Genomic DNA, 230,686 nt, shown 5'->3' on the forward strand with positions numbered 1-230,686 from the left:
TTCGATTACCAGGAAGTCCGCGTCTCCCAGGCGATCATCGCCAATGCCCGGCAAGTGCTGCTGGCGGCGGACTCCAGCAAGTTCGGGCGCAACGCCATGGTCCGTCTCGGGCCCATCAGCCTGATTGACTGCCTGGTGACCGACCAGCAACCAGTACCGGCCTTGGTGCAGTTGCTGAACCAGCACAAGATTCGGTTGGAAGTGGTTTAAGGCAGCTTCAGCTGCTGTTTCCAGCTTCGAGAGATCGCAGGCTTCGCCAGCTCCTACAGCATATCGGTAGGAGCTGGCGAAGCCTGCGATCTTTTTTATGTTCGAAAATTTTCCTTTTGACGCCTTTCGATGAGTTTTTTCAATCGGGATCGACTAGCCGTTGCTGTATTAATGGACTAGTATTTTCGCAAATGAACATTTATGTTCGAATTCAAATGTTACGAACAGAGCCCGAGGCCAGCCGATGTCCACCTCCACGTTGCCTACGCCCCCTATCGCCGAAATCTACGACATCGCCGTCATTGGCGGTGGTATCAATGGCGTGGGGATTGCCGCGGACGCTGCCGGTCGCGGTCTTGCGGTGTTCCTTTGCGAAAAGGACGACTTGGCCAGCCACACGTCATCGGCCAGCAGCAAGCTGATCCACGGCGGGCTGCGCTACCTTGAACATTACGAATTCCGCCTGGTGCGTGAAGCGTTGGCCGAGCGCGAGGTGCTGCTAGCCAAGGCCCCGCACATCGTCAAGCAGATGCGTTTCGTCCTGCCCCACCGTCCGCACCTGCGTCCGGCCTGGATGATCCGTGCCGGCCTGTTCCTCTACGATCACCTGGGCAAGCGCGAACAACTCGCCGGCTCCAGGAGTTTGAAATTCGGTGCCGATAGCGCATTGAAAAGCGAGATCAGCAAGGGTTTCGAATACTCCGACTGCTGGGTCGACGACGCTCGGCTGGTGGTGCTCAACGCCATGGCGGCGCGGGAAAAAGGCGCGCACATCCACACCCGGACCCGTTGCGTGAATGCCCGCCGCAGCAATGGGCTATGGCATTTGCACCTGGAACGCGCCGACGGCAGCCTGTTTTCCATCCGCGCCAAGGCCCTGGTGAATGCGGCCGGCCCGTGGGTCGCCAAGTTCATTCGCGATGACCTGAAGATGGAATCGCCCTATGGCATTCGCCTGATCCAGGGCAGCCATGTGATTGTGCCGAAACTCTACGAAGGCGAACACGCGCATATCCTGCAGAACGAAGACCAGCGCATCGTGTTCACCATCCCTTACCTGAACCAGTTCACCCTGATCGGCACGACCGACCGCGAATACACCGGCGATCCGGCCAAAGTGGCGATTACCGACGGCGAAACCGACTACCTGTTGAATGTGGTCAATGCCCACTTCAAGAAGCAGATCAGCCGTGACGACATCCTGCACAGCTACTCCGGCGTGCGACCGCTGTGCAATGACGAGTCCGACAACCCGTCGGCCGTGACCCGGGACTACACCCTGGCACTCTCCGGCGGCGGCGCAGAGGCGCCCTTGCTGTCGGTATTCGGCGGCAAACTGACCACCTATCGCAAACTGGCCGAATCGGCCATGGCGCAACTGGCCCCCTACTTCACCCAGATGCGGCCGAGCTGGACCGCCGATGCCCCGTTGCCCGGCGGCGAAAACATGACCACCCCGCAGGCACTCTGCTCGGCGATCCGCGACAAGTTCGACTGGGTACCCACCGACCTCGCGCGCCGCTGGGCCACGACCTACGGCAGCCGTACCTGGCGCATGCTCGAAGGCGTGCACAACCAGAGCGACCTGGGAGAGTTGATTGGGGCCGGCCTGTACACCCGGGAAGTCGATTATCTGTGCAGCGACGAATGGGCCGTCGATGCCCGGGACATCCTGTGGCGTCGTAGCAAGCTGGGCTTGTTCACCAGCCCTGCCGAACAGGAAAAGCTGCAGCAATACCTGGACAAGGTCGCCCATAACCGCCGCAAGATCGAAGCGGCCTGACCGCCAGCCTGTTCGACCGAAGCCCCTGAATCCTGTGATTCAGGGGCTTTTTGCTGTCTGAAGTCCGCCACCGTCCCTGTGGGAGCGAGCCTGCTCGCGATAGCGGTGTGTCTGAATCAACAGATGCTGGATGTGCCATCGCTATCGCGAGCAGGCTCGCTCCCACAGGGGTTGATGCGGAATCAGACATTCGGTTTTCCGAACACGACCCGACAGTCGGTTCGGCTAACCGGATAATTTGCCCACGAAAAACCTGAAACAAAACATTAATACCCATATAAAACAATAGGTTAGTACGAACGTCCTGGCCTGGCACGGGTCATGCTCTACACTCGTGGAGACGAATGCCTGGGCGCCAACACAACAGGAGCAACCGGACATTCGAAGTACTCAGGGCCGAACCGGCTGAAATAAAAAAAACAATGTCGAGGAAACATCGATGCGTATCGTTCCCCATCTCCTGGGCGCAGCCGTTGCTGTCGCTCTGATCAGCACCCCAGCTTTCGCCGCCGAACTGACCGGCACGCTGAAAAAGATCAAAGAGTCCGGCGTCGTCACGCTCGGCCATCGCGACGCTTCCATTCCGTTCTCCTACATCGCGGACGCTTCCGGCAAACCGGTCGGCTACTCCCACGACATTCAACTGAAAGTCGTCGAAGCCCTGAAAAAAGACCTGGACATGCCCAACCTGCAGGTCAAGTACAACCTGGTCACCTCGCAAACCCGTATCCCGCTGGTACAGAACGGCACCGTGGACCTGGAATGCGGTTCGACCACCAACAACGTCGAGCGCCAGCAACAGGTTGACTTCTCCGTCGGCATCTTCGAGATCGGCACCCGCCTGCTCTCCAAGAAAGATTCCAAGTACAAGGATTTCGACGACCTGAAAGGCAAGAACGTCGTGACCACCGCCGGCACCACTTCCGAGCGCCTGCTCAAGGCCATGAACGCTGACAAGCAGATGGGCATGAACGTCATCTCCGCCAAGGACCACGGCGAATCCTTCCAGATGCTGGAATCGGGTCGTGCCGTCGCGTTCATGATGGATGACGCCCTGCTGGCCGGCGAAGCGGCCAAGGCCAAGAAAGCCGATGACTGGGCCGTTACCGGTACGCCACAGTCCTATGAAATCTACGGCTGCATGATGCGCAAAGGCGACGAGCCGTTCAAAAAGGCGGTGGACGACGCCATCAAGGCCACCTACGCGTCGGGCGAGATCAACAAGATCTACGACAAGTGGTTCACCCAGCCGATCCCACCGAAAAACCTGAACCTGAACTTCCCGATGAGCGACGAGCTCAAGGCACTGATCGCCAATCCGACCGACAAAGCGGCTGACGACAAGAAGTCCTGATTTTTCTGACTAACCTTATCTCCTGAAGGGGCCCGGCCCTTTCAGGGGATGGTCACTCCCAGCTGACAATAAGGAAACACTCGAACCGGTGGCTGTCGAGCCGGACGCGTGTGCCTGGCCTTCAAGGCCGGGCGGGAACGGAGCTTCCCCAGACGGGCATCTGTACATCGAACGATCTGAGGGGAGACCCTAATGAATTACAACTGGGACTGGGGCGTGTTCTTCAAGTCCACCGGCGTGGGCAGCGAGACTTATCTCGACTGGTACATCGCCGGCCTGGGCTGGACCATCGCCATCGCCGTCGTGGCCTGGATCATCGCCCTGCTGCTGGGCTCGATCCTGGGCGTGATGCGCACCGTGCCGAACCGGCTGGTGTCGGGTATCGCCACCTGCTACGTGGAGCTTTTCCGTAACGTGCCGTTGCTGGTGCAGCTGTTCATCTGGTACTTCCTGGTGCCCGACCTGCTGCCGGAAAACCTGCAGGAGTGGTACAAGCAGGACCTGAACCCGACGACTTCGGCCTACCTGAGCGTCGTCGTGTGCCTGGGCCTGTTCACCGCCGCCCGGGTCTGCGAGCAAGTGCGCACCGGTATCCAGGCGCTGCCACGCGGCCAGGAATCCGCGGCCCGGGCCATGGGCTTCAAGCTGCCGCAGATCTACTGGAACGTGCTGCTGCCACAGGCCTACCGGATCATCATTCCGCCGCTCACCTCGGAATTCCTCAACGTCTTCAAGAACTCCTCCGTGGCCTCGCTGATCGGCCTGATGGAACTGCTCGCGCAGACCAAGCAGACCGCCGAGTTCTCCGCCAACCTGTTCGAAGCCTTCACCCTGGCGACGCTGATCTACTTCACCCTGAACATGAGCCTGATGTTGCTCATGCGCATGGTCGAGAAGAAAGTCGCAGTGCCCGGCCTCATCTCCGTGGGGGGTAAATAATGGAATTCGATTTCAGTGGTGTCGTCCCGGCCATTCCCGGCCTGTGGAACGGCATGGTAATGACCCTCAAGCTGATGGTCCTCGGCGTGATCGGCGGCATCGTCCTGGGCACGATCCTGGCGTTGATGCGCTTGTCCCACAACAAGTTGCTGTCCAACATCGCTGGCGCCTACGTCAACTACTTCCGCTCGATCCCGCTGCTGTTGGTGATCACCTGGTTCTACCTGGCGGTGCCGTTCGTGCTGCGCTGGATCACCGGCGAAGACACGCCAATCGGGGCGTTTGGCTCTTGCGTCGTGGCGTTCATGATGTTCGAAGCCGCGTACTTCTGCGAAATCGTGCGGGCCGGCGTGCAGTCAATCCCCAAGGGCCAGATGGGCGCCGCCCAGGCGCTGGGGATGAATTATGGCCAGACCATGCGCCTGATCATCCTGCCCCAGGCGTTTCGCAAGATGACCCCGCTGCTGCTGCAACAGAGCATCATCCTGTTTCAGGACACCTCGCTGGTCTACACCGTCGGCCTGGTGGACTTCCTCAATGCTTCGCGGGCCAATGGCGACATCATCGGCCGCTCCAATGAGTTCCTGATCGTCGCAGGTCTCGTGTACTTCACAATCAGCTTTGCCGCCTCGCTGCTGGTCAAGCGTCTGCAAAAAAGGTTCGCCGTATGATCTCTATCAAGAACATCAACAAGTGGTATGGGGACTTCCAGGTACTGACCAATTGCAGCACCGAGGTCAGCAAGGGTGAGGTGGTGGTGGTATGCGGGCCGTCGGGGTCGGGCAAGTCCACCCTGATCAAGTGCGTGAACGCCCTGGAGCCGTTCCAGAAAGGCGACATCGTCGTCGACGGCACGTCCATCGCCGACCCGAAGACCAACCTGCCGAAACTGCGTTCGCGGGTGGGCATGGTGTTTCAGCACTTCGAACTGTTCCCGCACCTGACCATCACCGAAAACCTGACCATCGCGCAGATCAAGGTGCTGGGCCGCAGCAAGGAAGAAGCCACCAAGAAAGGCTTGCAGTTGCTCGATCGGGTCGGCCTCTCCGCCCACGCCCACAAGCATCCGGGCCAGCTCTCCGGCGGCCAGCAACAGCGCGTGGCGATTGCTCGTGCGCTGGCGATGGACCCGGTGGTGATGCTGTTCGACGAACCGACTTCGGCCCTTGACCCGGAAATGGTCAACGAAGTGCTCGACGTGATGGTGCAACTGGCCCACGAAGGCATGACCATGATGTGCGTGACCCACGAAATGGGCTTCGCCCGTAAAGTGGCGAACCGGGTGATTTTCATGGACCAGGGCCAGATCATCGAAGACTGCCCGAAGGAGGAGTTCTTCGGCGACATCAGCGCCCGCTCCGAACGTGCGCAGCACTTCCTTGAGAAGATCCTGCAGCACTGACAGCTCAACCCATTCCCCTGTGGGAGCGAGCCTGCTCGCGAAAACGGACTGACATTCAACATCGACGTTGATTGTACCGGCCTCATCGCGAGCAGGCTCGCTCCCACAAGGGGCCGGGTGTTGGTTTGTAGATTTGTGTTGTGGTTGACCCAAGGCTTCTGTGATGAAATGCGACCCCACCCTCTATCGCGCGACGCCGCCATCACTTGCCGTGAAACCTCGCCTGATCCGCCATCTGTTCCTGCCGCCGTTGATCATCGCGCTGACGATCGGCCTGGGTTACCTCGGTTTCTGGATCAGCGAGCACTATGGCATCCGCGGTCTCGCCGAAAATGGCGAGCGCCAGTTGGAGTTGCATGCCCGCGCCGTCGAGAGCGAGATCAGCAAGTACACCTACCTGCCCAGCCTGCTGGAGCTTGAATCCAGCGTCTCGCAACTGCTCGACGACCCGACACCGGAACATCGCAAGACCGTCAACGAATACCTCGAAGGCCTGAACCGCCGCAGCCTCAGCCGGGCCATCTACGTGATGGACACCACCGGGCGGGTCATGGCCACCAGCAACTGGCGCGACGTCGACAGTTACCTGGGCGAAGACCTGTCCTTCCGCGCCTACTTCCAGAACGCCGTACGCGGCCAGCCGGGACGCTTCTACGGCATCGGCAGCACCAATGGCGAGCCGGGCTATTACCTGGCTCATGGTCTCGAACAACAGGGCAAGATCATCGGCGTGGCCGTGGTCAAGGTACGGCTCGAAGCCATGGAGGAGCGCTGGCAACGGGCGCGCCTGGAGGCTTTCGTCAGCGACGAGAACGGCATCATCATTCTCTCCAGCGATCCGGCACGACGGCTCAAGTCCGTGCGTCCGCTGAGTGACGACACCAAGGAACGCCTGGCCCGCAGCCTGCAGTATTACTGGTTCCCGCTGAACGAACTGATCCCCCTGGCCCGGGAGCGGCTGACCGAAGGCATGGAGAAACTGACCTTCCCGGCCAACACCGAAGTGGCCGCCGAGAAGCAGGCCATCAGTTACCTTTCGCAGACCCGGCCCTTGAACGACACCCCGTGGAATTTCACCCTGCTGACCCCCCTCGAAGACTTGCGACGCCAGTCGATCAACCAAGGCATCCTGGTGGCCGTGGCCTTCGCCCTGGTGGCATTCCTGTTGATCGCCTGGAACGAACGGCGCAAGGTCATCGCCACCCGCCTCGCCGCTCGTGAAGCCTTGCAGGAAGCCAACAGCCAGCTCGAGCGTCGGATTACCGAACGCACCACCGACCTGCGGGCCAGCAACGATCGGCTCAAGAGCCAGATCCGTGAACGCAGGCAGGCTGAAGAAACGTTGCGCCGGGCCCAGGACGAACTGGTGCAGGCCGGCAAACTGGCGGCCATCGGGCAAATGTCCACCAGCATCGCCCACGAACTCAACCAGCCGCTGGCTGCGCTGCGCACCTTATCCGGCAACACCGTACGCTTCCTGGAGCGCGGCCAGCTGGATACCGCCAGCGCCAACCTGAAGACCATCAACGAACTGATCGACCGCATGGGCCGGATCACCGCCAGCCTGCGCTCCTTCGCCCGGCGCGGGGATGACAAGGGCCGGGCCAGCCTCGGCAAGGCCGTCGAGGCCGCCCTGCAACTACTGGCCGGTCGCCTTGAAAGCCAGGGTGTTCAAGTGCATGCCGGCTTCGATGACATCCAGGTGCAGATCGACCAGACGCGCCTGGAGCAGATCCTGGTGAACCTGATCGGCAACGCCCTGGACGCCATGCAGGAACGACCCGAGCCACGGCTGTGGCTCGAAGGCCAGGCCCAGGATGGGAAATATCGCCTGCGGGTACGGGACAATGGCCACGGCATCGACCCGGAAACGCGCAAGCATCTGTTCGAACCCTTCTTCACCACCAAACCCGGCGAACAAGGCCTGGGGCTGGGGTTGACGCTCTCGGCGAGCCTGGCCGCCGCCGCTGGCGGGCACCTGGATGTCGAGCACCCGGATGGCGGTGGCAGCACCTTTGTCCTCGGTTTACCGTTGGTAAGCCCTTTATCTGCCGAGCCGCTATGAACAACGACCTGAGCGTACTGATCGTCGAAGACGATCCCCATGTCCTGCTGGGCTGCCAGCAGGCCCTGGCCCTGGAAGACATTCCCTGCGACGGCGTGGGCAGCGCTGAAGAAGCCCTGGCGCGAGTCGGCGAGGACTTTGCCGGCATCGTCATCAGTGACATCCGCCTGCCGGGCATCGACGGCCTGGAACTGCTGACCCGCCTCAAGGACCGGGACCGCAACCTGCCGGTGGTGCTGATCACCGGTCACGGCGACATCTCCATGGCGGTGGACGCCATGCAGAAAGGCGCCTACGACTTCATGGAGAAACCCTTCTCCCCCGAACGCCTGGTGGACGTCGCCCGCCGCGCCCTGGAAAAGCGCAGCCTGGCCCGAGAAGTGACTTCGTTGCGCCGGCAACTGGCCGAACGCGACTCCCTGGAAGGGCGGATCATCGGTCGCTCGCCGGCCATGCAGCACTTGCGGGAATTGATCGCCAATGTCGCCGATACCTCGGCCAACGTGCTGATCGAAGGCGAAACCGGCACCGGCAAGGAACTGGTCGCCCGCTGCCTGCATGATTTCAGCCGACGCAATGGCAAACAATTCGTCGCGCTGAACTGCGGCGGCTTGCCGGAGAACCTGTTCGAAAGCGAGATCTTCGGCCATGAAGCCAATGCCTTCACCGGTGCTGGCAAGCGTCGGATCGGCAAGATCGAGCACGCCGACGGCGGCACGCTGTTTCTCGATGAAGTGGAAAGCATGCCCCTGCCCTTACAGATCAAGCTGTTGCGCGTCCTACAGGAGCGCACCCTCGAACGGCTGGGCTCGAACCAGAGTGTGGCCGTGGATTGCCGGGTGATCGCCGCGACCAAGTCCGACCTGGATGAACTGGGTCGGGCCGGACAGTTTCGCAGCGACCTGTATTACCGCCTCAACGTGGTGACCCTGGAACTGCCGCCACTGCGCGAACGGCGGGAAGACATCCTGCAACTGTTCGAACATTTTCTTCAGCAATCGTCCCTGCGCTTCGACCGTACGGCACCGGAGCTGGACAACCAGACCTTGTCCAATTTGATGAGCCACGACTGGCCGGGCAACGTGCGGGAGCTGCGCAACGTCGCCGAACGCTTCGCCCTCGGCCTGCCGGCCTTCAAGAAATCCGGGAACAGCGGCGCCAGCCAAGGCCTGGCCTTCGCCGAAGCGGTAGAAGCCTTCGAACGCAACCTGCTGGTCGACGCCCTGCAACGCAGCGGCGGCAACCTGACCCAGGCCAGTCAGGAACTGGGGATGGCCAAGACCACGCTGTTCGACAAAGTCAAAAAATATGGCCTGAGCCACTGACCGGGGACGATGAAACTGTGGACCTGATCTTCAAGGCAGCGCTCGGCGCGGCGGTGGTGGTGATCCTGGCGATGCTGGCCAAGACCCGCAACTATTACATCGCCGGGCTGGTGCCGTTGTTCCCCACCTTTGCCCTGATTGCCCATTACATCGTCGGCAAGGGCCGCTCGGTAGAGGACCTGAAGACCACCATCGTGTTTGGCATATGGTCGATTATTCCCTACTTCGTCTATCTGGCGACGCTGTACATCATGGTCGACCGCATGCGCCTCGAGGCTTCACTGGCCGTGGCGGCGGTGGCGTGGCTGATGGCCGCGACGGTGCTGGTCAGTGTCTGGGTAAGGGTGCACGGCTGAATGTTGGCCGCTCCCACAGGGGCCTGTGTGGCCGCAATCTCTGCGATCACCCATAACAGGGTGGGAGCGAGCCTGCTCGCGATGGCGTCGGATCAGTAGCCGACAGTGAACCGAGTACGCGAGAACTGCGGCGCTTCCACCTCATCGATCATCGCAATGGCGTAGTCGGCAAAGCTGATCCAGCTGCGCCCGGTGGCATCGAACAACAGGTGGTCCTTGCCCACCCGGAATTGCCCGGTGCGCCCGGTTTCGACGAACTCCGCCGAGGGCGAGAGGAAGGTCCAGTCCAGGTCCTGCTCCTTGCGCAGCACGTCGAGGAACAGCGCACCGGCGGTGGCTTCGGCGAGGTATTCCTCAGGAAAACCCTCGCTGTCGATCACCCGGCTGTTGTCCGGCAGCAGCAACGAGCCGGCGCCGCCCACCACGAGCAAGCGCTTGACCCCGGCAGCCTTGAGCGGAGCGACGATCTTGTCGGCCGGCACAGTGGCAAAGTGGGCGGCGCTGATCACCACGTCGTGACCGTCGACCGCAGCGATCAACGCCTCGCTGTCCAGCACGTCCAATTGCTTGCAGGTCACCCCAGCCCTTTCGCCGATTTTCGCGGTGTTACGGGCGATGGCCGTCACGCTGTGACCGCGACGCAGGGCCTCTTCCAACAGTTGGCTGCCAGCACGACCGGTAGCGCCGATGATTGCGATTTTGCTCATGGTGTTCTCCTGTGATTAACGATGTTTGACAGAATACTGTTGTGAATACCAAGCCCGTGGGAGCAAAGCTTGCTCGCGATACAGACGCCGCGATTTCAGAAAAACCGCATCAAATTCATCGCGGGCAAGCCTTGCTCCCACAGGCCTTGCTCCTGCATGACAAGAACAAGACCCTCACCACTTCATCTCCCCCTTCGCCACCTTGGCACTGAGCGCCAGGGAGCTGTCATCGCCCAGGTTCGGATAACGTTGTTTCATGGCGGCGATCAGCGCAGCGGAATCCTTGGCCCGGGCGGTCTCTTCGTCGAACGCCTTGATGTAGCCGGCAGTGAAGGTGACCGCGGCCAGGGAGCGACTGCTCTCGCCCAGGTAATGGCCTGGAATCACGGTGCGCGGTTGCAGCTTCTCAATGCCGGCCAGCGTCGCCAGCCAGTCCTTATGGGACTGTGGCGCCTGGGTATCGGCCATCCAGACATGAATGTTCTCGGCCACCACCACCCCGCCGACTACGGCCTTGATCGATGGAATCCACAGGAAACTGCGATCCGGTTGTGGACCGTCGAGTCCGACGACCTGCAAGCGCTGGCCTTCCAGCATCAGGCTGTCGCCCTTGAGTACCTGGGGCACGACCGCCTTGGCCGGTGCGTCGGCCTTGAGGATCGGTCCCCAGTATTGAAGCTTGCCGTCGACGGTCTGCTTGATGTGCTCGACGGTCGGCGCAGACGCCAGCACCTTGGCTTCCGGGAACGCGGCGGTCAGGGTTTCCAGGCCGAAATAATAGTCCGGGTCGCCATGGCTGATATAAATCGCGGTCAGTTGCTTGCCGCTGGCGCGGATTTTCTGCACCACCTGTTCAGCCTGGGATTTGCCGAATTGGGCATCCACCAGAATCGCCTCCTTTGCGCCGCTGACCAGTACCGAGGTCACCGGGAACACCGCTGCCTCGCCAGGATTGTAGACGTCGAGGGTAAGGTCGGCGGCCCAGGCGTGGGCAGCGAAGACCAGGCCGGCAGTCGCCAGCAACAGGCGCTTGAGTGAGGTGCTTGCGGTCATGCTGTGCTCCGTTGTCGATTGGCCCGAAGGCAATGAAACGGAGCTTAGTCATCTGGTTCGTTCCAAAAAATGCGATGCTACGACATAGTTTGTTTCTGAAAACGGGCAAATCATGGATCGTCTACAAGCAATGCGGGTGTTTGTCACCGTGGTGGACCTGGGCAGCCAGTCGGCGGCGGCCGATTATCTGGAGCTGTCGCGGCCGGTAGTGTCGCGGTATCTGGCGGAACTGGAGGACTGGGTCGGTGCCCGGCTGATGCACCGCACCACCCGCAAGCTGAGCCTGACGGCCGCCGGCATCGAAACACTGCCACGCTGCCGGCAGATGCTGGAGCTGTCCAGCGACATGCAGGCAGCCGTCAGTGCACCGGACGACGCCCCACGGGGCATGTTGCGCATCAGTTCCAGCACCTCGTTCGGCCAGGCCCAGTTGGCAACGGCCATCACCGAGTATGTCACCCGCTATCCAGGGGTGAGCGTCGACCTGCAAATGCTCGATCGCATCGTGAACCTGGTGGATGAGCGTATCGACCTGGCGATCCGCATGAGCTACGACCTGGACCCCAGCCTGATCGCCCGACGCCTCACCGTCTGCCGCTCGGTGATCTGTGCCTCGCCTGGCTATCTGCGTGAACACCCGGCGCCGCAACGGGTCGAGGACCTGAGCCGGCACAATTGCCTGACCCATTCCTACGTGGGCAAGAGCCTCTGGCATTTCGAGCAGGACGGCGAGCAGGTTTCGGTGCCGGTGCAGGGCAATATCAGCGGCAACGACGCCAGCACCTTGCTACGGGCGACCATGGCCGGTGCCGGCGTGGCGATGCTGCCCAGCTACCAGGCCGGCGCCCATATCAAGAGCGGCGAACTGACCCGCCTGCTGGCCCACGCCGAACCCCGGCAGATGAACATGTACGCGGTGTATGCATCTCGCCGGCACATGCCGTCGGCACTGCGCAGCCTGGTGGATTTCCTGGTGGTGAGGTTTCCCGAGACGCCGGAGTGGGATGTGGGGCTGTAGAAGTACTTCTTCACCCCTGCCCCCCTGTGGGAGCGAGCCTGCTCGCGATGGCGGAGTATCAGTCAACATTTGCGCAACTGACACATCGCCATCGCGAGCAGGCTCGCTCCCACAAGGGGGCAATACAACTCTCAAGTCGTGCACCTGGATTCCACCAACAGCCCGCCCCAAGGCATACTTGCCACCCTCCGCATTCCAGAATCCGAAACCGCCCCATGCGTATCCACGTCAGTTTCATCGACCGCGTCGGCATCACCCAGGAAGTCCTGGCGCTGCTGGGTGGGCGCAATCTCAATCTGGATGCGGTGGAGATGGTGCCGCCCAACGTCTACATCGACGCCCCGACCCTCAGCCCACAGGTGCTGGACGAGCTGCGTGAGGCGCTGTTCAGCGTGCGCGGGGTGCAGGCGGTCACCGTGGTGGACATCCTGCCGGGCCAGCGTCGGCACCTGCAGCTCGATGCCCTGCTGGCGGCCATGACCGACCCGGTTCTCGCCCTCGACAGCGCCGGCAACGTGTTGCTGGCCAACCCTGCGCTGATCGCCCTGTACGGCCGCGAACCGGCCGGCGAAAGCGTGGCCGGGCTATTCGGGGACGAGGCACTGTTGGGTACCTTGCTGGAGAACGGCTTTCGCTTGCCGCTGCGGGAAATCACCCTCAATGGCCAGACCTGGCTGCTGGACGCCACGCCTATCACCGATGCCGGAGCGTTGCTCACGCTGTATCAACCGAACCGCATCGGCGAACGTCTGTCGGCGCTGCACCATGACCATGCCGAAGGTTTTGATGCACTGCTTGGCGACTCACCGGCGATCCGTACCCTCAAGGCCCGGGCGCAACGAGTTGCGGCGCTGGATGCACCGCTGTTGATCCAGGGCGAAACCGGCACCGGCAAGGAATTAGTGGCCCGGGCCTGTCATGCCATCAGCGCGCGGCATGGCGCACCGTTCCTGGCCTTGAACTGCGCCGCGCTGCCGGAGAACCTGGCCGAAAGCGAACTGTTCGGCTATGCCCCCGGCGCCTTTACCGGTGCACAACGGGGCGGTAAGCCGGGGCTGATGGAACTGGCGAACCAGGGCACGGTGTTCCTGGATGAAATCGGCGAAATGTCGCCGTACCTGCAAGCCAAGCTGCTGCGCTTCCTCAACGACGGCAGCTTCCGCCGGGTCGGCGGCGACCGGGAAATCAAGGTCAACGTGCGGATCCTCAGCGCGACCCATCGCAACCTGGAGAAAATGGTCAACGAAGGTTCGTTCCGCGAAGACCTGTTCTATCGCCTGAACGTGCTCAACGTCGAGGTTCCGCCGCTGCGTGAACGCGGCCAGGACATCCTCCTGCTGGCCCGGCATTTCATGCAGCAGGCCTGCGCCCAGATCCAGCGCCCGGTCTGTCGCCTGGCTCCCGGCACCTATCCGGCGCTGCTGGGCAACCGCTGGCCCGGCAACGTGCGCCAACTGCAAAACGTGATCTTCCGCGCCGCGGCCATCTGCGAGAGCAGCCTGGTGGACATCGGGGACCTGGACATCGCCGGTACCTCCGTCGCGCGACAAGGCGATGTGGACGTCGAAAGCCTGGAACAGGCCGTGGAAACCTTCGAGAAACACCTGCTCGAAAGTCTCTACGTCAACTACCCGTCTACTCGTCAACTCGCCAGCCGCCTGCAAACCTCCCACACAGCGATTGCCCATCGGCTGCGCAAGTATGGGATCCCCAATAAATAAGACCCTGTGGGAGCGAGCCTGCTCGCGATGACGGCGTGTCAGGTACAGAAATATTGGCTGATACTCCGCCATCGCGAGCAGGCTCGCTCCCACAAAGGCCTGCCTCGACCAACAATCGGCTCAAAAGCGACCTCTATCTGTACTGAAAGCGCTACAGTGGAACGATATCGCTACAGTCGGCGGTAAACTGCGCCGGATAAGGCTTTGATCCCGCAATCATTTTTTCCGAGCGCGCAGCTGTAGCGATTTCGCTACAGGCGCGGTTGACAGAGTCGTGTCGAATCCCCTCAAACCATTGATCCGTAAGCACTTATCGACATTGGCCGCATTCTTGCTATGGGTATTACATATGGCCGGGCCATGCCCCGCGCCTTTTTCCGCGTCCACCAGACGATCTGGCCCCAGGAGTTCCCATGAGCGAGTTGCGTTTCACTGAAGATCACGAATGGCTGCGCGCCGAAGCCGATGGCAGCGTCACAGTCGGCATCACCGCCTTTGCGCAGAACGCTTTGGGCGATGTGGTCTATGTTCAGTTACCGGAACTGCAAACCTACGCCAAGGGTGACGAAGCCTCTACCGTGGAATCGGTGAAGGCCGCCAGCGGTGTCTACATGCCACTGGACGGTGAAGTGCTGGAAGTCAACCCGGCCCTGGAAAGCAATCCTGAACTGGTCAACGAAGATCCGCTGGGCGAAGGCTGGTTTTTCCGCTTCAAGCCAGCCAATGCCGCTGAAGTTGGCCAACTGCTGGATCAGGACGCCTATGACCGTCTGATCAAAGCCAACGCCGAAGCCTGAGGAGCGCCACATGACCGTTAATCTGGGCACCGCCAACGAATTCATCGCCCGTCATATCGGCCCACGGGCCAGCGACGAGCAAGCCATGCTCGAACGCCTGGGCTACGACTCCCTGGAAGCCCTGAGCGCCAGCGTCATCCCGGAAAGCATCAAGGGGACCAGCGTGCTGGACATGGGCGACGGCCAGAGCGAAGCCGATGCCCTGGCCTCGATCAAGGCCATCGCCACCAAGAACCAGCTGTTCAAGACCTACATCGGCCAGGGCTACTACAACTGCCACACGCCGGCACCGATCCTGCGCAACCTGCTGGAAAACCCGGCCTGGTACACCGCCTACACCCCCTACCAGCCGGAAATCTCCCAGGGCCGTCTCGAAGCGCTGCTGAACTTCCAGACCCTGATCAGCGACCTTACCGGCCTGCCGATTGCCAACGCTTCCCTGCTGGACGAAGCGACCGCCGCCGCCGAAGCCATGACCTTCTGCAAGCGCCTGAGCAAGAACAAGGGCAGCAATGCCTTTTTCGCATCCGTCCATTGCCACCCACAGACCCTCGACGTGCTGCGCACCCGTGCCGAACCCCTGGGCATCGACGTGGTGGTCGGCGACGAACGCGAGCTGACCGATGCCAGCCCGTTCTTCGGCGCGCTGCTGCAATACCCGGCCAGCAATGGCGACCTGTTCGACTACCGCGAACTGACCGAACGCTTCCACGGGGCCAACGCCCTGGTGGCGGTCGCGGCTGATCTGCTGGCGCTGACCTTGCTGACTCCGCCAGGTGAGTTCGGTGCCGATGTCGCCATCGGCAGTGCCCAACGCTTCGGCGTTCCGCTGGGTTTCGGCGGCCCCCACGCCGCCTATTTCTCCACTAAGGATGCCTTCAAGCGCGACATGCCAGGTCGTCTGGTCGGGGTGTCGGTGGACCGTTTCGGCAAGCCGGCCCTGCGCCTGGCGATGCAGACCCGCGAGCAACACATCCGCCGCGAGAAAGCCACGAGCAACATCTGCACCGCCCAGGTGCTGCTGGCGAACATCGCCAGCATGTACGCGGTGTACCACGGTCCCAAGGGCCTGGTGCAGATCGCCAACCGCATCCATCACCTGACCGCGATCCTCGCCAAGGGCTTGGGCGCGCTGGGCATGAGCGTCGAGCAGGACAGCTTCTTCGACACCCTGACCCTGCACACCGGCGCGCAAACCGCCGCGCTGCACGACCAGGCCCGCGCCCAACGCATCAACCTGCGCGTCGTAGACGCTGAACGCCTGGGCCTGTCCCTGGACGAAACCACCTGCCAGGCCGACATCGAAACCCTGTGGGTGCTGCTGGCCAACGGCAAGGCCCTGCCGGACTTCGCCGCCCTGGCCGCCAGCGTGCAAAGCCGTATCCCTGCCGCACTGGTGCGCCAGTCGCCGGTGCTCAGCCACCCGGTATTCAACCGCTACCATTCCGAAACCGAGCTGATGCGCTACCTGCGCAAGCTCGCCGACAAGGACCTGGCCCTGGATCGCACCATGATCCCACTGGGTTCCTGCACCATGAAACTCAACGCCGCCAGCGAAATGATCCCGGTGACCTGGGCCGAATTCGGTGCCCTGCACCCATTCGCCCCAGCCGAGCAGAGCGCCGGTTATCAGCAGTTGACCGATGAACTGGAAGCCATGCTGTGCGCCGCCACCGGTTATGACGCGGTGTCGCTGCAACCCAACGCCGGTTCCCAGGGTGAGTACGCCGGCCTGCTGGCGATCCGGGCGTATCACCAGAGCCGTGGCGAAGAGCGTCGCGACATCTGCCTGATCCCTTCGTCGGCCCACGGCACCAACCCGGCCACCGCCAACATGGCCGGTATGCGCGTGGTGGTCACCGCCTGTGATGCCCGTGGCAACGTCGACATCGAAGACCTTCGGGCCAAGGCCATCGAGCACCGCGAACACCTCGCTGCGCTGATGATCACCTACCCGTCCACCCACGGTGTGTTCGAGGAAGGCATCCGCGAAATCTGCGGCATCATCCATGACAACGGTGGCCAGGTGTACATCGACGGCGCCAACATGAACGCCATGGTCGGCCTCTGTGCGCCGGGCAAATTCGGCGGCGACGTGTCGCACCTGAACCTGCACAAGACGTTCTGCATCCCCCACGGCGGTGGCGGCCCGGGCGTCGGCCCGATTGGCGTCAAGTCGCACCTGGCGCCTTTCCTGCCGGGCCACGCCAACATGGAACGCAAGGAAGGCGCGGTGTGTGCGGCGCCGTTCGGCAGCGCGAGCATCCTGCCGATCACCTGGATGTACATCCGCATGATGGGTGGCGCGGGCCTCAAGCGTGCCTCGCAACTGGCGATCCTCAATGCCAACTACATCGCCCGGCGCCTGGAAGAGCATTACCCGGTGCTCTACACCGGCAGCAACGGCCTGGTGGCCCATGAGTGCATCCTCGACCTGCGCCCGCTCAAGGACAGCAGCGGCATCAGCGTCGATGACGTGGCCAAGCGCCTGATCGACTTCGGCTTCCACGCCCCGACCATGTCGTTCCCGGTGGCCGGCACGCTGATGATCGAGCCGACCGAAAGCGAATCCAGAGAAGAACTGGACCGCTTCTGCGACGCCATGATCTGCATCCGCGAAGAAATCCGCGCAGTGGAAAACGGCAGCCTGGACAAGGACGACAACCCGCTGAAAAACGCCCCGCACACCGCGGCGGAAATCGTCGGCGAGTGGACCCACCCCTACAGCCGCGAACAGGCGGTGTACCCGGTCGCGTCGTTGATCGAAGGCAAGTACTGGCCGCCGGTAGGCCGGGTCGACAACGTGTTCGGCGACCGCAACCTGGTCTGCGCCTGCCCGTCGATCGAAAGCTACGCTTAAAGAAGCAGCGGCAAGTGACGAGCCGCAAGCTGCAAGTTAGACCCACTTTGCTTTTAACTTGCAGCTTGTAGCTTGAAGCTCCTAGCTGCTCCCCAAGGAGCCTCCTATGTCGTTAAGCGTGTTCGACCTGTTCAAGATCGGTATCGGCCCTTCCAGCTCCCATACCGTCGGCCCGATGCGTGCCGCTGCCCGTTTCGTCGAAGGGCTGCGTCGTGATGACCTGCTCGAGAGCATTACCAGCGTCAAGGTCGAGCTGTACGGCTCCCTCGGTGCCACCGGCAAGGGCCATGGCAGCGACAAGGCTGTGTTGCTGGGCCTGGAAGGCGAGCACCCGGATACCGTGGACACCGAAACGGTGACTGCCCGCCTGCAGGAGATCCGCAGCAGCGGTCGCTTGAACCTGCTGGGCCAGCACCCCATCGAATTCAACGAAAAACTGCATTTGGCGATGATTCGCAAGCCGCTGCCATTCCACCCCAATGGCATGATCTTCCGCGCTTTCGACGGCGCGGGCCTGCAAGTGCGCAGCCGCGAGTACTACTCGGTGGGGGGCGGTTTCGTCGTCGATGAAGACGCCGCCGGCGCCGACCGTATCGTCGAAGACGCCACGCCCCTGACCTTCCCGTTCAAAAGCGCCAAGGACCTGCTGGGCCATTGCAGCACCTATGGCCTGTCCATCAGCCAGGTGATGCTGACCAACGAAAGCGCCTGGCGCCCCGAAGCCGAAACCCGCGCCGGCCTGCTGAAGATCTGGCAGGTGATGCAGGATTGCGTGGCGGCCGGGTGCCGCAACGAAGGCATCCTGCCGGGCGGGCTGAAGGTCAAGCGACGGGCTGCGGCGCTGCACCGCCAGCTGTGCAAGAACCCCGAAGCGTCGCTGCGCGACCCGTTGTCGGTGCTGGACTGGGTCAACCTGTATGCCCTGGCCGTCAACGAGGAAAACGCCTTTGGCGGGCGCGTCGTCACCGCCCCTACCAACGGCGCGGCGGGGATCATCCCGGCCGTGCTGCATTACTACATGCGCTTCATCCCCGGGGCCAACGAGGACGGTGTGGTGCGGTTTCTGCTGACCGCCGCCGCCATTGGCATCCTGTACAAGGAAAATGCCTCCATTTCCGGTGCCGAGGTCGGTTGCCAGGGTGAAGTCGGCGTCGCCTGCTCCATGGCCGCCGGTGCCTTGTGCGAAGTCCTGGGCGGCACGGTGCAGCAAGTGGAAAACGCCGCCGAAATCGGCATGGAACACAACCTTGGCCTGACCTGCGACCCGATCGGCGGCCTGGTGCAGGTGCCCTGCATCGAACGCAACGCCATGGGCTCGGTGAAAGCCATCAACGCGGTGCGCATGGCCATGCGCGGCGACGGGCATCACTTCGTATCCCTCGACAAAGTCATCCGCACCATGCGCCAGACCGGCGCCGACATGAAAAGCAAATACAAGGAGACCGCCCGCGGCGGTCTGGCGGTCAACATCATCGAATGCTGATGCGCGCCTCTCTTCATTTTTCCAGGAGCTGATATGTCCACCGAACAACTGCTGAAGACCCCGCTGCATGCCTTGCATCTAGAACTCGGCGCCCGCATGGTGCCGTTCGCCGGCTACGACATGCCGGTGCAGTACCCATTGGGGGTCATGAAAGAACATCAGCACAGCCGCGACCAGGCCGGGCTGTTCGACGTGTCTCACATGGGCCAGATCCGCCTGACCGGCCCGGGCGCCGCCCAAGCCCTGGAAACCCTGGTGCCGGTGGATATCATCGACCTGCCGGTGGGCATGCAGCGCTACGCCATGTTCACCAACGCCAATGGCGGCATTCTCGACGACCTGATGGTCGCCAACCTGGGCAACGACGAGCTGTTCCTGGTGGTCAACGCGGCGTGCAAGGACCAGGACCTGGCCCATCTGCGCACTCACATCGGCAGCCAGTGCGACATCGAGCCGCTGTTCGAGGCCCGCGCCCTGCTTGCCTTGCAAGGCCCGGCTGCCGTCACCGTGCTGGCTCGCCTGGCACCGGACGTGGCGAAAATGACCTTCATGCAATTCCAGCGCGTCACGCTGCTGGGCGTGGACTGCTTTGTCAGCCGTTCGGGCTACACCGGTGAAGACGGTTTCGAAATCTCCGTGCCCGCTGCCGATGCGGAAAAACTCGCCCGCGCCCTGCTGGCGGAACCGGAAGTCGCCGCCATCGGCCTCGGTGCCCGTGACTCCCTGCGCCTGGAAGCCGGCCTGTGCCTCTACGGCCACGACATGAATACCGAGACGACGCCGGTCGAAGCCAGCCTGCTGTGGGCCATCTCCAAGGTCCGTCGTGCCGACGGTGCCCGCGCAGGTGGCTTTCCCGGCGCTGAAACCGTGTTCGCCCAGCAACAGAACGGCGTGAACCGTAAACGTGTCGGCTTGCTGCCCCAGGAACGCACCCCGGTGCGCGAAGGCGCGGAAATCGTCAACGAGGCCGGCGAGATCATCGGTACGGTGTGCAGCGGCGGCTTCGGTCCGACCCTGGGCGGTCCTTTGGCGATGGGTTATCTGGACGCTGCCTATACCGCCCTGGAAACGCCAGTCTGGGCCATCGTTCGTGGGAAAAAGGTACCTCTGCTAGTAAGCAAAATGCCATTCGTTGCACAACGCTACTATCGCGGCTGATTGACTGTTTCTATAAGTAACGCGTTTGCGTTATACGTGCACTAATGTGTAACGCAACCGCCATAAAAAGGTGCATTTATTTCCTATTCAACGGTGTTTATATCGCTGGCAAACAATTGAACTCGCCTATCGATTAAGCCCAGGCCAGCGAAGCGTATAAATGGCGGCAAGCTGAGGAAAACCGGGCCCTTCAGAGGGGGTTGTTTTTTCATTCGTAGTTGGCGTAGAGTTTGGTCACTGTGTTTGCATGGGTCGCTTGGAATCGTGACCTGGGCAGTAGCCTATGAAGTTCGCTACATCCCGTTCGACGTCTCTTACTTTCCTGCAACCCAGCCCCAGTACTCTTTCCAGTGAAAGAGGCTGTCATCAATTTAAGCGTCAAAGGAAATAAGAAAATGGCTGAGCGTCAGAGCGGTACCGTCAAGTGGTTCAACGACGAAAAGGGTTTTGGTTTTATCACTCCTGAAAGCGGTCCGGATCTGTTCGTACATTTCCGTGCCATCCAGGGCAGCGGCTTCAAGAGCCTGAAGGAAGGCCAGAAGGTCACCTTCGTTGCCGTGCAAGGCCAGAAAGGCATGCAGGCTGACGAGGTTGTCGCCGAAGCCTAAGCTTTCGCGACCCCAGAAGCCCCTGATTGATATCAGGGGCTTTTTTATGGGCGTAAGTCCGTAGAATGGGCTTCTTTTTGGTCCGAGGCCGTCATGCCGAAACACCTGCTCAACCCCCAGGGCGACTTTCCCCCCGTCGGCCTGGGTCGTCGCCTGGCGGCGATGTTCTATGACTTCCTGCTGTGCACGGCGTTGCTGATCGTCACCAGCGGCGTCTACAAGATGATCCAGATGGGGATCATCGGCGAAGAGAAAATGCGCGCCCTCACCGAAGCCGGCGCGCTGGATGGCGACCCGCTGCTGTCCACCGTGCTGCTGTTCGTACTGTTCGGTTTCTTCGCCAAGTTCTGGACCCACAACGGCCAGACCCTGGGCATGCAGGTATGGGGCATCCGCGTACAGAACGCCGATGGCACGGCCATCAGCCTGTGGCAGGCGCTGTTGCGGTTCGTGGTGTCGATTGCCTCATGGCTGCCGGTGGGGCTGGGCTTTCTCTGGTCGTTGTTCGACAAGCGCAAGCGCAGCTGGCATGACATCTACTCGGACACGCAACTGGTGCGGATTCCCAAGAAGACTCGATGACAAGCACTGCTTCGGCAAGTGGAATTCATTGTGGCGAGGGGATTTATCCCCGCTGGGCTGCAAAGCAGCCCCAAAATCAGGCAACTCGGCGAGTCAGGCAAATTGAGGCGGCTGTGATGGGGGCCGCTTCGCAGCCCAGCGGGGATAAATCCCCTCGCCACAGCAAAAGCCTCAAGCCATCGATGGTCAGGCATTACCCGCCAGCTTCATCCGCGCCGCCTGGGTGAAGTCCAGCATGCGCTTGAGCGGGCGAATGGCCTGGGGGATCAGCGCCGGGTCGACGAAGATCTCATTGGTGCCTTCCTGCAAGCTCTTGAGGGTACGCTCCAAGGTATTCATCGCCATCCACGGGCAGTGGGCGCAACTGCGGCAGGCCGCGCCGTTGCCGGCGGTCGGGGCTTCGATGAAGACCTTGTCCGGGCACAGCTGCTGCATCTTGTAGAAGATGCCGCGGTCAGTGGCAACGATCAGCGTCTTGTTCGGCAGGCTCTGGGCCGCGGCGATCAGTTGGCTGGTGGAGCCCACGGCGTCCGCCAGTTCGATCACCGAGGTCGGCGACTCCGGGTGCACCAGGATCGCGGCGTCCGGGTACAGGGCCTTCATGTCCTCCAATTGCTTGGACTTGAATTCCTCGTGGACGATGCAGGCGCCGTCCCAGAGCAGCATGTCGGCACCGGTCTTGCGCTGGATATACGTGCCCAGGTGCTTGTCCGGGCCCCAGATGATCGTCTCGCCGTTGTCCATCAGGCTCTCGACGATTTCCAGCGCACAGCTGGACGTCACCACCCAGTCGGCCCGGGCCTTGACCGCCGCCGATGTGTTGGCATACACCACCACGGTACGCTCCGGATGCTGATCGCAGAACGCCGAGAACTCGTCCACCGGGCAACCGAGGTCCAGGGAGCAGGTGGCTTCCAGGGTCGGCATCAGTACGCGTTTTTCAGGATTGAGAATCTTGGCGGTCTCGCCCATGAACCGGACCCCGGCCACCACCACGGTCTTGGCCGGATGGGCGTTGCCGAAGCGGGCCATTTCCAGGGAGTCGGACACGCAGCCGCCGGTTTCCTCGGCCAGGGCCTGGATGATCGGGTCGCAGTAGAAGTGCGCGACCAGCACCGCGTCCTGAGCCTTGAGCTCGGCGGCGATGGCGGCGCGGTACCAGGCCTCTTGCTCGGCACTCAGCGGCTTGGGCTGCTTGGCGTCGAGGTGAGCCTGGACCAGAAGGCGTTCGGAAATTTGCGTCATGTTCGCAAGACCTGCAGGCGCATTTGCGCGAAAGTCGAGTATACACCCGGCTCCGGACCACTCGGGTACCGCCGGGAAAGTGAGTGTCAATCAGGCACGGGACAACGTGAAGCCGGCAAGGCTACAGAATATCCCGTCGATGCAAAAGATCATTCTGATCGGTGCCTGGCCCCACGTTCCAGCGCCATTCAAACACCGCGTAGCCGGGAGTGGATACCCAGACCAACCTGACTGAAATGTAATCACCCGCCCCGCTCGCCTGTGTCATCTTTTGCTTCACACCTGTACGGGCTGCCCCGTGCACGTCGCGAATCGACGGACGGACTTTTATCGATGCAAACAAAAACTTCCCGGCGCACCTTCGTAAAAGGCCTGACCGCTGGCGGCATCCTGGGTGGCCTGGGCCTGTGGCGCGCCCCCGCCTGGGCGGTGAGCGGCCCAGGCCAGCCGACTGTATTGAGCGGCACCGATTTCGACCTGTTCATTGGCGAAAGCCCGGTCAATTTCACCGGCCACCCCCGTATCGCCCAGACCATCAACGGCGGCATTCCCGGCCCGCTGCTGCGCTGGCGCGAAGGCGACACCGTGACCCTGCGGGTACGCAATCGCTTGAAGGACACCACATCCATCCACTGGCATGGCATCCTCCTGCCGGCCAACATGGACGGCGTGCCAGGGTTGAGCTTCAAGGGCATCGAACCCGACGGCCAGTACGTCTACCAATTCAAGGTCCGCCAGAACGGCACCTACTGGTACCACAGCCATTCCGGGTTCCAGGAGCAATCCGGGGTGTATGGCCCGCTGGTCATCGATGCCCGGGAACCCGAGCCCTTCCAGTACGAACGGGACTACGTGGTGATGCTCACCGACTGGACCGACGAAGACCCCGCCGACGTCATCGGCAAGCTCAAGAAGCAGTCGGACTACTACAACTACAACAAACGCACCGTCGGCGACTTCATCGACGATGTCGCCAGCAAGGGCTGGGGCGCCGCCGTGGCCGATCGCAAGATGTGGGCCGAGATGAAAATGAATCCCACCGACCTGGCGGACGTCAGCGGTGCGACCTACACCTACCTGATGAACGGCCAGGCGCCGGACATGAACTGGACCGGGCTGTTCAAGCCCGGCGAGCGGATTCGCCTGCGCTTCATCAACGGTTCGTCCATGACCTACTTCGACGTGCGCATCCCCGGCCTGAAAATGACGGTGGTCGCCTCCGACGGCCAGTACGTCAATCCGGTGTCCGTCGACGAGTTCCGGATCGCCGTGGCCGAGACCTACGACGTCATCATCGAGCCGACCGAGCAGGCCTACACCCTGTTTGCCCAGTCGATGGACCGCACCGGGTATGCCCGCGGCACCCTGGCGACCCGGGCCGGACTCTCGGCCCCGGTTCCAGCGCTGGATCCGCGACCGCTGGTGACCATGGACGACATGGGCATGAGCGGCATGGATCACGGTGGCATGGGGGATATGGGTGGCATGGATCATGGATCGATGCAGGGCATGGATCACGGTGCCATGCAGGGCACGGACGGCATGCAAGGCATGGATCAAGGCGAGATGTCGACCATGGATCAAGGTGACATGCCGACGATGGACCACGGCGCCATGCCAGGCATGGGCAACATGCCGTCCCATCCGGCATCGGAGCAAGGCAACCCACTGGTGGACATGCAAGCCATGAGCGTCAAGCCCAAGCTCGACGACCCGGGCATGGGCCTGCGCAACAACGGTCGCAAGGTGCTGACCTATGCGGACCTGCGCAGTACTTTCCCTGACCCGGACGGCCGCGAACCGGGTCGCACCATCGAATTGCACCTGACCGGGCACATGGAAAAATTCGTCTGGTCATTCAACGGCGTGAAGTTCTCCGACGCCGAGCCGTTGCTGTTCAAGTACGGCGAACGGCTGCGCATCGTGCTGATCAACGACACCATGATGACTCACCCCATCCATCTGCACGGCATGTGGAGCGACCTGGAGGACGAAAACGGTCAGTTCATGGTGCGCAAGCACACCCTCGACGTGCCGCCCGGTTCCAGGCGCAGCTACCGGGTCACCGCCGATGCCCTGGGCCGCTGGGCGTATCACTGTCACCTGCTCTTCCACATGGAAATGGGCATGTTCCGTGAAGTCCGGGTACAGGAATGAGGAGCCGAACCATGACCCGCCACATTCAATCTCCTTTCCTGTCGATGATGATCATGGCCGGCCTGGCACAAGGCATCGCCGCACCCGCCTGGGCCGCCGGCAACGCTATGCCAGGCATGGATCACAGCCAGATGCAGGGCATGGACCATGGCCAGATGCAAGGCATGGATTCGATGCAGGGCATGCAGTCGATGGAGCCGCCCAGGAGCACCAGCCGCACGCCGATCCCCGAGCTGACCGCCGCCGATCGCGCAGCGGTCTATGAGGACCACGGCGGCCATCTGATGAATGACAGCGCGCTCAACTCACTCTTTCTGGTCAATCAGTTGGAATGGCAAGACGCCGACGAAGGCAGCGCACTGAGTTGGGACGCCTCCGGCTGGATCGGCGGCGACATCGACCGGTTGTGGTTGCGCACCGAAGGCGAGCGCACCAACGGCAAGACCGAAGAAGCCGAACTCCAGGCCCTCTGGGGCCACGCCATCAGCCCCTGGTGGGACGTGGTGGCCGGCGTGCGCCAGGACTTCAAGCCGGACGAGCCGCAAACCTGGGCTGCCCTGGGCATCCAGGGCATGGCGCTGTACAACTTCGAAACCCAGGCCACGGCCTACCTCGGTGAGAACGGCCAGAGCGCCATGCGCCTGGAGGGCGACTACGACATCCTGTTGACCAACCGCCTGATCCTGCAACCCACCGCCGAAGCCAACTTCCATGGCAAGAACGATCCGGCACGCGCGGAGGGTTCAGGGTTATCGAACACCGAGCTGGGCCTGCGGCTGCGTTATGAAATCCGTCGCGAATTCGCCCCTTACATCGGCGTCACCTGGAACCGCGTCTATGGCAACACCGCCGACTACGCCCGCGAAGAGGGCGATGACCGTAGCGAGGCGCGCCTGGTCCTGGGCGTGCGCATGTGGTTCTAACGGACTGCGCCCCCTCCCATTTCCCAAAAACTAGAAAATCGTTGTAGGAGTCCTTGCATGTCATTCATCAAAAACGCTGCGATCACCGTCGCGTTATCCACTGCGCTACTGAGCAGCGGCCTGGCCCAGGCACACCCCAAGCTACTGTCCTCTACCCCTGCCGAGGGTACGCAGGGACCGGCTCCGGCGAAGATCGAGCTGCATTTCTCCGAGAACCTGATGACCAAGTTCTCCGGCGCCAAGCTGCTGATGACCGAGATGCCCGGCATGTCGGCCCATTCGCCCATGGCCATGCCGGCCAAGGTGTCGGGCAGCGAAGATCCCAAGACCATGCTCATCATCCCGAACACCCCGCTCACGCCGGGTACCTATCAGGTTCAATGGCGCGCGGTATCGTCCGACACTCACCCGATCACCGGCAACGTCACGTTCAAGGTGAAGTGAGTTGAGCGAGTCGATCGATATAGATCTGATCAACATTGTTCTACGCCTGGCCCTGTATCTGGACCTGATGCTGTCGTTCGGCCTGGCGGCTTTCGGTCTCTATGGTCTTCGAGGTCGGGAACGGGAGTCGGGTGAGGTACTGCCTTTCGCACGGCTCCTGGCGAGCACGGCCATCGTCGGCGTGCTGCTGTCCATCGCCGGCATGCTGTGCATGGCCTGGGCCATGAGCGGCGTGACGGACTGGGCCGATCTGCAGCCGCACGTTGAGATGATGGTGTTGGAGACTGACGTGGGTTCGAGCTGGAGTCTGCGGATCCTGGCACTGATGCTGACCGTTGTCGCCGCGACGCAAAGCAGAAGCAGACCGACCGCCAGCCTGTGGCTGGGCACGCTGGCCGCAGGCGTGGCCCTTGCGACACTGGCGTGGGCCGGCCATGGCGCCATGGACGAAGGCGAACGACGGAGCTGGCACTTCATCACTGACTTTCTGCACCTGTGGGCGGCGGGTGCCTGGGTCGGGGCCTTGGCGGCGTTTGTACTGCTGCTTCGCCAGGCCGAACAGCGCTTGTCAGTACTGTCTCGAACCCTGACCGGTTTCGAAAGAGTCGGGGCGGTGATCGTGCTGATCATCAGCGTGACCGGCGTGATGAATTACCTGTTCATCGTCGGCCCGAGCATCGACGGACTGTTCGACAGCAGCTACGGTCAGCTGCTGACACTTAAACTCGTCCTGTTCGGGGCCATGCTGGTGTTCGCCGCACTGAACCGTTTTCATCTGAGCCCGCAGCTGGAACGGGCCAGGCAAACCGGTGAACACAATATCGCCGTGGGTGCCTTGCGGCGCAGCATGCTGCTCGAGTTTTCAGTGGCAGCGGTCATCCTGGCACTGGTGGCCTGGTTGGGTACATTGAGCCCGGCCATGGAATAGCCTCTGTGGGAGCGAGCCTGCTGGCGATGGCGGTGGGTCAGCTTGCGGCGATGTCGGCTTTGCCGCCGTCATCGCGAGCAGGCTCGCTCCCACAGGGTGTCGCGGTGTCTGCCAATGCTGCTTACAGCCGACTCCAATGTGGGAGCGAGCCTGCTCGCGATGGCTTTGGGTCAGCTTGCGGCGATGTTGACCTTACCGCCGTCATCGCGAGCAGGCTCGCTCCCACAGGGTGTGGCGGTGTCTGCCAATGCTGCTTACAGCCGAATCCAATGTGGGAGCGAGCGTGCTCGCGATGGCTTTGGGTCAACTTGCGGCGATGTTGGCTTTGTCGCCGTCATTACAGGGTTGATGAGCATTTAATCTTTCAATATGCCTGCCCAGTTTTCAGTTTGCCCCTGCCCTCGCTTCCCGGCCTAAATGGCATTTTTATCAGCCAAGGCTTCGTTATGGAAAATGTTCGAACTTCAAGCACCCACGCCGTCTGGCTGATGGTCAGTGTGGTGTTGGTGGCGTTGAACCTGCGACCTTCGATGGCAGCGGTCGGGCCCTTGTTGTCAGCCATTCGCGGCGACGTGCCGTTGAGTTTCAGCACCGCTTCACTGCTCACCATGCTGCCGGTCATGGCGATGGGCCTGGCGATGTTCCTGGGCATGCGCATTGCCCTGCGCATCGGTGAACACCGCACCATCGTGTTGTCGCTGTTGATCATCGGCATCGCCACGGCGTCGCGCCTGTACCTGGACAGCGCCGCCGAGCTGATTGTCAGCGCCGTGGTGGCCGGGGTCGGGATCGCGCTGATTCAGGCGGTAATGCCGGCCCTGATCAAATCGCGATTCAGCGACAACGTCTCGCTGTTCATGGGCCTGTACGTCACTTCGATCATGGGCGGCGCGGCATTGGCGGCATCGTTTTCACCCTTCGTCCTGACCCAGACCGGCAGCTGGCGTATTGGCCTGGCGATCTGGGCGGTATTGGCATTGGTTGCCTTGGGTTGCTGGTACGCCCAACGCTCGGCCGTCACGCCGCTGCCCGACGCTCCGAGCCGGAACAAGGAGTCGTTCTTCGCCAATGGCCGGGCTTGGCTGCTGGCGATTTTCTTTGGCCTGGGCACTGCGTCCTATACCTGCGTGCTGGCCTGGCTGGCGCCGTACTACGTGGAAAAAGGCTGGAGCGAGCAGCACGCGGGCCTGTTGCTGGGGTTCCTGACGGCGATGGAAGTGTTGTCCGGCCTGGTCACTCCGGCCATTGCCAACCGCAGCCAGGATAAGCGCCTGGTGCTGGCTGTCCTGCTGGCCCTGATCATGGCGGGCTTCTGCGGCCTGATCCTCAGCCCGGACCGCTTCAGCCTGCTGTGGCCTTGCCTGCTGGGGCTGGGCATCGGTGGCCTGTTCCCGATGAGCCTGATCGTGTCCCTCGACCACTTGGACAATCCACGCCGGGCCGGTGGCCTGACGGCATTCGTGCAAGGCATCGGCTATCTGATCGCCGGGCTTTCGCCGTTGATTGCCGGAATGATCCGCGATCAGCTGGGCAGCTTCGAATGGGCCTGGTGGTCGCTCACTGCGGTCATGGCGCTGATGATCCTCATGGTCTTGCGCTTCAATCCCAAGCACTACGCGCGGCACATCAGCTAGAGCATTCGTTTGCGTCGTTGAACAAAGGGCCGCAATGAATGCGGCCCTGTCTTTATCCACCCCTAACCATGACGGCCGACGGACTTGCCCATCATGACGTTCCAGTTCTCGAACACAGGAATCAGACCTTGATGAAACACGTCGGTTTTGCAGCCGCTCACTGGGGCATGCTGATCTGGGCGATGCTGATCGCCTCGTCGTTCTTCGCGGCGGCCCAGGTCAGCCACTCGATCGATCCGATTCTGCTCACGGGCTTGCGGCTGCTGTTTTCGGCCTTGCTGTTCCTGCCGCTGTTGCTGCTGAAAAACACCTCGCCGATCACCGCCAGAGGATTGCTGGCCCACGCAGTGCTTGGCCTGTTGCTGGCGACCTATTTTGGTTCGTTGTTCGAGGCGTTGCGTTATACCTCGGCGGTCAATACCGCGACGTTGTACACACTGGTGCCATTGATCACCTTGTTCTTCGAGGTGTTCCTGCTGCCCAGTCCAAACCTCAAGACCCGCTTGCTGCCCATGCTGATCGCGGCGGCCGGTGCGGTGTTGCTGACGCTCAAGGGTGCGGCACCGGGGCAAATGCCCGCGCTTTATCCGGTACTGGTCTTCGGTGTCGGTTGCGTGGCAATGGCGTTGTACTCGCCTCTTAGCCAACGATTCAAGGCCAAGGCGCTCGAGGGTCGGGATCCGGTGGCGATGACCTTCTGGAACATGCTGTTCGGTTCGCTGTTCCTGCTGGTGTTCTGCCTGTTCAGTGGCGGCTGGCGCAGCGGCCAACAGTTGTCGCTGCCGGATATCGGCTGGCTGGTGTACCTGGCCCTGTTCGGTACCCTCGCCACGTTCTGGCTGTTGCACCGGGCCATCGGCGTGATCGCACCGTCCACGGTCATTTCCTATGTGTATCTCAACACCCTGTTCGTGACGCTGCTCAACTGGTTCTGGCTCAGGCAACAACCGATGGCGCTCGAGATCATCGGTGCCGGATTGGTAGGCGTGGGGATGCTGGCGCTGGTAATTTCAAGCCGTAACGCCAGAACCGCTACGGCTTGAAATCACCCCAGGCTTTGTACGTTGGCGCGACCCACTAGTAGGCCGACGCCGAACGAGGTGCAACCGGGCTCCAGCGTTCCAGCTCCCGTTCCAGGAAAGCCGCTACCGCCAGCAACCGCTCTTCCTGCCAGTGGGGCCCGACAATCTGAATGCCGATGGGCATCCCGGTGGCCGCGTCGGTGCCGGCGCGGATCACCACCGCCGGCGAACCGCTGAGACTGAACGGGAATACGAAGGCATAGCGGTTGCGATCCTCCAGGGACTCGCCATGACGGAACGCAACGTCAGGAAACACCGGGCAGATGAACAGATCGTGTTGCTTGAAGAACTTCGCCAGCTGATAGCGGAATGTGTCGATCGCGATCCAGTCACGCTTGACCTCATCCACGGTCAACTCAGTCGCTTCACTCATGTCCAGCAACCGCGCGATGGCCGGGGTGAACCGACGCTTGTTCATCGACTCGAACAACTGTCGCCAGCCTCTCCCTCCGTCGGCGCCGGTGATGAACACCCGCCACAGCACATCACAGGCCTCCTCGAGCATCGGCGGCACCACCGGACTCACCTGCGCCACCACCTGGCCCAGGCACCGTTCGACCTGTTGCAACACCTCGCTCACCGCCGTGCTGACGGGCGTGCGGTCCGACTCCGAAAACAGTGCGACCCGCAGGCTGGCCAGCGGCTCACTGGCGACAAACGGCACGTCGACGGTATCCGGATCCTGCCCGTCGGCACCGCTGATCAGCGGCCCGAGCAGCGCCAGGTCATCGACATAGCGTCCCATCACGCCGAAAGCCGAAGTCATGTGGAACAACCCGGACCGGTCGTTGGGAAACTGACCGGTCAACGGCACCCGGCCCTGGGTCAGTTTCAAGCCGCAAATGCCGTTGAAGTGCGCGGGTATCCGCACGCTGCCGCAGGCATCGGAGGCCAGCCCGGCGGGCGAGCATCCGGCGGCGATTGCGGCCGCTTCACCGCCACTGCTGCCACCGGCGGAGCGTTGCAAGTCATGGGGGTTGAGCGTGCGGCCATAGATCAGGTTTTCGGTCTCGAAGGCCATGCACAGTTCAGGCACATTGCTGATGCCCAGGATGATCGCCCCGGCCTGCCGAAGCCGGGCGACGGCCGTCGCGTCCTGCTGGCTGACGTCGCCCAGCATCTCCTCCAACCCCCGGGACATCCGGAATCCCTGGACGTGGAGGACATCCTTGATGGTGATGGGAATACCGTGCAGCGGACCACTGATCTGGCCGATGCGCGCCATCTCGTCCGCTTCGCGGGCCTGGCGCCGCAGTTCCTCCACCGGCGCCAGTTGGATCAATGCGTTGATCTGCCGGTTACGCTCGGCGATCCGCTGCAGGTAGAACTCCAGCAACGTGACGCTGGTCAGCACGCCACGTCGCAACAGACCGGCCATTTCCCGCAGGGTCAGCGAGTCGGGATTGAACATGCTCACGATGCCTCCTTGCTGCGCAACCATTTATTGGGCAACTGGTACATGTTGCGCACCACCAGGGAGAACGCCTTGACCGCCAACTTCGGGCGCCGGTTGATGGCTTCGAGGGCCTCTTCGATCATCGTCAGGATATGGCGCAACGCATCGGGCGAGATGTTCAGCGGCGGATAGAAGCGCAGCACAGGGCGCTCGGCCTTTTCATTCATCGAATGACCAGCATGAATGCCGCGTTTGCTCAGCTCCATGCTCATCAGGGCCTCATAGACCGACCCGCGCAAACGCAACCCCGTCATCAGGCCCACGCCCGGTACGTCCTCGATGATCTGCGGATAACGCAGCGCCAGGCGTTGTAGACCATGGCGCAGCAGACCGCCGTTGACCCGCGACTGCTCCACCAGGTTGTTCTGCTCGATGTAATCGATGGCCGCCAGCGCCGAGGCGCACGCCACCGGGTGCCCGCCATTGGTGCGGGTATCGGGCTCGATTTCACTGAGTGGGTATTGGGTCGCCAGACGCTGGCTGTACATGGCGCAGGCGAACGAGGTGTAGCCGCCGGTCAGGCCCTTGGAGAGGATCATGATGTCGGGCACCACGTCGTCATATTGCACGGCGAACCATTTGCCGCAGCGACCGAACCCGGTCTGGATCTCATCCGCCACCAACAGGGTGCCGGTGGCATCGCACAAGGCCCGCAGATTGGCCATGTAACCCACCGGCGGCACCTGCAGGTGCGCGCCGCCCAGGATCGGTTCGACATACACCGCACATACGCCCTCGCCGACGGCCTTTTGCAGGGCCGCAAAATCACCGTAGGGCACATGGGTCACGTCGGGCGCTGCGATGCCATAGCTGCTGTGATTCTGGCGTTGCCCCAGGATGCTCATCGCCGCCAGGGTCTTGCCATGGTAGGAACCGCTCATCACCACGATCCCACGCCGGTGCGGCTGGATGCGCAACGCATAGCGCAGGCTCTGCTCGATGGCCTCGGCCCCCGAGACCATGTATTGCACGTCCCCCCACTCCCCCGGTACCAACTGGCACAGACGCTCGGTCAATTTGTCCTGGAGCGGATGGCGCCGGCCTTCCGGTACCCAGGCCATCTGGTTCAGTTGTGCCTGCACCTGCTCGCGGACCATCGGGTTGCGGTGGCCGACGATAAACACGCCGTAGCTGCACGCGCAGTCGATGAAGCGTTTGCCGGTGTGGTCGGTGACGTGAATGCCATCGGCCTGTTGCTCGACGCTGGTCTTGCCCAGGCGATAGAGCTTGGCCGCCGAGGCGCTCCAGTACCGCTGGCAATCATCCAGCAGTTGTTCATGCGGCCTGAGTAAGGACATGGCTTAAAGTCTCCTTGATGATGTTGGCGGCACGTTGGATATGTTCGGGGCGCGCGGTGATCGGGCAGCGCAAGATCAATTCGCGGCCACGGGGCGCACTGACGTAGATGCCTTGCAGGTAAAGCGCCTCGCACAGCACGCTCGGCTGCAGGTCGTCGGCCAGTGGCAGGCTGACCCAGCCGCCCTCGGCCACGGCACCGAACGACGCCAGGGTCTGCGCCAATCGCTGGCCGTTTTCCAGGCATTGCCGGGGCGAGTCGTGGGCCTGCACGTAATCCAGCGCGGCCAGCGCGGCCACGCAAGCCATCGGATTGCCGGCGGTGGTGCTGCCATGCTTGGCCGGGCTGCTGCGTCCATAGACCTGCCAGGCCATGCGCTCGCTGCAGGTATAGGTGCCGATGGGAATCGCACTGCCCCCCAACGCGCCACCGAGCACGACAATGTCCGGGACACAGCGATAACGCTGGAAGCCGAACAGCGAACCCAGGCTGCCGAGGCAGGTCTGGGTGTCGACCGCGATCACCGGCACCGAAGCTTGCGCCGCACGGGCATGCAAGCGCTCGACCAGGGCCGGCTCGAGCAATTGCAATCGACCGCTCGCATCGAGGCGGGTACTGCTATGGCAGACCGCGAAGCAATCATTCCAGTCCACCGAATCCAGGTCCGCGAGATGACGAATCGCCACGCGCTTGAAGCCCAGGAAACCTTGCACGTCGAGGTCGCCCTGCGCGGCGTTGAGGCAACGCCCGTAGGACAGCGAGCCGTAATCACCACCCTGGATATACACGATGGTGTTGCCCTTCGGCTTGAGCCCCTTGCATAACTTCAAGGCGCCCTCGAACGCTTCGTCGCCGGAACTGCACACATAGGAACTGACCAGCGGCTCAGGCAGCAGCTCGGCCAGGCGGCGGCACAAGGCAATCAGCGGTTCAGACATCAGTACCCGGTTGGACAGGCCCATGATCTGCGCCTGGCGAGTGACCGCCTCGATCACCGCTGGCACCTGGAAGCCAAACCCGCCGGTCAGGTCGATGATCTGCCGACCATCGCCGTCGAGGTACGTCTCGTACTGCCCGCCAATAATGTATTTATCGTTGTTCATGGATCCCTCTCAGCGATAGCTCAGGGCGTTGAAAATGCGTCGACGCTCATCGACGATGGTTTCACGACCGTGCATGACCCGACGGTTATCGATCATCACCACGTCGTGGTCACGCCAACCCACCGGAACGGTGTACTGGGCGGAGACTTCGGCGATTTCGGCGAGGAACTCGGCGGGAATCACCTGGCCGCCCACCGTATCGATCACCGGCGCCTCGTAGTTGAACGAAGGTCCCAGGATGCTGTTGGCAAACGCCGGGCGCTGGCTGAAGGCCGAAGTGAGGATCGCCGACGTGTTGAAGGCGTAGTGCATCGAATCATCGGCCGGGTTGAAGGAAATCTGCGTCTGCGGGTCATCGCCAATGATCTGCAACAGATCTTCGATGACCACGTCTGCCGGGTTCGACAGGGTCGGCGAATAATGGCAAACCAGCCGACGCCACTTTTCCCCCGCCACGGTGCGGCTGTAGCGAATAGGGTTGTTTTCGAAGAAACTGCGGCAACCCGGAGACAGCCGCGCCAGCACTTTCTCACCGTCGCAGATCGTGGTTTGCGAACCCTTGCGCGGCGCTTCCTGGCAATAGAACCAGGTCATGTCCGGCCAGAACGGCGAATTGCCGTTTTCGCAATGCAGGCCGACCGCCTGATGCCCGGCATCCACCAACTGCGCCGCACCACCGACCATGACCCGCGCCGGATCCAGGCTCAGCCGGGAACTGTTTTGCTTGACGTAGGCGCTGAACGCCTCGGCGCTGTGGATGCAGTTGCGGAACAGCACGACACCGTAGTGTCCCAGCAGCTCGTACAACTCGGCCTTGCCCAGGCTGGCGAAGTGGTGCGACTCGACGATGGAGACGTCGGGGTTTTCAAAGTGAAAGGCAGGTGTGCTCATTGAATGCGTTCCCTTGCAGAGTGGAAAAAACAGTGGCGATGTCGGCACGTTTCGGTCGGCCGGTGACGGTGTAGAGCTGCTCGATCAACGGATCGTCCTTGTTCAACAACCAGAGCCGGTTCGGTCGTTCGATGTCGGAGAAACGGCCGGTCGACCAGGTCACCAGTTCATCGCTGGCCGGCGTCGACTCGACACACAGCAACGCCACGAGGCCGTGTTGCTCGTCGAAGAACACCGCGGCGTCGTTCACGCCCGGGTACTTGCGGTACTCCAGCTCGACCTGCTCGGGGCTGACATTGCGGCCGTTGGGCAGGCAGATCACGTTCTTCTTGCGGCCGTGCACATAGAGGTAGCCGTCTTCGTCGAGCATCCCCAGGTCGCCGGTGTCCATCCAGCCATCGCCAGACATGGAGCACGCGCTGGGGTCGGTCCCGGAGTAACCGCTGAACAGCGAGCTGCTCTTGACCTCGATGGTCTGGTCGGCGCCGATCCGCACCTGGACATGGGGCAGCGGTTTGCCGACACTGCCCAGGCGCTGCTCTTCGAAGGTGTTCATGCTGACCACCGAGGCGTTCTCCGACAGTCCGTAGCCCTGGTACACCTCGATGCCTTGCTCGGCCAGAGCGTGCAGGGCATCGATACTCACCGCTGCGCCGCCGCAGGTGATATGAGCCCCGGACTTCAGGTAACTCGCCAGCCGATCTCCCGCCTCGCCGCCATCGTTCAATTGTTCGAGGAAGCGATTGATCATGACCGGCGGTACCGTCAGCGCCGTCGGCTGGACCTGCAGGATCCAGTCGACCAGACGCTGCGGCGACGCCCCGGGCTCGCCGAGCAATGCTTCGCTCGGCGGCAGGAAATGCACGGTCCCACCGGCCAGGAGCGGCAGGTACGCGGCGGTCACCTGTTCGAGCAGCAGGCTCAACGGCACCAGCGACAGATATCGACGATGGGCATTGACCGGCATGCGTTCGCGCAGCGACGCCAGTACCGCGCCAACCGCCTGATTGCTCAGACGCACGCCTTTCGGCCGGCTGGTGGTACCCGAGGTGTGAATGATCTTGCAGATCCAGTCGCCCTCGCCGTCCGGAGTGTGCAACAGGGGCTGTTCGATCACCGGTTCGCCGAGACGGCGCAGACGGCTGTCGGGGAAATTCAGCTTCCAGCGCTGTGCCAGTGTCCGTTGCCCTGCGGCATCCACCAGGAATCCGTCGCAACGCTCGGCCAGGTGCTCGGCCTGGGATTGACTGAACGCCAGTGGCAACGGCAGCGCGGTAATCCCGGCAAACAGACAGGCCAGGTCGGCTACCAGCCAGTCACTGCTATTGCGCGTCGCAATCCCCAGCACCACTTGATCGCCATGGGCCGGCGTTGCGAAACGCCGTTGCAGCTCCGCAGCCAGATTAAGCGCCCGGTGCTCCAATTCGCCGTAGGTCAGCACCACGGACTCGGTGCCCGACGTCCAGTCAACCGCGCAAACCGCCTGGCGATTGCCCTGCAGCGCCTGTTTCAACTGATTGATGAAACCACCGCTCATGGTTGTGCCCTCGCCAAGAATTCACCGGGCAACTGGGTGAACGAGGTATTCAGCGTCGTGGCGGCGAACCGTGAACGCTTCGGATCGACCCGGATGAAACCGGTCACCGGTTTCTTGGCGTAATAGGTTCCCCAATTCTTGCCGCCATCATCGGCCAGACGAGTGGGGTCAGCGGTCAACAGCGGTTCGAAATCGATCTGGCAACTTTCCATCATTTGCCGGACCCGAGGTGTAACGGTGCACAACAGGTAATGCCCGCCCATGCACCAGGACAACAACGGAATCATATTAACGAGAATCATTCCCGCTGTTAGGTGATGGGAGATCAGATTGCCGATCTCGACAATGTTCGAACGCTCGATGGTCTTCTCGAAACGTTGAGACAGGATCTCCTCAATCGGTTGTGTCAGGTATTGTTCGGAAAAGAGAATGCGGTGGTCCGCAAAAGTAATACCGGCACACGCAAGTATGCGATCTTCCTGATCCTGAGTAACTGCAAAGTATTGCGGATTCGGTTCTACCGAGGCCGCATAAGAACTTCGAAACTTGTCTTTTACTACTTCAGTGGCCTGTACCCATAATGGCGTTTTAGTTTCCGCGACTCGTATTTGCATTTCGTCCTCCTCCGTCCCTGTGCAGGATGTCTTAAAAGCGAGGCGAGCATATTTAAGAAAATTCCTACAAGCCATTTAAAAAATAAATTGCTTCCGCTAATATATAAATAAACGTCTTTGTCATAAAAATCAGAGACGCTAGCCCATGGATTGCGCCAAGAAGGATCTTATGCTCAATAGTAATTTGCTTAGAAAGCTGGACATGCAGGACTTGATGGTGTTCGTCGCGGTGTACGAGCAGAGCAGCGTCACCGAGGTCTCCGAGGCCCTCTGCGTCAGCCAGTCAACCGTGAGCTACTGCTTGAAGAAGCTGCGCACCAGCTTCGAAGATGAATTATTCATTAATACCCGCAGTGGCATGCGCCCGACCAATAAAGCCACTGCGATGTACAGTCATATCGTCAAGATTCTTCAAGCCATTAATATTTGCCATTCAGGTATCCAGAGCTTCGACCCCACGCAAAAAGAAATAACATTCAATATCTGCGCGCCGGAATACTTTGAATTATTGATCCTGCCCAAGTTGGTCAAGCGTTTTATTGGCAGTCAATTCCCGGTGATCATCAATATAACTAAATTTCACAAGGATATTCCCGTCGAGGAGCTGACGGACGGCCGTTTTGATCTAGTGGTTTGTTTCGGCCCGAACTTTCATCGCAGTGCCAAAGGCTTGCGCTCGCAAGTATTACTGGAAGATGAATTGGTCTGCGTAGTCGATAGGAACGTCGACTTGCCGGACGAGGCCCTCAGCCTGGACACATTCGTGGCGTGCCAGCATGTGTTCCCGACCCCATGGACATCCGACACCAACATGATCGACGGTTGGCTGGCCCGACAGGGCTATAGCCGGCAGATCGTCGCCCGGGCCAACAGCTATGTGGCCGCCCTCAATATGGTCACCGGGACCGACTTCGTGCTGACCCTGCCCCGACGCATTCAGGCACTGACCTGTGATGAGGCCAAATTCAGCCATCGCAAGCCACCGACCGGGTTACCGAACTTTACGCTGGATATGATGTGGAGTGAGAAAACGGGCCAGGACAACGCCAACGTCTGGTTTCGCGAACAGATCGTGAAGGTCTGCGCCGAAGACGGCTTGCTCTGAGCCGCCCGGGAACCACGCGCATCTTCGCGTGGTTCCCGGCCAGGGAGTTCCTACGGACAAAAAAAAATCTGGAAATCCTCACTTTCGTGGGCCTTCCAGACTTTTAAAACAGCAAAAATGGTGGGTCGTGTGGGATTCGAACCTACGACCAATTGGTTAAAAGCCAACTGCTCTACCAACTGAGCTAACGACCCGCTGTGTGGTGGCGCGTATAATACTGATTTCTAAGGACTATTCAACACCTAATTTGAAATAAATCAAAAATAAGGGGTTGGATCGCTCACGCCCGCCGCAGCGAAGCCTTCGGCACGCAGGCGGCAGCTATCGCATTTGCCACAGGCGCGGCCCTGATCGTCGGCCTGGTAACAGGAAACGGTCAGTCCATAATTCACGCCAAGCTTCACACCGGCCCTGACGATATCGGCCTTGCTGAGATTCTGCAGCGGCGCCTGGATGCGGAAGCCTTGCCCTTCCACACCGGCCTTGGTCGCCAGATTGGCCATGCGCTCGAAAGCTTCGACGAACTCGGGACGGCAGTCCGGGTAGCCGGAATAATCCACTGCGTTGACGCCGATGAAAATGTCACGGGCTTCCAGCACCTCGGCCCACCCCAGGGCCAGGGACAGGAATACCGTGTTACGCGCCGGCACGTAGGTTACCGGTATGCCTTCACTCGGAGCTTCGGGTACGTCGATGGTGCTGTCGGTCAAGGCCGAACCACCGATGCCGTTGAGGTTCAGGCCGATCACCTTGTGCTCCACCACACCAAGGTCCCGCGCCACTCGCTCGGCAGCGTGCAGTTCAGCGCGGTGACGCTGCCCGTAATCGAAACTCATGGTGTAGCAGCGGTAACCTTCGGCACGGGCCATGGCTACGACCGTGGCCGAATCCAGGCCGCCGGACAACAGGATGACCGCTCGTTTTTCTGCAATGTTCGTCTGCTCAGTCATATCAGCGCCCCGGCTCGTCGTTCCAAAGATATTTGTGCAGCTGCAATTGCAGGCGCACCGGCAGGTTATCCGCCACCACCCAGTCCGCCAGATCCCGCGCGTTCAAATCGTGATGACTTGGCGACACCAGAACCTCACCGGCTCGCTTGTCCAGACCGTACTGGATCAGCTTGGAAACGGCCCAGTCGTAATCCTCCCGGGAACAGATAACGAACTTGACCTGATCGTTGGGCGTCAGCAGTTCGATGTTCTCGTAACGGTTACGATGCGCTTCCTTGGAGCCTGGGGTTTTCAGGTCCACGACGCGACTGACGCGTGGGTCGACGGCCGAGATATCCAGGGCGCCGCTGGTTTCCAGCGAAACTTCATAGCCGGCATCACACAACTGCTTAAGCAAGGGAATGGCATTGGGTTGAGCCAGTGGCTCGCCACCAGTGACACAAACGTAGCGCGGGCGATAGCCGGCCACTTGCTCAAGGATGTCGTCGAGGGTTCGCAAGGTGCCGCCGCTGAAAGCGTAGGCACTGTCGCAGTATTGGCAACGCAACGGGCAACCGGTGAGGCGCACAAATACCGTAGGCAGCCCGGCCGTTCGCGTTTCACCCTGCAACGAGTAAAAAACTTCGGTGATTCTCAATGTGTCTTGCATAGTCGCCACGGGCGTAACAGCTAAACAGGCCGTCCGCCTCCGTCAGGCACTTCAAGGAACCCCGCCATCGCGCAGGCTCCAAAAAGCGTGTTTCAGAAAAAGGGCGTGAATTCTAACGAAAAAACCCGCGACAAGCGCGGGTTTCTTCATTTACAGGCGCAAACCAGCTTACATGCGTTGCAGATCGCGCTGGGCCAACTGGGCGGCAGAGGTACCCGGATACTGGGAGACCACCTGCTGCAGGATGCCCTTGACCTTGTCGGCATGACCAAGGCGGCGCTCTACGTCAGCCAGCTTGTACAGCGAATCAGGCACCTTGGCATGCTTGGGATACAGCTGGGAAACCTTGGCGAATGCCTGGCCGGCACCCTGCAGGTCACCCTTGGCCAGGTTCACTTCACCCAACCAGTATTGCGCATTGCCCGCATACTGGCTGTTTGGGTATTTGCGCAGGAAAGCGGCAAAGGCCTGGCTGGCCTTGTCGAAATCCTTGGCTTTGATCAAGTCGAAGGCAGCGTCGTAATAGAGCTTTTCCTTCGCCGGATCAGCCGGTTCGCCACTGGCGGCAGGAGCTGGAGCGCTTGCTCCGGCAGCCGCGCCTGCGGCAGCGCCAGGGGCGTTCAAGTCGCCACCGGCAGGAGAATTCTCAGGAGTCGCGGCAGGTGCAACACCGCTTCCTATGCGCCGATCAAGATCCTGGTAACGCTCCAGGTTTTCCTGCTTCATGCGCGATACTTCGTTTTGCAGAACTTCAATCGCGCCTTGTTGGCGTGAAAGCTGATCCTGCATTTGCTGCAGTTGGTTGAACAGCTCGCCCTGTGCCGAGACAGGGGCCGAAACCCCTCCCCCGGCATAGGCGCCGTTCGTACCGTAACCTGCAGGCGGATAACTGCTCCCGCTATTGTTATAGCCGGCATCGTTATCGACCACAGGAACCGCAGCCCACACCGCAAGCGGTGCGAGACTGAGAGCCAGAACAGTTACAGCACGACGGCACGTTCGCATGACGAATCAGTTCTTACGCAGTTCGACGCGACGGTTTTGAGCCCAGGACTGCTCGTCGTTGCCGGTAGCAACTGGACGCTCTTCGCCGTAGGAAACCAGTTCCAGCTGAGCTGGGGAAACACCTTGCAGTACCAGGTAGCGTTGAACGGCTTTCGCACGACGCTCGCCCAGTGCCATGTTGTACTCACGAGTACCACGTTCGTCGGTGTTGCCTTCCAGAACAACGCGAGCGCCGTTTGCTTTCAGGTCTTTGGCGTGAACGTCCAGAGCGCGCATGGCTTCTGGCTTCAGGTCCGAGCTGTCGTATTCGAAGTAGAAGGTGGTGATTGCGCGCAGAGCAGCTTCTTCGCTCATGGAGCCGTCAACTGCACCAGTGTTGGCGCCGTAACCAGCGTTCGGATCAACAGCGCCTTCACCGGCGTTGTCGCCGCCTTTGGACGAGCAACCTACAGCTACGGCCATGGCCAGAGCCAGCGCAGCAAATTTACCAAACTTCAGCATTTCCATCGTGAAACTCCTAATGAACCCCAGTGTGTTAAGTAAAACGTATTGCGCCGCGTCAGTTCAGGTAAGGGGACCAGGACGGTTCTCTGACTTCGCCTTGAGCGGTAGGAAGCGGGAGCCTCACGCGTCCATTAATGGACACGAGCATCAAGACTCCCCGGCCCTGCTGGCGGGTGGCGTAGATTACCATGGTGCCGTTGGGCGCAACAGTAGGTGACTCGTCCAGAGTGCTATCAGTGAGGATTTTTACGCTGCCGCGTTGCATATCCTGGGCCGCCACCTTGAAATTGGTGAAACCGTCCTGGCGATGGATCATCACCAGGGTCTTCTCGTCCGCCGACAGTTTAGGGTTGGCGTTGTAGTTACCGACGAAGGTCACGCGCTCGGCACCGCCGCCACCGGCACTGGTCTTGTAGATCTGCGGCTTGCCACCACGGTCGGAGGTGAAGTAGATGGTCGAGCCATCCTTGCCCCAGAACGGTTCGGTGTTGATGCCCGGGCCGTTGGTGACACGGGAGATCGAACGCGAGGCCAGGTTCATCACATAGACGTCCGGGTTACCGTCCTTGGACAGTACGAACGCCAGGCGGTTACCGTCCGGCGACCAGGCTGGCGCGCCGTTCAGGCCTTCGAAGTTGGTGATCTGCTCGCGGCGACCGGTGTCGATGTGCTGCACGAAAATGCGCGGACGCTTCTGCTCGAACGACACATAGGCGATGCGCTTGCCATCGGGGGCGAATCGCGGCGACAGGATCGGCTCGCGCGATTGCAACAGGGTGACCGCACGGGCGCCGTCGTAGTCGGAGCGCTGCAGGGTGTAGCGGGTGTTTTTCTCGGAAAAACGTTCGGCTGTCACGTAGAGCATGCGGGTAGAGAACGCACCCTTGATGCCGGTAAGTTTCTCGAACGACTGGTCGGAGATGTAGTGCGCCATGTCACGCAGCTGGTCAGTGCTGCCCGACACGCTGCCGGTCAACACCTGCTGTTCGGTGGCGACGTTGAACAGGGCATATTGCACCTGCAGGCGGCCGCCGGCCGGAACGATGCTGCCGACCATGATGTACTGGGCGCCCAGGGCCTTCCAGTCACGGTAGATGACTTCGCTGGCCTGGGTGGGCAGGCTGATCATGTTCTGCTTCGGAATCGGCGCGTAATAACCCGAGTTGCGCAGGTCGTTGCCGATGATTTCCGCCATGTCGTCCGGCAGCACGCTTCCGCCCTGCCAGCCGAACGGTACGACGGCGATCGGGGTCGCCCGATCGCTGCCGCTGGTGACCAGAATGTTCTTTTCCTCTGCCACCGCTATCCCTGCCAGGCAGCAGATAACGACAAGCATTCCTCGAAGAAGGTTTCTCACAAGGCTAGATCCTCAGGTGTGAATGTCATCTTGAATGAACGATAGGGAGCGAAATCGCTCGACTTCATTCCTTGCATTTCCGTCAATCGTCCAATGTTCTTGACCGCTGCAACCGCCGAAGCATCGAAAGGTCCGTCGCCGCTGGACTTGGCCACGCTGACCGAAGCCACCGTACCGTCCGGCAACATGCCGATCTGCAATACCACCGTCATGCCTTGGCGCGCCGAAGGCGGACGAGCCCAGCCCTCTGCCGCCCGGGCACGAATCAGATCATCGAAGCTACCGGCGACTTCATCGCCCTGCTCATCGGCCAAGGCCTGCTGGCGCTGCGGCGTGTCGGAAAGCAGATCCGCCAAGGCCTGGGCCTTCTTCTCTTCGGCAGATTTGCGCGCTGCGTCCTGGGCCTTTTTCTTGGCGGCGTCGGCGGCGGCTTTCTTCTTCGCCTCTTCGGCGACTTTCTTTTTCGCCTCGTCAGCTTCAGCTTTCTTCTTGGCGTCTTCGGCCGCTTTTTTCTTCGCGTCCTCGACAATCTTCTTCTTGGCCTCTTCGGCGGCCGCTTTCTTGGCCTCTTCCTCAGCGGCTTTCTTGGCTTCCTCTTCGGCTTTCTTCTTGGCTATATCAGCCAATTGTTTCTCTTCTGCCTTCTTGGCCTCGGCTTTTTTCGCTTCATCGGCTTTCTTGGCCTCGTCAGCTTTTTTCGCCTCGTCGGCCTTCTTCGCTTCTTCGGCCTTTTGAGCGGCTTCCTCTTTCTTTTGTTCCGCTGCCTTTATCGCTTCCTGCTCGACCTTCTTCTGCTCCATCTGCTCGACTTCAGTCTGTCGCGCAGCGGATTTCTTCGCTTCACCGGCCAGCTTCTGGTTGGTCTGCGTGGTGGCCTGGCTCTTGGACTTGAGCTGGTAAAGGGTCGCCTGCACGATCGGCTTGGCCGGCGGCAGTTCCGGTGTCATGGCAAAACTGACGAACAACATGCCGAACACCAGCACGTGCAGGCCGATTGCCAGGACGCTGGGCCAGAAGTAGCTTTCCGAGGCGGACGGCTCTCGCTGTTGCTGCATCAGGGGGCCTCGGTGATCAAGCCAACATTACCGACCCCGGCTTTCTGCAGACCGCCCATCGCGCCCATCACGGCACCGTAGTCGACGGTCTTGTCACCGCGAATGAAGACCTGGGTGCGTTTGCCGGCATCGTTGCCGACACGAATGATCTTGGTCACCGCATCGGTCATCTGGGGCAGGGTCATGGCCCGGTCCTGTTGCTTCTCGGTATCGACTTCGCTGCCAAGGTTCCAGTAGTAGGTCTTGTCAGCCTTGATCGAAATGGTCAGGACCTGGGTGTTGTTGTCCTGCGGCAAGGCTTCGCTGGAAACCTTGGGCAGATCGACCTTCACGCCCTGATTGAGCATCGGCGCGGTCACCATGAAGATGACCAGCAGCACCAGCATCACGTCGATGTAGGGCACCACGTTCATCTCGGCAACCGGCTTGCGCTTGTTTCGGGCTCGAGCGATTAAAGCCATCGGGAAATACCTGCTTATTCTTCGCTGGTGTGCACTTTGCGGTGCAGGATCGCCTGGAATTCATCGGCGAAGGTGTAGTAACGGCCGATCAGCGTCTCGCTGCGGGCAGCGAAGCGGTTGTAGGCGATAACGGCCGGGATCGCCGCGAACAGGCCAATGGCGGTGGCGACCAGCGCCTCGGCGATACCCGGGGCCACGGTGGCCAGGGTTGCCTGCTGGGCGGAGGCCAGGCCACGGAAGGAGTTCATGATCCCCCACACGGTACCGAACAGGCCGATGTACGGGCTGACCGAACCGACGGTGGCCAGGAACGGCAGGCTCTGCTCGAGCTTTTCTTCTTCCCGGGAAATGGCGACGCGCATGGCACGGGCCACACCTTCCATTACCGCTTCAGGGTCGACGCCCGGCTGCTGGCGCAAACGGGAGAACTCCTTGAAACCAGCACGGAAGATCTGCTCCACGCCCGAATCCGGATCCGGGTTGCTGCCCGCCTGGCGGTACAGCTTGGACAGGTCGATACCCGACCAGAAGCGCTCTTCAAAGCTCTCCAGGGCACGGCGACCGGCGCGCAGCAGGTTGCTGCGCTGAAAAATCATGATCCATGAGGTCACCGATGCGGCTACCAGGGTCAGCATTACCAGTTGCACCACGACGCTGGCATTGCTGACCAGGCTCCACATGGAGGTATGGTCGACGACGTTAGCTTCCACGCTTTATCTCCTGCTCTGAGTGTGTACCCGCGCCGCTCACGCCGGCAAAGGCCGCACGTAGAGCTTCGGGAATGGCCCGGGGTTTCAAACTATGGGTGCGCACACAGGCCACCAAAAACTGCCCTTCACAGAGCAGCGTATTATCCGTAGCCCGCCTGACCTGCTGCTTGAAGCGCAGGCTGACACGGTTCAATTCGATGACATCGGCACTTACCAGAAGCTCGTCGTCCAGTCGCGCCGGCGCGTGGTAACGCGCTTCGCTGGAATGCACGACGAATAACAGGTCCTCTCCTGCCAGCGCGGATTGGGCGAAACCCAGTTCCCGCAGCCGTTCGGTTCGAGCCCGTTCCATAAACTTGAGGTAATTGACGTAGTAAACGATGCCGCCGGCATCGGTGTCCTCGTAATAAACGCGACAGCGATGTGCGAACGACTCCAGCCCGTTTTGCGCGCGCATACTCTAGTGCTTACTCCTCGGGTTGCCAATCGGCGGCAACTGTTTTTTCATTCTCGAGTGCATAGACGCTCCGGACGTCGTCTGGGACAGCACAATCCGGAAAAAAGTCGCTGCATGAAAAGTCGTTCAATCGTCCACGGCATCGAGGAATTCGTCTACCACCGGCATCTCGCCCATTCGTGTCGGGATGTTTAAGCCGAAATGCAGGTAAGCATGGCGCGTCACCACTCGCCCGCGGGGGGTGCGCATGATGTAGCCCTGTTGGATCAGGTACGGCTCCAGTACATCCTCGATGGTATGGCGCTCCTCGCTGATGGCCGCGGCCAGGCTGTCCACGCCCACCGGACCGCCGTCGAACTTCTCGATCATGGTCAGCAGCAGGCGCCGGTCCTGATAGTCGAAGCCACGCTCGTCGATGTCCAGCAGGTTCAACGCCAGGTCGGCAATCGACTTGGTGATGTGACCCTTGGCCCGGACCTCGGCGAAATCCCGGACCCGGCGCAGCAGCCGGTTGGCGATCCGCGGCGTACCCCGGGCCCGACGCGCCACTTCATAGGCACCCTCCGGGTCCAGCGGCAATCCGAGGATGCCCGCGGAGCGGCTGACGATCGTGGCCAGGTCCGCATTGCTGTAGAACTCCAGGCGCTGGACGATGCCGAAACGGTCGCGCAACGGGTTGGTGAGCATGCCGGCACGGGTGGTGGCACCCACCAGGGTGAAGGGTGGCAGGTCCAGCTTGATGGAACGCGCGGCCGGGCCCTCGCCGATCATGATGTCGAGCTGGAAATCTTCCATGGCCGGGTACAGCACTTCCTCGACGATCGGCGACAGCCGATGGATTTCGTCGATGAACAACACGTCGTGGGGCTCGAGATTGGTCAACAACGCCGCCAGGTCGCCCGGACGCTCAAGAACCGGACCGGATGTGCTCTTGATCGACACGCCCATTTCCTGGGCAATGATATTGGCCAGGGTGGTCTTGCCCAGGCCCGGCGGGCCGAAGATCAAGGTGTGGTCCAGCGACTCGCTACGTCCCCGGGCCGCCTGGATGAACAACTCCATCTGCTCGCGCACGGTCGGTTGGCCGATGTAGTCGGCCAGGCTGACAGGGCGAATCGCACGGTCCTGGACTTCCTCGCGGTCACGGGGCGCACCCGTGGCAGCGATCAGACGGTCAGCTTCAATCACTTAGATCATTCCCTTCAGGGCACGACGAATCATGTCTTCAGTACTCAAGCCTTTTTCCTTGATGGCGGAAATCGCCTTGCTGGCTTCCTGCGGCTTATAGCCCAGGGAGATCAGCGCAGTGACCGCGTCGTTCTCGGCACTGGCCGCTGGCACCGGTGCATCAGGCTGGTTCGGCACCAGCGCGAACATGGCCGGCACCGCTTCCCAGGCCTTGAAGCGATCCTTGAGCTCCACCAGCAGGCGTTCGGCGGTTTTCTTGCCGACACCTGGCACTTTGGTCAGGGCCGACGTGTCCTGGGATTGCACGCAACGCACCAGCTCGTCGACTTCCAGACTGGACATCAAGGCCAGGGCCAGTTTCGGCCCCACACCATTGAGACGGATCAACTCACGGAAAAAGTCTCGCTCGCGCTTGCCGACGAAACCATAGAGTAACTGCGCATCCTCGCGCACGACCAAATGGGTGTGCAACGTCAGCGGTTCACCGACCGACGGCAAGCGATACAGCGTGGTCATGGGCACTTCCAGCTCATAGCCCAGGCCATTTACATCCAGAATCAGGTGCGGCGGCTGTTTTTCAGCCAGGGTACCGCGCAAGCGTCCAATCACGTTTCAGATCCTTGGGCGTTGACCAGCCGCTGGCTGGCGAATAACGGCCCGGGCATGAAGGCCGACGACACAGGCGCAACAGGCTCGGGCTCATGAATAAGAGCGCTGATGCTATCAGAGACGCAGGCGCCCGCCACGACTGCGTGCGGTTCCCAGACCATGAGGCAACAGGCTGGAGCGGGTATGGGCATGGCAAATGGCGATGGCCAAGGCGTCGGAGGCGTCAATCTGCGGCTTGCTGACCAGCTTCAACAGGTGCATCACCATCATTTGCACCTGCTCCTTGTTTGCCGCGCCCGTTCCGACGACCGCCTGCTTGACCTGGGTCGCGGTGTACTCGGCGATCTCCAGGCTTTCCTCGGCGCCGGCAACAATCGCCGCTCCCCGGGCCTGCCCCAGTTTCAAGGCGGAATCGGCGTTGCGCGCCATGAAGACCTTTTCGATACCCATGGTGACCGGGCCGTAGGTCTGGATGACTTCGCGCACGCCGCGATAAACGATCTGCAGGCGCTCATGCAACTCACCTGCCCCGGTGCGGATGCAGCCGGACGCGACGTAAACACAGCCGCGCCCGGTGTCGCGAACCACGCCGTAGCCGGTAATGCGCGAGCCGGGGTCGATGCCAAGGATTAAAGTCATAACGCCTGCGAAGAGTAATGCGGTTGCAAGAGGATACAGCAAGGGCTTGACCCGGTGCTGGTCACGCACGGTAGGTAAAGTCGAACAATATCCTGTGGCGAGGGGATTTATCCCCGCTGGGCTGCGTAGCAGTCCCCAATAGTCAACTCAATTTGTCTGATGCACCGAGCTGCCGGATTTGGGGTCGCTTTGCGACCCAGCGGGGATAAATCCCCTCGCCACAGGGCTCCGCTTAACTGATCACACTGAGCGTCAGCCCAGCTGTTCAGCCACCGACTCCGGGATATCGGCATTGGAATAAACGTTTTGCACGTCATCCAGGTCTTCGAGCATGTCGATCAGCTTGAGCACCTTCTCGGCACCCTCGAGGTCCAGTTCGGCGCTGGTGGTCGGCTGCATGACGATTTCCGCGTCTGCCGGCTTGAACCCGGCCGCTTCCAGGGCGTTGCGTACGGCATAAAAGGTGGCGAACGACGTGAAGACGTCGAACGAGCCGTCTTCATGGCTGACCACGTCATCGGCATCGGCCTCCAGGGCCGCTTCCGTCAGGGCATCTTCATCGAGGCCCGGCGCGAAGCTGATCTGTCCCTTGCGCTCGAACAGATAAGCCACCGAACCGTCGGTACCAAGGTTGCCACCGCACTTGCTGAAGGCATGACGCACGGCCGCCGCGGTACGGTTGCGATTGTCGGTCATGCATTCGACCATCACCGCCACGCCGCCCGGACCATAACCTTCGTAGGTCAGCTCCTCAACGTTGTCGGCCTCGGTCGCACCAGCGCCACGGGCAATCGCCCGGTCGATGATGTCGCGGCTCATGTTGGCACCGAGTGCCTTGTCCAAGGCGAGGCGCAGACGCGGATTGGACCCCGGATCGCCGCCACCCTGGCGGGCCGCGACCGTCAGCTCACGGATCCACTTGGTAAAGATCTTGCCCCTCTTGGCATCCTGACGTTCTTTGCGGTGCTTGATGTTCGCCCACTTGGAATGACCTGCCATAACTCGCTCCGGTTCTTCTTGAAACGTTGCCCGCCCCGCGCTCGCGCGGTGGCAGGCAAGCAGAAATATCGACACCAACGAAAAGGCGCATCCGAAGATGCGCCTTCAGGTGTCAGCCTTACTCAGCCTTTGGCTGTTCACGCAGGCGGATGTGCAGTTCGCGCAGCGCCTTGGCATCCACCGCACCCGGGGCCTGGGTCATGACATCGGCCGCGCTCTGGGTTTTCGGGAATGCGATCACTTCACGGATCGACTGGGCGCCGGTCATCAGCATCACCAGGCGATCCAGGCCGAAGGCCAGGCCACCGTGGGGTGGTGCGCCGAACTTCAGGGCGTCGAGCAGGAAGCCGAATTTCTCTTCCTGTTCCGCTTCGTCGATGCCCAGCAGACGGAACACCGCCTGTTGCATCTCCTTGCGGTGGATACGGATCGAACCGCCACCCAGCTCGGTGCCGTTCAGGACCATGTCGTAGGCGCGGGACAGAGCGGTAGCCGGGTTGGCCTCCAGCTCTTGCGGCGTGCATTTCGGCGCGGTGAACGGGTGATGCAGGGCGGTGAAGCTGCCATCGTCGTTCTCTTCGAACATCGGGAAGTCAACGACCCACAACGGCGCCCATTCGCAAGTCAGCAGCTCCAGGTCGTGGCCAACCTTGATCCGCAACGCACCCAGGGCTTCGCTGACGATCTTGGCCTTGTCGGCGCCGAAGAACACGATGTCGCCGTCGACCGCGCCGACGCGATCGAGGATCACGTTGAGGTTGGCTTCAGGGATGTTCTTGACGATCGGCGATTGCAGGCCTTCGACGCCTTTGGCGCGCTCGTTGACCTTGATGTACGCCAGGCCCTTGGCACCGTAGATGCCGACGAACTTGGTGTAGTCGTCGATCTTGCTGCGCGGCATGCTCGCCGCACCCGGTACACGCAAGGCGGCTACGCGGCATTTCGGATCGTTGGCCGGACCGCTGAAAACCTTGAACTCGACGTCCTTGAGCTGGTCGGCCACGTCCACCAGTTCCAGCGGGATACGCAGGTCCGGCTTGTCGGAACCGTAGCGGCGCATGGCCTCGTCCCAGGTCATGTGCGGGAAATCACCGAATTCCAAGCCCAGCACTTCCTTGAACAGGTTGCGGATCATGCCTTCGGTCAGGCCCATGATGTCTTTTTCGTCGAGGAAGCTGGTCTCGATGTCGATCTGAGTGAACTCAGGCTGACGGTCGGCACGCAGGTCTTCGTCGCGGAAGCACTTGGCGATCTGGTAGTAACGGTCGAAGCCGGCCACCATCAGCAGTTGCTTGAACAGCTGCGGCGATTGCGGCAGGGCGAAGAAGCTGCCGGGGTGGGTACGGCTCGGCACCAGGTAGTCGCGGGCGCCTTCCGGCGTGGCACGGGTCAGGATCGGCGTCTCGACGTCGAGGAAGCCGTTCTCGTCCAGGTAGCGACGGATGCTGGTGGTCATGCGCGAACGCAGGCGCAGCTTCTCGGCCATTTCCGGACGACGCAGGTCGATGAAGCGATAGCGCAGGCGGGTTTCTTCGCCCACGTCGGAAAATTCGTTGAGCGGGAACGGCGGGGTTTCCGCTTCGTTGAGCACTTCCAGCTCATGACCCAGCACTTCGATCATGCCGGACGCCATGTTGGCATTGCCGGCACCGGCCGGACGCAAGCGCACCTTGCCGGTGATCTTGACCACGTATTCGCTGCGCACGCGGTCGGCGGTGGCGAAGGTTTCAGCACGGTCCGGATCGAACACTACCTGGGCCAGGCCTTCACGATCACGGATATCGAGGAAAATCACCCCGCCATGGTCACGGCGACGATGGACCCATCCGCAAAGAGTAACTTCCTGACCTTCCAGGCTTTCGTTCAGTTGGCCGCAATAATGGCTGCGCATCATGGTAGTGGTTTCACTTCTCGTAATTCGACATTCGGTTGGAGGCCCTGCCCATGCAAGAACCCGCGCGTATTCATCTCAGTCAGCTTTGTCGCCACCGGCGAGGTTCTTCTTCGCACCGGTCTTGAAGTCGGTTTCATACCAGCCTGTACCGCCGAGGCGGAACCCCGGCATGGACAGCATTTTTTTCAGTTCCGGCGCCTGGCAGGCAGGGCAGTCGACCAGCGGTGCTTCGCTGATCTTTTGGATGGCTTCCATCTGATGACCACAGGAAGCACATTGATAGTCGTACATCGGCATGGGTTGTCTCGGCGATCAGGTTAATCGCGCAAAAGCTGGGCTTTGCGGCAAAGAGCGGGATTATATCCATTAAATGCAGCCTGTGCAGCCGTAGGGGCGTTCTCCATTCGTTTCCATGGGAAGGGAAAATGAATCTCGAAGCCCCCCAGGGCTGCCCAGGGCACCTACCGGTCCGGTCGAGTCACTGCGGGGCCCCACGCCAGTGATGCGCCACGACGTCCAAGCCGGCCTCCTTCAAACTGTGCACCACGCAGACAACCCGCACCAGGCCGCTGAAATTGCGGACCCCGCCATGGCGCAGGTGCACCTCCCTGTCGACATGGGACAACAGGGCATTGATGGAACAGTTGTTGAGCTGGGCCATGTCGCCGAGAATCTCCCAATAGACCCGCTCCAGCCGAAGACAGGTGGCGAACCCATTCAAACGGATGGATCGGGACAAGGGTCGGGCCAGCTGCATATCGAACCCACTGACAAACGGGTCGATCTCGATGGACTGCGCACCCTCCCTTGGCTCTTTTCCTTGAATCATACCGTCGACACTCCTTTGCCATACGAACCTCTCAGTCAGGACAACCAATCTGGTGCCCTATGGAAGCTCAACGGCGTCGCCAGATCCAGATGACTTTTTGACCGGCAACGTAGGACAAGCCAACAGCAGATAGACGATGAATTACATCGTCCTACACACGATGGGTGATCCAACAGCAGGCACACGACTGATCGTAAAGCCCGAAACAAGCAAACCAACGGCTGCATATGCGGGCGATGATGCCATGCCACTCACCATCGCCCGCCAGGGACTTACCGTTCGTCCAGCAGAGAGCGCAACATCCACGCAGTCTTTTCATGCACCTGCATGCGCTGGGTCAGCAGATCGGCGGTCGGCTCGTCGCTGACCTTGTCCAGCAAGGGGAAGATACCGCGGGCCGTGCGCGTCACCGCCTCCTGGCCATCGACCAGTTGCCGGATCATGTCTTCGGCACCGGGCACACCCTCCTCTTCCTTGATGGAAGACAAGCGCGCATACACCGAATAAGCCCCCGGCGCGGGAAAGCCGAGCGCACGAATGCGTTCGGCGATCAGATCCACCGCCAACGCCAGCTCGTTGTATTGCTCCTCGAACATCAGATGCAGGGTCCGAAACATCGGCCCCGTGACGTTCCAGTGAAAATTGTGGGTCTTGAGATACAACACGTAGGTGTCCGACAACAAGCGTGAAAGCCCGTCGACGATGGACTTGCGATCTTCTTCACTGATACCGATATCAATTGCCATGTTGGTTGATCTCCTGACGGTGATGAATTCCACAGCGTAGCGGGTGTTTTCGCCAGTGGCCTGCGACAAATCGCCAGCCCTCCTGAACCGACACGCCAAGACGCCGGACGGTTCCAGGCTATCGCTATCAGCAGGATAAACACCCCTCCCTGTGGGAGCGAGCCTGCTCGCGATGGCGGTCTGTCGGCTGATGAAGGTATTACTGAACCGCCGCCATCGCGAGCAGGCTCGCTCCCACGGGCTTTCCGGCCGACGAACAGCGCGGTACGCACCTGTTACGAGTTTGAGAAGGCCAAGGCTTTGCTGTTAAATAGGCAGTGTGTCGCTACGTCTATTTTCCTGGGTGTGGCGCATAGGCTGATTCGGGTACGTGTCCAGCGCCTCTCATTGTTCCGAAGCGAACCGCACCCGACCAGCTCTTCCTTGTGATCCGTCTTAACCGTGAGCCAATCAAAATGTTGAAAATCGTCCACTTGCTAATGGGCGCAGCTGCCCTGCTGCTGTCCTTCATCCCTAGCCTGGGTTCCGAAGCCACACCTTACCTGCAACATCCCGATGCGCTTTACCTGGCCTTCTTCGGCCTGCTCAACCTGATCCTCGCACCTGTCATTCCTTACTGGCACAAAGGTCCTCGTCATCAATTGCAAAACCTGGTCAGCGTACTGCTGGTGCTGGCCGTTGCCTTGCAAACCCTGAGCCTGCTGGCTCCGATGCAGGAAATCAGCGGTCAACCGGCCGTCCTGTTCAGCCTCGCTGCCGCATTGCTTGCCGTGGCACTGCACCTGGCCGTCAGCTTCTACAAGAAGTCGTCACCAGCTGCCGCGCCGCAGAACTACGACATGTCCAACCGCGATACCGGCACCGTGAAGTGGTTCAACACCTCCAAGGGTTTCGGTTTCATCTCCCGCGACTCCGGCGATGATATTTTCGTGCATTTCCGGGCCATCCGCGGCGAAGGCCATCGCGTCCTGGTCGAAGGCCAGCGCGTGGAGTTCTCCGTGATGCACCGCGACAAAGGCCTGCAAGCCGAAGACGTCATCGCCGCACTGCCGCGCCGCTGACCCAGGCATGAAAAAAACCGCGAGCAGCCAGGCTGCATCGCGGTTTTTTTATGGCCTGTCGCTCGGGCGATCAGTAATGCGGGGGCGGCGCCTCTTCCTCGACGGATTCGAACTGCCCAGCCATTTCCTCCTGCCGCTTGAGCAACGCCGCCATCTGCAATTGCAAACGCTCGACGACCCGCTGCTGCTCCACCAACACATCATTCAACGCCTGGATGGTGTCATCCTGAAATGCCAGGCGAGTTTCCAGATCGGTAACACGCGCCTCAAGATCCACGGTTCAACCCTCCACAAACTTGAAATCATCGGTCAGGGCCATCCGCAACCGCTCGCGGATGGCCGTCACCTGCTCCGCATTATAGGGCCGGGCCGGATGCTTGCCCCAGACCGGCGACGGCCAGGCCACATCCTCATGCCTGCGCACGATGACGTGCATGTGCAATTGGCTGACGACGTTACCCAACGCCGCAACGTTCAACTTGTCGGCGTCGAAGGAGTCCTTGAGGATCTCCGCCAGCGCGGTGGTCTCTTTCCACAGCTGGCGTTGATCGACGTCATCGAGCTGAAACAACTCACTGATATCTTCCCGCCTTGGCACCAGAATGAACCACGGGTAATTCGAATCATTGGACAACAGCAACCGGCACAGTGGGAAATCGCCAATGGGCAATGTGTCCTGCTGCAGTCGTGGATCTAAAACAAACACCGCGCGTACTCCTTGCTCGTTATCGGGGCTGCCCGGTTTGGGCCTGTATCGGATATTCGCAGCATACCCGCGAATGACAGAACGTTCACCGCATCCCCTACCGGGCATGACTGAAATGCCTGTTTTCGGGGCCGACCCTCTTGACGCAGTAACAGAGCGCACCATTTCAGCGCAGCCAATCTCCCAAGAGTACGAAAACGGCAGCATCCGGATGGGGCGAAACGCAGAGCCTTGCGCGATTCATGAAGTTTTTTTGCACCAAAACTGCACAAAGCGTCTACGCTCAGTGCACGAAGCATCCGGGATTTACTCACTGGCAGGGTGAACCGGTAACGTTTTTGGTTGTCGAGCGCCATTTTTCGGTTTCAAACACGATAGCGGCGCAGCAGTCAACCCTATTTAAAACAAGGCCTTTGGCCCCCGGTTTCATGAGGTTTCACCGCGTCAAATGGAAGAGTGTGAAAAAAATGTGAACAAATTTCGGGTTTGTGCATACTTGTTGCATTCATCCCGGACATCGCCCTCAGGGAATCGTAGGAACGAAAACCTGTTGGCCTATAAATAAAGTGGCAAGGTTGCCCTCAGGAGCTTCAAGTGCAGTAACAAAGGACTCTTTACACCGACGCCGAAGAAAGAAAAGCAATATTCAAGTTGCGAAACCCGATTGCGTCGGAACAGCCCCATTACGACATGGATCGAGCCATTGGCGACATGGTCGTAAAGAAGCTGGAAGGTTGGATGGGCAAGTATCGCCAATGATGTCGTCGTGATATAAATTCGCGCCGACACAAAAAGAAAGAGCCGCCCAGATAAAAAAACAGGTGGGACGGCAGTACTCTTCTAAAAACCAAAGGAGCAAATCACGATGCGCGTGATGAAGTGGAGCATGATCGCACTGGCTGTTTCGGCCGGTGTTTCGCAGTTCGCAGTGGCGTCTTCCCAGGACGAGTCCAAGGGCTTTTTTGAAGATCAGAGCCTGAAAGTTCTGACCCGCGCCCTGTACATGAACCGTGATTTCAAGAACAACCCCAGTACCGCCCAAAGCTATCGTGAAGAGACTGGTCTCGCCGCTCGCGCGACGTATGAGTCCGGCTTCACCCAGGGTACCGTTGGTTTCGGTTTAGACGCTCTGGCCAATGGCATGGTCAAACTGGACAGCGGCCGTGGCCGCACCGGCAATGGCATGTTCGGTTCCGATAGCGAAGGCCGTCCAGAAGACACCCAATCCATCGCTGGCGGTGCGGTCAAGTTCCGTCTGTCCGACACGGTCCTGAAATACGGTAGCCAATACGTTGCCAGCCCTGTCCTCTCCACCGACGACAGCCGTTTGCTGCCAGAAGTTGCTACCGGCACTTTGATCACCAGTAAGGAAATCAAAGGTCTGGAACTGAGTGCTGGTCACTTCACCGCGATCAGCGGACAGAACCACATGGGTCACGACAGCATCAATGGCACCGGCCTGAAGTCCGCTGACATTGCTGGTGCAACCTACCAGTTCACTGACAATTTTGTAGCGGGTGTAGCGGCTTCCGACGTTGAAGACCACTACAAGAAGAAATACCTCAACCTGAATTACACCTTGCCGATTAATGAAGATCAGTCTCTGAACTTCGACTTCAACGGCTACGACAGTAAAGATCAAGGCCAGAAGCTCAGCGGAGACGTTGACAACCGTATCTGGTCTCTCGCGGCAGCCTATAGCATCGGTGCCCATAAATTTACCCTGGCTCACCAACGCTCCACCGGTTCCAGCGGTTATGTTTATGGTGCTGACGGTAACGGCACTATTTTCCTCGCCAACTCCATCCAGTACTCCGACTTCAACGGCGAAGACGAGCGTTCCTGGCAGGCTCGCTACGACCTGAACATGAAAACCTACGGCGTTCCTGGCCTGAGCTTCATGACCCGTTACGTCAAGGGTGACAACATTTCCACTGGTGCCGATGAAGGTAAAGAGCACGAACTGGATTTCGAAACCAAGTACGTCATGCAGAGCGGTCCAGCCAAAGACCTGTCTTTCCGTCTGCGTAGTGCGTTTTATCGTGCCAACACTTCTTACAACGGTATCAATGGTAACGACAACAACGATTTCCGCGTAATTGTCGAATATCCACTGAGCATTTTGTAATTCAGTGCTGAGTAGATAGCTACACCGCAGTAAACAAAAACCGCTCACCTGATCCAGGTGAGCGGTTTTTTTGCACCTAATGAAACAACCTGGCGCAATCATCATAAATAGCAAGCTAACTAAATATAACCTGATCCAATCGACAGGTTACATCTGTGTTTGTTATCTCGCCGTCTCTTCCTGAACAACCCGAATCACCCGCTGCGGAAACGGGATATCAATTCCGGCATCTTTCAAGCGATCCCGCGCCTGTTCATTGAACATGAACATGACACTCCAGTAATCCGCGGTCTTGACCCACACCCGCAACGACACGGTGATCGAACTGTCGCCCAGGGTGGAAATCACCGCTTCAGGCGCCGGATCGGCCAATACGCGCTCATCCTTGGCCAGATTCAACAAGACTTCGCGTGCCTTTTGCAGATCCGCCTGGTAGTCCACCCCCACATCGAATACGACCTTGCGGGTCGGCTGACGATTGGTGTTGGTGATAATGCCGTTCGACAGGTTGCCGTTGGGCACGATCACCGTCTTGTTGTCACCGGTGCGCAGCACGGTATGGAAGATCTGGATGCTGTCGACCGTGCCGGCGATACCTTGGGCTTCGATCCAGTCGCCAATACGAAACGGGCGAAACAGCAGAATCAGTACGCCGCCAGCGAAGTTTGCCAGGCTGCCCTGCAACGCCAGGCCGATTGCCAGGCCTGCCGCACCGATGGCGGCGACGAACGAGGTGGTTTCCACGCCGATCATCGACGCGACGCTGACCACCAGCAGTATCTTCAAAATGATATTGGCGAGGGTACTGATAAACCCTTGCAGTGCCAGGTCAGCGTTACGCAGGGCCAGCAGCGCACCCAGTTTTTGCGTGACCTTGTTGATCAACCACCAGCCGATGGCCAGGGTGATGACCGCCAGCAACACACGGCTGCCGTACTCCATGACCATTGGTATCGCGGCCTGGGAGGTTTCGATCAGGTGATCCACTTCTGCATTCAAGTCCATTCGACTCTCCTTTATTACCGTAAGCACGAATGTGGCGGGGAAGACTGCTCCCCCACCACCCTATTCCTGAACAGCCTGGCGTCCTGTCAGTCGCGGAAGTTATTGAACTGTAGCGGCATACCGAATTCTTTGGCGCGCAGTGCCGCGATGGCTTCCTGCAAGTCGTCGCGCTTCTTGCCGGTAACCCGCACCTGCTCGCCCTGAATGGCGGCCTGGACCTTGAGCTTGGCCTCCTTGATGTGAGCGACAATCTTCTTTGCCAGCTCCTTGTCGATGCCTTCCTTGAGCACGGCTTCCTGTTTCATTACCTTGCCCGAGGCATAGGCATCCTTGATCTCGAGGCATTGCACGTCGATCTTGCGCTTGACCAGCGCCATCTTGAGGATCTCGATCATCGCTTCGAGCTGGAACTCGGCTTCGGCGGTCAGGTTGACGGTCAGGTCCTTTTCCTTGAACTCGAAGCTGCCCTTGCCCTTGAGGTCATAACGACGGTCGAGTTCCTTGATGGCGTTTTCAACCGCGTTGGTGGCTTCGTGCTTGTCCAGTTCGGATACCACGTCGAATGACGGCATGTAGAGTTCTCCAATAAAAAAGGCGCCCGGTAATAAAGGCGCGCGCTTGGCTTGTGGTTAAAATCGCGCTCATTATAACGAGTCTTTCCCAGCCCATACTGTGAGCACCCAAGATGCCCGCACCAAACCGAGTAAAAAGCTGATGTCCACCACCTGGCACGTCCTGGGGGCCGGCAGTCTCGGCACATTATGGGCCACACGCCTGGCCCGGGCCGGTCTGCCGGTACGACTGGTGCTGCGCGACGAGGACCGGTTGCAAGCCTATCGGAGCGCCGGTGGCCTGACATTGGTGGAACAGGGCCAGCCACAGTGCTACCCGGTGCCGGGCGAAACAGCGGACGCTCCCGAGCCGATCAGGCGCCTGCTGCTGGCCTGCAAGGCCTATGACGCGGAAGCGGCGGTGGCCTCGGTGGCCCACCGTCTGAACGCCGAGTCGGAACTCATCCTGCTGCAGAATGGCCTCGGCAGCCAGGACGCGGTGGCGAACCGCGTCCCCCAGGCCCGTTGCATCAGCGCCTCCAGCACCGAAGGCGCGTTCCGCGACGGTGACTGGCGCGTGGTGTTCGCCGGTCACGGCTACACCTGGCTCGGTGACCCCGCCCACCCCGTGGCGCCGTTCTGGCTGGACGACCTGAGCGCCGCCGGTATCCCCCACGAATGGAGCGCGGACATTCTCACCCGGCTCTGGCGAAAGCTGGCGCTCAACTGTGCGATCAACCCGCTGACCGTGCTGTATCACTGCAAGAATGGTGGTTTGCAGGAGCATCGTTGCGAAGTGGCAACCCTGTGCGCGGAACTCACCGACCTCCTCGAACGCTGCGGCCAGCCCGCGGCGGCTGAAGACTTGCAACCGGAAGTCGAACGGGTGATCCAGGCCACGGCGGCCAACTATTCCTCGATGCACCAGGATGTCGCCAACCGGCGCCGCACTGAAATCAGCTATCTGCTCGGCCACGCCTGCAAGGTCGCCCGGCGGCACGAGCTGGCGGTACCGCATCTGGAACAGCTGCGCCAGCGGCTGATCGCTCACTTGAACAACCTCGGATTGCCCAGCGACTGAGCAGCGGCTACGCTGGCCTCGTGTTCCTTTTCAGCGACGAATCTGATGCCATTGCGCCAGCGCCTTGAAAACCTGCCGGTCGGCCAGAAACTGTTGGCTGCCCTGCTGGTGTTGTTGACCACTGTCCTGCTGGTCGCCAACCTGACCTTTATCAGCGCCGCCTATTACATTTCCCAGGAAAGCATGGCTCCCCAGGCCCTGCAGACCATCGGCCGGCTGATCGCCAACCCGAGCCTGATCTCCGATGCCCTGCAATCGCCACAAGGCGCCAAGCGCCTGCTCGACGAACTCAACAGCTACGCCCCACTGCGGGCGGCGGCGCTGTATGACGGCGAGGGCGAACGCTTGGCGCAATTGCAGCAGGGTGAGAAGCTCAGGCTGCCGGATCATTTCCGCAATGTGCAGGCCTGGCAGGCCGGTGAATTCCGCAGCAACCAGGTCATCACCCTGCCCCGCCCCGGCACCGCGCCGGGCCACCTGCTGCTGGTCGCCAGCAGTGAACTGCCCACGGCGTTCTACACTGGCACCCTGACCGCCAGCCTCGGCATCCTGATTTTCAGCGTGCTGCTGTGGCTGGTCATCGCCCAACAGATCAAACGCCTGATCACCCAGCCGATTCATCAGTTGGAAGAGCTGTCGCGCCAGGTCACCCGGGAAGAAAACTATTCCCTGCGCGCCGCCCGTGGCAACCACGACGAAATCGGCAGCCTGGCCGAAGCCTTCAATACCATGCTGTCGCGGATCGAGGCCCGGGAGCAACAGCTCAAGCGCGCCCGGGACGACTCCCAGGCAGCCTACGACCAGGCCCAGGGCCTGGCGGAAGAAACCCGGCACACCAACCGCAAGCTGGAACTCGAAGTCCAGGTGCGCAGCAAGATCGAGAAAAAGCTCACCGGCTTCCAGAACTACCTCAACAGCATCATCGACTCCATGCCGTCGGCCCTGATCGCCCTCGACGAGCAGCTTTATGTCACCCAATGGAACCAGGAGGCCAGCGCCCTTTCCGGCACCCGGCTGGACGAAGCACTGAACCAGCCGATCTTCCTCGCGTTCGAACCCCTCAAGCCGTACCTGCCGCAGCTCAAGCAAACGGTCGAGCAGCACACGGTGGCGAAGATCGAACGCGTCACCTGGACCAAGGACGACGAAGCACGGCACTACGCCTTGACCTTCTACCCGCTGATGGGTGGCGCCGGACGCGGGGTGGTGATCCGCATCGACGACATCACCCAGCGCCTGTCGCTGGAAGAAATGATGGTGCAATCGGAAAAAATGCTCTCGGTCGGCGGCCTCGCGGCGGGCATGGCCCATGAAATCAACAACCCGCTGGGGGCCATCCTGCACAACGTGCAGAACATCCGCCGACGTCTGTCGCCGGAACTGCCCAAGAACCTCGAACAGGCCGAGCAACTGGGCATCGAATTGCAGGTGGTCAATCAATACCTCCAGGGCCGGGACATCCCGCAACTGCTCGATGGCATTCAGCAGGCCGGCGCCCGGGCGGCGAAAATCGTCACCCACATGCTCAGTTTCAGCCGTCGCAGCACACGACAGATGGCCCCCTGCGACCTGCCGGCCCTGATCGACCAAGCGGTGGAAATCGCCGGCAACGACTTCGACCTGGCGATCGGCTTCGACTTCAAGGGCCAGGCGATCATCCGTCAGTTCGACCCGAACCTGGGCCCGGTACCCGGCACCGCCAACGAACTGGAGCAGGTGCTGCTCAACCTGTTGAAGAACGCCGCCCAAGCCATCCACCAGCGCCAGGACGATAGCGAACCCGGGCGCATTATCCTGCGCACGCGGCTGAATCCGCCCTGGGCGGAAATCCAGGTCGAGGACAACGGCATCGGCATGAGCGAGAACGTGCGCAAACGCACCTTCGAGCCCTTCTTCACCACCAAGGAAATCGGCCAGGGCACGGGCCTGGGGCTGTCGGTGTCGTATTTCATCATCACCAATAACCACAAGGGCCAGATGGAAGTGCAGTCGGCGCCGGGCCAAGGCACCTGCTTCACTTTGCGCCTGCCCCTGGCGGGCCTTTCGATGATGCCCCAAGAACAAAAGCAACTGGAGCGCTGAGCATGGGCTTTCGCCTGTCGAAGATTTACACCCGCACCGGCGACAAGGGTGAAACCGGGTTGGGCGATGGTCGTCGCGTGGCGAAGGACCACCCACGGGTCGAGGCCATCGGCGAAGTGGATAGTTTGAATAGCCAACTGGGGTTGCTGCTGGCCGGGCTTATCGATGAGGCGAACCGATACCCGGCGCTAAAGGAGGTCGTCGAAGTATTGGCCCCCTGCCAGCATCGGTTGTTCGACCTCGGTGGCGAACTGGCGATGCCCGCCTATCAGGCACTGACCACGGCGGAAGTCGAGCGACTGGAAGCGGCCATCGACCTGTGGAACGAAGAGCTGGGGCCGCTGGAAAACTTCATCCTGCCCGGCGGCTCGACCCTGGTGGCCCAGGCCCACGTCTGCCGCAGCCTGGCCCGCGGCGCCGAACGCCGTTGCCAGCAGCTGAACGCCGTCGAGCCGCTGGCCGGGCCGGGGCTGGCCTATATCAATCGAATGTCGGATCTGTTGTTCGTGGCGGCACGGGTGATTGCCCGGCGCCAGGGCGTGGCGGAGGTGCTTTGGGTGGCGGCGGCCAGGCCTGGGGAGTGATTCGTCGTCTGTGAGGACGCCATCGCGAGCAGGCTCGCTCCCACAAGGGCACCGCGATCAACTGTGGGAGCAGCCTGCTCGCGAAGAGGCCCGCAGCCCTCCTGAAAAATCAGGCTTCCGGCCAGAACGCCCGAATCCCCGCCACACCCTGCGCGCCGGCCTCCCAGGCCTTCTGCCGTTCGGCAGATCCTACCCCACCCAACAGATACACCGGACGATTGAAGCCCTCGATCAGCCGCGCCGCCTCGGCCCAACCCAATGGCTGGGCCTCGGGATGGGTCTGGGTCGGTTGCACGGGCGAGAGTGTCACGAAGTCCACGTCCATCTGCTGCGCCAGGGACAGTTCCTCGGCGTTATGACAGGAAGCGGCCAGCCAACGGTCCTTGCCGAAGGGGCGACCGGCCGCCGCATGCTTGCGCAGTTGCGCGGCGGTGACGTGCCAGCCGGCGGAAGGAAAGTCCCCCAGCCATTCGAAAGGCCCCTTGAGCATCAACTGGGCCTTGCCGGCGCACAATCCCACCGCATCCACCGCCAGATCACGGTATTGCGGATCGTAGCCATTGGGCGCCCGCAGCTGGACCAGCTTGATCCCACCGGCGATGGCCTTTTGCATTCCCCGCAACAGGGCCGGTGTTTCAAGGCCTTCCGGGGTGATCAGGTATTCGCCGGGCAAGCGAGCCGCCGCCACGATCGGCTGGTTGGCTGCCGGGAACTCATGGTTGGTCAGATCGCGAGCCGTGACCCAGGCCAGCGGCTGCCCTTCGGCGCCATGGGGTTCGCCGGAAAATGCCGAGACTTCCCAGACATCCAGCAAGACCTGTTTGTCCGGGTAATCGTGACGCACCTTGATCAATGGCCGGGCAGCCTCGACCACAATCCCCAGCTCCTCATGAAGCTCCCGGGCCAAGGCCGTCTCGACGGACTCGTCCGCTTCAACCTTGCCGCCGGGAAACTCCCAAAGACCGCCCTGGTGCTGGGTGTCGGCACGCCGGGCGATCAGGATCTTGCCGGCGGCGTCGCGAATGACCGCCGCCGCTACGTGTACTCGTTTCACCGCGCTGTTTCCTCCAGGCCGGCTTGTTGCCACGCCTTGAACGCCGGCCATTGGTAAAGGGTTTCAACATAGGCCGCATCCACTTCCGGCAGTTCCACCCGATAAGTACGCAGGCGCACGGCGACCGGCGCAAAATACGCGTCGGCCAGGCTCAAGGTACCAAACAGGTAAGGGCCGGCTTCGGTCGCCACGGCACGGCACTCGGCCCACAGTGCCAACATCCGCTCGATTTCCGCCTGGACATCGGCCGGCACGGGCGACAACGGCGCGTCGTGGGCCAGGTCAAATGGCATGTTGCTACGGAGCGCGAAGAAACCACTGTGCATTTGCGCACAAGCCGAACGCGCCTGGGCCCGGGCGGCCACAGCCTTGGGCCATAGGCCGGCGTCGGGAAACCGTTCGGCCAGGTATTCGGCAATCGCCAGGGAGTCGGCAACGACACCCGTTTCGGTCTGGAGCAGCGGAACCTTGGCAGTGGCTGAATACTTGAGCAGCTTCTCCCGGGTGTCGGGTTGAAAGAGCCTGACCAGCTCTTCGGTGTACTTCGCGCCGGTCAAGTCCAGGGCCAGCGCGGCGCGCAGGGACCAGGAAGATATTCTCTTGTCGCCGATGATCAGGTGCAGGCTCATGTCTGGGTCCTTTCTTATGGCTATTCAGAAATATTGCAGTCTGTTCCGACGCCATCGCGAGCAGGCTCGCTCCCACAAGGAGATCTGCAGGCTGGCATAAGCCTGTTTCCAGCACAAATCCCCTGTGGGAGCGAGCCTGCTCGCGATAGGCACAACTCGATCCCGAGCCTTGTTAAGTCCGGTACTCGGCGTTGATCTTCACATACTCATGGGACAGATCGGTGGTCCAGATCGTCTCGCTGCAATCACCGCGCCCCAGTTCGATGCGGATGGTGATTTCTTCCTGTTGCATCACCGCCGCCCCCTGGGCCTCGGTGTAGGTCGCGGCGCGGGCGCCTTGGCTGGCGATGCAGACTTCGCCGAGGAACACGTCGATCTTGCTCACGTCCAGGTCCGGTACGCCGGCACGGCCGACAGCCGCAAGGATCCGCCCCCAGTTCGGGTCCGAGGCGAACAGCGCGGTCTTGATCAGGGGCGAATGCGCCACGGTGTAACCGACATCCAGGCATTCCTGATGATTGCCACCACCGTTGACCTGCACGGTCACGAACTTGGTTGCACCCTCGCCGTCACGGACGATGGCCTGGGCCACTTCCATGCACACCTCGAACACCGCCTGCTTCAGGGCCGCGAACAGCGGGCCCCTGGCTTCGGTGATTTCCGGCAGGTTGGCCTTGCCGGTGGCGATCAGCATGCAGCAGTCGTTGGTCGACGTATCGCCGTCGATGGTGATGCGGTTGAACGACTTGTTGGCGCCGTCGAGCATCAGGTCCTGCAGCACCTGGCGGGAAACTTTGGCGTCGGTCGCGATGTAGCCGAGCATGGTCGCCATGTTCGGGCGGATCATGCCCGCGCCCTTGCTGATGCCGGTGACGGTGACGGTCACGCCGTCGTGCTGGAACTGACGGCTCGCGCCCTTGGGCAAGGTGTCGGTGGTCATGATGCCGGTGGCGGCGGCGGCCCAATTGTTTTCCGACAGGTCATCGAGAGCGGCCTGCAGCGCGCCTTCGATCTTCTCCACCGGCAGCGGCTCACCGATCACACCCGTGGAATACGGCAGCACCTGGGCGGCATCGACGCCGGTCAGCTCGGCCAGCTTGGCGCAGGTGCGCTCGGCGGCGGCCAGCCCCGGCGCACCAGTACCGGCGTTGGCATTGCCGGTGTTGGTCAGCAGGTAGCGCACCGGCCCCTGGACACGTTGCTTGGCCAGGATGACCGGGGCGGCACAAAAGGCGTTGAGGGTGAACACGCCGGCAACCGTCGAGCCTTCGGCGCAACGCATGACCACCACATCCTTGCGCCCGGGGCGCTTGATGCCCGCCGAGGCGATACCGAGTTCAAAACCGGCAACCGGGTGCAACGTTGGCAACGGACCAAGACCAACAGCCATGAATGCGCTCCTCAATAAATGTATGTCTGAATCAAATGGCAAAACGCCGCGACAGAGGTTGCCTGTCGCGGCGCGGGTCGTTCAGCGTTTGAGACGGGCGTTACTGGATCTGCCCGTGGCAATGCTTGTATTTTTTGCCCGAACCGCAGTAGCACAGCTCGTTACGGCCCAGCTTCTGTTCGTTGCGCACCGGCGCGGTCGCCAGGGCGACATCCACATCGACCCCTTCTTCCTGGGCCTGGGTCACTTCCAGGCCTGGGGCTTCGGCGTGCTCGAACTGCATACGCGCGGCCAGGGCCTCGGCTTCCTGACGCAGTCGGGCTTCCTCTTCGGCGGGGTCTTCGCGACGGACCTGAACGTGGGACAGCACACGGATCGAATCGCGCTTGATCGAATCCAGCAGCTCGGAGAACAAGGTGAAGGATTCACGCTTGTACTCCTGTTTCGGGTTCTTCTGGGCGTAACCGCGCAAATGGATACCGTGGCGCAGGTGATCCATGGTCGACAGGTGGTCTTTCCACAGGTCGTCCAGTACCCGCAGCACGATCTGCTTCTCGAAGGAGCGCAGCGCTTCGGCACCGGCCTGGTCTTCCTTCTCGTTGTACGCGGCAATCAGTTCGGCCAGCAGCTTCTCGCGCAGGGTTTCTTCGTACAGGTGGTCGTCTTCGTCGAGCCACTGCTGGATCGGCAACGACACGCCGAAGTCGCTGCGCAAGGCAGCTTCCAGGCCGGCGATGTCCCACTGCTCCGGCAGCGACTGCGGTGGAATGTGGGCGCTGACGGTCGCGTCGAGCACTTCCTGGCGGAAGTCGGCGATGGTGTCGCCGATGTTGTCGGCGGCCAACAGACTGTTGCGCATGTGATAGATCACTTTACGCTGTTCGTTGTTGACGTCGTCGAACTCGAGCAGTTGCTTGCGGATGTCGAAGTTGCGCCCTTCGACCTTGCGCTGGGCCTTTTCGATAGCGTTCGTCACCATGCGGTGTTCGATCGCTTCGCCAGGTTGCATGCCCAGGGCCTTCATGAAGTTCTTCACCCGGTCAGAGGCGAAGATACGCATCAGGCTGTCTTCCAGGGACAGGTAGAAGCGGCTGGAACCGGCGTCACCCTGGCGACCGGCACGGCCACGCAACTGGTTGTCGATACGGCGCGATTCATGGCGCTCGGAAGCGATCACCTGCAAGCCACCGGACTCGAGCACCTGCTGGTGACGCTTCTGCCAGTCGGCCTTGATCTGCGCAATCTGCTCGGGCGTCGGGTTTTCCAGGGAGGCGACTTCCACTTCCCAGTTGCCGCCCAGCAGGATGTCGGTACCACGACCGGCCATGTTGGTGGCGATGGTCAGCGCACCCGGGCGACCGGCCTGGGCGATGATCTCGGCTTCCTTCTCGTGGAACTTGGCGTTGAGGACCTTGTGCTCGATGCCTTCCTTGTTGAGCAATGCGGACATGTGCTCGGAGGTTTCGATGGTGGCGGTACCCACCAGGATCGGACGACCCTGGGCCATGCCGTCCTTGATGTCGTTGATGATCGCCGCGTACTTCTCTTCGGCGGTCAGGAACACCAGGTCGTTGTAGTCTTTACGCGCCAGCGGCTTGTTCGTCGGGATCACCACCACTTGCAGGCCGTAGATCTGGTGGAACTCGAACGCTTCAGTGTCGGCGGTACCGGTCATGCCGGACAGCTTGTTGTACAGGCGGAAGTAGTTCTGGAAGGTGGTCGAGGCCAGTGTCTGGCTCTCGGCCTGGATGTTCAGGCCTTCCTTGGCTTCGATGGCCTGGTGCAGGCCCTCGGACAGGCGACGGCCCGGCATGGTACGACCGGTGTGCTCGTCGACCAGCACGACCTGGCCGTCCTGCACGATGTATTCGACGTTGCGATGGAACAGCTTGTGGGCGCGCAGGCCGGCATAGACGTGGGTCAGCAGGCCCAGGTTATGGGCCGAATACAGGCTTTCGCCTTCGGCCAGCAGGCCGACACGGGTCAGCATTTCCTCGATGTACTGGTGGCCGGCTTCGTTGAGTTCGACCTGACGGGTCTTCTCGTCAACCGTGAAGTGCCCCGCCTGGGTCACTTGGCCTTCGACTTCCTCGACGTGCAGCTTGAGCTGCGGGATCAGTTTGTTGATCTCCATGTACAGCTTGGAGCTGTCCTCGGCCTGACCGGAAATGATCAGCGGGGTACGGGCTTCGTCGATGAGGATGGAGTCGACTTCGTCGATGACCGCGAAATTGAGTTCACGCTGGAATTTTTCTTCCAGGCTGAACGCCATGTTGTCGCGCAGGTAATCGAAACCGAATTCGTTGTTGGTGCCGTAGGTGATGTCGGCAGCGTAGGCGGCACGCTTCTCTTCCGGCGGCTGGAACGGCGTGACCACGCCGACGGTCAGCCCGAGAAATTCGTAGAGCGGGCGCATCCAGTTGGCGTCGCGGCGGGCCAGGTAGTCGTTGACCGTCACCACGTGCACGCCCTTGCCGGACAGTGCGTTGAGGTAGACGCCCAGGGTCGCCACGAGGGTTTTACCCTCACCGGTGCGCATTTCGGCGATCTTGCCTTCGTGCAAGGTCATGCCGCCGATCAACTGGACGTCGAAGTGGCGCATGCCCATGACCCGCTTGCCGGCTTCGCGGGCAACTGCAAAGGCTTCGGGCAGGAGCTGGTCGAGGGTTTCCCCCTTGGCGATGCGGTCCTTGAATTCGGCAGTCTTGGCGCGTAACTGATCGTCCGAAAGGGCCACCATTTGCTCTTCGAAGGCATTGACGATCTGTACCGTCTTGAGCATGCGCTTGACTTCACGCTCGTTCTTGCTTCCAAAGAGTTTCTTTAACAAAGGCGCAAACATATCGGCAGGATCTTCCACACTAAAGGGATGGAGGGCGGCCCCGTGAGTCGCCCGTGCAGCCCTCATGGCCGCATGCGAACGAGCATTCTACCCGGAAACGATGGTGAGGAAAGTGGCGTTATCCACGATGCTGGCACAGCGCTGTGACGGGGCCCTCCTAAAATAAGGGCTTTTATGCGAAGTTCAACCCACAAAAAAGCATAAGTTCCTACTGTTTGTGTGAGTAAACAGCCATCGGCCGAGGCGTACCTGGCGCTTTCTGCTACCATGGCGCCTCTGTCACTCGCGGTATTCGTTCATGGCCTTCCGCCCCCTCCCAGCCAAGGCTCCCGCCGTTCTGTTGCGTGAAGCCAAACCGCTGAAAGCCATCTTCGGCCACGCCAAGCGCCTGGGCCACCTGCAACGCCTGCTGGACAGCCAGTTGCAGCCCGCCGCCCGCGAACACTGCCACGTGGCGTCCTGGCGCGAAGGCAGTCTGCTATTGATCGTCACGGACGGCCACTGGGCCACGCGCCTGCGCTACCAGCAGAAACGCCTGCTGCGTCAGCTCCAGGCATTCGAGGAGTTTGCCAGCCTCACGCGGATTCTCTTCAAGGTGCAACCACCCACCGTCCAGGTCGGCGCCAAGGGGCATACCCTGGACCTGTCCACCGACGCTGCAGAAACCATCCAGGCCACCGCGGACGGCATCAGCGACCCGAGCCTGCGGGCAGCGCTGGAGCGGTTGGCGGCCCATGCCAGGGCCAAGCCCTGAGCCCCCCATTGCCTGGCAGGCAGCCATCGCGAGCAGGCTCGCTCCCACATTGAACCGCCTGCGACCCCCTGTGGGAGCGAGCCTGCTCGCGATGAGCGCGACTCGCTTCTTGAGCTACCGCCGCTTGCTGCCTCCCAGCAACGACCCCATCAACCCCCGCACCAACTGCCGGCCCAATTGATTGGCCGCCTGGCGCATCGCCGATTTCAATGCCTGGCCTGCCGCCGTGCCAAGAAATTCTCCAGCCTTTTCGGTAAAGCTCGGCTCCTCGGCCGCCGGTTTGCCTGGTGCCACCTCGGGCTCCAGGCCCTTGCGGCCCATCAGCACCTCATAGGCCGATTCACGATCGATGGGTTTATCGTAGCGGCCCTGCAACGGCGAACGGGCGATCAAGCTGGCGCGCTCGGCCTCGGTCAACGGCCCGATACGCGATTGCGGTGGCGCCACCAACACCCGCCGGACCATCTCCGGCGTACCTTTTTCCTGCAAGGTGCCCACCAGGGCCTCGCCGATGCCCAATTCGGTAAGCACCGCCAGGGCGTCAAACTGCGGATTCGGCCGGAAGCCGTCCGCCACCGCCCGCAGGGACTTCTGCTCCTTGGCGGTAAAGGCCCGCAGGCCATGCTGGATGCGCAATCCCAACTGCGCCAGGACATCGTCCGGCAAGTCGCCCGGGGATTGCGTGACGAAGTACACCCCGACGCCTTTGGAGCGAATCAGGCGCACCACTTGCTCCAAGCGCTCCTGCAACGCCTTCGGCGTACCGGCGAACAGCAGATGTGCCTCGTCGAAAAACAGCGCCAGCAGCGGTTTATCCGCATCGCCGCGCTCGGGCAATTGCTCGAACAGCTCGGCCAGCAGCCACAACAGGAACGTCGCGTAGACCTTGGGCGCCTCGTGGACCAGGCGACTGGCGTCCAGCAAATGAATGCGGCCGCGGCCGTCGCCGTCCGGTTGCAGGATGTCTTCGAGCTGCAAGGCCGGTTCGCCGAACAACGCGTCGGCGCCCTGTTGTTCCAGGGTGGACAAGCGCCGCAACAACGCCTGGCTGGAACCGGTGGTCATCAGCGCCGCGTCGTCCCCCAACAATGCCGGGTTGTCCTTGAGGTGGTTGAGCAGGGCCTTCAGGTCCTTGAGGTCCAGCAATAACAGGCCTTCGCGATCGGCCACCTTGAACGCGGCGTACAACGCCGCCTGCTGGCTGTCGGTCAGCTCCAGCAGGCTGCCGAGCAGCAGCGGCCCCATCTCGCTGAGGGTGGTGCGCAGCGGGTGGCCGGACTGGCCGTGAACGTCCCACAGGGTCACCGGATAGGCCCGGGGCTTGTGCTCGAGCCAGGGCATGCCGGCAATGCGCTCGGCGACTTTGCCTTGGGGATTGCCGGCGGCGCCGAGTCCGCACAGGTCGCCCTTGATGTCTGCCGCGAACACCGCCACGCCGGCATCGCTGAAGGCTTCGGCCAGGCGTTGCAGGGTGACGGTTTTGCCGGTGCCGGTGGCGCCTGCCACCAGGCCATGACGGTTCGCCAGGCGCATGGCTTGGCCAATGGGCTGGCCAGCGAGGTCGGCCCCGATAACGAGTTGCAGTGAGTCAGGCATGTGGTCACCTGTGATTAATTTCCGGCCAAGTATGGCCGATATAAGAAGCGACAGACCTCAGTGAAAACACGGTCGGATAATTCCCCAGGGAGAGAAGGAAATATCAGAACTTTCAACACGGCGCCTTTTTTCGAACTTTTCATATAAAAGCACGCCCAGAGCTATAAGACTCCGCGGAACCCCGAGCCATGAACAAAAACCTGCGTTTCAGCCACAAAATCCTGATTGCCGCCGCATTGATCGTCATCGCGGCCTTCGCTTCATTCACCGCCTACAACGATTACCTGCAACGCAACGCCATCCGTGACGACCTCGACAGCTACCTGCATGAAATGAGCGACGTCACGGCGAGCAACATCCAGACCTGGCTGAGCGGCCGTATCCTGCTGATCGAAAACCTGGCCCAGAACATCGCCGTCACGCCCGACCAGGCCGGCGTCACCCGCCTGCTGGAGCAGAAAGCGCTGACGTCCACCTTCATGGCGTCCTACCTGGGCGATGCCAAGGGCAGCTTCATCATACGCCCCGACGCGAAGATGCCAGACGGTTTCGATCCGCGGGTACGCCCCTGGTACAAAGGCGCCGAAAGCAGCGCCACCGCCACCCTGACCGAACCCTACATCGATGCCGCCAGCGGCGGACTGATCATTTCCATCGCCAGCGCCTCCAGGAACAACGGGCAAAGTGTCGGCGTGGTGGGTGGCGACCTGAGCCTGCAAACCATCATCGACAACCTCAAGACCGTGGATTTCGATGGCATGGGCTACGCCTACCTGGTCAGCGCCGACGGCAAGATCCTGGTACATCCCGATAAAGCCCTGGTCATGAAGACCTTGAATGACGCCTATCCGCAGAACACACCGAAAATCAGCGACCAGATCAACGAAGTCGAGGTCGACGGTCATACGCGCATCGTCACCTTCACGCCGATCAAAGGCCTGCCCTCGGTGAACTGGTACGTCGGTGTGTCGGTCGACAAGGACCAGGCCTACTCGATGCTTAGCAACTTCCGAACCTCGGCGGTGATTGCCACCGTCATTGCCGTGGTTTTCATCATCGCGCTGCTGAGCATGCTGATCCGTCTGCTGATCCAGCCCTTGCATGTCATGACCCGGGCCATGGAGGACATCGCCGACGGCGAGGGCGACCTGACCAAACGCCTGACGATCCAGAACCAGGACGAATTCGGCATCCTGGGCACCGCGTTCAACCGCTTCGTGGAGCGTATCCACGGGTCGATCCGCGAAGTGTCTTCCGCCACCGAACACGTCAACGAAGTCGCCTTGCGCGTGGTGAGCGCCTCGAATTCGTCGATGGTCAACTCCGACGAACAGTCCAGCCGGACCAACAGCGTCGCCGCGGCCATCAACCAATTGGGCGCCGCCGCCCAGGAAATCGCCCGCAACGCCGCCCAGGCCTCCCATCAGGCCAGCGATGCCCGTGGCCTGGCGGAGGACGGCCAGCAGGTGGTAGACCGCAGCATTGCCGCGATGAACCGACTGTCCGACCTGCTGAGCACCTCAAGCAGCAACATCGAATCGCTCAATAGCAAGACCGTGAACATCGGTCAGATCCTGGAAGTGATCACCAGCATTTCCCAACAGACCAACCTGCTGGCCCTCAACGCGGCGATCGAAGCCGCCCGGGCCGGTGAGGCCGGACGCGGTTTTGCCGTGGTGGCCGATGAGGTGCGCAACCTGGCCCATCGCACCCAGGAGTCGGCGCAACAGGTGCAGACCATGATCGAGGAGTTGCAGGTCGGCGCGCGGGCGTCGGTCACGACCATGAATGACAGCCAGCGCCACAGCCAGGAAAGCGTGGAGATCGCCAACCAGGCCGGCGAACGCCTGAACAGCGTGACCCAGCGCATCGGCGAAATCGACGGCATGAACCAGTCGGTGGCCACGGCCACCGAGGAACAGACGGCGGTGGTGGAATCGATCAACGTGGACATCACCGAGATCAACACCCTGAATCAGGAAGGTGTGGAAAACCTGCAATCCACCCTGCGCGCGTGCTCCGATCTTGAACGGCAGGCGGCGCGGCTCAAGCAGTTGGTGGGCAGTTTCCGTATCTGACAACGCTTGGACTGGCCCCATCGCGAGCAGGCTCGCTCCCACAGAGGATTGCATTTCAAATGTGGGAGCGAGCCTGCTCGCGATGAGGGCCTATCAAACAAAGTAATACTCCACTGACACCTCGCCCCCACCACAACCCAACCGAACATCTATTCTTCATAAAGGTCAACACAGGAGAACACAGACCGGAGGGATGTTCATCGTGCATATAGCGGACATAACCATGTTCTACGCCCCCGCCAGCGGAGGCGTGCGCACTTATCTGGATGCCAAGCACCGTCGCCTGGGGGATCGGCCCGGCATCCGCCACAGTCTGCTGATTCCCGGCGCGCATTTGAGCGAGCAGGATGGGATCTACAAGGTGCCCGCCCCTGCGCTGCCCTTCGGCAAGGGCTACCGCTTCCCGCTGCGCCTGGCGCCCTGGCGCAATGCCCTGCGCGATCTGCAACCAGACCTGATCGAAGTCGGCGACCCCTACCTCACCGCCTGGGCCGCGCTGGACGCCCGACGCCAGCTGGACGTGCCGGTCATCGGGTTCTATCACTCCGATCTGCCCCTGCTGGTGAGCAATCGCATGGGCAATTGGTTCACCCCCAACATCGAAGCCTATGTCAGCAAGTTGTACGGCAACTTCGACCGGGTCCTGGCACCGAGTCAGGTCATGGCCGACAAGCTGGCGGGGTTGGGCGTGCGTAATGTCCATGTGCAGCCATTGGGCGTGGATCTGCAGACCTTCAACCCCGGCGCCCGCGACCCGGAACTGCGGGCCGAGCTGGGCATTGCCGAAGACACACGTCTGTTGATCTTCGCCGGACGCGGTTCCAAGGAAAAGAACCTGCCGGTGCTGCTCAAATGCATGAAGCGCCTGGGCGAGCGCTACCACCTGCTGCTGGTGGGCTCGTCAATGCCTGCCATCGTCCCGGACAACGTCACCGTGATCGATGCGTTCCGTCCGGCGCCGCAAGTTGCCCGGCTGATGGCCAGCGCCGACGCCCTGCTGCATGCCGGCGATCAGGAAACCTTCGGCCTGGTGATCCTCGAAGCCATGGCCAGCGGCATTCCGGTGGTGGCGGTCGCGGCAGGGGCATTTACCGAAATCGTCCACGAAGACTGCGGCCTGTTGTGCGCGCCAAATAACCCACAGGCCATGGCCAATGCCGTGCGGCAGCTTTTCTCCGAGGGTTGCCAGCGCCGCGGCTTGTTGGCGCGTCGTCATGTCGAGCGTCATTACGCCTGGGATTCGGTGGTCAACAGCCTGCTCGGGCATTATTACGCGGTGCTCGGCGAACAGCTGCCGCTACAGGCCAATGGTTGAGATGAGGTCCGTGCCGATGAATCACCCACCCAGTGTATTACTGGTCCTGCATGACGTGGCACCGCAAACCTGGCCCGACTACCAGCCTTTCGTCGAAGCCGTCGACGCCCTCGGTCATGTACCGATGACCTGGCTGGTGGTTCCGGATTTCCATCACACCAATGCGCTGGACGATCATCCGGGCTTCCGGCGCCTGCTCGACAGCCGGGTCGAGCGCGGCGACGAATTGGTGCTGCACGGCTACTACCATTGCGACGACGGCCCACCGGCCCGCCACCCCAAGGACTGGTTCATGCGCCGGGTCTACACCCATGAGGGCGAGTTCTACAGCCTGCCCGAGGAAGCCGCCCTCGCCCGCCTGCGCGCCGGGATCGAAACCTTTGAGCGTTATCAGTGGCCACTGGAAGGCTTCGTTGCCCCGGCCTGGCTGATGAGCGAAGGCACGCGCCAGGCCTTGCGCCAATTACCGTTGAGCTACACCAGCGATACCCAGCACTTGTACCGCTTGCCTGACTTCATCCCCATCGACGCCCCGGGGCTGGTCTGGAGCGCCCGCAGTGCCTGGCGCCGTGGTTTGTCGAAAGTGCTCAGCGACCAACGCGAACAGCGTTGGCGCCAGGCGCCGGTGATTCGCCTGGGCCTGCACCCGGTCGACATGCGCCACCGGTTTTCCCGGGACTATTGGTTGCGAACACTTGAGCGCCTGCTCGACGACGGACGCGTACCGATGACCAAGGCCGGGTGGTTGGCCACCCAAGGCCTGCGACTCGACCGCGTCGCATGAAACGGCTGATCTGGCTGGCTGCGGCGCTGCTCACGGCGTTGTTGGTGCCACTGCTGGTGGGTGGCGGGGAAATGTGGTCACGAGTGCAGCGCTTTCCCTTGTCGTTGCTGTTGAGCATGCTGGGCATGATCGGGCTGTGCTGGGCGCTGAACGCCGTGCGCCTGCGCCTGCTGCTGGGTGAACAACGTGGGTGCATCGGCGGGCTGAAAAGCATTGGCGTGGTGATGTCCACCGAATTCGCCATGTGCGCAACACCCGGCGGCAGCGGCGGACCGTTGACGCTGATGGCCCTGCTGGGGCGCAACGGCGTGCGTCCGGCCCACGCCAGCGCGGTGTTCGCCATGGACCAGTTGAGCGACCTGCTGTTCTTCCTCTGCGCGCTGGTGGGCATCTTGCTGTATGCGCTGTTCCAGAATCTCAGCCAGCGCATGGAATGGATGCTGGCGCTGAGCGCGTTTTCGCTCTTCGGTGGGCTGATCGGCTGTGCGTTGGTGGCTCGCTACCATCGCTGGCTGATCCTGCTGGGCGCCAGGCTGCTGCGACATTTGCGCGTGAAAGCCACCACCCGCCGCCGCTGGGGACGCAAGATCCTGAATTTCCTGGCGGCGTTCACCACGACGCTGAAACTGCCCAGGCAGACGCTCTTCCAGGTATTCGGCCTGACCTGCCTGCATTGGGCCCTGCGTTATAGCGTGCTCTACCTGGCGCTGAAAGGGTTGGGGGCGGATCTGCAATGGGCCTGGAGTTTCCTGGTCCAGATGCTGTCCCTCAGCGCGGGACAATTCAGCCTGCTGCCCGGCGGTGCCGGGGCCGCGGAAGTGACATCCGCTGCACTGCTGGCGCCGATGGTGGGCAAGTCCACCGCGGCGGCGGCGATCCTGATCTGGCGGGCGGTGACCTACTACTTTTACCTGGTGGCTGGCGGGCCGGTGTTCTTCCTGATGGTGGGGCGTCCGTTGATCAAGAAGCTGATGAAGCTCAGAGAGGCCTGAAGTCGGTCGATGCCTACTCGGCATCGTCCTGGGGATGGGTCTGTTGCCACAGTTCGGCGGCGTCGGGAAACTCCGTGCCGTCATCCGGGCCCAGTTCCTCGGGATCGTAGCGGCTCAGGCAGCCCTCACCGAGGGTGGCCGGGGCCTTGGAGGTGGCTTTGTCCAGTGGATCGGTCATGGTGTGCCTCATCATGAAAAGAGCCGTGTCCTTTAAATAACAGACAACACAGAACTTTGTGGCGAGGGGATTTATCCCCGCTGGGCTGCGAAGCAGCCCCAAGATAATCAATCGGCCCGCCTGACACACCGAGGTGTCGATTTTAGGGCCGCTTCGCGCCCCAGCGGGGCGGTGCGACGTTTCGCTAAATCCCCTCGCCACAGGTGCGCGGGTTTATCCCCATTGTTGATCGCCAGCCGTTCGGTCAGAACACCACAGTCTTGTTGCCGTGCACCAGCACCCGGTCTTCCAGGTGATAACGCAAGCCCCGAGCCAGCACCATCTTCTCCACGTCGCGACCGAAACGCACCATGTCCTCGATGCTGTCGCTATGGCTGACACGTACCACGTCCTGCTCGATGATCGGGCCGGCGTCCAGCTCTTCGGTCACGTAGTGGCAAGTAGCGCCAATCAGCTTCACGCCGCGCATCGAGGCCTGGTGGTAGGGCTTGGCGCCGACGAACGACGGCAGGAAGCTGTGATGGATGTTGATGACCTTATGGGCGTATTCGCTGCACAACGCCGGCGGCAGGATCTGCATGTAGCGGGCGAGCACCACCACCTCGGCATCGTGGTGCTTGACCAGTCGCGAGACTTCAGCGAACGCCGGCTGCTTGTCCTGCGGGTTGACCGGTACGTGGTAGTACGGGATGCCGTGCCACTCCACCATGCTACGCAGGTCGTCATGGTTGGAAATCACGCAGGCAATGTCGCAGTCGAGCTCGTCGCTGTGCCAGCGGTGCAACAGGTCTGCCAGACAGTGGGACTCACGGCTGGCCATCAACACCACGCGTTTTTTCTGCGCGGTGTCGGTGATGCGCCAGTCCATCGAGAACTCTTCGGCGATCGGCGCGAACGCCTCGCGGAAAGCTTCGATGCCAAAGGGCAGCGAGTCGGCACGAATCTCATGACGCATGAAAAACCAGCCGCTCTGATTGTCCGAGTGATGGCTTGCCTCAGTGATCCAGCCGTTATGGGACGCCAGAAAGTTACTGACTTTAGCAACGATACCGACGCGGTCCGGGCAAGCAATCACCAGCCGAAAAGTGCGCATTAGAGAACTCCAGAACTTCGCAAAGGCGGCCATTCTAGCCATTGCGCAGCAAAACTGCAGTATTGAGTGACAGACCGGGCCCTTCGGCCAGCGAGCGGGTCGGGTCCGGGCAAGCGCTTATATTGTGAATGGATGTGAAAATCGCCGAGGATATTTAACTGCGAGGTCCTTTTCTGTGGCTTGGCACTAAGTAATTAAATAAAAGCCTGCTTAAATGTTTACTTGATGAAACTGTCTGATTACTATTGCCACACTGTCTCCTTGTCCGCAGCGTCCTACATAAGGTAGTCCCCATGTCCTTGATCACTGAATACAACGCTACAAAACAAGCCATTGAAGAACTGCAACAGCGTCTGGCCGACCTGTCCAAAGACGACAAACTGCAAAAAGAATTGGAATTCGAAGGCAAACTGCGCACTCTGATGGGCGAATACTCCAAGTCCCTGCGCGACATCATCGGCCTGCTGGATCCAGAAGCCAAGTCGGGTAAAGCCCCTCGTGGCGGCGCCGTGAAAACTACCGGCACCAAACGCGCTCGCAAAGTTAAGCAATACAAAAACCCGCACAACGGCGAAGTCATCGAAACCAAAGGTGGCAACCACAAGACTCTGAAAGAGTGGAAAGCCAAGTGGGGCGGTGACGTGGTTGAAGGCTGGGCAACCTTGCTGGGCTAAGCCTCGCCGGGTTTCAGCGTTCGCTACACACACAAAAACGCCAGCCATTGCTGGCGTTTTTCATGCCTGTGATTTTTTCACTTCTTCGCTGTTCAGAGACTTAAACGTTTGCGCAGTTGCTGGCTGTAACCTTGCCACTCAATGAGCACCTCTCGCTGCAATGGCGTGGAAAGCGCCAGCCACTCTCCCATCGCCTCATCAAAACTTTCCAGGGTATTGGGCGCGCCCCACTGTGGCGATGACAGGCGTTGCTGACAGAACAGCCGCCAGCGCCCCTGCTCTTCCGGATTCAAGGTATCTGGAAAGTTACGCGCGCGATATCGAAACAATAATTCCGGCAAACGTTCATCATCGAAAGGCCAGCTTTCTTGTGCCAAATGCGCCGGATCCGCCATGCGGACTTGTTCACATAAACGGCGATCGCGATCACCGAGGAAGCCTGTGTATAACTGTTGCTCCGGGTCCTCGTTGGCCGTGAAATCCTCGCGGCCATAAATAGCCTGAAGTTTATCCTGCCAAACTTGCTGGGCATCACTTAGCTGCAATGCCCGTTGCTGCAGCCCGTCCATGTCCAGTTGCAAACGTTGCCGGTCCTCGGCCCGCAGCACCGACAGCGGCGCGACCACCGGACATTTGTTGATATGAATGAGTTTGAGAGGCACTGGCAACTCTCCCTCGAGCAGTTCGTCCCGACGGGTATATAAACGTTGCCGCAAGATGTCCGCATCGTGGTCCAACAACCCCTGGGGATCCAGGTGCAGGTCGCAAACAATCAAGGCATTGCGGTTCTTCGGATGCCAGGCCAGCGGCAGAACCACGCCGATGTAGTTTCGAGCGGCCGAGAAGCGCCCGGAAATGTGCACCATCGGCTGCAACAGGCGGATCTGGTCCATCACTTTCTGCTTGCTGCGCAACTGGAACAGCCAGTCGTAGAGCCGTGGTTGCTTCTGGCGGATCAGGCGAGCCAGGGCAATCGTTGCGCGCACATCCGACAACGCGTCGTGAGCCTGGCCATGGTCGATGCCATTGGCGGCAGTCAGGCGCTCCAGCTTGAGGCTGACCCGACCGTCCTCTTGCGGCCAGGCAATGCCATCGGGGCGCAGTGCGTAGGCCGTGCGCACCAGATCGATCAAGTCCCAACGGCTGTTGCCACCCTGCCACTCCCGCGCATACGGGTCGAAGAAATTCCGGTAGAGGCTGTAGCGGGTCATTTCATCGTCGAAACGCAAGGTGTTGTAGCCGGCGCCGCAGGTACCGGGCGCGGCCAGCTGCTGGTGCACACGGGTCATGAAATCGGCTTCGCTCAAGCCTTTTTCAGCCAGGCACGTCGGGGTGATACCGGTAATCGCACAAGCCGCCGGATGGGGCAGGATGTCATCGCTCGGCCGGCAATACAGGTTCACCGGTGCGTCGATTTCATTGAGTTCGAAATCGGTACGGATGCCCGCCACCTGCAAGGGTCGGTCGCAACGCGGATCGATGCCGGTGGTTTCGTAGTCGTACCAGAAGATGGAGGTCACGGGCTGTTCCTGGGCAAAAGACTGGCGAAGTCTAGGGGGTCCCACCCGGCTTCGGCCAGTGGTCCGGGAATTGAATCACGTCACGATCCATAAAATGACATACACAGTTGTATCGTTTGCCCGCACGAAGGCTGCTAGCATCTGCCGGGATCAACGTTCGAACCGGCCCATCACTCAGGTTGCCCATGCTCGAGACACCAGCACTGCAAAGGACCGCTACGCTGCCCCCGCCACTGGACACGCGGTATCAGGTCGAGACACCCGAAGGCATCGACCTGCCACTGCGCCCAGCCGGGTTGATGCCCCGCGCACTGGCGTTTGCCATCGACCTGGGGATACGGGGGCTGATCCTGGGTTTTCTGTTCGGCATCCTCGCTTTTTTCGGTGACCTGGGTATCGGCCTGGGCTCCATCCTGCTGTTCATCGTCAGCTGGTGGTACATGGTGCTGTTCGAGGTACTGCGCCAGGGCTGCTCTCCCGGCAAGCAGATGATGGGGTTGCGGGTGGTCCAGGACGACGGCCGTCCCATCGGCTGGTCCGCCTCGCTGATCCGCAACCTGCTGCGTTTCGTCGATATGCTGCCCTTCGGCTACACCTTCGGGGCGATCAGTTGCCTGCAGCACCCGGCGTTCAAGCGCCTGGGCGACCTGGCGGCCGGCACGCTGGTGGTGTATCGCGAGCAACCGGTCAAGCGCCCCGCCCTGCCATCGGTACTGCCGGTACGCCCGCCCTTTGCCCTGAGCCTGAACGAGCAACGCGCGGTGCTCGGTTTCGCCGAGCGCCAGGCCGAACTTTCCCAAGCCAGGGTCAACGAACTGGCGACCATCCTGGCTGCCCCCCTGAACGTCCAGCCACCGCGAGCCGTGGCCGAACTCAATGGCATCGCCCGCGGCCTGCTGGGGCCGACATGAAGCAAAGCCTGTTCGAAAGCCGTCATCAAGGGGAATGGGATCAGTTGTCCCGGCAGCTCGATCAACTGGAGCGCAGCCGCAACGTGCCCCAGAGCAGCGACTTTCCCCAGGCCTACCGCCGGCTCTGCCAGCATCTGGCATTGGCCCAGGCGCGGGGCTACAGCAGCCTGCTGGTGGATGCCCTGCAACAACTTGCGTTGCGCGGACACCAGCAGCTCTACCGTGACCGCAGCCGGCCGTCGGCCAGCCTCTCGACGTTCATCCTGTTCGGTTTTCCCCGCCTGGTCCGCGAACAATGGCGCTTCGTGCTGGCGGCCAGCCTGATGTTCCTCGGCAGCCTGGCCGGCATCGGGCTGCTGGTCTATCTGTTTCCGGATCTGGTCTACAGCGTGATGGATGCCGAAGAGATCAGCCAGATCCGCAGCATGTACGACCCGGCTGCCGGCCACCTGGGGCGCTCGATCGAACGGGCGGCCAGCGAAGACTGGGCCATGTTCGGCTACTACATCATGCATAACATCGGCATCGCTTTTCAGACGTTTGCCAGCGGCATGATGTTTGGCCTGGGCAGTGCCTTCTTCCTTTTCTTCAATGGCCTGACCATTGGCGCGATCGCAGGGCACCTGACCCAGATCGGTTCCGGAGGCACCTTCTGGTCGTTCGTGATCGGGCATGGCGCCTTCGAACTCACCGCCATCACCCTGGCCGGCGCCGCAGGCCTGCAACTGGGCTGGGCACTGATCGCGCCAGGGCGCCTCACCCGGGGCGAAGCCCTGCGGCTCGCCGCGGGCAAAAGCGTGTCGATGATCGGCGGGGTCATGCTGTTCCTGCTCCTCGCCGCGTTGATCGAAGCGTATTGGTCCTCCAGCACCGTGACACCCACCGTCAAATACACCGTCGGCGCCTTGCTCTGGCTGCTGGTGATCAGTTACCTGCTGTTTGCCGGACGGATACGCCATGCGGCTGAGTGATGCCACCGTTGCCATCCGTCCCCGTACCCCCTGGGAAGCCATGGACCTGGGCGTGCTGATGAGCCAGCAGCACCGACGGCTGCTGATGACCAGTTGGGCCATTGTCACGCTGCCGATCTATGCGCTGCTGTGCCTGTTGCTGTGGGACTCGCCGTCCCTGGTCGTATTGGTGTTCTGGTGGTTGAAGCCGGCCTTCGACCGCTTGCCGTTGTACATCCTGTCCAAGGCGCTGTTTGGCGACACACCGACCCTGAAGCAGGCCTTGCGCCAGTGGCCGGCAGTGCTCAAGCCGCAATTGTTCGCCAGCCTGACCTGGCGGCGACTGAGCCTGAGCCGCAGTTTCCTGATGCCGGTGGTGCAACTCGAAGGGCTCGCCGGGAACGCGCGAGCGCTGCGCCTGCAAGTGTTGCTGCAACGCAACGGCCGCGCGGCGCGATGGCTGACCGTAATCGGCGTGCACCTGGAAACCGTCTTGTGGTTCGGCCTGATGGCCCTGTTCTATATGTTCATACCGCAACAGGTCGAACTGGAATGGGATTGGCAGAAGCTGGTCGCAGCGACCGAGCACGACTGGTTGTGGTTCGAGCACCTGGTCAACGTCCTGTACCCCCTGCTCTTGATCATCTGGGAGCCAATATACGTCGCCTGCGGTTTCAGCCTCTACCTGAACCGGCGCACGATCCTCGAAGCCTGGGACATCGAGCTGGTGTTCCGGCGACTGCGCCAGCGCCTGAGCAGCGCAGCTCCTGTACTGATGCTGCTGGCGCTGCTCCTGCTGCCGCCGGCGCCCCCGGCCTGGGCCGACGAAGACAGCAGCGCCCCCGACAGCCCGCGCCTGCTCAACCAGCCCCTGACCAGCGAAGCTTCCAAGGACAGCATCAAGGCGATCCTCGAAGCCCCTCCGTTCAAGAACCCGGAAACGGTCACCCGTTATCGTTTCGGCGAAGACACCACCGAACCCACCGAAGCCAAGGAAACGCCGGGCTGGTTCAAGGCCCTGCTCCAATGGTTGGGCCGTCAGCACTACGAAGCTGCCGCCGCGCTGATCCAGATCTTGCTTTGGGCCACACTGGCGGGGGCGATTGCCTGGCTGGTCTGGCGCTATCGTGAAAGCTTCCAGGCCCTGGGGCAGCGCCAACCGATCAAACGGCCTACGGTGGAACGACCGGCACCGCCGCGGATGTTCGGCCTGGATCTACGCGAAGAGAGCCTGCCCGACGACGTGGCGACCCGCGTCGAGCAGTTATGGAGCACCGACCCTCGTGATGCCCTGGGCCTGCTGTATCGGGCCTTGCTCAGCCGGTTGCACCATCAGTTCGGCGTTGCCTTGAAACCGGCCGATACCGAAGGCCAGGTGCTGCTGCGCGTCGAACAGCTCCAGCACGAAAACCTGCTGGCATTCAGCAAGAACCTGACCTTGCACTGGCAGAACATTGCCTACGGGCATCGCACACCGCCCCCGGATCTGCAGCAGGAATTGTGCGATGGCTGGCGCGGCTTGTTCGATACGGGAGCCTCCCGATGAACCGCCGCGCAGGATGGCTGGCCGCGATACTGATTGTCGTCGCGTTGGTGGGGGCGCTGGCCATGTACCTCTACCGGAACGCGGTGCCCTATCAGGAAACCGTCGATTACGGCCCGTCCCCCGAGGCCCAGGCCAATCCCTACCTGGCCGCCGAGCATTTCCTGCGCCAGCAGGGCGTGGAGGTCGAACATGCCAACAACCTGGACGTCCTGCCGACCCTGGAACCCCGTCAGCGCACCCTGTTGCTGCTGGGCGAGCGGACGAACATGACGCCACGGCAGGTCGACCAGTTGATGAACTGGACCCGCGCCGGTGGCCGCCTGCTGTTCGTGGCCGAAGCCTTGTGGGATGACAGCACCGGCAGCAGCGGCGACCTGCTGCTCGACCGCGTGCAACTGCACCAGATCCTGAGCAAGGACCTAAAGGAGCCGCCCCCGGAGCTGATCAAGGATCCCTACCCCGAGCTGACCAAGTTGTACCTCGAAGACGAAGAGGCTCCCGCCTATGTCAGCTTCGACACCGACTTTCACCTCGAAGACCCGAAGAACCTCGCCCAGGCCTGGGCCAACAGTGCGCTGTCGACCCACATGATGCAGTTGAACCACGGCCAGGGCTCGATCACCGTGATCACCGACGCCGAGCTGTGGAAGAACGACCAGATCGAACAGTACGACAACGCCTGGCTGCTCTGGTACCTGAGCGCCGATAGCACCGTCACGTTGCTGTTCAATATCGACCACGATAGCCTGCTGACCCTGCTGCTGCGTTACTTTCCCCAGGCACTGGTGGCGCTGGCGGCCCTGGTCGCCCTTTGGCTCTGGCGCTCGGCGGTACGCCACGGCCCGCTGCAGCAACCGGCTTCCAAGGCCCGGCGCCAGTTGGAAGAACACGTGCAAGCCAGCGCCGGATTCCACCTGCGACACAACGGCCGGCAGCATCTGCTGCAGACCTTGCAACAGGACGTGCTGCGCCGGGCGCGGCATCGTCATCCCGGCTTCGAACAACTGGCCGTCGCCGAACAGTGGCAAGTGCTCGCACGGCTCAGCCGCCAATCCACCCGGGCCATCAGCCAGGCCTTGAGCCCCCGGCCGAAACAGCGCATGTCCAGCGCCGAGTTCTGCCGGCAGGTCGCCCATCTGCAAACCCTCAGGAATGCCTTATGACTGAACAGAACGAACCTGCCGGCAGCCAGGCCCACGCCGCCCAACAGCGCCAGCGCGCCAGCCAGTTGGCCCAGGCCATCCGCACCGAGCTGCACAAGGCGGTGGTCGGCCAGGCTGCGGTGATCGACGATGTGCTCACGGCTTTGATCGCCGGTGGCCACGTGCTGCTCGAAGGGGTTCCCGGGTTGGGCAAGACGTTGCTGGTGCGTGCCCTGGCCCGCTGCTTCAGCGGTGAATTCGCGCGCATCCAGTTCACCCCCGATCTGATGCCCAGCGATGTCACCGGGCATGCGGTGTACGACTTGCAGACCGAGCAGTTCAACCTGCGCAAGGGGCCGGTGTTTACCAACCTGCTGTTGGCGGACGAGATCAACCGCGCGCCGGCCAAGACCCAGGCCGCGTTGCTCGAGGCCATGCAGGAGCGCCAGGTGACCCTCGAAGGCCGTGCCTTGCCCATCGCCCAACCTTTCATGGTGCTGGCCACCCAGAACCCCATCGAACAGGAAGGCACCTACCCGCTGCCGGAAGCCGAGCTCGACCGGTTCATGCTCAAGGTGCGCATGGACTACCCCGATGCCGAACAGGAGATGAACATGGTGCGCCAGGTCAGTCGCTCGACCCGCGCCGACATGCTCGATGTCCAACCCTTGCGCGCGGTGTTGCAGGCCAAGGACGTGCAAGCGCTGCAACGCATCGCCAGCGACCTGCCGATGGACGACCAGGTGCTCGACTACGCCGTGCGACTGGCTCGCACCACCCGCAGTTGGCCGGGGCTGAACCTGGGGGCCGGGCCGCGGGCCTCGATCGCACTGGTGCGTTGCGCCCGGGCCCGGGCGTTGCTGCGCGGCGGGGAATTCGTGGTGCCGGATGACATCAAGGGCTGCGCCCTGGCCGTGTTGCGCCACCGGGTGCGCTTGGCGCCCGAGCTGGACATCGAGGGGCTCTCCGTGGACCAGGTGTTGGGGCAACTGCTGGACCAAGTACCGGCGCCGCGTTTGTGATGATGGAACTCGAGATGAAGGTGCTTTTTGTGGCGAGGGGATTTATCCCCGCTGGGGCGCGCAGCGGCCCTATTTTTTTGGGGCTGCTGCGCAGCCCAGCGGGGACAAATCCCCTCGCCACAAAAAGCATCCTCGTCTCAATGGACTTCCTGGACAAAGGAATGCACCCATGAAGCCCTCCCGCCTGCTGCTGATCTGGCTGGCAATCCTGCTGGCCCTGGGCATGGTGCTGGGCACGTTGCAAGCACTGGATGTCGCGGTGCCGTCGTCGCTCGTGTCGATCAACTGGGGTTTGCAACTGGCCCTGCTGGTCCTGGCGATCCTCGATGCCGTGCGCCTCAAGCGCTTGCCGTCGCCGCGCGTGCAACGGCAAATGCCCGGGAGCCTGGCACTGGGTCGCTGGAGCGACGTTCACCTGGTGATCACTCACGACGTTCAGCAGCCGCTGAATGTCCAGGTCTTCGATCATGTACCCAACGGCCTGGATTTCGAATACCTGCCGCTGTCGGTCGAGCTGCAGCCCGGCCAGCACAGCCAGGTCGGCTATCGCCTGCGTCCCCTCAAGCGTGGACATTTCAGCTTCGAACACTGCGAAATCAATCTGCCCAGCCCATTCGGCCTATGGACCGATAAGCGCCTGCTGGATGCGGTCGATGAAGTTCGCGTATATCCCGATTTCGCCAGGCTCTACGACGGTCAACTCCTGGTGGTGGACAACTGGCTCAACCAGCTTGGGGTACGCCAGCGCCAACGGCGGGGCCAGGGGATGGAGTTCCATCAACTGCGCGAATTCCGCGAGGGCGACAGCCTGCGCCAGATCGACTGGAAGGCCACCGCCCGGCATCGCACGCCCATCGCTCGGGAGTACGAGGACGAGCGCGACCAGCAGATCATCTTCATGCTCGATTGCGGCCGGCGCATGCGCAGCCAGGACGACGAGCTGTCGCATTTCGACCATGCCCTCAACGCCTGCCTGCTGCTCAGCTACACCGCGTTGCGCCAGGGTGACGCCGTGGGCCTGAGCACCTTCGCCAGCGATCCGCCCCGCTACCTCGCTCCGGCCAAGGGCCAGGGCCAACTCAACGTGTTGCTCAACACCGTCTACGACCTCGACAGCAGCCAACGTCCCGCCGATTACCAGGCCGCCGTCAACGAGCTGCTGACCCGCCAGAAACGCCGGGCCTTGGTGGTGCTGGTGACCAATCTGCGGGATGAAGACGATGAAGACCTGCTGACGGCGGTCAAACGGCTGGGTCAGCAACACCGGGTACTGGTGGCGAGCCTGCGCGAAGAAGCCCTCGACCGGCTGCGCCAGGCACCGGTGCAGACCTTGCCGGAGGCGTTGGCCTATTGCGGGACGGTGGAGTATTTGAATGCGCGGGCCGAGGTGCATGAACGGATGAGCGCCCATGGTATTTCGGTACTGCAAGCCCGGCCCGGGGAGCTGGGGGCCGAGCTGGTGACGCTGTACCTGGGGTGGAAAAAGGCTGGCAATCTATAACAAATTTCCGTGTACATTGACCTCTGCCGGTAACGCCCGTTCCGGCAGAATCGGGCTATGCAATTGCAGCTCAAAAGGACCCCAACGTGACGCCTTGGTCAAAATGGACCAGCTCAAGGGCGCCACCGTCACCTGCCTGGCTTCATACAATGCAGGATCAAATTCCAATTCCAGAGCTGCTCCCTCCCGCATTCCGATAGAAACAGTAGTCGTGTTAATCAAACTGCTGTCTTTCTTGACCGTCAACACCAAGGTGTGACTTTCACCATCCTTCAGACTCATCCTCCTATTGACCAGATCGTCCATATCGATCGGGCGTTCGTTTAGATGGAGCGTGAACTCCTGCACCCAACTGTCTACCGTACCCTTCACCTCAGACTCCAACCACTCCGCCTCCCACCCCAGCGCCCCCCTCACGGACGCACTCAATGAATAACGCCCTATCCTCGACGGCAACTCGAAGGTAATCCGCGCCTTGCCATTCGCGTCGGTAACGACCGGCTCCAGCACAACCCCCTGGTAAAACCAGTGCACCCGCACGCCTTGAACCGGCTCACCGCTGGCTGCACTGACCACCGTAGCCTCGGCGCTGACTTCTTCTCCCGGGAGCCCCTCGAGGTCAGTGCTGGTCAGGCTTTGAATCACGCAAGCTTCATGGACGAGATAATCAAACGATACAACCTCGGTCCCACCAACTGCCCTGGCCGTCACGGTACCCGGCCCGTCGACCGTCGCCACGAAACCGAAGCGTGCGACGCCATAGAAATTGGTGAACGTGATCGTGTCCTCCATGGCCACGTCCGTGCCGCGCCAGGACACCTCTACCTGTCGGGCCGGTTGACCGGTCAGTGCGTTGGTCAGGGTGACTTCGAAGGACAGGGTTTCGCCCCAGTCGACCACCGTCGGGTCCTGATGCGTGACCGCCAGGACATCCACCGGAATATGACTGCCGAGGGAAAAGGCATTCAGCGGCGAGCGCGCCAGCAGCCGCGACGCCGACAGTTGCAAATAGAACGCCGCATCGGTCCGATCACCGGCCGCAAGACTCACCGGCAGGCCATCGACGGTCAATGGCCGGGGAAACCCCAGCCCTACCGGTCCGAAATTCATGGCCGTATCCAGTTCATCGGCACCCTGGATCCCCAATGTCAGCATCTGATCGAGCAACGGGCTGCCCTCTGCGACCGACAGCCTCAAATCGAGCTTCTCCGCCCGTCGAGGGAAGAAAGTCTGTTCGCCCCACCGCTGCGTGGCTCCCGTACCGCTATGTACGTTCAGGTCAAGCCAGGGATCTTCTGCATACGCATGCACGGTGAACGTGTGTTCGACTTCGCTCCCGTCATAGGGATTGCTGACCAATACCGGGACTTCACTGCCGCCTGCCGCCGTCGGCCGGTAATCGCGCTGGGCGATACCGTCCACGCCACTCAAGGAGGTTTCCCCATCGTGCCACTCCACCGACACATCGTTGGCCGGCCCGCCCGTGAAAGCCGAGACATACCGCAGGGCCAGTCGTGCGCTTTCGTGCTTGCTCAGGACCGGGTCCGTCGCGACCTCGTAAGGCGTGCCGATCACCACTTTGTTGTGGGCCAGGTTCAGTCCGAAGGGTGGCGGCTGCGTAAAGGCACCCACACCCAGGACTTCAGCGGCCCAGCTACGGGTGGCGCCTTCGGTGGTAGCGGTGAAATCACACCGGTAGCGAATACCTCCCGCCGTCATCGGCGCCGACCCGGTCAAAGGCGGGGTGATGTTCCAGCCTGATGGCAGGCCTGGCGACACAGTGGTTTCAAACAACAGCCCATGCAACCCGCTCAAGTCATCCACGGGTTGGAGGGTCAGGTCATGGGTGGCACCGATGCAGGGGTACAGATCGATGGCGGCGGCCCAGGTTCTTGGAGCCTGGTCGAACACCAGCGTCATCGTCGGCGCCAGGTCCTGGGGCAGCAACCGGAATGCCAGGTCAAGCGGTTCCAGGTCAGCCGATATCACCTGCAAGTCAAACACACCACTGGAGTCGGCTTGCTGCGCTTGCACGGCCCAGGTCACCCCGGCGGCAGTCACCGGGGTCGGTGTTTCCATGCCGGTGATGACAATGGCACGGGCGCTCGCCGGATCGCGCCACCTCAGGGAAACCTCCTTGCCGAGCAACGGGCTGCCGGTCGTCACCGTGAGATGGAATTGATCGTTCTGCCCCATGCGACACACCACACCCGCCCCCACCCGATCGACCGCGACGTCCCCCAGTTTGAAACCCGCCGTTTTCCATGCGCTGGTCGCCAGTGTCTGGATGATGAAGTCATGCTCCGGCACCTGCCCGGTTTCACGGGGGTTGACCCGTGCCTTGAGGGTGTATTGCCCGTGCACCGAAGGTCGGTCAATCACGCTGGCCCAGCCGTCCACACCGGACCAGGTCCGCTGGAGCCCCTGGGCGCTGTCCCACTCCACGGGCACGCCGGTCACAGGCTGGTCCCCCTGGCTCAGCACCTGCACCATGCACCAGACATAATCGTTCTCATCGACCACCGGGACCCGGTTGGCTTCACGCACCAGGCCAATCTTGAGAGTGTGGCGCGCCAGGGACATGGCGTTGTTGACGGTAGGTTTCAGCAAACCGGCGGCGCCCAATCGCAAGCCGAAATCGCCGTCGATGCGGTCATCGCAGTCCAGCCTCCATCTCAGCGGGTTACTGTTGCCCGAGACCGGCTGCAATAGCGCCGGAGAAACCGTCACCCCCAACTCTTCAGGGGCTTTCCCATCCCATTCCAACCATACAGACCGGTCGCGCAGCGGGCTGTCGGCGTCAAGCAACACTTCCAACTGATACGACGCACCGCGATCGGGATAGCCGGTTTTTTCACCCCAAGGCGCAGCCTCCATGTTCGGAAACGCCACTCGCACATCCTTCATCGGATCCGTGGCATGGGCCGTCACACTGAAGGTGTGCAGCGCGTTGCCTTCGGCATGGAAAGGGCTCTCGACGCTGGCCTTGACTGAAAGCGTGCCGGCGGTCTCGGGGGCAAAGTCGAACCAGGCATAGCCGCCGTTGTCGGTTTCACCGCGAAACAGCACGGTATCCCCCAGCACCCAGGACACTTCCCGTTGAGGCATGGGCAGGTCGAGGTAATACGACTTCACCTGAACGCCCAGTTTGACCGATTGTTGATGCTCAATCACCGGTTGATGAGCCGGGTTCAGATGGCTCTCGACGACCAACCGATGGTGCCCCAGGGACACTGCAATCGGATACGTCTCGGCGTGGTATTTGCTGTAGATGGACAGGTTGAACAGCTGCGTTTCATCGCTGACCGGCACCGGACAGTCCACTTGCCAAGTGTCTTCAAGCAATTGGTTTTCGCCCCATCCGGGGGTAATCACCACCGCGTCCAGTGGATTGTCCTGGCTCCACAGCAGCGCCTCGGTTCCCGTCCAGGGGCTGTCCGGCGCGGGCCGGAAGGACAGCTGGTGACTCTTCGCGCCGGTTGCCCCATGGCACAGGTAAAGCAGGGGCTCCCCGGTCGGGGTAAACACCTGGCCGTCATTGACAATCTGGGCCAGGACCAGTGGAGCCAGTTCGAGGTGAAAATCGATCCGGGCGACAATCACGTCCAGGCGCGTGGTGGCTTCAGACGGGCTGAGGATGACGAACTCGAACAGATCATCGCTCTCGATATCAAACTCGATCGGCGCCGTCACCGGCGTCAGGCTCAGTGCCTGGGTTTCAGGATCGGCCCCCCGGTTGTCCGAGGGTGGCAGCACGATTTCCAGGCTGTCCTCAGTGCCGCGCCGACGCAGGCTGAAAACCCCGGCCTCCGCGGAACGGTTGTCGTACAGGAAGCTCAAACGGTAGCGCGCCCCTGCCGATTGCGGCACCGGCGCAGGCACGATCTGGGCGATCCCTCCTCCGCCGTAAAGGGACATGTAGTAGATGGATTGCCCCTCCCATTCGCCTGATTTCCTATCGTGCCTCTCGGGCACGCCGGCATTGTTCCAGTGGTTATAGCCCAGATCGAAATGTCCGTTGGGGAGCACATTGGTCTTGGTGTTGACCGGTTCTCTGTTCATCTTTGCCCCCCCTTGAGCGTTGCGCTTTCGGCGGCTCTGACTTTGCCCTGGACGTACCGGGAAAACGCCGGGCCGCCCACCTTGGCGGTGTAGCGAACCTTCACGATGATGTCGTTCAAGGCCGCCAGTTGGTTCTTCTGGCGCTCCCACTCCTGGAACCAGGGGAAGGACAGTGTCCAGCGAGACACGGCGCCGGTGTTCTCGAAGATATTGCGCAGGCCCTCTTCGGGTCTCAACGCCGCCACGCCGAAATCATCCAGGCCGATGGAAATGGCCATCTGTTCACCGCTGCTGATATTGAGCAGCACATCGGCCGGCGCCAGACTGCTGTCGCCATACAGATAATCCAGCGACTCAAGGGACGCCTTGATGGCTGTTTCACTGCCAATCTGCGTCAGCGTCGCACAGACGTTTTCAAAGGGGCCGAGCAACGTCGGCAGGGTCACGTCCACGGCGTTGATCTGGCGGCAGTAGTGGTCGTGGTAATCCCGGTCGAACAGCAGTTGCGACAGTTTGAAGTTCAACGTGCCGTTGGTGATCAACCCTTCCCGCGCCTCGTCCCAGCTGGAGTAATCCGCCTGCCGGTCGCTGTTGTCATCGAACAATTGACGCAGGGATACGGTCTTGACGATTTCCAGGCGCCGTTCGTACCGCAGCAAATGATCGGCCTCCATGCGTAGCAGATCGAGGCGCAACGAGTCGCCGGCAGTCAGGCCGTAATAGTTATCCAGCCACGCATCGGTGCGGATGTGGCTGAGGCCGAATTCGGCGGTTTCCAGTTGCAGCGCGCTCTGGGCACTCAGGCAAAGGCTGACGACCTGGTCGTAGGCCTGGTAGTGCAAGGTCTTGCATTGCCCCAGGTGCCAGCGATATAGCTCGACGCGGGTGGCTCGGGTGAGCAGGAAGTCATAGAGTGCCTGGGCCTGGGCATTCATCTTGACGATTTGATCCAGATTGGCCTCGGCGGCCAACACCGCGTGTTTCTGCGCGTTGATCTGTTCGTCGATCATCGCCAGCTCCGCTGTGGCCTGGTCCCGCGCCAACCCCCAGTCTTCGCGTCGCCGCCGATAGCTTTCGGAGGTCGCGTCCTTCTCGGCATCGCTGCGCACGACCTCTGCCCCGACCTGGAACCCGTAAGCCAGGGCTCTTGGAGCACTGCCGAACTGATGGCCGCCGTTGGCCAGGCCGAACACATTGGGAAAGGCATCGATGACAGCGCCCGCCACTTGCATCGAGGTGCTCAGCGCCGTCAACAATTTAACGCTGTCGAGGGCCTCCATAACCTTGTATTCACTGCTGGAAATATTCTCGCTGTACAGCTTCGTGTAGTGGGCTTGCCGCTCCGCGGTCAAGGTGCGACTGCTGTTCAACGCAGCCAGCGTGTCCCGTAGTTGTTCAAGATTTTCTTCCTGCACGGTCCGGACGAAGGTACTCAACTCGGTCAGGTGGCGCTGTTGCAACAACTCTTGCTCGCCCCGGTCCTGTTGTTCCAGCAAGCGCATCACCTGGTTGCCGCACTCCTGCAGATATTGGGTCGCCCGCAGGGCCGTATCGAACAGCGTGCGCCAGCGAAACGCCGCAACCCGCAAAGGCCCGCCCATGGGGCGCACGGGGCCGGCACCGCCGGCAGCCAGGTTGTTGAGCAGATCCGAAGGGTTGATGGTGCTGAACAACTCGATGGACAGCGGTTTGCCGTCGATGGTCAGGTTATGGCGCAGGTTGTACATGCGCTGGGCCGGTAACTCATAGAGCTGCAACACGCGCTGGCTCACCGGCAAGCGGAAACGCTCCACGCCGACAACGCCGGGATCTTCAAAAAAATGGCTCCTGACCGGCAGCGATCCCGGATCCAGCAGCAGATCCTGCTCGAACGCCCTGAGCGCGGCACTGTCTTCGAGTTCCTCGACCAGTTCCGTCAACGTGGCAGGCGTCCATTGACTGAGGGTGTGCATGTCCGGCGTGGCGCCCATCAGGTTCTTGGCGCGCAGGTATTGCAGCTTGGCGGCGGCCAGACTGTCCCGTGTCAGTTGCCGGTACAACCAGTCGCCCCAGGCCACGAGGTTGGCGACATAGTCCAGAAAAATCAGCATCTGGTAGTGCCGGGGGGTGGAATAGGCAATCGCGTCAGGGTCGGTCGGGTTGTCGGCTTCGCAGCCCACGTCCCCCTCGCTACCAGACACATTCAACGGCCGGCAACGCCAATAGCGTGGCTTCGGATCCGCCCGCTCGGCCTGTGTGTCAGCGATCGCCTGGGGATCGAAGATGAAGTGCAGCCATTGTTGGGCTTCGACGAAGCGCTCCTCGTCCTTGAGCCGGGTCGCCACCAGGTGAGGCAGGTGAAAAAACAGTTCCCAGAAGAACAGCCCGTTGGCACCGTCGAACGGGCCGTTGGGTTCGTTCGAATCGTCGGGCAGCGGCGGCTCGTCGGGAAATTGGGTGTCCCAATCGAGCACGGCATCGATCGACACATTGGCGCGTGTCACCAGCTCAGCGCCGATCAGGGTGTTCAGGCGCGCGTACTTGAGCGCCAGCCCCGAGTCATTGAGGTGCAGGAATTGCCCCCCCCGCGAATCGGTCTTGTGCACGGCGGGCAGGCTGGGGTCGGTGGGAACGCCCTTCAGGTCCAAGGTGAAGGTCTTCTGGCCAAAGTCGCGAGGAGGCTCGCCAATGTTCTCCGGACCTTTGAGGATGAACGTTGCCGTCAAGTTGGCGAAGTTTTCCCGTTCGATCCCATGCCACGCAAAGGACCAGCCGCCGTTGTCCGAGTGGGTCTCGACAACGTCGGGCTCGTCATCTCCCGAGGGGTATAGCAGCGACAGGGTGAATGCCATTGGCTCGCCTGTCTTGCCGGGCGTCAACAGGGCGCAGTGCGCCTGGTAATACAAGTGCTGCTTACCCCCTACCGTTCTCACAACCACTTTGAGGGTGAAGTTTTCCACCAGGGGATCGGCGCCACTCGACACCGTTTCCGTCATTTTGGAAAAGCCTTCGGGGGCCACTCGCTGTTGAAGGGTCGTGGGCTTGGAGAAGCGGACCATGGCCAGGTGGTCCATGAGCGGCTTTTCGTCGGCCACCTTGCGAAACAGCGCGTCGCGTGTTTCGTATATCTCCACCGGCCGGGGTCGTGTCCCTATAAAGGCCGGCGGTGTGCGCGCATTGGTCAAATGCACCGCCAACCGTCCCTTGGGGTACAACGGGTCCACATCGTCGCGCAGCATCACTGCCACCAGCCGGCATCCCGGGCTGACGTCCTCGTCGAACGCCGACAAATTCAGCCGTATCGGCGGCGACCACTTTCCGTCCAGCGTGATGAAGGCCACCTTCAGCTCAAGCTCGTAGGGCTTCTGCAGGCCGCCGTCGCCATCGAACAAGGCCGGGCGCCATTCGGCCCAGACCAGGCACAAGCGTCCCCCCCAAAAGACCAGGCGGCTGTCGAGCACCTGCGCATCGGCGGGGATATCGACCGGTTGCCACTCGCTCCATGCCGCCGGATTGATCGTCTGGGTGTCGGCGTCCAGCTGCACATCGGCCTTGCGCCAGAAGTAACGGTAGGGGGCGATCCGTTCCCGGCCCACCAGGTAATAGTCGGCACGGCGGGCATCGGCCCCATCGACATAGCCGTTGAGCACATCCAGGTTGCACACTTCTTCAAAGGCGCGCAGGTATTGCTGCACGCCCGACTGCACCGAGTCGGTGGTCAGCCGGGTCTGGTTGAGGTTGTTCTCCAGCGTCCTGAACAGGCTGGTCTTGCGGATGCGCGCATAGGGGGTGATGTAGTCTTCGGGCATGCACTTGAGCAACTGGCTGGCGGCCCACAGCGGATACTGGCTGGCGATGTCCCAGTCTTTCAGGTCCTTGCGGTCGAACTCCCGCTGGGTGTAGCCGGGCTCCAGCTTCTGGTAGACGGCGTGGATGTACTGCTGGAAACAACTGACCGCCTCGGCGACCCAGGTCGTCTTGACCTGATGGTTGTCCAGGGGGTCGGTGCGCAGCCACTCCAGCAGATCGTCGGCGGTCTTGATCGGTGGGTACCCCTTGCCGGCGTCATGGTCTTCGATTTCCTTGATACCCAAGGCACATTCGATCAACGCGTCGCGGCGCAGGGCGGTTGCCCGGGTGATGTCTTGCGTAGCCATTGCCCTCTCCTGTGAGTTGGGTATCGTCGCCATCCGGACAAGCTCCGTGGCGCTGGGTGGAGCGTTGTTTCAGGGGACGAATTTGATGGGGCGGAAGCCCAAATCGATGCTGCCCCTCCTGACTATCGGCTCTTCAATCTCCAGCGGTGTCGCGCTGGTGAACGTCACCTCGGTTATCCCCTCGGCATTGGTCTTGCCTGCAACGGGGAGAAGCGGATCGAGATTCCAGGTCACCGCCTCATGGGCAGCCGGGTTGCCATGTTTGTCGTACATGAGCGCCCGCAGCGTGACGTCAACGCCGACTTTTTCCTCCCGGATGACGAAATCGCCCTGCGGACGCGCCAGTTCGAAACTGGACGGATCATTGCCCAGGGTGATCGTCGCCGCTGGCTGCGGCTCGCGGGCGTCGAGCCGGTAACTGATCACGTCGCGCCCCATAGCATGACCGGCATGCACCGTGACGGTGGCCTGCCCCTGCTCATTGGTGGTGGACTTCTGTGGTTCGACACGGCACAGCGTCGCCCCCCAATACACATTGACGTGCATCTGGGGCTCCTGCCCAAGGGTCACCGTGACGGTCAGTTGCGTGGTTTCATTGCTGTTGGCAACCAGTTCGGTAGTACCCACCGTGCTTTGGACCTCGACCCGATCACCGGCGGCGTGGAGGCCGTACAAGGGTGACGTCCGATTCGGGTCCGCCAACCGGGCCGTGACCTGATCGGCCAGATCCCGGTAAGCACTGAAGGATGCGTCGGGCAGCAACGTGCCCATTTTCAATATGGTCGGCGCATCGAGGGTGCTCTGGAGCGAGAACTCCCGCAGGCGCGTGAACAGATCCAGGTGTTGCAGGCTGCGGATGTAACCCTGCCCGCCGTTGACACGCTTGGCGCAGGCGAGCACTTCCTCGGCACTCCAGCCGAAGAGTTCGGCCAGCAGCTCGGCGGCATGGGCTTGTACCAGCCGGAGGCCGTCGCTGGACAGGTCACCGGGCAGTTCATTGACCCGCTGCAGGTAATCGAGCAGCTGTGATTCGGGCTCCTCGCTGAGCGCGACGGCGCGGTTGTAGATTGTCAGGTAGTACAAAGCGCTGGGCGTTAAGGGAGCGCTGGCGGGTGCGTTTTCGACGCCATCGCCGATGACGAGGTAAAGCGTCAGGAAGTCCGCGCTCAGCTTCAGCGCCTTCGCGACCTCGCTGCGGCCGATAAAGCTGTTGAGCATGCCCAGGAACGGGTCGCCGGGCTCATCCTCCTCACCGGCGCTTGACGGAGCGTCCGCCGTTGAACGTCCCGACACATAGGCCAGCACCTCTTGCACCGTACTGCCCGCCCAGGTCAGCACCGGCAACGCCATGGGCGGGGCCAGTTCGCCAAACACCGCCAGGCTCTCCTGAACCACACCACGCTGGCCGGCACGGCTGCTCAGCAACACTGCGACGATCTGTTCGACGGTCTGTGGATCGTCTTTACCGAGCACTCGCCGCACCACGCGCGCGACCACTTCCCGAGCATAATTCTCATAAGCCGGGTCGGTGGATTCGTCGCGATGAATGACCACCCCCTGCTCATCGACCAACTCCAGCAACTGTTGGGTCCATTGCCGGTCGTTGGACAACGGCGAGACACCGCCCATGCGCAACGCGGTCTCGGTAAACAGCGCGGGCGCGAGCTGCGAACGGATCTGATCGAACAGCCGGGCCTGTGCCTCCAAGGGTTCGGTGGGCGCCAGCACGGGCTTGACGCGCGCCAGGGTCCAGGCCACGTCCAGGTTACTATTGGCGCACCAGCGCACCCATCCCTCCAGGCTCTGGATCTGGGTCAAGGCGTCCGGTGACTCCGAATCAGCGCGGGCGTTGATCGCCGGCGAGCCCAGCAGCGCAGCGAGCCCGGCTTCGCCGCTCAACCGGTTGAGGATCTCCACTGCCACATTCGGCGCGATCCCCAACAACTGCGGCAGCCTGGCCATGCGGTAGAACGCGGACAGTACCGGCCGGCTCCGTTTGAGCGCCGTCAGCCCCTGGGCGCTGGCAATCAACGGGGCCAGGTTGAAATAGGTCGCCAGGTCGATGTTCAGGCCACCGCATATCTGCGCGACGGTCAACGCGTCGGCCTCGGTCTGCGGTATCAGCGCGAACGCACCGTCGTCCATCCGCAATGGCGGTGTGGACAGCACGTCGCGGTTGAACACTCGATCAAATTGCGACAGCTCGGTGCCCCGTCCGAAAATCGAAATGTCGCCAACGAACGCTGCGAATTCTTCCGCCGAGCAGCGGTAGTCTTCCCGCAACATCTGAAACAGTCCCAGAGCCCGAACTGTGCTGCTGGTCATCCAGTAATCGGGCGGCTCCGTGGCTGACGTGCCACCCACCCGTGCCTCGGGATTCAGCTCGGCACCGATGATCGCTGTCAGCAGTGCATCGGTTTCATGGCTGGGCAATTGCAACGCGTTATCCAGTCGGATCTTGCGGTTGAGCCGATCGATTCTGTCATTGAAGGTCACGTCTTCAATGAGCCCGATGATTCTATTGGTGCTGGCATCGCCGCCATAGGTGATGCTCATCGAGTCATCCGCCAACCCATTGTTGACGAACACCGACCCCGCATGCCCGGGGGTAATCACTGTATCGAGTATCAGCACATGGTCGGACAGCGAAGGGACAAACGACTCGACCGAGAGCAAGGCCTCCAGTCCACGCTGAGTCAGTTTGGTCCGCTGGTTGAAGAACGCCGTCTGGTTCAGGTTCTGCGCTTCAATGCCTCGCGCCCCGAAGTTCTCCTTGAACCAGTCATCGGTATCCCCCTCGGGGAAAAGCGACTCTTCCACCATGAGCTGCCGCAACACCGGGCTGAGCCGGGCCGCCTGGGTCAGAGCAGCGTCGCTGTTGCCCCCCCAGGGCAGCGCCCGCAGGAAATAGGGAAACGCTGGATCACACAGCTGCACGACACGGCCAATGGAGAGTTTCAGGCCCCGGGTCCACTCATCCAGCGTGACCCACGGGTGGTGATAAGGCAGCCCGTTGGGGTAGCGTCGGCGACTCAGCATCTCATCCAGATCGACGCCCTCACTCAGGGAGTCTTCGATGGACTTTTCCAGCACGGCGCTGACCACCTCTACCGATGACACCACCCGATATGTCGTCACCGGGTCGACGCGCAGCAGTCCCAGGTCCTTGCGGCGCAGGGCGAGCGCGTAAGCATTCTCGTTTTCGGAAGGGATGAGGCGGCGCTCGGACCAGTGCTTGAGCCACACCGCATAGGCCACGGGCGAATGGATGGCTTCGATCGCGTCCGCCGGGCATTTATTACTGAAGTTGGGCTTGAACAGCTCTTCATAGGTGGGCCCCGGGACCAACGCCAGCAGGCCTTGGCGCAGGTGAGAAGGAAGCGGCTCCTGACGGGTCAGTTGATCTTCGATGAAGCTGCGCAGCACCCACGTTGCCAAGCCGTTGAGGCGTAAGGTGAGCGCCTGGGCATCTTCGGGGTCCAGCCCGTACTCGTTTACCAGCCCGGATGCCCCTTTGCGTGCCAGGGCACACACCGAGCCGCCCGCCGCGAAATACTGCCCAAGGTCGGACAGAGGCTCGGACCGTCGCCCCGCCAGGAGCTGTTCGCAAAAACGACTGGCGATTTGCGCCGGAGAATCTTTCATCGCAGTGCTCCGTTTCAAGTATTGAAGACGAAGTGGCTACAGCTCCTGGGCCACGTCAAAACGCGGGCTTTCTCCCCAGTCCGACCCGGCTTGCCGCGCCTTCACCCAGTGCGGGCCAGGCGTCAATGGCTCCCGGGGCGAGCCCGCCCAAGTGCCGTCGGCCACCGCAAGGTCCGGGGCGATCACCTGCCGGGCATCGAACCAGTGCGACACCTCAACGTGCTTGCCGCTCTCACCGGTGCCTTCGAAGAACGCCGTACCCGCGAACCAGTGCCCCGCCTCCGGCGTCGTGAAGGTTGGAGCCGCGGACAACAACAGCACCTCATGGGTCGCGCTCCACCCGGAGCTGTACCCGTCGCATTCCTGCTGCACGATCAATGAATGAGGACCAGCCGGGCGCTCGATAGCCAGGGGCATCGACCAGGTCCGGTTCGCCTGCACCTGCACCCTGCCCAACACCGTGTCAGGTGCATCGCTCCAGGCCACTTCGACCCAGTCGCCGGTGTAGCCATGCCCGGAAATCGTCACCGTTGCGCCGAGGTGCTGCTGCAGTGCCGGCGACTCGATCACCGGGATGGCCGGCACGGCGGTGAAGGCATGGTCGGGGCTGAAATCGGAGTCCTTGTCCTTGAAGAACTGCTTGGCACGCAGCGTATAGGTGCCCACCGGCAAGTGCGCGTCATAGAACCAGTAGCCATCGTTGCCTCTGGCCGGCACCCTTGCCAAAGGCTCGTCCGCCCCGTCGAGCCACAACTCGACGGTCGCGGTGTCCAACCCCGACACTTTGCGGGCATAGCCGTCAATGACCGAAACCCGGGCAATGGCATCGCCCGGCTGCGGATGGTCGATGGTGGGCGGAAACAAGATCACCTTGAAGCTGACGGGCTCGCTGTCCTCGGAGGGAAAGTCGCCGTATTGCTGGACCGCGTAAACCTTTTGGTCGCCAAACGCGAGATCCTCGGTAAGGGGCACCGACCATTCGTTGTCGGTGACCTCGGCTTCGCCGAGAAGGGTTTCTGATACAAAATCAAACACGCGCATCAAAGCCCCAGGGATACCACCCGTGCCCTGGATGATCGGATTGTGGTCCACCTCTTCATCATTCACCGGTGAGGTGATGACCGGCCGTAACACGACGACCTCGAACGGTTGGGACACCTCATCCGAGGTCTGGCCGCCGAAGGATTGCGTGACCCTGGCGGTATAAGTGCCGGGCATGAAGGGCTCCTGCCGGGTGAAGCTCCAAGTGGCACCGTTCACTTGCGCGGCATAGGGGGAGTTCGAGTCCCCATCGAACTGAAGCTGCACCTGCGCACCATTCAGGCAGGTGCCGGAGAAGCGTGGGGTCAGGCCGTCCTGGCGAACCTCCACGGTGGGGACCGGGGCCCGGATGACGAATTGCTTTGAAGTGGGCTCGGAAGAGAGGTTATTGAACAACTGCCGGGCTTCGACGGAGTAAGTCCCCGGATTCCAGGCTTCGGTCGCAGCGCTTGACCACCTGTTGTTGGCAACCTCGACAGTCGGCACGGCAGGCGTCGATTCGCCCACCCGCAGCACCTCGATCTGCGCCGCAGGTTGTCCCGTCCAACTGTGACCGATACCGGAAAACACAGGTTTGCGGTCCCCGCCAACCTGAACCTCCAAGGTCGGCGTCGGCACAGGTATCGTGACCGTGAGCCTGTCGCTCCAATCCGAATGAATCCAGGCGGAACCATCGGGGAGTTTTTGCCGGATATCCACCGAGTAGCTTCCCGGCGGCTGATCGGACCATTCCACCGCCCACTGGCCGCCACTGACGCCCGTGCTGACCTGCGGGTCGTTAACGCCGGTTTTATGGACATCCACCGTGGCGCCGGCGTGGCCGGCGCCGGAAAATTTCGCCGTGCCGGGCCTGGGGTAGGTGACTTGGATATCAAACAATTTCGGCGGTTTTATCTTGAACGCTCTAGGCGAACTACGACCCGAGTCCTTCCCGTTCAATGTTTGCAAGGCAGCCAGCGAGGTAGGCCCCGCCGCCACGGTCACGTCTGCACTCCAACTACCATTGTCCTGCGTGACCAGCGTGTGACCCACACTGGTTTCCGACGGATCGCGATAGACTGTCACCGTTGCACCTTTGAGTGCGTTGTTACCGCTGAGGTTAAAGGTTTGTGCCTGAATGCTATTGGCGGCGGGACCTGTGATCGCCGGGGCACCTAATACGTTATAGGTAACGGGTGCTGAAACGACTCGGGGGAAACCTGTTAACTCGAATATCGCCACCACTGCGACAGGTCCACTGGGTAGTGCAACATTTAAAGGCGACGCCCAACTATCGTTTGCCCCTATAGTCGTTTCTGCTGCCAGTTGAAAACTTTGATTGTCTCTCTTGACCACTTTTACTTTGCTACCGGGGGCACCGAATCCACGGAAGCTATCACCGGTGACCATAACGGTATTGGCGTCGGGTGCAGAGATATAGGCGAGAAAGATATGCTGACCAAGTGAATTTTCGGACGGTTTGCCGCTTACCACCTGATAAGCGTCAATCGTCATGTGTCGTCCATCGGGCGTGAGATTGACAGTCGCATTCCATATTCCGCCAAACGTCACTCTTGCCTCGGACGGGTCAGCGCTGACACTGGTGCGGACAAACACCGCCGCACCATGGGCGTATAAAGCGCCCCCCCCGGTAACGACTACGCTACGGGCGCTAACATTTCTGATTGGATCGATAAATGGCGCAGGGACAATGTGCTCCACCCTTACTTGCCCCGTCATACTGACGTCGCCCACATTTTTTCTGTCGTATATGAAGTTGAAGTGTATAACCGCATCCTTAGCATTACCCGCTACAGAACGCGAATGGACAAACGAATGCCACTCGTCATCTTGGGTCGCATTTTTCGTTAGTTCATCCCAACCCGTATCGCCCGCACCGTCCGAAACAAGCTTGAGTTTGATATTCCCCTCGTTTCGGCCGTTGCCGCTTGCCCGAAATCGCTGTGTCTCTACAGTGAATAACCTACCGGTAGGAAACCATGTGTACTCCACTTCGAGGTCTGCCCAATAACCATCCTTTGCAGCCCTTATGGTCTTTGTCCCATGAGACTCACCCGTTTCAATGACGCCCTCCTTCTGTACCGCAGGTTCGAGGCCGTTCTGTTCGGAATCGTCGTCAGTGGTCATGTCTCACTCCCAAGAAAAATGGCGATGGATAGCAATCGCAGAACGGGCTCTGGGGAAGTAGTGAATGACAAACCCGTCGTGGCTGGCACCTGTCAGGTTCGACAGTGACGACGAGTGGTGGGACGTGGTGTCAGACATGGATCGGGATGACTACAGCGCCTTGCGCAACGGACTACAGATCCGCGAGAATCCGCCGGCTTGTGTGCTTTGGCCTTGCCCCGTAACTTGATTCGCGTCGCTGATATCCAGCGGTCGGGTTTAGTCGCCCAGTGGTAAAAGTGGTGTGCACAAGCGTCATCCAGTCGGGTTCCCCTATCCCCGCACTTGATGGTGGCTGTTCGCAGGGCGCCCTCGGGCGCGCCGGGCTTCGCTTTTCCACCGGTCGACTAACCTGCGTCCAGCCGCCACCCCTCGTTTAGTCGCGAATGGGTGGCAGCCCCATCATGGAAAAGTGAATATGATCAAACCAACACCCAATCCCCCGCACACCGACCCACTGTCTCCCCACGAAACCCTCGACCCCGCCAGGCTCGACCAGGCCGCTCAAAGAGCCCTGGACTACTACCTCAAGCCCGACAACGGCCAACCCGACCCGAAAACCGCCAAACACCTGGACTACTTCATCGTCGCCCCCGACGCTGACCCCGAAGGCATGCTCGCGCACACCTACGAAACCTTCTGCTCGGTGAGCACGCTGATTCTGGATTTATCGGAAGACCTGGAAGGCGCCCCGCGCAACCTGGCCTTGGCGATTCACCAGATGGGCGAGATGGGGGTGTTGTTGCTGGAGAGGCTGCTGGACGGCGAAGAGAAGATCCAGCGCTGAAGAGACCGTGAGGTCGCGACGCTCGAATGCCCTGTGAAGCACAGGGTTGATGCAGAACCTGTGGGAGCGAGCCTGCTCGCGAAGACGACGGCATATTCAATATTAATGTGACTGGCCGACCGCTATCGCGAGCAGGCTCGCTCCCACAGCGGATCGGGCTCAGCCTGATCTTGTCCCTCTCCCGTCACTGGCTTGAAGTAAACCTGCAAAAAAAGTCAGGCATCCTCAAGCCGAAGCCGGCAGTGAGTGGAAACTGAAATATTGCTGCAGCGCGCTGACCAGTTGTCCGTATTCCGGCGGCGCCCCATGGAGGCTGAAGCCAGCGTCGAAATGCTGTGGCGTCACGTCTTCATGACACCACAGGCAGGTAGCCTTCAACTTGATATCCCTCTGCGGCCCTTCATCGGCGGGAATTTTCAGGTGCAGCTCAAAGTCTGCGCCGACCATCAACGGCAACGTGCTGATCAGCATCAGGCCATGTTCAGAAACGTTTCCCAGATAACCAATAAGCCTGTCGTTGACGCCGTTGAACACTTTCAAGAAGCACGGCAGATCCTGCCGATCGATTCGACGCTTTTTGTACATGTCTTGTATCGCTTTTTCCCAGCCCCAAACAGGGGCCTACCCAATGCTTCGGAACGAGCCCAAGCGAGCCCGCTCTCCCCGATCCCGGTGCCAGACGCTTGCAAGCGTCTTGAGCCTGTTCCTGCCGGTCACAGGTGTTGCCTCGCAATTAGAGAACCTGCTCTAGCCACGAGTTGTACAAATATAGCTCAAGCTTGGACAGAAGCCAGTCCGCAGCGATGCCGCTCCTCGGCTGGGAAATATTCCCGGATGCGGCGTCGCTGCGGTGGCGATCAGAATGCAGTCGGGCGGATCGCCGTGGCACTGCGGGTCGGGTAGTGTCCCAGGCTTTCGAGGGTCTCGAGCCGGGCACGGGCGCGGAAGGCGTATTCGCTGGTGGGGTATTGGGCGATGATGAACTGGTAGGTCTGCGCTGCGTCGACGAACAGCTTCTGCCGCTCCAGGCACTGGCCGCGCAGCATCGAGACTTCCGGCTGCATATAGCGGCGGGCACGGCTGGCGCGGTCGACTTGGGACAGTTCGAGCATTACCTGGTCGCAATTGCCGCGGTCATAGGCCTTGTAGGCCAGGTTCATGTGGTGGTTCATCGACCACCGGGTGCAGCCCGTGATGCTCAGGGCCAGGGCAATAAAAAGCACGAATCGCATGGGAAGGTTCTCCTGTCTTGAGCGCTGTATCGGCCTCCCCGTGGAAATCTTCAACCCTATATAGCGCCGAGCTTGCTCTTGTGGCGAGGGGATTTATCCCCTCGCCACAGATGCATTCTCATGGCCACAAGAGTGATCCAGGCCAAAGAGGCGTGAAAATCTTCGGGAATGTTCACTTCGAAAAAGAAACGAATAAGTAGTGCATATGAACAATGACTACACCCAAAGACCATAGTAGCCTTCGCTGGCGCTTGAACCTGAGGAGTCTTGCATGTCCGTCCGTCGCACCAAAATCGTCGCTACCCTTGGCCCGGCCAGTCATTCGCCGGAAGTTCTCGAACAGCTGATTCTGGCTGGCCTGGACGTTGCCCGCCTGAACTTTTCCCACGGTACCCCCGACGAGCACAAGGCTCGTGCCAAGCTGGTGCGCGACCTCGCCGCCAAGCACGGCCGCTTCGTTGCCCTGCTGGGCGACCTGCAAGGCCCCAAGATCCGTATCGCCAAATTCGCCAACAAGCGCATCGAGCTGAAGATCGGTGACACCTTCACCTTCTCCACCAGCCATCCGCTGACCGAGGGCAACCAGCAGGTGGTCGGCATCGACTATCCGGACCTGGTCAAGGACTGCGGCGTGGGCGACGAGCTGCTGCTCGACGACGGTCGCGTGGTCATGCGCGTCGACACCGCCACCGCCACCGAACTGGTCTGCACCGTGACCATCGGCGGCCCGCTGTCGGACCATAAAGGCATCAACCGTCGCGGCGGCGGCCTGACGGCACCGGCCCTGACCGACAAGGACAAGGCCGACATCAAGCTGGCCGCGGAAATGGAAGTCGACTACCTGGCCGTGTCCTTCCCCCGCGACGCCGCCGACATGGAATACGCCCGTCAACTGCGCGACGAAGCCGGCGGTACCGCCTGGCTGGTGGCGAAGATCGAACGCGCCGAAGCCGTGGCCGACGACGAAACCCTCGACGGCCTGATCAAGGCGTCCGACGCCGTGATGGTGGCCCGTGGCGACCTCGGTGTGGAAATCGGCGATGCCGAGCTGGTGGGCATCCAGAAGAAGATCATCCTGCACGCACGCCGCCACAATAAAGCGGTGATCGTGGCGACCCAGATGATGGAGTCGATGATCCAGAACCCGATGCCGACCCGCGCCGAAGTGTCCGACGTAGCCAACGCCGTGCTTGACTACACCGACGCCGTGATGCTCTCGGCCGAAAGCGCCGCCGGCCAATACCCGCTCGAAGCGGTGCAGGCCATGGCACGCATCTGTGTGGGCGCCGAGAAACACCCTACCGGCAAGACCTCCAGCCATCGCATCGGCAAGACGTTCGAGCGCTGCGACGAGAGCATCGCCCTGGCGACGATGTACACCGCCAACCACTTCCCGGGCGTGAAGGCGATCATCGCCCTGACCGAAAGCGGCTACACGCCGCTGATCATGTCGCGCATCCGCTCTTCGGTGCCGATCTACGCGTTCTCCCCCCACCGCGAAACCCAGGCCCGTGCCGCCATGTTCCGTGGCGTCTACACCGTGCCGTTCGACCCGGCCGCCCTGCAACCGGGCGAAGTCAGCCAGGCGGCGGTGGATGAGTTGGTCAAGCGCGGCGTAGTGCAGACCGGCGACTGGGTGATCCTGACCAAGGGCGACAGCTACCACACCATCGGCGGTACCAACGGGATGAAAATCCTCCACGTCGGCGACCCGATGGTCTGAGTGCTCATCTGAAAGACAAAAGCCCTGCCATGTGAATGGCGGGGCTTTTTTGTTTTGCCTGGGCGGACGCCATCGCGAGCAGGCTCGCTCCCACAGTGGATCTGCGGTGTACGCAGCATCTACAGACATCACCCGACCCTGTGGGAGCCGGGCTTGCCCGCGATGGCGGCGGTACATTCAACCTCTGAGTGACTGATTCACCGCTTTCGCGAGCAAGCCCGCTCCCACAGTGGATCTGCGGAATACCACAAGCCCCTGTGGGAGCGAGCCTGCTCGCGATAGCGGTGGCTCAGCCCCCGCCACCCTCACGGGTAAGAAACACATCCGCCAGCAACTGATTACGCGGCAAGCCGGCCAGGTAGAGGCGTTTGGCGAAGGCCTCGACCCGTTCGGGGTGGCCGCAGGCCAGGGCCTGGGTTTGTCGGGAGACCAGCCGCAGCTGCGCCAACGCTGCAGGGGCCTCGACCGAGGTCAGCAGTTGGACGCTGAGTTGCGGGTACTTGGCGGCCAGCGCCGCCAAGGGTTTGCCCAGGTAATGACCGCTGGCGTCATGGGCGACATGCATGAGGTGAATCGGCCCTCGATGCTGCTGGCGCAAGGCTTCGCGCAGGATGCCGAACAACGGCCCCAGCCCGGTACCGGCGGCCAGCAGCCACAGCGGCCGGTCGTGCCAGGCGGGATCGTAATGCAGCGCACCACCGCGCAGTTCACCCAGGCGGATAGGCTCCCCCACGTTCAGGGAGCGAGCCCGGTCGACAAATTGCCCGGGCTGGCAGCAATCGAGGTGAAACTCCAGGAAACGGTCTTCCTCCGGCAGGCTCGCCAGGGAATAGGGCCGGGCGACATCGCCGAGCCACAGCACCAGGTGTTGCCCGGCCTGATAACGCAGCGCCCGTTCAGGAGTGACGCGCAAACGCAGCACGTCGGGGCCCAACCAGTCCGCCGCCACTACCTGAGCCGCCTGGCCGTCGCGTTGCGGGTCGAACGTGTGGACCTGCACATCCTCGACCACCTGGCATTGGCAGGCCAGCCGCCAGCCCTTATCACGCTGCGTCGGGCTCAAGGCATCGGGCCGAGCATCGCGCACATCGCCGCCGGTGCATTGCACCAGGCAGGCATGGCAACTGCCGGCGCGGCAACTGTAGGGCACCGGCACCCCGGACTGATTCAACGCGTCCAGCAGGTTACTGCCGGGCGCGACGGTCCATTGCCGGCCGGCGACCGTCAGCTCAGGCATCGACATTCTCCCAGGCGGCGGCACACCGATTGCGGCCGTCTCGCTTGGCACGGTACAAGGCCTGGTCGGCACGTTGCAACGCGCTGTCCAGGTCATCGTCCATTTCCAACAATGTCATGCCCGCCGACAGGCTGAGAGCCCCCACCCGTAGACCGCTCAACTCGACACCGGCAAAGGCCAGGCGCAGCCGCTCGCAACAAGCGGTCAGGCGCGCGGGGTCACAGGCCGGCAGGAGCATGACGAACTCCTCGCCGCCATAGCGCGCCAGCACGTCGCCTTCGCGCAGGCAGGCCGTGGCAACGCTGGCGAAGGCCTGGAGCACCTGGTCGCCGGCGGCGTGGCCATGCAAGTCGTTGATGCGCTTGAAATGGTCAAGATCGATCAAGGCCAGGCCATGGGCCATGTCAGGCTTGAGCGTATTGAGTTCACGGGACGCCAGGCGCAGGAAATGCCGGCGATTGAACAGGCCGGTCAGTTCATCGGTCGCCACCAGGTCTTCCAGCTGGCGCATCATGCCCCGCAGGGTGTCCTGGTGCGCCTGCAAGGCAAATCGGCGCTGACGCATGCGCTGGCGCGACGTCTGGACATAGCGGGCGTACAGCACCAGCCAAACCAACACGATAAACAGCACACACACTTGCAAGCCGGCCAGCGTGGGGTCGGAGAGCCGGAAGAGCCAGGCGTCCCACAGGGTGAGGCCGGTGAAACTGAAGAACACCAGCATCGCGCAACGCACAAAGGCCCGGCGGGACAGGTGAAACAGCCCGAACAGCAGGATCAGTACATAGAACACCAGGAACAGGCCCCGGGCCTGGTCCAGGTGCCCCATCATCCAGGTCTGCCAGCCCAGGCCGATCAGGACTTGCACTTCGGTAAGGCTGGGGTCGGCGAACCGCAGGTTGCGACCGCTGATGAACACTGCGAACAGCGCACCCTGGCACAGCACCACCAAGGCGCTGCCGATGATGACGCCGCGTAACGAGTCGAGATAATGCCCACTGAAAAATGCCAGCCACAACAGCACCAGCGCCAGCGCGTAAGTCGCGGCCGCCAGGGCGAAGCGTTTGAGCAGGAGACGTTGAATGGCGTTATGGGTCAATCGTTGACTCACCATGGGAAAGGAAACTGACAGGAGGCGTCCTACGCTACAGGCCAGACGCCACTTTAGTGGCGTGTAGGACAAATGACCATTCAATTCTGGAGCAGAAAAATGGCGTCAAATCAATGGCCCATATTGACGCAGGGGTTTCTCGCTCGCCGCCCCCCCATGTGCTGAGGGATTTATCTGTGGCGAGGGGATTTATCCCCGCTGGGCTGCGGAGCAGCCCCAAAGTAGCCGACTCAATTCTGCCTGGTGCACCGAGTGGTCTGGTTTTAGGGCCGCTTCGCGCCCCAGCGGGGATAAATCCCCTCGCCACAGATAAAATCCCTCAGCACAGTTAAATCCTGTTGCCACGGGGCAGCTCGCTCCCACAGGGTGTCCGCCTGCGATATACTGCCGCGCCTTTTTAGCGTCGCGCCAGCATGCCCGGCGTGTCTTAAGAGGTGCCGCCCGTCGACCGATGCACCCAAACGAGCGGTACCTTATTGAAGGTTCCCGTTTTAGAGAGGAGCGCGACTCATGACCGTGATCAAGCAAGACGACCTGATTCAGAGCGTTGCCGACGCCCTGCAGTTCATTTCCTACTACCACCCCGTGGACTTCATCCAGGCGATGCACGAAGCCTACCTGCGCGAAGAATCGCCGGCAGCCCGTGACTCCATGGCGCAGATCCTGATCAACTCGCGCATGTGCGCAACCGGCCATCGGCCGATCTGCCAGGACACCGGCATCGTGACCGTGTTCGTACGGGTGGGCATGGACGTGCGCTGGGACGGCGCGACCATGAGCCTGGACGACATGATCAACGAGGGCGTGCGTCGCGCCTACAACCTGCCGGAAAACGTCCTGCGCGCCTCCATCCTCGCCGACCCGGCGGGTGCGCGCAAAAACACCAAGGACAATACCCCGGCGGTCATCCACTACTCCATCGTCCCGGGCAACACCGTGGAAGTGGACGTGGCGGCCAAGGGCGGCGGCTCCGAGAACAAGTCGAAAATGGCCATGCTCAACCCGTCCGACTCCATCGTCGACTGGGTGCTCAAGACCGTTCCGACCATGGGTGCCGGCTGGTGCCCACCGGGCATGCTCGGCATCGGCATCGGCGGCACCGCCGAGAAAGCCGCGGTCATGGCCAAGGAAGTGCTGATGGAATCCATCGACATTCATGAGCTCAAGGCCCGCGGTCCGCAGAACCGCATCGAAGAAATGCGCCTGGAGCTGTTCGAGAAGGTCAACCAACTGGGCATCGGTGCCCAGGGCCTGGGTGGCCTGACCACCGTGCTCGACGTGAAGATCATGGACTACCCGACCCACGCCGCCTCCCTGCCGGTGTGCATGATCCCCAACTGCGCCGCCACCCGTCACGCCCACTTCGTGCTGGACGGCTCCGGCCCCGCAGAACTGGAAGCGCCACCGCTGGACGCCTACCCGGAAATCGTCTGGGAAGCCGGCCCGTCGGCTCGTCGCGTGAACCTCGACACCCTGACCCCGGAAGAAGTGCAGAGCTGGAAGCCGGGCGAAACCGTGCTGCTCAACGGCAAGATGCTCACCGGTCGCGACGCGGCGCACAAGCGCATGGTCGAGATGCTGAACAAGGGTGAAACCCTGCCGGTGGACCTCAAGGGTCGCTTCATCTATTACGTCGGCCCGGTCGACCCGGTAGGCGACGAAGTGGTGGGCCCGGCCGGTCCGACCACTGCCACGCGGATGGACAAATTCACCCGCCAGATCCTCGAACAGACCGGCCTGCTGGGGATGATCGGCAAATCCGAGCGCGGCCCGACCGCGATCGAAGCGATCAAGGACAACAAGGCCGTCTACCTGATGGCCGTTGGCGGCGCCGCTTACCTGGTGGCTCAGGCGATCCGTAAATCCAAGGTCCTGGCATTCGCCGAACTGGGCATGGAAGCGATCTACGAATTCGAGGTCAAGGACATGCCGGTGACCGTTGCGGTCGACAGCCAGGGCGAGTCGGTGCATATCACCGGCCCGGCCATCTGGCAGAAGAAGATCAGCGACAGCCTCGCGGTAGAAGTGCAGTAACCCGCACCTTCACAGCGTAAAAAAGGCCGGTGGGCGACAAGCCCACCGGCCTTTTTTGTTGCGTGCAGGAATGCCTACCACTTATCGGCCTGCTCGCGCACCTGTCGGATCTGACAGGTTACCCATCGTTCATCTCTTGGCATCCTCATGTTCAGCCGGGTATCCCCTGATATTGCCTAACAAGAAGATTCCCTCGATGGCAGAACAAACGCCCCTCCAGATTGTGACCCCCACCATCGCCAACAGCGCATCCATTGCCACGATGGGCAGCCGGATCGGCCCAGTCGGCACGCGAGGGGCGGCCTCTTTCGAATTGCCCTTGCCGCTTTCCGGCGCCCGCCATCTGACACCGGCGCTGGCGCTGCACTACAACAGCCAGAGTGGCAACGGCACCTTCGGCATCGGCATGCAGTTGTCCCTTGCCAGCATCGCCCGTCGCACCAGCGAAGGGGTCCCGCACTATGCCGATGACGACGTGATGATCGATGCCGACGGGGTCGAGCGCTGGCCCGAGTTCAACGAAGGCATGCCGGTCATTCGCACCCTGGCCGGGCCCGGTAGCCGGGCCTGCTCGGTGGTGCGCTATTACCCCAGGATCGAAAGTGCATTCGATGTGTATGAACTCTGGAGCCCCGACGATGGCCAGGCGCCGTTCTGGCGGGTCCAGGGCAGCAATGGCCATTTGTATTGCTACGGCAACAGCGAAGCGTCGCGCATCGCCGCCCCCGTTGCCGATGCCGATCCGCAAGCGCCGGTCCGCATCGCCGAATGGTTGTTGCTCGAAGAACTCGGCCCGTCGGGCGAGCATATCTTTTATGAATACGAAGCCGATCCCGGTCCATTCGACGGGCCCCATGACTATCGCGCCCAGCGCTACCTGCGGCGCGTGTGCTACGGCAACGCCACGGCCAGCGACGACTTCTACTGCTTCGAAGAGATCGATCCGGCCAGCCGGCACTGGCATTTCCATCTGCTGTTCGACTATGGCCAGCGCACCCTCGATCTGGCGCGCAAACCGGCCTGGTACGTCCCCAAAGGGGTGCCATGGCAACTGCGCAGCGACCCGATCCATGCCTACCGGTACGGTTTCGAAGTCGGCACGCGGCACCTCTGCCAACAGGTCCTGATGTTCCACCACTTCCCCGCCGAAGCGGGCACCGAACCTGCGCTGGTCGCGCGGCTGCTGCTGGAATACAGCGCCACCGCACTGGGCTACAACCTGTTGACCGCAGCCCATTATCAAGACTGGGACGCCGAGGGCCGAGTCGATTACCGTCCTCCCGTCGAACTGCACTACAACGGTTTCGAGCTCAATCTGACGCCTGAGCCGTTCATTGAATTGCAGACGACACCCGCCATTGAAGACGGCAGGCGCTACCACTGCGTCGACTTGTACGGCGAGGGCGTTCCAGGTTTCCTGTGCCGCTACACCCATGGCTGGTATTACCGCGAGCCGGAACGCGGCGAAGCCGACGACAAAATTGCCTACGGCCCGTGGTCACGCCTGGATAACCTGCCGATCGCCGCCGACAACCCGACGGCGTTGCAGGTGCTGACCGACCTGACAGGCAGGGGACGCCTCAATTGGCTCATCGTCCAGCCCGGCATGAGCGGGTTCTATACCCTCAACCCGGACCGCAGTTGGTCCACGTTCACGGACTTCAAGCGCTTCCCGACGGAGTTACTGCACCCGTCCGCGCAACTGGGTGACCTGAACGGTGACGGTTTGCGCTCCCTGGCCATGATCGGCCCCAAGAGCGTGCGGTTGTATGCCAACCGCCGCGAAGAAGGATTTGCCCCCGGGGTGAATGTGCCCCATGAACCGGACAGCGCTCTGCCCTTGTTCAGCGACCTGCGCAACGAGCTGGTGATGTTCGGCAATTTGCTGGGCAGCGACAGTACCGAGCTGTGCCGCATCCGCTGCAACGAGATCAAGTGCTGGCCGAGCCTGGGCCGTGGGCGTTTCGGCGAAGGCTTTGTCATGAGTGCCCTGCCCTTCAGCTACAGCCAGTTCGATGCCGAACGGGTCCGTATCGCCGACCTGGACGGGTCCGGGGCCCCGGCGTTGATCTACCTCCAGAGCGAGTGCTTCGAGATCTACCTCAACCGCGGCGGCAATGGACTTGAACAGACACCCGTGCGAGTGCCATGGCCCGACGGTGTGCGCTACGACAATCTGTGCCAGGTTACCCTGGCCGACCTGCAGGGCCTGGGCTGCGCCAGTCTGATCCTGAGCAAGCCGCACATGACACCTGACATGAAGCCCGCTCATTGGCGCTATGACTTCGTCGCGGCCCGCCCCTATCTGCTCAACGCCATGAACAACAACATGGGCTGCAGCAGCTCCCTGACCTATCGCAGCAGTGCGCAGTACTGGCTGGATGAAAAACAGCAACGCGTGGCCAGCCGGGAACCATTGACCTGTTACCTGCCCCTGGCCCTGCCGTTGGTGGCGCGGCAACAGCAATTGGACGAGATCACCGGCAACTGCCTGACCCAACGCTTCACCTACTTCGAAGGCGACTATGACAGCCATCACCGGGAGTTCCGGGGCTTCGGCCGGTTGTACCAGGTCGACAGCGAAGTGCCCGAAGGCGAGACGCCAAGCGGTTTCACCGCGCCGGTGCTGGTCAAGACCTGGTTCCACACCGGACGCACCGTGGATCAACCCCTCAAGGACTGCTTCGCAGGCGACAGCGATGCGGTACCGCTGGGCCCGACACTGCTGACCCGCTTCCATGAAAGCGACGAGGCCAATGAGATCATCAGCCCCGATCCGGACACCGCGCGGGAGATGGCTTACGCCCTGGGCGGCCATGTGTTGCGCAGCGAAACCCATCCCGCCGAACCGACCGGCGCGGCCGGGCCTTACACCGTGACCCAACAGCGCTACCTGCTGCGCCATCCCCACGTCCACCACAAGAGCCTGCTGGTGCTGGAACTGGAGACGATCACCTATCGATACGACGGGTTTATCGACGATCCGCAGATCCAGCATGGCCTCAACCTGAAGTGGAACCTGTTCGGCCAGCTTATCCACGGTTTCGCCGTCCACTACGCCAGGCGCCTCACCCCTCTCGACCCACCGCCCTTCGACAACGACGACGAGAACGGCTGGTGGCGCGACGCCCATGACGACCAGCAACAGGTATTCCATATCGTCGAGAAACGCGCCGAGCACCTGCACCTGATCGATGACGACAGGCAGCGGCAGCGGCTGAGCTTGCCATGGCGCTCCAGGGCCAACGGGTTGCAACGTCCAAAAGGCGCCCTGCCGTTGGGGCTCTCCCCGCGGCAGGTCAGCTATGAAAGCTTCCTCGAACATCAGGACTCCCCGCAATGGGACGCCGCCCGGCAATTGATCGCGCTCCAGGAACAGCACTACCTGCTGGACGAGCACGACGACATTGCCTTCCCGGCACTGCGCGGCCCACTGGAAGTGGCCGAGTTCGATAAGCATGCGCTGCAAGCCTATGACGATCTGCCTCCCCCCTTCGACATCCGCGAGCAGTTGGAAACCATCGGCTTCGAGCCCATGAAACTGTTTCTGCCGGACGACCCGGATGAAGACGACCGCGAGAATCTCTGGTCCAGGAAAGTCGGGTTTGCGACCTACGAACCCCTCGAAGGCTTCTTCCAACTGACAACCCTGCAGGAAACCCAAAGCCACGGGGTGACCACCGTCGAGCACGACCCTTATCGCTTGATGACCACCGCCGTGACCCTGCCGGACGGCTGCACGACCCAGGTCGAGTACGATTACCACGCGTTACTGCCGCGCAAGATCATCGATGCCAATGACAATATCCAGCAGGCACTCTATGGGCCGGCGGGCACTCCGCTGGGCGTGACCTTTCATGGCACCGAGAGCGGCGCTCCGGCAGGCTTCGACGACATCGCCACCTACCGGCCGCCCGCGGACCTGACACCGGGCCATGCCATCGACCATCCGCAAGACACCCTGGGTCGGATCGCCAGTGCCGTGCGCACCGACTCGCTCAGTTGGATGGGGTCCCTCGATCTCTCCCTGGTACTTTCCATACAGCGCGACGAGTGGATCAGCCAGCGCTACCTGCTGCCCGACGGGCATATCCGCGCCTCGGCGCACACGCGCCTGGCACGCCTGAGCGAACGCAGTGCCGCCCAGGAACTCCTGTGGGCGCTGATACAGGGCGTGACCCGGGAACCGGTCCACAGCGTCGTGCTGAACGCCGATCGTTACCCGGACGATCCGTTCCAACAGATCCGCATAACCGTCAATGCCGTCGACGGATTCGGCCGTGCCCTGCAAAGCAAACAGCAAGTGGAAGCCGGACAAGCCTATGCCGTGGCCGGAGACGGTTCGCTGGTGTTGCAGGATGGAAAACCGCTCCAACACCTGGCCGAACGGCGCTGGCGTGTGAGCGAACGGGTCGAGTATGACAACAAGGGATTGGTCACCCGGGTCTACCGGCCCTATTTCGCCGATGCCTGGCGCTACATCAACGACGCTTCGCTGCGCGTGCATGGTTATCACGACCAGCAGTTCTATGATCCGCCGGGACGTCTGGTCAAGGTCATCAATGCCAAGGGGCACGAAGCCTGGCACGTCTATCACCCCTGGTACCAATGCGACTTCGATTACAACGATACGGACCCAGGGGACTGAAAATGTGTACGGGCAGGCCCACGCCATGAGCACTGTGCACGTGCGGACGCCGGATCTGATCGTCGTCGAGAGTCGTGGCCTGCCGGCCCGGCAGATCGTTTATTTGCGCGACCAGGTCGCGACCCCGGCCAGGGCGCTGATCTCCCGCCGCCGCCACGACGCCGCCGGCCGACTCGTCGAGCAATGGGACGCGCGTCTGTTCGATAGCGCACCCAAACCCAACCAGGCCACCCTCTACGATATGAGCGGGCATCTTTTGCGCACCCACAGCGTCGATGCGGGTTGGCGCCTGGTTCTACCGGGGCTGGCGCGTGAGATCCGGCAACGCTGGGACGAACGCGGTAATCACTGGCGCACGAGACACGATGGGCAACTGCGTCCGGTGGCACTGGAGGAGAACGGCCAGGCCGATGTGGATACCTTCATCTATGGCAACAGTACGGTGGATGCCGGTCACAACCTGCGCGGGCGCCTGTTCGAACAAACCGACCTCTCGGGCAGCCTGCGCCTGGACAGCTACGGCCTGCTCGGTCGACCGCTGCGCGAAACACGCACATTCGAGGATGGCAAAACCTTTACCAGCCGCTACCTCTACGATCCGCTGGGCGCCGTCCTGGAACAGACCGACGCCGGCCTGCACCGAAAGCGGTGGCGCTATGACCTGGCCGGACAACTGGCGCAGGCCCAATTGCAACTCGTGGGGCAGGCCGAATGGCTACCGATCCTGGAGAGTGCGCACTACAACGCCGTTGGGCAGATTATCGAACAGCGGATCGGCAACGGGATGGTCAGCCACTGGCGCTACGATCCGGCCGATGCGCGTTTGCAGCGTCAATGGACGCTGAGTGACCAGGCGGCCCTGCAGGATTTCGAATATGCGTATGACCCGATGGGTAACATCACCCGTATATTCGATCAGGCCTTCACACCCAGTCATTTCGCCAACCAGCGGGTCGATGGCCACCGCGGGTTCAGCTATGACTCGCTGTATCGCCTGCTCAGCGCCAGCGGGTACGACGACGGCCCGCCCTCGGACAACCCCGGTCTCCCGCAACCGACCGACCCCAATGACCGGCGCAACTATGTGCAAACCTACGAATACGATCACGGCGGCAATCTGGTCAAACTCCACCATGCGCGTGACGGTGCCAGCCACACCCGCCAGATGTTCATCGACCCGCACAGCAACCGGGGCATGCGCTGGGAGCCGGGCGATCCCGCACCGTCGTTCGATGTGCTGTACGACCGACACGGCAACCTCCTGGCGCTGCAACCCGGTCGGGACTTGGAATGGAACGCCCGTGACCAACTGACGACGGTAACGCTGGTCAAGCGTGACGCCGCCCCCAACGACGAAGAGCATTACCGCTACAGCCAGGGCCAGCGGGTCTATAAACGTCACGACGCCTACGCCGGAACCCTTCGTCATTTCCACACGGTGCATTATCTGCCTGACCTGGAAATCCGTACACGCGACTCGGGCGAGGAGTTGCACGTCATCCTGATCGCCGCCGGGCCCGTCAACGTACGCTGCCTGCACTGGGTCAGGGGCAAGCCGTCCGGGATTGCCGACGACCAGTTGCGCTACAGCCTGCAGGATCATCTGGGGTCGAGTGTGATGGAGCTTGACCAGCAAGCCCGCTTGATCAGCCACGAAGGCTATTACCCGTTCGGGGCGACGGCATGGATGAGCGCACGATCGGCCTTGGAAGTCGGGTACAAGACCCGGCGTTATTCGGGTCGGGAAATGGACGTCAGCGGCTTGTATGCCTACCACCAACGCTACTACGCAGCGTGGCTGCAGCGCTGGATCGCCGCCGATCCAGCGGGGGATGTGGACGGGTTGAATCTGTACACCTTTGTGGGCAACAACCCGTTGGGCTATGTGGACAGCGGAACGAACAGAATCGAATGGCAGATCCTGAACTATTCGGATTTCATTTCGGAACTCGGGAAGGAAGCCGCAACGGCGCTGGCGCAGATCGACAACATCATCCACAAGACCAACATCGGCAAGGAAATGCTGAAGAACCTGGCGGGTGAAACCGTCGGCGCCGTGGTCGGTTTTTCGGGAGGCTACGTGGGTGCGGAGGGGTTCGGCTCGGTGATTCCATTGCTCAATGAAATCCCTTATGCGGGAGGCCTGACCGGTGGAAATGTAGGCGCCGACATCGCTGACATGACCGCCGAAAGCAGCCTGCCGACTGCCCGCCTGCTGCGGCCGCTCATCCCACAGACATCTGCCATGTCGGTCAAGGCAATCGATAGCCGGCTAGGGCTCGCTCGGGACGACTCCGCGGGTGCCTCGATCCAGGAGTTCTCGAATTTTTTCCTGAATCGAGTCGTAGGCTCGGTGGTACCCGGCATCAATTTGCTGAAACTGGGCGTTCGGGCCCAGGAAGCCGAGGACATCAAGATGGGGCTGACCCCCGTGAAGATCCAGAAGATCGATGCCATGCTCGCCGAATGGAAAAGCACCGTGGAACAGCGTTGGAATGCGACGGACGCCACTTTCAAGGCCCTGGGCCGGTCGGTCGTCTACCCAGGCGACTTGCTGCCCAACGTCAACTACATGACGACACCGAAGACCCTGGCACCGATCCACCATTCGGTCCTGCAAAGAAAGACCCAGGTCACGCTGGATTACATCGAACGGGCGCAAACCGGCATGACCTGGTACAAAGAGATGAGCACCACGGACAATCAGTTCCTGTTGAAGCGGTCGCGCGCCAAGGCCGCCAGAGGATGACGCGATGGACCGCCCCCCTGGAGGCCGTGGACCGATGGGCTCCATCCATTACCGCACGCCAAACGTCCTCGCCATCGACGGTCGCGGCTTGCCGGTACGGCAGAATGTCTATTTGCGCAGTCAGGTCGCAACCACCGCCACCGCCTTGATATCCCGCCAGTGCTACAACGCCGCCGGCCACCTAATGGAGCAATGGGACCCACGCCTTTTCGGTCAGGCACCCAACGCCAACCAAGCCAGCCTGTACACCCTGACGGGTAACTCGTTGCGCTCCGACAGCGTCGATGCCGGGTGGCGTCTGGTACTGCCGGGCCTGGCGGGTGAGATTCTGAAATTGTGGAATGAACGCGGTAATCATTGGCACATCACTTACGATCCCCGATTGCGCCCGCTGCTCCTTGAAGAAAACAGCCAGGCCGAGCCCGAAACCGACGCCTTCATTTATGCCGATGCCATGGCCGACCCTACTTATAACCGGCGTGGAGAGTTACTTGAGCAGATCGACTCATCGAGTGTCGTACGCCTGGACAGCTATGGCCTGTCGGGCGAATCCCTGCGCCAGGTACGCCACTTTGCCGACGCCACGGCGTATACCACCGAGCTGACCTACGACGCCCTCGGTACACCGATAGGCCGGGCTGACGCCGGCGGCCACCGGCAATCTCTGCAGTTGGACATCTGCGGGCAGCTCAAACGGGTGGATGTGCAACTCAAGGGACATGCCCGCGCGCAACCGATTCTGCTGGACGCCCACTACAATGCCGCCGGCCAGGTCGAGCGGCAGGACACTGCCAACGGGGTGACCTCTCGCTGGACCTACGATCCCGCCAATGACCTGCTGAGCACCTTGAAGACCGGGAAACCCGATGAAGCCTTGTGCCAGAACCTGGCCTATTTCTACGACCCCGTGGGCAACGTGCTGCGCATCGAAGATCACAGCGTCGCCACGGTGTACTGTGCCAACCAGCGCGTGGACGGACATCGCGATTTCACCTACGACTCGCTCTACCGCTTGACCAGCGCCAGTGGCCTTGAGGGAGACCTGCCGCACCTGCAACCCGGGCTGCCAGCGCCGCTCGTTCCCATCGATCCCGGTCGGCGTTTCAACTACACCCAGTTCTATGACTACGACACCGGCAACAACCTGACCCGCCTGCGTCATGTGCGTACAGGCAACAATCACACCCAGACGCTCCGGATCGATCCCCACAGCAACCGCGGCGTGCGCTGGGCCGAAGGCGACCCCGAGCCGGTTTTCGACGCACTGTTCGACGCCCACGGCAACCAGCTGCATTTGCAACGCGGTGCACAGCCGCTGGTGTGGGACGCTCGCGACCAGCTCAGTAAAGTCACGCTGCTCAAACGCGACAATGGTTTGTCGGACGATGACGAAACCTACCTCTACAGCCAGGGTGAACGGGTCAGCAAAACCCAGACCCGCGCGGGCACTCGCCATGAGACACGCTACCTGCCAGGCCTTGAAATCCGTCTCGCCCACAACGGCGAAGAACTGCACGTGATCACCTGTCTGCTGTCCCACGGCCAGGTCCGTTGCCTGCACTGGGAAAGCGGCCAACCCAGCGGTATCGAAGCCGATCAACTGCGCTACAGCCTGGACGACCACCTGGGTTCCAGCGCCCTGGAACTGGACCGCAACGCCGCACTGATCAGCCTGGAGCATTACTATCCTTTCGGCGGCACGGCCTGGCACGCCGCCCGCTCCGAGGTGGAGGCCGGTTACAAGACGCTCCGCTATTCGGGTCAGGAGATGGACGCCAGCGGGCTGTATTATTACGGCGCACGCTACTATGCGCCGTGGTTGCAGCGCTGGGTCAGCTCGGATCCGGCGGGAGACCTGGATGGATTGAACCTCTACGGGTTCGTCGGTAACAACCCGATCATCTTCACCGATTTCAGCGGATTGATGCTGGAGACACCGGCACAGCGAGATGCCAGGAAGGCCTTGGCCGCTACGCAATTGCAGCGCTGGAAGACCCTCTCCCGGCTGAACAGGGAGGTCGAAAAATTCATTTACATCATGAAACTGACCTCACGCAGGGCCAGCGAAGCGCAATCTCAATTGGCCAACCACCGTTCGGCGGCGGACCATGCCCAATCCGCCGCTGTACGTATCGGCGCGCATGTGGGTGCCCAGGTCGTCAGCTACGGCATGGGCGTGGCGGTGGGGATCGGGAGCGCGGCGTTGGGTAGCGCCGCGGGGCCCCCGGGCATCATCATGGGTGCCGCGTTGGGGTTCGTGACCAGCAAAGCCGTGAGCGTTGGCCTGGATTACGCCCTGGAAAGGCTGAGCCTGAGCTCGGCGGTGAACTTCAAATCCCGCAAGCTGGACCCTGATCGAATCGTAAGGAGGGGCGAATACAGAACCATGGACTTTTCGTCCTATGCGCAGATCAAAGCCCGGCATTTGATCGAAGCCACGTATGCGCCAACCCAGAAAAACGTCTTGAAGCTGGGTAAGGAAGCGACAGTCATCGGCACCAAGGCAGCGCTGAAAGCCACGGGAAACATCGCCGCCAACGAAATCGGCGCGGTGGTCAATGCCGTAGCGGGCACCATTGAAATCATTCATGAAGTCAGCACGGCGGGCCGAACCCTTTCCGAAGAGAAACTGGCCCGGGCAGACACGCACATTACCGACATGATCAGCGTATTGAACGTGCAAATGGACTATGTCGATACCTTGTTCGACGAAGCGGGGGTTGAAGCGATCGATACCTACCGGCCATTGAGCAAGATGTTCGGCCCCTCCAACGGCATCACCCGTCGAGGCTTGCGCAGGGAAATGGAGGCCACCGTCGGCCGATTGAAGCAGACACAAGCAGCGCTGAGATAGCCCGGTACGAGGCGCATTACGACACGCGGGTGGCATGCTATGGTGCCAGTCCCGTCGGCCCTTGAAGCGCTCACATGCTCGCAATGCCCCGCCCCTTGCGCCTGTCCCTTGCCATTGTGCTGATTCTCGCCGGTGCCGTTGGCGCCGCCGCCCTGGCCATACGCCACGCCGAACACCAGGCACTGGAAGAGGACGCCAGCCGTGCGAACCAGCAACTGGCGCTGTACGCCAATTCCCTGCATACCCTGATCGACCGCTACCGTGCCCTGCCCGCCGTATTGGCGCTGGACCCGGAGTTGCGTTCGGCCCTGGCGGGACCGGTCAGTGCGGCGCAACAGGACGCGCTGAATCGCAAACTGGAAAAAATCAACCACACCGCGCAGTCCTCGACCCTGGAATTGCTCGACCGTACCGGCTTGGCCGTGGCGGCCAGCAACTGGCGCCTGCCCAGCAGTTACGTCGGCCACAACTATGGCTTCCGGCCCTACTTCCTCCAGACCCGCACCCAGGGCACCGGGCGTTTCTACGCGGTGGGTGTGACCAGCGGCATTCCGGGTTATTTCCTGTCCAGCGCGGTAACCGGTGACAACGGCGAATTCCTCGGCGCAATGGTAGTGAAGCTGGAATTTCCGGAGCTTGAACGTGAATGGCGCCAGGGCAGCGACACCCTGCTGGTCAGCGACGCCCGGGGCATCGTGTTCATCGCCAACCGGCCGGGCTGGCGCTATCGCCATCTGCAGCCCCTGAGCGACAGCGACCGTGCCGAACTCAAGGCCACCCGCCAATACGACAAGCAACCGCTGCAACCATTGAACTACGAGGCGCTGCGGCGCTTTGACGATAACAGTCGGCTGGCCCGGGTCGATGCTCCCGACGGCGCGGCGGACTACCTGTGGGAGTCCCTGCCGCTGACGGCCGAAGGTTGGACCCTGCATTTGCTGCGGCGCCCGCAGATCGCTTTCGAAGACCGCCGCAACGCCGGGCTCGCCGCCGCTGGATCATGGTTGGCGCTGGTGTTCCTGCTGCTGTTCCTCAACCAGCGCTGGCGCCTGGCGAAACTGCGTCAGCGCAGCCGCGCCGAGCTCGAACGCCTGGTGGAAGAGCGGACCCGGGAATTGCGCACCGCCCAGGAAGGCTTGGTGCAGTCGGCCAAACTGGCGGCCCTGGGGCAGATGTCGGCGGCCCTGGCCCATGAAATCAATCAGCCTTTGACGGCCCAGCGCATGCAACTGGCGACCCTGCGCCTGCTGCTCGATCACGGTCGGGTCGACGATGCCTACAAGGCACTCAAACCGGTGGACGACATGCTGACCCGCATGGCCGCCCTCACCGGTCACCTGAAAACCTTTGCTCGCAAGAGCCCCAGCGGCCTGCGCGAACGCCTGGACCTGGCGGCGGTGGTGGACCAGGCCCTGCAACTGCTGGACGCTCGCCTGCGCGACGAACAGGTCAGCACCGTGCTGCACCTGACCCGTCCGGCGTGGGTGCGTGGCGATGCGATCCGCCTCGAACAGGTGCTGATCAATCTGCTGCGCAATGCCCTCGACGCCATGGCCGGACAACCCTTGAAACGCCTGGAAGTGCGCCTGGAAGCCGACGAGCAACTGTGGCGCCTGACGGTCAGTGACAGCGGCACCGGGATTGCCGAGGAACACCTGGCCCAGGTCTTCGATCCGTTCTTTACCACCAAGGCGGTGGGCGATGGCCTGGGCCTGGGGCTGGCGGTGTCGTTTGCCATCATCCATGAGTCCGGCGGGCGTCTGACGGCTGACAATCATGAAGACGGCGCCGTATTCTGCGTGGTACTGCCCATCGATCAGGAGACCCGATTGCATGTTTGACTCTGTCATGGTCGTCGATGACGAAGGCACTATCCGCAGCGCCGTCGAACAATGGCTGAGCCTGTCGGGTTTCCAAGTGCAATTGTTCAGCCGCGCCGAAGAATGCCTGGCGGCGTTGCCGGCGCATTTTCCGGGGGTGATCCTGAGCGACGTGCGCATGCCCGGGCTCAGCGGCCTGGAGCTGCTGGCCGAGGTGCGCCGGCGCGATACGGATCTGCCGGTGATCCTGCTGACCGGGCACGGCGACGTGCCGATGGCCGTGGAGGCCATGCGCGATGGGGCCTACGACTTCCTGGAGAAACCCTTCAGCCCGGAAGCCCTGCTGGGTAGCCTGCGCCGCGCCCTGGACAAACGTTCCCTGGTGCTGGAAAACCGCCGGTTGCATGAGCAGGCCGACGCCAGGGCCCGACTCGACGGGACGCTGTTGGGGGTCTCCCGGGCGCTGCAGAACCTGCGACGCCAGGTATTGGACCTGGCGGCCCTGCCGGTCAACGTATTGATTCGCGGCGAAACCGGCAGCGGCAAAGAGTTGGTCGCCCGTTGCCTGCATGACTTCGGCCCCCGGGCGAACAAACCCTTCGTGGCATTGAACTGCGCGGCCATCCCCGAACCGCTGTTCGAGGCAGAACTGTTCGGCCATGAAAGCGGAGCCTTCACCGGCGCCCAGGGCAAGCGCATCGGCAAGCTCGAATATGCCCATGGCGGCACGCTGTTTCTCGATGAAATCGAGAGCATGCCCCTGGCCCAGCAGGTCAAGCTGCTGCGGGTCTTGCAGGAACAGAAACTCGAACGCCTGGGCTCCAACCAGAGCATCGCGGTGGACCTGCGCATCATCGCCGCCACCAAACCCGACCTGCTGGACGAAGCCCGGGCCGGGCGCTTTCGCGAAGACCTGGCTTATCGCCTGAACATCGCCGAATTGCGCCTGCCGCCGTTGCGCGAACGGCGCGAGGACATCCCCTTGCTGTTCGAGCATTTCACCCACAACGCCGCCGAACGCCTGGGTCGCCCTGCCACGCCCTTGAGCGGCCCGCAATTGAGCCATCTGCTGAGCCACGACTGGCCGGGCAACGTGCGCGAACTGGCGAACGTCGCCGAGCGCCAGTTGCTCGGGCTGGATCACGCCCAGGCCCTGGAAACGGACCCCGGCCAATCCCTCGCCGCCCAGCAGGAAGCCTTCGAAGCCCAGTGCCTGCGCGCCGCCCTGGCCCGACACAAAGGCGATGTGAAAGCCGTGCTCGAAGAACTGCAACTGCCGCGCCGCACCTTCAACGAGAAGATGCAGCGACATGGGTTGAGTCGGGAGATGTTTTTGCAGGACAGCTGAGTGTTGTGTTGGCTGTACTGGCCCCATCGCGAGCAGGCTCGCTCCCACAGGGGGATGTGTACACCGCTCCAATGTGGGAGCGAGCCTGCTCGCGATGAGGCCGGCACAGACGCCGCCGAATAAGCGGATTCCCGCTCACCACCCAACAGAATTAAGCGGATTTCCGCTCATCCAACCCGACAAACCCCTCTAGACCGGCCCTCCAGCACATGGCACAGCTCCTGCTATAGCCCTGTCAGGCTGCGTTCCTGCGCGCTCCACAAAAACAATTAAACGAAGGATCCTTCAATGGATAACTCCAACGCCCTGCCCCTCGGGTCGGCCGCCGTGCCCGCCCGCGAAAGAACCACCGCCAGCCGCATCAAGTCGATCTTCAGCGGTTCGGTCGGCAACATGGTCGAGTGGTACGACTGGTACGTCTACGCCGCTTTCTCGTTGTACTTCGCCAAAGTCTTCTTCCCCAAGGGCGACACCACCGCCCAATTGCTCAACACCGCCGCGATTTTCGCCGTGGGCTTCCTGATGCGCCCCATCGGCGGATGGCTGATGGGCCTCTACGCCGACCGCGCCGGTCGCAAACGGGCGCTGATGGCCTCGGTCTACCTGATGTGCTTCGGCTCGCTGATCATCGCCCTGAGCCCCGGCTATGAAACCATCGGCGTCGGCGCACCGATCCTGCTGGTCTTCGCCCGTTTGCTCCAGGGCCTGTCGGTGGGCGGCGAGTACGGCACGTCGGCGACCTACCTGAGCGAAATGGCGACCAAGGACCGTCGCGGCTTTTTCTCCAGCTTCCAGTACGTCACGCTGATCTCCGGCCAGCTCATCGCCCTCGGCGTGCTGATTGTCTTGCAGCAGTTCCTCACCAGCGACCAGCTGTACGCCTGGGGCTGGCGCATTCCGTTCGCCATCGGCGCCTTGTGTGCGATCGTGGCGCTGTACCTGCGGCGTGGCATGGAAGAAACCGAGTCGTTCACCAAGAAGGAAAAGTCCAAGGAAAGCGCCATGCGCACCCTGCTGCGCCATCCGAAGGAACTGATGACCGTGGTCGGCCTGACCATGGGCGGCACCCTGGCGTTCTACACCTACACCACCTACATGCAGAAATACCTGGTGAACACCGTCGGCATGAGCATCTCCGACTCCACCACCATTTCCGCCGCCACGCTGTTCCTGTTCATGTGCCTGCAACCGGTGATCGGCGGGCTGTCGGACAAGATCGGGCGCCGGCCGATCCTGATTGCCTTCGGTATCCTGGGCACGCTGTGCACCGTGCCGATCCTCACCACCCTGCACACCATCCAGACCTGGTGGGGGGCGTTTTTCCTGATCATGGCCGCGCTGATCATCGTCAGCGGCTACACCTCGATCAACGCCGTGGTGAAAGCCGAATTGTTCCCCACCGAAATCCGCGCCCTGGGTGTCGGCCTGCCGTATGCGCTGACCGTATCGATCTTCGGCGGCACGGCTGAATACATCGCCCTGTGGTTCAAGAGCATCGGCATGGAGACGGGCTACTACTGGTACGTGACGGCGTGCATCGCGGTGTCGTTGCTGGTGTACATCACCATGAAAGACACCCGCAAGCATTCGCGGATCGTGACGGACTGACAGGTGTTTCTACAGTCACTGCTCTAGTGACTGTAATGCCCCTTTCGCGAGCAAGCCCGCTCCCGCATTTGATCGGCTGTGAGCAGAAAATTTGTGCTCATTGGAGATCCTCTGTGGGAGCGAGCCTGCTCGCGATTGGGGACGACCCGGTCTCAAGTCAACTCGGCAGCAGCCTGCTTGCCATACCGATTCTGCGCATACGCCGCCCCGGCGATCATCACCACCAGTATCCCCGCCAGCACCGCCGACGAACCGACGGTGCCGAAGTCCAGGCCGCCCTGTTCATGGGATTTGGTCATCAGGTCGCCCAGCGTCGCCCCCAACGGACGGGTCAGCACGAACGCGATCCAGAACAACACCACTGTCGAGATTCTGGTGAGGTACTTGAGCACCACGACCAGGGCAATGGTCGAGCCGATCAGCAATGCACCGCCGCCAAACCCGAGACCCGAATCATCCGCCAGGTAGTCGCCAAGCGCGGTGCCCAGGGTGTTGGAGAACAGGATCGCCATCCAATAGAACATCTCGCCCCGGAAGGTCTGCACCTTGGTGACGTTGAGCGAATCGCCGCTCAGGCGCCAGGCCGCAAAAATCGCCAACAGAATCGCAATCAGGATCATCGATCCGGTGGCATAACCCAGCTCCAGGGTGCGATCCATGAAGTCGGACATGGTGGTGCCGGCGGTACTGGTGGACAGAATCACAATCCAGTACAGCAGCGGCTTGTAGGTCTTGGCCATCAATTGCGTGACCAGGGTCAGGACGAACACGCTGATCAGAATCAGCGAGCTGAGGGCATAACCGACATCGAGGGTCATCGACAGCAAGTCCCCTGCGGTTTCGCCCAGGGTCGTCGCGCAGATTTTCATGACCCAGAAAGCCAGGGTGATTTGAGGCAGTTTATTCATCGCAGGCAAAGCTCCAGTGTGAGGCGGCCGCCCTTGGGTTCAGGGCATGGCGGAAGGCTGGCGTTTTGCCGGTGAAAAACAGGTCGGGAATACATGAAAAATCTGTCACACCCGTCCGAGCTCGAATTAATCGCCGATTAATGTTGGCTTGGCATCCTCATCTCACTTGAATCGATACGTTCGCGATCTTCGCAGTGGCAAGTAACGCCCTGATATGCGTCGCCCTTAATATCGAATTAATCGATTCTTTCTAGCATTATTTTGCGCTTTTTAATCAAATTTGCATGCGTAAAATGAAACCCATGCAAGACACAACCTCTCAACGATTCGGAGCTACGACAATGAAAACCAAACTGATCCTTGCCTTGACCCTGTCCGTACTGGCTGCCAACACCTTCGCCGCCGACGGTTTCAACCGTACCGGTTCGGCTATCGCCGCCGATGGTTACGAGCGCACCGGTGCCGCCACCGTTGCTGCAGATGGCTTCGACCGTACCAATGGCGCTACCGTTGCTGAAGATGGCTTCGACCGTACTAACGGTGCCACCGTCGCCGAAGATGGCTTCGACCGTACCAATGGCGCCACCGTCGCCGAAGATGGCTTCGACCGTACCAATGGCGCCACTGTCGCTGAAGATGGTTTCGACCGTACCAATGGCGCCACCGTCGCTGAAGATGGCTTCGACCGTACCGGCGGCGCATCCATCAGCTAATCCTCCCAAGGCATCCTTACAGCCCGGCTTCGGCCGGGCTTAGTCATTTATGGACCTGTGGAAAACCTCCTCCTACGAGATTCGGCGTGCTGACAAAACCGGCGGGGCCCGGCACTATCCTCGAATCCCATTCAACCCAGGATCTGCGCCCTTCATGCCCGACGACATCCACTATTACGAACCCGCCAGCGGCCATGGCCTGCCCCACGATCCGTTCAATGCCATCGTCGGCCCACGCCCTATCGGCTGGATCTCTTCCCAGGACGCCGAAGGTCGCCTGAACCTGGCGCCCTACAGTTTTTTCAATGCCTTCAATTACGTACCGCCGATCATTGGTTTTTCCAGCGTCGGGCGCAAAGACAGCCTGAACAACATCGAACAGACCGGCGAATTCGCCTGGAACCTGGCCACACGCCCGTTGGCCGAGCGAATGAACCAGAGCTGCGCGATGGTCGCGCCCGAGGTCGATGAATTCGAACTGGCGGGCCTGACGCCAGCGACGTCACGGGTGATCCAGGTGCCGCGAGTGGCCGAAAGCCCGGTGTCCTTCGAATGCAAGGTCACCCAGATCATTCAGTTGCAGCGAGCGGACAAGGGCTTGGTGCCGAGCTGGCTGATCCTCGGCGAAGTGGTTGCGGTGCATATCGCCAAGTGGCTATTGAAGGACGGGGTCTACGACACGGCCGCCGCCGAACCGATCTTGCGCGGTGGCGGGCCGGCGGATTACTTCCAGTTGGGGCCTGAGGCGCTGTTCAGAATGCATCGCCCAAAGTAAGGGTGTGCACAAGACCCTGTGGCGAGGGGATTTATCCCCGCTGGGCTGCGAAGCAGCCCCAAAGCAATCGCCTCGATCTGCCTGATACACCGAGTCGTCTGACTTCAGGGCTGCTTTGCAGCCCAGCGGGGATAAATCCCCTCGCCACAGAAAGCTTTATGAGGGATCGAAGTCACCAGACCAACCCACCCTCTTCGTTGACACCCTTCAGATGGGTCAGCTGCACAGCGGCAGCTTCATCGGCCTTGGCGGCCGTCTCGAAGCGCTGCTTCTCAAGTAGCTTGTTGAAACGCGGCGCACCCGAGCCACCGATGGCTTTAGTGGCGATGGCCGCATAATAGCCGCCACCCTCCCGGGGCATGACGGCGGAAACAGCTTCAAAGGGTCCAAAGACTTTACGTGCCATATTGCGCATCCTGGCGATGAGATGGGCGGTCATTAAACCTTCATCCGGCCAGTTTGTGTACCGTCGCCAACGTGGCCTGGACGGCGGACACTTCCCTGAACGTATGAAAATCCAGGCTGCTGACCACCAGGTCCTGCACCAGCTCGGCGAAGATCCCCATGGCCGGGGAATTGAAGTACGCATCCATCGCCTGCTGATCGACCCAAAGCCCGGACATCAGCCACAGATCGGCATCGCATTGCGATTGTTGCAAGGCAAAGTGCACACAGCCGGGGGCTTGGCGCGAAGGCGCGATGAGTTTGCTCAGTCGCGCGCCCAATAATTTGGAGCTTCCGGCGCGGGCCCGCACAAAAGCCATGTGACTGACGGGGATCTGTGTAGACATGTTCAACCCTCCCAGGTCATCCATTGTGCAGCCGGGGACAGCTGCGACAGGATTGAAGGTTAAGCGTCGCGACGCCAGGGTCGTTAGTCGATTTCTGCCGACGCCTTGCACAATCCTGCGTAAAAGTGGAACACGAAGCGGCAGCGCGTCGATTGGAACCGGCAAATTTGAGACAAAAGGTTTCAAGCAAGTTTCGGCCCCATTGCAACGGTCCGGCGCGATGGCTGTGCAGGATCAGGCAAGCTTTCAACAGGATGTGACTACCACTGGGCCTTGCACAAACATAAGCTTTGTCCATCGCTCCTATTTCCGAGGATCCTGGCATGTCGCCGCTCGACCACGCCCACGTCCCCCTGGACCCGCATCTGGAACAACAGCGCGCCGAACTGGCGTCGATCATCGACCGCAATACCTGCGAAGACGGCAGCTACACCACGGCCATCGGCGCATTGAATCTGTCCCGCCACAGCAAACCCCATAAATTTGCACCGGTGCTGGCGCAACCGGCGCTGTGCATCATGGCCCAGGGCAGCAAACAGGTACGGCTGGCGGACGAACTGTTCAACTACGACCCGCTCCACTACCTGGTGGTCTCGGTGTCGATGCCGTTGAGTGGGTGCATCGCCGACGTTTCGCCGGAACACCCGATCCTGGCCCTGCGCCTGGACATCGACCCGGCGGAAATCACCGCGCTGATCGCCGATGCCGGCCCGCTGGGCGTACCAACCCGCCCCGCCGGTCGTGGCCTGTATGTCGAACGCCTGGACACCTCGATGCTCGATGCGGTGCTACGCCTGGTGCGCCTGCTGGACCACCCCAAGGACATCGCCATGCTCGCGCCCTTGGTGCGACGGGAGATTTTGTACCGCCTGCTGCGCAGCCCCCAGGGCTACCGGCTGTACGAAATCGCCATCGCCAACAGCCAGAGCCATCGCATCGGCCAGGCGATCAAATGGCTCAACGGTCATTTCGAACAACCGTTGCGCATCGACGAGCTGGCCCGGGAAGTGAACCTCAGCGTCTCGACGCTGCATCATCGCTTCAAAGCCATGACTGCCATGAGCCCGCTGCAATATCAGAAACAATTGCGCCTGCAGGAAGCCCGGCGACTGATGCTGGCCGAAGGGCTGGAAGCTTCGGCGGCGGGGTATCGGGTGGGTTACGAAAGCCCTTCGCAATTCAGTCGCGAGTACAGCCGGTTGTTCGGGGCACCGCCGTTGCGGGATCTGGCGCGGTTGCGGTTGACGGTTTGATTGGGTTTTTACACTGGCTGTACCGGCCTCATCGCGAGCAGGCTCGCTCCCACATTGGAATGCGTTACCCCTGTGGGAGCGAGCCTGCTCGCGATGGGGCTCACGCATTCAAGCCATAGCCGCCATCCACCGGGCCTGATCGATTTCAATCAACGTCGGCCCGGGACGCTCCCCGGCAACCCGCAGCGCCGCCTGCAGTGCGTCCACATCCCCGACGGCTTCGGCCGCACAGCCCAAGGCCTTGGCGACGCCAATGAAGTCCGGGGTATAAATGTCCACGCCCACCGGTTCGATGCCGCGGTTGACCATGTACTTCTTGATCTCTTCGTAGCCTTGGTTATTCCACAGCAGCACAATCACCGGCACCCGCGCTTCCACGGCGCTGGCCAGTTCCGGCAGGGTGAATTGCAAGCCGCCGTCACCGATCAGGCACACCACCGGGGGACGGCCATGCCCCTGGTCCTTGCCGCCAAGCCAGGCACCCATCGCCGCCGGCAGCGCATAGCCGAGGGTGCCGTAGCCGGTGGACGAGTTGAACCAGCGCCGCGGATGCTCCGGGTTGAACGTCAGGTTGCCGGTGTACACCGGTTGGGTGGAGTCGCCGACGAAGACCGCCTCAGGCAGCGTTTGCAAAACGCTGCCGAGAAAAACCCTCTGGGCACGCACCGCAGCGTCCCAGTTGCCTTCCAACTCAGCACGCAATCGGGCAGCACGAACAGCGCCCCAATCGTTGCAGCGCTCGGCCAAAGGTTGCCGGTTCAACGCGTCGAGCAACGCCCGGGCGGCAGTACGGGCATCGGCCACCAACGCCAGGCGCGGTGGATAGTTGCGCACGGTCTGGTCCGGGTCGATGTCGATGCGCAGTAGCTCACCAGGGAGCTCGAAGCCACCGGCAAAGGTGATGTCGTAGTCGGTTTCAGCCAGTTCGGTGCCGATAGCCAGCACCACATCCGCTTCGGCCACCAATGCGCGGGTCGCCACCAGGCTCTGGGTAGAGCCGATCAACAATGGATGACGGGACGGCAGCAGGCCCTTGGCGTTGATGGTCAATGCCACCGGTGCCCCCAGGTGTTCGGCCAGTTCGGTCAATTCGACGGCGGCGTCGATGGCGCCACCGCCGGCCAGGATCAGCGGCCGCGACGCCCAAGCCAGCATCGCCGCCATCTGTTTCACCGCACCCGGCGCGGCACCAGCGCGATCGATGCTCACAGGCGTGCTGGCGAGCCAGGCGTCGGCGTCTTCGACCAGCACGTCCAAGGGTATTTCAATGTGCACCGGCCGTGGCCGCCCGGCATGGAACACGGCGAAGGCCCGGGCCAATACGCTGGGCAATTCCGCCGCGGACATCAGCGTGTGGGAAAACGCCGCGACCCCGCCCACCAGCGCAGCCTGATTCGGCAACTCATGCAGCTTGCCGCGTCCGCCACCCAGCTGGCTGCGCGACTGTACGCTGGAGATCACCAGCATCGGGATCGAATCGGCGTAGGCCTGGCCCATGGCGGTGGTGATATTGGTCATGCCGGGGCCGGTGATGATGAAACACACGCCGGGTTTACCGCTGACGCGGGCGTAACCGTCGGCCATGAAGCCTGCGCCCTGTTCATGGCGCGGCGTCACATGACGGATGCTTGAACGGGCCAGCCCGCGATACAGCTCGACGGTGTGCACGCCGGGAATACCGAACACCTGCTCCACACCATAGCCTTCGAGTAACCTGACCAATACTTCGCCACACGTTGCCATTGCCACCGCCCTTGTTTCTTGTCTTGGAATGGCTTCATTGAACGGTGCGGCCATGGCGGCAACAATGGATAAAAAGTCATACTAGCCATGTCCCCACGTCATGGCTTGGCTGCAAATGAAACGACTTCCCCCGCTTCCGGCGCTGCACACGTTTCTGATCACGGCCCAATGCTGCAACTTCACCCGGGCCGCCGAACAACTGCACATCACCCAGGGCGCGGTGAGCCGGCAGATCGCCGGGCTGGAAGATCATCTGGGCTACGCGCTGTTCCAGCGCCAAGCCCGCGGCCTGAGCCTGACGCCTGAGGGGGCGGCGTGGTTGCCACGGGTGCAGCAGGTCTTCCGCTTGATCGGCGACGCGGTGGAGCAGATCGGCGAGAAGCGCCAGACTTTGCAACTCAAGGCCCCGACCTGTGTGATGCGCTGGTTGCTGCCACGCTTGCAGCAATGGCAGAAGGAACGGCCGGACGTGCCAGTGGAACTGACCACCACCGTCAGGCATGGCGTGGACTTCCAGCGCGAAGCCTTCGACGCGGCCGTGGTCTATGGCCCGCCACCCGACGCCTCATTGGCGTGCCTGCATCTGTTCGATGAGCAACTGACGCCGGTCTGCTCCCGCTCGGTGCTGGAGGGCCCCGTGCCGCTGCGTGAACCCGCCGACCTGGAGCAACACCTGTTGTTGCACCCCACCCGCGATGAGCGCGACTGGACGGCCTGGCTGGATGCCGCCGACGTGAACTTGAACAATGTCAGCAAGGGCCAGCATTTCGAAACCCTGGACCTGGCGATGTCCATGGCCTCACAGGGCACCGGCGTGGCGATAGGTGACTGGTCGCTGATCGGCGATGACCTGAGCGCCGGGCGACTGGTGATGCCGTTCGAGCTGAAGGTCAGGACCGGGTTGGGTTATCACCTGGTGTTCCCGCGCAAGGCCCAGGCGACCGGACCGTTACAGGAGTTGATGGGGTGGTTGGTGGAGCAGGCCCGGGCGCGGTAATTGCGTCGCCACGCCCTCCTGTGGCGAGGGGATTTATCCCCGCTGGGGCGCGAAGCGGCCCTAAAGCCAGGCTACGCGGTGCGTCAGGCAGATTGAGTCGCTTGCTTTGGGGCTGCTTTGCAGCCCAGCGGGGATAAATCCCCTCGCCACAAGGATCTGCGCTGCCTCAGGTGTTTTGTCACAGCAGATTCGGCGCCTGCGCCGGTTCGACCTGCGCCCAGTGCGAGGTGTCTTCGCGATGCTGTTGCAGATAAGGCAACACCGCTCCCAGCAAGGGGTCCTTGAATGCCTCCTGGAAACGATGGGCCAGACCCGGGATCAATTTCAACTGACTGCCGCGGATATGCGCCGCCAGATGGACGCCGTGCATCACCGGCAATAGCGGGTCGGCGGTGCCATGGACCACCAGGGTCGGCACTTGCAATTGATTGAGCAGCTCGACCCGGCTCGGCTCGGCCATGATCGCCATGATCTGGCGTTGCACACCTTCGGGGTTGAACGCCCGATCATAAGCCACAGCCGCCTGATGCAGCAGCGCCTGGCGATCATCGACCACCATGGGGCTACCCAGGGCGGCCAGCAGGTCGGCCTGCCGTTCCAGCGCCACCTCGCGATTCGGCGCACTGCGGCGGGACAGCAATCGCACCAGCGTCGCGCTGGGCGCCGGCAAACCGGCGGCGCTGGAACTGGACATGATCAGGGTCAGGCTTTCAATCCGTTGCGGCGCCATGGCGGCCATGTGCTGGGCAATCATGCCGCCCATGCTCGCCCCGAGCAGGTGGAAGTTCTGCACGTGCAGCGCATCCATCAACCCCAGGCCGTCATCGGCCATGTCGGTGAGGGTATAAGGCGCGTCTACCGTCAAGCCCAGTTTGTAGCGAAGCGCTTCGAACGTCAGGTTGGCGCTGCCCGGCGCCTGCCGCCAGGTGGATAAACCCACGTCCCGGTTGTCGTAACGGATCACCCGAAAACCCTGCTCGCACAGAGCGACCACCACTTCGTCCGGCCAATGGATCAATTGCCCGCCCAGCCCCATCACCAGCAACAAGGCCGGATCGGAATCACGGCCGATGCTCTGGTACGCCAGGCTCACCTGTTCCAGATCGACCCGTTGGGTCGGGACATTGACATCACAACGAGACGCCGCAATCGACGGCAGGCCGAACAACAGGACGGCCAGGAAAATAAACACACGCATGAAGAAACACCAAAACGCAGAACCCCAGTAGAGCGCGAGTCTGATGAAATTCGTTCAAGCGCGCTGCCACAGTTGCGTGACAGTTTGATGAAGATTGCCGAGTGGTTGTATCAAAGGCCAAACACTCCCCCTGTGGCGAGGGAGCTTGCTCCCGCTGGAGTGCGAAGCGCTCCCAAGAGTTTCAGCCTCTGGAAGGGATCAAGGCTGAAGTTTCAGGGGGCTGCTGCGCAGCCCAGCGGGAGCAAGCTCCCTCGCCACAGGGGTATGTCAACCCTTCAGGCCAACTGAGCACGCAACTGCCGCGCCGCCGCCACCATGTTCACCAGCGCCGCTTCGGTTTCCGGCCATGCCCGGGTCTTCAGACCGCAGTCAGGGTTGATCCACAGGTGCCCGGCGGGAATCCGCTTCGCGGCCTTGTTCATCAAGCCGACCATTTCGGCGGTGTCCGGCACCCGCGGCGAGTGGATGTCGTAGACCCCCGGGCCAATATCGTTCGGGTAGTCGAACGCTTCGAACGCCTCCAGCAATTCCATGTCCGAGCGTGAGGTTTCAATGGTGATGACGTCGGCGTCCATGGCCGCGATAGCCTGGATCACGTCATTGAATTCGCTGTAGCACATGTGGGTATGGATCTGGGTTTCGTCACGCACACCCGATGCGCTCAAGCGGAAGGCCTCCACCGCCCAATCCAGGTATTTCTGCCACTGCCCGCGCCGCAGCGGCAGGCCTTCGCGAAAGGCCGCCTCGTCGATCTGCACGATGCTGATCCCGGCCGCTTCCAGATCCACCACTTCATCACGCAGGGCCAGGGCGAGTTGCTGTGCCTGGACCCGACGCGATACGTCTTCGCGGGGGAACGACCACATCAGCATGGTCACGGGGCCGGTGAGCATGCCCTTCATCACCTTGTCGGTCAGGTTTTGCGCGTAGCGGATCCAGTCGACGGTCATGGGCTTAGGCCGGCTGATGTCGCCGTAGATGATCGCCGGTTTCACACATCGCGAACCGTAACTCTGCACCCAACCGAAACGGGTGAAGGCGTAGCCGTCCAGTTGCTCGGCGAAATACTCCACCATGTCGTTGCGCTCGGCTTCACCGTGGACCAGTACATCCAGGCCGAGGCGTTCCTGGATCTGTACGGCGTGGCGGATTTCGGTGTGCATGGCGTCCTGATAGTCGTTGGCCGACAGTTTGCCCTGCTTGTAGGCCTGACGCGCCAGGCGAATCGCCGGGGTTTGCGGGAACGAGCCGATGGTGGTCGTTGGAAAGGCCGGCAATTTCAAGCGGTCTCGCTGCCGTTCGATGCGCTGGGCAAACGCTGAACGCCGTTGGCTGTCCTGCGGCTTGATGGCCGCCAGCCGGGCCTGGACCTCGGGCTTGTGAATGCGCGTCGAGGCGGCGCGGCTCGCCTGCACCTCGCGACTGGCGGCCAGCGCCTGTTGTACGCCGGGGGCTTGCGGATCGTTCAGCGCATCGCGCAACACTGCCACTTCACCGCACTTCTGCACCGCGAAGGCCAGCCAGCTCTTGAGCTCGGGATCGAGGCGGTCTTCACGTTCCAGGTCCACCGGGCTGTGCAGCAACGAGCACGATGTGCTGACCCAGAGGTTGTCGCCAAAGCGCTCCTGGGCCGGCTGCAATTGCGCCAGCGCCTGTTCCAGTTCGCAACGCCAGACGTTACGGCCATTGACCAGGCCCACCGAGAGAATCTTGTAGGTCGGCAGCCGGTCCAGCACCTGGCCCAGTTGCTCCGGCGCACGTACCGCGTCGATGTGCAAACCGTCCACCGGCAGGCTCACGGCCAGGCCGAGGTTGTCCTCCAGGCCACTGAAGTAAGTCGCTACCAGTTTCTTCAGCGGCGAATATTGAAGGAGGTGGTAGGCCCGCTCGAAGGCGCTGCGCCAGGCCAGGGGCAGGTCGAGGGTGAGGATCGGCTCATCGATCTGCACCCATTCCACGCCCTGGGCTTTCAGGCGATTGAGGATTTCACCGTAGACCGGCAGCAGGCGTTCCAGCAGTTCGAGTTTGTCGAAATCCCGTCCCTTGGCCTTGCCCAGCCACAGATAGGTCAGCGGGCCGATGATCACCGGTTTGACCCGGTGCCCCAGGGCATGGGCCTCGTCCACTTCATCGAACAGCTGTTCCCAGCTCACGGTGAAGGTCTGGTCGATGGAAAACTCCGGGACCAGGTAGTGGTAGTTGGTGTCGAACCACTTGGTCAGTTCCTGGGCATGTTGTGTCTGGCCGTGGTCGGCATCGCAGCAGCTCGGCGTGGCGCCCCGGGCCATGGCGAACAGGGTATCGAGGGTCGGACGACCCTGGGGGTTCAAGGTGTCGTGAAATCGCGCCGGCACCGCGCCCAGGGTCAAGGTGTGACCGAGCACCTGGTCGTACCAGGCGAAATCCCCCACCGGCAGCAGGTCGATCCCGGCGTCTTTCTGCAGTTGCCAGTGCCGGGCCCGCAGTTCACGACCGACGCTCTGCAACGCGGCCGGTGCCAGGTCGCCCTTCCAGTAGGCTTCAAGGGCTTTCTTCAGTTCGCGGTCGGCGCCGATGCGGGGAAAACCGAGGGTGTGGGCCAGGGCCATGGAAAGAGTCCTCCTGTAAAAGATGACGCCATTGTCGACAGCCGACCCTGCATGAGACAAACTCAACCTTTTCGTGTTGATCACAAGTTTTCTTCATGGAGCAACTTCGGTGCTTGAACTCCGCCACCTCAAGACCCTGCACGCCCTGCGCGAAGCCGACAGCCTGGTAGAGGCCGCCGAACGCCTGCACCTGACCCAGTCCGCCCTCTCCCACCAGTTCAAGGAACTGGAAGAACGCCTGGGGATGCAGTTGTTCGTGCGCAAGACCAAGCCGGTGCGGTTCACCAGCGCCGGCCTGCGCCTGCTGCAACTGGCCGACGCCACCCTGCCATTGCTGCGCAGCGCCGAGCGGGACATCGCGCGGCTGGCCGGAGGCACCGCCGGGCGTTTGCACATGGCCATCGAATGCCACAGCTGTTTCCAGTGGCTGATGCCGACCATCGACCAGTTCCGCGATGCCTGGCCGGAAGTCGAACTGGACCTGGCCTCGGGCTTCGCCTTCGCCCCGTTGCCGGCCCTGGCCCGTGGCGACCTGGACCTGGTGGTGACGTCCGACCCGCTGGAACTGGCGGGTATCACCTACGTGCCGCTGTTCACCTACGAAGCGATGCTCGCCGTGGCCAACCAGCATCGGCTGGCGGGCAAACCCTATATCGTGCCCGAAGACCTGCTCAGCGAAACCCTGATCACCTACCCGGTGGAACGGGATCGACTGGACATCTTCACCCGCTTCCTCGAGCCGGCCGACATCGAACCGGCCCAGGTCCGCACGTCCGAACTGACGGTGATGATGATGCAGTTGGTGGCCAGCGGCCGTGGCGTCTGCGGCATGCCCCACTGGGCCCTGCATGAATACAGCTCACGGGGTTACGTGAAGGCCAAGCGGCTGGGGGAGAAAGGCCTGTTCGCCACGCTGTACGCGGCGGTTCGCACCGACATGCTCGATGCACCGTACATGCGCGACTTCCTGCTGACGGCCAAGGACACGTCGTTTTCCACATTGGATGGGGTCAGTGCGGTTCGGTGAAACCCGGGCGCCGCTATCGCGAGCAGGCTCGCTCCCACAAGGGAATGTGTTGGCTGCAAGGTCTGGATTCACAGAGACCCAAATGTGGGAGCGAGCCTGCTCGCGATAGCGGTCTATCAGCCACATCGATGTTGAAGCTGACGGCCTCATCGCGAGCAGGCTCGCTCCCACAGGGGGGACTGTGTTGACTGGAAGATCTGGATTCACAGAGACCCAAATGTGGGAGCGAGCCTGCTCGCGATGAGGCCTTAGAGCTCGCGCCACATGTGGATCTTGTCGAGATACTCGTCATCCACCCGTATCGCCATCGGCTCCAGGCCATAGAGCGCGAAACCGCAGCGTTGGTAGAGCTTGAGCGCCGGATCGTTGCCCGCGGTGACAGTCAGTTGCACCAGGCGCAGGAAGCTATGCCGACGGGCTTCGTCAAGCGCGGCCTCCAGCAATTGCTGGCCAAGCCCACGGTGACGATGGGCATCGACGACATACATGCCGAACAGCGTCGCCTTGTGCCGGGCTTTCTGCCGTGGCTCCAGGGACAGGCCGACGATACCGGCCAGCTCATCCTCGACGAATGCCCCCAACACCACGTCGAACCGGCTGGTCAGGCGAGACTCCCACCCGTTCATGGGCATCGTCGCCCGCTCGCTGACGCTGGAGGTGAAGGCCTGCGGATGCAGCTCATAGGCCTGGAGCATCAACTCGCGATAGGCTGGCGCGTCGCCGGCCCGCAGCCGCCGGATGCTCACGCGGCCCGCCGTTGCTCAAGCATCAGCCGCAGCGCCAGTGCGCCCAGCACGAACCCCATGAAATAGCGCTGCAGCGCCAGCCAGGTGGGATTGTGGACGAACCACGAAGCAATGCCGGCAGCGAACAGGGCAATCAGCAGGTTGACGCTGAAACTGACGCTGATCTGGACCAACCCCAGGATCAGGCTCTGGGTGAACAACGAGCCATGTTCCGGGCTGATGAACTGGGGAAATACCGACAGGTAGAACACCGCGATCTTCGGGTTCAGCGCACTGGTGAGAAAGCCCATGGTGATCAGCTTGCGCGTCGAGTCCGCGGGCAACTGCTGTGCCTGGAAGGGCGAGCGCGCACCTGGTTTCACGGCCTGCCAGGCCAGCCACAACAGGTACAGCGCACCGGCCCATTTCAGGACTTCATAGGCCATGGGCACGGCCAGGAACACCGCCGTCAACCCCGCCGCCGCGGCGAATACATGCACGAAGAACCCCGCCACCACCCCCAGCAAGGAGGTGACCCCGGCCTTGCGGCCCTGGCAGATCGAACGGGAAATCAGGTAGATCATGTTCGGGCCGGGCGTAAGCACCATCAGCAGCGCGGCGGCGGCAAAAACCAGCAGGTCCGGCAAGGGAATCATGTGGGTCAGTCCTTGAGGCGTGGGTTCGACAGCTCTGAGGTTCGATAAAACGGCAGGATCACCTCACCTGTCAACGGTGCCAGCGGCAGCCCGCCGTCGCCGGCCGGGTCGATCCAGCGAACCTCTTCAATTTCGGCTGCGGGGAGAACCGCTGCGTCGATCGTCAACAGGAACACCTCGGCCTGGACGACAAAGCCCGGCTCGTTGGCGGCCGGCGCGCTGAACGGGCCCAGGTAGCGAGCCTGTGCCGGATCGATTGTCAGCCCCAGTTCTTCCTCCAGCTCCCGGGCCAGGGCCTGAACCGGTTGCTCATGGGGCTCGATCTTGCCGCCCGGCTGCATGAAGGCCCGGGTATTGCGCTTGCGCACCAGCAGGGTCCGACCGTCCGGCCCGATCAGCAGGGCGGCGGCGATATGGATGAGGGGAGTGGTCATGGATGAGCGGCCTTGGCGGAAAAATGCCAGGGGAGATTACAGACCGCAGAGGCTGGAGCAAAGCCTGCCCCACTTGTACAGGCACAACACCACCCCTGTGGGAGCGAGCCTGCTCGCGATGGCGGTGTGTCAGTTGACTGCTCAACACCAGACACTCCGCTTTCGCGAGCAGGCTCGCTCCCACAGGGGGTTCGATTTCCAATCAGCCTTGCATCACCCCAACATCGGCTTCGGCGCCGAAGGATCCAGCTCCTCCTCGGGTATCTTGACGAACACGCTGTACCGGGCCCCTTCCATCGCTTCGAAGGCGATGAGTTTCTCCACCAACGGACCGCTCAATACCTTGCCGGCATTGAGCAACAGCATGCCGTTGTCGGCGTTGAGGTTGCGGGCCAGGACCATGCCGGCGGCCAGTTCGCGGGTGGTCATGACCTTCACCGTCGGGTCGGACAGGGTCACGTCCTCCAGGTACTCGCCACACGCCTTGATGAAGTCCTCCACCATGTCCGGGTCGTACAGCTTGCCGGCGTATTTGCGGATGTAGACCAGCGCTTCGTCGCTGTTCATCTGCCGTTCGAGAATCAGCCCGCGCTGCAACTCGATGAAGTCCACCGCCAGCTTCAACAGCCTGGAACCGAACGGAATCGCCTCGCCCTTGAGGTGATCGGGGAAGCCACTGCCGTCCCAGCGCTCCTGATGATGAAGAATGATTCGCGCCGCGTCCTTCATCGGGTCCAGGGTCATCAGCAGCGACTCGCTCTGCTTCGGATAGGAGCGATACAGGTCCAATTCGTTGTGATGCAACATGTCGGCCGGCGTGACCATCATGTTATCGGTCCAGCTCAGCTTGCCGATGTTGTAGAGCGCCGCGGCCATGGTCAGGTCGCGGTCGGTGGACTCGTCGAGAAAGTGCAGCCGGCTGTAGACCCGGATCAGCTCGATGATCTGCCGGTTGGTCTGCTTGGCCTTGGGCAGGCGCAGGTTGGCGATCAGCGAGAACACCTCGGTGCCGGTCACATAGCTGCGCTTGAGCTCTTCATAGGCCAGGTCGAGCATGTCGGCGGTCTGCTGCAGCTCGGCGGTACGTGACGCCACGCGCTTTTCCAGGGTGGCGTTGAGGGTCTTGAGCTGTTGGTTCTGCTCACGGTTCAGCGCTTCGAGGCGCTGGCGTTCGCTTTCCGAATGCTGGTGGGCCAAGGCCTGGCGCAGGGCCTGTACCAGTTCATCATCGTTCCACGGCTTGCTGAGGTAGCGATACAGCCCCCCCTCGTTGATGGCCTTGGTCATCATGTCCACATCGGCGTAGCCGGTGAGCAGGATGCGCAGGGTCGACGGATAGAGCTTGCGGATCTGGGCCAGCAGCGTCGCACCGTCCATGTTGGGCATGCGCGCATCGGTCATTACCAGGTCGACCGGCCTTTCCTTGAGTATTTCCAGGGCCTTGGCACCGCTGTCGGCCAACAGGATTTCATAGGGCTGGCTGCGCAACAACCGACGCAGGCTATTGAGAATCGACTCTTCGTCATCGACCAACAGCACCGTCGGCTTCGTGACCGGAACGTCCGGCGATTGATCTTCCATTGCTACCCCCTCCTGTAAGACGACTACTGTTCTACCTTACCCCCAAATGACAGGCTAGTAGATCGCAAGAATTTAGACACGATTTGCCATCACTGACCGAGCGCATCCCGATCGGACGACTATGCTGTACCCCATGAAGGGCCAAGTACAGGCCAGAATACTCATGCCAGCGAAAGGGATATCAGATGTACCTACGGTTCTGTAGTCAGCATCACCTTGGTGCACGGCCATGAGCCAGCCCTTGGAGAGAGCCAACCGGCGGATCCTGATCGTCGACGACACCCTGACGATTCATGAGGATTTTCGAAAGATCCTCAGTCCCCAGGCAGCTGCCGAAGACAACCTGAGCAGTGCCGAAGAGGCCCTGTTCGGTGCACCGGTCGCGGCCGCTACCCAGAGTTTCGTGCTCGACTCTGCCTTCCAGGGCATGGAAGCCTTGAACAAGGTCGAGACAGCGCTGGCCCAGGGGCAACCCTATGCCATGGCCTTCATCGACATGCGCATGCCCCCAGGCTGGGATGGCCTGGAAACCATCGAAAGGCTGTGGCGCGCCGACCCCAAGCTGCAAGTGGCGCTGTGCACCGCTTATTCGGATTATTCCTGGGAAGACATCGCCGACCGCCTCGAACTGGGCGACCGCCTGCTCATCCTGAAAAAGCCCTTCGACGCCATCGAGATTCGTCAGATGGCCAGCACCCTGACCGTCAAATGGCAGATGACCGAAGACGCGGCGCTGAAGATGGACATGCTCGAACAGGCGGTGGAGGAACGCACCCGGGAACTGGCCGATGCCAACATCATCGTGCAGAACAGCCCGACCATCCTCTATCGCCTGCGCGGCGAACCGCCGTTCCCATTGATGTACATCTCCCACAACATCACCAAGTTCGGCCATGTCGCGGCGCAACTGGTCAACTCACCCGACTGGGCGCACGCGCTGATCCACCCCGATGACCAGTCCAAGATCGACCAGGCCATGGTCCGGGTGCTGGATCGCGATACGGCGGGGGCGTCCATAGAGTTCCGCATGCGCACCGGCGACGGTACGTTCCGCTGGGTGGAAAACCGCTATATCCCGGTGCGCAACGAGCAAGGCCTGTTGCTGGAGGTGGAAGGCATTATCCTGGATATCACCGAACGCAAGCTGGCCGAGGAAAAGATCGCCCTGCTGGCCCGTACCGACGGCCTGACCGGACTGGCCAACCGCGCCACGGTGATCGAACGGTTGCACCAGGCATTCGCCGCAGCGCGCCGGGGGGCGCCGGCGTTCGCGATGTTCTACCTGGACCTGGACCACTTCAAGCGGATCAACGACACCCTGGGCCATCCCATCGGCGACCTGCTGCTGCAGGAAGTCGCCACGCGCATCAAGGGCTGCACCCGGGAAAACGACGTGGTCGCGCGCCTGGGCGGCGACGAGTTCGCCATCCTGCAACTGGATGTCCACGAACCGACCCAATGCGCTGCCCTGGCAGCCAAGATCCGCGACACCCTGGTGGTGCCCTACTCCCTGGACGGCAACGATGTACGGATCTCCGTGAGCATCGGCATCGCCCTGTACACCCCTGAAAGCCCGAGTGCCGACAGCCTGATGGCCCAGTCCGACATGGCCCTGTACCGCTCCAAGGAAAAAGGCCGCAACCAGTACCATTTCCATAACGAGGAGATCAACCAGGAGGTGACGGACCGGGTCGCCCTGGCCAACGACCTGCGCCAGGCCATCGAGAACCACGAGCTGCATCTGCACTACCTGCCGGAAGTCGACCTTGGCACCGGCAAGATCCTGGGCATGGGCGTGCAGGTACGCTGGAAGCATCCGGAACGGGGCTGGCTGGAGCCGTCGGCGTTCATGCCGGCGGCCGAAAAGACCGGGCTCATCATTGCCCTCGGCCATTGGGTACTGGACCAGGCCTGCCAACAGATGCGCCAGTGGCGCGACCAGGGCATGGCGCCGCCGGTGATCGCCCTCGACCTGTCCCTGACCCAGCTCAAGACCGGGCCGGAACTGATCTATGACGTGCTGCGCACTACCGCCCGCTGGGAACTGGCCCCTTGGGACCTGCGCTTCGATGTCACCGAAGCCACCCTCGCCCAGACCAAATGGACCCACAACGACGTGCTGCCGCGCCTGTGTGAACTGGGGGTTCAGGTGGCCATCGATGATTTCGGCACCGAGTACTCCTCGTTCGATTACCTCAAGACCTATCGGGTCAATCACCTCAAGCTCGCCCAGCGCCTGCTCGACAGCGCCAACGACGACCCCGACAACGCCATGACCCTGCGGGCCATCATCAACTTTGCCCGGGACGTGGGCATCGGCATCATCGCCGAGGGCGTCGAGACCCAGGAACAACGCACCACGCTGATGTCCACCGGCGGAGCGATGCAAGCCCAAGGGCATTATTTCAGCACGGCGGTGGACAGCGGCCAGGCCGCCGAACTGCTCAAGGCCGGCACCATCGTTCCCGTGGTGGATCACTGGACCCGGCCGGCGAGCCAGCTATCGGAGAGCAACCCATGAACCCCATGTCGGTACCTGCCAACCGGCGGATCCTGGTGGTGGACGATACGCCGGCCATCCATCAGGACTTTCGCAAGATCCTCAGCCCCGGCAACGGCAGCGATGATTCGCTGGACGACACCGAGAGCCTGTTGTTCGGAACGCCCCAGGTCAACCGACTGCAATTTCAGATCGACTCGGCCTACCAGGGCGAAGAAGCCCTGGAGCTGGTCAAGCGCGCCCAGGCCGAAGGCCAGCCCTATGCGCTGGTGTTCGCCGACATGCGCATGCCGCCGGGCTGGGACGGCCTGCAAACCATCGAGCGCTTGTGGCAAGCCGACCCGCGCCTGCAAATCGCCCTGTGCACGGCTTTCTCGGACTACACCTGGGAAACCATGTCCGAACGCATCGAGTTTGATGATCAGCTGCTGATCCTGAAAAAACCCTTCGACACCCTGGAAATCCGCCAGATGGCCAGCGCCATGACCTGGAAATGGCAGCTGGCCCAGGATGCGGCGAGAAAAATGCGCAGCCTGGAGCGCACGATCGAGGAGCGGGTCCAGGAATTGCTCAAGGTGTCCCACCTGCTGCAATACGACGTGCTCACCGAGCTGCCCAACAGCATGTTGCTCGGGGATCGCCTGACCCAGGCCATGGCTCAGTGCCGGCGCCATGACCGGCAACTGGCGGTGATGTTCATCGGCCTGGATCGCTTCAAGCGCATCAACAATGCCCTCGGCCATCCGGTGGGCGATGAGATGCTCAAACGCGTGGCCCGCACGTTGGCAACGGTGGTGCGTGAATCCGATTCGGTGTTTCGCTACGGCTCCGATGAATTCGTGGTGGTGCTGGGGGACATCGTCGACCCGCAGCAGATCAAGGGCGTGGCGGAAAAACTGCTGACGGCCATCAACTCGCCCCAACCGATCGATGGCCATGACCTGACCGTCACCGCGAGCCTGGGTGTCAGCGTGTATCCGGCCGACGGTTTCGACGCCGTGGCGTTGATCAAGAAAGCCGAGACGGCGATGCGCAACGTCAAGGAAACCGGGCCCAACGACTACCGTTTTTTCACCGAGGACATGAACCGTCGGGCCCGACAGCAACAGACCATCGAATCCGGTTTGCGACTGGCCCTGCAACGCAAGGAGTTCGTGCTGCATTACCAGCCCAAGCTGGACCTGCGCAGTGGCAAGGTGGTTGGCGCCGAGGCACTGGTGCGCTGGAACCGGCCGGGGCACGGGCTGGTCCCTCCGTCGGATTTCATCCCGGTGGCCGAGGACAGCGGGCTGATCGTGCCGTTGAGCCAATGGGTGCTCCAGGAAGCCTGCCAGCAGGCCTGCGCCTGGCAAGCCCAGGGCATGCGGCCGTTGTACGTGTCGGTCAACGTCTCGGCCATCGACTTTCGTCAACGCAGCTTCGTCGAAGGCATCGCCCGCACCCTCAAGGAAACGGGACTGGACCCGACACAGTTAGAACTGGAGATCACCGAAAGCGTGCTGATGCAGAACATCGATACCACCGTCGCCATCCTCAAGGCCATCAAGCAACAGGGGATCCGGCTGGCCATCGACGACTTCGGCACGGGCTATTCGAGCCTGAGTTACCTGCAGAAATTTCCGGTGGATGTACTGAAGATCGACCAATCGTTCGTCGGTGACCTGAGTATCGACAGCAACGACGCCAAGCTGGTGAGCACCATCATCAACCTCGGCAAGGGCCTGAACCTGCACATCATCGCCGAAGGCGTGGAAACCCGCGAACAGCTGGAGTTCCTCAAGCTTCACCAGTGCGAGGAGGCCCAGGGCTACTACTTCAGCAAGGCGGTGGAGCCGCAAGCCTTTGTCCAATGGATGGCCGAGTGGGAACGACGTCCGAATCCGTTTTCGTGAAACACCCATCAATCAAGAGATTCAAGGAAGCACCCGATGGCGTCATCTGGACTGTTACTCGCTCTCGGCCTGCTCATGGGCCTGGGCGCGACCGCTCACGCCGCACCACTGGAGGAGCCGCTCAAGCCGCTGCCCCCCGTTCCGGCCCTTGACCCCAAGCGCGTCCAATTGGGCCAACGGTTGTTCTTTGACCCTCGCCTGTCGGTCAACAACACCCTGTCCTGCGCCAGTTGCCATCGCCTGGACAAGGGTGGGGCCGACGACAAACGGTTTTCCCTGGGCTTCGATGGCAAACCGGTGGAAGTCAATACACCCACTGTGTTCAACGCAAGCCTGAACTTCCACCAGTTCTGGGACGGCCGCGTCGATACCCTGGAAGAACAGGTGCACACCGTGGTGACCAGCCCCACGGAGATGGGCAATACCTGGGAATCGGTGGTCGAGCGCATCGCCGGCGACCCAGGTTATGTCAAGGATTTCGCCAGCGCTTATCCCGATGGCGTCACCAAGCTCAATATCCAGGGAGCCCTGGCCGATTTCGAGCGCACCCTGCTGACGCCCAACTCGCGCTTCGACCAATATCTGCTGGGCAACACCGACATCCTCACTCCTCGGGAGAAATTCGGTTACCAACGCTTCAAGGAATACGGCTGCATCGCTTGCCACCAGGGCGTGAACATCGGCGGCAACATGTTCCAGAAGTTCGGCGTCATGGGTGACTACATCGCGGATCGGGGCAACCCCACCCGGGTCGATGAGGGGCGCTTCAACATCACCGGCGATGATGCCGACCGTCAGGTCTTCAAGGTTCCCAGCCTGCGTAACGTGGCCGTCACCGCCCCGTATTTCCACGACGGCTCCGCACCGACCCTCGAGCGCGCGGTGGAGGTGATGTTCAAATACCAGTTGGGCCGTGAGCCCTTGAAAAACGACACGGAGCTGATCGTCGAATTCCTCAAGACCCTGACCGGCGAACGGGAGGGCAAGCCACTATGAAGGCCCTTCGTCGCTTCGGCCTGTTCTTCATCGGCGCCCTGCTCGCCTCGGTGCTGCTGTTCATGTATGTCAATTCGAGTGCGCAGCAGGCTGCCTCGTACATCGAGTCCCGGGACCTGATCCGCCAGCTCAAGCAGCAAGACGCCATCTGGGACAACGAAGTCCTCAAATCCCGGATCGCCTTGAGCCACAACTACGATCTCCTGGTATCCCCACTGCATGAGATGTCCCGTCTCTGGCAGCGCCTGGACGCCATCGAGTCGGAGCCCGGTCGCCATGCGCCCTCGCTGTGGGAGACCCAGCGCGATGAATACCTCAAGGCCATCAAGGAAAAGACCCGCCTGGTGGAACAGTTCAAGTCCCACAACGCAGTGCTGCGCAACTCCCTGGCGTTCCTGCCCACCGCCGAGGACGACATCCAGGCCGAGTTCACCCAACTGTCCGACGATGAAAAACTGCAATTGCAGAGCGTCGCCATCGACACCTATGACCTGCTGCTCAGCAGCATGGAATTTTCCCTGCTCACCACCCGCGAAATTGCCGCCGAGGTGCTGCTGGGCCTGAACCGCCTCGATGTCAACAAGGAGCGCCTGCCGGTGGGCCTGCATGACTCCATCGACATCCTGAGCCGGCACATCGCCCTGATCCTGCGCGAGCAACCACGGGTCAACGAGTTGCTGGAGGGCATCGAAGCCGTTCCCGTCTCCGACAATCTGGACACCATCACCCGCCTGCTCGAGCAGGACCAGGAAATAGCCGCCGACAAATACCAGCGCAATCACGTGTACCTGCTGGTGTTCGCTACCCTTCTGGTGTTGATATTGATCTGGCTGGCCATCCGGCTGATACGCAGCTTTGCCGAGATCAAGCGCGTCAACAACGCTCTGCAAACCGCCAACGACGAGCTGGAACAGCGGGTCGAGGAGCGCACCCGCCAGCTCAAGGATACCCAAAGCGAGTTGATGGACACCGCCCGCCAGGCCGGCATGGCGGAAATCGCCACCAACGTGCTGCACAACGTCGGCAACGTGCTCAATAGCGTGAATATCTCCGCCGACCTGGTCAGTCGCAAGTTGCGCAGCAGCAAGGCCCAGGGTCTGGGCAAGGCAATGAGCCTGATCAACGAACACCCTCATGACCTGGGGCATTTCCTCACCGAAGACGAGAAAGGCAAGCTGCTGCCGGGCTACCTCAACCAGTTGGTGGACGCCATGGCGGTCGAACAGCAGAGCCTGATCGATGAGTTGACCCAGTTGAGCAAGAGCGTGGACCACATCAAGGACATCGTCTCCACGCAGCAATCCTATGCCGGGGCCAACAGCATGATGGAACCGCTGGTGGTCGGCGAACTGCTGGAAGATGCCCTGCGCATGAACTCCGGCGCCCTGACCCGGCACCATGTGACGGTGATCAAGGAGTACGGCAACTTGCCGCGGATCATGGGCGACAAGCACCGTTTGCTGCTGATCCTGATCAACCTGATCAGCAACGCCAAATACGCCATGGCCGGGGTCTCGAATCACGCGCGGAACATGACCCTGAGTGCGCAGGTCGTAAATGGCGAGACGTTGCAGATCAGTGTCAAGGACGAAGGCGAAGGTATTCCAGAAGAGAACATGACACGCATCTTTGCCCACGGTTTTACCACGCGCAAGGAAGGCCACGGGTTCGGCCTGCACAGCTGTGCAACGGCTGCCATCGAGATGAACGGCCGCCTTACCGCCCACAGTGAGGGACCCGGCAAGGGAGCGACGTTTGTGCTGCACGTGCCCCTGAAACTTGCGGAAGAGGATTCATGAACAATTTAAGTAACCGGCGCATTCTGCTGATCGACGATACGCCCGCCATTCATGAGGATTTTCGCAAGATTCTCACCCCCGAGGACGACAGCAACGCCGACTTGCAGGACATGGAAAGCGCGCTGTTTGGCGAAGCACCGAAACCGGTTGGCACGGTGTTCGAGCTCGACTCGGCCTACGGTGGCCAGGAAGGCCTGAGCAAATTGCAGGCGGCAGTGGCAAACGACCGCCCGTATGCCCTCGCCTTCGTCGACATGCGCATGCCAGAGGGCTGGGACGGTGCCAAGACCATCGAGGAATTGTGGAAGTGCGACTCGCAGTTGCAGGTGGTGGTGTGCACGGCCTATTCGGATTATTCATGGGATGAGCTGCTGGATCGACTGAACGGCCACGACCGCCTGCTGATCCTGAAAAAGCCGTTCGATAACATCGAAGTCCAGCAGATGGCCAACACCCTGACCACCAAATGGGAAATGACTTCGCGCGCGCAGTTGAAGATGAGCAAGCTAGAGGAGCTGGTGCAGCAACGCACCCAGGCCTTCAAGCAAGCCAGTACCCTGCTGCAGATGGAAATCGACGAACGCAAGATGCTCGAAACCCAGTTGGTGCAATCGGAAAAACTCGCCTCGCTGGGACAGTTGGCCGCCGGGGTAGCTCATGAAATCAACAACCCCATCGGTTTCATCTCCTCCAACCTGGGAGCGCTGGACGGCTATTTCAACAAGCTGGAGGAAATGCTCCTGGCCTACGGCAACGCCGAGGAAGCCATCGCCTCGCCGGAACTGGCGCTGTACCTGGCCAAGCTGCGCGAACAAGTGGAGCTGGATTTCCTCGTCGAGGACATTCCGCTGTTGATCAAGGAGTCCAAGGACGGCATCGCCAGGGTCGGACAGATCGTCAAGGACCTGAAGGACTTCTCCCGCGTGGATTCCAACCAGGAATGGCAGATGGCGAACCTGCAGCAGGGCATGGACTCGACCCTGAACATCGTGGCCAACGAAATCAAGTACAAGGCCGACGTGGTCAAGGAGTACAGCCCGCTGCCGGAGGTCGAATGCCTGCCGTCGCAAATCAACCAGGTGATCATGAACCTGATCGTCAACGCCGCCCAGGCCATCGGCCCCGAACGCGGCACCATCACCCTGCGCAACGGCGTCGACGGTGACACCGTGTGGATCGAAGTCGCCGACAACGGCTCGGGCATCCCACCGGAAACCCTGCAAAAGATCTTCGACCCGTTCTTCACCACCAAACCCATCGGCCAGGGCACGGGGCTTGGACTGTCGTTGTCCTATGGCATCGTGAAGAAGCACAACGGCGAGATCACCGTGCGCAGCGAAGTGGGGGTGGGCACGACGTTCCGGGTCGAGTTGCCGGTGCGGCAGATGAAGCTGGCGGAGTAGACGCAGATTTATCTGTGAAAGAGTGGCCACAGATAAAGCCCTCAGCACATGAAATCCTCTCATCACCGGTTGCCCAGCGTTTCGCCACCAGCGCAAAATGCCTCGATCCCCGTGGCGAGGGAGCTTGCTCCCGCTCGGGTGCGAAGCAGCCGCCTTCGGGATCGCTTCGCAATCCAGCGGGAGCAAGCGCCCTCGCCACAGCCCTTCGCCCCTACCCCAAGGAAACCGCATGAGCCTGTCGCTACTGAGCCGTTACGCCTTCTTTGCCGGCTGTGTGCTGTTCACCCTCGCCAGCCTGCCGTTCCTCGCGCATGACTGGCTATGGCCGATCGTGCTGGTGACAGGCCTGCTGAGCCTGCTGGGGATGTTCGACCTGCTGCAAAAACGCCACGCCGTGCGGCGCAACTATCCGATCCTGGGCAATATCCGCTACCTGGTCGAAGGTATTCGCCCGGAGATCCGCCAGTACCTGCTCGAATCCGACAGCGATGCCCTGCCCTTCTCCCGCGCCCAACGCTCGCTGGTGTATTCCCGGGCCAAGAACGAAAGTGCCGACAAACCCTTCGGCACCTTGATCGACGTCTACCAGGCCGGCTTCGAATTCATCGGCCACTCCATGCGCCCGGCCCCGCTGAGCGACCCCAGCGGGTTTCGCGTAACGGTCGGTGGCCCGCAGTGCACCCAGCCTTACTCGGCTTCGGTGTTCAACATTTCCGCCATGAGCTTCGGCTCCCTGAGTGCCAACGCCATCCGGGCGTTGAACCAGGGCGCGAAGCTCGGCAATTTCGCCCACGACACCGGCGAAGGCAGCATCAGCCCCTACCATCGCGAACACGGCGGCGACCTGACCTGGGAGCTGGGCAGCGGCTACTTCGGCTGTCGCACCGCGGACGGCCACTTCGACCCGGAGCGGTTCGCCGTCCAGGCCCGGGACCCACAGGTGCGGATGATTGAAATCAAGATGAGCCAGGGCGCCAAGCCCGGCCACGGCGGGATCCTGCCCAAGCACAAGGTCACCCGGGAAATCGCCGAGACCCGCGGCATCCGCATGGGCGAGGATTGCATTTCACCGTCCTGCCACAGTGCGTTTTCCACGCCTATCGAGCTGATGCGATTCGTACAACAACTGCGTGAGTTGTCCGGGGGAAAACCGGTGGGCTTCAAGTTCTGCCTGGGTCACCCGTGGGAGTTCATGGGGATCGCCAAGGCCATGCTGGAAACCGGCATCCTGCCCGACTTCATCGTGGTGGACGGCAAGGAAGGTGGCACGGGCGCCGCGCCGGTCGAGTTCACCGACCACATCGGCGCGCCATTGCGCGAGGGCCTGCTGTTCGTCCACAACACCCTGGTGGGCCTGAACCTGCGGGACAAGATCAAGCTCGGCGCCAGCGGCAAGATCGTCAGTGCCTTCGACATCGCCAGCGTACTGGCCATCGGCGCCGACTGGGCCAACGCCGCCCGGGGCTTCATGTTCGCCATCGGCTGCATCCAGTCACAAAGCTGCCACACCAACAAATGCCCCACCGGCGTCGCCACCCAGGACACCTTGCGCCAGCGCGCCCTGGTCGTTCCGGACAAGGCCCAGCGGGTCTACAGCTTCCACCGCAACACCCTCAAGGCCCTGGCGGAAATGCTCGCCGCCGCCGGCCTCGAACACCCTTCGCAGTTGCAACCCAAGCACCTGGTTCGACGGATGTCCGCGACCGAGATCAAGCTGTTTTCTCAATTGCATGTGTTTCTCAAGCCGGGGGAGTTGCTGACGGGCGAGGTGAATGGCGCGTTTTATTCGCGGATGTGGCAGATGGCGCGGGCGGGCAGTTTCGAGCCTTTGGAAGTGGAGGTTGCGTAACCGTTAACGGAGAACACCCCAGGCTAATACCTGTCAGTTAAGGATCAAACGGCGCAAAGTCTGTGGGAGCAAAGCTTGCTCGCGATAGCGACAGACCAGTCAACATTGTTGCTGACTGACTTACCGTCATCGCGAGCAAGCTGTACTCCCACAGTTTGTGGCTTAACTGACTGGCATTAGCCCCGCAGGCCTCTATCAGCCGGGCTTTCGAATCTCTCCACCTGTCAACTCTGACAGTAGACGGCCAAGCCCCTGCAATTGAACATCCCCTCAGACGTTCAATTGCAGGGAAGAACCATGTTGACCCGCCGCGATCTCGTGAGCTTCACCTCGCTCTGTGCAGCTTTGGCCTCGTTGCCCATGCCTGTCCCCGCGTTTGCCAGCGACGTGAAGCCCGATACCTCGGCTCCCTTCAGCTTTGACACATTGATCCTGCTCGCCGAGGCAACGGCGCTCAAACCCTATGTCAAGTCGACCGCTATCCCCGAGCAACTGCTGTCGAACATTGATTACGAGGTGCTGGAGAAGATTCGATTCGACAGCACGCGTGCACTCTTCGCCAACGGACCCGGCCTGTACCCCATCACCTTCTTCCATTTGGGAGAATTCTTTCGTATTCCAGTCAGAATGCACGTCGTTGCCAACGGCGTGGCCCATCAGATCCCTTACGACAAATCGCTCTTCGATATACCCGCTGACAGCCCGGCCCAGGCGCTGGCCTCCAATATAGGATTTGCCGGTTTGCGTTTTCAGGAAAGCCGTCTGGGCAAGCAAAAGGCGCTTGATTGGAAGCAGAACGATTGGGCGGCGTTCGTCGGAGCCTCCTACTTCCGAGCCATTGGAGAACAGTACCAATACGGCCTTTCAGCGCGGGGAATAGCCGTGAATGTCGCACAGGCGGACATGGCCGAAGAATTCCCTGACTTCACCCAGTTCTGGATCGAGACACCCACCGACGAGCGACAAGCGAACATGACGCTATATGGGTTGCTTGAAGGACCCAGTCTGTGTGGCGCCTATCGTTTTGTGCTGAGCCGCACCAAAGGTGTGCTGATGGACGTCGAGGCTGCGTTGTTTCTACGCCAGAATATCGAGCGCTTCGGTATCGCACCGCTGACTTCAATGTATTGGTTCGGCGAAACGACCAAGGCCGCCGCTCTCGACTGGCGTCCCGAAGTGCACGACTCTGACGGATTGGCGCTATGGACAGGAGCGGGTGAACATATCTGGCGACCGCTTAACAACCCCTCGCGCACCATGGCTTCAGCATTTTCCGATAATAATCCCCGAGGTTTCGGGCTGCTCCAGCGAGACCGCTCTTTCGATCATTACCTGGACAGGGTGCACTATGAACGCCGTCCCAGTTTGTGGGTCGAGCCATTAGGGGACTGGGGCCACGGCAGCGTACAGTTGGTGGAAATCCCGACCGACGATGAAATCCACGACAACATCGTCGCAATGTGGGTCCCCAAAGGGCCCGCCGAAGCCGGTAATCAATACCGTTTCAAATATCGGCTGCATTGGTTGTCCGAAGAACCCTATCCCTCCAGCCTCGCACGCTGCGTGGCTACGCGCCTGGGGAATGGAGGCCTGGCAGGCCGGCCGCGACCCAAGGGCGTACGCAAGTTCTTCGTCGAATTCTCAGGCGCGCCACTGGAAAAGCTCGCCCCAAGCGAGAAACCCGAAGCCGTGCTCTGGGCCTCCCGAGGGACGTTTTCGAATATTTTTTCGGGAATAGTCCCAGACGGACAATCCGGTCGCTGTTACGCGCAATTCGATTTGAGTGTCGAGCCTGGCGAGCCGGTCGAAATGCGCCTGTATCTGAGTTTCAAAGGCGAGACGCTTACCGAAACCTGGCTTTACCAGTACCACACGGCCGAGCCTCCATCAGCCGCGAAGAAGATGTATCCGGTGCCCACCTGACGTAGCCTGCGAAGGGTCCGACACCATGAACCGTCTTTTTACAGTCATACTGGTCGGTACACTGCTTGCCATGATCGGATTTGAACTCACAAGCGGCGATAACGACCTGGATAAAAATAAGAGGGTCTTTATCGAACAGTTGATTGGGCAGATGACACTCGAAGAAAAAGCCGGTCAATTGACTCAACTGGGTATGCAACTCACGGCCACCGGCCCAATGATCGACACCGCAGACCAGCACGCCCGTGACGTCGCGGATGTTGGTTCAGTGCTCGGCGTGTATGGCGCGCAAAGCACCCGCAAAGTACAGCAGCAGGCCGTGCAAGGCTCGCGCCTGCATATTCCACTGTTGTTTTCCTTCGATGTGCTCCATGGATTCCGCACCATCTTCCCCGTGCCGCTGGCCGAGGCTTCGGCCTGGGATCCGGACCTGTCGCAACGTACTGCAAGGGCAGCCGCCGTTGAAGCAACAGCCGCAGGGGTGCATTGGACCTACGCTCCCATGGTCGACATCACCCGGGATCCCCGTTGGGGGCGAGTAGTCGAAGGCGCCGGCGAAGATCCATTTCTGGGCTCGGCGCTGGCGGCTTCACGCGTCCGGGGCTTTCGTGGCGAGGACGCTCCCGATACGGAGAAAATGCTGTCTACCGCCAAACATTTCGTCGGTTACGGTGCCGCGGAAGGTGGGCGTGACTACAACACTTCCGATATATCCGAACGCACACTCGAGGAGGTCTATCTCACGCCGTTTCATGCCGCGGTACAGGCCGGCGTCGATGCGATCATGCCGGGATTCAACGAAGTAAACGGCACTCCCATGCACGCCAATCAACGATTGCTGAAGGATAAATTGCGCAATGAGTGGGGGTTCCAAGGGCTCGTCGTCGGCGACTTCGCCGGTATCCATGAGCTGATCCAGCATGGCGTCGCTTCGACGTCTCAAGCGGCCGCCCTGCGGGCATTCAATGCGACAGTGGATGTGGATATGGTCGGGGTCGACTACGTTTCCAGATTACCGGCTTTGGTACGTAGCGGTCAGGTTTCAGAGGATCGGTTGAACGATGCAGTACGACGGGTGCTGCTGGCAAAGCAGCGGCTGGGGTTATTCGAGGATCCTTATCGTTATAGCGATCCGGCCCGAGAGCGGGCTTTGCTGCTGACCTCTCACACCCGTGCGCTGGCACGGGAAGCCGCGCAAAAATCCATTGTGTTGCTGAAAAACGACCGAGCGTTGCTGCCGCTGTCTAAAGATCTGCGCAAGCTCGTCGTCGTCGGAACCCTGGCAAACGACGCACAATCGACATTGGGCCCCTGGCACGGAGATGGACGTGCCGAAGATTCTATTACCATCCTGGAAGGTATAAAGCGCGCTGTATCACCCGGAACGGACATTATCTATCTGCCCATGGGTTCTCCTGAGAACAGCGACATTCCAGCCATGAAGGAAATTGAACACGTGACGAGCAGCGCCGACGTGATCATTGCCGTGCTTGGCGAAATCGGAGACATGAGCGGTGAGGCCCGCAGTCGCACCTCCCTGGGTTTGCCTGGAGCGCAGAATGCATTACTCAGGGAACTGAGCAAAACGGGCAAACCGGTGGTGGTCATTCTCATGAATGGCCGGCCGCTGACCCTCCCCACCGTGGACGAACAGGCGTCAGCGATTCTCGAAACCTGGTTTCTGGGTTCGGAAATGGGCCATGGGGTTGCCGACGTACTGTTTGGTGATATTAACCCCAGCGGCAAGCTTCCCATCACTTTCCCACGATCGGTGGGACAGATTCCGATTTACCACGCTCATAAAAATACCGGCCGGCCACCGAGCCAAACCGTTCCTTACGCATCCGGATACCTGGATGAACTGTGGACACCACTCTATCCATTCGGCCACGGCCTGAGCTACACCACGTTCACCTATGAAACCCCGGTCCTCAGTAAACAGCGGTTGGCCTTCAATGAAACGCTGAACGTACAGGTGAACGTTCGCAACAGCGGTCAACGAAGTGGTGACGAAACGGTGCAGTTGTACTTGCGCCAGAATGTCGCGAGCGTGACACGGCCCGTCCGCACGCTACGTGGTTTCTTCAAGGTCAATCTCGCTGCGGGGGAAACAAAAACCGTAGGATTCACGCTCGATCAGGACGACTTCGCGTCGCTCGATATCGATTGTCTGCCGGTTGTCGAGACCGGGATATTCACGGTCTATGTCGGAGGTAGCTCCGCCACTGATAACCAGGCCAGTTTCGAAGTGACGTCAGGGGCACGCCTGAACGAACAGCGCTCGGCCATTCCACGGTGGCTGCGAGAGACGACATTGCGTTAGCGCTCGATCATTCGGAGTCGAGCGAGGCTACCGTCAAGCCTGACAATAACCTCGCCGGACCTATCGCATCACTGAACCGAACTCATCGAACCTTGCGCCTCACCCGTCGGCTGCAACTTGAAGGTGTAGAACAACACCGTCAGCAGCACCAGAAACGCCGGCCCCACGTACAACGCCACCCGTGTATCCGGGAAGTACGCCATCAGTCCCACCACCAGCACCAGGAAGGCCAGTGCCAGGTATGAGCTGACCGGATACAGCCACATGCGGTATTTCAGGGCGGCACGCTCGGAAGCGCTCAGGCCTTTGCGGAACTTGAGCTGGGCCAGCAGGATCATCACCCAGGTCCAGATCGCCCCGAAGGTGGCGATGGAGGTCACCCAGACGAAGACTTTTTCCGGTACCAGGTAATTGAGCAGCACACCCAGCAGCAATGCGGCAATGGACAACAGCAACGCGCGGCGTGGCACGCCGTTGGTCGAGGTGGTGGCGAAGCCGGCCGGGGCCTGGCCATTCTGCGCCAGGCTGTAGAGCATCCGCCCGGTGCTGAAGATGCCGCCGTTACAGGACGACAACGCAGCGGTGATGACCACGAAGTTGATGATTCCCGCAGCCGTCTTGATGCCCAGGCGCTCGAACGTCATTACGAACGGGCTGCCCTGGGTGCCGATCTCGTTCCAGGGGTAGATCGACAGGATCACGAACAACGCGCCGACATAGAACAACAGGATCCGCCAGAACACCGAACCAATGGCGTTGGGGATGGTTTTCTGCGGGTTCTTCGCCTCACCGGCGGTCAGGCCGATCATCTCCACACCCAGGTAGGCGAACATCACCATCTGCAGGGACATCAAGACACCCTGCACCCCATTGGGCATGAACCCACCGTGGGTCCAGAGGTTGGAAATGCCCAGGGCCACGCCGTCGTTGCCGAACCCGAAAGCGATGATGCCTACGCCGCCGATGACCATGGCGATGATGGTCACGATCTTGATCAGGGCGAACCAGAATTCGAACTCGCCGAAGGCCTTGACCGCGATCAGGTTGATCGAACCCATGCTGACCAGTGCGGCCAGGGCCCAGATCCAGCGGGGCACGTCGGGGAACCAGATGCCCATGTACACCGCCACCGCGGTGATTTCCGCCACGCAGGTCACCAGCCACAGGAACCAGTAGTTCCAGCCGGTCAGGAAACCCGCCAGCGGGCCGAGGTAGTCCTGGGCATATCGGCTGAACGAACCAGCCACCGGATTGTGCACGGCCATCTCGCCGAGGGCGCGCATGATCACCAGGATCGCCAGGCCACCGATGATGTAGGACAGCATGATCGCCGGACCGGCCATTTCAATGGCCTTGGCCGAACCGAGGAACAGCCCGACCCCGATGCAGGCACCAAGCGCCATCAGGCGGATATGCCGCTCGCCGAGCTCACGTTTGAGCGGACCGCCCTGAGCGGTCTCGCCAGGGGGCAGATGATTGCCGACAGGCATAGGGATACAACTCCGTTTTGTTATTGGATTAGCCACCGGGTTTCCAAGGCCACAGGCCAATAAGCCTGCCACCCTGCCGAAACCTGGCCTGCCTCATGGACAGACCGTCCCGTAAACCAGACGCCAAGACCGATGGGGCCGTGCAGTATAAAAAGCCGGGGACAGAGAGTTTCACTGTAAAACCTTGGAAATTCAGGGATAAGCCATAGCAAAAATGGGCTTTTTGGAGATGCATTGACTGGGATTACAAGGGGATGGAACGTGTAAACGAGGGGAGAACCTTATGTCCAGCCCTGGAATACCCCTGTGGCGAGGGAGCTTGCTCCCGCTCGGCTGCGCAGCAGCCGCAACCCACCGACGCGTCAACCCGTCTTAGCGGGAGCAAGCTCCCTCGCCACAAGTACTACGTCGTTCTGGGAAACGTCGTTCGAGTATCAGCGCCTCGGTGCAACGAAGGCATGGCTACCGTAGATAGATACCTCAGCTACAGGAAGCCAAGGAATGCATCCTTCACATCCAAACTCCCATCGCTTGCGTCACGGCCGCGCTTCGGAACAGGGGCGAGGCTACCTCATCACCGCCGTTGTCCATCAACGAAACCCTCTGTTCAGGGACTGGCGACTGGGTCGATTGCTGGTTGCAGAATTGCGTTTGGCCCATGACCTGGGCCATGTCAACTCGCTGGCTTGGGTTGTGATGCCGGACCACATGCACTGGCTGATGCAATTGGAACAAGCCCAACTCCATCACGTCATGCAGGCCGTCAAATCCCGCAGCACCCTGGCCATCAATCGAGCGATGAATAGACAGGGCGCCTTCTGGCAAAGCGGCTTCCACGACCGCGCGATCCGCGACAACGAAGACCTGCTGCCCTTCGCCCGCTACATCATTGCCAACCCGCTTCGTGCGGGGCTGGTGGATCGTATTGGCGATTACCCGCTGTGGGACGCCATATGGCTATAGTTGCTGTTGCTCCCGACAGGAGGTCCGACGCCCCGGCAGCTTGCGTCTGCTGCGCAGCCGAGCGGGAGCAAGCTCCCTCGCCACAAAAGCCCAACAGGCGCCGACATTGAGTTGTGTGTCCACAATTTCCCCTCCCCCCACGCAAACCACCGTCTAAGCTTCAAGCAAGTCCGATCAATCTGCGTGAATGGATCAGTCGACTATGGGCGCTCTATGGCAAACCGATTCGAATAAACCTATGGTCCCGACTGAACGTATGGAAGAAGCGTCTACACCCCCAAAAAAACGCCGCGCGCGGCATGGCTGGCGGGCGTTCTGGTTGCTGCTGCTGATTATTGTCGTGGTGGTCGGTCTCGCGGTGGCCAAGGAAATGCGCACTTCCAGGTTTCAGGCCAGGGAGATCAGCAAATACGCTGCCTCCCTGAGCTACTCACTGCAGCCGGGGCCCAGCGATGCCATCGTCTACCCCGGTGCCGGTCCATTCGACCGGCGATTGGGCTACAGCTCGCTGGGGGAGTTCCTGCCGCGACTGCTCAAGCGCAACTACGTGATCCAATCCCAGGCGCGGTTTTCGCCGGCCTTGATGGACTACGTCGGTAAAGGCCTGTTCGTGCCTTATTCGGAGAAGATCCAGGCCGGCCTGACCATCACCGATTGCCGCGCCGCACCGCTGTATCAGTTCAAGTACCCGCAACAGCTGTATGCCAGTTTCGACGCCATCCCCCCCGTGGTGGTGCAAAGCCTGCTGTTCATCGAAAACCGCTTTCTGCTCGATCCCCGCCAGCCCCAGGCCAACCCGGCGGTGGACTGGCCGCGCTTCGGCATGGCGGCGTGGTCGCAGGTGGCCAAGTTGTTGAGTCTGCCGGGGCAGTCCGCCGGGGGCAGTACCCTGGCGACGCAACTGGAAAAGTATCGCCATTCCCCCGACGGCCTGACCGTCTCGGGGGGTGAGAAAATCCGCCAGATGATTTCCGCCAGCGTGCGCGCCTATCGGACCGGTCCGCAGACCCTCGAGGCGCGGCAGCGGATCGTGCGCGACTACCTCAACAGCGTGCCGCTGTCCGCCGTACCGGGACATGGAGAGGTCCACGGCATGGCCGAAGGCTTGCGGGTCTGGTATGGCGCCGATTTCAACCGGGCCAACGAACAGCTGTTCAGCACCGCAACCGACCCGCGGAGCCTGGCGGAAAAGGGTCTGGCCTTGCGCCAGATGTTGTCGCTGATGATCGCCCAGCGCCGCCCCTCCCATTACCTGTCCAAGGGCCATGACGAGCTGGCAAGCCTGACGGACAGCCACATCCGGCTGCTGACCCAGAACGGTGTGATCGACGGCGCCCTGGCCGATGCCGCCCTGGCGAGCAAGGTCAGCTATCGCGATTGGGTGCAGCAACCGACGATCCAGCCCAACGAAACCAATAAAGGCATCAGTGCCGCCCGCAGTCGGCTCGCCACGCTGCTCGACCGGCCGCTGTATGACCTCGACCGCCTGGACCTGTCCGCCACCAGCACCCTGCAGAACGACTTGCAGACCCAGGCCACCGAGTACCTCAAGCGTCTGGCCGACCCGGCCTTCGCGACCGAGATCGGCCTGATGGGAGAACGCCTGCTCACCCCCACCAGCACCACCCAGGTGCGCTACAGCTTCACCCTGCTGGAGCTGACCCCGGACGGCTCGCGCGTGCGGGTGCAGACCGACAGCACCGACCAGCCTTTCGACATCAACGAAGGCAGTAAACTCGAACTCGGTTCCACCGCCAAGCTGCGGGTACTCACCACCTATCTGCAGATCATCGCCGAACTGCACGACCGCTATGGCGCCGAGACCCCGGCGGCCCTGAAAAAAGTCGAGGTCGCCGAGCAGGATCGCCTGTCCCGCTGGGCCGTCGACTACCTGATCCAGAACAGCGACCGCAGCCTGCCGAAGATGCTCGAGGCGGCGCTGGATCGTACGTACTCCGCCAGCCCCGGCGAGGCATTTTTTACCGGCGGCGGGTTGCACACCTTCCACAACTTCCGCAGCGAGGACAACGGCCGCAATCCCACCTTGCGCGATGCCCTGCGTGAGTCGATCAACCTGCCGTTCATCCGCCTGATGCGCGATCTGGTGCGCTACGCCACTTATGCCGGCCCCAACAACAGCGCCGAATTGCTCAAGGACGACAGTGACCCGCGGCGCCAGGAGTACCTGGCCCAGTTCGCCGACCGTGAAGGCACCTCGTTCCTGCTCAGGTTCTGGAAGAAGTATCAGAAGAAGGACACCAGCCAGCGCCTCGAAACCTTTCTCGACAGCATGCATCCCACGGCGATCCGCCTGGCCGCCGTGCACCGCTATTTCTTTCCCAATGACAGCCAGGACAGTTTCAACCGCTTCGTGCGCTCCCACCTGAAATCGGTCAAGAGCAACGAAAAGCTCACCGACGAACGCCTGGAACGGCTCTACCAGAGCTACGGTCCCGGCGCCTACGACCTGCCGGACCAGGGCTTTATCGCCAAGGTGCACCCGCTCGATCTATGGTTGATGGGTTACTTGTTGAACAACCCCGACGCCAAGTTCAGCCAGATCGTCAAGGCCAGTGAGTTCGAACGCCAGGAAGTCTATAGCTGGCTGTTCAAGAGCCGGCACAAGAGCGCCCGTGACAGTCGTATCCGCACCATGCTCGAGATCGAGGCGTTCCTGGATATCCACCAGCGCTGGCAGAAAGTCGGCTATCCGTTCGACCACCTCGTGCCGTCGCTGGCCACGGCCATCGGCAGCTCCGGCGACCGTCCCGCAGCACTGGCGGAACTGGTGGGCACCATTCTCAACGACGGTATCCGCCAGCCGGCACTGCGGGTCGACAGCCTGCACTTCGCCGCCGATACCCCCTACGAAACGCAACTGGTCAATGATCCGGACAAAGGCAAACGCGTGATGCCGGTCGAAGTGGCCCAGGCCCTGCGCGGTGCGCTGTCCCAGGTGGTGGATGCCGGCACCGCGAAACGGGTGGCCGGCAGTTTCAAACTGGCCGACGGTACACCGCTGGCCATGGGCGGCAAGACCGGCACCGGCGACAACCGTATCGAAGCCATCGGCGCCGGTGGGCGCATCCTCAGCTCCAAGTCGATCAACCGTACGGCCACTTTCGTGTTCTACATCGGCGACAGCCATTTCGGCACCCTCACCGCCTATGTACCGGGCGCCTCGGCGCAAAACTTCAAGTTCACCTCGGCCTTGCCGGTGCAGGTGCTCAAGGGGATGGCGCCGTTCCTCACGCCCTACTTGCAGCCGGGCAGCCACACCCAGTGCACGCCGTTGGTGTCGCGCCAGTAAGGGATGTGCGGATTACGGCGTCACCCGAGGCACCGCGTCGAAGATCACGGTAAAGCCGACTGTGTATAAGCCTCCCTGAAGGTTTGTAGGCATGGCATCAGGTCTGATGACCATCTCGGCCTGAGTACCTGGCGTTGACGAAGCATCGTCCACCACTTCAACCGGCACGGCGCTCAGGCGCACATTGTTGAACAGGACGCGCAGGGGAATAGCTTGGGCACCGTTGCTCAAGTCAGGCTGATCCTCGGGCAGGTACGCATGGATCGACCCGTCGGTATTTTTCACGTCGTAGGTCTGGCGCAGGGTGCTCAGAGTATTCTTGATCGGATCGTAATACATGTATTCGTCCTTACCGAACTCCGGATCCCGTGGCTGCACATGAAACTGCTGGGTCGGAATGTTCGCGCTGATATGGATGGCTGAACGTGCATCATCAGCCCCCCATGCCAGCGAAGGACTCAAGGCCGCAGTGACCAGCGCAGTAACGGATACGAATTGCTTGAACATGCTTAACATCCTTTTATTTTGTATTTGAAAAGCGGAGAAGTAACGCCAGTGCTCCGCAATCACTGTCCAGCCACACAATCTGTAGCGAGGGAGCTTGCTCCCGCTGGGTGGCGAAGCCGCCCCGTTTTTCCAGCCATCGGCAGATAGGCCGACATCAGATCCTTGCGTCTGCTGCGCAGCCGAGCGGGAGCAAGCTCCCTCGCCACAAGGGCTGGGCACCGGGCACAGCGGCCGAGCGCCCTACGGCGCCGTGGCATCGAACACCATGTGCACCGTGCCGTAGTAGTCGCCAGGCTTGTAGTCGTCATCGGGCTTGATGGCGGCGATTTCCAGCGGTACCTGGCGTCCGGGCCGGGCCTCGGTGGCGGAGACCACCTGGGTTGAATCCAGGGTCAGTACCACGCCGTTGAAGCGCACGCGCAAGTCGATGCGATCACGGCCATTGGACAAGTACGCCTCCTCCCCGAGGCGCGCGCCAATGGAGCCGTTGCTGTTCTTCACCTCGTAAGTGGCCCGCAGCGGGCTCAGGTCCGAGGTGATGGTGCTGAACGGCAGCCGCTGCTCCCGCTGGACCAGTTGCGGGTCGAGGGGCAACACGTAGAAGTCGGCCGTCGGGATGGTCACGTAGAGTTCGAAGGTTTCCCGCTCGACCGCCCCCCAGGCCGTGGGCCAGGGCATCAGCAGGGCCGTCAATGCGAGAGGGCGTAGCCGTGTCTTGATCATTCTGATTTACCTCTTGGGTCAACGACGGTTCGGCGACGATTGCCGTCAGCCCTTGATCTCGACGTTCTGGGTCTTGCCGCCTTCGATCAGGGTGAAGCGATATTCACGCCCCGCCTCCTTGTCGAACGAGAACGTGCGCCCGGTCATGACGTGGTGCTTGGTGGTCGGCCGGCACTCGTTCTCTTTCTTCGCTTCGCAGTCCTTGAACTCATCGATCACCACCACGCTGTTGCCGTTGTTGCGCAACACGTAGCGACTGGCGTTGTTATCGATCACGGTGTCGAAACGGGTGTCCTTGGGCCGCACGAAGAACACCGTGCCGTAACCGGCCAGTACCTTGACCCCGGCCGCCACGCGCTCTTTCTTATAGGCTTCGCGCTCCTCCGCACTGACAGCGAATTCGTCTTCCGCTTCCGGTACCACCGGTACGAAACGCACGCGGAAGTAACGCTCCTTGTCGCGGTTGCCCATGAACAGCAGCCGCGTGCCCTGCACACCGTTGGCCGGCACGATCAGGCGCGCCGGGCTGGCCATCAGGCCATCCTTGGCCTGGGCGCTGGCCTGGTTCTGCAGGGGCACCTCGCTGTAGGTGCCGTCTTCGTTGTAAATGATTTCCAGGATGTTCACCTTGACGAAGGCCGTCGACGTGCCGCCGTTGAACACCCGCTTCATGTACGTGGTCTTGTTGCTGTCCAGGTAGTCGTAGACCACCCCGACACCGATCTGCGGACCGGCCTGGGCCACGCCGCAAAACAGGAAAAAACCAACCCATGCCCATAGATGTTTCATCACTTGCTTAACCTCATGCATTGAACGCAACTCACTAAAAATTTGGACTCAGACTTCCGAATCCCAGATCACCGTGACACTGCCGGAGTAAGCCTTGGCACCGCTGTCCAGCATCTGCTCGACACTGCCCCGGGCCACTTCGAAGTGCAGCATTCCCAGCCGGCGGTCGACATAAAAACCCGGCTGGAACAGCTCGGTGCCGCTACCGTCAAGCCGCAACGGACGCTGGTTGACCGGTTGCCCGGCGGCGTCGGTCAGGCCTTCGGGCAACGTCACCTTGACGTCCACCGGTACGGCATGGCCCGTGCCGGTTTCCGAGATCGCGCAGGTATTGCCGCTGGCGTACTGGCACTCGAGCCTCATCTTGAAACGAGAAGAGGTCGAGATATGGAAGCGCTGGTCGCGAAACAGCCGCGTCGGTTTGCTCCCGCTGTTCAGCCAGGCTTGCCAGCCTTCCTGGGGCACCAGTTCCACCCGGTTGCCACCCGGGGGCACATCCACCTTGAGGGTGTGCTCGACGTCGAGTTTGAAATTGAGGGTGATCACCGATTCATTCGGGATCATTACGTCACCGAAGTCGAAGTCCTGCCTCGGGCCGAGGCCATAGACCAGGGAGCCGGTGTATTGGCCGGACGACATCTTCAACGGGTTGGGAGTGCGCAGTTCGTAGGCAAAGTCCAGAGAGGTGTATTCCATACCCGGGATCAGGTAACGGGCCCTTTTGGCACAGCTTCCTTCGACCGGAGTTTTCCAGAAGAACATGTAGGCACGGTCGTTCAGACTCGACTTACTGCTGGATCGACAAGGGGCGGGGGCGTACTTCCAGGTGGAGCCCCACAACATCGCATGAGCGGTCCCCATGTCCACTCCCCCTCCGACCAGGTCGATCACGCTGACCGGCAGGTAGTACATCGAGCCGATGCCGGCGATGCGCACCTGGACAATTTCAGTCTCGCCCGTGCCGGTATGAGTGATCTGGGCCAGACGCCAATTGGCGGGCACATGGAATATCGCCCCTTGCCGCAAATCCGCATGATTGGCCTGGATGGGCGCGTTGGAATACGAGTTGATGTTCCATTGAAGACTGGACATGTTCTCCCTTTCACAGTCGGTCGGGTAAAAGGCGCAATAACCCGAGACCGGCGTGGTATTGCGAAAGGTATTCTCGTTGGGCTTCGAGGGATCGGGCCTGAAGACTGCGGTGATCTCCTTGCTCACGGCATGGGCCGTCGATGCGCCGGCCAATAACATCACCGAAACCACGCTACGCACTGCTACTGGTAGACCTTTCATCAATCCCTCACCTTCCTTTCGCCTCAGGCTGGCCAATCCATGCCCTTTAAACTTCCGAATCCCAGATCACCGTGACATCGCCGGCGTAACGCGTGGCGCCCGTGTCGAGCATCGCTTCGACAGCGCTGCGTGCCACTTCGAAATGCAGCATCCCGAGCCGGCGGTCGACGTAGAGGCCCGGCTGGAACAATTCAGTGCCACTGCCATCACGCAGCAGTGGACGCCGGTTGACCGGTTGCCCGGCGCCGTCCGTCACGCCATCGGGCAGGGTCACGCCGACGTTCACCGGCACGGTGTGGCCGGTATCGGATTCGGCGATCGCACAGGTGTTGCCGCTGATGTACTGGCATTCGAGCGCCATCTTGAAACGGGATGAGGCGGAAATATGAAAGCGCTGGTCACGGAACAGCCGTGTGGGCTTGCGTCCGCTGTTGAGCCAGGATTGCCAGCCTTCCTGGGGCACCAGCTCCACACGATTGCCGCCGGGGGGGACTTCGACCTTGAGGGTGTGCTCGACAGTCAGCTTGAAATCGAACGTGAGTACCGAATCGGAAGGGATCATGATATCGCCCATGTCCAGATCCTGGCCCGGCCCAATGCTGTAGGTCAAAGACCCCGTGTACAAACCACTCGACATTTTCAGGGGGTTCGGGGTGCGCAATTCGTAGGCAAAGTCCAGATAGTCGTAGACCAGGCTGGGGATCAGAAAACTACTCTTTTTAGAGCAAGCCGCTTCGACCCGGGTCTTCCAGAAAAACCGGTAAGTCGTTGCGTTCAAACCTCCGTGACCGGTATATCCGCAAGGTGAAGGGGGGTTCACCCAACTGTGCCCATAACCGCCCCATAACCGGTTGTGTGCCAACGTAAGGTCTATGTTTGGATTACCTATCAGGTCGAGCACGTTCATTGGAAGACGGTATCTCGAGCCGATTCCCGAAAAGCGTACTTCAACGGTTTCAGTTTCACCGGTACCGACATGAGTCACCTGGGCGGTACGCCAGTTGGCGGGTACCTTGAACGTCGCTCCTTGCCGGTAGTCAGTGTGATTCGCCTGAATAGGGGCGACCGAACTGAAGCGGACAGGCAACTGAATACTGAATATATTGGTGGCCGCGCAATCCGCCGGATAGAAGGTGCAATAGCCACTGACCGGGGTGGTATTGGTAAATTGATTCAGGTTTGGTTTCGAAGCATCGGGCCTGAATATCGCGCTGATATTCTGGTTCACGGCATTGGCAGCAGGCACGCAGGCAAGCAACAGCACCGAGACCACGCTGCTTACGGCTACCGATAAGGATTTCATTTATACAACCTCATACATCAAAGCGAATCCCTGCTGGTTTTTGGGAGAAAATTTTCACAGTGGGAGCAAGGCTTGTCCGTGATGCAGGCGCCTCGGTCTTCACGCGAGCGGCGTCATCGTTCATCGCGGGCAAGCCTTGCTCCCACAACTCATGAGCGCTGCTTCGCCGGGTCGGCCGCGGCCAGTGAGCTATCGGCCAGGCTGTCCGGCGTGCAACGCAAATCACCGATCATCAACACATCGCCTTCGTCACTGGCGGTTTCCGGGTCGAGGCGGAAGCGGCAGAACAACTCGTTGCCGTAGCGCACTTCCAGGGTCGGGGAGGCGGCATTCATCTCCATGGAGAAGAATCCATCCGCCTCGCTGACCCCGCGGCTGGCGTGGTTGATCACGTGGTGGCCCTTGAGCGGCTGCCCCTGTTCGTCCAGCAAGCGTCCGAGCACGGTCACGGTTTTCACCACACTGACCTTGCGGTAGTCCACGCCGCCCTTGTTCAGGTGATAACGGGTGCGTGCCGGCTCGATGCTCGCCGCTGGCGGATGCACGCCTTCGAAGTCGAAGGTGACCATGCTGTTGCGGTAGGCGGTGATCGGCACGAAATTACGGCCCGGATGCAAGGTGGTGCTGCCGCCGGTCAGGTCGTCGGCGCGCAGGACGATGTCGTCCAGGTCGGTTTCCACATCGACGATCATCCCTGCGCCACGGCCCTGGGGCACGCCGGTGAAGACGGCTTTCTGACCGCCCACGGCCACGGTACTGCTCAGGTTCAGGCCGCCGGTGAGGTTGTCGTTGTAGGACGAGCGCTGGAGGAAACCGTCGCCGTACAGCGACTCGGTGCTGAAGCTGGCGATGCCGGACAGGCCCACGCCATAGGTGTCGACCAGCGCCGTACCGGAGACGCTTTGCAGCACGTGATCCTGAAGGTCACGGCGATAGGTCAGCGACGCATTGTTGTCCCGGTCCCCTTCGCGGGAGGTGCGGGTGCCGATGCTGCCCGACCAATATTCGCCCGGTCCGCCCAAGGCCACGCTGAAGCTCAGGTCCACGCCGCGATTGCGCCGGTCGCTGGTACTCGAGGTGCCGGGACGATCGAACACCGACAACCGCCAGTTGGCATCGCTGCCGCGCAGCTTGCCGCGCTGGGTCCAGCCCAGGTCCAGACCCGCGCCCTGGACATTGCCTTCGCTATAGGCCAACCGTCCGTTGACAGAGGATTTGTTGCTCAAACGATGATTGACCGACAGCGACGAGTTACTGGTCTGGCCGACAAACACGTTGCGCTGCCGAATGCGGGTACCGTCCGGCAGGGTCTCGTAAGTGTTGCGGGTGTCCAGCCAACTGCGGTTGTGGCTGGCGACGAGGCTGCCCTGGCCATAGCTGTACAGGGCCTGCACGTCCATACCGTTGCCGTACTGTTCGGTGTGGTAGACGTTGGCGTACAGGCTGGTGTGGGAAGCCAGGGTCCAGTCTATCGACGTACCGACTTGCAGCTTGTCCTGCACCTGGCGCGTGGAACCACCGACGATGACCCGCGGGTGCAGCAGGTAGTTGACGCCGAACCCCGCCGTCGTGAAACCCGAGGGTTGGTCTTCCCAGTTGCTCCAGAGGCGGGTTTCCCGCCCGGCGAACAGGTTATAGCGCCAGCGCTCCTCGGTGCTGCTCCAATTGTTCGGTTTATAGACCAGCTCCTGGCTGGTGGCGGTGGTCTGCCCGTCCTCGATCAGCCGCACTTCCACTTCGTAGATACCGCCGGGCAACGGGCGGGTGTCCAGGCTCTGCAAGCCTGCGCTGACGGCCTGGGTATTGATCAGCAAGCCGCTGCGATAGATCTCCACCGAAGCCTGACGGCTCGCGGTGACATAAATAGGGTAGACGCTGGGTTTCGGATTTTCGATCACCAGGCTGTCGGAGCTGCCGTACATCACGCCCAATGCGGTGTCCGGGTTGGCGCCGAACGAACGGATCTGACGGTTCAAGCCATCGGAGCTGGGGGTGAAATAACCCAGGCGGAAAAAATGGCCTTCCAACTCACGCTGGGTAAAAAGTTCATGGACAGCGTGGTAGATCTTGTCGTCCGGCCCGCCCAGGCGTGAAAGCTGGAGGTCCAGGGACTGGCTCCAGTTGCCCACGCTGGAACTGGCGTTGAGGCCATAGCGCCCCCCGGTGTCCTGTTCCTGGCCACCGTTGAGGTTGAGCTGGTTATTGAAGATCAGGCCGAGGCTGCCGCCCTGGGGCTGATCGTGATAACGCTGGGCTTCGGTGCTGCGCTCGATATCCCGGGTCAGGATCGACACCAGTGAGTTTTCAAGGCTGTAGTGCACTGCAAGCAAACCGGCGGTGCAGTTCTTTTCACAGGCGCCTAACAGTTGTCCTTGCTTGAGTATTTGCTCCCATTGGTCCCGCTCGGCGGCCTTGATCGTGCTGTCGTGGGTGTCGGTGAATTCAAGCAGCGTAATGCGATCATCCCGTGTCAAGACCACCATGGCTTCACCGAGGTACTGTTGATTGAGCTCAATACGAACAGCCAGTGGCACATCGAAAAAATGCGCTTCAAACTCCGCCGGCAGGCCCTTGGCCTGGGACAGCAGGCTACTCGGCGTGGTACCGGGGGCAGTCGGCGCGGCCAATGCACTCGCGCACAACAACAGCGCGAGCGCACCCGCGATGGGTGTCATCGGTAACATCAACGGACTCTCATAATCAGCGAGCTTTCGGGGTGTTTCAGGTTCAGGCCGACCGGCTGGGGAGAACCGGTCGGCCTGCTGCTGGCGAGGTGAGGCTCACCGCGCGACGAACAGCCTTACGGGCGCGGCACGGCGTCGAAAATGACGGTCATGTCGGCGGTGTACAGGCCATTCTGAGCCGCGAGTGGTTTGGCCGGAACGATGGTCATCTCGGCCTGGGTACCTGGAGTAGAGGTGGCATCGTCGACCACTTCCTGGGACTGGGCGGTCAGGGTGACGCCGTTGAAGGTCGTGGTCAGGGCGATGGCATCGCTACCGTTGTACAGCGAAGCCGGGCCGCCTTCGATGTAGGCATTGACCGAACCGTCGGTGTTCTTCACGTCGTAGGTCTGGCGCAGCGAAGTCAGGGTGCCGTTGACCGTGTTGTAGGTCATGGTTTCGTCCTTACCCCAGTTCCCGTCGCGCGGCTGCACATGAAACTGCATGGTCGGGATGTTCGCGGTGATGTGGATCGCCGAACGTGCATCATCGGCAGCGAAGGCCAGCGAAGAACTCAGGGCCGCAGCGGTCAGGGAGGCGGCGGTTACGATTTTCATGAGCATTGTTAACACCTGTTCATAGCAATAAAGAGAGAAGCGCCGAAGTTGCACACCAATACAGCTTGGCGTGCCCCTCCAACGCCGGTGCATGATCGTCGCTCTTTAATTAAAAATAAGCAGGAAAGTTCGCAGAGTCATGTAGTAAAGCGCGCATGCGAAACAACGAAAAATACGCGATTTTCGATAAAACGTAACTTTGAATGTAAGAGACTTCCGACATTCTCACTAGTTGCGGTTAAAACACCCAGACACCCATCCGGTTTCGTCCCGCACCCATAAGGGATTCAGGTAAGGTCTTGTTTCATTTCAAGTATGACGCAACCGAGATATATCTTTTAACAAAGATATATCTATAGTCGAAGATATATCTGAAGTCAAAGATATATCTCGATTCTATTTATACAGAACAGAGAGTAGATCGATGACAGTTCCTTATTACCCTCCCACTCGCGAACAAGACCATCGCGATGGTTTCGAACGGCGCCCACCCGGTCGTGAGCGCGGTGGGCGCGGTCCACGAGTGTTCGCTGCCGGCGACCTGAAGTTGCTGTTGTTGGCACTGATTGCCGAAAAGCCTTGTCACGGTTATGAGCTGATTCGCCAGATCGAGGCCATGTTCGACGGTGCCTACACCCCGAGTCCCGGCGTGATCTACCCCACCCTGACCCACCTGGAAATGAGTAAGATGGTCAGCGGAGACGCCGAGGGCGGGAAAAAATGTTACAGCGCAACCGACGCCGGACGTCTATTCCTTCACGACCAGGCCGAGGCGCTGGAGGGCGTGCGGATGCGCATTGAAGCCAGCAAGCGCATCCTGCGCGAGCAGGATCGACCGGCTGAAATCCACGAAGCGGTGGGTAACCTGCGTCGCGCCCTGCAAAGACACCAGGACCGCTGGAGCCCGGAAGAAATCCTGCGGATACGCGACCTGCTCAACGACACCGCCAAAGCCATCAGTGACGGCACCATCCGTCCACCCGTTTCGGAGTCAAGCGATGACTGAAATCGATCCAAACACCATTCACCGTGTCAGCCACGAGATCAAGCGTCGTCGCCTGCAAGTACTGCGGGTGGTAGACCTGACACCGCGCATGCGTCGCATCACCGTCGGTGGGCCGGAACTGGCCGGGTTTGTCAGCCTGGGCACGGATGATCACGTGAAGGTGTTTTTCCCGCAGAACGCCGAGGAACGGGCCGCCCTGGAAACCTTCGACCCCAGCGCCGGCAAGGCCCAGGGCCCGCTGCCGGAAATGCGCGACTACACCCCGCGTCGCTACGACCTGGACGCCCTGGAGCTGGACCTCGATTTCGTGCTCCACGGCGACGGTCCCGCCTCGACCTGGGCGGCCCAGGCCGAGCCCGGACAATCCCTGCACATCGGTGGGCCGCGGGGCTCGATGATCGTGCCGGACATTTTCGACAGCTACCTGCTGATCGGTGACGAAACCGCCCTGCCCGCCATCGCCCGCCGCCTCGAAGGCCTGGCGCCCAACCGGTGCGCGCTGGTGGTCGTGGAAGTGGAAAACGGTGCCGAACAGCAGGTTCTGCAAAGCCCAGCGCAGATCCACGTGATCTGGGTGCTGCGCGAAGGTCGCCAGGACAGCCTGCTGACCACCGTCCGCCAACTGGAAGTGCCTGGCGGCAAGCTCTACGCCTGGGTCGCCACCGAAAGCAAGGTGTCGCGGCAGATTCGCAAGGTGTTGCTGGAGGAGAAAGGGTTGGACCAGGACTTCGTAAAGGCGGTGGGTTATTGGAAGGCGGATGGTAGCGAGGAGGAATAATCCTCTGACAAACCCGGCCTGCCGCAGCAAGGCAGATTTATCTGTGGCGAGGGGGCAGCCCTAAACCCAGTCAACTCGGGGTGTCAGGTAGATTGAGACTTCAGTGATAGGGGCCGCTACGCAGCCCAACGGGGATAAATCCCCTCGCCACAGTTCCTAGTCGCCCTTGAGAAATTTGTTAAACAGGTGCCCCGCCCCATGCTTTTCCTGATCGCCTACATCAGCAGCGTCGTGCTGATCAACTACGCCTTTTCCGCCGCACCGCACCTGGACATCATCTGGTCGGCCTGGGGTGGCCTGGTGTTTGTCCTGCGGGACATGGTGCAGACCCGGTTCGGCCATGGCGCCATCGCGGCGATGCTGGCGGCGCTGGTGTTGTCCTATGTCACCTCGGACCCGACCATCGCCCTGGCCAGCGCCACGGCGTTCGCGGTGTCCGAATGCATCGACTGGCTGGTGTTCACGATCACCAGGCGTCCGTTGCATGATCGGTTGTGGATCAGCTCGGCACTGAGCATTCCCCTCGACACCTTCATTTTCTTCGGCCTGATCGACGCCTTGACCCCACCGGTGGTCATCACCGCCCTGGCCTCGAAATTCGCCGGGGTCACCGCCGTCTGGCTGATCATGGCCTGGCGTTTGCGCAAACAGGCCGTCGCCGGCTGAAGCCAAACCCCGTGGTTCATGTAAAATGCCGCGCTTTCTCCCTATGGGAAGCTCGCCCGGCGCGCAACCCTCGATGATCCGCTCCTGTTTGAGGACCTTCAGATGACCCGTATCGGAACTCCCTTGTCGCCCACCGCGACCCGCGTTTTGTTGTGTGGCAGCGGTGAGCTGGGCAAGGAAGTGGTAATCGAATTGCAACGCCTGGGCGTGGAAGTGATCGCCGTGGACCGCTACGCCAATGCGCCGGCCATGCAAGTCGCCCATCGCAGCCACGTGATCAACATGCTCGACGGCGCCGCCCTGCGTGCGGTGATCGAGGCCGAGAAGCCGCACTTCATCGTGCCGGAAATCGAAGCCATCGCCACCGCCACCCTGGTGGAACTGGAAGCCGAAGGCTTCACCGTGATCCCCACCGCCCGCGCCGCGCAGTTGACCATGAACCGCGAAGGCATCCGACGCCTGGCCGCCGAAGAGCTGGGCCTGCCGACTTCACCTTACTTCTTCGCCGACACCGTGGAAGACTACCGCAAGGCCGTTGAAACCCTCGGTTTCCCATGCGTGGTCAAGCCGGTGATGAGCTCGTCGGGCAAGGGCCAGAGCCTGCTGCGCGGCAGCGACGACGTACAGAAAGCCTGGGATTACGCCCAGGAAGGCGGGCGCGCCGGCAAGGGCCGGGTGATCATTGAAGGCTTTATCGACTTCGATTACGAAATCACCTTGCTGACCGTGCGTCATGTCGGCGGCACCACCTTCTGCGCACCGGTCGGTCACCGCCAGGAGAAAGGCGATTACCAGGAGTCCTGGCAGCCCCAGGCCATGAGCCCGGCGGCACTGGCCGAATCCGAGCGCGTCGCCAAGGCAGTGACCGAGGCCCTGGGCGGACGTGGGATGTTCGGCGTCGAACTATTCATCAAGGGCGACCAGGTGTGGTTCAGCGAAGTCTCTCCGCGTCCCCACGACACCGGGCTGGTGACGCTGATTTCCCAGGACCTGTCGCAGTTCGCCCTGCACGCTCGCGCCATCCTCGGCCTGCCGATCCCGCTGATCCGTCAGTTCGGCCCGTCGGCATCGGCGGTGATCCTGGTGGAAGGCCAGTCGACCCAGACCGCTTTCGCCAACCTGGGCGTCGCCCTGAGCGAACCGGACACCGCGCTGCGTCTGTTTGGCAAACCGGAAGTCAACGGCCAGCGCCGCCTGGGCGTGGCCCTGGCCCGCGACGAGTCCATCGAAGCCGCCCGCGCCAAGGCGACCCGCGCGTCTCAAGCGGTGAAGATCGAGCTGTAAGTTTGGCTACTACCCTGCTGCATTGATCGTTCCCACGCTCCGCGTGGGAATGCCTCTGCGGACGCTCCGCGTTCGGCTCTTTGGGACGCGGAGCGTCCCGGGCTGCATTCCCACGCAGAGCGTGGGAACGATCAAATGAAAAAGGCGACACCCACAAAGGTGTCGCCTTTTTCATGAGCGCCGGCCTGGTTTAATCCGGCAGTTTGTACGCAATCACATAATCACCCTGCTTCGTCCCCAGCGAACCATGACCGCCAGCAACGACCAGCACGTATTGCTTGCCGTCCTTGCCGGTGTAGGTCATCGGCGTGGTCTGGGCGCCGGCGGGCAGGCGGCCTTCCCACAGTTGCTTGCCGTTTTTCACGTCATAGGCACGCAGGTACTGGTCGAGGGTACCGCTCAGGAACGCCACGCCGCCGGCGGTGGTGAACGTGCCGCCCAGGCTCGGTACGCCCATGCTCAGTGGGATCGGCACCGGCGAGCTGTCACGCACGGTACCGTTCTTGTGTTTCCACAGGGTCTTGTTGTTGGTCAGGTCGACCGCTGCCACATAACCCCAGGCCGGAGCCTGGCATGGCAGGCCCATGGGCGACAGCAGCGCTTCGAGGATCACGCCATAGGGCGCGCCCTTGTTCGGCTGCACGCCTTCGGTTTCGCTCTTGCGACCCGGGCCACCGGCCACTTCGGCCGCCGGTACCAGCTTCGACTTGAACGCCATGTAGCTCGGGTTGACGAAAGCGATCTGGCGCACCGGGTCAACCGAGATGCCGCCCCAGTCGAACACCCCGAAGTTGCCCGGGTAAACGATGGAACCCTGCAGCGACGGCGGCGTGTACATGCCGTCATAGCGCAGCGACTTGAAGTCGATCCGGCAGAGCATCTGGTCGAACGGGGTTACGCCCCACATGTCGCGTTCCTTGAGGACCGGCGGCACGAAGTTCAGGTCGGACATCGGCTGGGTCGGCGAAGTGTGGTCGCCTTCCACCGCGCCTTGCGGCACCGGGATCTCCTTGATCGGGATGATCGGCTGGCCGTTGCTGCGGTCCAGCACATAGATGCTGCCCTGTTTGGTCGACGCCAGCACGGCCGGTTTCACGCCGTCGGCAGTCTTCATGTCCATCAGGGTCGGTTGACCGCCGACGTCCATGTCCCACAGGTCGTGGTGGGTGAACTGGAAGTACCAGCGCACCTTGCCGGTGGCGATGTCCAGCGCGGTCAGGCCGGCGGAGTATTTTTCCGATTCCGGGGTACGCAGGCCACCGAACTGGTCCGGGGTCTGGTTGCCCATCGGCAGGTAGAGCATGCCGAGTTTTTCATCGACGCTGAACATGGACCACATGTTCGGCGAGTTGCGGGTGTAGGTCTGGCCTTCGGCAATCGGTGTGGTGTCGTCCGGCTTGCCGCTGTCCCAGTTCCACACCAGCTTGCCGGTGTGCACGTCGTAAGCGCGGATGACGCCGCTGGGCTCGTCGGTGGAAACGTTGTCGGTGACGTGGCCGCCGATCACTACCAGGTTCTGGGTGACAGCCGGAGGCGAGGTCGAGTAGTAACCACCCGCGGTGAAGCCACCGATGTTGGCGGTCAGGTCGACCTGGCCTTTATCCCCGAAGTCTTCGCACATCTTGCCGGTGTCGGCATTGAGGGCGATCAGACGGGTGTCGGCGGTCGGCAGGAAGATCCGGCGCGGGCACACCGTGCTGGCCGGCGTGGTGCTGGCGGTACCGGTGGGGCTCTGCTCGGCAGAGGCGTACACCGCGTCATCGTGATAGGTCACGCCACGGCAGGTCATGTGCGCCCAACCCTTGAAGTTTTCCGCCTTCTGCGTGGAAAGCTTCGGATCGAAACGCCAGATTTCCTTGCCGGTTTCAGGCTCCAGGGCAATCACCTGGCTGTGGGGGGTGCACACGTAGAGCATGCCGTTGACTTTCAACGGGGTGTTTTCAGCGGTGGTCTCGCCCGGATCGTTCGGCCCCGGCAGGTCGCCGGTGCGATAGGTCCAGGCCGGTACCAGTTTGTCGACATTCTGTGGAGTGATCTGCGCCAACGGCGAATAACGGTCGCCATGGGCACTGCGGCCATAGGAGTTCCAGTCACCGTCGGGCATTGCCGGTGCGGTATTGGCCATGCCCGCTACATTGTCGCGGTCCAGTTGACCCTTGATTTCACCCGGATTGGTGAACTGGCTGGCAAGCGCCGCGACACCGGCAATGACCACGGCGGCGCCCAACGCGCGGGTGCCCATGGGGGACGCGTCGGCCGTCAGCAGCGGACGGCGGAACCACGGCAACAACATGACAATGCCCAGGGCGAACAGCATCGCCAGGCGCGGCACCAGTTGCCACCAGTCCAGGCCCACTTCCCACAAGGCCCATACCGTACTGGCGAACAGCACCAGCGCGTACAGGCCCAGGGCCGCCCGGCGGGCCATGAGCAGCAACACACCGGTCAACGCCAGGCCGATACCGGCCAGCAGGTAATACCACGAACCGCCAAGCGTGCTCAGCTTGACCCCGCCGGCCAACAGGGCCAGGCCCATCAAAAGAAGCAGAATGCCGAGCAGGCTCGGTAGCAGACGGCCTCGATTCGAAGCACCTTCAGTGCTCATAGTGTGATTCTCCGTGATATTTAAGGAGTCCCGCGCAAGTCATCACTGTAGATGACGATCCTGTGCGGGCATGGTTCAGTAAAAAGCTGATCAGTTAGGAGCAAGCCTTTGTGGGAGCGAGCCTGCTCGCGATGGCGGCGTCACCTTCAACAAGCGTGTTGGCTGATCCGCCGCAATCGCGAGCAGGCTCGCTCCCACACGGGGCGCAGGGCAAGACAGCGCTATCTTTCAAGATTCTGGTGCGTCAGAAGAACCGTTTCAGCAGGCGGCGCAAGAATAATGTTCCGCTCCTGATAGAGAAAGCGCTTTTACCGACATGAATCTTTTCGAAACCGGTAACAGTGTTGCCACTAGACTTCCAACCCATGGGCACCTCGGCTAAGGTGCGCGCCTATTCCCTTCACGCACATACCTCCATGACCGAACAGCACAACAACCCTCTGCACGGCGTGACGCTGGAGCAGATCCTCAACGCCCTGGTGCAACACTACGAATGGTCGGGCCTGGCCGAACGCATCGATATCCGTTGCTTCAAGAGCGACCCGAGCATCAAGTCGAGCCTGACGTTCTTGCGCAAGACACCGTGGGCACGGGAGAAAGTCGAGCGGTTGTATATCAAGCTGATGCGTACCAAGCGGCCGGTCTGAATCATGAACCTTCGACAGCGCTTCGTATCGGCGGCGGCGCTGCTGGGCTGGGCGGGATTGAGCATCCAGCTGTATTTGGTTCTGCTGGGGCGCTGGGAACTGGGCGCGAGCCTGCTGGGCGGCCTGGTGAACGTCTTCAGCTTCTTCACGGTGCTGACCAACACCCTGGTGGCCGTGGTGTTGACCTGCGCAGTGACCCGCCGCGAATCGGCCGCCCGGCGCTGGTTCCTGCGGCCCGCCGTCAGCAGCGGTATCGCCGTGAGCATCGCCCTGGTCGGCCTGGCCTATAACCTGCTGCTGCGCCATCTGTGGCAACCCGAAGGCTGGCAATTCGTGGCCGACGAATTGCTACACGACGTGATGCCGCTGCTGTTCATCGCCTATTGGTGGCAGTGCGTGCCCAAGGGCACCTTGCGCCTGTGGCATATCGGGCCCTGGATGATTTATCCCGTGGCGTACTTCGCCTATGTCCTGCTGCGGGGGAGTTTCCTGGGGGCGTACCCCTACCCTTTCATCGACGTCGCGAGCCTGGGTTATCCACAGGTGTTCGTCAATGCCGGGGGGATATTGCTGGGGTTTGTCGGGATCGCGCTGGGGCTGGTGGGGTTGGATCGGTGGGTGGGGCGACGGGATTAGAAGACCGCTACTGTCCCCTGTGGCGAGGGAGCTTGCTGGGAGCAAGCTCCCAGCGGGAGCAAGCTCCCTCGCCACAGGGTTCTATGTTCACTTTGATTGTGCGGTGCCCGGCAACATCCACACCAACCCACTGGCCTTCGCCCGCTCATGACACAAGGCCAATACGCTACGCCGCTCATCGTTGTCCATGCTGCGCCACCGGGTGATCTCGGACACGGTGCGCTGGCAGCCGGTGCAGACGTCGTCATCGTCCAGCGAGCAGATGCTCACGCAGGGCGATGGCACCGGACGTTCGGGAGTGTTCATGATTCCTGCTCGGCCAGGTCGCGGGCGTAGCGCTGTGCATTGTGGACGTAATGGGCCGCACTGGCCTCGAGCATCTTTTTCTGGGCCTCGGTCAATTCCCGCACGACCTTGCCCGGTGAGCCCATCACCAAAGAACCGTCGGGAATTTCCTTGTTTTCACCGATCAACGCATTGGCGCCGATGATGCAGTTCTTGCCGATCTTCGCGCCGTTGAGAATCACCGCATTGATGCCGATGAGGCTGTAATCCCCCACCGTACAGCCGTGGAGCATGGCGTTATGACCAATGGTCACGCCGGTGCCGATGGTCAAGGGAAAGCCCATGTCGGTGTGCATCACCGTGCCGTCCTGCACGTTGCTGTCCTTGCCGATCAGGATCAACTCGTTATCGCCGCGCAGCACGGCGTTGAACCAGACACTGGCGCCCTCTTCGAGGCGGACCTTGCCCACCAGCGTGGCATTGGGCGCGACCCAGCTTTGTGGGTGGGTTTCGACACGGGCATCGCCCAGGCGGTATTTCATGAAGATCCTCGGGCTCAGGTATTGATAAAGCTTCTGGGTGGTTTGTGCAGGTCGATGCCGGCGTCGAACAGCAGATTCACCAGCTCGACGATCATGATCGCCGTCAGGCCCCAGATCTTGTACTCGCCAAAACGGTAGCTGGGCACGTACCAACTGCGGCCCTGGTAATCGATGCGATGGGTGTGTTCGCGGGGATCCTTGCGGAAAAACTCCAGCGGTACATTGAAGACCGCGGCGATCTCGGCATCGTTGGCCTGGTATTCGACGAAATCCGGAATCACCCCGACGTAGGGCGTGACCTTGATGCCATGCAGCGAAATCAACGGGCTGAGGGGACCGATCACCTCCACCAGGCCGGGAGGCAGGCCGATTTCCTCTTCGGCCTCACGTAGGGCGGTGAACACCAGGTCCGGATCCTCCGGGTCGCGCCGCCCGCCGGGGAAGGCCACTTCGCCGCCATGGGTCGAGAGCCCGCTGGCGCGCAAGGTCAGTACCAGTTCCGGCTCGTCACTGCGGGTGATCGGCACCAGCACCGCGGCTTCAGGGAAACGTCGGTCGGCCTGCAGGTCACGCGGGGTATGGTTGCTTACTCGATGCAGTAGCTCGTCCAGCATGAGACTTCTCGATTCATTCGCTGCCTTGCATCATGCACCAATCGTTCAAGCCGCCCAACCCCCGGACTGCGTCGTGTCGCGAAACGACAACTTGCCGACACCCGCCCCGCACGCCAAGATAGGCGCAGCATTCAGGAACCCAAGCATGAAATTCTGCAGTCAGTGCGGTAACCCGGTGACCCAGCGCATACCCGAAGGCGACTCGCGCCTGCGCTTTGTCTGCGACACCTGCCACGCCATCCACTACCAGAACCCCAACATCGTGGCCGGTTGCGTACCGACCTGGGGTAGTAAAGTCCTGCTGTGCCGCCGCGCCATCGAGCCGCGACGCGGTTACTGGACACTGCCGGCGGGCTTCATGGAGAACGGCGAAACCGTCGCACAGGCCGCCGAGCGCGAAACCGCCGAGGAAGCCTGCGCCCGGGTGCGAAATCTGAGCATCTATACGTTGATCGACGTACCGCACATCAGCCAAGTGCATGTATTCTTCCGCGCCGAGCTGGTGGACGAGGATTTCGCCGCCGGCCCCGAGAGCCTGGAAGTGAAACTGTTCGAAGAAGCGGACATTCCCTGGGACGAGCTGGCTTTCCGCACAGTGGGCCGGACCCTGGAATACTTCTATGCTGACCGACGAACCGAGCAATACCCGGTGCGATCCGAATCGATCCCGCCACTGGCTCAGCCTGCCAAGACCTGAAAAACCATACCGTCACCACACCTCTAGGGATACCGTTTCAATGCGCTGGTTGCTTGTGCTGTTCTGCTTGACGTTCGCTGCTGTGTCCCAGGCTTCTGCAGTGGGAACCTACGACGGCAAGCCCATCGAAAAAGTGCTGGTGCTCAAATCCGCCCATCAATTGCAATTGATCAGCGACGGCAAACCACTCAAGACCTACCGTATATCCCTCGGCAAAGGCGCCAAGAAAGGCCCCAAGCTGGTCCAGGGCGACAAGCGCACCCCTGAAGGTTTCTACTGGATCGACTGGCGCAAGGTCAGCGACCGTTTCTACCTGTCGATGCACATCTCCTACCCCAACATCAGCGACGCCGCCCGCGCCCGGCGCGAAGGCGTGGAGCCTGGCAGCATGATCATGATCCACGGCACACCGGACAGCGAAGAAAACCCTGAACAGCTGTTCCACACCCTGGACTGGACCGATGGATGCATTGCCATGCGCAATGTGGACATGCGCGAAGTCTGGAACCTGGTGCCGGATGGCACGATGATCGAGATTCGGCCGTAGCGTTTGTCCTTTATGTGGTAACAGAGCTTGTGTGGCGAGGGAGCTTGCTGGGAGCTTGCTCCCGCTCCCTCGCCACAGGGTTGCAGCGTCGATCACTCCACTCGTAAACAACTCTGAACCACTGTGGGAGCGAGCCAGCTCGCGATGACGCCGGCCCTTACGCCATCAGGCCCGTAGCTCCGCCCGATCCAGCGCCTTGTCCGCCAACAGCGCACCCAACTCAATCATCTGCGCCACCCCCAGCGCCACATGCCGCCGCGAGCCGTCGAGGTCGAAGGCCAGGTCGCTGAGCATGGCATTGGCCGAGGCCAGGGTTTCGCTGAGGTTGGCTAGCAGGGCTTCGGTGTCGACAGCATCGGTCACGGTGAACAACTGCAGGGAGGGCTTGGGTTCTGACGAGTTGTCCTCGGGTTTGAGGTAATGGTCCAGCGCACGATCAGCGGCTTCTTGCAGCTTTTCGGGGGCGTAGTCGCCGTAGGGGAAACTGGATGCGGGTTTGTCATTTTTCAAAGGGGAAACTCCTTGAATTAATGGAGCCCAGGACAAATCGTCCGGGCCTGTGCCCTGTGATTCTTCGGACGGTCAAACCCGGTCGCTGAATTGGCAGCGACACCCACAGGCTAGAGCCACCGCTTCCGAGGGACAACCTTAAAAACTTGTCGGAAACTTCGGTGCGTCTGACAGACCGCGCGATACATCGTTGATGTTTCGCACAATAAAAAACCGGCCTCAGCCGGTTTTTTATTGGACATCGGGGTTCAAACAAGGCCCGCGCGCTGTTCAGCCTCGTAGTGTCGGGTCTGAAAGGGCATGAGGGTCTGGACCTTCAAACCAAGCCCTTCACTCAAACCCCAGGAGAGGGCGAGTTCATCACGGCGTTTGCGAAGTGAAACGGCAGCCTGGGAAGTCACTTCCTGCTTCGGGGCCAAGCGCCAGAACAACTCAAGTGCTTTGAAAACTTCCGACACTCGTCTGTCCGTTACACACGAAAAACGAGTGAACCGTTCGAGCAAGTAGCCTGCGCGACGAACTTCGATCTCATCAGAATGTTGACTCAGAAAGACCTGGGCTGCACTCATCAAGTCTGAATGGGAATACCAGACCGCTTTGGCTGCACGCTCGAGCGCAGCGTCATTTGCGTGGCTCAACGGGCTTTTGACCAATGTGTCCAAAGCGGATGAAAGGACGTGGTCGTTATCGGGCTTCGTCATCTGGGATTTCCAGATACTCTTGCAAAATATGGGTTAAAACAGAGGTTGGAGGCTCCTTGTTGCCAACATATACATCAATCGCTTCCAATGCCAGTCGACGCAGCTCGGCGGTCAAAATAAAGCCAGCCCTCAGAAGCGCCAGGATATCGCCAACATCCTGATCCGTCGCTCTGCCCAGTTTTGAAATTGCAATATCGACAGGAGCAGCAATGTGAACATGTAGAGGAGACGCTACTGGGAACTCTTCGAGAGGAAGACTACGGGCCCAATAGTCCTCATGAATCGGGCCAAAGCTCGTGTTGTACTGGAGGTCGTAGTTCAGCTCCATTAATCGGCCAGACCTCTCGTCGACAAACTGCTCTGGAACCTCTGCGAGCAAAGCTCGGAGATGGAAGCCTTCTGGCAGGCTGGCCTCATGAATTTCAGCGTCGACATCAGTGGAAACACGATGATTTGTATAAAGGTGCACCGCACACCCTCCGAACACGATGACTTTGACTGTCCCAGGCTTTGCATTTTCAAACGTCAGTTCCGCTTCGACGGATTTGAACATTAAAACCAAAGCCTGACCCAGCGCCGTTTTCGTATTAAGACGGGGGGTGACCATATCCGGCAATTCCATATTGACCTCAGATGCTGATGTTGTTCCTCTGGACGCGATGCTGCCGCTCGCTCTTTGCCAATGGCCGGTGAGTGCTTGCATACGTCTGAGGGAATAGGGGCTCTCATGCCCGGGGGACCGTGAGCTCTGGAAGCTAGAGCCACCGCTTCCGAGGGACAACCTGAAAAACTTGTCGGAAACTTCGGTGCGTCTGACAGACCGCGGGCCGGATCGCGGACCGGGTTGTCAGGGGTGATGTGTATAGGAAACCGGTTCGTTCCGTTGCAGCGAACGCCTTTCCCTGTGGGAGCGAGCCCTGCTCGCGATAGCGGTGGATCAGTTGAATAAGGGCTGGATGTGCCGATGCCATCGCGAGCAGGCTCGCTCCCACAGGGGAACGCGTACGCTCAAAAAGCCGCCTTGCCTTTGCTTTTGCTTTTGCTTTTGATCTTCAAGCCCCGTTAGCCCCGTTAGCCGCGCTGGTAGCCGCGCTGGGCCATGGATGGCCCTTCGCGGCGGGCCCACGGAGCAATGCCGGAGTGAGGGAACACCTCGCCTTGGCGAGGTGCCGAGTGGTGGGGCACAGACCTTTTGGTTACTTTTGGCTGGGCCGGCATTCCGGGCGTTTGCCAAAAGTAACCCGCTGTAAAAGCGGAACCATAAGTCGCCGTTACCGAAGAAATGGATATACACACCATCCAACTCTCCCTAAAAACAACCGCCGGTCGGCAGAAAAAAATTAAACCCAAGTCCAACACGCAAATACCACTTCCCCGAGAGACACCCTTAGCAGCTACGGTCTCCTCCCGCCAAAACCAATCAAAGTAATACCACTTAAAATCCACTCAACAAAAGTCCACCGCCATACCCGCAAAACCATGAGCAACCCTCATTGACGTGGTATTCAAGTGGTATTAATTTCCACCCCATCACCGAGCGACAACACCCCAACAACCGCATCGGAACCCCCATGAACGACATCCAGGCCCTGCGCCCCGACGACACCCAAGCCACACCGCTCTACCTGCAACTGGCCCGCAACCTGGAAGCCGCAATCCACGCCGGCCAATGGAAAGCCGAACAAGCCATGCCGTCCGAACGCAGCTTGAGCGAACAACTCGGTATTTCCCGGGTCACCGCCCGCAAGGCACTGGAAGTGTTGTTCGAACAAGGCCTGATCCGCCGCAACCAAGGCTCGGGCACGTTCATCACCCCGCGCTTGGAACAACCACTGTCCCGCCTCAGCGGCTTCAGCGAAATGCTGCGGCTCAAGGGTTTCGTACCCGGTTCCCAGTGGCTGGAACGGGAAATCACCCCGCCCACCCACGAAGAACTGATCCGCCTGGGCCTGTCGCCCACCGACAAAGTTGCGCGACTCAAGCGCCTGCGCAAGGCCGACGACACAGTCATGGCCATCGAGATGAGCACCCTGCCCGCCGCCATCATCCCCAAGCCCCAGGCCATTGGCGCTTCGCTCTACGAGTTTCTCGACAGCATCGGCAAACCGGTGGTGCGCGCCCTGCAGCACATCCAGGCCATCAACGCCTCGGACGAGTTCGCCGCCCTGGTGGGCATCGCCCCGGGCACCGCCATGCTGCTGATGACCCGGGTCGGCTACCTGGAGGACAACACGCCCATCGAAGTCACCGACACCTATTGCCGCAACGATTACTACGACTTTGTCGCCGAGCTGCGTCGCTAACGGCGCTGCCTCCCCAGACATTCAGAGACTGCCCATGTCCGAAGACAACATCCTCACCGCCCACGGCTGGGTTCGCGGCCGCCTGGTCCACGCCCACGGCAAGGTCGTGTCCGTTGAAGGCCGGCCTTGCGATCCGGCCGACAATGACCTGCCCTACCTGCTGCCCGGCTTCATCGACTTGCATGTCCACGGCGGTGGTGGCAAGGACATCATGGAAGGCGGCCCGGCGTTCGACACCATCGCCCGCACCCACGTGCGCTTTGGCACCACGTCGCTGTTGGCGACCACCATGACCGCACCGGGCGAAGAAATCACCCGCGTGCTCAAGGCCCTCGGCGAGTTCTGTGAACAACGGCGCAGCGGCAGCGCCCGGATGCTCGGCGTGCACCTGGAAGGCCCCTACATCAACCCCGGAAAGCTGGGGGCGCAACCGAACTTCGCTCACACCGCGTTGATGGCCGAAGTAGAGGCCTATCTGGCCCTGGCGCCGATCCGGGTGATCACCATTGCTCCGGAAATCGCCGGCCACGATGCCCTGATCCGCGCCCTCAGTGCCCGGGGCGTGCGCATGCAGATCGGCCACACCTTGGGCAGCTACGAAGAAGGCGTCGCTGCGTTGGCCGCTGGCGCCAGCAGCTTCACCCATCTGTACAACGCCATGAGCCCGCTGCATCACCGCGAGCCGGGCATCGTCGGCGCGGCGCTGGCCCATGCCCGCTATGCCGAGCTGATCCCGGACCTGCTGCACGTGCATCCCGGCGCCATGCGCGTGGCCTTGCGCGCGATCCCGTGCCTGTACTGCGTCACCGATTCCACCGCGGCCGCGGGCATGCCCGACGGCGAGTACAAGCTGGGCAGCCATACCGTGACCAAATGCCTGGGCGGCGTGCGGTTGGCCGATGGCACCCTGGCCGGCAGTACCCTGACCATGGACCAGGCCCTGCGTAACCTGGTGAAGATCGGCCTGCCCCTCGCCGAAGCCTCGCAACGCCTCTCCCAGTTCCCCGCCGACTACCTCGGCCTGCCCGAGCGCGGACGCCTGCAACCGGGCGCCTGGGCCGACTGCGTGCGCCTTGACCGTTCCCTGACCCTGACCGACGTGATGGTCGAAGGAGAAGCCATTGACTTCCAAAATGCTTGAAGAGGCCCTCGCCGCCTGCGAAGCCGTCGAACGCCAGTTGCAACAACTGGACCCGGCCCTGCAGGAAATCGCCGGACGCCTGCGCCGTCAGCCGCCGCAAGTGGCGATGACCATCGCCCGTGGCAGTTCCGACCACGCCGCCAGCTACTTCGCCTACCTGACCATGCAGCAGTTGGGTTTGCCGGTGGCGTCGTTGCCGATGTCGGTGGTGACCATGCAGCAGGCACCGCTCAAGGTCAGCGGCCAGGTGGCGTTCGGTTTCTCCCAGTCGGGACAGAGCCCGGACCTGGTCAACAGCCTGCGCCTGTTGCGCAAGCGCGGCGCCTTGAGCGTGGCCCTGGTCAACGCCCTCGATTCGCCCCTGGAAGCGGCGTGTGAATTCAGCGTGCCGCTGTGCGCCGGCGTCGAAAGCAGCGTTGCCGCCACCAAGAGTTTCATCGCCACCCTCAGCGCCAGCGCCCGGCTCGTGGCCCAGTGGAAAGACGACGCCGAATGGCTGGAAGCCGGCAGCGCCCTGCCCGAGGGTTTGCGCGAGGCCGCCCGCCAGGATTGGAGCCTCGCCGTCGAGGCCCTGCGCTCCTGTCAGCGGTTGATGGTGATCGGCCGTGGCGCCGGGTTCGCCATCGCCCAGGAAGCGGCGCTCAAGTTCAAGGAAACCTCGGCGATCCAGGCCGAAGCCTTCAGCAGCGCCGAAGTGCGCCACGGGCCGATGGCGCTGATCGACGAGAACTATCCGCTGCTGGTCTTCGCCCCTTGCGGTGCCGAGCAGGCCGGCGTGTTGAGCCTGGCCGCCGACATGCGCCAACGCGGCGCCCGGGTCTTGCTGGCGGCACCCGGTGACATCGCCGAACGCGACCTGACCCTGACCCGCGCCGAACACCCGGCCCTGGACCCGATCCTGGCGATCCAGAGCTTTTACGGGATGGCTGCCCAGCTCTCCGTGGCCCGGGGCCTGAACCCCGACCAACCGCGGCACCTGAGCAAAGTCACCCGTACGCACTGACTAACGAAGCCTGATGAGAGCGCGCCATGCCCAACAATAATAAAGAGTTGACCCTCAGCGCCCCGCTCAGCGGCCCGGTGCTCACCCTCGCCAATGTTCCGGACGCCGTGTTCGCCAGCGGCGCCATGGGCGACGGGATCGCCATCGACCCGCTGAACGACACCCTCTATGCGCCCTGTGACGGCGAGGTGATCCATGTCGCCCGCACCCGCCACGCCGTGACCCTGCGGGCCGACAACGGCGCCGAACTGCTGCTGCACCTGGGGCTGGACACTGTCGAGCTGCATGGCGACGGGTTCTCCATGCTGGTCAAGGAAGGCGCACGGGTCAGCAACGGCCAGCCCTTGCTCCGTTATGACGTGGATAAAGTGGCACTGCACTGCAAGAGCCTGGTCAGCCTGTTGGTCATCACCAATAGCGAGCGCTTCCAGGCGCGGCCCGTCACCCTCAAGGGCGTAAAGGTCGGCGAGCCGCTGCTGCATATCGTCGCCGTGGCGGCAGGCTCGTCAGCGGCCGAACCTCAAGACGTCGGCATCGAGGTTTTCGGCCAGATCCGCATCGCCCATCGCGGCGGCCTGCACGCGCGGCCGGCGGCATTGATACGCCAGACCGCCCAGGGCTTCAAGAGTCGCTCGCAGCTGCATTTCGGCGGCAAGACGGCCTCCTGCGACAGCCTCATGGGGATGATGGGCCTTGCAATCACCGAGCAGGCAGAAGTGCAGGTCAGTTGCCGTGGCAACGATGCCGAAGCGGCGCTGCAAGCGTTGCTGACAAGTTTGTCCACCGCCCTGGCCGAAGAAGCCCACGCCGCAGCGCCTGCGCCCAAGACACATGACCGCCCAGCCGAAGATGGCGTGCTGCACGGCGTATGCGCCGCCCCCGGCCTGGTGGCCGGACCGCTGGTTCGGCTGAACGGCATTCAACTGCCGGAGGATACGGGCGGCCACGATGTCGAGGATCAGCGCCAGCAACTGAGCCGTGCCTTGGCCCACGTCAGTCGTGACACCCACCTGACCCTGGACAACGCCAGGGCCCGGCGCAACCGCGACGAAGAAGCGATTTTCAGCGCCCACCTGGCGCTGCTGGAAGACCCGATCCTGCTGGACGCCGCTCACCTGTGCATCGATCAAGGCAGCGCCGCGACCCACGCCTGGAGCCAATCCATCGATGCGCAATGCCGGGTACTGGAGCAACTGGGCAGCACGCTGCTGGCCGAGCGCGCCAACGACCTGCGTGACCTGCGCCAGCGGGTCCTGCGGGCACTGTTGGGAGAGGCCTGGCAATTCGACGTGCCGGCGGGCGCGATTGTCGCTGCCCAGGAACTGACCCCGTCGGACCTGCTGCAACTCAGCGCCCAAGGCGTCGCCGGCGTGTGCATGGTCGAGGGCGGCGCCACTTCCCACGTAGCCATCCTGGCTCGAGGCAAAGGGATGCCGTGTCTGGTAGCGCTGGGCGCGGCATTGTTGGAACAGGAACAAGGCCAGTCGGTAGTACTCGATGCAGATGAAGGCCGCCTCGAACTACGCCCCACCGCCGAGCGCCTGACCCAGGTACAACAGGCACACGCCCAGCGAGCCGCCCGCCGCGCTCAACAACACGCCCTCGCCCACACACCGGCCCGCACCGTTGACGGGGTGACGGTCGAAGTGGCGGCCAACGTCGCCTCCAGCGCCGATGCAGCCGAGGCCCTGGCTAATGGCGCCGACGGTGTCGGGCTGCTGCGCACCGAATTCCTCTTCGTTGACCGCCACACCGCCCCGGACGAAGAGGAACAGCGCCAAAGCTACCAAGCCGTGCTCGACGCCATGGGCGAGAAGCCGGTGATCATTCGCACCATCGATGTCGGCGGCGATAAACAATTGGATTACCTGCCGCTGCCGACCGAAGCCAACCCGGTGCTGGGCCTGCGGGGTATTCGCCTGGCCCAGGTGCGCCCGGAACTGCTCGACCGGCAACTGCGAGCCTTGCTGCAAACCCGTCCGCTGGACCGTTGCCGGATCCTGTTGCCAATGGTCACCGAAGTCGACGAACTGCTGGACATCCGCCACCGCCTGGATGCATTGGCCAGCGAGTTGGGCCTGAGCGAACGGCCGCAACTGGGGGTGATGATCGAAGTGCCGGCCGCCGCCCTGTTGGCCGAACAACTGGCCGAGCATGCGGACTTCCTGTCCATCGGCACCAACGACCTCTCGCAGTACACCCTCGCCATGGACCGCGACCACGCCGGCCTCGCCGCCCGGGTCGATGCCCTGCACCCGGCACTGCTGCGGCTGATCGCCCAGGCCTGCGCCGGCGCGGCCCGGCATGGGCGCTGGATCGGCGTGTGCGGCGCCCTGGCCTCCGATCCGTTGGCAACGCCGGTGCTGGTGGGGCTGGGCGTGCGCGAACTGTCGGTCAGCCCGGCGCAGATCGGCGAGATCAAGGCGCGGGTGCGCGACCTCGATACCGTCAAATGCGCTTGCCTCAGCGCCGAATTGCTGAATCTGGGCAGTGCCGCTGCGGTGCGCCAGGCCTGTCATCAACACTGGCCCCTGGGCTGAGTACGTCGAAGAACAATAAGGGAGAACCGCCATGTACCAGCATTTCATCGAAGGACTGCAACGTCTCGGCCGGGCACTGATGCTGCCCATCGCGATCCTGCCGATCGCCGGCCTGTTGCTGCGCCTGGGCGACACCGATCTTCTGAACATCGCCATCATCCACGATGCCGGGCAGGCGATCTTCGCCAACCTGGCGATGATCTTCGCCATCGGCATCGCCGTGGGATTCGCCCGGGACAATAACGGTACGGCGGGGTTGGCCGGGGCTATCGGTTACTTGGTGATGATCGCCACGCTGAAGGTGCTCGACGCCAGCATCAACATGGGCATGCTCGCCGGGATCATCAGTGGCCTGCTCGCGGGGGCACTGTACAACCGGTTCAAGGACATCAAGCTGCCGGAGTACCTGGCGTTCTTCGGCGGCCGGCGCTTCGTGCCGATTGTCACCGGCTTCAGCGCGGTGGGCCTGGGGCTGGTGTTCGGCCTGATCTGGCCGCCGATCCAGCAAGGCATCAACAGCTTCGGTGCACTGTTGATGGAAAGCGGCAGCCTGGGTGCATTCGTGTTCGGGGTATTCAACCGACTGCTGATCGTCACCGGCCTGCACCATATCCTCAATAACATGGCCTGGTTCATCTTCGGCAGCTTCACCGACCCGCACACCGGTGCGGTGGTGACCGGCGACCTGACCCGCTATTTTGCCGGCGACCCCAACGGCGGCCAGTTCATGACCGGTATGTTCCCGGTGATGCTTTTCGGCCTGCCCGCCGCCTGCCTGGCGATGTACCGCAACGCCCTGCCCCAGCGGCGCAAAGTCATGGGCGGGATTCTGTTATCCATGGCGCTGACCTCGTTTCTCACCGGGGTCACCGAGCCGGTTGAATTCGCCTTCATGTTCCTCGCGCCGCTGTTGTTCCTGCTGCATGCATTGCTCACCGGGCTGTCGATGGCCATCACCGACTGGCTGAACATCCGCCTGGGCTTTACCTTCTCCGGTGGCTTCATCGACATGGTCCTGGGCTGGGGCAAATCGAACAACGGCTGGCTGGTGGTACCGGTGGGCCTGGCCTACGCGGTGATCTACTACACCGTGTTCGACTTCTGCATCCGCCGCTTCGACCTGAAGACTCCCGGTCGTGAAGACGTCCCGACCGCAGACAAACCGGTCATTGCCCGGAATGAGCGAGCCGGGGCCTACATCGCCGCACTCGGCGGCGCCGACAACCTGATCACCGTCGGCGCCTGCACCACGCGGCTGCGACTGGACATGGTCGACCGCAGCAAAGCCTCCGATGCCCAGCTCAAGGCCTTGGGCGCCATGGCCGTGGTGCGTCCCGGCAACGGCGGCAGCCTGCAGGTGGTGGTGGGGCCAATGGCCGACAGCATCGCCGATGAAATCCGCCTGGCCTTGCCAGTGACCGGCTCGACCGACAGTCCGCTGCAGGCCGAGTCGGCCACCCTCAGCACCGAGCAGGTCGGCCAATGGCTGGACGCACTGGGCGGCAAGGACAACGTGCTGGCCTTGGAATGCGTCGCCCAGACGCGGCTGCGGGTGCAGCTCGAAGATGCCCGGCGGTTATCCGAGGCGGATCTGAGGGCCCTGGGTTGTCAGGGTGTCAGCCAGCTGGAAGGCGGCATCTGGCATGTGCTGGTGGGCACTCGGGCCAATGCAATGGGTGAAGCGCTAAGGGCAATGCTGAGCAACCGGAAAACCTGCGCACAATCCCTTTAGCGATCTCCGCCGGAGCGGCTTGTTACAAAATTGGATCCCAAAAGACGTCTGGCAAACCCGTCGTCGCCTATTCTTTGGATTCATGCGGCGAACCGAGGCGCGCCCCAGCGGCGCCCTCCTGCCGCAATCGATCACCCACCCTGTCAGGTCGAAGAATAGGTAGTCATGACGTATGTGATTCGACTGGCTCCTCGTTCCAGCTGAGGCATCGAATCATGAGCAGAAAAAGTACTTTTATACGGGCGGCGACTGTCGCGGTAGTGGTATTGGCAAGTCCCTGGCAACCAGGACCCGATGCTTGGGCTGCGGCCCAGGTGCCTCAAGACCTGAAGAAAGAGCCTTGGTATCAAGCCTGGCTCAAGGTCACGGCGAACCCAGACGTGGATATTCGCAAAACCACGCCATCGTTACACTGGCGTACCGACATGGACACGCTCTACCGGGGAGATACGACGGGCCAAGGCCTCAGCGCTTTTCAAGACGGTCTGCTGCCCAAAGCCGCGGGCATCCCCGAGAGCGAATGGATATATAACTGGTATAACCATGCGGGTGGCTCCGCCGGGACGGTGTTCAGCAGCACGACGCGCAGTCAGTTCATCGCCCAGCACTACGCCAGCGAGTGGGTTTACGAATTCAAAGCCCCCCATGGAATCGATCAGGAGCAATCTGGAGGCCCCTTCCCCCGTGAGGTGGAAATAAGCTTCCCGGGTGGGGTCAAGGGGTACTTCATCAGCAAGGCGTGCAAGGCGACGAACCTGGCCAATTGCGTGGCAAACCCGGACTACCGTGAACCCACCGGTCACGAGACGATGCAGCAGGTTGCTGCGATTCCTATCGATTGGAATCGGCTGGAGCCTCCAGAAGGGCTGGCGTGGGTAACGACCAAGGACTCTCTCTGGGCCGTCGGTTCTACGACAATCAACCCCGTGCAGGGCGCGGATGCGCTTAGCCAGGGGTTGCAGGCCTGGAATGCGCTGCCACCGAATTTGAGACTGGCCACCCAGCCGGAGTCTCCCTTGGCTCAATCGGTCGTCGTGGCGTTTCGCGACTATGGGGAAGCCAAGCTCTGGGCCACCGAGCAAGCCTCGAACGGCGGCTGGGTCTACGAAGTCAGGTCCAACACCGTGGCGGTTGATTTATCCGGCCGTAGCACCGGCAATCGTGAAGGCGCCTACGCGTTCATCGGCGGCATCAAGGGCGGGTTGTTGATGAATGCCCGCCGGTTCGAGAAAGGCGTAGGTGAGCCGGTCGAGTGCATCGGTATCCAGAAAGAGGTTTGTCGCCTGGAGCATCGGCACCAGTAGATGGGCCGGGCATCGCCGCAGGTCGGGACGTCATTGTCAGATCGGGCCCCATCGCGAGCGGGCTCGCTCCCACAGTGGATTTGGGGAGTGTACGCAGAACTTGTGGTCGGCACCGGCCTTTGTGGGAGCAAAGCTTGCTCGCGATGAGGCCCGTACACATCCAACACCACTATCTGACACACCACAATCCCTGTGGCGAGGGAGCTTGCTCCCGCTCGGTCGGTCCGACGCCTCGGGCACAGCAACCGCCAAAATCTCGGGGCCGCTGCGCAGCCCAGCGGGAGCAAGCTCCCTCGCCACAGGGCCGTGTCCGCCAGCAGGAATATTTTCAGCATTAATCGCACCCAATAAAAAACCCGCTGAATCAATCAGCGGGTTTCTCATTTCAACGGGCAGAAGATCAGAAATCCTCCAACCGCCACACCTCATACGCCGGTGTCTCGTAGGGATGGCTTTGTTTCAAGGCTTCCACCACCCCACGAATCAACTCATCGGCCACCACAAGCTCCACCTTCCATTCCTCGACCTGCTCGACCTTCCCCGCTTCGCCAATGAACGGCTGGCTGCCGTCCAAGGGGCGAAACTGGCCCAGGCCCAGCACTTGCCAGGCGCAGTGGTCATAGGCGCCGATCCGTCCGCCACCGGCAGCGAATACGGCGCTTTTGACCTCGTCCACATGGCTGGCCGGGACGAAGAAGCAGAGCTTGTACACGCCTTTAGTTCACCCAGACGCGGGCGTTGCGGAACATGCGCATCCATGGCGCGTCTTCGTTCCAGTCGTCCGAACGCCACGAGTTCTGCACCGCGCGGAATACGCGCTCAGGGTGCGGCATCATGATCGTCACGCGGCCGTCGCGGCTGGTCAGGCCGGTGATCCCGCGCGGCGAGCCGTTCGGGTTGGCCGGATAGGTTTCGGTGACCTTGCCGTGATTGTCGACGAACCGCAGCGACACGCAACCGGACAGGTCGGCTTCGAGCAGCGCTTCTTCGCTTTCGAATTCCGCATGACCTTCACCGTGGGCGATGGCGATCGGCATGCGCGAACCGGCCATGCCCTGCAGGAAGATCGAGTTCGACTCCTGCACCTGGACCATCGCCACGCGGGCTTCGAACTGCTCGGACCGGTTACGCACGAAGTGCGGCCAGAACTCGCTGCCCGGGATCAGCTCGTGCAGGTTGGACATCATCTGGCAACCATTGCACACGCCGAGGGTGAAGCTGTCGGTGCGCTCGAAGAAGCCTTGGAACGCATCGCGGGCGCGGCTGTTGAACAGCGCCGACTTGGCCCAGCCTTCGCCGGCACCCAGCACGTCGCCGTAGGAGAAGCCGCCACAGGCGACCATGCCCTTGAAGTCGTTCAGGTCGACACGGCCCGCAAGAATGTCGCTCATGTGCACGTCGATCGCGTTGAAACCGGCACGGTCGAACGCCGCCGCCATTTCCACCTGGCCGTTGACGCCCTGCTCACGCAGTACCGCCACTTGTGGACGAACACCTTTCTTGATGTAAGGCGCGGCCACGTCCAGGTTGACGTCGTAGCTGAGCTTGGCGCTCAGGCCCGGGTTGTCTTCTTCCAGCAGGACGTCGAATTCCTGATCGGCGCAATCGGCGTTGTCCCGCAGGCGCTGGATCTGGTAGCTGGTTTCAGCCCACTGGCGTTGCAACAGGCGACGCTGGCCTTCGAAGACGGTATCGCCGTTGAAGGTAATGTTGACGTGAGCGTTGTTGATCGGCTGACCGATCACCGAGACGCAATCGGCCAGGCCTGCCGCGCTGAACTGGGCGAGGATGTCCGGGGTAGCGTCCTGGCGAACCTGGATCACCGCACCCAGTTCTTCGTTGAACAGGATGGCCGGAATCTCGGCGGCGGATTCCGCCACGCTGTCGAGGGTCAGGCTCAGGCCGCAGTGGCCGGCGAAGGCCATTTCCATCACGGTGGTCAGCAGGCCGCCATCGGAACGGTCGTGGTAGGCCAGCAGGTGGCCGTCGGCATTGAGACCCTGGATGACGGCGAAGAACGCCTTCAGGTCCTCGGCATCGTCGACGTCCGGCGCCTGCTTGCCGAGCTTGCCATGCACCTGGGCCAGGATCGAGGCGCCCATGCGGTTCTGGCCACGGCCCAGGTCGATCAGGATCAGGTCGGTGGTGCCCTTGTCCATGCGCAGTTGCGGGGTCAGGGTCTGGCGGACGTCGGTGACCGGGGCGAAACCGGTCACGATCAGCGACAGCGGCGAGGTCACGCTCTTGTCCACGCCGCCTTCGTTCCAGCGCGTGGCCATGGACATGGAGTCCTTGCCCACCGGAATGGTGATGCCCAGCTCCGGGCACAGCTCCATGCCGACGGCCTTGACGGTGTCGTACAGGCGGGCGTCTTCACCCGGGTGGCCGGCGGCGGACATCCAGTTGGCCGACAGCTTGATGTCGGAAATCTTGCCGATGCGCGAGGCCGCGAGGTTGGTCAGCGCCTCGCCGATGGCCATGCGGCCCGACGCCGGGGCGTCCAGCAGGGCCAGCGGCGTGCGCTCGCCCATGGCCATGGCTTCACCGGTGTAGACATCGAAACTGGTGGCGGTCACGGCGACGTCAGCCACCGGCACCTGCCACGGCCCGACCATCTGGTCACGGGCCACGAGGCCGGTGATGGTGCGGTCGCCGATGGTGATCAGGAAGCTCTTGCTCGCCACGGCCGGGTGGTGCAGGACGCGCTCGATGGAATCGGCGATGTCGAGGGTGGAAGGATCGAAATCGTCGCCCAGCTCGGTTTCGCGAACGGCCGAACGGTGCATGCGCGGGGCCTTGCCCAGCAGCACTTCCAGTGGCATGTCCACCGGGCTGTTGCCGAAGTGACTGTCGGTGACGGTCAGTTGCGGCTCGGCAGTGGCTTCGCCGACCACGGCGAACGGGCAGCGTTCGCGCTCGCAAATCGCCTGGAAGCGCTCGAAGTCGGCCGGGCCGACTGCCAGGACGTAGCGTTCCTGGGACTCGTTGCTCCAGATTTCGTGCGGGGCCATGCCCGGCTCGTCGTTCGGAATGTTGCGCAGCTCGAAGCGGCCACCACGGCCACCGTCGTTGACCAGTTCCGGGAAGGCGTTGGACAGGCCACCCGCGCCGACGTCGTGGATGAAGCTGATGGGGTTCTTGTCACCCAACTGCCAGCAACGGTCGATGACTTCCTGGCAACGGCGTTCCATTTCCGGGTTTTCCCGCTGGACCGACGCGAAATCCAGGTCCGCCGAGCTGGTGCCGGTGGCCATGGAGGAAGCGGCGCCGCCGCCCAGGCCGATCAGCATGGCCGGGCCGCCGAGGACGATCAGCTTGGAGCCGACCACGATCTCGCCTTTCTGCACGTGTTCGGCGCGGATGTTGCCCATGCCGCCGGCGAGCATGATCGGCTTGTGGTAGCCGCGCACTTCTTCGCCACGGGGGGTGGTGATGGATTGTTCGAAGGTACGGAAGTAACCGGTCAGGGCCGGACGGCCGAATTCGTTGTTGAACGCCGCGCCACCCAGCGGGCCTTCGATCATGATGTCGAGGGCGTTGACGATGCGCTCAGGCTTGCCGTAAGGCTTTTCCCACGGTTGTTCGAAGCCCGGGATCTGCAGGTTCGACACGGTGAAACCGGTCAGGCCGGCCTTGGGCTTGGCGCCGCGACCGGTTGCACCTTCGTCGCGGATCTCGCCACCGGAACCGGTGGACGCGCCCGGGAACGGCGCAATCGCGGTCGGGTGGTTGTGGGTCTCGACCTTCATCAGGATGTGCACCGGCTCCTGGACCGCACCGTACTGGCGGGTCTCGGGATTCGGGAAGAAGCGACCGGCAACGCTGCCGACGATCACCGAAGCGTTATCCTTATAAGCAGACAGAACGCCTTCGCTGTGCATCTGATAGGTGTTCTTGATCATGCCGAACAGGCTTTTTTCCTGGCTCTGGCCGTCAATGTCCCAACTGGCGTTGAAGATCTTGTGGCGGCAGTGCTCGGAGTTGGCCTGGGCAAACATCATCAGCTCGATGTCGTGGGGGTTGCGCTTCAAGCCTTGGAAGGCGTTGACCAGGTAATCGATCTCGTCTTCGGCCAGGGCCAGGCCGAGCTCGGCGTTGGCTTTTTCCAGCGCGGCACGGCCACCGCCCATCACGTCGATGGCGGTCAACGGCTTGGGCTCGGCGTGGCTGAACAGGCCGGCGGCCTGCTCCAGGTTGCCCAGCACGACCTGGGTCATGCGGTCATGCAGGCTGTCGGCGATCAGTTGGGCCTCGGCCTCGCTGAACTCACCGGTGACATAAAAGGCAATGCCGCGCTCCAGGCGCTGGATTTTCGCCAGGCCGCAGTTGCGGGCGATGTCGCTGGCCTTGCTCGACCACGGCGAAATGGTGCCGAAGCGCGGCAGTACCAGGAACAGGCGACCGGCCGGCTCCTGGACGGGAACGCTGGGACCGTACTTCAGAAGGCGCGCGAGCACCTGCTGTTCGTCGCCGGTCAAACCGCCGGTGACTTCGGCGAAGTGAGCGAATTCAGCATACAAGCCACTGACAGCCGAAACCTTCTGGCTCAGTTGCTCAAGGAGTTTGCTGTGGCGAAAGGCAGAAAGGGCAGGAGCGCCGCGCAGGATCAACATCTTCGGGACAGCCTCGGGAAGGGGGTGTGCTTTGAGGCCGTGCATTCTAGCCTAAACCGTCGGCAACGGCACCCGAAACGGCATCCGCGATGCGGGCCGAATGTCGGTCTTCGCACCTAAACCCTTGTTGAACGTCCGTTCCAATGTCCGCGTCGAGATTTTTTTAATCGACCCAGAACCCGCCGCGCGCCGGCCGGCTTGTGTTGCAGACATGTTTTGCAACCGCTAGCAGACTGGCCTTTCGCTGTCGAGATATGGCGGCAAGGGCCGTTTGCGTATACTGCGCAGATGTCTTCCCCAACGGCTTTGCGTCCGCGGTACGCCAGATGGCTGATCGCAACCGGACTCTTCCTGGTGCTCAGTGGTTGTGTTGAGAAACCCAACACACTGGAGCGCGTAAAGGAGGATGGCGTGCTGCGGGTGGTTACCCGAAACAGCCCCGCCACCTACTTTGAGGATCGCAACGGTGAAACCGGCTTCGAATACGAGCTGGTGAAGCGTTTCGCCGACGATTTGGGTGTGGAACTGAAAATCGAGACCGCCGACAACCTCGACGACCTGTTCAGCCAGATCGGCAAGCCCAACGGCCCGGTACTGGCGGCCGCCGGCCTGGTCAGCAGCGAGGCGCGCAAGAAACAGGTGCGGTTCTCCCATTCCTACCTGGAAGTCACCCCGCAGGTCATCTACCGCAACGGCCAGTCACGCCCCACCGACGCGGCGGCCCTGGCGGGCAAGAAGATCATGGTGCTCAAGGGCAGCACCCACGCCGAGCAACTGGCGCAACTGAAACAGCAGTATCCGGGCATCGAATACGAAGAATCCGACGCCGTCGAAGTGGTCGACCTGTTGCGCATGGTCGATGAGGGCCAGATCGACCTGACCCTGGTGGACTCCAACGAAGTGGCGATGAACCAGGTGTACTTCCCCAACGTGCGCGTGGCCTTCGACCTGGGCGATGCCCGCAGCCAGAGCTGGGCGGTGGCCCCCGGCGAAGACAACAGCCTGCTCAACGAAATCAACGCCTACCTCGACAAAGTGCAGAAGAACGGCACCCTGCAACGCCTCAAAGACCGCTATTACGGACACGTCGATGTCCTCGGCTACATGGGTGCGACCACCTTCGCCCAGCATTTGCAGCAACGGTTGCCCAAGTACGAGCAGCACTTCAAGACCTACGCCAAGCAGGAAAAGGTCGATTGGCGCCTGTTGGCCGCCATCGGCTACCAGGAATCCCTGTGGCAACCGGCGGTCACGTCCAAGACCGGTGTGCGCGGCCTGATGATGCTGACCCAGAACACCGCCCAGGCCATGGGCGTGTCCAACCGCCTGGACCCGAAACAAAGCATCATGGGCGGCGCCAAGTACCTGGCCTACATGAAGGATCAATTGGACGAGAGTATCCAGGAGCCGGACCGCACCTGGTTCGCCCTCGCCGCCTACAACGTCGGCAGCGGTCACCTGGACGATGCCCGCAAGCTGGCAGCCAAGGAAGGGTTGAACCCGAACAAGTGGCTGGACGTGAAGAAGATCCTGCCGCGCCTGTCCCAGAAACAGTGGTACAGCAAGACCCGCTACGGCTACGCCCGGGGCGGCGAGCCGGTGCATTTCGTGGCGAACATCCGCCGCTACTACGACATCCTGACCTGGGTCACGCAGCCGCAGCTCGAAGGCAACCAGGTGGCCGAGGGCAACCTGCATGTGCCGGGCGTCGACAAGAGCAAGCCGAACCAGGAAAGCCCGCAGCTTTAACAGTCACCCCGCTCCCACAGGGGATTGTGTCTGGGTCAGGCTTTTGCGGCCGCCAGGATCAACGCCTTCATCTCCGCCACCGCCGACTTGAACCCGACAAACAAGGCATGGGCCACCAGCGCATGGCCGATGTTCAGCTCGTTGATGCCTTTGATGGCCGCCACGGCTTCGACGTTGTGGTAGTGCAGGCCATGGCCGGCGTTGACGATCAGGCCCTGGGCCAGGCCGAAGGCCACCCCGTCAGCCACTCGTTGCAACTCATCGGCCACATCCGTGGGGGTCTCGGCATCGGCGTAGCGGCCGGTGTGCAGTTCCACGGCCGGGGCGCCGACCCGCTTGGAGGCCTCGATCTGCCGCTCGTCGGCATCGATGAACAACGACACCTCGGCGCCGGTTTTCGCCAGCCGCTCCACCGCCGCCCTGATCCGCGCTTCCTGCCCGGCCACGTCCAGGCCGCCTTCGGTGGTCAGTTCCTGGCGCGTTTCCGGCACCAGGCAGATGTGCGCCGGACGGATACGTTCGGCGAACGCCATCATCTCTTCGGTCACGCCCATCTCGAAATTCATGCGGGTCTGCAACACATCCTTGAGCAGCAGCACATCGCGCTCCTGGATATGACGACGGTCTTCGCGCAGGTGCACGGTGATGCCATCGGCGCCCGCCTCTTCGGCGTCCAGTGCGGCCTTGACCGGATCCGGGTAGCGGGTACCGCGGGCCTGGCGCAGGGTGGCGACATGGTCGATGTTCACGCCGAGAAGAATGCGATTGCTGGTGCTCACGAAAAGCGCTCCTTGAATGGACAGAGATTCGGCCCACAGCATACGGGTTGATCAGGGCTTGCGAAACAGCTCGCGACTGACCAGCGGCTTGCCGCCCAGGTGAACCGCCAAGGCCTGGCGCATCAGACGCTTGGCTGCGGACAAGGCGCCCGGCGCGCTCCAGTCGGCCTCGGCCATGGCCAACAGCTCGACACCGTTGAACAGCCCGGGCTGCAACAGGTAGACACGCTCCAGGCCGGCATCCACCTGCAAGCGGTACAGGCCATCGGCGGCAATGGGCTCGCCGTGCAGATCGGCGTCGAGGGCGAATCCATAGCCCAGGTCATCCAGCAACCGCCATTCGAAGGATCGCAGCAACGGCTCCAGCGGCCGCCCTTCGGCCAGGGCCAGCAGCGTCGCGGCGTAGTGGTCGAAGACGGCAGGATGGGGATCTTCGGCGGGCAACAGACGGATCAGCAGCTCATTGAGGTAGAGGCCGCTGAACAAGGCTTCGCCGTTGAGCCAGGCTGCGATCCCTGTGCTTTCCATGCGCCCGACATTCTTCAGCTCGCCCCGTCCACGGAATTCGACCTCCAGGGGCACGAACGGCCGCGCCAGCGTCCCGGCCTTGCCCCGCGCGCCCCGCAACACCGCCCGCAACCGCCCTTGCGGCGTGAGGAAATCCACCAGGGCACTGCTTTCGCGGTAGGCGCGCGAATGCAGGACGTAGGCGGCTTGGGCGATGGGATGGGTGGCGGACATGGGGAGAGCTGTTCTCAATGGCTAAACACAGTATGACTGACCACCACAAACCACTGTGGGAGCGAGCCTGGTGGGAGCAAGGCTTGCCCGCGATGCACACAACGCGGTCTTCTTGAAACCGAGTCGCTTGTATCGCGAGCAAGCTTTGCTCCCACCAGGCTCGCTCCCACAATGGAATGCATGTATCCAGACGATCAGAGGTCGCCGTAACCCAGCGAACGCAACGCCCGCTCGTCATCCGACCAGCCACCCTTCACCTTGACCCACAGGTTGAGCATGATCTTGGAGTCGAACAGCAGCTCCATGTCCTTGCGCGCCTCGGTGCCGATGCGTTTGATGCGCTCGCCCTTGTCGCCAATGATGATTTTCTTCTGGCCGTCACGTTCGACGAGGATCAGCGCGTGGATGTGCAGGGTCTTCCCCTGTTGCTTGAACTCTTCGATTTCCACAGTGATCTGGTACGGCAGCTCGGCGCCCAGCTGGCGCATGATTTTCTCGCGCACCAGTTCAGCGGCGAGGAAGCGGCTGCTGCGGTCGGTGATCTGGTCTTCGGGGAAGAAGTGCTCGTTTTCCGGCAGGTGCTCGGCGATCACCCGCTCCAGCGCGTCCAGGTTATGACCGTGCTGGGCCGAGATCGGGATGATCTGGGCGTTGGGCAGTTGTTCCTGCAACCAGGTCAGGTGCGGCATCAGCTCGGCCTTGTCCTCGATGCGATCGGTCTTGTTCAGCGCCACGATCAGCGGGCCGGTCACGTACTGGACGCGCTCGAGGACCATCTGGTCTTCTTCGGTCCACTTGGTACGGTCGACCACGAAGATCACCACGTCGACGTCTTTCAACGCCGCCGAAGCGGTCTTGTTCATGTAGCGGTTCAGGGCCTTTTCGCCACCCTTGTGCATGCCCGGGGTGTCGACGTAGATGGCCTGCACGTCGCCTTCGGTTTTGATACCCAGCATATTGTGGCGGGTGGTCTGGGGCTTGCGCGAGGTGATCGCCAGCTTCTGGCCCAGGATATGGTTCAGCAATGTGGACTTGCCCACGTTCGGCCGGCCAACGATGGCGACATAGCCGCAACGGGTAACAGTTGTATCAGTCATTGCCATTCTCCACGCCCAGGGCGATCAATGCTGCGGCGGCCGCCACCTGCTCGGCGATACGACGGCTCACGCCCTGGCCACGGCTTTTTTCATTCAGTAGGACCACTTCGCATTCGACGAAGAAGGTACGGCAGTGCGGCTCGCCCTGGATGTCCACGACTTCGTAGCGCGGCAGCTCGCAACTGCGCGATTGCAGGAATTCCTGCAAACGGGTTTTCGGATCCTTGTTGGTGTCCACCAGCGTCAGGCTGTCGATTTCGGAGGTCAGCCAGGCCAGCACGCGCTCGCGGGCCTTTTCCATGCCCGAATCCAGGTAGATTGCGCCAATCAACGCTTCCAGGGCATCGGCCAGGATCGACTCGCGACGAAAGCCGCCGCTTTTCAACTCGCCGGAGCCCAGGCGCAGGTAGTCGCCCAGGTCGAAACCACGGGCCAGTACGGCCAGGGTCTCACCTTTTACCAGCCGTGCGCGCAGACGCGACAACTGGCCTTCGCGGGCCAGCGGAAAGCGTTCGAACAGCGCCTCGCCAGCGACAAAATTGAGAATGGCGTCGCCGAGAAACTCCAGGCGTTCGTTATTGCGCCCGGCAAAACTGCGGTGAGTGAGGGCCAGGAGCATCAGCTCCGGATCCTTGAAGGTGTAGCCGAGCTGGCGCTCGAGGCGGCTTAGAGAAACGCTCACGGTTTACCCACGCTGAGTTCGTGGCTGGATTCCACCGCCAGGTCGGCAACGCGCCGTTGGCTTGGGACAATTAACGCTGTGTTCAAAAATGACGTCCTGAGTATCGTTGGCGCCTTAGGGTTTGTACGAAAAGTGCCTGCGCGGCGATCAGGCTGCGTTGAAAACAGGCTCGGAATGCTCATTTACAATCAGTAAAGTCGAGCGCGACTCCGACCGTTCCTCGCCTGTTTTCGCCTTGCCTGATCGCCGCTCGGCGACTTTTCATATAAACCCTAGCAGGCTCCAGAAATGCATTCGGCGCTGTGTTCAACAGCGCCGTGTGTGTTTACTTGATCAGGCCAACCCGCGAGAAGTTCGGCAGGTGTCCGAGCTTGGGTTCCGGCCAGCTCATCCAGACCGCGAAGGCCTTGCCGACGATATTGCGGTCGGGGACCATGCCCAGCATGTCCTTGGGAATGTTCGGATCATCCCAGTAACGGCTGTCGTTGGAGTTGTCGCGGTTGTCGCCCATCATGAAATAGTGCCCGGCCGGCACGGTCCACGAATGGTCCGGCGTGGCACGGTAGCGGCTCATTTCCTTGCGGATCAGGTGCTCGACCTCGCCGAGTTTTTCCTGGTAGAGCTCGGCGCTGCCCAACGTGCCCGGCTCGGAGCCGAGCAGTTGTTCGGCTACCAGTTCGCCATTCACGAACAAGCGCTTGTCGGCGGTGTAGCGGATCTTGTCGCCCGGCAGGCCGACCACACGCTTGATGTAGTTGACGTTGGGGTCGCTGGGGAAGCGGAACACCATCACGTCGCCGCGTTGCGGATCACCCACCTCGATGATTTTCTTGTCGATCACCGGCAGGCGGATCCCGTAGGAGAACTTGTTCACCAGGATGAAATCGCCCACGTCCAGGGTCGGCTTCATCGAGCCGGACGGGATCTGGAACGGTTCCACCAGGAACGAACGCAGCACCAGCACGATGAACAGCACCGGAAAGAACGACTTGCCGTATTCGACCAGCAGCGGTTCCTTGTTGAGTTTCTCGACCACCACACCGTCAGGCTGGCTGACGCTGCCCTGATAGGAGGCAACGGCCGCCCGGCGCCGAGGCGCCAGGAACAACAGATCAATCAACGCCAACAGGCCGCAGACAAACACGGCGATAACCAGCAACAGCGGGAAATTTAGCGACATAGGACCTAACTATCCAACCTGAGCACCGCAAGGAAGGCTTCCTGTGGAATTTCCACGTTACCGACCTGCTTCATGCGTTTTTTACCGGCCTTCTGCTTTTCCAACAGCTTGCGCTTACGGCTGACGTCGCCGCCGTAGCATTTGGCCAATACGTTCTTTCTGAGCGCCTTGACGGTTGTACGCGCCACAATCTGCCCGCCAATGGCGGCCTGGATTGCCACGTCGAACATCTGCCGCGGAATCAGTTCCTTCATCTTCTCGGTCAATGCACGACCTTTGTAGTGCGCGTTGTCACGGTGCACGATCAATGCCAGGGCATCGACCTTCTCACCGTTGATCAGCACATCCAGCTTCACCAGATTAGCCGATTGGTAACGATCGAAATGATAGTCCAGCGAAGCATAGCCGCGACTGGTGGATTTCAGGCGGTCGAAGAAGTCCAGCACCACTTCGTTCATCGGCAGGTCGTAGGTCACCTGGACCTGCGAGCCGAGGAACAGCATGTCGTGCTGCACGCCGCGCTTCTCGATGCACAGGGTAATGACGTTACCCAGGTGCTCTTGAGGCACAAGGATGTTGGCCCGCACGATCGGTTCGCGCATGTCTTCGATGGCCGACAGGTCCGGCAGCTTGGACGGGTTGTCGACGTAGATGGTGTCACCGTTCTTGAGCAGCAGCTCGAAGATTACCGTCGGCGCGGTGGTGATCAGGTCCAGGTCGTACTCGCGCTCCAGGCGCTCCTGGATGATTTCCATGTGCAGCATGCCCAGGAACCCGCAGCGGAAGCCGAAGCCCAGGGCGTCGGAGCTTTCCGGGGTGTATTGCAACGACGAGTCGTTCAGGGTCAGCTTCTGCAGTGCTTCGCGGAAATCCTCGAAGTCGTCGGAGCTGACCGGGAACAGGCCGGCGTAGACCTGGGGCTGGATACGCTTGAAACCCGGCAGCACATCGACATCCGGGGTGGAGCTCAGGGTCAGGGTGTCGCCGACCGGTGCCCCGTGGATGTCCTTGATGCCGGCGATGATGAAGCCCACTTCACCGGCCTTGAGGTCGGCGGTGGCGGTGTGTTTCGGGTTGAATACACCGACGCTGTCCACCAGGTGGACCTTGCCGGTGGACTTGACCAGGATCTTGTCGCCCTTCTTCACGCGGCCGTGGCGCACGCGAACCAGGGACACCACGCCCAGGTAGTTGTCAAACCAGGAGTCGATGATCAACGCTTGCAGCGGGTCTTCGATGTTGCCGGTCGGCGCGGGAATGGTGTTCACCAGGCGCTCGAGCACTTCATCCACGCCCAGGCCGGTCTTGGCACTGCAGGTGACCGCGTCGGTGGCGTCGATACCGATGATCTTCTCGATCTCATCCTTGACCCGCTCCGGCTCGGCCTGGGGCAGGTCGATCTTGTTCAGCACCGGCATGACTTCCAGGCCCTGCTCGATCGCCGTGTAGCAGTTGGCAACCGATTGCGCCTCGACACCCTGCCCGGCATCGACCACCAGCAACGCACCTTCACAGGCTGCCAGGGAACGGCTGACTTCGTAGGTGAAGTCGACGTGGCCCGGGGTGTCAATGAAGTTCAGTTGATAGGTGACGCCGTCTTTGGCCTTGTAATAGAGGGTGACGCTGTGGGCCTTGATGGTAATCCCGCGTTCACGCTCGAGGTCCATGGAGTCCAGGACCTGGGCTTCCATCTCACGCTCGGTCAGGCCGCCGCACATCTGGATGAAGCGATCAGCCAGCGTCGACTTGCCATGGTCAATGTGGGCGATGATGGAGAAATTGCGGATATGACTCAAATCACTCACGGATCAACACTCAAAAAGGCTGCAGGCAGGGCCCGCCGAAAAATAGCCGGGAATTGTACCTGATACAGACGCCATTGTGGCGAGGGGATTTATCCCCGCTGGGCTGCGCAGCAGCCCCTAAGCAGTCGCCCTCATCTGTCTGACACGCCGGCGTCGCCTGGTTTTGGGGCTGCTTTGCAGCCCAGCGGGGATAAATCCCCTCGCCACAGAGCCCCCACCCGGGATCAACCCGCCCGGCGCAGCAGCCAGAGTCCGGCCAACGCACAGACGCCCGCTGGCACCAGCACCGCGAACAGTGGCGAGAAACCGAACACCAGGCTCGATGGCCCCAGCAGATCCTGGGCAATGCGGAAGGTGAAGCCCACCAGCACGCCGGTAAACACCCGCTGACCGAGGGTCACCGAACGCAGCGGACCAAAGATGAAGGAGATGGCCATCAGCACCAGGGCGGCGGTGACCAACGGCTGCAATACCTTGACCCAAAAAGCCAGCCAGTAGCGGCCATTGTTCAGGCCCTGGTCGGCCAGGTAGTGGATATACCCCCACAGGCCGGTAATCGACAGGGATTCCGGCGCCATGACCACCGTGCTCAGCAGCTGCGGGCTGATGGCTACGTCCCAACGCTCCTGCGGGCTCGCGACCACTTCGGTGTTCTTTTCATGGAACAGGGTGGTGGTGACATCGCTCAACTGCCAGTGATCCTCGGCAAACTGGGCGCGCTTGGCGAAGCTCGACGACAGCATGTGGCGTTGTTCGTCGAAGCGATACCGGGTCACGCCATAGAGGATACCGTTGGGCTGGACCGAGTTGATGTGGATGAACTCATCGCCCTGGCGGTGCCACAGGCCATGCTTGGCGCTTTGTGCATCGCCGCCGCCCTGGGCCAGGGAACGGTTGGCCTGGGCGGTGTTTTCGGTGGCCGGCGCGACGTATTCGCCAATCAGGACGCCGACCAGCATCAACACCAGCATCGGCTTCATCACCGCCCAGACGATCCGGCCGACGGAAACCCCGGCGGCGCGCATGATGGTCAGTTCGCTATTGCTGGCCAGGCTGCCCAGGCCGATCAGGCAGCCGATCAGCGCCGCCATCGGCAACATGTCGTACAAGCGCCTTGGCGCGGTCAGCAGCACGTAGCTCGCCACGTCCGCCAGGGTGTAGGTATCGCTGACGTCGCTCATTTCATCGATGAAGGCGAACAGGGTCGCCAGGCCAAGGATGATCCCCAGCACCGCGAGGATCGCCATGAACACACTGCTGCCGATGTAGCGATCGAGTTTAACCACGGGCCACCTCCAGCGTGCTGCGACGGCTCGCCAGCTTCAGGCGCAGCGGCTCCCAGTAGAGCAGCCCCAGGCCGATGGCCAGGAAAATCGAATGCACCCACCACAGGCCCAAAGCCGGCGGGATCTTGCCTTTTTCCAGGGCGCCGCGGGCGGTAATGAGGATGGTCAGGTAAGCCATATACAGGAGAATCGCCGGGAGCAGCTTGAGGAAACGACCCTGGCGCGGATTGACCCGGGCCAGCGGTACCGCCATGAGGGTCACGATGAACACCAGCAACGGCAGCGACAGGCGCCATTGCAGCTCGGTACGCGCACGGATGTCATCGTTGCCCAGCAGGGTTGCGGTAGGCATCGCGTCGCGGTCGGTGACTTCCTCGCTGGCTTCGGGCTTGGGCAGCAGCACACCGTAGGTGTCGTACTTGATGGCCCGGTAGTCGGCCTGCCCCGGCTTGCCGTCATAGCGGTAGCCGTTTTCGAGGATCAGGTAGCGGTTGCCGTCGGGATTGATTTCCTGGCGCCCCTTTTCGGCCACCAGCACGGAAATGCCGCGATCCTTCTGGCTGTTGGATGACAGGTTCTTTTGCGTGATGAAGACGCCGCCAAGGTTGATCCGGTCATCCGAAAGCTGTTCGGTATAGGTGACGCGCGTACCATCGCGCAGCGCCTGGAAGCGCCCCGGCACCAGGGTGTCGAATTCGGTCAAGGCGTCCTGCTGGTTGATCAGCAGCTGGAACTGGTTGGCCCCCTGGGGCGCCAGGCTCAGGCTCAGCCAGGCCACCACCAACGCCACCAGCGTCGCCGGGAACAGGGTAATGCGAAACAGACGCTGCTGGCTCATGCCGGTGGCCGACAGGACGGTCATCTCGCTGTCCAGGTACAGGCGACCATAGGCCAGCAGAATACCGAGGAACAGGCCCAGCGGCAGGATCAGTTGCAGGAAGCCTGGCAGGCGAAAACCCATGATCAGGAACAGGGAGCCCGGATCCAGCGCGCCGGAAGCGGCCTGGGCGAGATACTTGATGAAACGCCCGCTCATGATGATGACCAGCAGCACGGCACTGACCGCGCTCAGGGTCAGCAGGACTTCGCGGGATAGATATCGAAAGACGATCAAACCAGACACTCCAGGATTGTCAGGCTAGGGGCCAAACAAGCAATCGAGCCACTCGCCATCACGAGCAGCCGAAAAAAGAGCCGCATTATCCTGTGATTGGAGGCGCCTGTCACTTCGCACGCTTTAAACCGTGCCCCAAGCCATAAAGTTAGCTGTACCAAGGGTTGTCAGCCTCGGGGGCCGGGGTTCAAACTGCGGCCTTTGTCGCCGGCGCGATCGACAGCGTCGCTTCACTCAAGACGTGTGGCGAGGGAGCTTGCTCCAGCTACAGTCAGCGCCCGACATCTTGACCATTCATTCAGGGATCCGGACATGGAACTGGTTGTAAAAAGCGTTAGCCCAGAAACGTTGAAAACCGCCACCCTGGTGGTTGCCGTCGGCGAAGCCCGCAAGCTCGGCGTCGTCGCCTCCCAGCTCGACGCCCTGTGCGGCGGCGCCATCAGCGCCGTGCTCAAGCGCGGCGACCTCGCCGGCAAGGTCGGCCAGAGCCTGTTGCTGCACAACCTGCCCAACCTCAAGGCCGAGCGCGTGCTGCTGGTCGGGGTGGGCAAGGACGCCGAACTGGGCGATCGTCCGTTTCGCAAGATCATCGCCGGCGTGCTGGGTACCCTCAAGGGCCTGGGTGGCGGCGATGCCGCACTGGCGCTGGATGAGCTGGTGGTCAAGGGCCGCGACAGCTACGGCAAGACCCGCCTGCTGACCGAAACCCTGGTGGACGGCGAATACCAGTTCGACCGCTTCAAGAGCCAGAAGGCCGAACCCCGCGCCCTGAAAAAAATCACCTTGCTGACCATCAAGGCCGCCCAGGCCGAAGTCCAGCGCGCCGTGACCCACGCCACCGCCATCGCCAATGGCATGGCTTTCACCCGCGACCTGGGCAACCTGCCGCCGAACATCTGCCACCCGACATTCCTCGGCGAGCAGGCCAAGGCCCTGGGCAAGCAATTCAAGGGCCTGAAGGTCGAAGTCTTCGACGAGAAAAAAATCAAGGACCTGGGCATGGGCTCCTTCTACGCCGTCGGCCAGGGCAGCGCCCAGCCGCCACGCCTGATCGTCATGCAATACAACGGCGGCAGGAAGTCCGAGAAGCCTTACGCGCTGGTGGGCAAGGGCATCACCTTCGACACCGGTGGCATCAGCCTCAAGCCCGGCGCCGGCATGGATGAGATGAAATACGACATGGGCGGCGCCGCCAGCGTGTTCGGCACCCTGCGGGCCGTGCTCGAACTGCAATTGCCGATCAACCTGGTGTGCATCCTGGCCTGCGCCGAGAACATGCCCAGCGGCACGGCCTCGCGCCCGGGCGACATCGTCACGACGATGAGCGGCCAGACCGTGGAAATCCTCAACACCGACGCCGAAGGCCGACTGGTGCTGTGCGACGCCCTCACCTACTCCGAGCGCTTCAAGCCGCAAGCGGTGATCGACATCGCGACCCTGACCGGTGCTTGCGTCGTCGCCCTCGGCGCCCACACCTCGGGCCTGCTGGGCAACAACGACGAACTGATCGGCCAACTGCTCAGCGCCGGCCAGCAAGCCGACGACCGCGCCTGGCAGTTGCCGCTGTTCGACGAGTATCAGGAACAACTGGACAGCCCGTTCGCCGATATCGCCAATATCGGCGGCCCGAAAGCCGGGACCATCACGGCAGCGTGCTTCCTGTCGCGCTTCACCAAGAACCTGAACTGGGCACACCTGGACATCGCCGGTACGGCATGGACCAGTGGCGGCAAGGAAAAGGGAGCCACCGGTCGTCCGGTTCCACTGCTGACCCAGTACCTGCTGGACCGCGCCAAGGCCTGACACCCATGATTGCCGATGGCGCCGTCTACGGACGGCGTCACCGGCAGCTCAGGAACCGCAATGACCAAAGTCGATTTCTATATCCTGCCCAGCGCCGATCCGTCGGCCCGGCTGGATTTCGCCTGCAAGCTCACCGAAAAGGCCTGGCGCATGGGCCATCGCATCTACCTGCATTGCAGCGATGCCGCCCAACGCGAAGCGCTCGACGCACGCCTATGGGCCTTCAAGGGCGAAAGCTTCGTACCCCATGGCCCGGCCGAAAGCGAACCCGAAGGGCTGATCGTGCTGGGGCTGGGGGATGACTGCGGCCAACACCAGGACCTGCTGGTCAACCTCGACCTGAAAGTGCCGGCCTTTGCCCCACGCTTCGCCCGTGTGGCGGAAGTGGTGGTGGAGGATCCGGCCATCCGACAAGCCGCGCGGGAGAGTTTCCGTTTCTACCGCGAACAGGGCTATCCTCTGCAAGACCACCGTTTACAGCGACTCTGAGCCTACGATGGATACTCCAAAACCACCGCAAAAGCCGCCGCACCTGCTGGATGACCTCGAGTCGATCCGCCAGTTGCTCGGCGACGATACCCTGCAGCCGCCGTTGCTGACCGACACGGTCGCCCATGAGCCCGTGCATGAAGAACAGATCCCCCTGCTGTTCGAACCGATTTCCGGCCAGCCCGAGCCCAAGCCGGCGCCCAAGGCCGAACCCAAGGGCCCCGACGCCCTGCTGCACCTGGACAGCGAATTGCGCGCCGCCGCGCAGTTGATCATGCAGGACGTGATCGACGACTTCGCCCCGCACATCGAGACCGAGATCAAACGCCGGCTGGATGCGCGGATGGAGCGGCTGCTCGCCGCAGCTACGAGCGGCAAGCTTTAAGCTGCAAGCAAAAAGCCAAAGCCAAAGCCAAAGCCAAAGCCAAAGCCAAAGCCAGGCTGCCTTATCTTGCGGCTTGTAGCTGGTAGCTTGCCGCTGCCCGCAGGGCTATACTTCCCGGCTTTTCCTGAATAAATGCCAATAGGGTCCCGCCGCGCATGGATAAGACCTACCAGCCGCACGCCATTGAAACTTCCTGGTACAACACCTGGGAGTCCGAGAATTATTTCGCTCCGCAAGGCGCGGGCGATTCCTACACCATCATGATCCCGCCGCCGAACGTCACCGGCAGCCTGCACATGGGCCACGGGTTCAACAACGCGATCATGGACGCCCTGATCCGTTTCCGCCGCATGCAGGGGCGCAACACCCTGTGGCAGCCGGGGACCGACCACGCCGGTATCGCCACGCAGATGCTGGTGGAGCGCCGCCTCGAAGCCCAGGGCCAGAATCGCCATGACCTGGGCCGCGAAAAATTCCTCGAGAAGGTCTGGGAATGGAAGGATGAGTCCGGTGGCAACATCAGCCGCCAGATCCGCCGCCTCGGCTCGTCCGTGGACTGGAGCCGCGAGCGCTTCACCATGGACGACGGTCTCTCGGAAGCGGTGAAGGAAGCTTTCGTGCGCCTGCACGAGGACGGGCTGATCTATCGCGGCAAGCGCCTGGTCAACTGGGACACCAAGCTGCACACCGCCATTTCCGACCTCGAAGTGGAAAACCATGACGAGAAAGGTTTCCTGTGGAACCTGAAGTACCCATTGGCCGATGGCGCCAAGACCGCTGAAGGCAAGGATTACCTGATCGTCGCCACCACCCGTCCGGAAACCATGCTGGGCGACTCGGCCGTGGCGGTGAACCCGAACGACGAGCGCTACAAGGCCCTGATCGGCCAGTTCGTGGAACTGCCCCTGGTCGGCCGTCGCATCCCGATCATCGGCGACGATTACTGCGATCCTGAATTCGGCACCGGCTGCGTGAAAATCACCCCGGCCCACGACTTCAACGACTACGAAGTCGGCAAGCGCCACAACCTGCCGCTGCTCAATATCTTCGACAAGAACGCCAACGTCCTGCCCGCAGCCCAGGTGTTCAACCTCGATGGCACGCTGAACGAAAGCATCGACGGCCAGATCCCGGCCGAATACGCCGGCCTCGACCGTTTCGAAGCACGCAAGCAGATCGTCGCGGCCTTCGAAGCCGCCGGCCTGCTGGTCAGCGTCGACGATCACGCCCTGAAGGTGCCCAAAGGCGACCGCTCCGGCACCGTCATCGAGCCGTGGCTGACCGACCAGTGGTACGTGTCCACCAAGCCTTTGGCTGAGCCGGCGATTGCCGCGGTCGAAGACGGTCGTATCCAGTTCGTGCCCAAGCAATACGAAAACATGTACTTCTCGTGGATGCGTGACATCCAGGATTGGTGCATCAGCCGCCAGCTGTGGTGGGGCCACCGTATTCCGGCCTGGTACGACGAGTCGGGCAAGGTCTATGTCGGCCGCGACGAAGCCGAAGTCCGTGCCAAGCACAACCTCGGCCCGGACGTGGCCCTGCAACAGGACAACGACGTCCTCGACACCTGGTTCAGCTCGGGCCTGTGGACGTTCTCGACCCTGGGCTGGCCGCAGCAGACCGAGTTCCTGAAGAAATTCCACTCCACCGACGTGCTGGTCACCGGTTTCGACATCATTTTCTTCTGGGTTGCCCGGATGATCATGCTGACCATGCACCTGGTGAAGAACGAGGACGGCACGCCGCAGGTGCCGTTCAAGACGGTCTACGTCCACGGCCTGGTGCGCGATGGCCAGGGCCAGAAGATGTCCAAGTCCAAGGGCAACGTCCTGGACCCATTGGACATCATCGACGGCATCGACCTGGAAGCGCTGGTGGAGAAACGCACCACCGGCCTGATGCAGCCGACTCCAAAACTGCTGAAGAAAATCGAGAAGCAGACCCGCGAAGAATTCCCGGACGGCATCGCCAGCTTCGGCACCGACGCGATGCGCTTCACCTTCTGCTCCCTGGCGTCCACCGGCCGCGACATCAAGTTCGACATGGGCCGCGTCGAAGGCTATCGCAACTTCTGCAACAAGATCTGGAACGCCGCGCGCTACGTGCTGGATAAGGGCGAAGACTGCGGCCAGAACGGCGAAGCCTTTGAGCTGACCCTGGCCGATCGCTGGATCATTTCCCAGTTGCAGCGCACCGAAGCCGAAGTGACCCGCCAGTTGGACCAGTTCCGCTTCGACCTGGCCGCGCAGGCCTTGTACGAGTTCATCTGGAACCAGTACTGCGACTGGTACCTGGAACTGTCCAAGCCAGTGCTGTGGGACGAGAACGCGCCGATCGAGCGCCAGCGCGGCACCCGTCGCACCCTGGTGCGCGTGCTGGAAGTGGCGCTGCGCCTGGCGCATCCGTTCATGCCGTTCATCACCGAGGAAATCTGGCAGCGCGTCGCACCGCTGGCCGGCGCCGAAGGCAAGACGATCATGCTGCAACCTTGGCCGGTGGCCAATGAAACCCGCATCGATCCAGCGGCCGAAGATGACATCGAGTGGCTCAAGACCTTCATGCTGGGCCTGCGCAACATCCGCGCCGAAATGAACATCGGTCCGGGCAAGCCGCTGACCCTGTTCCTGAACAACGCCAACGCCGAAGACCTGCGCCGCCTCAACGAGAACGAAGCGCTGCTCAAGAAGCTGGCGAAGCTCGAATCGGTGACGGTCCTGGCCGCCGGCGAAGAAGCGCCCCTGTCGGCCACCGCCTTGGTCGGCGAGATGGAAGTGCTGGTGCCAATGGCCGGCCTGATCGACAAGGCTGCCGAACTGGCGCGCCTGGACAAGGAAATCGGCCGCCTCAAGGGCGAAGTGCAGCGCGTCGGCGGCAAGCTGTCCAACGCCGGCTTCGTCGACAAGGCCCCGGCCGACGTCATCGAGAAGGAGCGGGCCAAACTGGCCGAGGCCGAACAGGCCTTGGGCAAGCTGGCCGAACAGCACGCGCGGATTGCCAGCCTGTAACGGCAAGCTGCAATGAACGAAGGAGGCCCTGGTGGCCTCCTTTTTTCTACCCGCCGTTTTCTTGCGAACATAAAGCAAACGCTGTGGGAGCGAGCCTGCTCGCGATGACGGGAGTAAATTCGCCATAGATGCAGCCTGACCCACCGCTATCGCGAGCAGGCTCGCTCCCACATTTAATCGGCGCGCGCCTCAAGACCGCATCGGATGTGGGACAATGCCCGCCACTTTTTGAGCCAGCCCCGAATCGACCCGCCCATGACCGCGCCCCGCCCCCCCAGACCCGCACGCCAGAAGCCCAAGCCCGCCGCCGAAACCAAGGCCGTCGTGCCCCGCGAGAAAGCCAGCCTGCACCCGCGCAATCGCCATCAGGGCCATTACGACTTCCCAGCCTTGATCAAGGGCACGCCGGAACTGGCCAGGTTCGTGATCATCAACCCCTATGGCAAGGAAAGCATCGACTTCGCCAGCCCCGAAGCCGTGCGAGTGTTCAACCGGGCGCTGCTCAAATCCTTCTACGGCATTGCCCACTGGGACATTCCGGCCGACTACCTGTGTCCTCCGGTACCGGGTCGAGCGGACTATGTGCACTTCCTCGCAGACCTGCTCGCCAGCCATAACGAAGGGGAAATCCCTCGGGGCGCGGCGGTGAAGGTGCTGGACGTCGGCACCGGCGCCAACTGCGTGTATCCGTTGATTGGCTACAGCGACTACCGCTGGCACTTCCTGGGGTCGGAGATCGACCCGACGGCGATCGCCTCGGCCAAGACCATCGTCCAGGCCAACGGGTTGGCCAAGGCTATCCAACTGCGCCAGCAAACCAATCGCAAGCAGATCCTGCTGGGCCTGCTCGACGAAGCCGAACGGTTCGACCTGACGATGTGCAATCCGCCGTTCCACGCGTCCCTGGAGGAGGCCACCCGCGGCAGCCAGCGTAAATGGCGCGCCTTGGGCAAGGCTGATCCGAAACGCAAGTTGCCGGTCCTGAATTTCGGCGGTCAGGCCGCCGAGTTGTGGTGCGAGGGGGGAGAAGTCCGTTTCGTGACCCAACTGATTGGAGAAAGCGCACAGTTGGCCCGGCAGGTCCTGTGGTTCAGTACCCTGGTGTCAAAGGTATCGAACCTGCCGGCAATTCAGGCCGCCCTGAAGAAGGCCGGGGCGGTGCACAGCGAAGTGGTGGAGATGTCCCAGGGACAAAAACAGAGCCGCTTCGTGGCCTGGACCTTCCACACCGAGGCACAACAACAGGCCTGGCGCCAGGCGCGCTGGATTCGCAAGGACTAATGGGCCGCATTGTGTCGGCCACTTTATTCAGGACAACAAAAAACCGTGCCCGGACTGCTCCGCTGCACGGTTTTTTTTAAAAGCGTCTTACTTGGCGTTGATCGAATCAACCAGGCCTTTGGCCGCAACCAGCTTGACGACTTTCTTTGCAGCGATTTCGATGGCAGCGCCAGTCGAAGGGTTGCGACCGGTACGGGCAGGACGCTCGGTGACTTTCAGCTTGCCAACGCCTGGCAGAGTCAGTTCGCCGCCGTTTTCCAGCTGATCGGCAACGATTTGGCCCAGTTGGTCCAGCAGTGCACGCACGGTGGTTTTCGGCGCGTCTGCAGCTTCAGCCAGATCAGCGATCAGTTGGTCTTTAGTAAGAGCCATGTAGTGTTCCTTCCCTATCAAATTCATATGGATTGCAGAGTGCAGTGCCAGCCATCGAGCCCGATCTCTTCGAATCGGACACCCTCGGTCATCACCACGACGGGTCGGGGTAATAGATGCCGAAATCCGGGTTTGGTTCGACCTGACAAATGCTGAATGCATGCTTAACGCAGTGCCTTCGCGTAAGACCGGGCAAAACTAGCACAACGCCTGGGAAATATCCGCCCTTAGCTACCCATTTGGTCAGCTTTATTGCGCTAAATGGGTAAAAAAATGCATATGGGCTGTCGGAGGGCTCTGAAATCCCCTTCTCAGCGTTCCAAAACCAGTGATTGCGGTACACTGGGCGCTTTTCGGGGGAGCGTGCCCTCCTCTCTTTCATCAGCCGAGAAGCCCATGCCGATCCGTCATTGCATCGTCCACCTGATCGACAAAAAACCCGACGGCACCCCTGCTGTGCTCCATGCCCGGGACTCCGAACTGGCAGAGTCCACGGCCATCGAAAACATGCTTGCCGATCTCAACGAGAGCTACAACGCCAAACAAGGCAAGGCCTGGGGGTTTTTCCATGCCGAATCCGGTGCACATCCGTTCAGCGGCTGGCTGAAGGAATACCTGGACGGCGGCAAGGACTTCACGGCGTTCAGTCGCGTGGCGGTGGAGCATCTGCAGAAGCTGATGGAAGAGTCCAACCTGTCGGTGGGCGGCCACGTGCTGTTCGCCCATTATCAACAGGGCATGACCGACTACCTGGCCATCGCCCTGCTGCACCACAGCGAAGGCGTGGCGGTCACCGATGAGCTGGACGTTACCCCCTCCCGTCATCTGGACCTGGGCCAGTTGCACCTGGCGGCACGGATCAACGTGTCGGAATGGCAGAACAATAAACAGTCCAGGCAGTACATTTCCTTCATCAAGGGCAAGAACGGCAAGAAGGTCTCGGAATACTTCCGCGACTTCATCGGCTGCCAGGAGGGTGTCGACGGCCCTGGCGAAACCCGCACGCTGCTCAAGGCCTTCAGCGACTTCGTCGAAAGCGAAGACCTGCCCGAAGACGATGCCCGGGAAAAGACCAAGACCCTGGTGGATTACGCCAGCAGCCAGGCCAAGCTTGGCGAACCCATGGGCCTGGAAGAACTGTCCGAGCTGATCGACGAGGATCGCCCGAAGGCTTTCTACGATCACATCCGCAACAAGGACTACGGCCTGTCGCCGGAAATCCCGGCGGATAAACGCACGCTCAACCAGTTCCGCCGTTTCACCGGCCGCGCCGAAGGCCTGTCCATCAGCTTCGAGGCGCACCTGTTGGGCTCCAAGATCGAATATGACGAAGAAGCCGGCACGTTGATCATCAAAGGGTTGCCAACATCGTTGACGGACCAGTTGAAACGGCGGAATTGATGTTCAGCGGGGTCCTGAGGAAGTTTCTGCTGATTCTGCTGGTGATCGTGGCGTACCAGAACTGGGGCAAGATCGAGCGGCTGCTCAACCCCTCGCAAATGCTCTCGCAGCAGATCCGCGACCATGCCCGCGTTACGCTGTACGCCACCGACTGGTGCGGCTACTGCAAGGCAACGCGACGGTTCCTGGACGAGAAAGGCGTTCCGTATCGCGAGTTCGATATCGAGAAAGACCCCGAAGCGCGCAAGGCCTATGAGGCGCTGGGCGGTCGGGGAATTCCGATCCTGGACGTGAATGGCACGTTGATTCGTGGGTATGAGCCCGAGACTATCCTCAAGGCCTTATCCGCGACATAGCTCTGTGTGAATCCAACAGCCCGATCGCGAGCGGACCGCGATTCCGGGAACGTCGCAAAATCCAGTGTGGGAGCGAGCCTGCTCGCGATGAGGACACTCCAGTCACCATTTGCACTGACTGTCACACCGCTTTCGCGAGCAAGCCCGCTCCCACAGGCTCATGGGTTTGTCTGGCAAGCCTCGATACGAAACCCGAACCGTGGGAAGTGCACATGCACCACCCCACCGCGCTCGTCTTCACGACGCAGGATCAGCTCTTCGCGCCCGGCAAACAACAGTTCTCCCGCCACCGGATCGACACCATAGTCAGTCGCGGCAATGGTCACCTGCTGTCCCTTCGCAAACCCGTTCGACTCATCGAATGGTTCATCCGGCAACGCAGCCGGCGTAGCGTTGCGGGCCACTTCCAAGGCCTCTTCGGAACTCATCGCGCTCGACGCACCATGGCCGAAAGCCAACACCCGCGCCAGCCAGGCCGAGACGGCCGGATACGCGTCCACCAGCGCCGAAGTCACCGGCGTGCCCTTGAGAAACCACAATGGGTGAGCCATGGCGAAGTCGGCAATCGAAGGTTGCCCTAACAGAAAGTCGCCGTCCTCGCGTTGCAGCTGTTGCTCAAGGCGCGCCATGATCGTCGGCCACTGGTGCCTGGCCTGCTCGGCAGCCAAACGCGTTGCGGTGCCGCCGTTGAACAGCCCGGCGCGATCGGCGATGAACGCCTTGACCGCCTCAGGCGACAGCCTGGCGAAACGCACGGCCATCGACTCGGGCTGGAACACCAGGCTCACCCCATGCTGGAACACCACCGAGTCGGCCCAGGCCGCGAAGGATGCCGCGATCATCTCCCGGCCTTCGGGAAACAGCGCCGGCGTGGCCTTTTCCTGCTCAAGTCGCCGGGCGATCAGGGCCGTGTCGCAATAAATGTCCGCGCCGATCTGCAACACCGGCGTCTTGCGGTAGCCGCCCGTCAACGCCGTCAGGTCGGGCTTGGGCATCATCGGCGGGATGTTGACCGAGCGCCAGGACAAGCCCTTGAAGCCCAGCAGCAGACGGGCTTTTTCGGCGAAGGGGGACGTCGGGTAATGATGAAGAATCAGCTCTGACATGAGATTTGCCAATGCAGGAAGGAAGTCCGCAAGCTTAGCGCGCCACGGCCAGACAGCCTACCCACCTGATGAGGGCTCATCAGTGGGATGGATGATGCGGCGCGGCACTCGCCACCAGGCATTCCTTGGCGCTTTTGCGCAGCTTTTTGATCAACCGCTCCTGGCGCAGGGCTTCGCCCTTGTCACGGCAGGCTTCGGTATAGACCAGTGCCACCGCCGGGCTGGAGAGAAAGAAACGTGCGCCCTTGCCACTCTGGTGCTTGGCGAACCGGCGCACCGGATCGTCGCTGATGCCACAGTACAACGCGCCGTTGGCGGCCCGCACCAGGTAGACGAACCAGGGCTTGCCCGGTTCGGTCGCAGCCTCCACAGGCAGCTCGGGAGTGTTGTTGGCAGTCGTCACGAAATGTTCAACAGACGCGTAGGAAGTAGGCCGCGATCTTATCAGCGACTGGCCTGGAACGCCCGAAGCCCTTTGAGCGCCTGGGCCCTGACCGCATTGCGCACCAGCGGCGTCCAGCCCAACAGCAAGCCCTTGGCACCCAAGGCCTGACGGGACCAGCGCCACAGATCGAAGCTGTCGTGATGCTCGCAGATCTTGCCATCGCGAAACACGAAGCGGGCCTGGATGTCATTGACCACCACATTGCCGGTCTGGCTGAACAGGTAAGTCGCCACCCAATGCGCCCCACCGGAACGCTCATCGCTGCGCACGTTGTCGAAGGTCAGGGAAAAGTCCTTGGCGCGGGTGGTGAGCATGCGCCACATGTCACCGGCATCACGGCCACGCAGCTCGCCGAACGCCGGGTCGCTGAAGACCACGTCGTCGGTGTAGCAGGCGCTCATGGCTTCGGCATCCAGGCGCTGGAAGGCCTGGTAGAACCGGTTGATCAGGGCGGTGTGGGCATCACTCATGGGCGAACTCCGAAAAGCGTTTCAGTGGACTCGCCACAATAATCTGCCACTGGCGAGAACACTATCGTCATTCGCCATGAAAATAACATCAGCGAAGGTCGGTGATTTTCTCGCTGCTGACGCCGACGTACAACGCCCGCCCTGCGCCGATACCGGCGATGATCGCGCCCAGGCCGATCAAGCCGAAGATCCAGCCCAGGGCTTGCCATCCGCCGGTCCAGTCATGCACCACCCCCACTGCGAAAGGCCCGAGGGACGCCAGGGTATAACCGAAGCCCTGGGCCATGCTGGAGAGGTTCGCGGCCACATGGGCGTCTCGCGAACGCAACACGATCAGCGTCAACGCCAGACTGAACGTTGCGCCCTGCCCCAATCCCAGCAGGATCGCCCAGCCCCACAAACCGCCGAGGGGCGCGTAGAGGCAACCGAACAGCCCGCCGAGGGTCATGACCATGACGATCACGATGGCCGGACGCTGGTCCTGCCCACGGGTCGCCAACCAAGGCGCCGCCAGGGAGCTGATCAGCTGCACGATGACCGAGCCCGACAACACCAGGCCGGCCTGGGTCGGCGTCAGGCCACGACCGATGAGGATCGATGGCAACCAGCCGAACACGATGTAGGCCAGGGACGATTGCAGCCCCATGTACAGCGTCACTTGCCAGGCCAGTGGATCGCGCAACAACCCGCGAACCCGATATGCCGCCTGGTGGGCACCTTGTTTCTGAGCGGTTTGCGGCAGCCAGAACACGGCGGCCAGCAATGCCGGAACCGCCCAGAACCCAAGCCCCAGGGCCCAATTGTGGTTCAGTTGCTCGCTCAACGGCACCGTTGCCCCAGCGGCCATCGCCGCGCCCAGGCACAACGCCATGGTGTAGACCCCGGTCATGGTCCCGGCCTGCCGGGCGAAGTCACGCTTGACGATGCCCGGCAACAGCACGCCGATCACACCGATACTCGCACCGGCCAGGACGCTGCCGGCGAACAGGCCGACCTGGCCGAACGAACTGCGCAGCACAATCCCACCGGCAAGCGTCAGCAAGATCCCCAGCACCACGCGCTCGGCGCCGAAACGCCGAGCCAGCACGGGCGCCAGTGGCGCGAACAGGCCAAGGCAGAGCACCGGCAGCGTAGTCAGCAGGCCCGCCTGGGCGGCCGACAAGCCGAGGTTTTTCGAAACCTCGCTGAGCAAAGGCGCCATGCTCGACAACGCCGGGCGCAGGTTCAACGCAACCAGGATCAACCCGAGCAACAGCAACCAGGGCCGGCGCAGCAGCGGATGGGCCTGCTGGGCCTGTTCGTCGTCGACTTCAGCGTCGATCAGCAGTTCTTCGAGCTCGGCGCCGCGCTTGGGCGTCTTCGAGGGAGTAGGGTCAGGCAGATCGCGGGACATGGAAAACTCGGCTTCAGGGTTCATTGATCAACTGTCGACAAAGGGCCTTGGCCCGTTGCGGGTCTTGCTGCTCGACGGCTTCGAGGATTTCGGCGTGCAGGTCGAACACGTGTTGATGACGCGGGACGATGTTGAGACTTTGGCGCAGTTGCGCAGCGATCACGCTGGAAAAGTAGCGATACAACTCACTGAGCGCCGGGTTGTGCGCGGCGTCTACCAAGCGGCGATGGAACACCAGGTCGCAGGCGATGTACTGCTCCAGATCGCCGTGATAGTGCGCGCCACTGGCCTGTAATGCCTGGTGCAAGGCTTGCAGGTCTTCGTCGGTACGCCGCATCGCCGCCAGGCCGACGGCCTCGACTTCCAGGATATGCCGGGTTTCCCGAGCCTGTTCCAGCGAACAACGGGACAACACCTTGAGGGTGTCCAGTGGATCGACCACCGCCCGCACATAACTACCGTCGCCCTGGCGGACCTCGATCAATCCGGAAAACGCCAGTACGCGCATGGCTTCACGCACGGTATTACGGCTGATACCCAGCTCGGCCACCAGCTCCGGCTCGGTGGGCAATCGCCGCCCCACCGGCCACACACCGTCACTGATGCGCCGACGCATCTGATCCAGCGCCTGATCGACCAGTGATCGACGGACTATTGGGGAATTTTCTGTCATGGAAAGCACCTTTTCATCCAATCATGGGATGAATTTTCTGACATGTTAGTCAGCTTCGTGTAGGACGACAACCGCCTACGGTCAGTGAGAGGGAAAACAAAGCAAAATTTCCGATTGGTAAAATTACCCTTTTAGGGTAAATCTAGAAGCAGAGGCCCACGGTTTCTTATGGAAAAGAACTCACCTCATTACGCGTTGGCGGTGATACAGGCGGATGTCAGGCGGCTCAGGGGAAATGCGTTCACCAGCACCGCAAAAAACAATGCATGGGTGCTCGGCCTGACGCTCTCGGATATGCAGGAAGTCATTTGCGGACTCCAGCGAAAGCAATTTTATAAATCGATGACCGCCTATGACGATCATCGAGTCTGGCACGACGTCTATCACGCCAATACACACGGTCTGGAGATTTACATCAAGGTGACCTACCGTCCGAGCGGAGGCCCACCGGTAATCTCCTTCAAGGAGAAAAACGTATGACAACCCAGCAATGTTTCAGCTGTGGCGCCCCGGAGGGCATGTTGCATTTCGAAGGTCGCGGCGAAACCTTGAGCGTCAAGGGACTGGAGCGCCGGGTCGATGACCTGTCGGGCTGGGAATGCCGGATGTGCGGGGAAGTCGAGCTCGATACCGGCTGCGCGGAGCGCCATGCAAAGGCGGGAGATGAGTTGGTCAATGCCGCCAGGCAGATGATCGGCGAGGAAATCAAACGCATCCGCCGCAAGCTGCACCTGTCACAGAAAGACGCCGTATCGCTTTTGTCGGGCGGAGGGCACAACGCGATGTCCCGCTATGAGCGCGGCGAGGTATTGCCGCCAAAACCATTGATGCTGCTGATGCGCCTGCTTGACCTCTATCCCCATTTGCTCGCAGACGCACGAACCCTGGCGGAAGGTGCCGACTTGAGGCAATTCAAGACCACGGTGCACAAGGAGCACGAAATCCTTACTGATTCCTGAGTATCGCCACAGAAAAAATAAACCCGGAACACAGTCCGGGTTTATTTCGTTACCTGGCGTCGATCAATGCAGGATCTGGCTCAGGAACAGCTTGGTGCGGTCGTTCTGCGGGTTGTCGAAGAAGTCGTTCGGCGCTGCCTGCTCGACGATTTCCCCCTTGTCCATGAAGATCACGCGGTTGGCCACGGTACGGGCGAAGCCCATTTCGTGGGTTACGCACAACATGGTCATGCCGTCTTCGGCCAGGCCGATCATGGTGTCGAGTACTTCCTTCACCATTTCCGGGTCGAGAGCCGAGGTCGGCTCGTCGAACAGCATGATTTTCGGTTTCATGCACAGGGCGCGAGCGATGGCTACACGCTGCTGCTGACCGCCGGAGAGCTGGCCCGGGTATTTGTGCGCCTGCTCCGGAATGCGCACGCGCTCCAGGTAATGCATGGCGATTTCCTCGGCCTTGCGCTTGGGCATCTTGCGCACCCACATCGGCGCCAGGGTGCAGTTCTGCAGGATGGTCAGGTGCGGGAACAGGTTGAAGTGCTGGAACACCATGCCGACTTCACGGCGGATCGCTTCGATCTGCTTGAGGTCGTTGGTCAGCTCCACGCCATCGACCACGATGCGGCCTTGCTGATGCTCTTCCAAACGGTTGAGGCAACGGATGGTGGTGGACTTGCCGGAGCCCGACGGGCCGCACAGCACGATACGTTCGCCCTGTTTGACGTTCAGGTTGATGTCTTTCAACACGTGGAACTGGCCGTACCACTTGTTGACGCCCTGCATCTGAATAATGCCTTCAGGGCTCACAGGCTTTTTGATTGCTTCACTCATGAGTCAACTCCTAACGCTTGTGGCCTGTGTCGAGCTTGCGTTCCAGATGCATGGAATAGCGCGACATACCAAAACAGAAAATCCAGAACACCAGGGCGGCGAACACATAGCCTTCGGTGGCCATGCCCAGCCATTTCGGGTCGGCGGCAGCTTGTTTCACGCTGTTGAGCAGGTCGAACAGGCCGATGATGATCACCAGGCTCGTGTCCTTGAACAACGCAATGAAGGTGTTGACGATGCCAGGGATCACCAGCTTCAGGGCTTGCGGCAGAATCACCAGGCCCATGCTGCGCCAGTAGCCAAGGCCCATCGCCGCAGCCGCTTCGTATTGCCCCTTTGGAATCGCTTGCAGACCGCCGCGCACCACTTCGGCCACATAGGCCGACTGGAACAGGATGACCCCGATCAGCGCCCGCAGCAGCTTGTCGAAGTTCATGCCTTCAGGCAGGAACAGCGGCAGCATCACCGACGACATGAACAGCACCGTGATCAACGGCACGCCACGCCAGAACTCGATGAACGTCACGCAGACCACGCGGATCGCCGGCAGGTTCGAACGCCGCCCCAGGGCCAGCACGATGCCCAGCGGCAATGCGCCGGCGATGCCGACGGTGGCGATCACCAGGGTCAGCATCAGGCCGCCCCATTGGCTGGTCGCCACGGCGTCCAGACCGAACACGCCACCGTGCAGCAGGCACCAGGCGACGATCGGATACACCACCAGGAAGCTCAGGCCGTAGATCGCCTTGCGCGGGAAGCGCGAGATGAACAATGGCGCCGCACCGATCACTGCCAGCCACACGGTCAGGTCCACGCGCCAGCGCAGGTCCGCCGGGTAGTAGCCGTACATGAACTGACCGAAACGCTGCTGGATGAACACCCAGCAAGCGCCTTCCTTGGTGCAGTCGGCGCGGGTAGTACCCACCCAGTTCGCATCCAGGATGGCCCAGTGCAGCAGCGGTGGGATAATCAGATAAATCAGGTAGAACGCAAACAGGGTCAGCAGCGTGTTGATCCAGCTGGAGAACATGTTGGCGCGCACCCATGCCACCACACCGATGCTGTTGCTCGGTGGAGGCATATCGGGTTTGAAAGTATGGGATGTCATGCGCGTTTCCTCACCGCTCGATCAGCGCAATGCGCTTGTTGTACCAGTTCATCAGCAGGGAAATGCTGATACTGATTGCCAGGTACACACTCATGGTGATCGCGATCACCTCGATGGCCTGGCCGGTCTGGTTCAACACCGTGCCGGCGAACAGCGACACCATTTCCGGGTAGCCGATACCGGCCGCCAGGGAAGAGTTTTTCGCCAGGTTCAGGTATTGGCTGGTCAACGGCGGAATGATCACGCGCAGGGCCTGCGGAATGATCACCTTGCGCAGGGTCGGACCGTTGCGCAGCCCGAGGGAGCGGGCCGCCTCGGTCTGGCCGTGGCTGACCGACTTGATACCCGAGCGCACGATCTCGGCGATGAATGCCGCGGTATACACAGTCAACGCCAGGGTCAAGGCCAGCAGTTCCGGGATCAGCACCCAGCCACCGACGAAGTTGAAACCCTTGAGTTCCGGCATTTCCCATTGCACTGGCGCACCAAACACCAACGCGCACACGGCCGGGATCACCAGGAACAGCGCCAGGCCCACCCAGAACTTGTGGAATGGCTCTCCGGTTTCTTCGAAACGCTTGTTGGCCCAACGCGTCATCAGCACGATGGCGACAATCGCCAGCACGACGCTGACCACGAACGGCCAGAACCCATCGGCGACCAGCGCGGCCGGCATGTTCAGGCCCCGGCTGCTGACGAAGAAAGTGTCGCCGAAGTTATGGCTGTTGCGCGGCCCAGGCATGCTCAGGAATACCGCGAAGTACCAGAACAGGATTTGCAGCAACGGTGGGATGTTACGGAAAACCTCCACGTAAACGGTCGCCAGCTTGGAGATGATCCAGTTCTGCGACAAGCGCGCGACACCGATGATGAAACCGAGGATGGTCGCCAGGATCACCCCGATGAAGGTCACCAGCAACGTGTTGAGCAAACCGATGACAAACACGCGGGCATAGCTGTCCGCTTCGGTGTAGTCGATCAGGTGTTGAGCGATGCCGAACCCGGCACTGCGTTCCAGGAAACCGAAACCGGACGTGATGCCCCGGTGCTGGAGATTGGTCTGGGTGTTGTCGAACAGGAACCAGCCCAACGCGATAACCGCCACGACAGTGACGATCTGAAATACCCACGCACGCACTTTTGGATCGCTGAGGCTGAGCCTCTGCTTTGGTGCGCCGATTGAATTTTGCATGAAGTGCCCCGCAAAGAATGGAACAGAACATCACCCGGTGGTTGGCCCACCGGGTGATAGAACCATCAGCGCACTGGTGGTGCGTATTGGATGCCGCCAGCGTTCCACAGCGCGTTCAGGCCGCGGTCGATTTCCAGCGGGGTGCCTTTGCCGAGGTTGCGCTCGAACATTTCACCGTAGTTGCCGACTTGCTTGACGATCTGCACGACCCAGTCTTTCGGCAGTTTCAGGTCCTTGCCGTATTCACCGTCAGCGCCGAGCATACGAGCGACGTCCGGGTTCTTGGTGGACTTGGCTTCGGCCTCGACGTTCTTCGAGGTCACACCGGCTTCTTCAGCATTGAGCAGCGCGTAGCCAGTCCAACGCACGATGGCCAGCCACTCGTCGTCGCCGTTACGCACGACCGGGCCCAGGGGTTCCTTGGAAATGGTTTCCGGCAGAACCACGTAGTCCTTCGGCGAAGCCAGCTTGCTGCGCTGGGCGAACAGCTGGGACTTGTCGGAGGTCAGTACGTCGCAACGACCGGACTCCAGCGACTTGGCGCTTTCGTCGGAGGTGTCGAAGGTGATCGGGGTGTACTTCAGGCCGTTGGCACGGAAGTAGTCGGAAACGTTCAGTTCAGTGGTGGTACCGGCCTGGATGCAGATGGTTGCACCGTCCAGTTCCTTGGCGCTCTTGACGCCCAGCTTGTTGTTGGCCAGGAAGCCGATGCCATCGTAGTAGGTGATGAAGCCTGGGAATTTCAGGCCCATGCCCGCGTCACGGGAGCTGGTCATGGTGGAGTTGCGCGAGAGCACATCGATTTCGCCGGACTGCAGCGCGGTGAAGCGCTCCTTGGCGTTCAACTGGCTGAACTTGACCTTGGTCGCATCGCCGAAGACGGCAGCGGCAACGGCACGGCAGAAGTCAGCGTCGATACCGACGATCTTACCGGTCGAATCAGGCACCGAGAAACCCGGCAGGCCATCGCTTACGCCGCATTGCACAAAGCCTTTCTTCTGTACGGCGTCCAGGGTTGCACCCGCCTGAGCGAACCCGCTAACCCCAAGCACTGCTGCTGCAGTCACTACTGCCAGGGTGGATTTCAGTAACTTCATTCAAACCTCCAGTTTTGCTCTTGTTGTGTCGGAGCTTGAGTCCTGTCGCACCCTTTTGGGGCATTGCCGACCCTTGTTGGCTTTTTTTAGGGTCAACCGACGTCTGGACCTTCGCTATGAGTCTATTAATGAGGACGGTGCGCCATTAGCAGCCGTACCCACTTCTCACCAATCGGCCGAACGGGCTGTAGCCCTTCACGTTCGCGAAGCCCGTAGCGGCTATTGGCGAACATCCATCACCGGATTTCCGATATCCCATGCGTCGCGTCGAGCTGATAGTGTTACCGCGCAGCGTAAGATTCATCACTCGGGTATCCTCATAGCAAAGCCCGTACCAGACCGCCGCGCTGGGCCCTTGAGAATTACGTCAAGACAAAAAGTTGTAATTTTGCGACATCTAATTAACTGAGGCACCGGGAACGCACCGTAATCACGCACTGATAGGGCGCACCCGCACAGATTTGGAGCACAGCCATGACCGACCCCCTGATTCTCGAGCCCAACAGCACCGCAGATGCGTGTGTTATCTGGCTCCACGGCCTGGGCGCCGATCGTTACGACTTCCTGCCGGTAGCCGAAATCTTGCAGCAAAGCTTGCAGACCACGCGTTTCGTTCTACCCCAGGCTCCGACCCAACCAGTAACGATCAACGGCGGCTACGCCATGCCCAGTTGGTACGATATCCGCGCCTTGAGCCCGGCGCGGGCCATTGACGAGCAGCAGCTGGAAGTGTCGGCCAAACGGGTCATGGACCTGGTCGAAAGCCAGCGAGCCAGCGGAATAGACGCTTCGCGGATTTTCCTGGCCGGCTTTTCCCAAGGCGGCGCGGTGGTCTATCACACGGCGTTCGTGAAGTGGCAGGGGCCGTTGGGCGGTGTGATCGCCCTGTCGACCTATGCGCCGACATTCGGTGACGAACTGCAATTATCCGCCAGCCAGCAGCGCATTCCGGTCCTGGCGCTGCATGGGCAATACGACGAAGTGGTGCTCAACCCCATGGGCCGGACCGCAAAGGAATATTTGAAGCAGCATGGTGTCACCGTGACATGGCAGGAATACCCAATGGGCCACGAAGTGTTACCCGAGGAGATTCGCGACATCGGTACCTGGCTGGCCGAACGGTTGCGCTGAATCGCCACGCCAAGCCTTTGACGAACACACTACGCCGCGCCCGTTTCTTGCATTACACTGGCCGGCGTACATTCCTTAACCAATCGATGAGATGACCGTGCTCAAAGCACTCAAGAAGATGTTCGGTAAGAGCGAGGCCGAGCAGCTCGCGCCCGGCCCCAGTGCCCCTGTCCAAGGCCCGAGCCGTACCGAAGCGCCACAACCATCGCGCCACCCTGCCCCTGTTGCGCAGAAGAAAAAAGAGCCGGCGACCTCCCCCGCCACCGCTCCTGCGCCGGACAAGCCGCGCAATGAAAACCCCAAGCCGCGCCGCGAACGAGCACCGAAACCGCCGGTCGTCGCCTGGAAGCTCGAAGACTTCGTCGTAGAGCCCCAGGAAGGCAAGACCCGCTTCCACGATTTCAAGCTGGCCCCGGAACTGATGCATGCCATCCAGGACCTGGGGTTCCCGTATTGCACGCCGATCCAGGCCCAGGTGCTCGGGTATACCCTCGCCGGCAAGGACGCTATCGGTCGCGCCCAGACCGGCACCGGCAAGACCGCCGCGTTCCTGATTTCCACCATCACCCAGCTGCTGCAGACCCCGCCACCCAAAGAGCGCTACATGGGCGAGCCGAGGGCACTGATCATCGCGCCGACCCGCGAGCTGGTGGTGCAGATCGCCAAGGACGCCGCCGACCTGACCAAATACACCGGCCTGAACGTCATGACGTTCGTCGGTGGCATGGACTTCGACAAGCAGCTCAAGCACCTCGAAGCCCGTCATTGCGACATCCTGGTGGCCACGCCCGGTCGCCTGCTGGACTTCAACCAGCGTGGCGACGTGCACCTGGACATGGTCGAGGTCATGGTGCTGGACGAGGCCGACCGCATGCTCGACATGGGCTTCATCCCGCAAGTGCGCCAGATCATTCGCCAGACCCCGCCGAAAAGCGAACGCCAGACCCTGCTGTTCTCCGCCACCTTCACCGAAGACGTGATGAACCTGGCCCGGCAATGGACCACCGACCCGGCCATCGTCGAGATTGAAGCCGAGAACGTCGCCAGCGAAAACGTCGAACAACATATCTACGCCGTAGCCGGTGCCGACAAGTACAAGCTGCTCTACAACCTGGTCAATGACAACGGTTGGGAACGGGTCATGGTGTTCGCCAACCGCAAGGACGAAGTGCGGCGTATCGAAGAACGCCTGGTGCGCGACGGCGTCAACGCGGCCCAGCTGTCAGGCGATGTGCCCCAGCACAAGCGCATCAAGACGCTCGAGGGCTTTCGCGAAGGCAAAATCCGTGTGCTGGTGGCAACCGACGTGGCCGGCCGCGGCATCCACATCGACGGCATCAGCCATGTGATCAACTTCACCCTGCCGGAAGTACCGGACGACTACGTGCACCGCATCGGCCGTACCGGTCGCGCCGGCGCCGAGGGCGTGTCCATCAGCTTCGCCGGCGAGGACGACTCCTATCAGTTGCCCTCCATCGAAGCGCTGCTGGGTCGCAAGATCAGTTGCGAAATGCCGCCGACCCATCTGCTCCGGCCGGTCGAGCGCAAACGTCACTGACCGTCGCCTCACCACCCGAAAGCGCAGCCCTCGAAGGCTGCGCTTTTTTTTGGCCCGGGATATTGCTCGAATAAACTAAAAGTCCATAATGGACAAATTAGTTTACACAGAGCAATCCGGAGTTCCGATGCCCAGCACACCTTATGTCATGACCCAAGCCCAGGCTCGCGCACTGCTCGGGCAAATCGATGTGCCGCACATCCTGCGCAAACTGTTTCGCGACCTTGCAGCCGGGCAGGCGGTGCAACCGGCCCAGCAATGGGTGGAATTTCCCCAGGGCGCCGGGGACTTCATCAACTACCTGGGCGTGTTGGCCGAGGATCAGGTGTATGGCGTCAAGACGTCGCCCTACATCGTGCGCGAGCAGGGTCCGCTGGTCACCGCCTGGACCTTGCTGATGTCGATGCGCACTGGCCAACCGCTGCTGTTGTGCGACGCCAGCGAACTGACGACCGCCCGCACCGCTGCCACCACGGCCGTCGCCGTCGATGCCCTCGCCCTACCCCAGGCCCAACGCCTGGCCGTCATTGGCAGCGGTGCGGTAGCGCGGGCGCATGTGCATTACGCCAAGGGCTTGCGGAATTGGAAGTCCATCAGCCTCTACTCGCCAGGCCTGTCGGGCAAGACAGTGCAGGAGCGCGCTTCGATCACCGGCCTGGACCCGCGCCTGGAGATTACCGACAGCCTTGCGGCGGCGGTGCATGACGCCGATGTGGTGATGCTCTGCACCTCGTCCGCCAAAGCGGTACTCGAGCCAAGGATGCTGGGCAAACGGGCACTGATCACCTCAATCAGTACCAACGCCCCGCGCGCCCATGAAGTGCCGCCCCACAGCCTCAACGACATGGACGTGTACTGCGACTATCGTCAGACCACCCCAGGCTCGGCCGGAGAGATGCTGATCGCCGCCGAACAACACGGCTGGGCGCCGTCGAGCATCATCGGTGACTTGCCGGAACTGCTCAGCGGACAGGTCGTGCGACCGGATCTTGGGCGCCACGTGTTCTTCCGCTCCATTGGCCTCGGGCTGGAAGATGTGGCGTTGGCGAATGCGCTTTACCAACTGCGCAACTGACACACCACATTCCCCTGTGGGAGCGAGCCTGCTCGCGATGAGGCCGGCACATTCAAAACATGTCGCCTGTCAGACCGTCATCGCGAGCAGGCTCGCTCCCACAACGAACCAGCGACATTCCCCAGGACCGCGCTCCACAGGAGAGCTTCATGACCTCAGCAGATTTCATCATCATCGGCGGCGGCATTGCCGGTGCCTCCACCGGCTACTGGCTGGCCCCCCATGGCCGGGTCATTGTGCTCGAGCGCGAATCCCATCCGGCCTACCACTCCACCGGCCGTTCGGCGGCGTTGTATACCGCCGCCTATGGCACCGCGCAGGTACGGGCATTGACCCAGGCCAGTCGAGACTTCTTCGACGCACCGCCCGCCGGCTTCTGCGAACACCCGCTGCTCACGCCCCGGGGCGAAATGACCGTGGACTTCACCGGTGATCCGGCCGAATTGAACAATCAATACCTCAGTGCCAAGGCCACAGTGCCGCAGATGCAACTGCTCAGCGCCGAAGAAGCCTGCGTGCGGCTACCGATCCTGCGCCGGGAAAAAGTCCACGGCGCCCTCTACGACCCCACGGCCGCCGACATCGACACGGATGCGCTGCACCAAGGCTACTTGCGCGGCATCCGCCGCAACGGCGGTGAAGTGCACACCAACAGCGAAGTCCTGGACCTGATTCGCGACAACCAGGGCCTGTGGCAGGTGCGAACGGCCAACCGGACCTTCACTGCGCCGATTCTGATCAATGCGGCCGGCGCCTGGGCCGACCAGGTAGCGCAAATGGCCGGCGCCCGCACGCTGGGTCTGCAGCCCAAGCGGCGCGCAGCCTTCATCTTCGCCGGCCCCGAAGGCGTGGACATCCATGACTGGCCGATGTTGGTGAGCCTCGACGAATCCTTCTACATGAAACCGGATGCCGGGATGTTCCTGGGGTCGCCGGCCAATGCCGACCCGGTGGAGCCCCACGATGTACAACCGGAAGAACTGGACATCGCCCTGGGGATCTACCAGATCGAAGAAGCCACGACCTTGAGCATCCGCCGCCCGACCCGCATTTGGGCCGGGTTGCGCAGCTTTGTCCACGACGGCGATCTGCTGTCCGGCTTCGACCCGCAGTTACCCGGATTCTTCTGGGTCGCAGGCCAGGGTGGCTACGGCATCCAGACGTCCCCGGCGATGGGCCAGGCCAGCGCGGCACTGGTGCGCGGCGAACCGCTGCCCGAAGCCCTGGCTCGCTTCGGTCTGAGCAGCGCAATGTTGTCGCCGGCGCGCCTTGGCTGACCTTCCTCAAGGTGACGCATCGCCACGATTGCGGCACACTTCCTGCGCCCCTGCTTCACGGGGCGCCGACGCTGCCTGGAGCCCTGTCATGACCGCCCCGCAACCCGATCCGGCAATGGACAATTTCCACACCATCGCCGACGCCATCGCCACGCTGTTCTACCCGCACGCCGAGGTGGTGCTGCACGACCTGCGCACACAGAAAGTCGATTACATCGCCAATAATCTTTCCAAGCGCGAGATCGGTGACGACTCGTCCCTGGAGGACATGCTCAGCGAGGACGTCAACGAACGGAACATCGGTCCGTATGAAAAGCTGAACTGGGACGGGCAGAAGATCCGCAGCCTCAGCAGCGTCTTGCGCGACGCAGAAGGTCGACCGCTGGCCGTGCTGTGCATCAACCTGAATATTTCACTGTTCGAAAATGCCAAGGCCGCGCTGGACCTGTTCCTGTCACCGGGCAAGTTGATCCCGCAGCCGGACTCCCTGTTTCGCGATGACTGGCAGGAGCGCATCAACACCTTCCTGCATGCCTGGATGCGCGAGCGTCAGTTGAGCCTGAACCTGCTCACCCGCGACCATAAACGCGAACTGGTGCTGGCGCTGCACGCCGAGGGCGCCTTCAAGGGCAAGAGCGCCTCCAACTACGTGGCCAATGTGCTGAACATGGGGCGGGCGACGGTGTACAAGCATTTGAAGGAATTGAAGGGCTGAGGTTTGGGTTGCCTGGAATGGCCTCATCGCGAGCGGGCTCGCTCCCACATTGGACCGCGTTGAACGCAGATCCCTTGTGGGAGCGAGCCTGCTCGCGATGGCAATCAATCAGTCGCCATAGATATCCGACTTGAAATACCTGGCCTCGATCTTCTGATACTCCCCACTCGCCCGAATCCCATCGATGGCCTTGTTCAGATCCGCCACCAACTGGGTATTGCCCTTGCGCACCGCAATACCAGCACCTTCCCCAACATATTTCGGGTCCTTGAGTTCAGGACCGACAAACCCGTAGCCCTTGCCCCGCGGCCTCGAAAGGAAATCCTCCAACGGGATGGTGTCGGCAAAAATCGCGTCCAGGCGGCCGGATGCCAGGTCCATGTAGATTTCTTCGTTGTTGCTGTAGCGCTTGACGATCACGCCTGTGGGTTCGAGGACTTCGGTGGCGTAGCGGTCCGTGGTGGTCGCCCGCTGCACACCCACGGTCTTGCCCTTCAGGCTCGCGTACTGGTCATCCACCACGGCGCCCTGCTTCATGACCAGTCGCGATGAGGTGAAGTAGTACTTGTGGGTGAAATCCACCGATTTCTTGCGCTCTTCGGTGATGGTCATGGACGACAGCGCCATGTCGATTTTCTTCACTTTCAACGATGGAATCAGCCCGTCGAACTCACCTTCGACCCACTCGCACTTGACCTTCATCTGCGCGCACAGCGCATTGCCGATGTCGTAGTCGAAACCCTCGATCTTCCCTTCCGAGGTCTTGGAAGCAAACGGCGGATAAGCCGCTTCGATACCGATGCGCAGGGTCTTCTCAGCGGCGAACAGGCTGCTGGAGGCCAGCAGGCTCAGGGCCAGGCCAGTGATGAGGGGGAGTTTCTTCATGATCGTTCTCTCGCGGGTTGTTGTTGGTTTGGCAGAGAAAAAGCAGGCACGACTGATTTTGTACTTATAAATCCATACTGGACTTTAATGTACACATCGTCAATTGAAGAAATGATGGAAGGCTGATGCCACATCGCGAGCAGGCTCGCTCCCACAGGAATCCGATTTGATACAGATCCAATGTGGGAGCGAGCCTGCTCGCGATAGCGGGCTATCAGATACAAAGAAGGGTCTACTGCTTCCAGCGATCCGCCGCCGCATGATCACTGTCCCGCCCCTCGACCCAGCGCGGGCCATCGGCGGTGTTTTCCTTTTTCCAGAACGGAGCACGGGTCTTGAGGTAGTCCATGACAAAGGCGCAGGCGTCGAATGCCGCCTGGCGATGGGCGCTGGCGGCAGCGACGAAAACGATGGGCTCGCCCGGCTCCAGGGCGCCGATGCGGTGCAGCACTTCCAGCTTCAACAGCGGCCAACGCTGCTGCGCCTCGACGGCAATCTTACCCAGGGCTTTCTCGGTCATGCCCGGGTAGTGCTCCAGGAACATCCCGGACACATCCAGGCCGTCATTGAAGTCCCGCACATAGCCGACAAAACTCACCACCGCGCCCACGCCGACATTGGCCGCGTGCATCGCGTTGACTTCGACGCCCGGATCGAACGGATCGGCCTGTACACGAATCGCCATGACTCAGCCTCCGGTCACCGTGGGAAAGAACGCGACGTCGTCGCCGTCCGCCAGCGGCTCATCGAGCTGGCACAACTCTTCGTTGCGGGCACACATCAGGTTCTGCTCGTTCAGCACGTCGGAGCCCGGACGAGCCGCCAACAGCGCGCGAACGTCATCTACCGTGGAGAACTTACCTTCGACGCTCAGGGCGTCCTCCCCGAGGGCCTCGCGATAACGGGCAAAGAACTTCACATTGATTTTCATGACGCGTCCGCCTGGAAGTGACCGCTCTTGCCACCGAGCTTTTCCAGCACCCGCACGCCTTCGATGATCATGCCCCGGTCCACGGCCTTGCACATGTCATAGATGGTCAGCGCGGCGACGCTGGCGGCGGCCAGGGCTTCCATTTCTACTCCCGTCTGCCCCGAGAGTTTGCAGCGGGCAACGATGCGCACCCGGTCCTCTCCTTCGGCATTGAGCTCGACCTTGACGCTGGTGAGCATCAGCGGATGACAGAGCGGAATCAGATCGCTGGTTTTCTTCGCCGCTTGGATACCGGCGATGCGCGCGACAGCGAACACGTCGCCCTTGGGGTGACCGCCGTTGACGATCATCTGCAGCGTAGCGGGCAACATGCGCACAAAAGCTTCGGCGGTGGCCTCACGGAACGTCACGGCCTTGTCGGTCACGTCGACCATGTTGGCGCGACCTTGGGAATCGAGATGGGTCAGCACAGGGTTACTCCTGATCAGGAATGTCGATTGTAAACCCGTGAGTCAGATTCGGGCACGCCTGATTGTCGCACCTGCTCTTTCCTATGAGAGCCGGCTCGCTGAAGCAGGACTTGCTGTGGGAGCAAGGCTTGCCCGCGATGAAGTTGACGCGGTCGCGCAGAAATCGCGGTGCCTTTATCGCGAGCAAGCTTTGCTCCCACAGCAGGCTCGCTCACAGGGTTATTTGTCGTGTTCAGGAACCGGGCGACCATAAGGTCGCTCGGTTCATCAAGGATTACAGATGGGATTCGGCGTATTCGGCCAGGATCGAGCGCGGTACGCCCTGCAGGGTGATGTGGACCCCGTTGGGGAAGTCCTTGAAGCGTTCGGTCAGGTAGGTCAGCCCGGAGCTGGTCGCGGACAGGTAAGGGGTGTCGATCTGTGCCAGGTTACCCAGGCACACCACTTTGGAACCGGCACCGGCACGGGTGATGATGGTTTTCATCTGGTGCGGGGTGAGGTTCTGGCATTCGTCGATCAGGATCAGACTCTGCTGGAAGCTGCGGCCCCGGATGTAGTTCAGGGATTTGAACTGCAACGGCACCTTGCTGAGGATGTAGTCGACGCTGCCATGGGTGCTTTCGTCATCCATGTGCAAGGCTTCGAGGTTGTCGGTAATGGCCCCCAGCCAGGGCTCCATTTTTTCCGCTTCGGTACCGGG

The 230,686-nt window shown here is 61.6% G+C and carries 190 protein-coding genes and 1 tRNA gene (2 of these 191 only partly in view); 94 read left to right on the forward strand and 97 right to left on the reverse strand.

The window, feature by feature from the left end; all coding sequences use genetic code 11:
* The 9 genes from N005_RS10635 to N005_RS10675 form a co-directional block, all read left to right on the forward strand.
* Positions 1-210, forward strand: the final stretch of a protein-coding gene (locus tag N005_RS10635) for a DeoR/GlpR family transcriptional regulator (RefSeq protein WP_047701166.1). It extends 546 nt beyond the left edge of the window; the window shows 210 of its 756 coding nt (coding positions 547-756); its start codon lies off the left edge, out of view; the stop codon is at positions 208-210.
* 244 nt (positions 211-454) lie between these two features.
* Positions 455-1,993, forward strand: a complete 1,539-nt coding sequence (gene glpD, locus N005_RS10640) for a glycerol-3-phosphate dehydrogenase (RefSeq protein WP_047701167.1) — start codon at positions 455-457, stop codon at positions 1,991-1,993.
* A gap of 439 nt (positions 1,994-2,432) precedes the next feature.
* Positions 2,433-3,347: a glutamate/aspartate ABC transporter substrate-binding protein gene (locus N005_RS10645; protein WP_047701168.1), complete on the forward strand. Its 915-nt coding sequence runs from the start codon at positions 2,433-2,435 to the stop codon at positions 3,345-3,347.
* Between the two features lie 192 nt (positions 3,348-3,539).
* Positions 3,540-4,286: an amino acid ABC transporter permease gene (locus N005_RS10650; protein ID WP_047701169.1), complete on the forward strand. Its 747-nt coding sequence runs from the start codon at positions 3,540-3,542 to the stop codon at positions 4,284-4,286.
* Positions 4,286-4,957, forward strand: a complete 672-nt coding sequence (locus N005_RS10655) for an amino acid ABC transporter permease (protein WP_024779492.1) — start codon at positions 4,286-4,288, stop codon at positions 4,955-4,957. The genes N005_RS10650 and N005_RS10655 overlap by 1 nt, the downstream gene beginning before the upstream one ends.
* On the forward strand, positions 4,954-5,688 hold the full coding sequence (locus tag N005_RS10660) for an amino acid ABC transporter ATP-binding protein (RefSeq protein ID WP_024779491.1): 735 nt from the start codon (positions 4,954-4,956) through the stop codon (positions 5,686-5,688). The genes N005_RS10655 and N005_RS10660 overlap by 4 nt, the downstream gene beginning before the upstream one ends.
* A 163-nt stretch (positions 5,689-5,851) precedes the next feature.
* Positions 5,852-7,753: a two-component sensor histidine kinase AauS gene (gene aauS / locus N005_RS10665; protein WP_047701170.1), complete on the forward strand. Its 1,902-nt coding sequence runs from the start codon at positions 5,852-5,854 to the stop codon at positions 7,751-7,753.
* Positions 7,750-9,078, forward strand: coding sequence for a two-component response regulator AauR (aauR, locus tag N005_RS10670; RefSeq protein WP_047701171.1), 1,329 nt, complete (start codon positions 7,750-7,752; stop codon positions 9,076-9,078). Before aauS ends, aauR begins: the two co-directional genes overlap by 4 nt.
* Positions 9,079-9,104: 26 nt before the next feature.
* A complete protein-coding gene (locus tag N005_RS10675; protein WP_162843635.1) occupies positions 9,105-9,434 on the forward strand; it encodes a GlpM family protein in 330 nt (109 codons plus the stop codon).
* A 92-nt stretch (positions 9,435-9,526) separates the two neighbouring features.
* Here the strand turns inward: N005_RS10675 and N005_RS10680 are convergent, their stop codons facing one another.
* Entirely contained in the window at positions 9,527-10,141 is a 615-nt protein-coding gene (locus tag N005_RS10680; RefSeq protein ID WP_047701173.1) for an NAD(P)-dependent oxidoreductase, read from the reverse strand.
* Between the two features lie 174 nt (positions 10,142-10,315).
* Entirely contained in the window at positions 10,316-11,194 is an 879-nt protein-coding gene (locus N005_RS10685; RefSeq protein ID WP_047701174.1) for an MBL fold metallo-hydrolase, read from the reverse strand.
* A gap of 112 nt (positions 11,195-11,306) precedes the next feature.
* Here N005_RS10685 and N005_RS10690 point away from each other — a divergent pair, with 112 nt between their 5' ends.
* The 8 genes from N005_RS10690 to N005_RS10725 all read left to right on the forward strand — a co-directional run bounded on the left by N005_RS10690 (position 11,307) and on the right by N005_RS10725 (position 21,421).
* Positions 11,307-12,212 (forward strand): LysR family transcriptional regulator, encoded by a 906-nt coding sequence (locus tag N005_RS10690; RefSeq protein ID WP_081993252.1) that lies wholly within the window; start codon positions 11,307-11,309, stop codon positions 12,210-12,212.
* A 215-nt stretch (positions 12,213-12,427) separates the two neighbouring features.
* Positions 12,428-13,933: a sigma-54-dependent transcriptional regulator gene (locus tag N005_RS10695; RefSeq protein ID WP_047701176.1), complete on the forward strand. Its 1,506-nt coding sequence runs from the start codon at positions 12,428-12,430 to the stop codon at positions 13,931-13,933.
* A gap of 413 nt (positions 13,934-14,346) precedes the next feature.
* Positions 14,347-14,730: a glycine cleavage system protein GcvH gene (gcvH, locus tag N005_RS10700; protein ID WP_024779483.1), complete on the forward strand. Its 384-nt coding sequence runs from the start codon at positions 14,347-14,349 to the stop codon at positions 14,728-14,730.
* Positions 14,731-14,740: 10 nt separating this feature from the next.
* Positions 14,741-17,590, forward strand: coding sequence for an aminomethyl-transferring glycine dehydrogenase (gene gcvP, locus N005_RS10705; protein WP_047701177.1), 2,850 nt, complete (start codon positions 14,741-14,743; stop codon positions 17,588-17,590).
* Positions 17,591-17,696: 106 nt separating this feature from the next.
* Positions 17,697-19,073, forward strand: coding sequence for an L-serine ammonia-lyase (locus tag N005_RS10710; protein ID WP_047701178.1), 1,377 nt, complete (start codon positions 17,697-17,699; stop codon positions 19,071-19,073).
* A gap of 33 nt (positions 19,074-19,106) precedes the next feature.
* A complete protein-coding gene (gene gcvT / locus N005_RS10715) occupies positions 19,107-20,231 on the forward strand; it encodes a glycine cleavage system aminomethyltransferase GcvT (protein ID WP_047701179.1) in 1,125 nt (374 codons plus the stop codon).
* 395 nt (positions 20,232-20,626) lie between these two features.
* Positions 20,627-20,839: a cold-shock protein gene (locus N005_RS10720; protein ID WP_040070294.1), complete on the forward strand. Its 213-nt coding sequence runs from the start codon at positions 20,627-20,629 to the stop codon at positions 20,837-20,839.
* A 93-nt stretch (positions 20,840-20,932) separates the two neighbouring features.
* Positions 20,933-21,421: an RDD family protein gene (locus N005_RS10725; protein ID WP_047701180.1), complete on the forward strand. Its 489-nt coding sequence runs from the start codon at positions 20,933-20,935 to the stop codon at positions 21,419-21,421.
* 186 nt (positions 21,422-21,607) lie between these two features.
* Here the strand turns inward: N005_RS10725 and nadA are convergent, their stop codons facing one another.
* A complete protein-coding gene (gene nadA / locus N005_RS10730; protein ID WP_024779477.1) occupies positions 21,608-22,666 on the reverse strand; it encodes a quinolinate synthase NadA in 1,059 nt (352 codons plus the stop codon).
* A gap of 333 nt (positions 22,667-22,999) precedes the next feature.
* Here nadA and N005_RS10735 point away from each other — a divergent pair, with 333 nt between their 5' ends.
* The 6 genes from N005_RS10735 to N005_RS10760 all read left to right on the forward strand — a co-directional run bounded on the left by N005_RS10735 (position 23,000) and on the right by N005_RS10760 (position 29,795).
* Positions 23,000-24,823, forward strand: a complete 1,824-nt coding sequence (locus N005_RS10735; protein WP_047701181.1) for a copper resistance system multicopper oxidase — start codon at positions 23,000-23,002, stop codon at positions 24,821-24,823.
* Between the two features lie 53 nt (positions 24,824-24,876).
* Positions 24,877-25,746, forward strand: a complete 870-nt coding sequence (locus N005_RS10740; protein ID WP_230165596.1) for a copper resistance protein B — start codon at positions 24,877-24,879, stop codon at positions 25,744-25,746.
* Between the two features lie 57 nt (positions 25,747-25,803).
* Positions 25,804-26,190, forward strand: a complete 387-nt coding sequence (gene copC, locus N005_RS10745) for a copper homeostasis periplasmic binding protein CopC (protein ID WP_047701183.1) — start codon at positions 25,804-25,806, stop codon at positions 26,188-26,190.
* Position 26,191: 1 nt separating this feature from the next.
* Positions 26,192-27,118: a copper homeostasis membrane protein CopD gene (copD, locus tag N005_RS10750; protein ID WP_392397497.1), complete on the forward strand. Its 927-nt coding sequence runs from the start codon at positions 26,192-26,194 to the stop codon at positions 27,116-27,118.
* A gap of 446 nt (positions 27,119-27,564) precedes the next feature.
* Positions 27,565-28,752: a cyanate transporter gene (locus N005_RS10755; protein WP_047701184.1), complete on the forward strand. Its 1,188-nt coding sequence runs from the start codon at positions 27,565-27,567 to the stop codon at positions 28,750-28,752.
* A 131-nt stretch (positions 28,753-28,883) separates the two neighbouring features.
* Complete coding sequence (locus N005_RS10760) at positions 28,884-29,795, forward strand: DMT family transporter (RefSeq protein WP_047701185.1); 912 nt, start codon at positions 28,884-28,886, stop codon at positions 29,793-29,795.
* A 34-nt stretch (positions 29,796-29,829) separates the two neighbouring features.
* Here the strand turns inward: N005_RS10760 and N005_RS10765 are convergent, their stop codons facing one another.
* Genes N005_RS10765 through N005_RS10790 form a run of 6 tightly spaced genes read right to left on the reverse strand, consistent with a single transcriptional unit; the run spans position 29,830 to position 36,732 of the window.
* Positions 29,830-31,245, reverse strand: a complete 1,416-nt coding sequence (locus N005_RS10765) for an amidase (protein ID WP_047701186.1) — start codon at positions 31,243-31,245, stop codon at positions 29,830-29,832.
* Positions 31,246-31,247: 2 nt separating this feature from the next.
* Entirely contained in the window at positions 31,248-32,588 is a 1,341-nt protein-coding gene (locus N005_RS10770) for an aspartate aminotransferase family protein (RefSeq protein ID WP_047701187.1), read from the reverse strand.
* A complete protein-coding gene (locus N005_RS10775) occupies positions 32,566-33,690 on the reverse strand; it encodes an aminotransferase class III-fold pyridoxal phosphate-dependent enzyme (protein ID WP_047701188.1) in 1,125 nt (374 codons plus the stop codon). Before N005_RS10775 ends, N005_RS10770 begins: the two co-directional genes overlap by 23 nt.
* Positions 33,691-33,699: 9 nt before the next feature.
* Positions 33,700-34,581: a TauD/TfdA family dioxygenase gene (locus tag N005_RS10780; protein ID WP_047701189.1), complete on the reverse strand. Its 882-nt coding sequence runs from the start codon at positions 34,579-34,581 to the stop codon at positions 33,700-33,702.
* On the reverse strand, positions 34,556-36,118 hold the full coding sequence (locus tag N005_RS10785; RefSeq protein ID WP_047701190.1) for an AMP-binding protein: 1,563 nt from the start codon (positions 36,116-36,118) through the stop codon (positions 34,556-34,558). The genes N005_RS10780 and N005_RS10785 overlap by 26 nt, the downstream gene beginning before the upstream one ends.
* Positions 36,115-36,732 (reverse strand): thermostable hemolysin, encoded by a 618-nt coding sequence (locus tag N005_RS10790; RefSeq protein WP_047701191.1) that lies wholly within the window; start codon positions 36,730-36,732, stop codon positions 36,115-36,117. The genes N005_RS10785 and N005_RS10790 overlap by 4 nt, the downstream gene beginning before the upstream one ends.
* 169 nt (positions 36,733-36,901) lie before the next feature.
* Here N005_RS10790 and N005_RS10795 point away from each other — a divergent pair, with 169 nt between their 5' ends.
* A complete protein-coding gene (locus N005_RS10795; RefSeq protein WP_047701192.1) occupies positions 36,902-37,837 on the forward strand; it encodes a LysR family transcriptional regulator in 936 nt (311 codons plus the stop codon).
* 118 nt (positions 37,838-37,955) lie between these two features.
* On the opposite strand, the gene N005_RS10800 is transcribed toward N005_RS10795, so the two are convergent.
* The 18 genes from N005_RS10800 to N005_RS10885 form a co-directional block, all read right to left on the reverse strand.
* Positions 37,956-38,031, reverse strand: a tRNA-Lys gene (locus N005_RS10800).
* Positions 38,032-38,094: 63 nt separating this feature from the next.
* Positions 38,095-38,769: a 7-cyano-7-deazaguanine synthase QueC gene (gene queC, locus N005_RS10805; protein ID WP_162843634.1), complete on the reverse strand. Its 675-nt coding sequence runs from the start codon at positions 38,767-38,769 to the stop codon at positions 38,095-38,097.
* Positions 38,770-38,788: 19 nt separating this feature from the next.
* Complete coding sequence (queE, locus tag N005_RS10810) at positions 38,789-39,436, reverse strand: 7-carboxy-7-deazaguanine synthase QueE (RefSeq protein ID WP_041021787.1); 648 nt, start codon at positions 39,434-39,436, stop codon at positions 38,789-38,791.
* 168 nt (positions 39,437-39,604) lie between these two features.
* On the reverse strand, positions 39,605-40,441 hold the full coding sequence (gene ybgF / locus N005_RS10815) for a tol-pal system protein YbgF (protein WP_047701194.1): 837 nt from the start codon (positions 40,439-40,441) through the stop codon (positions 39,605-39,607).
* A gap of 6 nt (positions 40,442-40,447) precedes the next feature.
* Positions 40,448-40,948 (reverse strand): peptidoglycan-associated lipoprotein Pal, encoded by a 501-nt coding sequence (gene pal / locus N005_RS10820; RefSeq protein ID WP_024779460.1) that lies wholly within the window; start codon positions 40,946-40,948, stop codon positions 40,448-40,450.
* 52 nt (positions 40,949-41,000) lie between these two features.
* Entirely contained in the window at positions 41,001-42,302 is a 1,302-nt protein-coding gene (gene tolB, locus N005_RS10825; protein ID WP_047701195.1) for a Tol-Pal system beta propeller repeat protein TolB, read from the reverse strand.
* Positions 42,299-43,357: a cell envelope integrity protein TolA gene (gene tolA / locus N005_RS10830; protein WP_047701196.1), complete on the reverse strand. Its 1,059-nt coding sequence runs from the start codon at positions 43,355-43,357 to the stop codon at positions 42,299-42,301. The genes tolB and tolA overlap by 4 nt, the downstream gene beginning before the upstream one ends.
* Positions 43,357-43,809 carry a protein TolR gene (gene tolR, locus N005_RS10835; protein WP_161796096.1) on the reverse strand — a complete coding sequence of 151 codons (453 nt, stop codon included), beginning with the start codon at positions 43,807-43,809 and terminating at the stop codon, positions 43,357-43,359. Before tolR ends, tolA begins: the two co-directional genes overlap by 1 nt.
* Before the next feature lie 23 nt (positions 43,810-43,832).
* A complete protein-coding gene (gene tolQ / locus N005_RS10840) occupies positions 43,833-44,528 on the reverse strand; it encodes a protein TolQ (RefSeq protein WP_042728759.1) in 696 nt (231 codons plus the stop codon).
* Complete coding sequence (ybgC, locus tag N005_RS10845) at positions 44,518-44,985, reverse strand: tol-pal system-associated acyl-CoA thioesterase (protein WP_047701197.1); 468 nt, start codon at positions 44,983-44,985, stop codon at positions 44,518-44,520. Before ybgC ends, tolQ begins: the two co-directional genes overlap by 11 nt.
* Positions 44,986-45,111: 126 nt before the next feature.
* Positions 45,112-46,173, reverse strand: coding sequence for a Holliday junction branch migration DNA helicase RuvB (gene ruvB / locus N005_RS10850; protein WP_047701198.1), 1,062 nt, complete (start codon positions 46,171-46,173; stop codon positions 45,112-45,114).
* Entirely contained in the window at positions 46,174-46,782 is a 609-nt protein-coding gene (gene ruvA / locus N005_RS10855; protein WP_024779454.1) for a Holliday junction branch migration protein RuvA, read from the reverse strand.
* 114 nt (positions 46,783-46,896) lie between these two features.
* The gene (gene ruvC / locus N005_RS10860; RefSeq protein WP_024776477.1) at positions 46,897-47,421 is read right to left on the reverse strand and encodes a crossover junction endodeoxyribonuclease RuvC; all 525 of its coding nucleotides are present in this window, start codon (positions 47,419-47,421) and stop codon (positions 46,897-46,899) included.
* A gap of 252 nt (positions 47,422-47,673) precedes the next feature.
* Complete coding sequence (locus N005_RS10865) at positions 47,674-48,420, reverse strand: YebC/PmpR family DNA-binding transcriptional regulator (protein WP_047701199.1); 747 nt, start codon at positions 48,418-48,420, stop codon at positions 47,674-47,676.
* A gap of 118 nt (positions 48,421-48,538) precedes the next feature.
* Complete coding sequence (aspS, locus tag N005_RS10870; protein WP_047701200.1) at positions 48,539-50,314, reverse strand: aspartate--tRNA ligase; 1,776 nt, start codon at positions 50,312-50,314, stop codon at positions 48,539-48,541.
* A 75-nt stretch (positions 50,315-50,389) separates the two neighbouring features.
* Positions 50,390-50,611: an FmdB family zinc ribbon protein gene (locus N005_RS10875; protein WP_024776474.1), complete on the reverse strand. Its 222-nt coding sequence runs from the start codon at positions 50,609-50,611 to the stop codon at positions 50,390-50,392.
* Positions 50,612-50,792: 181 nt separating this feature from the next.
* Positions 50,793-51,143, reverse strand: coding sequence for a ribbon-helix-helix domain-containing protein (locus N005_RS10880; protein WP_047701201.1), 351 nt, complete (start codon positions 51,141-51,143; stop codon positions 50,793-50,795).
* A gap of 272 nt (positions 51,144-51,415) precedes the next feature.
* Positions 51,416-51,889, reverse strand: a complete 474-nt coding sequence (locus tag N005_RS10885) for a Dps family protein (RefSeq protein ID WP_047701202.1) — start codon at positions 51,887-51,889, stop codon at positions 51,416-51,418.
* 455 nt (positions 51,890-52,344) lie between these two features.
* Between N005_RS10885 and N005_RS29780 the strand changes: the two genes are divergently transcribed.
* The gene (locus tag N005_RS29780) at positions 52,345-52,950 is read left to right on the forward strand and encodes a cold-shock protein (RefSeq protein ID WP_047701203.1); all 606 of its coding nucleotides are present in this window, start codon (positions 52,345-52,347) and stop codon (positions 52,948-52,950) included.
* A 70-nt stretch (positions 52,951-53,020) separates the two neighbouring features.
* Here the strand turns inward: N005_RS29780 and N005_RS10895 are convergent, their stop codons facing one another.
* Positions 53,021-53,227, reverse strand: a complete 207-nt coding sequence (locus tag N005_RS10895; protein WP_041021693.1) for a SlyX family protein — start codon at positions 53,225-53,227, stop codon at positions 53,021-53,023.
* A gap of 3 nt (positions 53,228-53,230) precedes the next feature.
* A complete protein-coding gene (locus tag N005_RS10900) occupies positions 53,231-53,656 on the reverse strand; it encodes an HIT domain-containing protein (protein WP_047701204.1) in 426 nt (141 codons plus the stop codon).
* 865 nt (positions 53,657-54,521) lie between these two features.
* Here N005_RS10900 and N005_RS10905 point away from each other — a divergent pair.
* Positions 54,522-55,784, forward strand: coding sequence for an OprD family porin (locus N005_RS10905; protein WP_047701205.1), 1,263 nt, complete (start codon positions 54,522-54,524; stop codon positions 55,782-55,784).
* Between the two features lie 162 nt (positions 55,785-55,946).
* Here the strand turns inward: N005_RS10905 and N005_RS10910 are convergent, their stop codons facing one another.
* Positions 55,947-56,789 (reverse strand): mechanosensitive ion channel family protein, encoded by an 843-nt coding sequence (locus N005_RS10910; protein WP_047701206.1) that lies wholly within the window; start codon positions 56,787-56,789, stop codon positions 55,947-55,949.
* 86 nt (positions 56,790-56,875) lie between these two features.
* Positions 56,876-57,361 (reverse strand): YajQ family cyclic di-GMP-binding protein, encoded by a 486-nt coding sequence (locus N005_RS10915; RefSeq protein ID WP_047701207.1) that lies wholly within the window; start codon positions 57,359-57,361, stop codon positions 56,876-56,878.
* A gap of 142 nt (positions 57,362-57,503) precedes the next feature.
* Here N005_RS10915 and N005_RS10920 point away from each other — a divergent pair, with 142 nt between their 5' ends.
* Genes N005_RS10920 through N005_RS10930 form a run of 3 tightly spaced genes read left to right on the forward strand, consistent with a single transcriptional unit; the run spans position 57,504 to position 61,087 of the window.
* The gene (locus tag N005_RS10920) at positions 57,504-58,421 is read left to right on the forward strand and encodes a putative 2-dehydropantoate 2-reductase (protein WP_047701444.1); all 918 of its coding nucleotides are present in this window, start codon (positions 57,504-57,506) and stop codon (positions 58,419-58,421) included.
* A gap of 45 nt (positions 58,422-58,466) precedes the next feature.
* Positions 58,467-60,503: a sensor histidine kinase gene (locus N005_RS10925; RefSeq protein WP_047701208.1), complete on the forward strand. Its 2,037-nt coding sequence runs from the start codon at positions 58,467-58,469 to the stop codon at positions 60,501-60,503.
* 2 nt (positions 60,504-60,505) lie between these two features.
* A complete protein-coding gene (locus tag N005_RS10930; RefSeq protein WP_047701209.1) occupies positions 60,506-61,087 on the forward strand; it encodes a cob(I)yrinic acid a,c-diamide adenosyltransferase in 582 nt (193 codons plus the stop codon).
* 109 nt (positions 61,088-61,196) lie between these two features.
* Here N005_RS10930 and N005_RS10935 read toward each other — a convergent pair whose 3' ends face one another.
* The 4 genes from N005_RS10935 to secA all read right to left on the reverse strand — a co-directional run bounded on the left by N005_RS10935 (position 61,197) and on the right by secA (position 67,002).
* Complete coding sequence (locus N005_RS10935; RefSeq protein ID WP_047701210.1) at positions 61,197-62,141, reverse strand: Nudix family hydrolase; 945 nt, start codon at positions 62,139-62,141, stop codon at positions 61,197-61,199.
* On the reverse strand, positions 62,138-62,770 hold the full coding sequence (locus N005_RS10940; protein WP_047701211.1) for a glutathione S-transferase family protein: 633 nt from the start codon (positions 62,768-62,770) through the stop codon (positions 62,138-62,140). Before N005_RS10940 ends, N005_RS10935 begins: the two co-directional genes overlap by 4 nt.
* Positions 62,771-62,942: 172 nt before the next feature.
* Complete coding sequence (argJ, locus tag N005_RS10945) at positions 62,943-64,160, reverse strand: bifunctional glutamate N-acetyltransferase/amino-acid acetyltransferase ArgJ (RefSeq protein ID WP_047701212.1); 1,218 nt, start codon at positions 64,158-64,160, stop codon at positions 62,943-62,945.
* A 100-nt stretch (positions 64,161-64,260) separates the two neighbouring features.
* Complete coding sequence (gene secA, locus N005_RS10950) at positions 64,261-67,002, reverse strand: preprotein translocase subunit SecA (RefSeq protein ID WP_047701213.1); 2,742 nt, start codon at positions 67,000-67,002, stop codon at positions 64,261-64,263.
* Between the two features lie 298 nt (positions 67,003-67,300).
* Between secA and N005_RS10955 the strand changes: the two genes are divergently transcribed.
* Positions 67,301-67,756, forward strand: coding sequence for a DUF721 domain-containing protein (locus N005_RS10955; RefSeq protein ID WP_024776505.1), 456 nt, complete (start codon positions 67,301-67,303; stop codon positions 67,754-67,756).
* Positions 67,757-67,870: 114 nt separating this feature from the next.
* On the opposite strand, the gene N005_RS10960 is transcribed toward N005_RS10955, so the two are convergent.
* Complete coding sequence (locus N005_RS10960) at positions 67,871-69,352, reverse strand: helicase HerA-like domain-containing protein (protein WP_047701214.1); 1,482 nt, start codon at positions 69,350-69,352, stop codon at positions 67,871-67,873.
* Positions 69,353-69,540: 188 nt separating this feature from the next.
* On the opposite strand from N005_RS10960, the gene N005_RS10965 reads away from it, so the two are divergent.
* The 4 genes from N005_RS10965 to gpgF all read left to right on the forward strand — a co-directional run bounded on the left by N005_RS10965 (position 69,541) and on the right by gpgF (position 74,521).
* Positions 69,541-71,430 carry a methyl-accepting chemotaxis protein gene (locus N005_RS10965; RefSeq protein WP_047701215.1) on the forward strand — a complete coding sequence of 630 codons (1,890 nt, stop codon included), beginning with the start codon at positions 69,541-69,543 and terminating at the stop codon, positions 71,428-71,430.
* A 193-nt stretch (positions 71,431-71,623) separates the two neighbouring features.
* Positions 71,624-72,745, forward strand: a complete 1,122-nt coding sequence (gpgS, locus tag N005_RS10970; protein ID WP_047701216.1) for an N-acetylglucosaminyl phosphatidylglycerol synthase — start codon at positions 71,624-71,626, stop codon at positions 72,743-72,745.
* Positions 72,746-72,761: 16 nt separating this feature from the next.
* Positions 72,762-73,529 carry an N-acetylglucosaminyl phosphatidylglycerol deacetylase gene (gene gpgD, locus N005_RS10975; RefSeq protein ID WP_047701217.1) on the forward strand — a complete coding sequence of 256 codons (768 nt, stop codon included), beginning with the start codon at positions 72,762-72,764 and terminating at the stop codon, positions 73,527-73,529.
* A complete protein-coding gene (gene gpgF, locus N005_RS10980; protein WP_047701218.1) occupies positions 73,526-74,521 on the forward strand; it encodes a glucosaminyl phosphatidylglycerol flippase in 996 nt (331 codons plus the stop codon). The genes gpgD and gpgF overlap by 4 nt, the downstream gene beginning before the upstream one ends.
* Positions 74,522-74,534: 13 nt before the next feature.
* On the opposite strand, the gene N005_RS29425 is transcribed toward gpgF, so the two are convergent.
* A complete protein-coding gene (locus N005_RS29425) occupies positions 74,535-74,699 on the reverse strand; it encodes a hypothetical protein (RefSeq protein WP_162843595.1) in 165 nt (54 codons plus the stop codon).
* A 244-nt stretch (positions 74,700-74,943) separates the two neighbouring features.
* Entirely contained in the window at positions 74,944-75,792 is an 849-nt protein-coding gene (gene purU, locus N005_RS10985; protein WP_047701219.1) for a formyltetrahydrofolate deformylase, read from the reverse strand.
* Positions 75,793-76,085: 293 nt separating this feature from the next.
* Between purU and mvaT the strand changes: the two genes are divergently transcribed.
* On the forward strand, positions 76,086-76,466 hold the full coding sequence (gene mvaT, locus N005_RS10990) for a histone-like nucleoid-structuring protein MvaT (RefSeq protein ID WP_047701220.1): 381 nt from the start codon (positions 76,086-76,088) through the stop codon (positions 76,464-76,466).
* Positions 76,467-76,558: 92 nt separating this feature from the next.
* Here mvaT and sbcB read toward each other — a convergent pair whose 3' ends face one another.
* Positions 76,559-77,986 carry an exodeoxyribonuclease I gene (gene sbcB / locus N005_RS10995; RefSeq protein WP_047701221.1) on the reverse strand — a complete coding sequence of 476 codons (1,428 nt, stop codon included), beginning with the start codon at positions 77,984-77,986 and terminating at the stop codon, positions 76,559-76,561.
* Between the two features lie 185 nt (positions 77,987-78,171).
* Here sbcB and N005_RS11000 point away from each other — a divergent pair, with 185 nt between their 5' ends.
* The 6 genes from N005_RS11000 to N005_RS11025 all read left to right on the forward strand — a co-directional run bounded on the left by N005_RS11000 (position 78,172) and on the right by N005_RS11025 (position 85,058).
* Positions 78,172-78,897: an RDD family protein gene (locus tag N005_RS11000; protein WP_047701222.1), complete on the forward strand. Its 726-nt coding sequence runs from the start codon at positions 78,172-78,174 to the stop codon at positions 78,895-78,897.
* Complete coding sequence (locus N005_RS11005) at positions 78,894-79,868, forward strand: stage II sporulation protein M (RefSeq protein WP_047701445.1); 975 nt, start codon at positions 78,894-78,896, stop codon at positions 79,866-79,868. Before N005_RS11000 ends, N005_RS11005 begins: the two co-directional genes overlap by 4 nt.
* Positions 79,855-81,393 (forward strand): DUF4129 domain-containing protein, encoded by a 1,539-nt coding sequence (locus N005_RS11010; protein ID WP_047701223.1) that lies wholly within the window; start codon positions 79,855-79,857, stop codon positions 81,391-81,393. Before N005_RS11005 ends, N005_RS11010 begins: the two co-directional genes overlap by 14 nt.
* A complete protein-coding gene (locus N005_RS11015; RefSeq protein ID WP_047701224.1) occupies positions 81,390-82,556 on the forward strand; it encodes a DUF4350 domain-containing protein in 1,167 nt (388 codons plus the stop codon). Before N005_RS11010 ends, N005_RS11015 begins: the two co-directional genes overlap by 4 nt.
* Positions 82,553-83,557 (forward strand): AAA family ATPase, encoded by a 1,005-nt coding sequence (locus N005_RS11020; protein WP_047701225.1) that lies wholly within the window; start codon positions 82,553-82,555, stop codon positions 83,555-83,557. The genes N005_RS11015 and N005_RS11020 overlap by 4 nt, the downstream gene beginning before the upstream one ends.
* Positions 83,558-83,726: 169 nt before the next feature.
* Complete coding sequence (locus N005_RS11025) at positions 83,727-85,058, forward strand: DUF58 domain-containing protein (RefSeq protein ID WP_047701226.1); 1,332 nt, start codon at positions 83,727-83,729, stop codon at positions 85,056-85,058.
* Here the strand turns inward: N005_RS11025 and N005_RS11030 are convergent.
* From N005_RS11030 to N005_RS28940, 4 genes are all read right to left on the reverse strand, one after another.
* Positions 85,053-89,120, reverse strand: coding sequence for a transthyretin-like family protein (locus tag N005_RS11030; RefSeq protein ID WP_047701227.1), 4,068 nt, complete (start codon positions 89,118-89,120; stop codon positions 85,053-85,055). The two genes, N005_RS11025 and N005_RS11030, sit on opposite strands and share 6 nt — an antisense overlap.
* Complete coding sequence (locus N005_RS11035; protein ID WP_047701228.1) at positions 89,117-93,256, reverse strand: Tc toxin subunit A-related protein; 4,140 nt, start codon at positions 93,254-93,256, stop codon at positions 89,117-89,119. The genes N005_RS11030 and N005_RS11035 overlap by 4 nt, the downstream gene beginning before the upstream one ends.
* Positions 93,257-93,325: 69 nt before the next feature.
* A complete protein-coding gene (locus tag N005_RS11040) occupies positions 93,326-96,901 on the reverse strand; it encodes a Tc toxin subunit A (protein ID WP_047701229.1) in 3,576 nt (1,191 codons plus the stop codon).
* Positions 96,902-96,937: 36 nt separating this feature from the next.
* Positions 96,938-100,069, reverse strand: coding sequence for an Ig-like domain-containing protein (locus tag N005_RS28940; RefSeq protein ID WP_144402669.1), 3,132 nt, complete (start codon positions 100,067-100,069; stop codon positions 96,938-96,940).
* 457 nt (positions 100,070-100,526) lie between these two features.
* Between N005_RS28940 and N005_RS11050 the strand changes: the two genes are divergently transcribed.
* On the forward strand, positions 100,527-100,895 hold the full coding sequence (locus tag N005_RS11050; protein WP_047701231.1) for a DUF6124 family protein: 369 nt from the start codon (positions 100,527-100,529) through the stop codon (positions 100,893-100,895).
* A gap of 225 nt (positions 100,896-101,120) precedes the next feature.
* Here N005_RS11050 and N005_RS11055 read toward each other — a convergent pair whose 3' ends face one another.
* Both N005_RS11055 and N005_RS11060 read right to left on the reverse strand, forming a co-directional pair.
* Complete coding sequence (locus N005_RS11055) at positions 101,121-101,480, reverse strand: PilZ domain-containing protein (RefSeq protein ID WP_047701232.1); 360 nt, start codon at positions 101,478-101,480, stop codon at positions 101,121-101,123.
* Between the two features lie 272 nt (positions 101,481-101,752).
* Positions 101,753-102,127 carry a tetratricopeptide repeat protein gene (locus tag N005_RS11060; RefSeq protein ID WP_047701233.1) on the reverse strand — a complete coding sequence of 125 codons (375 nt, stop codon included), beginning with the start codon at positions 102,125-102,127 and terminating at the stop codon, positions 101,753-101,755.
* A 271-nt stretch (positions 102,128-102,398) separates the two neighbouring features.
* On the opposite strand from N005_RS11060, the gene pyk reads away from it, so the two are divergent.
* Complete coding sequence (gene pyk, locus N005_RS11065; RefSeq protein ID WP_047701234.1) at positions 102,399-103,850, forward strand: pyruvate kinase; 1,452 nt, start codon at positions 102,399-102,401, stop codon at positions 103,848-103,850.
* Between the two features lie 289 nt (positions 103,851-104,139).
* Here pyk and N005_RS11070 read toward each other — a convergent pair whose 3' ends face one another.
* Positions 104,140-105,087, reverse strand: coding sequence for an iron-sulfur-binding ferredoxin reductase (locus tag N005_RS11070; RefSeq protein ID WP_047701235.1), 948 nt, complete (start codon positions 105,085-105,087; stop codon positions 104,140-104,142).
* Positions 105,080-106,186, reverse strand: coding sequence for a GGDEF domain-containing protein (locus N005_RS11075; protein ID WP_047701446.1), 1,107 nt, complete (start codon positions 106,184-106,186; stop codon positions 105,080-105,082). Before N005_RS11075 ends, N005_RS11070 begins: the two co-directional genes overlap by 8 nt.
* 522 nt (positions 106,187-106,708) lie before the next feature.
* Here N005_RS11075 and N005_RS11080 point away from each other — a divergent pair.
* The 7 genes from N005_RS11080 (at position 106,709) to N005_RS11110 (ending at position 123,259) form a co-directional block, all read left to right on the forward strand.
* Complete coding sequence (locus N005_RS11080; protein ID WP_042728626.1) at positions 106,709-108,232, forward strand: fumarate hydratase; 1,524 nt, start codon at positions 106,709-106,711, stop codon at positions 108,230-108,232.
* Positions 108,233-108,428: 196 nt separating this feature from the next.
* Positions 108,429-112,880 (forward strand): SpvB/TcaC N-terminal domain-containing protein, encoded by a 4,452-nt coding sequence (locus N005_RS11085; protein ID WP_047701236.1) that lies wholly within the window; start codon positions 108,429-108,431, stop codon positions 112,878-112,880.
* A gap of 25 nt (positions 112,881-112,905) precedes the next feature.
* Entirely contained in the window at positions 112,906-115,629 is a 2,724-nt protein-coding gene (locus N005_RS11090) for an RHS repeat domain-containing protein (protein WP_047701237.1), read from the forward strand.
* A gap of 4 nt (positions 115,630-115,633) precedes the next feature.
* Positions 115,634-118,483, forward strand: coding sequence for an RHS repeat-associated core domain-containing protein (locus N005_RS11095; RefSeq protein ID WP_230164098.1), 2,850 nt, complete (start codon positions 115,634-115,636; stop codon positions 118,481-118,483).
* 74 nt (positions 118,484-118,557) lie between these two features.
* Positions 118,558-120,324 carry a sensor histidine kinase gene (locus N005_RS11100; RefSeq protein ID WP_047701239.1) on the forward strand — a complete coding sequence of 589 codons (1,767 nt, stop codon included), beginning with the start codon at positions 118,558-118,560 and terminating at the stop codon, positions 120,322-120,324.
* Positions 120,317-121,651, forward strand: coding sequence for a sigma-54-dependent transcriptional regulator (locus N005_RS11105; RefSeq protein ID WP_047701240.1), 1,335 nt, complete (start codon positions 120,317-120,319; stop codon positions 121,649-121,651). The genes N005_RS11100 and N005_RS11105 overlap by 8 nt, the downstream gene beginning before the upstream one ends.
* A gap of 288 nt (positions 121,652-121,939) precedes the next feature.
* A complete protein-coding gene (locus N005_RS11110; protein ID WP_047701241.1) occupies positions 121,940-123,259 on the forward strand; it encodes an MFS transporter in 1,320 nt (439 codons plus the stop codon).
* Between the two features lie 152 nt (positions 123,260-123,411).
* On the opposite strand, the gene N005_RS11115 is transcribed toward N005_RS11110, so the two are convergent.
* A complete protein-coding gene (locus tag N005_RS11115; protein WP_047701242.1) occupies positions 123,412-124,167 on the reverse strand; it encodes a COG4705 family protein in 756 nt (251 codons plus the stop codon).
* 341 nt (positions 124,168-124,508) lie between these two features.
* Between N005_RS11115 and N005_RS11120 the strand changes: the two genes are divergently transcribed.
* A complete protein-coding gene (locus N005_RS11120) occupies positions 124,509-124,880 on the forward strand; it encodes a hypothetical protein (protein WP_047701243.1) in 372 nt (123 codons plus the stop codon).
* A gap of 154 nt (positions 124,881-125,034) precedes the next feature.
* Positions 125,035-125,655 carry a flavin reductase family protein gene (locus N005_RS11125; protein ID WP_047701244.1) on the forward strand — a complete coding sequence of 207 codons (621 nt, stop codon included), beginning with the start codon at positions 125,035-125,037 and terminating at the stop codon, positions 125,653-125,655.
* 172 nt (positions 125,656-125,827) lie between these two features.
* Here N005_RS11125 and N005_RS11130 read toward each other — a convergent pair whose 3' ends face one another.
* On the reverse strand, positions 125,828-126,061 hold the full coding sequence (locus N005_RS11130) for a hypothetical protein (protein ID WP_081993260.1): 234 nt from the start codon (positions 126,059-126,061) through the stop codon (positions 125,828-125,830).
* A gap of 40 nt (positions 126,062-126,101) precedes the next feature.
* Entirely contained in the window at positions 126,102-126,446 is a 345-nt protein-coding gene (locus tag N005_RS11135) for a putative quinol monooxygenase (RefSeq protein ID WP_047701246.1), read from the reverse strand.
* A gap of 323 nt (positions 126,447-126,769) precedes the next feature.
* Here N005_RS11135 and N005_RS11140 point away from each other — a divergent pair, with 323 nt between their 5' ends.
* On the forward strand, positions 126,770-127,699 hold the full coding sequence (locus N005_RS11140; protein ID WP_047701247.1) for an AraC family transcriptional regulator: 930 nt from the start codon (positions 126,770-126,772) through the stop codon (positions 127,697-127,699).
* A gap of 108 nt (positions 127,700-127,807) precedes the next feature.
* On the opposite strand, the gene N005_RS11145 is transcribed toward N005_RS11140, so the two are convergent.
* A complete protein-coding gene (locus N005_RS11145) occupies positions 127,808-129,442 on the reverse strand; it encodes a 5-guanidino-2-oxopentanoate decarboxylase (RefSeq protein WP_047701248.1) in 1,635 nt (544 codons plus the stop codon).
* A gap of 115 nt (positions 129,443-129,557) precedes the next feature.
* Between N005_RS11145 and N005_RS11150 the strand changes: the two genes are divergently transcribed.
* Complete coding sequence (locus N005_RS11150; RefSeq protein ID WP_047701447.1) at positions 129,558-130,439, forward strand: LysR substrate-binding domain-containing protein; 882 nt, start codon at positions 129,558-129,560, stop codon at positions 130,437-130,439.
* Between the two features lie 178 nt (positions 130,440-130,617).
* On the opposite strand, the gene N005_RS11155 is transcribed toward N005_RS11150, so the two are convergent.
* On the reverse strand, positions 130,618-131,637 hold the full coding sequence (locus tag N005_RS11155) for an alpha/beta fold hydrolase (protein WP_047701249.1): 1,020 nt from the start codon (positions 131,635-131,637) through the stop codon (positions 130,618-130,620).
* Between the two features lie 275 nt (positions 131,638-131,912).
* The gene (gene metE, locus N005_RS11160) at positions 131,913-134,225 is read right to left on the reverse strand and encodes a 5-methyltetrahydropteroyltriglutamate--homocysteine S-methyltransferase (RefSeq protein WP_047701250.1); all 2,313 of its coding nucleotides are present in this window, start codon (positions 134,223-134,225) and stop codon (positions 131,913-131,915) included.
* A 109-nt stretch (positions 134,226-134,334) separates the two neighbouring features.
* Here metE and metR point away from each other — a divergent pair, with 109 nt between their 5' ends.
* Positions 134,335-135,252, forward strand: a complete 918-nt coding sequence (gene metR, locus N005_RS11165) for a transcriptional regulator MetR (protein ID WP_024780930.1) — start codon at positions 134,335-134,337, stop codon at positions 135,250-135,252.
* A 248-nt stretch (positions 135,253-135,500) separates the two neighbouring features.
* Here metR and N005_RS11170 read toward each other — a convergent pair whose 3' ends face one another.
* The 4 genes from N005_RS11170 to nosR all read right to left on the reverse strand — a co-directional run bounded on the left by N005_RS11170 (position 135,501) and on the right by nosR (position 138,648).
* Positions 135,501-135,998 carry a GNAT family N-acetyltransferase gene (locus tag N005_RS11170; RefSeq protein WP_047701251.1) on the reverse strand — a complete coding sequence of 166 codons (498 nt, stop codon included), beginning with the start codon at positions 135,996-135,998 and terminating at the stop codon, positions 135,501-135,503.
* Entirely contained in the window at positions 135,995-136,633 is a 639-nt protein-coding gene (locus N005_RS11175) for a LysE family translocator (RefSeq protein ID WP_047701252.1), read from the reverse strand. Before N005_RS11175 ends, N005_RS11170 begins: the two co-directional genes overlap by 4 nt.
* Positions 136,634-136,638: 5 nt before the next feature.
* Positions 136,639-137,067, reverse strand: coding sequence for an NUDIX hydrolase (locus N005_RS11180; protein ID WP_047701253.1), 429 nt, complete (start codon positions 137,065-137,067; stop codon positions 136,639-136,641).
* Positions 137,068-137,280: 213 nt separating this feature from the next.
* On the reverse strand, positions 137,281-138,648 hold the full coding sequence (nosR, locus tag N005_RS11185; protein WP_047701254.1) for a response regulator c-di-GMP phosphodiesterase, NosR family: 1,368 nt from the start codon (positions 138,646-138,648) through the stop codon (positions 137,281-137,283).
* Positions 138,649-138,877: 229 nt separating this feature from the next.
* On the opposite strand from nosR, the gene N005_RS11190 reads away from it, so the two are divergent.
* The 8 genes from N005_RS11190 to bglX all read left to right on the forward strand — a co-directional run bounded on the left by N005_RS11190 (position 138,878) and on the right by bglX (position 153,333).
* Positions 138,878-141,169, forward strand: coding sequence for a GGDEF/EAL domain-containing response regulator (locus N005_RS11190; RefSeq protein WP_047701255.1), 2,292 nt, complete (start codon positions 138,878-138,880; stop codon positions 141,167-141,169).
* Complete coding sequence (locus N005_RS11195) at positions 141,166-143,040, forward strand: two-component system response regulator (protein WP_047701256.1); 1,875 nt, start codon at positions 141,166-141,168, stop codon at positions 143,038-143,040. The genes N005_RS11190 and N005_RS11195 overlap by 4 nt, the downstream gene beginning before the upstream one ends.
* 36 nt (positions 143,041-143,076) lie before the next feature.
* Entirely contained in the window at positions 143,077-144,036 is a 960-nt protein-coding gene (locus tag N005_RS11200) for a cytochrome-c peroxidase (RefSeq protein ID WP_047701257.1), read from the forward strand.
* The gene (locus N005_RS11205; protein ID WP_047701258.1) at positions 144,033-145,835 is read left to right on the forward strand and encodes a DAHL domain-containing protein; all 1,803 of its coding nucleotides are present in this window, start codon (positions 144,033-144,035) and stop codon (positions 145,833-145,835) included. The genes N005_RS11200 and N005_RS11205 overlap by 4 nt, the downstream gene beginning before the upstream one ends.
* Complete coding sequence (locus tag N005_RS11210; protein ID WP_047701259.1) at positions 145,832-147,238, forward strand: ATP-binding protein; 1,407 nt, start codon at positions 145,832-145,834, stop codon at positions 147,236-147,238. The genes N005_RS11205 and N005_RS11210 overlap by 4 nt, the downstream gene beginning before the upstream one ends.
* A 229-nt stretch (positions 147,239-147,467) precedes the next feature.
* Positions 147,468-149,087: an FMN-binding glutamate synthase family protein gene (locus N005_RS11215; RefSeq protein WP_047701260.1), complete on the forward strand. Its 1,620-nt coding sequence runs from the start codon at positions 147,468-147,470 to the stop codon at positions 149,085-149,087.
* 360 nt (positions 149,088-149,447) lie between these two features.
* Entirely contained in the window at positions 149,448-151,010 is a 1,563-nt protein-coding gene (locus N005_RS11220) for an OpgD/OpgG family glucan biosynthesis protein (RefSeq protein ID WP_231983274.1), read from the forward strand.
* Positions 151,011-151,035: 25 nt separating this feature from the next.
* Positions 151,036-153,333, forward strand: coding sequence for a beta-glucosidase BglX (bglX, locus tag N005_RS11225; protein ID WP_052126381.1), 2,298 nt, complete (start codon positions 151,036-151,038; stop codon positions 153,331-153,333).
* A gap of 68 nt (positions 153,334-153,401) precedes the next feature.
* Here bglX and N005_RS11230 read toward each other — a convergent pair whose 3' ends face one another.
* Entirely contained in the window at positions 153,402-154,823 is a 1,422-nt protein-coding gene (locus N005_RS11230) for an amino acid permease (RefSeq protein WP_047701262.1), read from the reverse strand.
* Positions 154,824-155,324: 501 nt separating this feature from the next.
* Here N005_RS11230 and N005_RS11235 point away from each other — a divergent pair.
* The gene (locus N005_RS11235; protein ID WP_047701263.1) at positions 155,325-155,786 is read left to right on the forward strand and encodes an REP-associated tyrosine transposase; all 462 of its coding nucleotides are present in this window, start codon (positions 155,325-155,327) and stop codon (positions 155,784-155,786) included.
* A gap of 202 nt (positions 155,787-155,988) precedes the next feature.
* Complete coding sequence (locus tag N005_RS11240) at positions 155,989-159,096, forward strand: transglycosylase domain-containing protein (RefSeq protein WP_047701264.1); 3,108 nt, start codon at positions 155,989-155,991, stop codon at positions 159,094-159,096.
* Between the two features lie 12 nt (positions 159,097-159,108).
* Here N005_RS11240 and N005_RS11245 read toward each other — a convergent pair whose 3' ends face one another.
* The 7 genes from N005_RS11245 to N005_RS11275 form a co-directional block, all read right to left on the reverse strand.
* Complete coding sequence (locus N005_RS11245) at positions 159,109-159,603, reverse strand: CS1 type fimbrial major subunit (RefSeq protein WP_041022997.1); 495 nt, start codon at positions 159,601-159,603, stop codon at positions 159,109-159,111.
* A gap of 240 nt (positions 159,604-159,843) precedes the next feature.
* Complete coding sequence (locus N005_RS11250; protein WP_047701265.1) at positions 159,844-160,326, reverse strand: CS1 type fimbrial major subunit; 483 nt, start codon at positions 160,324-160,326, stop codon at positions 159,844-159,846.
* 45 nt (positions 160,327-160,371) lie between these two features.
* Complete coding sequence (locus N005_RS11255) at positions 160,372-161,115, reverse strand: pilus assembly protein (RefSeq protein ID WP_047701266.1); 744 nt, start codon at positions 161,113-161,115, stop codon at positions 160,372-160,374.
* Positions 161,116-161,163: 48 nt separating this feature from the next.
* On the reverse strand, positions 161,164-162,408 hold the full coding sequence (locus tag N005_RS11260) for a hypothetical protein (RefSeq protein ID WP_047701267.1): 1,245 nt from the start codon (positions 162,406-162,408) through the stop codon (positions 161,164-161,166).
* A 46-nt stretch (positions 162,409-162,454) separates the two neighbouring features.
* On the reverse strand, positions 162,455-163,711 hold the full coding sequence (locus N005_RS11265; protein WP_047701268.1) for a hypothetical protein: 1,257 nt from the start codon (positions 163,709-163,711) through the stop codon (positions 162,455-162,457).
* Positions 163,712-163,860: 149 nt separating this feature from the next.
* The gene (locus N005_RS11270; RefSeq protein ID WP_047701269.1) at positions 163,861-166,395 is read right to left on the reverse strand and encodes a CS1-pili formation C-terminal domain-containing protein; all 2,535 of its coding nucleotides are present in this window, start codon (positions 166,393-166,395) and stop codon (positions 163,861-163,863) included.
* Positions 166,396-166,511: 116 nt separating this feature from the next.
* On the reverse strand, positions 166,512-166,997 hold the full coding sequence (locus N005_RS11275) for a CS1 type fimbrial major subunit (RefSeq protein WP_047701270.1): 486 nt from the start codon (positions 166,995-166,997) through the stop codon (positions 166,512-166,514).
* Positions 166,998-167,415: 418 nt separating this feature from the next.
* On the opposite strand from N005_RS11275, the gene N005_RS11280 reads away from it, so the two are divergent.
* The 4 genes from N005_RS11280 (at position 167,416) to purT (ending at position 170,725) form a co-directional block, all read left to right on the forward strand.
* Positions 167,416-167,997: a PadR family transcriptional regulator gene (locus N005_RS11280; protein WP_047701271.1), complete on the forward strand. Its 582-nt coding sequence runs from the start codon at positions 167,416-167,418 to the stop codon at positions 167,995-167,997.
* Entirely contained in the window at positions 167,990-168,775 is a 786-nt protein-coding gene (locus N005_RS11285) for a siderophore-interacting protein (RefSeq protein ID WP_047701272.1), read from the forward strand. The genes N005_RS11280 and N005_RS11285 overlap by 8 nt, the downstream gene beginning before the upstream one ends.
* A gap of 198 nt (positions 168,776-168,973) precedes the next feature.
* A complete protein-coding gene (locus N005_RS11290; RefSeq protein ID WP_047701273.1) occupies positions 168,974-169,441 on the forward strand; it encodes a preQ0 transporter in 468 nt (155 codons plus the stop codon).
* Between the two features lie 102 nt (positions 169,442-169,543).
* Positions 169,544-170,725 carry a formate-dependent phosphoribosylglycinamide formyltransferase gene (purT, locus tag N005_RS11295; protein WP_041023006.1) on the forward strand — a complete coding sequence of 394 codons (1,182 nt, stop codon included), beginning with the start codon at positions 169,544-169,546 and terminating at the stop codon, positions 170,723-170,725.
* A gap of 190 nt (positions 170,726-170,915) precedes the next feature.
* Here purT and N005_RS11300 read toward each other — a convergent pair whose 3' ends face one another.
* The gene (locus N005_RS11300) at positions 170,916-173,330 is read right to left on the reverse strand and encodes a glucose/quinate/shikimate family membrane-bound PQQ-dependent dehydrogenase (RefSeq protein WP_047701274.1); all 2,415 of its coding nucleotides are present in this window, start codon (positions 173,328-173,330) and stop codon (positions 170,916-170,918) included.
* A 416-nt stretch (positions 173,331-173,746) separates the two neighbouring features.
* Between N005_RS11300 and N005_RS11305 the strand changes: the two genes are divergently transcribed.
* Together N005_RS11305 and N005_RS11310 are read left to right on the forward strand one after the other, a co-directional pair.
* Positions 173,747-173,977, forward strand: a complete 231-nt coding sequence (locus N005_RS11305; protein WP_024780901.1) for a VF530 family protein — start codon at positions 173,747-173,749, stop codon at positions 173,975-173,977.
* Between the two features lie 3 nt (positions 173,978-173,980).
* Complete coding sequence (locus N005_RS11310; protein ID WP_047701275.1) at positions 173,981-174,613, forward strand: Pr6Pr family membrane protein; 633 nt, start codon at positions 173,981-173,983, stop codon at positions 174,611-174,613.
* A gap of 87 nt (positions 174,614-174,700) precedes the next feature.
* Here N005_RS11310 and N005_RS11315 read toward each other — a convergent pair whose 3' ends face one another.
* Genes N005_RS11315 through N005_RS11325 form a run of 3 tightly spaced genes read right to left on the reverse strand, consistent with a single transcriptional unit; the run spans position 174,701 to position 176,054 of the window.
* Complete coding sequence (locus N005_RS11315; protein ID WP_047701276.1) at positions 174,701-174,919, reverse strand: DUF1289 domain-containing protein; 219 nt, start codon at positions 174,917-174,919, stop codon at positions 174,701-174,703.
* Positions 174,916-175,440 carry a gamma carbonic anhydrase family protein gene (locus N005_RS11320; protein ID WP_024780898.1) on the reverse strand — a complete coding sequence of 175 codons (525 nt, stop codon included), beginning with the start codon at positions 175,438-175,440 and terminating at the stop codon, positions 174,916-174,918. Before N005_RS11320 ends, N005_RS11315 begins: the two co-directional genes overlap by 4 nt.
* A gap of 14 nt (positions 175,441-175,454) precedes the next feature.
* Positions 175,455-176,054 (reverse strand): CoA pyrophosphatase, encoded by a 600-nt coding sequence (locus N005_RS11325; protein WP_047701277.1) that lies wholly within the window; start codon positions 176,052-176,054, stop codon positions 175,455-175,457.
* Between the two features lie 145 nt (positions 176,055-176,199).
* On the opposite strand from N005_RS11325, the gene N005_RS11330 reads away from it, so the two are divergent.
* Both N005_RS11330 and N005_RS11335 read left to right on the forward strand, forming a co-directional pair.
* On the forward strand, positions 176,200-176,751 hold the full coding sequence (locus N005_RS11330) for an NUDIX hydrolase (protein WP_047701278.1): 552 nt from the start codon (positions 176,200-176,202) through the stop codon (positions 176,749-176,751).
* A gap of 40 nt (positions 176,752-176,791) precedes the next feature.
* Positions 176,792-177,298: a L,D-transpeptidase family protein gene (locus N005_RS11335; RefSeq protein ID WP_047701279.1), complete on the forward strand. Its 507-nt coding sequence runs from the start codon at positions 176,792-176,794 to the stop codon at positions 177,296-177,298.
* A 165-nt stretch (positions 177,299-177,463) separates the two neighbouring features.
* On the opposite strand, the gene N005_RS11340 is transcribed toward N005_RS11335, so the two are convergent.
* The 3 genes from N005_RS11340 to N005_RS11350 form a co-directional block, all read right to left on the reverse strand.
* Positions 177,464-177,808 carry a DUF6124 family protein gene (locus N005_RS11340; protein ID WP_047701280.1) on the reverse strand — a complete coding sequence of 115 codons (345 nt, stop codon included), beginning with the start codon at positions 177,806-177,808 and terminating at the stop codon, positions 177,464-177,466.
* A 248-nt stretch (positions 177,809-178,056) separates the two neighbouring features.
* A complete protein-coding gene (locus N005_RS11345) occupies positions 178,057-178,509 on the reverse strand; it encodes a hypothetical protein (RefSeq protein ID WP_047701281.1) in 453 nt (150 codons plus the stop codon).
* The gene (locus N005_RS11350) at positions 178,493-179,212 is read right to left on the reverse strand and encodes a DUF6036 family nucleotidyltransferase (protein ID WP_231983261.1); all 720 of its coding nucleotides are present in this window, start codon (positions 179,210-179,212) and stop codon (positions 178,493-178,495) included. Before N005_RS11350 ends, N005_RS11345 begins: the two co-directional genes overlap by 17 nt.
* An 868-nt stretch (positions 179,213-180,080) precedes the next feature.
* Here N005_RS11350 and N005_RS11355 point away from each other — a divergent pair.
* From N005_RS11355 to N005_RS11380, 6 genes are all read left to right on the forward strand, one after another.
* Complete coding sequence (locus N005_RS11355; protein WP_047701283.1) at positions 180,081-180,812, forward strand: GntR family transcriptional regulator; 732 nt, start codon at positions 180,081-180,083, stop codon at positions 180,810-180,812.
* A 34-nt stretch (positions 180,813-180,846) separates the two neighbouring features.
* Positions 180,847-181,953, forward strand: coding sequence for an N-acetylglucosamine-6-phosphate deacetylase (gene nagA, locus N005_RS11360; RefSeq protein ID WP_047701284.1), 1,107 nt, complete (start codon positions 180,847-180,849; stop codon positions 181,951-181,953).
* Positions 181,934-182,956, forward strand: a complete 1,023-nt coding sequence (locus tag N005_RS11365) for an SIS domain-containing protein (protein WP_144402671.1) — start codon at positions 181,934-181,936, stop codon at positions 182,954-182,956. Before nagA ends, N005_RS11365 begins: the two co-directional genes overlap by 20 nt.
* 26 nt (positions 182,957-182,982) lie before the next feature.
* Positions 182,983-185,496, forward strand: a complete 2,514-nt coding sequence (gene ptsP, locus N005_RS11370) for a phosphoenolpyruvate--protein phosphotransferase (RefSeq protein WP_047701286.1) — start codon at positions 182,983-182,985, stop codon at positions 185,494-185,496.
* Positions 185,497-185,527: 31 nt separating this feature from the next.
* Entirely contained in the window at positions 185,528-187,228 is a 1,701-nt protein-coding gene (gene nagE, locus N005_RS11375; RefSeq protein WP_047701287.1) for an N-acetylglucosamine-specific PTS transporter subunit IIBC, read from the forward strand.
* A gap of 215 nt (positions 187,229-187,443) precedes the next feature.
* Positions 187,444-188,532 carry a scabin-related ADP-ribosyltransferase gene (locus tag N005_RS11380; RefSeq protein ID WP_083365875.1) on the forward strand — a complete coding sequence of 363 codons (1,089 nt, stop codon included), beginning with the start codon at positions 187,444-187,446 and terminating at the stop codon, positions 188,530-188,532.
* 400 nt (positions 188,533-188,932) lie between these two features.
* On the opposite strand, the gene N005_RS11385 is transcribed toward N005_RS11380, so the two are convergent.
* Together N005_RS11385 and purL are read right to left on the reverse strand one after the other, a co-directional pair.
* Positions 188,933-189,244 carry a YqfO family protein gene (locus N005_RS11385; protein ID WP_047701289.1) on the reverse strand — a complete coding sequence of 104 codons (312 nt, stop codon included), beginning with the start codon at positions 189,242-189,244 and terminating at the stop codon, positions 188,933-188,935.
* A 4-nt stretch (positions 189,245-189,248) separates the two neighbouring features.
* Positions 189,249-193,145 carry a phosphoribosylformylglycinamidine synthase gene (gene purL / locus N005_RS11390; protein WP_047701290.1) on the reverse strand — a complete coding sequence of 1,299 codons (3,897 nt, stop codon included), beginning with the start codon at positions 193,143-193,145 and terminating at the stop codon, positions 189,249-189,251.
* A gap of 288 nt (positions 193,146-193,433) precedes the next feature.
* Between purL and mltF the strand changes: the two genes are divergently transcribed.
* Entirely contained in the window at positions 193,434-194,894 is a 1,461-nt protein-coding gene (gene mltF / locus N005_RS11395; protein ID WP_081993254.1) for a membrane-bound lytic murein transglycosylase MltF, read from the forward strand.
* A gap of 35 nt (positions 194,895-194,929) precedes the next feature.
* Here the strand turns inward: mltF and pdxJ are convergent, their stop codons facing one another.
* From pdxJ to lptF, 8 genes are all read right to left on the reverse strand, one after another.
* Entirely contained in the window at positions 194,930-195,673 is a 744-nt protein-coding gene (gene pdxJ / locus N005_RS11400; protein ID WP_047701292.1) for a pyridoxine 5'-phosphate synthase, read from the reverse strand.
* A 51-nt stretch (positions 195,674-195,724) separates the two neighbouring features.
* On the reverse strand, positions 195,725-196,414 hold the full coding sequence (gene recO / locus N005_RS11405) for a DNA repair protein RecO (protein WP_047701293.1): 690 nt from the start codon (positions 196,412-196,414) through the stop codon (positions 195,725-195,727).
* Between the two features lie 194 nt (positions 196,415-196,608).
* Entirely contained in the window at positions 196,609-197,511 is a 903-nt protein-coding gene (gene era / locus N005_RS11410; RefSeq protein ID WP_047701294.1) for a GTPase Era, read from the reverse strand.
* Positions 197,504-198,193 carry a ribonuclease III gene (gene rnc, locus N005_RS11415; protein ID WP_041022961.1) on the reverse strand — a complete coding sequence of 230 codons (690 nt, stop codon included), beginning with the start codon at positions 198,191-198,193 and terminating at the stop codon, positions 197,504-197,506. Before rnc ends, era begins: the two co-directional genes overlap by 8 nt.
* A 325-nt stretch (positions 198,194-198,518) precedes the next feature.
* Positions 198,519-199,373 (reverse strand): signal peptidase I, encoded by an 855-nt coding sequence (gene lepB, locus N005_RS11420; protein WP_047701295.1) that lies wholly within the window; start codon positions 199,371-199,373, stop codon positions 198,519-198,521.
* Positions 199,374-199,378: 5 nt separating this feature from the next.
* A complete protein-coding gene (gene lepA / locus N005_RS11425) occupies positions 199,379-201,178 on the reverse strand; it encodes a translation elongation factor 4 (RefSeq protein WP_047701296.1) in 1,800 nt (599 codons plus the stop codon).
* Positions 201,179-201,402: 224 nt separating this feature from the next.
* On the reverse strand, positions 201,403-202,464 hold the full coding sequence (gene lptG / locus N005_RS11430) for an LPS export ABC transporter permease LptG (protein WP_047701297.1): 1,062 nt from the start codon (positions 202,462-202,464) through the stop codon (positions 201,403-201,405).
* A complete protein-coding gene (gene lptF / locus N005_RS11435) occupies positions 202,457-203,578 on the reverse strand; it encodes an LPS export ABC transporter permease LptF (RefSeq protein WP_047701298.1) in 1,122 nt (373 codons plus the stop codon). Before lptF ends, lptG begins: the two co-directional genes overlap by 8 nt.
* Positions 203,579-203,890: 312 nt before the next feature.
* On the opposite strand from lptF, the gene N005_RS11440 reads away from it, so the two are divergent.
* From N005_RS11440 to rlmF, 5 genes are all read left to right on the forward strand, one after another.
* Positions 203,891-205,381 carry a leucyl aminopeptidase gene (locus N005_RS11440; RefSeq protein WP_047701299.1) on the forward strand — a complete coding sequence of 497 codons (1,491 nt, stop codon included), beginning with the start codon at positions 203,891-203,893 and terminating at the stop codon, positions 205,379-205,381.
* Between the two features lie 60 nt (positions 205,382-205,441).
* On the forward strand, positions 205,442-205,870 hold the full coding sequence (locus tag N005_RS11445; protein WP_047701300.1) for a DNA polymerase III subunit chi: 429 nt from the start codon (positions 205,442-205,444) through the stop codon (positions 205,868-205,870).
* A gap of 7 nt (positions 205,871-205,877) precedes the next feature.
* Complete coding sequence (locus N005_RS11450; RefSeq protein WP_047701301.1) at positions 205,878-206,255, forward strand: hypothetical protein; 378 nt, start codon at positions 205,878-205,880, stop codon at positions 206,253-206,255.
* 155 nt (positions 206,256-206,410) lie between these two features.
* Positions 206,411-209,263 (forward strand): valine--tRNA ligase, encoded by a 2,853-nt coding sequence (locus N005_RS11455; RefSeq protein ID WP_047701302.1) that lies wholly within the window; start codon positions 206,411-206,413, stop codon positions 209,261-209,263.
* A gap of 255 nt (positions 209,264-209,518) precedes the next feature.
* Positions 209,519-210,544, forward strand: a complete 1,026-nt coding sequence (gene rlmF / locus N005_RS11460; protein ID WP_047701449.1) for a 23S rRNA (adenine(1618)-N(6))-methyltransferase RlmF — start codon at positions 209,519-209,521, stop codon at positions 210,542-210,544.
* Positions 210,545-210,631: 87 nt separating this feature from the next.
* Here the strand turns inward: rlmF and N005_RS11465 are convergent, their stop codons facing one another.
* A complete protein-coding gene (locus N005_RS11465) occupies positions 210,632-210,916 on the reverse strand; it encodes an HU family DNA-binding protein (RefSeq protein WP_047701303.1) in 285 nt (94 codons plus the stop codon).
* Between the two features lie 396 nt (positions 210,917-211,312).
* Here N005_RS11465 and yejK point away from each other — a divergent pair, with 396 nt between their 5' ends.
* Both yejK and N005_RS11475 read left to right on the forward strand, forming a co-directional pair.
* Positions 211,313-212,317, forward strand: coding sequence for a nucleoid-associated protein YejK (gene yejK / locus N005_RS11470; RefSeq protein WP_024777637.1), 1,005 nt, complete (start codon positions 211,313-211,315; stop codon positions 212,315-212,317).
* Positions 212,317-212,673, forward strand: coding sequence for a glutaredoxin family protein (locus N005_RS11475; protein ID WP_047701304.1), 357 nt, complete (start codon positions 212,317-212,319; stop codon positions 212,671-212,673). Before yejK ends, N005_RS11475 begins: the two co-directional genes overlap by 1 nt.
* A 158-nt stretch (positions 212,674-212,831) precedes the next feature.
* Here N005_RS11475 and N005_RS11480 read toward each other — a convergent pair whose 3' ends face one another.
* From N005_RS11480 to N005_RS11500, 5 genes are all read right to left on the reverse strand, one after another.
* Positions 212,832-213,779 carry a glutathione S-transferase family protein gene (locus N005_RS11480; RefSeq protein ID WP_047701305.1) on the reverse strand — a complete coding sequence of 316 codons (948 nt, stop codon included), beginning with the start codon at positions 213,777-213,779 and terminating at the stop codon, positions 212,832-212,834.
* Between the two features lie 79 nt (positions 213,780-213,858).
* Positions 213,859-214,182 carry a GIY-YIG nuclease family protein gene (locus N005_RS11485; RefSeq protein ID WP_052126382.1) on the reverse strand — a complete coding sequence of 108 codons (324 nt, stop codon included), beginning with the start codon at positions 214,180-214,182 and terminating at the stop codon, positions 213,859-213,861.
* Between the two features lie 41 nt (positions 214,183-214,223).
* Complete coding sequence (locus N005_RS11490) at positions 214,224-214,694, reverse strand: nuclear transport factor 2 family protein (RefSeq protein ID WP_047701306.1); 471 nt, start codon at positions 214,692-214,694, stop codon at positions 214,224-214,226.
* Between the two features lie 88 nt (positions 214,695-214,782).
* A complete protein-coding gene (locus N005_RS11495; protein WP_047701307.1) occupies positions 214,783-216,111 on the reverse strand; it encodes a CynX/NimT family MFS transporter in 1,329 nt (442 codons plus the stop codon).
* Positions 216,101-216,760 (reverse strand): FadR/GntR family transcriptional regulator, encoded by a 660-nt coding sequence (locus N005_RS11500; RefSeq protein WP_047701308.1) that lies wholly within the window; start codon positions 216,758-216,760, stop codon positions 216,101-216,103. The genes N005_RS11495 and N005_RS11500 overlap by 11 nt, the downstream gene beginning before the upstream one ends.
* Positions 216,761-216,928: 168 nt before the next feature.
* Between N005_RS11500 and N005_RS11505 the strand changes: the two genes are divergently transcribed.
* Positions 216,929-217,240, forward strand: coding sequence for a type II toxin-antitoxin system MqsR family toxin (locus N005_RS11505; protein ID WP_047701309.1), 312 nt, complete (start codon positions 216,929-216,931; stop codon positions 217,238-217,240).
* Positions 217,237-217,719 (forward strand): type II TA system antitoxin MqsA family protein, encoded by a 483-nt coding sequence (locus N005_RS11510; RefSeq protein WP_047701310.1) that lies wholly within the window; start codon positions 217,237-217,239, stop codon positions 217,717-217,719. Before N005_RS11505 ends, N005_RS11510 begins: the two co-directional genes overlap by 4 nt.
* A gap of 63 nt (positions 217,720-217,782) precedes the next feature.
* Here the strand turns inward: N005_RS11510 and N005_RS11515 are convergent, their stop codons facing one another.
* The 4 genes from N005_RS11515 to N005_RS11530 form a co-directional block, all read right to left on the reverse strand.
* A complete protein-coding gene (locus N005_RS11515) occupies positions 217,783-218,547 on the reverse strand; it encodes an amino acid ABC transporter ATP-binding protein (protein ID WP_042730176.1) in 765 nt (254 codons plus the stop codon).
* Between the two features lie 10 nt (positions 218,548-218,557).
* Complete coding sequence (locus tag N005_RS11520) at positions 218,558-219,655, reverse strand: amino acid ABC transporter permease (RefSeq protein WP_047701311.1); 1,098 nt, start codon at positions 219,653-219,655, stop codon at positions 218,558-218,560.
* 10 nt (positions 219,656-219,665) lie between these two features.
* Positions 219,666-220,847, reverse strand: a complete 1,182-nt coding sequence (locus N005_RS11525) for an amino acid ABC transporter permease (protein ID WP_047701312.1) — start codon at positions 220,845-220,847, stop codon at positions 219,666-219,668.
* 65 nt (positions 220,848-220,912) lie between these two features.
* Positions 220,913-221,944: an amino acid ABC transporter substrate-binding protein gene (locus N005_RS11530; protein WP_047701313.1), complete on the reverse strand. Its 1,032-nt coding sequence runs from the start codon at positions 221,942-221,944 to the stop codon at positions 220,913-220,915.
* 474 nt (positions 221,945-222,418) lie between these two features.
* On the opposite strand from N005_RS11530, the gene N005_RS11535 reads away from it, so the two are divergent.
* From N005_RS11535 to N005_RS11555, 5 genes are all read left to right on the forward strand, one after another.
* Positions 222,419-223,075: an alpha/beta hydrolase gene (locus tag N005_RS11535; RefSeq protein WP_047701314.1), complete on the forward strand. Its 657-nt coding sequence runs from the start codon at positions 222,419-222,421 to the stop codon at positions 223,073-223,075.
* 91 nt (positions 223,076-223,166) lie between these two features.
* Positions 223,167-224,633, forward strand: a complete 1,467-nt coding sequence (rhlB, locus tag N005_RS11540; protein ID WP_047701315.1) for an ATP-dependent RNA helicase RhlB — start codon at positions 223,167-223,169, stop codon at positions 224,631-224,633.
* Positions 224,634-224,760: 127 nt separating this feature from the next.
* Positions 224,761-225,708 carry an ornithine cyclodeaminase family protein gene (locus tag N005_RS11545; RefSeq protein ID WP_047701316.1) on the forward strand — a complete coding sequence of 316 codons (948 nt, stop codon included), beginning with the start codon at positions 224,761-224,763 and terminating at the stop codon, positions 225,706-225,708.
* A gap of 149 nt (positions 225,709-225,857) precedes the next feature.
* Entirely contained in the window at positions 225,858-226,985 is a 1,128-nt protein-coding gene (locus N005_RS11550; protein WP_047701317.1) for an NAD(P)/FAD-dependent oxidoreductase, read from the forward strand.
* Between the two features lie 88 nt (positions 226,986-227,073).
* A complete protein-coding gene (locus N005_RS11555; RefSeq protein WP_041021610.1) occupies positions 227,074-227,700 on the forward strand; it encodes a helix-turn-helix transcriptional regulator in 627 nt (208 codons plus the stop codon).
* Between the two features lie 108 nt (positions 227,701-227,808).
* Here N005_RS11555 and N005_RS11560 read toward each other — a convergent pair whose 3' ends face one another.
* The 5 genes from N005_RS11560 to N005_RS11580 all read right to left on the reverse strand — a co-directional run.
* Entirely contained in the window at positions 227,809-228,585 is a 777-nt protein-coding gene (locus tag N005_RS11560) for an ABC transporter substrate-binding protein (RefSeq protein ID WP_047701318.1), read from the reverse strand.
* Positions 228,586-228,817: 232 nt separating this feature from the next.
* Positions 228,818-229,270, reverse strand: a complete 453-nt coding sequence (moaE, locus tag N005_RS11565) for a molybdopterin synthase catalytic subunit MoaE (RefSeq protein ID WP_047701319.1) — start codon at positions 229,268-229,270, stop codon at positions 228,818-228,820.
* 3 nt (positions 229,271-229,273) lie between these two features.
* Positions 229,274-229,516: a MoaD/ThiS family protein gene (locus N005_RS11570; protein WP_047701320.1), complete on the reverse strand. Its 243-nt coding sequence runs from the start codon at positions 229,514-229,516 to the stop codon at positions 229,274-229,276.
* Positions 229,513-229,986 (reverse strand): cyclic pyranopterin monophosphate synthase MoaC, encoded by a 474-nt coding sequence (gene moaC / locus N005_RS11575; RefSeq protein ID WP_047701321.1) that lies wholly within the window; start codon positions 229,984-229,986, stop codon positions 229,513-229,515. Before moaC ends, N005_RS11570 begins: the two co-directional genes overlap by 4 nt.
* A 274-nt stretch (positions 229,987-230,260) precedes the next feature.
* Positions 230,261-230,686 carry the 3' portion of a PhoH family protein gene (locus N005_RS11580; protein ID WP_047701322.1) on the reverse strand. It continues 969 nt past the right edge of the window, so the window shows 426 of its 1,395 coding nt (coding positions 970-1,395); its start codon lies beyond the right edge, outside the window; its stop codon occupies positions 230,261-230,263.

The sequence above is a fragment of the Pseudomonas mediterranea CFBP 5447 genome (genome assembly GCF_000774145.1).
Taxonomy (GTDB): Bacteria; Pseudomonadota; Gammaproteobacteria; order Pseudomonadales; family Pseudomonadaceae; genus Aquipseudomonas; species Aquipseudomonas mediterranea.

Bases quoted from the DNA above. Each gene is read 5' to 3' on its own strand.
- N005_RS11070 (WP_047701235.1), bottom strand. From the start codon at position 105,087: ATGCCTGAGCTGACGGTCGCCGGCCGGCAATGGACCGTCGCGCCCGGC.
- N005_RS10690 (WP_081993252.1), top strand. From the start codon at position 11,307: ATGGATCGTCTACAAGCAATGCGGGTGTTTGTCACCGTGGTGGACCTG.
- N005_RS10755 (WP_047701184.1), top strand. From the start codon at position 27,565: ATGGAAAATGTTCGAACTTCAAGCACCCACGCCGTCTGGCTGATGGTC.
- N005_RS10785 (WP_047701190.1), bottom strand. From the start codon at position 36,118: ATGAGCGGTGGTTTCATCAATCAGTTGAAACAGGCGCTGCAGGGCAAT.
- N005_RS11145 (WP_047701248.1), bottom strand. From the start codon at position 129,442: ATGGCAACGTGTGGCGAAGTATTGGTCAGGTTACTCGAAGGCTATGGT.
- N005_RS11015 (WP_047701224.1), top strand. From the start codon at position 81,390: ATGAACCGCCGCGCAGGATGGCTGGCCGCGATACTGATTGTCGTCGCG.
- N005_RS11195 (WP_047701256.1), top strand. From the start codon at position 141,166: ATGAACCCCATGTCGGTACCTGCCAACCGGCGGATCCTGGTGGTGGAC.
- N005_RS10725 (WP_047701180.1), top strand. From the start codon at position 20,933: ATGCCGAAACACCTGCTCAACCCCCAGGGCGACTTTCCCCCCGTCGGC.
- N005_RS11455 (WP_047701302.1), top strand. From the start codon at position 206,411: ATGGATAAGACCTACCAGCCGCACGCCATTGAAACTTCCTGGTACAAC.
- N005_RS11085 (WP_047701236.1), top strand. From the start codon at position 108,429: ATGGCAGAACAAACGCCCCTCCAGATTGTGACCCCCACCATCGCCAAC.
- N005_RS10955 (WP_024776505.1), top strand. From the start codon at position 67,301: ATGGCCTTCCGCCCCCTCCCAGCCAAGGCTCCCGCCGTTCTGTTGCGT.
- N005_RS11330 (WP_047701278.1), top strand. From the start codon at position 176,200: ATGAAATTCTGCAGTCAGTGCGGTAACCCGGTGACCCAGCGCATACCC.
- N005_RS11180 (WP_047701253.1), bottom strand. From the start codon at position 137,067: ATGACCACTCCCCTCATCCATATCGCCGCCGCCCTGCTGATCGGGCCG.
- N005_RS11320 (WP_024780898.1), bottom strand. From the start codon at position 175,440: ATGAAATACCGCCTGGGCGATGCCCGTGTCGAAACCCACCCACAAAGC.
- N005_RS11130 (WP_081993260.1), bottom strand. From the start codon at position 126,061: ATGGCACGTAAAGTCTTTGGACCCTTTGAAGCTGTTTCCGCCGTCATG.
- rlmF (WP_047701449.1), top strand. From the start codon at position 209,519: ATGACCGCGCCCCGCCCCCCCAGACCCGCACGCCAGAAGCCCAAGCCC.
- ybgF (WP_047701194.1), bottom strand. From the start codon at position 40,441: ATGCGAACGTGCCGTCGTGCTGTAACTGTTCTGGCTCTCAGTCTCGCA.
- pyk (WP_047701234.1), top strand. From the start codon at position 102,399: ATGTCCGTCCGTCGCACCAAAATCGTCGCTACCCTTGGCCCGGCCAGT.
- N005_RS10795 (WP_047701192.1), top strand. From the start codon at position 36,902: ATGCTCAATAGTAATTTGCTTAGAAAGCTGGACATGCAGGACTTGATG.
- N005_RS10925 (WP_047701208.1), top strand. From the start codon at position 58,467: ATGCCATTGCGCCAGCGCCTTGAAAACCTGCCGGTCGGCCAGAAACTG.
- N005_RS11220 (WP_231983274.1), top strand. From the start codon at position 149,448: ATGCCTGTCCCCGCGTTTGCCAGCGACGTGAAGCCCGATACCTCGGCT.
- N005_RS10960 (WP_047701214.1), bottom strand. From the start codon at position 69,352: ATGCCTGACTCACTGCAACTCGTTATCGGGGCCGACCTCGCTGGCCAG.
- N005_RS11275 (WP_047701270.1), bottom strand. From the start codon at position 166,997: ATGCTCATGAAAATCGTAACCGCCGCCTCCCTGACCGCTGCGGCCCTG.
- N005_RS11250 (WP_047701265.1), bottom strand. From the start codon at position 160,326: ATGATCAAGACACGGCTACGCCCTCTCGCATTGACGGCCCTGCTGATG.
- queE (WP_041021787.1), bottom strand. From the start codon at position 39,436: ATGCAAGACACATTGAGAATCACCGAAGTTTTTTACTCGTTGCAGGGT.
- ptsP (WP_047701286.1), top strand. From the start codon at position 182,983: ATGCCCAACAATAATAAAGAGTTGACCCTCAGCGCCCCGCTCAGCGGC.
- N005_RS11305 (WP_024780901.1), top strand. From the start codon at position 173,747: ATGACCGAACAGCACAACAACCCTCTGCACGGCGTGACGCTGGAGCAG.
- N005_RS10720 (WP_040070294.1), top strand. From the start codon at position 20,627: ATGGCTGAGCGTCAGAGCGGTACCGTCAAGTGGTTCAACGACGAAAAG.
- N005_RS11440 (WP_047701299.1), top strand. From the start codon at position 203,891: ATGGAACTGGTTGTAAAAAGCGTTAGCCCAGAAACGTTGAAAACCGCC.
- N005_RS11510 (WP_047701310.1), top strand. From the start codon at position 217,237: ATGACAACCCAGCAATGTTTCAGCTGTGGCGCCCCGGAGGGCATGTTG.
- nosR (WP_047701254.1), bottom strand. From the start codon at position 138,648: ATGGAAGATCAATCGCCGGACGTTCCGGTCACGAAGCCGACGGTGCTG.
- N005_RS10740 (WP_230165596.1), top strand. From the start codon at position 24,877: ATGGCCGGCCTGGCACAAGGCATCGCCGCACCCGCCTGGGCCGCCGGC.
- ruvC (WP_024776477.1), bottom strand. From the start codon at position 47,421: ATGACTTTAATCCTTGGCATCGACCCCGGCTCGCGCATTACCGGCTAC.
- N005_RS10910 (WP_047701206.1), bottom strand. From the start codon at position 56,789: ATGGACTTGAATGCAGAAGTGGATCACCTGATCGAAACCTCCCAGGCC.
- N005_RS11035 (WP_047701228.1), bottom strand. From the start codon at position 93,256: ATGGCTACGCAAGACATCACCCGGGCAACCGCCCTGCGCCGCGACGCG.
- N005_RS11150 (WP_047701447.1), top strand. From the start codon at position 129,558: ATGAAACGACTTCCCCCGCTTCCGGCGCTGCACACGTTTCTGATCACG.
- N005_RS11095 (WP_230164098.1), top strand. From the start codon at position 115,634: ATGGACCGCCCCCCTGGAGGCCGTGGACCGATGGGCTCCATCCATTAC.
- gpgS (WP_047701216.1), top strand. From the start codon at position 71,624: ATGTTCATCGTGCATATAGCGGACATAACCATGTTCTACGCCCCCGCC.
- N005_RS11040 (WP_047701229.1), bottom strand. From the start codon at position 96,901: ATGAAAGATTCTCCGGCGCAAATCGCCAGTCGTTTTTGCGAACAGCTC.
- N005_RS11190 (WP_047701255.1), top strand. From the start codon at position 138,878: ATGAGCCAGCCCTTGGAGAGAGCCAACCGGCGGATCCTGATCGTCGAC.
- N005_RS10655 (WP_024779492.1), top strand. From the start codon at position 4,286: ATGGAATTCGATTTCAGTGGTGTCGTCCCGGCCATTCCCGGCCTGTGG.
- N005_RS11465 (WP_047701303.1), bottom strand. From the start codon at position 210,916: ATGGCTCTTACTAAAGACCAACTGATCGCTGATCTGGCTGAAGCTGCA.
- N005_RS11350 (WP_231983261.1), bottom strand. From the start codon at position 179,212: ATGCAAGCACTCACCGGCCATTGGCAAAGAGCGAGCGGCAGCATCGCG.
- N005_RS11515 (WP_042730176.1), bottom strand. From the start codon at position 218,547: ATGAGTGAAGCAATCAAAAAGCCTGTGAGCCCTGAAGGCATTATTCAG.
- N005_RS11325 (WP_047701277.1), bottom strand. From the start codon at position 176,054: ATGCTGGACGAGCTACTGCATCGAGTAAGCAACCATACCCCGCGTGAC.
- N005_RS11260 (WP_047701267.1), bottom strand. From the start codon at position 162,408: ATGAAAGGTCTACCAGTAGCAGTGCGTAGCGTGGTTTCGGTGATGTTA.
- N005_RS10920 (WP_047701444.1), top strand. From the start codon at position 57,504: ATGTCCACCACCTGGCACGTCCTGGGGGCCGGCAGTCTCGGCACATTA.
- N005_RS10885 (WP_047701202.1), bottom strand. From the start codon at position 51,889: ATGGCAATTGATATCGGTATCAGTGAAGAAGATCGCAAGTCCATCGTC.
- N005_RS11020 (WP_047701225.1), top strand. From the start codon at position 82,553: ATGACTGAACAGAACGAACCTGCCGGCAGCCAGGCCCACGCCGCCCAA.
- N005_RS11535 (WP_047701314.1), top strand. From the start codon at position 222,419: ATGACCGACCCCCTGATTCTCGAGCCCAACAGCACCGCAGATGCGTGT.
- mvaT (WP_047701220.1), top strand. From the start codon at position 76,086: ATGTCCTTGATCACTGAATACAACGCTACAAAACAAGCCATTGAAGAA.
- secA (WP_047701213.1), bottom strand. From the start codon at position 67,002: ATGTTTGCGCCTTTGTTAAAGAAACTCTTTGGAAGCAAGAACGAGCGT.
- aauS (WP_047701170.1), top strand. From the start codon at position 5,852: ATGAAATGCGACCCCACCCTCTATCGCGCGACGCCGCCATCACTTGCC.
- N005_RS11175 (WP_047701252.1), bottom strand. From the start codon at position 136,633: ATGATTCCCTTGCCGGACCTGCTGGTTTTTGCCGCCGCCGCGCTGCTG.
- N005_RS11495 (WP_047701307.1), bottom strand. From the start codon at position 216,111: ATGAACCCTGAAGCCGAGTTTTCCATGTCCCGCGATCTGCCTGACCCT.
- N005_RS11315 (WP_047701276.1), bottom strand. From the start codon at position 174,919: ATGAACACTCCCGAACGTCCGGTGCCATCGCCCTGCGTGAGCATCTGC.
- recO (WP_047701293.1), bottom strand. From the start codon at position 196,414: ATGTCCGCCACCCATCCCATCGCCCAAGCCGCCTACGTCCTGCATTCG.
- N005_RS11230 (WP_047701262.1), bottom strand. From the start codon at position 154,823: ATGCCTGTCGGCAATCATCTGCCCCCTGGCGAGACCGCTCAGGGCGGT.
- N005_RS11380 (WP_083365875.1), top strand. From the start codon at position 187,444: ATGAGCAGAAAAAGTACTTTTATACGGGCGGCGACTGTCGCGGTAGTG.
- N005_RS10680 (WP_047701173.1), bottom strand. From the start codon at position 10,141: ATGAGCAAAATCGCAATCATCGGCGCTACCGGTCGTGCTGGCAGCCAA.
- N005_RS11480 (WP_047701305.1), bottom strand. From the start codon at position 213,779: ATGTCAGAGCTGATTCTTCATCATTACCCGACGTCCCCCTTCGCCGAA.
- N005_RS10915 (WP_047701207.1), bottom strand. From the start codon at position 57,361: ATGCCGTCATTCGACGTGGTATCCGAACTGGACAAGCACGAAGCCACC.
- N005_RS10930 (WP_047701209.1), top strand. From the start codon at position 60,506: ATGGGCTTTCGCCTGTCGAAGATTTACACCCGCACCGGCGACAAGGGT.
- N005_RS11155 (WP_047701249.1), bottom strand. From the start codon at position 131,637: ATGCGTGTGTTTATTTTCCTGGCCGTCCTGTTGTTCGGCCTGCCGTCG.
- N005_RS10695 (WP_047701176.1), top strand. From the start codon at position 12,428: ATGCGTATCCACGTCAGTTTCATCGACCGCGTCGGCATCACCCAGGAA.
- N005_RS11255 (WP_047701266.1), bottom strand. From the start codon at position 161,115: ATGAAACATCTATGGGCATGGGTTGGTTTTTTCCTGTTTTGCGGCGTG.
- mltF (WP_081993254.1), top strand. From the start codon at position 193,434: ATGTCTTCCCCAACGGCTTTGCGTCCGCGGTACGCCAGATGGCTGATC.
- N005_RS10685 (WP_047701174.1), bottom strand. From the start codon at position 11,194: ATGACCGCAAGCACCTCACTCAAGCGCCTGTTGCTGGCGACTGCCGGC.
- N005_RS11520 (WP_047701311.1), bottom strand. From the start codon at position 219,655: ATGACATCCCATACTTTCAAACCCGATATGCCTCCACCGAGCAACAGC.
- N005_RS10940 (WP_047701211.1), bottom strand. From the start codon at position 62,770: ATGAGCCTGCACCTGATCATCGGCGACAAGAGAATATCTTCCTGGTCC.
- nagE (WP_047701287.1), top strand. From the start codon at position 185,528: ATGTACCAGCATTTCATCGAAGGACTGCAACGTCTCGGCCGGGCACTG.
- N005_RS11490 (WP_047701306.1), bottom strand. From the start codon at position 214,694: ATGAGTGATGCCCACACCGCCCTGATCAACCGGTTCTACCAGGCCTTC.
- N005_RS10875 (WP_024776474.1), bottom strand. From the start codon at position 50,611: ATGCCGATGTACGACTATCAATGTGCTTCCTGTGGTCATCAGATGGAA.
- metE (WP_047701250.1), bottom strand. From the start codon at position 134,225: ATGGCCCTGGCCCACACCCTCGGTTTTCCCCGCATCGGCGCCGACCGC.
- N005_RS11245 (WP_041022997.1), bottom strand. From the start codon at position 159,603: ATGTTCAAGCAATTCGTATCCGTTACTGCGCTGGTCACTGCGGCCTTG.
- N005_RS10710 (WP_047701178.1), top strand. From the start codon at position 17,697: ATGTCGTTAAGCGTGTTCGACCTGTTCAAGATCGGTATCGGCCCTTCC.
- N005_RS11555 (WP_041021610.1), top strand. From the start codon at position 227,074: ATGACCGCCCCGCAACCCGATCCGGCAATGGACAATTTCCACACCATC.
- N005_RS11235 (WP_047701263.1), top strand. From the start codon at position 155,325: ATGCATCCTTCACATCCAAACTCCCATCGCTTGCGTCACGGCCGCGCT.
- N005_RS10770 (WP_047701187.1), bottom strand. From the start codon at position 32,588: ATGTCCTTACTCAGGCCGCATGAACAACTGCTGGATGATTGCCAGCGG.
- N005_RS11310 (WP_047701275.1), top strand. From the start codon at position 173,981: ATGAACCTTCGACAGCGCTTCGTATCGGCGGCGGCGCTGCTGGGCTGG.
- argJ (WP_047701212.1), bottom strand. From the start codon at position 64,160: ATGGCTGTTGGTCTTGGTCCGTTGCCAACGTTGCACCCGGTTGCCGGT.
- N005_RS11215 (WP_047701260.1), top strand. From the start codon at position 147,468: ATGAGCCTGTCGCTACTGAGCCGTTACGCCTTCTTTGCCGGCTGTGTG.
- N005_RS11335 (WP_047701279.1), top strand. From the start codon at position 176,792: ATGCGCTGGTTGCTTGTGCTGTTCTGCTTGACGTTCGCTGCTGTGTCC.
- era (WP_047701294.1), bottom strand. From the start codon at position 197,511: ATGACTGATACAACTGTTACCCGTTGCGGCTATGTCGCCATCGTTGGC.
- N005_RS28940 (WP_144402669.1), bottom strand. From the start codon at position 100,069: ATGACCACTGACGACGATTCCGAACAGAACGGCCTCGAACCTGCGGTA.
- N005_RS11570 (WP_047701320.1), bottom strand. From the start codon at position 229,516: ATGAAAATCAATGTGAAGTTCTTTGCCCGTTATCGCGAGGCCCTCGGG.
- N005_RS10775 (WP_047701188.1), bottom strand. From the start codon at position 33,690: ATGAACAACGATAAATACATTATTGGCGGGCAGTACGAGACGTACCTC.
- N005_RS11030 (WP_047701227.1), bottom strand. From the start codon at position 89,120: ATGAACAGAGAACCGGTCAACACCAAGACCAATGTGCTCCCCAACGGA.
- N005_RS29780 (WP_047701203.1), top strand. From the start codon at position 52,345: ATGTTGAAAATCGTCCACTTGCTAATGGGCGCAGCTGCCCTGCTGCTG.
- N005_RS11265 (WP_047701268.1), bottom strand. From the start codon at position 163,711: ATGAAATCCTTATCGGTAGCCGTAAGCAGCGTGGTCTCGGTGCTGTTG.
- N005_RS10760 (WP_047701185.1), top strand. From the start codon at position 28,884: ATGAAACACGTCGGTTTTGCAGCCGCTCACTGGGGCATGCTGATCTGG.
- N005_RS11290 (WP_047701273.1), top strand. From the start codon at position 168,974: ATGCTTTTCCTGATCGCCTACATCAGCAGCGTCGTGCTGATCAACTAC.
- N005_RS11300 (WP_047701274.1), bottom strand. From the start codon at position 173,330: ATGAGCACTGAAGGTGCTTCGAATCGAGGCCGTCTGCTACCGAGCCTG.
- N005_RS11285 (WP_047701272.1), top strand. From the start codon at position 167,990: ATGACTGAAATCGATCCAAACACCATTCACCGTGTCAGCCACGAGATC.
- nadA (WP_024779477.1), bottom strand. From the start codon at position 22,666: ATGACGCAAATTTCCGAACGCCTTCTGGTCCAGGCTCACCTCGACGCC.
- N005_RS11100 (WP_047701239.1), top strand. From the start codon at position 118,558: ATGCTCGCAATGCCCCGCCCCTTGCGCCTGTCCCTTGCCATTGTGCTG.
- N005_RS11110 (WP_047701241.1), top strand. From the start codon at position 121,940: ATGGATAACTCCAACGCCCTGCCCCTCGGGTCGGCCGCCGTGCCCGCC.
- N005_RS11450 (WP_047701301.1), top strand. From the start codon at position 205,878: ATGGATACTCCAAAACCACCGCAAAAGCCGCCGCACCTGCTGGATGAC.
- N005_RS11550 (WP_047701317.1), top strand. From the start codon at position 225,858: ATGACCTCAGCAGATTTCATCATCATCGGCGGCGGCATTGCCGGTGCC.
- N005_RS11055 (WP_047701232.1), bottom strand. From the start codon at position 101,480: ATGTACAAAAAGCGTCGAATCGATCGGCAGGATCTGCCGTGCTTCTTG.
- rhlB (WP_047701315.1), top strand. From the start codon at position 223,167: ATGACCGTGCTCAAAGCACTCAAGAAGATGTTCGGTAAGAGCGAGGCC.
- N005_RS11090 (WP_047701237.1), top strand. From the start codon at position 112,906: ATGAGCACTGTGCACGTGCGGACGCCGGATCTGATCGTCGTCGAGAGT.
- ybgC (WP_047701197.1), bottom strand. From the start codon at position 44,985: ATGCGCGCGCAAAACGGGCTGGAGTCGTTCGCACATCGCTGTCGCGTT.
- purU (WP_047701219.1), bottom strand. From the start codon at position 75,792: ATGCGCACTTTTCGGCTGGTGATTGCTTGCCCGGACCGCGTCGGTATC.
- gcvT (WP_047701179.1), top strand. From the start codon at position 19,107: ATGTCCACCGAACAACTGCTGAAGACCCCGCTGCATGCCTTGCATCTA.
- N005_RS11210 (WP_047701259.1), top strand. From the start codon at position 145,832: ATGAACAATTTAAGTAACCGGCGCATTCTGCTGATCGACGATACGCCC.
- N005_RS11280 (WP_047701271.1), top strand. From the start codon at position 167,416: ATGACAGTTCCTTATTACCCTCCCACTCGCGAACAAGACCATCGCGAT.
- N005_RS11355 (WP_047701283.1), top strand. From the start codon at position 180,081: ATGAACGACATCCAGGCCCTGCGCCCCGACGACACCCAAGCCACACCG.
- N005_RS11105 (WP_047701240.1), top strand. From the start codon at position 120,317: ATGTTTGACTCTGTCATGGTCGTCGATGACGAAGGCACTATCCGCAGC.
- N005_RS11050 (WP_047701231.1), top strand. From the start codon at position 100,527: ATGATCAAACCAACACCCAATCCCCCGCACACCGACCCACTGTCTCCC.
- N005_RS10790 (WP_047701191.1), bottom strand. From the start codon at position 36,732: ATGCAAATACGAGTCGCGGAAACTAAAACGCCATTATGGGTACAGGCC.
- glpD (WP_047701167.1), top strand. From the start codon at position 455: ATGTCCACCTCCACGTTGCCTACGCCCCCTATCGCCGAAATCTACGAC.
- nagA (WP_047701284.1), top strand. From the start codon at position 180,847: ATGTCCGAAGACAACATCCTCACCGCCCACGGCTGGGTTCGCGGCCGC.
- N005_RS10660 (WP_024779491.1), top strand. From the start codon at position 4,954: ATGATCTCTATCAAGAACATCAACAAGTGGTATGGGGACTTCCAGGTA.
- N005_RS10965 (WP_047701215.1), top strand. From the start codon at position 69,541: ATGAACAAAAACCTGCGTTTCAGCCACAAAATCCTGATTGCCGCCGCA.
- N005_RS11560 (WP_047701318.1), bottom strand. From the start codon at position 228,585: ATGAAGAAACTCCCCCTCATCACTGGCCTGGCCCTGAGCCTGCTGGCC.
- N005_RS10735 (WP_047701181.1), top strand. From the start codon at position 23,000: ATGCAAACAAAAACTTCCCGGCGCACCTTCGTAAAAGGCCTGACCGCT.
- copC (WP_047701183.1), top strand. From the start codon at position 25,804: ATGTCATTCATCAAAAACGCTGCGATCACCGTCGCGTTATCCACTGCG.
- bglX (WP_052126381.1), top strand. From the start codon at position 151,036: ATGAACCGTCTTTTTACAGTCATACTGGTCGGTACACTGCTTGCCATG.
- purL (WP_047701290.1), bottom strand. From the start codon at position 193,145: ATGTTGATCCTGCGCGGCGCTCCTGCCCTTTCTGCCTTTCGCCACAGC.
- N005_RS10650 (WP_047701169.1), top strand. From the start codon at position 3,540: ATGAATTACAACTGGGACTGGGGCGTGTTCTTCAAGTCCACCGGCGTG.
- N005_RS11010 (WP_047701223.1), top strand. From the start codon at position 79,855: ATGCGGCTGAGTGATGCCACCGTTGCCATCCGTCCCCGTACCCCCTGG.
- purT (WP_041023006.1), top strand. From the start codon at position 169,544: ATGACCCGTATCGGAACTCCCTTGTCGCCCACCGCGACCCGCGTTTTG.
- aauR (WP_047701171.1), top strand. From the start codon at position 7,750: ATGAACAACGACCTGAGCGTACTGATCGTCGAAGACGATCCCCATGTC.
- N005_RS10780 (WP_047701189.1), bottom strand. From the start codon at position 34,581: ATGAGCACACCTGCCTTTCACTTTGAAAACCCCGACGTCTCCATCGTC.
- N005_RS11060 (WP_047701233.1), bottom strand. From the start codon at position 102,127: ATGCGATTCGTGCTTTTTATTGCCCTGGCCCTGAGCATCACGGGCTGC.
- N005_RS29425 (WP_162843595.1), bottom strand. From the start codon at position 74,699: ATGACCGATCCACTGGACAAAGCCACCTCCAAGGCCCCGGCCACCCTC.
- N005_RS11530 (WP_047701313.1), bottom strand. From the start codon at position 221,944: ATGAAGTTACTGAAATCCACCCTGGCAGTAGTGACTGCAGCAGCAGTG.
- N005_RS11115 (WP_047701242.1), bottom strand. From the start codon at position 124,167: ATGAATAAACTGCCTCAAATCACCCTGGCTTTCTGGGTCATGAAAATC.
- N005_RS11525 (WP_047701312.1), bottom strand. From the start codon at position 220,847: ATGCAAAATTCAATCGGCGCACCAAAGCAGAGGCTCAGCCTCAGCGAT.
- gpgF (WP_047701218.1), top strand. From the start codon at position 73,526: ATGAAACGGCTGATCTGGCTGGCTGCGGCGCTGCTCACGGCGTTGTTG.
- pal (WP_024779460.1), bottom strand. From the start codon at position 40,948: ATGGAAATGCTGAAGTTTGGTAAATTTGCTGCGCTGGCTCTGGCCATG.
- N005_RS11345 (WP_047701281.1), bottom strand. From the start codon at position 178,509: ATGACGAAGCCCGATAACGACCACGTCCTTTCATCCGCTTTGGACACA.
- N005_RS11240 (WP_047701264.1), top strand. From the start codon at position 155,989: ATGGGCGCTCTATGGCAAACCGATTCGAATAAACCTATGGTCCCGACT.
- gcvP (WP_047701177.1), top strand. From the start codon at position 14,741: ATGACCGTTAATCTGGGCACCGCCAACGAATTCATCGCCCGTCATATC.
- N005_RS10880 (WP_047701201.1), bottom strand. From the start codon at position 51,143: ATGATTCAAGGAAAAGAGCCAAGGGAGGGTGCGCAGTCCATCGAGATC.
- N005_RS11025 (WP_047701226.1), top strand. From the start codon at position 83,727: ATGAAGCCCTCCCGCCTGCTGCTGATCTGGCTGGCAATCCTGCTGGCC.
- N005_RS11205 (WP_047701258.1), top strand. From the start codon at position 144,033: ATGAAGGCCCTTCGTCGCTTCGGCCTGTTCTTCATCGGCGCCCTGCTC.
- N005_RS10865 (WP_047701199.1), bottom strand. From the start codon at position 48,420: ATGGCAGGTCATTCCAAGTGGGCGAACATCAAGCACCGCAAAGAACGT.
- N005_RS11445 (WP_047701300.1), top strand. From the start codon at position 205,442: ATGACCAAAGTCGATTTCTATATCCTGCCCAGCGCCGATCCGTCGGCC.
- N005_RS11200 (WP_047701257.1), top strand. From the start codon at position 143,077: ATGGCGTCATCTGGACTGTTACTCGCTCTCGGCCTGCTCATGGGCCTG.
- gcvH (WP_024779483.1), top strand. From the start codon at position 14,347: ATGAGCGAGTTGCGTTTCACTGAAGATCACGAATGGCTGCGCGCCGAA.
- N005_RS11005 (WP_047701445.1), top strand. From the start codon at position 78,894: ATGAAGCAAAGCCTGTTCGAAAGCCGTCATCAAGGGGAATGGGATCAG.
- yejK (WP_024777637.1), top strand. From the start codon at position 211,313: ATGCCGATCCGTCATTGCATCGTCCACCTGATCGACAAAAAACCCGAC.
- N005_RS11080 (WP_042728626.1), top strand. From the start codon at position 106,709: ATGACCGTGATCAAGCAAGACGACCTGATTCAGAGCGTTGCCGACGCC.
- N005_RS11270 (WP_047701269.1), bottom strand. From the start codon at position 166,395: ATGTTACCGATGACACCCATCGCGGGTGCGCTCGCGCTGTTGTTGTGC.
- N005_RS11120 (WP_047701243.1), top strand. From the start codon at position 124,509: ATGAAAACCAAACTGATCCTTGCCTTGACCCTGTCCGTACTGGCTGCC.
- lepB (WP_047701295.1), bottom strand. From the start codon at position 199,373: ATGTCGCTAAATTTCCCGCTGTTGCTGGTTATCGCCGTGTTTGTCTGC.
- N005_RS11505 (WP_047701309.1), top strand. From the start codon at position 216,929: ATGGAAAAGAACTCACCTCATTACGCGTTGGCGGTGATACAGGCGGAT.
- N005_RS11545 (WP_047701316.1), top strand. From the start codon at position 224,761: ATGCCCAGCACACCTTATGTCATGACCCAAGCCCAGGCTCGCGCACTG.
- N005_RS10765 (WP_047701186.1), bottom strand. From the start codon at position 31,245: ATGTTCAATCCCGACTCGCTGACCCTGCGGGAAATGGCCGGTCTGTTG.
- gpgD (WP_047701217.1), top strand. From the start codon at position 72,762: ATGAATCACCCACCCAGTGTATTACTGGTCCTGCATGACGTGGCACCG.
- N005_RS10905 (WP_047701205.1), top strand. From the start codon at position 54,522: ATGCGCGTGATGAAGTGGAGCATGATCGCACTGGCTGTTTCGGCCGGT.
- N005_RS11475 (WP_047701304.1), top strand. From the start codon at position 212,317: ATGTTCAGCGGGGTCCTGAGGAAGTTTCTGCTGATTCTGCTGGTGATC.
- N005_RS11125 (WP_047701244.1), top strand. From the start codon at position 125,035: ATGCCCGACGACATCCACTATTACGAACCCGCCAGCGGCCATGGCCTG.
- moaE (WP_047701319.1), bottom strand. From the start codon at position 229,270: ATGGCGATTCGTGTACAGGCCGATCCGTTCGATCCGGGCGTCGAAGTC.
- N005_RS11140 (WP_047701247.1), top strand. From the start codon at position 126,770: ATGTCGCCGCTCGACCACGCCCACGTCCCCCTGGACCCGCATCTGGAA.
- N005_RS10645 (WP_047701168.1), top strand. From the start codon at position 2,433: ATGCGTATCGTTCCCCATCTCCTGGGCGCAGCCGTTGCTGTCGCTCTG.
- N005_RS11000 (WP_047701222.1), top strand. From the start codon at position 78,172: ATGCTCGAGACACCAGCACTGCAAAGGACCGCTACGCTGCCCCCGCCA.
- N005_RS11500 (WP_047701308.1), bottom strand. From the start codon at position 216,760: ATGACAGAAAATTCCCCAATAGTCCGTCGATCACTGGTCGATCAGGCG.
- N005_RS11135 (WP_047701246.1), bottom strand. From the start codon at position 126,446: ATGTCTACACAGATCCCCGTCAGTCACATGGCTTTTGTGCGGGCCCGC.
- aspS (WP_047701200.1), bottom strand. From the start codon at position 50,314: ATGATGCGCAGCCATTATTGCGGCCAACTGAACGAAAGCCTGGAAGGT.
- tolA (WP_047701196.1), bottom strand. From the start codon at position 43,357: ATGCAGCAACAGCGAGAGCCGTCCGCCTCGGAAAGCTACTTCTGGCCC.